Here is a 223204-nt window from a genome sequence, read left to right as displayed (position 1 = left end):
GTCTCGACCTTAGCATGCGCGTTCATCGTCTGCCTCCAATGCCATCAAAGTAGCATTTCAAGCGAATTTTACCACCACTTCTCCGGCTTGGCCGCGAACTGCGCCCGCTGTTCGAGCGCGAGACCGGCGTTCAGCACGCCCTGTTCGTCGAAGGCCTTGCCGATGACCTGGAGGCCCAGCGGCAGCCCCTCGCGGTTGAGGCCGGCCGGGACCGACATCGCGGGAAGTCCCGCGAGCGAGGCCGGCACCGCGAAGACGTCGTTGAGGTACATCTTCAGCGGATCGTCGACGTTCTCGCCCAGGCCGAAGGCGGCCGAGGGCGCGGTGGGCGCGAGGATCACGTCGCACTGCTCGAAGGCATGCGCGAAGTCCTGCGCGATCAGCGCGCGCACCTTCTGGGCCTGCGTGTAGTAGGCGTCGTAGAAGCCGGCCGAGAGCACGTAGGTGCCGATCAGGATGCGGCGCTTGACCTCGGGCCCGAAACCGGCGGCGCGGGTCGCGGCGTACATCTCCTGGAGGTTGGCGCCATCGGGCAGGTCGCGCAGGCCGTAGCGCACGCCGTCATAGCGTGCGAGGTTGGACGAGGCTTCGGCCGGAGCGATGATGTAGTAGGTCGGCAGCGCGTACTTGGTGTGCGGCAGCGAGATCTCGACGATCTCGGCGCCTGCATCCTTCAGCCAGGCGATGCCCTGGTCCCACGAATTCGACACGTCTTCATCCAGGCCGTCGACGCGGTATTCCCTGGGGATGCCGACCTTCTTGCCCTTCATGTCGCCGGACAGCGAGGCTTCCCAGTTCGGCACCGGGAGGTCGAGGCTGGTCGAATCCTTGGGGTCGAAGCCGGCCATCGCCTCGAGCATGATGGCGCAGTCCTGCACCGAGCGCGCCATCGGCCCCGCCTGGTCGAGCGAGCTGGCGAAGGCGACGATGCCCCAGCGCGAGCAACGCCCGTAGGTCGGCTTGATGCCGGTGGTGCCGGTGAAGGCGGCGGGCTGGCGGATCGAGCCGCCGGTGTCGGTCCCGGTCGCCGCCGGGCACAGCCGCGCGGCCAGCGCGGCCGACGAGCCGCCCGAGGAGCCGCCCGGCGCCAGCGGGGCGTTGCCGCCGTCCTTGCGCTTCCAGGGCGAGATCACGTTGCCGAAGTGGCTGGTCTCGTTCGACGAGCCCATGGCGAACTGGTCGAGGTTGAGCTTGCCCAGCATGCCCGCGCCGGCATCCCACAGCTTCTGCGAGACGGTCGATTCGTACTGCGGCTTGAAGCCTTCGAGCATGTGGCTGGCAGCGGTGGTCTGCACGTCGAAGGTGGCGAACAGGTCCTTCATGCCGATCGGCACGCCGCCCATCTTGCCCAGCGCCTCGCCCCGCGCGCGCTTGGCGTCGATCGCCTGCGCGGCCTCCACCGCCTTCTCGGGCGTGGCGATGATGAAGGCGTTCAGCGCGTCCTGCGCGGCGGCGACATTGGCGTTGAACGCCTCTGCCACTTCGACGGCGGAGAACTGCCCGCCGGCAACGCCGTCGCGGATGGCGGCTACGCCGAGTTCGGTAATGTCAGTCATGCTGCGTTCCAGCTCTTGTGCGCGGTCCGTGCGTCGATACGCTCAGCACGGGCGGGGAATGGTTGCGTCGCGACGGGGTTCGGGACGGAGCGGCTGCGCCCTGTCCCGAGCCCGTCGCAGGATCACTCGATCACCTTGGGTACGCCGAAGAACCCGTGCTCCGCCGCGGGCGCATTGGCCAGCACGGCCTCGCGCCGGTTGCCGCCGGTGAGCGGGTCGGCGTCGATCACGTCGTCGCGCAGGCGCAGCGTGTTCGGGATGACGGCAGTCATCGGCTCGACGCCGGTCACATCGACTTCGCCGAGTTGCTCGACCCAGGCGAGGATGCCGTTCAGCTCGGGCACCATTGCCTCGAGCTCCTGCTCACTCACCTTGATGCGCGCGAGGCTGGCGATCTTCGCCACGGTTGCGGTATCGACCGACATGGCTTTCCTTCACGGTTTGCGCCGCCGCATCCAGGCGCGGCCGGCGGGAATTCGAAGCGCCCCCGCTAGCAGCGGCGCCGCCCGGCTTCAAGCCGAGGCGCGCCTACTGCGCCGGTTGGGCCGCGGCCCCCTGCGCTTCCATCTGCGCCATCATCGCCCGGATCTCCTCCGCCGTCTTGAACTCGAGCAGGTCGATCTCGAAGACGAGCGTTGAGTTCGCCGGGATGGGGCCGGAGGCTTCGGCCCCATAGCCCAGCTCGGGCGGGATGGTCAGGCGGTAGCGGCCGCCGCGCTCCATCTGCACCAGCCCCTGGGCGAAGCCGGGCACCACCTCGTCCAGCGCCATGGGCATGCGCTCGGCCTGATCGAAGACGGTGCCGTCCTGCAGCATGCCCTTGTAGTTGATGAGGACGTAGGCGTGCTCGGGCGGCTTGCCGCCGGTGCCGGGCGTGATCGGCTCGACGCGCACCTGCGCGGCGCTGGCGGCCGGTGCGGGCGCCTCCTGCCCGAAGGCCGCCGCCGGCGCCAGGCCGAGCGCCAGCAAGGCGGCGAGCCGAAGCGTCATCGCGGCGATCAGGGCTGGCCCGGGATCGCGCCCGGTGCCTCGGGCGCGCCCGGGACACCGCCCTGCTGCATCTGCATCTGCTGGAGCTGCTGCAGGATGCGCTGCTGCTGCTGGATCTCGGCCAGGCTCCTGAAGTCCACCAGCTCCACCTCGAACTTGAGATCGGCGTTGGCCGGGATCGGCGAGCCGGCCGGCGGGGTGGCGCCATAGGCCAGCTCGGACGGGATCTCGACCTCGTACTTGCCGCCGCGCTGCATCTTCATCAGCGCCTTCGAGAAGCCGGGCACGAACTGCGCCACCGGGTTCGGGTAGTTCTTGTTCTGGTCGAAGACGGTGCCGTTCTCCAGCATGCCCTTGTAGTTGATCAGCACCACGTCTTCCATCGTCGGCGATTCGCCCGACCCCGCGGTCAGCGTCTTGACGGTGGGGCTCGGCGGCAGCGCCGCGTAGGCCACGCCGCCGGCGGCAAGAGCGATCGCGGCCACGCCGAGCCAGATCTTCGTGACAGCGCCCTTGGCGATCGGCTGGAGCGGGACGCGGGTGATCTCTGTCATCGTCTGTTGGCCTCTACTCGGAAAATGGGACGCCCGGACGGCGGATGCACAAAGGGCGCGGAATGCAGATTCCGCGCCCTCATGGCTCAACCCGGCGCGGCGTTCAAGCCGCTAGCCGCGATTTCGAGGTGCCCTGCGCAAATGCGCAGGAATCAGCGCTTACTTGACGCCGTCGCGCTCCGCGCGCTTGCGCTCCAGCTTGCGGGCGCGGCGAACGGCCGCCGCCTTTTCGCGGGCGCGCTTCTCGGACGGCTTCTCGTAGTGACGGCGCAGCTTCATCTCGCGGTAGACGCCTTCGCGCTGCAGCTTCTTCTTGAGCGCACGAAGAGCCTGATCGACGTTGTTGTCGCGGACGAGAATCTGCATAAACCGACACACCTCACAAAAAGCGAATGAGGCCCACCCCGCACCGGTCCGGCGGGGTGAACCACGAATCTTAAGAGCCAAAACAGGCCACCGTCAGAATCGACTAGTGGCTCGAATGGCCGGCCCGTTAGCAAAGTGGTGGATTGAAGACAAGCGCAAACGGGGAAATCGCATGGCGCAAGGCGGGCCGCGCCGCCGAGAACGCCCGGCCGGCAGGCGCCGCTCCCACCGCGATTGGATTCGCGCCGATTCGCCGCTAAGGCGGCTCGATGCCTCAACCTTCATTCCTTGCCGCCTCGCTCTACGTGAGCCTGGGCGGCGCGTTCGGCTCCTGGCTGCGCTTTCTCGTCGGCCGCGGCTGGACCGCCGCGCTCGGGCCGGTGCGCTCCGGCCTGTTCCCTTACGGCACCCTCACCGTCAACGTGGCGGGAAGCCTCGCCATGGGCCTGCTGACCGGCTGGCTCGCCCGCTCGGGAACCCACGAGGCGACCCGCCTGCTCATCGCCGTGGGCGTGCTGGGCGGCTTCACCACGTTCTCCTCGTTCAGCCTCGACTTCGCCATGCTGGTGGAACGCGGCGAGATCGGCACGGCAGCGCTCTACACCGGGCTGTCGCTGCTGGCGGGCTTCGCCAGCCTGTTCCTGGGCCTCTTCGTCATGCGGAGCGCGGCATGAGCGCGGACCATATCAAGGGCAACGCGGACGCCGTCCGCCAGTTCACCGTCGGCCACGACGACGACGGCGTCCGGCTCGACCGCTGGTTCAAGCGCCACCTTCCGCAGGTCGGCTTCGCCATGGTCTCGCGCTGGGCGCGCACCGGGCAGGTCCGGGTGGACGGCAAGCGCGCCGACGTCGACACCCGGCTCGCGGCCGGACAGATCCTGCGCGTCCCGCCCGGGGGCGAGCAGAAGCCGGGCACGCCCGGGGCGCGGCCGCGCCGCGAGCTGACCGAGGAGGAGATCGCGCTCGCCGATTCGATGGTGCTGACGCAGGATCGTGCCGCCATCGTGCTCAACAAGCCGCCGGGCCTCGCCACGCAAGGCGGCTCGGGCATGACGCAGCACGTCGACGGCCTGCTCGACGCCTTCGCCGAGAAGGGCCCCCGCCCAGGGCTGGTCCACCGGCTGGACAAGGACACCTCCGGCGTCCTGCTGATCGCTCGAACGCCGGGAAGCGCGGCCTTCTTCTCCAAGCGCTTCTCGGGTCGCTCGGCGCGCAAGATCTACTGGGCGTTGGTGGTCGGCGTGCCCAGCATCAACGACGGCATGATCGAGCTGCCGATCGGCAAGCAGCCGGGCACCGGCGGCGAGAAGATGCACGTGGACGAGGAAGGCGGCCAGGTGGCACGCACGCGCTATCGCGTCCTCGATCGCGCCGGCAACCGCGCCGCCTGGGTCGAGCTGCACCCGCTGACCGGCCGCACCCACCAGTTGCGCGTCCACATGGCCGCCATCGGGCACCCGATCGTCGGCGACGGCAAGTACGGCGGGCAGGAGGCGTTCCTGTCCGGGACGATCAGCCGCAAGATGCACCTCCACGCACGCCGCCTCATCATCGAGCATCCCGACGGCGCGCCGCTGGACGTGACCGCCCCGCTGCCCGAGCACTTCGCCAATTCGATGGCCAACCTGGGCTTCGACGAAGCCGACGGCGCGCAGCTTCCCGAGCCGGCGCCCGAGACCAAGGAAGACAAGAAGCGCGCGGCCAAGGCTCACGCCAAGGAGTACCGCAAGGAGCGTCGGGGCGAGCGCCGCAAGCGCAGCGACAGCCCCTCGGGCCAGACGCGCCCGGGCAAGCCCGCGGGCAAGCCGGGTACCAAGGCGGGCACCAAGGCGAAGCCCGGCGGCAAGCCGTTCGGCAAGCCTGCACGTCCCGGTGGCGGCGCCCCCCGCGCGGGCTCCGGCAGCAACAGCGCCCGCAAGCCCGGCGGTGCCCCGCGGGGTCGCGGCCGGTGAAACTGGCGGTCTTCGACTGCGACGGCACCCTGGTCGATGGCCAGGCGCCGATCTGCGAGGCGATGGAGGCGGCCTTCGCCGCCTTCGCCCTGCCGGCGCCCTCGCGCGGGTCGATCCGGCGCGCGGTCGGGCTCTCGCTGCCGCAGGCGATGGCGACGCTGCTGCCCGGCTCGGATACCGAGCGCCAGAACGCCATGGCAGAGGCCTACAAGGTCTCGTTCCGCAGCGCGCGCGAGCAGGGGCGCGTGGCGCAGCCGCTGTTCCCCGGCATCGCCGAGACGCTGCGCGCGCTTGCCGGGGCGGGCTGGACGCTGGGCGTGGCGACCGGCATGTCGGACCGGGGGCTGGGCCACTGCCTCGCCGCGAACGGCATCGCAGACCTCTTCGTGACGCTGCAGACGGCGGACCGCCACCCGTCCAAGCCGCACCCCGCCATGCTGGACCAGGCACTGGCAGACGCAGGAGCGACGCCGGGCGAGGCGGTCATGATCGGTGACACCGCCTACGACATGCAGATGGCGGTGAGCGCGCAAGTCCGCGCGATCGGCGTCGACTGGGGCTATCACCACCCGCGCGAGCTCACCGAAGCCGGGGCCGAGGTTGTGGTGGAAACCCCCGCGCAACTCCTGGAGCATCTTCTCAAGTGACCGACCGTGACCCTGCCGTGGCCCGTTTCGCCACGATCAACGCCGTGCGCATCGCCGGCGTCGCCTTCGTCATCGTCGGCATGCTGATGGCATCCGACCGCCTGCTGGCCGGCGCTCCTGCCTGGGTCGCCTATCTGCTCATCGCGAACGGGCTGGTGGACGTGTTCGTGATCCCCCCCATGCTCGTGCGCAAGTGGCGGACGCCGCGATGAAGCGGTTTTACAAGGAGGCGGCAGTCGAGCCGGTTGAAGGCGGCTGGCGCGTGGTCCTGGACGGGCGGCCGATCCGGACTGCCGGCGGCCGGGCGCAGGTGGTTCCGACCCGCGCGCTGGCGGATGCGCTCGCTGCCGAGTGGGCGGCCCAGGGCGAGACGATCGACCTCACCGGCTTCCACTTTCGCGACATCGTCGACTTCGCCGTCGACGCGGTGGCGCCGGACCGCGAGGCCGTGATCGCCGAGCTCCTGCCTTACGCGGACACGGATACGCTCTGCTACCGCGCCGATCCCGACGAGGCGCTGCACAAGCGCCAGGCGGCGGTGTGGGACCCGCTGCTGGAACGGGTCGAGGCGCGGCTGGGCGTCCGCTTCGCGCGAACCTCGGGCGTGATGCACAAGCCGCAGCCGGAGACCACGCTGGCGCGGCTGCAGGCGGAACTCGACGCCTGCAGCGTGTTCGATCTCGCCGCGCTCAAGATGCTGACGAGCCTCGCCGCCTCGCTGGTGGTGGCCCTGGAGGCGATCCGTCCCGGGGCCGATGCCGAGGCCTTGTGGCAGGCCGCCGAGCTGGAGGCCGACTGGCAGGTCGAGCTCTGGGGCGAGGACTGGGAGGCCGCGGAACGCCGCGCCGCTCGCTTCGAAGCATTCAAGCTCGCGATGAGGCTGGCCGAACTGGCCCGCTGAGCACGCCGAGCAGGACGCGGCGCAGCAAGGACGGTTCCCGCCCCCTCGCGGCCGGCTTGCCCGAAAACAGGAAGACCCGCCCCGGCCTTTGCCGGAGCGGGTCTTCTCGCGTCAGGCGCCGAAAGCGCCCGTCACGTGCGGTGCGATCAGAACTTCGCGCCCAGCGCGACGATCGCGTTGTGGCGGCTGAAGTCGCTCTCGTAGTTGGAGTAGCGGTACTCGGCCTTCACGAAGAGGTTCTGGCCCAGGTCCTGCTGGTAGCCGGCGCCGACGCGGAAGCCGTCGCCGTTAGCGCCTTCGCTGTAGCTGTCGGTACCGTCGGTGTAGGTGAGGCGCAGGCGGGCGTTGGTGTAGCCGCCCAGGACGTAGAGCTTGCTGGTCTCGCTCAGCGCGGTGCCGAGGCGAACGACGGCCGAGAGGTCACGACCGGTCTTGACGCAGGCGCGCTCGGTGCCGGCGCTCGCGCACTCCTTCGTGGTGCTGTCGGCGACGGTGCCCTGGATGCCGACGAACATGCCGTTCGACAGCGGCATGTCGTAGCCGGCGGTCACGCCGTAGCTCAGCCCCTCGTCCGATTCACCGCCGACCGAGATCGAGTCGAGGCCGGTCTCCGCCTGCACGAAAGCCTGGGCTCGGGCGGAGGCCGGAAGGGCCAGCAGACCGGCGGCGGCAGCGGCGACGAGCACCGGGGCGAACTTCTTCATGGGTATTGCTCCTGCAATTCTTCTTCTCCCGCAGCCGGAGGCCAGCGGGGACGGGCCCCATAGCCGTGAAGAAACAGGGGTCAAACCAAGGGCTTGGCCGTAGCTGTAATATAACCGTCATTGTTGCACGCCGGCCACATCGCCCGGAACGGGAGACGGTCGTTCCCCCGCGGTTTCCGGAGCTTGGCGGCGCCCGGGGCGATCACACCGGAGAGCGGCGACAGAACTTTCGTGCGCGCCCCCTTTTCATCGGGCGCGCAATCCCCAACGGGACGGCGCGTCAGGGCTTCAGCCAGTCCGCGACCTGGCGGGCCACATCGTTGGCGGCCTGGTTGAGCGCCGGGCCGACCGCCTCGGGCTTGGGTTCGATGCCGTTCACCACCGCCTCGAACCGCCGGGTCTCCAACGGCTGGGTGCCGCGCTCGCTGCGGATCGCGTCGAAGCGCACGACCACGGCCCCGCGCTGCGCGTCGAAGCCCATCTGCAGCAGCCTGCCGCCGATCAGCGTCCTGCCGGTGACCTCGAAGTCGCCGCCCTCGACCACCAGCTTCCCGCTGCGGGCGCGCAGCGTCTCCGCCAGCAGCGAGCGGAACTGGCGCGAGGGCTTCTCGATCCACTGCGCGTCCTTGAGGTAGGCCACGCGCGAGGGGTCGACGGTGACCGGCACGCGCAGCACGTCGAGCCCGCGGTCGGACTCGAGGTCGAGCACGACGATCGCCTCGGTCAGTTGCCCGGAGGCGGTCGCACCGGCGGGCGCAGTCTCGTCGGGAGTGAGGCGGAGGAGCTGCTCGGGCGGCTTGCCGCCGATGCTGACGCAGCCCGGCAGCGCCAGTGCGGCGACGGCGGCCAGGAGGGCCGGCGCGAGGCGGATCGTGCGCAAGCGGTTCATCGCGGTTCCCTTCATCGTCTCGGTCACGGCCCGGCTGCGCGTCATGGCCCGGCTGCGCTTCATGGCTTGTAGTCCGGCAGCTTCTGGCCCTTGAGCAGCGCGCCCGCGCCTTGCTCGTCGATCTTCTCGGTCACGCTGCGCAGCGCGCGGCTGGTGGCCCGCAGGTCGCGGATCGCCGCCTCGGCCGCGGGCAGGGTCTGCTGCGAGACCTGGTCGAGCGCCGGCTGCGCGTGCTGCAGCGTGCGGTCGAGCTGGTCCATCGACCTCTGCGCCGCGCCCAGCGTGCGGCGAAGCTGCTCGGCCAGCGAGTTGCCCTCGCTGCCCAGCAGGTCGTCCGCCTTGTTGGCCACGCCCTCGAAGGCGGCGAGCGTCTGCGTCGCCTGCGCGAGGCTGCCGCGCAGCTCGACCATGGCGCCGCGCAGCTCGGGCGTGGCGGCCGAGATGTCGCGCGTCATCTTGTTGGTGTTCGCGAGGATGCCGGTGATCGAGCGGCGGTTCTCGTCGCTGAGCAGCTGGTTGAGGTTTTCCGTCAGCGTCGCCAGCCGTTCGAGCAGGAGCGGCGCGTTGGACAGGATCTCTCCGAAGCCGCCGCGCTTGGTCGGGATCACCGGCACGCCTTCCGGCCCCGGCTCGGTCAGCGGCGGCGCGCCCTTGACCGCGCCCTCGAGCTGGATGTCGGACACACCGGTGAAGCTGGCCTGGATCGTCGCGCTGGTGCCCACGGTGATCGGCACCTTCTCGTCCACCTTGACGCGCACGCGCACGAAGCTGGGGTCCTGCGGCCAGAGCTCGATCTGCGTGACCTGCCCCGAGGGAACGCCCGCGTAACCGACCTCCGACCCCTTCGCGAGGCCATCGACCGACTGCTTGAAGAAGATGTCGTACTCCTTCTGCGCGCCCTCGCCCAGCCGCGCGATCCAGAGGACGAAGGCGGCCAGCGCCGCCAGCAGGATCAGCGTGACGGCCCCGACCCAGACGTGATTGGCCCGTGTTTCCATCGCGTCGCCCTATGCCCCTGTTCTGCTGCTGTCCATGCCGGGACCATCCCCGGCATGCGGCGTCGAAGTCTGCTCAACCTGCGGCCCACGGTCCTGTTCCGCGGAGACCGCGGGATCGTCCTTGGCCGCCAGCGCCGCCCGACCGCGCGGGCCGTTGAAGTATTCCTGGATCCACGGGTGATCGAGCGCGAGCAGCTCCGGAATGGTGCCCACCGCGATGACCTGCTTGTCCGCCAACACCGCCACCCGGTCGCAGATGGCGTAGAGCGTGTCGAGGTCGTGGGTGATGAGGAAGACGGTCAGCCCCAGCGTCTCCTTGAGCTCGCGCGTCAGGGCATCGAAGGCGGCGGCGCCGATCGGGTCGAGGCCGGCGGTCGGCTCGTCTAGGAACAGCAGCTCGGGATCGAGCGCCAAGGCCCGCGCCAGGCCGGCGCGCTTGCGCATGCCGCCGGAGAGCTCGCTCGGGAACTTGAACGCGGCATCCTCGGGCAGGCCCGAGAGGCGCACCTTGAAGCGAGCGATCTCGCTGCGCAGGCTGTCGCTGAGCTCAGGGTAGAACTGCTTGAGCGGCACTTCGACGTTCTCACCCACGGTCAGCGTCGAGAACAGGGCGCCGCCCTGGAACAGCACGCCCCAGCGCGAGCGCAGGTCGATCGAGTCCTCCTCGGTGGAATCGCCCATCTTGTGGCCGAGCACGGTGATGCTGCCGGCCTCGGGCTGCTGCAGCCCGATGATCGAGCGCATCAGCACCGACTTGCCCGTGCCCGAGCCGCCGACCACGCCCAGCACTTCGCCCTTGCGGACCTTGAGCGCCAGGTCCTCGTGAATGACGTGCTCGCCGAAGCTGTTGCGCAGCCCTTCGACGAGGATCGGGTACTCGCCCTGGTAGTCGTCGCGAAGATCGGTCATTTCCAGCCGATCTCCGTGAAGAAGATCGCGAAGAAGGCGTCGAGGACGATGACGGTGAAGATCGCCGTGACCACCGCCTGGGTCGTGCGGGTGCCGACCTCCTCGGCGTTGCCGCTGACCTGCATGCCCTGATAGCAGCCTGCCAGCGCCACGATCAGCGCGAAGACCGGCGCCTTGATGAGGCCGATCCACACGTCGGTGATCGGCACCACCTCCTGCGTGCGCTGGAGGAAGGTCCAGAACGGGATTTCCAGCGCGAAGTTGGAGATCGCGGCGCCGCCGATGATCGCCAGCACCGACGAGTAGAAGCCGAGCAGCGGCATCATCAGCATCGAGGCGAGCACGCGGGGCACCACCAGCGCTTCCATCGGCGAGACGCCGATGGTGCGCATGGCGTCCACTTCCTCGGTCAGCTTCATGGTCCCGATCTGCGCCGCGAAGGCGGAGCCCGAGCGGCCGGCGACCATGATCGAGGTCATCAGGATTCCCAGCTCGCGCATCGACAGGCGGCCGGTGAGATTGATGGTGTAGATCTCCGCGCCGAATTGCTGAAGCTGCACGGCGCCCTGCTGCGCGATGACGATGCCGATGAGGAAGCTCATCAGCCCGATGATCCACAGCGAGTTGATGCCCACGTATTGCATGTGGAACACCAGCGCCGTCCCGCGCAGGCGCGAGGGATGCCGCGCGACGCCCCAGAAGGCGACGATCATCTCGCCCAGGAAGGCGACGGTGCGCAGGACGCCCTCGCCCCAGCTGGCGACGAGGTCGCCCAGTTCGCCCACCGTGCGGGTCAGCAGCGGCCGCTGCGGCTCGGGTTCGGCCTCGTGCTCCTGTACGTCGGAGACGGCGGCGAACAGGCGTCGGGCCTGCTCGCTCTCCCCAGTGATCTCGAGGCCCCTCTCGTGCGCGTAGTGGCTGACCAGCCAGGCGCCCGTGGTGTCGATGTCGGTGACGCCGGACATGTCGACCTTGGTGAAGCGTCCTTGCAGCTTCGCCAGCTTGGCGTCGAGATCGCCCAGCGAATGGACGCGCAGCGGCCCCTTGAGCGCCAGGACATGGTCGCCGCCTTGGTCGCTCTCCGACAGGGTGAATTCAGCCCATTCCCGCATGATCTCTCGCTTTGCGGGAAAAACCACGTACCGGCAAGATGTTCCCTCCTAGCGACGAAGTGTGCGGCGGGGTGGATCGGACGGCCCTGCGGCCAAAGCGTGGCAGCCCCGCGGAATCGTACGCCTTGCGCGCAAACCCTGGCGCTGGCAAAGCGCCGCGCCATGACCGACACGACTTCCGAAGCCGCTCTGGACAAGACTTTCGACCCGGCCGCGATCGAGGCCCGGTGGTACGCGCACTGGGAGCAGAACGGCCTGTTCCGCCCCGAGCGCCCGGACGCAGCGCCCTTCACCATCGTCAACCCGCCGCCGAACGTCACCGGTTCGCTGCACATCGGCCACGCGCTCGACAACACGCTGCAGGACGTGGTGATCCGCTACGAGCGCCTGCGCGGCAAGGATGCGCTGTGGGTGGTGGGCACGGACCACGCCGGCATCGCGACGCAGATGGTGGTCGAACGCCAGCTCGAAGCGAAGCAGGACAAGCGCACCAACTACACGCGCGAGCAGTTCGTGGAGAAGGTCTGGGAGTGGAAGGCCGAAAGCGGCGGCACCATCACCGGCCAGCTGCGGCGCCTGGGCTGCTCGATGGACTGGTCCAGAGAGCAGTTCACCATGGACCCGCACTTCACCCGCGCGGTGGTCAAGGTCTTCGTCGACCTCTACAACCAGGGCCTGATCTACCGCGACAAGCGACTGGTGAACTGGGATCCCAAGCTCAAGACCGCGATCAGCGACCTCGAGGTGGAAACCCGCGAGATCAACGGCAGCTTCTGGCATTTCAAGTACCCGCTGTCGGACGGGTCGGGCCACATCATGGTCGCCACCACCCGCCCCGAGACGATGCTGGCCGACATGGCCGTGGCGGTGAACCCGGCGGACGAACGCTACCGTCCGCTGCTGGAGCGCGGGGCTACGGTCACGCTGCCGATCACCGGGCGCGAGATCCCCATCGTCGCCGACGAGCATGCCGATCCCGAACTGGGCTCTGGCGCGGTGAAGATCACCCCGGGCCACGACTTCAACGACTTCGAGGTGGGCAAGCGCGCCGGGTTCAAGGCGGCGGACATGCTCAACATGCTCGATGCCGAGGCGAAGGTCTGCCAGACCGCCGACGGCCTGATCCCGCACGAGTTCATCGGCATGGACCGCTTCGAGGCGCGGCGCCGCGTGGTCGAGCTTCTGGATGCCGATGGCCTGCTCGAGAAGGTCGAGGATCGCGTGATCCAGACCCCCTACGGCGACCGCGGCGGCGTGGTGATCGAACCCTGGCTGACCGACCAGTGGTACGTCGATGCGGCAACCCTCGCGCAGCCCGCGATCCAGGCCGTGCGCAGCGGCGAGATCGAGATCGTTCCCAAGACCTGGGAGAAGACCTTCTTCAACTGGATGGAGAACATCCAGCCCTGGTGCGTCTCCCGCCAGCTCTGGTGGGGCCACCGGATCCCGGCCTGGTTCGCCGAGGACGGCCAGATCTTCGTCGCCGAGACCGAGGACGCGGCCCAGGCGCTCGCCGGCAACAAGAAGCTGACGCGCGACGAGGACGTGCTCGATACCTGGTTCTCCTCTGCACTGTGGCCCTTCGCCACGCTGGGCTGGCCGGATCAGGACGCGCCGCTCCTCGCCAAGCACTATCCCAACGACCTGCTCGTCTCCGGCTTCGACATCCTGTTCTTCTGGGATGCGCGCATGGCGATGCAGGGCATCCACTTCATGAAGGACGTGCCGTGGAAGCGGCTCTACCTCCATGGCCTGGTGCGCGCGGCGGATGGGCAGAAGATGTCGAAGTCCAAGGGCAACGTCGTCGATCCGCTCGGCCTCATCGACCAGTACGGCGCCGACGCGCTGCGCTTCTTCATGACCGCCATGGAAAGCCAGGGCCGCGACGTGAAGATGGACGAGAAGCGCGTCGAGGGCTATCGCAACTTCGCCACCAAGCTGTGGAACGCCGCGCGCTTCTGCCAGGCGAACGGCATCGGCGCGAGCACCTCGCTGGCCGCCCCCGCGGCGACCTCGGCGGTCAACCGCTGGATCGTCGGCGAGGTGGTGGAAACCGTCGCCGCGCTCGACAAGGCGATGGCCGACCTGCGCTTCGATGCGGCCGCGAACGCCATCTACCACTTCGTCTGGAACCAGTTCTGCGACTGGTACATCGAGCTCATCAAGGGCGCCTTCGATGACGAGACCAAGGCCGTCGCCGGCTGGGTGCTCGACCAGATCCTCGTCATGCTGCACCCCTTCATGCCCTTCGTCACCGAAGAGCTGTGGAGCAAGATGGGCGCGCGCGAGCACGCGCTGATCGTGGCGCAGTGGCCCGCGCCCGAGGCTGCGGTGGACGCCGAAGCGAAGGCCGAGGTCGAATGGCTGATCGCGCTGATCGGCAACCTGCGCGCCGCCAAGGCCGAGCTCGGCATCGCGCCCGGCGCCCGGCTCACCGCCTACCTCGCCGCGCCTTCCGAGGCCACGCGCGCGATCATCGGGCGCAACGCCGTCGCGGTCGACCGCCTCGCCCGGCTGGACGCGATCCGCTTCGAGGCGGCGCCGGCGGGACCGGCGATGCAGGTCGGCGCAGGCGATGCGATGCTGGCGATCCCGCTCGAAGGCGTGATCGACATCGCGGCCGAGAAGGCGCGCCTGGAGAAGGCCCACACCACCGCCCTCAAGGAGCGGGATTCGCTCGCCAAGCGGCTGGAGAACCCGGCCTTCGCGCAGAAGGCCAAGCCCGAGGCGGTCGAGAAGGCCCGCGCCGACCATGCGGCGCATGCGGCCGAGGCGGAGCGGCTGGCCGCGGCGCTGGCGCGGCTCGGCTGACGGCGCTCCGCAGGCGCCCTCGCCCCCGCACAGGTCTGCCCTGCGCGGGGGCTTGGGGGATTCTTAGCGTTTTCCTACATGCCCCGGACCTGTCAGGGTAGCGCGATGCTCGACCACCCCCTCGCCGCCGGACAGGCTCGCGCCCGGTCCAGCCCGACAGTATAGCCCCCTGAACCCCGACACCGAACCATGACACTGACGCTCGCCACTACGAACCCGGGTGAACCGGAAATCTTCGCCTCGCTGCAGGGCGAAGGCCCTTCGCTGGGCCGGCCGAGCACGTTCGTGCGCCTGTCGCGCTGCAACCTCGCGTGCGAGTGGTGCGACACCGCCTACACCTGGCGCTTTACCGGGGACAACCGTCCCCACCGCGACGACCTCGCCTTCGAGCGGCGCCAGAACCAGGTTCCGATGGAGGAAGCGGAACTGGCCGCCCGCATCGCGGCGCTGGTGCCGGACCGCCTCGTCGTGACCGGCGGCGAGCCGCTGCTGCAGGGCGCGGCGGTGGCGCGCATGCTGGCCGCGCTCGACGCGATCCGCCCGGGCATGCACGTGGAGGTGGAGACCAACTCCACCGTCGCTCCGCATCCTGCCCTCGACGCGCGGGTGGACCAGTACAACGTCAGCCCCAAGCTCGCGCACAGCGGCAATCCCGCCGCGCTGGCCCTGCTGCCCGAGCGGCTTGCCGCCTGGGCGGCCGAGCCGCGCGCCTTCTTCAAGTTCGTGGTGGCGGAGCCGGCGGACCTGGCCGAAGTCATGGCGCTTCAGGAAACCTACGCCATTCCCGGCGGGCGGCTGTTCCTGATGCCCGAGGGCCGCTCCAGCGATGCCTTGCGGGAACGCTCGCGCTGGCTGGCGGATTTCTGCTCGCAACACGGACTGCGGTTCACGGACCGTTTGCACATCCACCTTTGGGGGGACACGAGGGGCACATGAACGAAGCATCGCCCATCCCGATCGGTGAGGACCTGTCCACCGCCGACAAGCCGCAGGCGGAAACTCCGGCGCGGCCTGCCATGCGCGGCGACCTGACCAAGGGTCCGATCCTCAAGACGCTGCTGCTGTTCTCGATCCCGATGCTGCTCTCCAACGTGCTGCAGACGCTGAACGGCTCGGTCAATGCGATCTGGGTGGGGCGCCTGCTGGGCGAAAGCGCGCTGGCCGCCACCGCCAATGCCAACATCGTGATGTTCCTCGTCTTCGCCGCCGTGTTCGGCTTCGGCATGGCGACGACGGTGCGCGTCGGCCAGCATTTCGGCGCCCGCGACATCGACGCGGCGCGGCGCACCTTCGGCACGGGCGTGGGCTTCTGCATCGCGATCTCGATCGCCACCGGCCTCGTCGGCTGGTTCGGCGCCGGGGCGCTGCTCGACACGCTCGGCACGCCGGCCGCCAGCCGCGCGGACGCGCTCGCCTACCTGCGGGTGATCTTCATCACCATCCCCTTGGCCACCGTGAACATGATGCTGGCGATGGGCATGCGCGGCGTCGGCGATTCGAAGACGCCGCTCTATGCCATGATCCTGGCGGTGGTGCTGGACATCGTCTTCAACCCGCTGCTGATCATCGGCGTCGGACCCCTGCCCCGGCTGGGCGTGGCCGGCTCGGCGATCGCCACGGCCTGCGCCAACACCGCCGGCATGCTCTTCCAGATCTGGACCATCTACCGCAAGGACCTGGCGCTGCGCCTGCGCGGACCCGAGCTCGGCTACCTGCGCCCCCGCGGCGAGGACTTGCGCTACGTCGTCGCCAAGGGGCTGCCGATGGGCGCGCAGATGCTCATCGTCTCCTCGGCGGGGCTCATCATGGTCGGCCTCGTCAACCGCGAAGGCCTGGACGCCGCGGCCGCCTACGGCGCCTCGCTGCAGCTGTGGAACTACCTGCAGATGCCCGCCTTCGCGATCGGCTCGGCGGTGAGCGCGATGGTCGCGCAGTCGCTGGGCGCGGGGGACCATGGCCGCGTCGACAAGGTGACGTGGATCGGCCTGGGCGCCAACCTCGTCATGTCGAGCGCGCTGGCGGCGCTGATCGTCGGCTTCGACCGGCCGCTGCTGGCTCTGTTCCTGGGCGGTGAGAGCCCGGCCATGCCCATCGCCGAGCACATCCAGGTCATCTGCACCGCATCCTTCGTGATCGTCTCCATCACCATGATCATGACCGGCACCATGCGCGCCTACGGCGCCGTGGTCGCGCCGCTGGTGATCCTGTTCCTCGGCCTCTACCCGGGCCGGCTGGGCTTCTACGCCGTGGCCCAGCCCTGGATCGGCAGCGATGCGGTGTGGTGGGCCTACCCCGTCGGCTCGGCAGTCACCGTGCTGCTGACGCTCGCCTACTATCGCCTCGGCAACTGGCGCGCGGCCTTTCGCAAGTAGCGGGTCAGCGCCCCTGCGCGCGCCAGCGCTGCACGGTGCGCAGGACCATCTCCTCCTCGCCCCCGGTCTCGTTCCACAGGCGGGTGAACGAGGGATCCGCCGAGGCCGGGCGCTTCGCCTCCTCCAGGTCGTCGAAGGCGACGCGCATCGGGATCGCGACACCCTCGCCGCAGACGATGCACTCGCGGTTGCGCAGCGCCGGAATCGCGTCGAGGAACCCGCGCGCGCCCTCGGGCATCGCCGCCCGCACGAAGGCCTGGTCGCGCTCGTTGTTGAGGCGCATCGCGATGATCGTGCCGCACTGCGAGAGCACGCCCTCCGCCAGGTCCGAAGGCCGCTGCGTGACGAGGCCCAGCGCGACGCCGTACTTGCGGCCTTCCTTGGCGATGCGCGAGAGGATGCGGCCCACGGAGGATCCATCCGCGTTGCGCTCGTTGGGCACGTAGCGGTGCGCTTCCTCGCAGACCAGCAGGATCGGCCTTGTCCGCTCCTCGCGGGCCCAGACCGCGAAGTCGAAGACCAGTCGGCTGAGCACGGCGACGACGGTGGAGGTGATCTCGGTCGGCACGCCGGAGACGTCGATGATCGAGATCGGCCGCCCGCGCGAGGGCAGGCGGAACAGGCGGGCGATGAAGTCCGCCATCGTATCCCCCACCAGCATGCCCGAGAACAGGAAGTGGTAGCGCGGATCGCCCTTGAGCTCGTCCAGCCGGTTGCGGATCCGCAGGTACGGCGCGCTGGTGTGCCCCTTGTCGAGCTTGCCCATCGCGTTGCTGAGGATGTTGCCGAGATCCGACAGCAGGTAGGGGATCGGCGAATCGACGGTGATCTTGCCCACCTGCTCGGCCAGCCGGTTCTTCGAACGCGCGTCCAGCAGCGCCTTGCCCAGGATTTCGGCATCGACCTGACGATCGTCCCCGCGCGAGGTCAGCAGGATCTCGCAGTGCTCCTCGAAATTCATCAGCCAGTACGGCATCTGCAGGTTGGAGACGTCGAGGATCATCCCCGTGTCCTGGAACGCCGCCGCGTACTCGCCGTGCGGGTCGACCATGATGACATGGCCTTCGGGCGCATGCTGGCAGATGCGGTGCAGGATCAGCGCCGCGCTGGTCGACTTGCCGGTGCCGGTGGAGCCCAGCAGGGCGAAGTGCTTGCCGAGCAGCGCATCGACATAGAGACCGGCGCGGATGTCCTGCGTGGGATAGACATGGCCCACCTCGATCGTGGAGCGGCCGTCGCCGGCGTAGATCTGCCGCAGGTCGTCCCCGGTCGCGGGATAGACCAGCGCGCCCGGGATGGGATAGCGGGTGACGCCGCGCCGGAACCCGTGGATGCTGCCGGTCAGCCGCTCCTCCAGCCCTTCCCCCAGGAAGTCGACGTCGGACACGACGGCGCCTGGCGTCCTCGCGTCCTGCTTCTGGTTGCGGACGCTGGCGAGCAGCCAGCCGCGGCCCACGCGGACCTTGACCTGGCTGCTGACCTGCCCGGAGAGCGCGACCGCGAGGTCCGCATGGGGCGCAATGGCGTGCAGGCGATCGAGGTCGAACGCGATGCGGCTGCCCGATCCGGCAATCTCCACCACCACGCCGATGGGCTCCAGCGCGTCCGATCCGGCAGGCGCGTGCGCTGCACCCTCCCGGTCCTCACGGCGCGGAACATCCTGAAATTGCATCTGCTTCGTTCACCCTTCGGCATTGTCGCGACCGGGGGTGCGCGTAGCGGGGCGTCGTTAATTTCGCGCTAAAGGCGCCACCGGAGCCCGCAGCAGCGCGGCTCAGATGAGCGCGAACAGGCGTCCCGCCAGCCAGCCCATCGCCACCGAGACGAGGACGGCGAGCAGGCCATAGGCAAAGCCATAGTTTTCGGAGAAGTTGGCGATCGCGCGCTCGATCCCCAGCTTGCGGACTTCGACCTGGCTGCTGGCGGAGGCGACGACCTTTCCTTTGCTGATCGCGAAGGTCTCGGCCGTGTAGATGCCCGTCGGCACCCGCGAGGGCAGGCCGATGCGTGCCTGGTAGAGCACCTGCTCGCTGACCTTCACGCTGCCTTCCTCCTCGCGGTAGAGGCCATTGCGCTGGTTCAGGTCGACGAGCCCGGCCGCGAAGCGCGCCTGCTCCTCGGGGTCGATCGCGCCGATCGGGGAGAGCTGCAGCCATTTGAGGCCCAGCTCGTAGATCGCGGCGGTCTTGTCGTCGACGATCTGCGCGATCGGGCGGGTGGAGGCGACGGCATAGTATCCGGGCGCGGACCGCAGCTCGGTGCTGGCGGCATTCACCCACACCCCCGCGACCTTCTGCTTCTCACGCAGGACGATCGACTGCGTGGGGCCTTTGAGCACCACCACGATGTCATAGTCCTGCGCGGCGCGCGAACCCTCGGGCGTGAGGATGGCGCCGAACAGGAGCAGCTCGGTGCCGGTGAAGCCCTGCTGCAGGTCCACCTCGTGCTGCGAGATCTCCGGCACCAGGATCGGATCGCGCGCGGCGGTCAGCAGCGGCAGCGCCAGGAGCGCGAGCGTGGCGACCAGCCACCGCCTCACAGCGGCGCCACCGTATAGATCTCGTCCGGCCGGTAGCCGAGCCCCAGCGCCATCCGCGCGGCGACGAGGAGCACGATCACCGCCAGGATGAGGCGCAGCTTCACCGGGCTCGCCTTCTGCGCGAACTGCGCGCCGACCTGCGCCCCGGTCACCGAGCCAAACAGCAGCAGCGATGCCAGCACGATGTCCACCGCGTGCGTCGTCAGCGCGTGCATCATGGTGGTCGCCATGGTCACGAAGAGGATCTGGAACAGCGAGGTGCCGACCACGACATTGGCGCTCATGCCCAGGATGTAGAGCATCGCGGGCACCAGGATGAAGCCGCCGCCGATGCCCATCAGCATCGTCAGGATGCCCGTCGAGATGCCGAGCAGCAGCGGGGCGAGCGGGGAGATGTAGAGGCCCGAGCGATAGAAGCGCCAGCGCATCGGCAGGCTGGCTACCATCGGATGGTGCCGCCGCTTGCGCGGTGCGATCGGCACGCCGGTGCGCTCGGCCCGGATCGCCTGGATGCTCTCGCGCGCCATGAGCCCGCCGATCGAGCCCAGCAGCACGACGTAGAGGATGTTGATGACGGTATCGATCTGTCCGAGCTGCTCCAGCAGGTTGAACAGCAGCGCGCCCAGCCCCGTGCCGAAGATGCCGCCGGCCACCATGACCGAGCCCATCTGGTAGTCCACCCCGCCACGCCGCGTGTGCGCGAACACGCCGGAGACGCTGGCGCCGGTCACCTGGCTTGCCGCCGACGCGGCGGCGACCGTGGGCGGTATGCCGTAGAAGATCATCAGCGGAGTCGTCAGGAACCCTCCGCCCACGCCGAACATGCCGGACAGCACCCCCGTCAGCGCTCCCAGGCAGACGATGATCAGTCCGTTGACCGAGAGATTGGCTATGGGAAGGTACACGTCCATCGCTGCGTTCTCGCTACCGCAGCGAATGCCTTGAGAAAAGCGCGAATCAGAACCCTGCCGAGAGAGTGACCGCCGGGCCCGAGCCGGGCATCGCGTCGCCCGCCACGCGGAAGCGCCAGTCGACGGCGACACGCCCGTTCATGCCGCGGCCCAGCGGCATCGCCACCGTGGCGGAGGGGCCCGCGTCGATCCGCGCGGCGCCCTTCTGCACGCCGCCCCAGGCCCCGGCGCCGAGCCGCGCCTCGATGCTGCCTAGCTGCAGGAGCCGCCGGTCGGCCCGGACCTGGCCGTCGGCAAAGGGGGTGGCGAAGCGCCCGCCGACGTACCCGGCCTGCGCGTAGGCTTCGCCGCGAAAGCCTGCCGGCAGCGCGAACGGCGGCAGCTCGGTGATCGCCATGGCGGCGGGCTGGACGCGCCGCGTCCCGGACTGGTCGGTGACCCGCCCCTCCAACGCCGCCACGATCGGGACCGATGGCAGCGGCCGCGCCGAAAGGCCCAGCGCGAGCGCGGTCTCACGCACCTGCCCGGTGGCGGACGTGGACCGCAGGTACAGGGAAGGCACGTGCCGGTCGGTCGGCATCAGGCGGTAGCGCAGGACCGCGCCCGCCTGGCTGGCACCATAGGTCGCGGGCAGCGCGCCGGGCGATAGTCGCCCTGCTCCGCTCTCCCGCCGCAGCAAGGCCCAGGCATCCATCGACCAGCGGCGCGCACGCGCGGGCGGAAGCGCCAGGAACGGCCGGGTCGGAGCGGCAGCACCGCCCAGCAGGGCCGCCGTGATCGCGCCGGGCCCCTCTGGCGCGTAGAACCGCGGTGCCGGCGCAAGGCCGGCGAACTCGGCCGCCAGATGCCCCGCGGCGAACGGCGCCGGGCCGGGTTCGGGTCCGGTCGCGCCCGTCCCGGCCAGCGACCAGCCCGCCGCTCCGCCCGCGCCCGTAGCCGGGCGCCACCCCGCCAGGATCGGCGGCCCGCCGGCTGCGAAATAGATCGGCACCGGCTGCCCTCCTGGCGCGATCCTCGGCCCGTAGGCGTCCACAAAGCCCGGCTGCGACTGCGGCCCTGCTGCTTGCGATGGCTTCATGGAGGCGGATTCCTGTGCCTGCGGAGGCTCCCAGGAGGCGGCACGCCCCGCCACCCAGCCGCCGAGGAGCGCAAGCAGCGCGAAGACCGGGTGCCCGCGCGAGAGCCGCGGCGCGCTCATCGCAGCGCGGCTCCCGCCGAGGCGAACACCGGGTGCTCGTGGTGCTCGGTCTTCTCCCAGATCACCCCCGCCCCCCGCAGCGAGCGGACGTAGCTGACGAGCGCGCGCCGCCCGGCGAAGATCGCGATGAAGTTGGCGACGGGGATGCGCATCACCGCGCTCACCCCTTCAACGAACCCGTACTCGCGCGCCGTGAACAGGAAGCGGAAGACGCAGCGCCAGACGAATGCGACAGCGCAGGCGCGCAGCATCCACTGCAGGATAGGCGAGACCGGAACGCCGCCGTGGACCCCGCTCAGCGCCGCCAGGCCGAGCACGCCTTCCACCACCACGAGCACATAGCCGCAGGCGAGCACGATGGCGGTGAGCGGTCCGCGGCGGTCGCGCAGTGCCATCCACGAATCCACCAGGCGCCGGTCCCAGCCCAGCCGGTCCCAGCCCTGAAAGGCAATGCCGTGGATCCACCGCGACTTCTGGCGAATCGAATCCTCCAGCCGCGCGGGGAAGTAGGCCCTGGTGGCAACCAGCCCACCCTCGTCGTCCCGGACCCGCAGGAAGCGCGAACGGCCTCCTTCGCGCTGCACCAGCAGCCCCAGCTCGTAATCCTCGGTCAGGCAGTCAGCTGCGAAAGGACCGGCTGCGGGGAATGGCCCGGCCGCCTGGCCGCGGCGCACCGCGATGCGGGCGATGATCTCGCGCGAGAAGCCGCAGCCCACCCCGGCGGCCGGAAGTCCGGCCCCCAGTGCGTCACGCACCACCAGGCTCTTGGCGTGGGACTCGGTGAATTCGTCGGCATAGTGCGCCGCCACCCAGGGCGACGCGGGCTGGAGTTCGGGCCGGACGGGAAGCTGCACGAATTCGGCCTGCCCCAATGCGCCGTCGATCACCGCCAGCTCGGCCGCATGGACCATGTCCTCCGAATCGTGGAGGACGATCGAGCGATAGCGCCAGCCATAGTGCTGCTCGTCCCGGCAGAGTGCGGCATAGACCTGGTTGAGGCAGTCGGCCTTGGTGGTGGGGCCCGGTCGCTCGTTCACCACCACCCGGACCCGCGGGTCGTCTCCGGCCGCTTCCATGGCGGCGGCGATGGTCTCGGGATCGTTGCAGTAGCAACCGAGGTAGAGGACCAGCCCCTGCTGCCTCCAGGCGCCGAGCGCATGCGCGATGGTGTGGCCGATCACCGCGGATTCGCGCCAGGCCGCGATCAGCACCGCGGCGCGGCCTTCAAGCGGAGCCTCGGCGATGCCGCGACTGATGCGCGTGTCGCGTCCCCGGCCAGTGGCCCGCAGCCACAGCCAGCACACGTCGACCCCGATGTCGTCGAGCGCGCCGATCACGAACCAGAACGCCACGAACAACAGAAGCTCGCGCTCTGCCGTCTGAAGGCAGGCTACCGCATATTCCAGACCCTGTGCTGCCTGCACATGCCCCCCTCCGGCTGCCATCGCAGACAGCCGCTTGCCTCCAAACCCCGCTGTTCGGGACTATGAGGCGCAAGGGCGGCTCCGCCAATTCGCGGAATGGGCCATTTCACATAATTAACGGACGCATGCTCCAGCCAACCGAAGGACGGCTCCCGCACGGGGAAAAGCGCCCGCCCTGCCCGGCTTTACGGGACGGCGCAGGCGACTTGGCATGGTTACCAGCTGCCCACGTTGGGCATGCTGGCCCAGGGCTCGGCGGGTTCGAGATGCCCGTCTTGCAGCAGTTCCACCGAGATGCCGTCGGGCGTGCGGACGAAAGCCATGTGCCCGTCGCGCGGCGGCCGGTTGATGGTCACGCCGGCGTCCTGCAGCCGCTGGCAGGTGGCGTAGATGTCATCGACGCGAAAGGCGAGATGGCCGAAGTTCCGGCCGCCGGTATAGGCCTCGGGCGCGCTGCCGGGCTCCGGCCAGTTGTAGGTCAGTTCCACTTCCGCGTCCTCCTGACCGGGAGGTGCGACGAAGATGAGCGTGAAGCGGCCCTTCTCGTTCGAGAACCGCCGCGTTTCCTTGAGGCCGATCAGTTCGAAGAAGCGTATCGTCGCTTCGGGATCGGTCACGCGGATCATCGTGTGCAGGTAGCGGGTCATGGAGCCTTCTCAGTTCGTCTGCGCGGTGTGCGCTTCGCCGGTGGAACCTTCCTGCGTCGCGACGGGCGTACGGCCGCGGAAAGGTACGAGGAGCGAAGATAGTCCCGCGCCGAGCGCAGACAAGGCCATGACGCGCGCCGACCGCCGATCACGCCGGATCGCGCGCGGGAAGCCCGCCCGGGCCGGGCCGGGCGAGCCTCTTCCGGGGATCAGAACGAGGCGGTCAGCGTCGCCACGACGGTGTCGTCGGTATAGCTGTCGAGGCTCTGCCCGGTGACGCCGACGTAGGACACGCTGAGCGAGAGCGGACCCAGGATCGTCGCCGAAGCGCCCAGCGACCAGTCCAGGCCGCTCTTGTCGCCATCGCAGTAGTAGCACGGCGCCAGCACGCCGTCGGCATAGCCCAGGTGGCCGGAGACGGTCAGCGGCGTGTCGGGGATGCCGATATCGACATTGCCGTAGAGGTAGAGGTTGTCGTCCTTGGAACCGTCGTTGGCGTTGGGCAGAGCCTTCTGGCTCCAGGCGTAGTTGAGCCCCACCTTGATCTTGGCCGGGCCAGCCTGGCCGGTGAGCGAGGCGTAGGGTTCGAAGAACTCGGCATCGCCCACGTGGCCGTTAGGGTAGGCGTAATAGAGCAGCCCGACGTCGGCGGTGAGGCCGGACGAGACCTCTCCGGTCCAGCCGCCGAAAAGGTCCACCTCGCTGTGGCCGTAGGTGTCGCCCAGGTCGATCGAGGAGGCCCAGGTCGCGATGTAGAAGCCGCTGGCGTGCGAGACGGTGATGCCGCCCTGGATCGCCGGATCGCCCTCGGACTGCGAGACGCCGCGGAAGCGGTAGTCGGTGGTCAGCGCCGCGCTGCCGGTGACGGTGAATTCGGCGGGCGGCTCGGCGTCCTGCGCGAAGGCCGGAGCGGCGGCGAGCGTGGTCCCGACAAGGAGAGCGGCGGCGAAAGCGCCGCGGACGGACAGAAGCATGATCGTTCCCTCACAAAGTGATTGTCTTGCTTTGTCCCGCCTGCGTCCCCTGCAGGGCGCCTCGACAGGGCGCCGCTTGCGAGGGCCCTGACTTGCTGCATCGCACCCCCTCCCTGCACAAGAAAAATTTCAATATGGCAATTTTTGAGAAATAAAGTGTGGGCTTTTTGCAACGCAACATGGGTGAGCATGCCGCGGCTTGTCCGCCCCCCCGCGCAGGCCTATAGGGCTCTCAACCGTGCAGAGTTTCCTTCGCAAGCTTCGGGGCCGAGTCGAGACGCGGCGAGCCCCTTCGATCCCTTCCGGTGAACGCGTGTATGCCGTGGGCGACATCCACGGCCGGCTCGACCTGTTCGAGCAACTGCTTCAGACCATCGATGCGGACGACGCGCGCCGCCCCCGTGCCCAGACCACGATCATCCTTCTCGGCGACCTCGTCGACCGGGGGCTCGAGAGCGCCGCCGTGGTGGCCCGGGCCCGGCGGCTCGAGCGCGAGCGCAATGTGGAGCTGATCCAGGGCAATCACGAGGAGATGATGCTCGTCGGCCGCGAGGATCCCGAGGCGCTGCGCGGCTTCCTGCGGTTCGGCGGGATGGAGACCCTGCTTTCCTACGGGATCGACAAGGCCGTGCTGCTGTCCGGCGACATCGAGGACGTGCAGCGCCGCATGAACGCGGCCATCCCCGAGGAGGACTTCGCCTTCCTCGGCCGCTTCAAGAAGATGGTCCGCATCGGCGACTACGCCTTCGTCCACGCCGGCGTCCGGCCCGACATGCCGCTCGAGCACCAGATGGGACGGGACTGCCGCTGGATTCGCGAGCCGTTCCTGAGCCACCGCGGCGACTTCGGCGCCTTCGTGATCCACGGCCACACCATCACGCCCGAGCCCGACGTGTGCGAGAACCGCATCGGCATCGACACCGGCGCCTTCATCCACGGCACCCTGACAGCCATCGGGCTGGAGGGAACGGACCGCTGGTTTCTCCAGGCACACGAGGACCAACTCAGTCGCAAGGTCGGGTGATCGCGCGGCGTCCGGCCAAGCCGGTGCACGCTTGCGAAGACGGGAATGCGACCGCTCCACGATGCGCCGGGGAGCCTGTAAGCCGGGTTCTGTGCCGGACGCGGTTTCCTTCAGGCCCGAAGCCCAAGAGACCTGCGCCGCAGCGGCAGCCATTCCTCTAGGCGACGCATCGCTGCGCCGCTCAAGCGACCAACCCGGGCTGCCTGGGTCCGAAACAGACCCGCCGTTCGAGACGGCGCGCAGCCCCTATTCGGTCTTGCTCCGGGTGGGGTTTGCCATGCCGCTTGCCGTTGCCGGCAGCGCGGTGCGCTCTTACCGCACCCTTTCACCCTTACCGTCCCGCACCCGTCGACAAGCTCGGGATGGACGGGATTGGCGGTTTGCTCTCTGTGGCACTTTCCCTGAACTTCGGGCGGCGTGAGCCCCCCTCGCCCGGCGGGCGTTACCCGCCACCCTTGTTTCGTGGAGCCCGGACTTTCCTCGGCCTCGGCCTGGCTCATGCGAGCCCGGCGAAGGACGCGGCTGCCCGGCTCCCCGGCGCAAGCGGGTCACCTAGCACGGCCGATGTCGCGTTCCAACAGGAGTTCGAACAGAATCCCGCCGATCTCGCCGTCCAGCTCGCCATCGACGATCTCGGGCCGCCAGCGGCGCTGGAACGCCGCCACCGCGGCGCGGCCGTCGGTGATGTCGTAGCCGAAGCGCTCCAGCGCCAGGTAGAAGGCGCCGGGATTGTCGTAGAACAGGTTCATCTTGGCGCGGGGGATCTCCAGCGCCAGGCCGAGCTGGCCGAGGCGCGGCCAGTCGAAGTACTCGCCCGGGTCCTGCTTGCGCGCGGGGGCGACGTCCGAGTGGCCGACGACGTTGGCCCGCGGGACGTCATGACGATCGACGATGTCGGCCAGCAGCGGCAGCAGCGCATCCATCTGCGGCTCGGGGAATGGGCGATAGCCCCACTCGTGTCCGGGATTGACCAGCTCGATGCCCACGCTGGCCGAGTTCACGTCGGTGATCCCGCGCCAGTACGCGCGGCCCGCATGCCACGCCCGCTTGTCCTCGGGTACCAGCGAGACGACGGTGCCGTCCTCGTCGATCATGTAGTGGGCGGAGACCTCGGCAGCCGGATCGCACATGCGCGCCAGCGCCTCGTCCGCGGACTTCATGCCCGTGTAGTGCAGCACGACCATGCTGACCGGCAGCTTGCGTTCGTTCCAGTTGGGGGAGTCGACCTTCCGATTGACCAGCCAGCGGTTCATCGCTCGCCCCCCTTTCCGGCTCAGGCTCGTGGCAGTACGGCGCCAAGGACCAGCGCGTCCTCGGCCAGCACATGCTGGAGCTGCCCGCCGAGTTCGCGCGCCAGCTGGTCGAGCATCGCGGCAGGGGCGGTCCGGCTGGACAGCTCGCTTTCGGGCAGCGACCCCTCCAGCGCGCGGCCCACGTCGCGGTCGAAGGCGATGCGGGGCCCGGAGGCGCGCACGACCAGTTCGCTGGCTCCCTCACGGAACTCGCCGGCGATGTCGAGCGTGCCGCCGCGCGGCAGCGCCTCAAGGCCGATCAGGGCGAAGTTCAGCAGCGTCTTGATCGCCGCCTTGGGCAGCGAACTGCTCGGCAGCGCCCAGTTGATCTGGATGCGGGCGTTGTTCGCCACCAGCGCATCGACCAGCACCCGCGCCTCGCCGACCGGCACCATCTCGCCGAAGCCGCCGGCCGCACCGAAGGCGAGGCGGAAGAACTTGAGCTTGTCCGCCGAAATCCGCGCGCTCTGGTCCAGCAGCTCGAAGCAGCGCTGGCGCATCGCCGGGTCCTTCTCCTCCGCCAGCAGTTCGAGCCCGTTGGTCAGGGCGCCCACGGGGCTGAGCATGTCATGGCAGAGGCGCGAACACAGGAGGCTGGCAAGTTCGAGCGAACTCGTGGTCATGGCTGGGACAACTTTCCGTACGTCTTAGCTGCGCGCGGCATCACGCCACCACGCGCAGGTGCAAAGGTGCGAATCCATTGGCGTTATCGTGCCAGAAAGCAACCTCGCCAGCGGCGATGATCGCCCAGATGCGCGAATCCCCGGTGGAATGTTCCCGGTCGGTGGCCGAGGGCACGGGGCACCCCTTGGGGTGCGAGTGATAGTAGCCCAGCACCTGCGGCCCGCCCGCCCGCGCCGCCTTGTGCGCGGCCAGCAGGGCCAGCGGGTCGATCTCGAACCGGACGCGGCGATCCTGCGCCACGTTGGCCGCCGGTCTGGCGATGGCGATCCGCCCCTCGCGGCCCAGGAGGAGGCCGCAGCACTCCTCCACCCCGGCGGCGCGCGCTTCCTCCAGCAATGTGGCCAGAACGCCACTTGTCACTTCGACAACCATCCCCAAATCGTACCTGCAATGGGGGTCTGCGCAAACATCATCGAAGGCGTCGTCGGTGCGCCCGGCCGCATCGACAAGGCGCTCGCCGAGGCCAGCGGGCTGTCGCGCGAACGCGTCAAGGCGCTGCTCGGCGAAGGCCGCGTGCGCCTGTCCGGAGCCGCGGTGACGCAGGCCTCGCTCAAGGTGGAGCCGGGCACGCCCTTTGCCATCGAGGTGCCGGAGGCCGCCCCCGCCGAAGCGGTGCCGCAGGACATCCCGCTGGCGATCGTGTTCGAGGACGACGACCTGATCGTCGTCGACAAGCCCGCCGGCCTCGTCGTCCATCCCGCCGCCGGCAACCTCGACGGCACGCTGGTGAACGCCCTGCTCCACCACTGCCGCGGCCGCCTGTCGGGGATCGGCGGCGTGGCCCGGCCCGGCATCGTCCATCGCATCGACAAGGACACCTCGGGCCTGCTGGTGGTCGCCAAGTCCGACCGCGCGCACGAAGGCCTCGCCGCCCAGTTCGCCGATCACTCGATCGTGCGCGCCTACCGCGCGGTGGTCGGCGGGCGCCCGGTTCCGGCGGCGGGCACCGTCCGCGGCGCCATTGCCCGCTCGGTCCACGATCGCAAGAAGATGGCGCTGGTCGAGGACGGACGCGGCAAGCACGCGGTGACCCATTTCCGCAGCTTGGAAGCGCTGCGCGGGGCCACCGTGGTCGAATGCCGGCTGGAGACCGGACGGACGCACCAGGTGCGCGTTCACATGGCGTCAATCGGCCATGGGCTATTGGGGGACCCGGTATATGGGCGAACACCTAGTACATTGCGGCAGAGCCTCCAGCGGCTCGGATTTTCCCGCCAGGCGTTACACGCTGCGGAACTCGGTTTCGTTCACCCCGTTTCAGGACAAAGCGTCCAGTTCGCCAGCCCTCTGCCCGACGACATGCAGACACTGATCGACGAACTGCGACACTGAAATCGCTATAATGTGCTATCGTGAACAGGTGGCCGCAAGCTAAGACGCCTTCAAGGGTCTTCGACCGTGTGCCGACCTAGAAAGGACGGATGACCATGAGCAACAACCAACGCAGCCTGCCGAGCGTGCCGGCTCTGGGCGGTGAGCAGAGCCTCAACCGCTACCTGTCCGAAATCCGGAAGTTTCCCGTCTTGGCTCCGGAGCAGGAATATATGCTCGCCAAGCGCTACAAGGAACATGAGGATCCGGAAGCCGCCGCGCAACTGGTGACCAGCCACCTTCGACTCGTGGCGAAGATCGCGATGGGCTATCGCGGCTACGGCCTCCCCGTGTCCGAGCTGATTTCCGAAGGGAACATCGGCCTGATGCAGGGCGTCAAGAAGTTCGAGCCCGACCGCGGCTTCCGCCTCGCCACTTACGCCATGTGGTGGATCAAGGCCTCGATCCAGGAGTTCATCCTGCGCTCGTGGTCGCTGGTGAAGATGGGCACCACCGCCGCGCAGAAGAAGCTGTTCTTCAACCTGCGCCGGATGAAGAAGAACCTCGACGCCTACGAGGACACCGACCTGCATCCGGAAGACGTCGCCAAGATAGCGACCACCCTCGGCGTGTCCGAGCAGGAAGTGGTCAACATGAACCGGCGCATGATGATGGGCGGCGATGCCTCGCTCAACGTCTCGCTCCGGGAAGAAGGCGAAGGCCAGTGGATGGACATCCTCGCCGATGACCGCCCGCTGCAGGACGAGACCGTCGCGGACGCCGAGGAAGCCTCGGTGCGCCACGACATGCTGGTTGAGGCCATGGGCGCCCTCAACGACCGCGAGCGGGACATTCTGATGGAGCGGCGCCTGACCGACGATCCCAAGACGCTGGAGGAACTCAGCCAGGTCTACTCCGTCAGCCGCGAGCGCGTGCGCCAGATCGAGGTGCGGGCGTTCGAGAAGCTGCAGAAGGCGATGAACCGCATCGCCGGCGAGAAGAAGCTGCTGCCGGCGACCTGACAGGGATCGCGCGCGAATTACCGGCGGCCGGGCGGAGACGCCCGGCCGCTTTTCTTTCGTCAGGGCGTCTCCTCCCGCGGGTGCAGCCGCAGGAACGGCACCCAGAACAGCGCGGCCACCGCCACTGCGGCGAAGGTCCAGAGCATGCCGGTGTAGCTCCCCGTCACGTCGTAGATGAAGCCGAAGAGCGGCGGCGTCGCCAGCAGCGCCAGCAGGATCGTGCCCGACAGCAGGCCCATCGCCCGGCCCACCCCGCGCTGGCCGAAGATGCGCGGGGCGAGGTAGCTCTCGGCCGGGACCATCAGCCCGCCGAACAGCCCCGTCAGCGCCACGCCCAGGGCGATCATGCCGTAGCCCGCTTCCGCCCGGGTCAGGCAGGCCATGCCCGCCGCGAAGCCACCGAGCGCGCCGAACATGAGCTTGCGCGGCCCCAGCCGGTCCGCCAGCGCCGCGAAGTTGAGCTTGGCGACGAAGCTGCACCCCGAATAGACCGAGACCAGCGGCGCGGCCTGCGCCGCGCTCACCCCGGTGTCGATCGCCAGCGGCGCGAGATTGGTGATCATGCCCTTCATCCCCGCGGTGACGATCGCCACCGTGAGCGCGATCATCCAGAACGCCGGGTCCGACAGGATGCGCGATGCCGAAAGCGGCGCCCGGCCCAGTTCCGCCTGTGCCAGCTGCGCCGGCGCCTCCGCGCCGTCGGGATGAAGCCCGCGGTCGGAGGGGCGGTCGATGACCAGCAGGGCGGCGGGCACCGTCCAGAGGAGCAGCACCAGGGCCAGCGCCTGCAACGCCGAACGCCAGGCGAAGGCGGCGAGCAGGCCCGAGATGACCAGCGGGAACAGGAAGCCGCCCGCCGATATGCCGGCGATGGCGATGCCGATCGCGCGGCCCCGCTTCGCCGCGAACCAGCGCGAGAGCAGCACCGTGATGGCGACCGGCCCGATCAGCACGTTGGCAGGCGCAATCAGGACGCCGAACACCACCAGCACCTGCGCGAAGGACGTCGCCAGCGAGATCGCGGCGTAGCCGAGCGCCAGGCACAGTCCCCCTGCCACCATCATGCGGCGCAGCGGCATCCGGTCCAGCAGGGTTCCGAGCAAGGGCGCGAGCACGGCGCTGGTTCCGGACAGCACGGTCATCGCCAGCATCAGCACGGTGCGGCTGGGCCGGAACTCGGCCGCCAGGGGCACTGCCACGATCGAATAGGTGGCGGCGATCATGCCCGAGGCCGCCAGCAGCAGGAATCCTGCCGCCACTTGCCTCCATCCCACGCCGAAGGATGCCGCCATCCGCTGTCTCCCGTTCACTTGTCTGAGCTGCCTTATCGGCACGGCAAGTCGAAACTGCAAACGCAACGTCGCTTATGCGAACGTCATCGGCCAGGCAGGTTCTGCCAGACAGCCTGCCCGTCACGCCGCGGGTGCAAATTCGCCATGCCTGCTGGTGCAACCCCTGCTCTTTCGACTAGACGAAGGGTCCGGTCCTTTTCCGCTTCTCCAAGGTCAGCCTCGTCCATGCGCCTGCTTGCCAAGATCGTCATCTGGTTCATCGCCATCAGCGTGGGCCTGACGGTGCTCTACCGCTTCGTCCCGCCGCCGGTGACGGTGACGATGCTGGTGGACGGCAACGGGATCACCAAGGACTGGGAGCCGTTGAGCCGGATTGACCGCAACATGGTGGCCGCCGCCATTGCGGCGGAGGACGGCAAGTTCTGCTCGCACAACGGCTTCGACACCGACGCGATCGAGAAGGCGATGGAGCGCAACGCCAGCGGCGGCCGCCTGCGCGGCGGATCGACGATCAGCCAGCAGACCGCCAAGAACGTCTTCCTGTGGCAGGGCGAGGGCTGGACCCGCTACCTGCGCAAGGGGCTGGAGGTCTGGTTCACCTTCCTGGTCGAGACCCTCTGGGACAAGCGCCGGATTATGGAGGTGTACCTCAACGTCGCGGAGACCGGCATCGGCACTTATGGGGTGGAGGCCGGGGCGCAGCGCTATTGGGGCCAGTCCGCAGCCCACCTGACGCCGACCCAGGCCGGCCGCATGGCCGCGGCGCTGCCGAGCCCGAAGACCCGCTCGGTGAAGAACCCCTCGGGCTTCACCCGCCGCTACGGCAACACCATCGCCGCGCGGATCGGCACCGTGAAGCGCGAGGGCTTCGACGCCTGCGTCTACGAATGAACGCGCAGGGTCGAGAGCGGCGGGCCCAGAGCGCCGGGCCCAGAGCGGCGGGCCTACCGCGCGGAGAGGCCCTGCCCGTGCTCGGTCAGCCGTGTGCGCAGGCTGTTCTGGACATAAGCGGTCATCACGTAGTGACCCACCAGGATCGGCAGTTCGACCAGTTGCCGCTCGTCGAGGTGATCGGCCAGCACCGCCCACGTCGCGTCGCCGATCATCGCGTCGGCGTGCAGTTCCTCGGCCGCGCACAGCACCGCCCGGTCGAGATCGTCCCACCCGCCGGCGGCCGCCCCTTGCGTGATCCGCGCGATCTCGTCTGGCGAAAACAGCCGTTCCCGGGTGGCATGGACATGCTCGCCCCAGGCGTAGGGGGCGCCGCATAGCCAGCTGGTCCGCAGGATCGCCAGCTCGCGCACGCGCGCCGGCAGCGCCGAGCGGGTCGAAGCGGTGACGCCCAGCGCCATGTACCCGGCGAAGAACTCGGGACTGTGCGCCAGGTTGGCGAAGAACGGCGCCAGCGGCATCCCCTCGGGATAGCCGTAGAGCAGCCGCAGCTGCTCCATCGCCTCGAGGTGGCGCGCATCCAGGCTGTCCTCGCCCAGGAAGCTCAGCCGCTCGCGCCCGCCCAGGACCTGCCGGTCGCGCGCGGCTGCATCCCCCGTCTCGTCCCAAGCCATCGTCCTCTCCCTCGGCGCCGAGGCTATCCGAGCGCATCCGCGAGGCAACCCCTAGCCGCGTTTACCGCCTGGAGGATGGACAAGGCGCAAAGAGAAAGGGAGGGACCTTGCGGCCCCTCCCTTCCCTGTTCCGTGACCGGATCGGTCGCGATCAGAAGCCGAAGCTGATCGAACCGATGAAGGTGCGCGGCGAACCGATCTGCGCGAACGGCACCGAGGTGTCCGACGTACCCGCGCCGTCGAAGCCGCCGACATAAAGCTTGTCGAAGACGTTCAGGACGTTGAGCTGCAGGAAGGTCTTGTCGCCCAGACCTGCGAACTCGAGGCTGACCTTGGCGTCGAGGTCCACCAGCGTGTAGGCCGGGGTCTTCTTGCCATAGACCTGCGTGCCGGAGACGGTGATCGGCAGGTTCACGTCGTTGACGTAACGCGGGCCGGTGCGCTTGACCTGCGCGCCGAGCGAGACCGGGCCGATGTTGCCGTCGGCGCGGGCGCCGAAGGTGTAGACCGGAGCGCCGGCTTCGCGCTTGCCCTTGGTCGGGGCGAACGCACCCGCGCCGGTCTCGACGTCCTGCTTGATCTCCGACTTCAGGTACGAACCGAAGAGGTAGATGCTGGCTTCGGGGATCGGGCGGACAGCCAGGCTGCCGTCGATGCCGTACTTGTCCACGCGGCCGAGGTTACGGTAGATCGTGACGTTGAGGTCACGGTCATATGCCGAAGCCAGGCGGTTGTGGTAGATCGTGTACCAGCCGGTCACCATCGCCTGGATGATGCCCGAGGTGTAGCGGACGCCCAGGTCGAAGTTGTCGGTCGTTTCCACGCCCGGCGTCGCCTGCTCCGAGTCCTCGGGGAACCAGAACGACTGGTAGAGGTTGTCGGTGCCCGGGGGCTGCAGGCCCTTCGAGTAGTTGAAGTTGACGCTCGCCTCGTCGGTGAAGTCATAGACGAAGCCGGCGTTCGGCAGCACCTTGTTGTACTTGAAGATACGCTGCTGCGGCAGGGCGTAGAGCGGGTTCGCCGCGGCATAGGTCGCCTGGTCCGCCGCGTTGGTGGTGAAGCAGTCCACGAAGCCCGTAGCGCTCGAGGCCAGGCAGTTGTTGGTCAGGTTGCGCTTGAAGAACGGTGCGCGCACGCCGATGTTCACGTGCAGCGTGTCGTTCATGTAGTCGCCCGAGTATTCACCCGAAACCTGATGCAGGATCGCGTAGGACAGGCGGTCGCGCTTCTGGAGGACGTTGCCCTCGGCGTCGGTCAGCGCGTCGTCCGAGAAGACGTCGGTGGCGAAACCGTTGGGCTTGATCAGGCTGGTCTCGCCGGTCTGGCGGTGACGGCCGCGATCGTACGAGTAGGCGATACGAACGCGGTTGTAGTCGTCGAAGTCGTAGCGCAGCGACGCGATGACGCCCAGGCGCCAGGTCTCGGTGTTGCTCGGCGCCAGGACGCGGACCTGATCGAGCGTGTCGCCGTCGCCGTTAAGGTCGACGCCGCCGAAGTAAGGCGAACCGCCCAGGTAGCCGGACACCTGCTGTGCCAACGTGATGGCGCTGCGGGTGGCGTTGGCGCTCTGCGTGTAGAACCCTTCGCGCGCGACGACGGTGCCGCCGCCGTTGGCCTTGGTGTACTGGATGCTGGGGTCGACGGTCAGCGTCAGCTTGTCGCTGAGCGTGAACTTCGAGTTGATGCGGATGTTGCCGGTGTTCGACGGGTTGAAGCGGTACTCGTAGAGCGAACCGCAGCTGTCGGAAGGAAGGATCTCGGCCACACCGCTGATGCCCGGCGAGATCGGGCAGCGTGCGGCGTCGTAGGCGCCAACGTCGTAGTCATCGCGCTCGGCGCGGCTGTTCGGGAAGCGACCCACGTTGGAGGCGCTGTTGACCGGACGGCTCGGATCGTTGCGCAGCGGCACCGAACCGAAGAAGTTGTTGCGGTTGCGGTTCCAGTGGCCTGCGATCGAGATGAAGTCGCCGTTGTCGCCCAGCGGCTGGTAGATCTTGGCGTTCAGCTGCATCTTGTCGATCTTGCCGATCTTGCCGAAGACCGCGTCGTTGGTCGCCTTGGAAGCCGCGAAGAACGCCTTGGTGCCGCTCGAGTTCAGGACGCCGGTATCGATCTCACCGAACATGCGGAAGAAGTTGAAGTCACCGACCGAACCCAGCATGCGCGCGCCGAATTCGTCGGTGGGGTTGCGGGTGCGGTAGTTGACGGTCGAGCCCGTGGCCGCCGCAGTCGGCGAGTCGACGTCGGTGGTGCCGAGGTTGACGTTGACCTGCTCGATCAGCTCGGGGTCGAGCTGCTGGTTCGAATAGAGCGCGTAGCCGCCGGTGTCGTTCAGCGGGATACCGTCGAAGGTCTGCGAGATGCGACCATCGTCGAAGCCGCGGATCGTCAGCGTGCCGCCGGCCGAACCGAACGGGTCGTTGTTCTGGAAGCTGACGCCCGGAACCAGGTTGATGATGTCGTTGATCGACTGACCGGGCGCCTGCGTGGAGATGATCTCCTGCGTCAGGACCTGCTTGGCCTTGGTGGTGTTCGGGACCTGAACGCCGGCAACGCCGCGCTCGACCTGGCCGGTGACGACGATCTCGCCTTCTTCGAAGTCGACCGAACCGGTCGACTGCGCGAAAGCGGGCACCGCAAGGAACGCGGCGCCGACGGCCAGGGTGCTGGTCGCCGTGGAGAGGAGGGAGTGAATCTTCATCGTATGCCCCTGAGCTTGTCAGACGGAAATGATCACAATGTGCGACGAACTGCTCGCGCCGCATGATTGCTGCGGCTGCTAAGAGCAGTGCCATATGACAGCTTTCTGACACATGGGACTCATTTGACGGACACGGCACCATTTTTTGTGACACTATGGTAACAGGAATGAGATTTTCGCCGCTTAGTCTTTTACAATCATGCACTTGCGTGAAAGTTAATCCATCATGGTGCGGCATAAATGCCACGCCGGATTGGAACCGCCGACGCGTCCGCCGCCACCGGGGACGCGGATCCGCCGCGCTGCAGGGTGATGTTACGTCATAGCTTGATACCGCGAGCGTCCTCATGCCACGTGCCGGGCCATGGGCACTGGACACGATCATCACCACGGACACGGGCACCATCACCACGGGCACCACCACTACCACCACGGACCCTCTGCGGCGGCGAACGCCGGGCGGCCGTTCGCGATTGCGGTGGCGCTGAACCTCGCATTCGTCGTCGCGGAAGTCGCGGCGGGGCTCGTGAGCGGCTCGATGGCGCTCCTGGCCGACGCCGGGCACAACCTGTCGGACGTGCTGTCGCTGCTGCTCGGGTGGGCCGCGGCGGTGCTGTCGGCGCGGCCGCCCTCGGAGCGGTTCACCTATGGCCTCAAGAGCTCCTCCATCCTTGCCGCGATCGCCAATGCGGCGCTGCTGTGGGTGGCGGTGGGGGCGATCCTGGTCGAGACCATCCGCCGCCTGAGCGATGCGGCGCCGGTGGCGGGGACGACGATGATGGTGGTCGCCGGCATCGGGATCGCGGTCAACGCGCTGTCGGCCCTGCTCTTCGCTCGCGGCTCGAAGTCGGACTTCAACTTGCGCGCCGCCTTCGTCCACCTGATGGCCGACGCGCTGGTCTCGGTCGGGGTGGTGTTCGCGGGGCTTGTCGTGACCTGGACCGGCTGGACGCTGATCGACCCGCTGGCATCCCTGGCCATCACTTTCGTCATCGGCTGGTCCAGCTGGGGCCTGCTGCGCGACGCCCTGCGCATGGGCATGCTGGGCGTGCCCGAGGGGATCGACGGCGCCAGGGTCCGCGCCTTCCTGGAGGCGCAGCCGGGCGTCGTGCGGGTCCATGACCTGCACATATGGCCGATGAGCACGACCGAGACGGCGCTGACCGCCCATCTCGTCATCCCCGGCGGCCAGCCCGGCGACGCCTTCCTGCGCAGCCTGGCGCACGATCTCGACCACGCCTTCGGGATCGGGCATCCCACCATCCAGGTGGAGACCGACGAGGAGGCGCCCTGCGCGCTGGAGAGCGAGGCGGTGGTCTGACCCGTCAGGCCACGAATTCGTGCCGGGCGCCCAAGAAGTCGTCCGGCTCGATGGCGAAGCCGGCGGTGACGCAGCCCTCGCGCGTGAGGCGCAGCTTGAGCTTGCCTTCGAAGTGCGCGCGCGCCTGCGCCGCGTCGGCGATCCTCCAGGCGAGCGCGTAGATGCCGTTCTGCGGCTTGCTGAGGAACGCGCCGAGCGGGCCGCCGGAGGGATCGTCGGGCTGGAGGAAGGCGACGCGCGTGTCACCCACCTGGAGCAGCACGCGCCGGGCCGGCTGGGGCAGTTCCGTCCGCTCGTCCTCGATCACTGCACCGTCCACCCGTTCGGTGAAGAAGCGCAGCGCCGCCGTGATGTCGGCGGTGACGCAGGCGATGTGATCGAGCCCGGTCACGCCGCAAGCGTGCCCGGCGCCGACCCTCGGGTCCCAGTGACCACGCTCCCAGGGGTCGTTGGGCATCGGCAGCTCGCAGACTTCCAGCAGCACGCCGCCGGTCGATTCGGGCTTCACGAAGAAGAACACGCCGTAGTCGCTCGCGATCGTGCAGCCGGCCTCGCGGAACGCCGCGCTGGCGGCCTTGCCGTCGGCCACCTTGAGCTCGAAGGAGTGGAAGGCCTGGCCCAGCCGCGCCGCCTGCCGCGCGAACGGCTTGGTAAGATCGTCCGGATTGCGCGCTGCCATCGGTTCCACCATGTGGTCCGTCACGTAAAGCAGGGCCGCGTCGCGATCCTCGGCGGGGAAATAGTTCTCGGCGAACACCAGCCCGCCCAGCGCATCCTGGTACAGCAGGCGGCACCGGTCGATGTCGGAGGTGGCATGGATCGTGTGGATCACGCGCGAGACGCGCACCGGTGCGGACATGGCTCTCCCCCTTCTCGTTTGTCGGGAGACTGCGGCCGGGCGCGCCACTTGCCAAGCCGCGCCGCCGCGTCCCGGCGATATCGGCCAGGCGGCCGGGCAGCGGGGCGGGGTTGCGGTGGGTACGCCATGAGGAGCACGTGGCGCTTCCATGCTCTGAGGCTCAGCATGAGCGAGCGTAGTGGGTCTGGGCCTTCGGACCTATCTGGGGAGCGCAGCCGCCCTGCAAGCCCGTCCCTTCCGGCCCCGCTCAGCCTGAGCTTGTCGAAGGCTCCGCGGCGCGACGCAAACGAAAAGACCGCCCGCCTTGCGGCGAGCGGCCCTTTGGGGTTCGGAGCGGTCGCCCGGTCAGGCGGCGGCTTCGGCTTTGTCGCCCTTGAGGACGCGGACCGGTTCCTTGCGGCCGTCCACCACGTCCTTGTCGACCACCACTTCGGCGATGTCACGCTCGGTCGGCAGGTCGAACATGGTGTCGAGCAGCAGGCCCTCGACGATCGAGCGCAGGCCGCGCGCGCCGGTCTTGCGATCGATCGCCTTCTGCGCGATCGCCTCCAGCGCCTCCTCGGTGAACGTGAGTTCCACGTCCTCCAGCTCGAACAGGCGCGCGTACTGCTTGATCAGCGCGTTCTTCGGCTCCTTGAGGATCTTGACCAGCGCCTCGATGTCGAGGTCGTTGAGGGTCGCGATCACCGGCAGGCGGCCGACGAACTCGGGGATCAGGCCGAACTTGAGCAGGTCCTCCGGCTCGGCCTTCTGGAGCAGCTCGCCCACGCGGCGCTTGTCCGGATCGGCGACGTGCGCGCCGAAGCCGATCGAGCGCTTCTGCAGGCGGTCGGCGATGATCTTTTCCAGGCCGGCGAAGGCGCCGCCGCAGATGAACAGGATGTTGGTCGTGTCCACCTGCAGGAATTCCTGCTGCGGGTGCTTGCGGCCCCCCTGCGGCGGCACCGAAGCCGTGGTGCCTTCCATGAGCTTGAGCAGCGCCTGCTGCACACCCTCACCGCTGACGTCGCGCGTGATCGACGGGTTCTCGGCCTTGCGGCTGATCTTGTCGATCTCGTCGATGTAGACGATGCCCTGCTGCGCCTTCTCGACGTTGTAGTCCGAGGCCTGGAGCAGCTTGAGGATGATGTTCTCCACGTCCTCGCCCACGTAGCCCGCTTCGGTCAGCGTGGTGGCGTCGGCCATGGTGAAGGGCACGTCGAACGTCTTGGCGAGCGTCTGCGCGAGCAGCGTCTTGCCCGAGCCGGTCGGCCCGACCAGCAGGATGTTCGACTTCGACAGCTCGACGTCGCCCTGCTTGCCGCTGTGCTTGAGGCGCTTGTAGTGGTTGTGCACCGCCACGGAGAGCACGCGCTTGGCGCGCTCCTGCCCGATCACGTAGTCGTTCAGCGTCTCGCAGATTTCGCGGGGAGAGACGACTTCGCCGTCCTTGCGCCCCGCGATCCCGGCCTTCGTCTCTTCGCGAATGATGTCGTTGCAAAGCTCGACGCATTCGTCGCAGATGAAGACCGTGGGTCCCGCGATCAGCTTGCGCACTTCGTGCTGCGACTTGCCGCAGAAGCTGCAGTAGAGGGTGCTTTTCGCGTCAGATCCGCTCAATTTCGTCATTTTCCGTCTTTGGCCTCCAAACGAGGCGACTCGTCCAGTCTACTCCGCGGGGGACCGGTTTTGCAATCCTAGCGCCAAATGCTTGCGATAGGCTGAAAGTCCGGTTCCGCCGCGTTTACAGGATCAGCCTTCGGCCTTTTCGGCGTCCGGCCGGGTTTCGAACACCTTGTCCACGAGGCCGAACGCCAGCGCTTCCTCGGCCTCAAGGAAGGTGTCGCGGTCCATCGCCTTCTCGATCTCGTCGAGCGACTTGCCGGTGTACTTCACGTAGAGATCGTTCAGGCGGCGGCGCATGCGCAGGATCTCGCGCGCCTGGATCTCGATGTCGGCGGCCATGCCCTGCGCACCGCCCGAGGGCTGGTGGACCATGATGCGGGCGTTGGGCAGCGCGATGCGCATGCCGGGTTCGCCCGCGGCCAGCAGGAAGCTGCCCATCGAGGCGGCTTGGCCGATGCACACGGTCGACACGCGCGGCTTGATGTACTGCATGGTGTCATGGATCGCCATGCCCGCCGTCACCACGCCGCCCGGCGAGTTGATGTACATCGAGATGTCCTTGGACGGGTTCTCCGACTCCAGGAACAGCAGCTGCGCCACGATCAGCGAGGCCATGTGATCCTCGACCTGCCCGGTCACGAAGACGATGCGCTCGCGCAGCAGGCGCGAGTAGATGTCGAACGAACGTTCGCCGCGGCTGGTCTGCTCGACGACCATCGGCACGAGCGCGCCGGTCACGGGGTGGGTGGTGAACTTTCCTTGGGCGTTGGAGGCGCCGAACAGGTCGAGCATGGGAGTCCTCATATGGTTTGCGCCGCCTATGTCGCGTGGCCCGGTCCGATGTTCAAGGGGATTAACGGATCAATCCGGCATCATCGGCCTTGCGGTCCGCACAAGGGAGTTGCGCGCAGGCGCGGGTCCGCGCAGATTCCGGCGCTCGCCACGGGACCCGGGGGACCTGCCAAGATGCACCGAACTGCTTCCATCGGCCTCGCCGCCGCCTGCCTTGCCGCCGCCGGCGTCGCCCAGACGGCGAGCGCGACGGCGCCCGAGACGCCCGCCACCTACCTGGAGCGGATCGCCGCGATCGACGATGCCGGCCCTGCGATCCACGCAGTCGTCGCCATCGCTCCCGACCCGGCGGGCGGGGCGCAGGGCGGGGCGCAGGGCGGGGCGCAGGGCGGGGGCCCGCTCGCCGGACGGGCCGTGCTGGTCAAGGACAACATCGAGACGCGCGACATGCCGACCACCGCCGGCAGCCTGGCGCTGAAGGACAATGCCACCGGCCGCGACGCGCCGCTGGTCGCCCGCCTGCGCGCCGCGGGCGCCGTGATCCTGGGCAAGACCAACCTCTCCGAATGGGCGAACTTCCGCGGCGACCGCTCGTCCAGCGGGTGGAGCGCGGTGGGCGGGCAGACGCGCAATCCCCACGCGCTCGACCGCAGCCCCTGCGGCTCGTCCTCCGGCAGCGGCGCGGCCGTGGCCGCCGGCATGGCCTGGGCCGCGATCGGGACCGAGACCGACGGATCGATCACCTGCCCCGCTTCGGTCGCCGGCGTGGTCGGCTTCAAGCCGACGGTCGGGCTGGTGAGCCGCACCTACATCGTGCCGATCAGCGCCAGCCAGGACACCGCGGGACCGATGACGACGAGCGTGGCGGACGCCGCGATGCTGCTGACCGCGATGGCCGGCACCGATCCGGCCGACCCTGCCACCGCCGAGGCCGGCCGGCACGCCGTGGACTTCGCCGCGGCGCTCTCGGGCGCGAGCCTGCGCGGGGTGCGAGTGGGCGTGCTGCGCGGCCAGGCGGGCACGACGCCCGCGCTGACCGCGGTGTTCGACAAGGCCCTCGCCGACATGAAGGCGGCCGGCGCCGAGATCGTGGACGTCGCGTTCAAGCCGGAGGCGCGGATGGGCGAGGCGGAATACGCGGTCCTCCTCCACGAGTTTCGCAAGGGCATCGACGCCTACCTCGCCGGCCTGCCCGGCCAGCCGCCCGCGCGCGACCTCGCCGGGCTGATCGCCTTCAACAAGGCGCACGCCGATGCCGAGCTGCGCTGGTACGGGCAGGAGATCTTCGAGCAGGCGCTCGCCGCCACCGACGAGGCCGTCTACCGCAAGGCGCGGCAGGACGCGCGACGCCTGGCCGGCACCGAGGGGATCGACGCGCTCCTGGCGAGGCACGAGGTGGACGTGCTGGTGGCGCCGACCACCAGCCCGGCCTGGCCCATCGACCCGCTGCTGGGCGATCACTTCCTGGATATCGGGGCCGGCTCGCTGGCCGCCATCGCCGGCTATCCGCACCTGACGGTGCCGATGGGCGCGGCCGAGGGCCTGCCGGTGGGGCTCTCGTTCATCGCCGGCCGCTGGGACGACGCCAAGGTGCTGCGGGTGGGCGCCGCCTACGAGACGGTGCGCAGCGCCCGGCTGGCTCCGCCTTCGCTGCGGCGCTGGGGCGAGTAGGAGCGCCACCCCGGGTCGGCGGGCCCGAATCGAAACGGCCCGGCGCATCGCTGCACCGGGCCGTTCCTGATGATCCTGCCTGGAAGGGCGATCAGCCCTCCTGTTCGGCGTCCTTGTCAGCGTCCTTGTCGGCGGCCTTCTTCTTGGCCGGAGCCTTCTTGGCGGGCTTCGCCTCGGGCTCGCCCTCGACGGCGTCTTCCGAGCTCTTCGCCGCGGGCTTCTTGGCCGGAGCCTTCTTCGGCTCGGGCTCGCCCTCGACGGCGTCTTCCGAGCTCTTGGCCGCCTTCTTGGCCGAAGCCTTCTTCGGCGCGGCGTCCTCGGCCGAAGCTTCGGCGTCGTCGGCCTTCTTGGCCTTCTTCGCGGAAGCCTTCTTGGCCTCGGCCGGCTTCTCGCCGTCGGTGTCGGCCTCGATCGCGGCCTGCAGTTCCTCGCGGGTCACTTCGCGCTCGGTGACTTCGGCCTTCTCGATGAGGAAGTCGACGACCTTGTCCTCATAGAGCGGCGCGCGCAGCTGGGCGGCCATCATCGGGTCCTGGCGGACGTATTCCATGAAGCGCTGGCGGTCTTCCGGGCGGTACTGCTGGGCGGCCTGCTGCATCAGCATGCCCATTTCCTGCTGGGTCACCTCGACGCCGTTGGCCTGGCCGATCTCGGACAGCAGCAGGCCCAGGCGCACGCGGCGCTCGGCGATCTTGCGGTAGTCGTCCTTCTCGGCCTCGATCTCCGCGAGAGCGGCGGCCGGGTCTTCCTCGTTCTGCGCTTCCTGGGTCAGCTGCTGCCAGATCTGCGAGAACTCGGCCTCGACCATCGTCGGCGGCACGTCGAAGTCGTGGCCGGCGGCGAGCTGGTCGAGCAGCGAGCGCTTCATCGCCGTGCGGGTGAGGCCGGCGGTCTCCTGCTCGAGCTGGCCGCGCAGCAGGCCCTGGAGCTGCTCCAGGCTCTCGAGGCCGAGCTCCTTGGCGAAGTCGTCGTCGATCTTCGATTCGGCGGGAGCCTTCACCTCGTGGACGACGATGTCGAAGGTGGTTTCCTTGCCGGCGAGGTTCTCGGCCGGGTAGTCCTCGGGGAAAGTGACGGTGATGGTGCGCTCGTCACCGGCCTTGGCGCCGGTCAGCTGCTCCTCGAAGCCGGGGATGAAGCGACCCGCGCCGATCACCAGCGGCGCCTTCTCGGCCTTGCCGCCCTCGAACTCGACGCCGTCGAGCTTGCCGGTGAAGTCGATGATGACCTGGTCGCCGTCGGCGGCCTCGCCGTCCTTCGTCTCGAAGCGCTGCTGCTGGCCGGCGATGCGCTCCACCGCTTCGGTCACGGCTTCGTCGGAGACGGGGACGGTCAGCTTCTCGAGCTTCAGGCCCTCGAGCGAAGGCGCCTCGATCTGCGGCAGGATCTCGAGGCTGACGGTCAGCTCGGCGTCCTTGCCCTCCTCGTAGCCCTCGGCCAGCGCGACGTCGGGGTTCATCGCCGGACGCAGCGCCTTGTCAGCCACCAGCTTGTCCATCGCCTCACGGATCGAGGTGTTCAGCGCTTCCTGGTGGATCGCCGGGCCGTGCATCTTCTTGACCAGGTTCGCGGGCACCTTGCCGGGGCGGAAGCCGGGCATGCGCACCTGCGGGGCGATCTTCTCGACCTCGCCTTCGATCTTGGAGGTGATGGTGGTGGCGGGGATGGTCACCGTGTAAGCGCGCTTGAGGCCCTCGTTGGTGGTCTCGACGATCTGCATTTCGAATGCCTTCCTGTGCAATCCAAAGGGCCTCACCGGCCGATTTCGACGCGACTTCCCTCCCCTGGGCGGCGGACTGGTGCGGGCGAAGGGACTCGAACCCCCACATCTTTCGATACTGGTACCTAAAACCAGCGCGTCTACCAGTTCCGCCACGCCCGCATGAGTGAAGCCTGAAACTCAAGGGACGGGCCCTTAATGGTCCGCGCGAAAAAGGGCAAGGGCGGTGAGTCGCGGGGCCTTGCAACGGCTGCGCCGGGTGCCCAAGTGGGACGGTGGAGCGGGGCGAGAGGAGCAAGACGAACATGGCCACCCAGCCCCCCGCCGACAACCCGGGCGACACGCCGGCAGAGTTCCCCATCCCCGGCGACGATCCCGCGGCGCCGGGCGGCCCGGACGAGACGCCGCCCTCGGGTCCGGACTACGACCAGCCCGACAGCACCCCGACTGAACTTCCCCCGCCCGATTAGGTCGTGAACCCATAAATGGGGCGCCAGCGGCAGGGGATCGAACCCGCACCTAAGCCGTAAGCTCAGGATCACTGTGGTGATACGTCTACCAATTCCGTCACGCCGGCCTCGGCGGTTTAGCGCAAAGTAGGGCCTCCCGCCATCAAGGTCCTTTCCTTAGCGCTGGGGAGGTGATTCACGCTCGGCATGAGCCGATACGATTTGACCGACTTCGAATGGCGCGTGATCGAACCGTTGCTGCCCAATAAGCCGCGAGGCGTGCCCCGCGTGGACGATCGCCGTGTTCTGAACGGCATCTTCTGGGTGCTACGCTCCGGTGCGCCTTGGCGCGATCTGCCCGAACGATACGGCCCACGTACGACCTGCTACAACCGCTTTGTCCGATGGCGGAAAGCCGGGGGTGTGGGATCGGATGATGGACGCTATCACCGCCGCGCACGACGGTGACATCCAGATGATCGACAGCACTTCCGTTCGCGCCCACCAACAGGCCGCGACGGCAAAAAGGGGGATCGAGATCATTGTCTCGGTCGTTCCCGAGGCGGCCTCACGACCAAAATCCACGCGGTCGTCGACGGACAAGGCCTCCCGATCCGGCTGAGCCTGGCCGCTGGGCAAAGCCATGATGGGCAAGCAACTGACGATCTGCTTGCTCACGTTGCCGCTGGAACAATCGTTCTGGCGGACAAGGCCTATCATGCCGATCGCATCCGTTCGGCTCTTCGTGAGAAGGGGGCGTTCGCCAACATCCCGCCTAAGGCCAATCGCCGCTGGAAACCTTACTTCAGCAGGTGGCTCTACCGCGAGCGGAACCTGATCGAGCGTAAGCGGAGCCTGAGCCCCACCTTGCGAGTATGATCTGCAAAGCCGAGTCTCACCGCCTTTAATTGGGGCGGAGATGGCTGGTGCTATGACGATGTCATATGATGATGCTGGTACTAGCGGGGCTCAGCGGCTTGAGATCTTCACGGGCGCGGGCAAGCGCCGGGATTGGCCGCCTGAGGTAAAGGTCTCGATCGTCGCTGAGAGCTACTCGGGCCAGGAGTCTATCAGCGCTGTGGCGCGCAGGCATGCGATGTATCACCCGGCCATAAGCCGCAGAACTCCGCCTTTTTAGCGAGCGACACGACGCCCTGAAGGCCATGAGTAACAACCACCGCACGAGCCCGCGAGTGCGCCCGTCAACGACAGCGAAGGCGGGCCAACTGACCGCCCGTTTTCCTGCCCTCAACCTGATTTAGGGATAGCCTGGTGCACTGAGACATTCAGCCTAAATGCTTCCTCATCCTTTCGAGGTGAGTCTTCGCTTAGGATATCATCCGGCCCGCTGTATCGAATGATGAAGGTGACATCCGCATTCTCAACAACGCACACGTCGCTGGCGCGCGCGCCGATGAACTTCATGTGATCCGTGACAGAGAGTTTAGGATAGTCGATCACTCGCGCCGGATCGATGCTGGACTTCGCCCGCAATCCCTTTACCGCGACCGCACATAAACGGATTGCGAGATCGCGCGCAGCCCCACGGGTCAAGCGCTCTGAGCCGGTGTCGCTATCTAATGTGCCAATACGATTGTAGTCACGATTGCTCCCGTCTCCCAGACCATCTGGCGAGTAGCCGGAGTTTAAATATGTCGTTGAGTTATATCCGCCTGGATGGAGCTCAATTTCCTCGCTTCCCAAATCCAGCTTCAGGACATGAGGCGTCCCGATGGTCACTACAAAGGGACTCCCGTCAGTCCTGATCTGCGGCGATAATTGCTTGTAGAGGCGCTCGGACACCATCTCCCGCAGATTCATTCCCGGTGCAAAGCGAACTGTTTCCATGGATTCACCCGATTGCCCATTGGTCGCACCACAGGCGGTTAGCGCGAGCAGCGCCGCACCAACATGATATCTTGCCGCAACCATCGATCAGGTTCCGCCGCCCGGCGTTGGCTTCCAGCGAGGCTGATTCTGCTGCCACACATCGCCAAAGAAGTGCTGCATCGCGTTCTGTCCATATGTTGAGAGCGGCGAAGGTTTGAACACATTCTGATACATGAAGTCGAACCCATTGCGCGCAATGCCGACACGATAATCAAGGTCCCAAGCCCCGCCGGTCAGGCCGTCTGGAGTTCTTATGTCACCGAGCGGCGAATGAATGTCCGTATCGAGCATGCCGATACCCTGCATAGCCTGCGCTGCAAATCTCAGGACAGGGTCATCCCACATCGGTTGCAGTTGCTGCTTCTCGAATACACCTATGCGGAAAGCAGCCTCCCTACCCAACATGGCGCCTTCACTGCCTCCAAGCCTGTCGGCCCGCGCTTGCGATCGAGCGCTTCTTCTCCAAGCTGAAGCACTTCCGCAGGATCGCAACCCGCTACGACAAGTTGGCCGAGAACTTTCTCGCAATGGTCCAACTCGCCTCAATGCGCCTGTGGCTCCGCGCTCATGAGTCTACGGCCTAACCCTGGCTGGGGCCGGGGCCCATTGGGGTCCCGGCTCCACCGCACGGCTGGGGCCTACTTCCAGCCCACCAGCCGCGCGAGCATGGCCAGGGACGAGCCTTCGGGGGCCGGCCTGGCGAGGCTGCGATAGTCGGGGCTGGCCGCGCATTCCAGGCAGTACGCCTGCACGCCCCGGGCGCCGAGCAGCCCCTCCACCCGAGCCAGCGCCTGGCGCTGGTGCAGTTGCTGGCGCAGCGCCACCAGCGCGGCGAAGTCGGTGGCCTCGGCCGCGGCCTGCTCCTGCGTACCCGAGGCGAAGCTCTCCAGCATCGCCGTGAACGGGTCCTCCTCGTCCTCCAGGTATTCGGCATGCCACTTGCCGTTGCCGACGCCGCCGAGCCGGGCCGCATGGGCGAGCGCGGCGTCGAGCCCGCCCATCTGGTCCACCAGCCCGATCCGCTGCGCCTCCGCGCCCGGCCAGACGCGGCCCTGCGCGATCGCGTCCACTTGCTGCGGGGTCTTGCCCCGCGCCTTGCCGACGATGCCGAGGAACTTGCCGTAGATGTCCTCGACCGAGCCCTGCATCAGGCCATCGACTTCGGGCGAGAAGCCGCCCAGCACGTCGGGCTGCGCGGACAACGGGGTGGTGCCCACCCGGTCGCTGGTCAGGCCGAAGTCCGCCAGCGTCTTCTCGAAGCTGGTGATGACCGCGAAAACGCCGATCGAGCCGGTGATCGTGGCCGGCTCGGCGAACACGCGCTGGCCTGGGGTGGCCACCCAGTAGCCGCCGCTCGCCGCCATCGAGCCCATCGAGACCACCACCGGGATCTTCGCCTCGCGCCAGCGCGCCAGGGCGCGCCGGATGCGTTCGGAGGCCATGACCGAGCCGCCGGGGGAATCGATGCGCACGACGAGCGCCTTCATCCCGTCCTCGCGGTTCTCGTCGAGGAGGCGGGCGATGCGGTCGCCGCCCGCCGTGCCGGGCCCGGCATCGCCGTCGACGATCTCCCCGGCGATGGTGATGACGCCGATCGCCGCGCCGTCCTTCGCAACCGGGTTCGCCGCCAGCCAGGTGTCGAGCCCGGTATGGGCGTACTTGGGGGCGTCGTCGTCCGGGCGGGACACCGACGACGCGCCGGCGATCTCCTCGACCCGGGCATCGAACTCGGTCTTGTCGCCGATGCGGTCGATCAGCCCCGCCGCCTTCGCCGCCTGCGCCATGTCTCCGCCTGCCGCGCGCATCCAGGCGACCGGGTCGCCCGTCATGCGGTCGAGCCGCGCCTTGGGCCGGGCGCGGGCGATCTCGGCGCGGTAGGCGTCCCACTGCGCATCAAGCACGAACTGCAGGTCTTCCCGCGCCTCGGGCGACAGGTCGGCTCGCATGTAGGGCTCGACCGCGCTCTTGTAGGTGCCGACGCGGTAGACGTGGGCGTTCACCTTGAAGCGATCGAACAGGCCCTTGTAGAACAGCAGGCTGCCGCCGGGGCCGCCGACGAAAGCGCCGCCCATCGGATCCACCCACGCCTCGCTGGCATGGGCGGCGAGCTGGACGCCGTCGTCGGCATAGACGTTCGCGTAGGCGAGCACCGGCTTGCCCGCCTTGCGGACGGCGTCCATGGCCTCGCCGATCTCGTGCAGGTGGACGTAGCGGCCCCCCAGGAAGCGCGAGAGATCGAGCACGACGACCTTGATCCGCTTGTCCCCCGCGGCCAGTCGCAGGGCCCGCGCGACGTCGCGGACCTGGAACTCGCGCACTTCGCCGCCCGAGGCGAGCAGCAGCGCGAAGGGATCGGCTTTCGCCTTCTCTTCCACGACGGTGCCGTCCAGCCGGAGCAGCAGCGCTCCGTCCTCGACCTGCCCGGGCGCCGGGCGCGCAGCCAGCGCGACGTAGATCAGACCAAAGAAACCGACCAGGAACAGCAGCGCCAGCGCATCCTTGACGGCCACCAGCAGCTTCCAGACCTTGCGCGCGAATCTCATGAACCGACCTGCCTTTCCCATCCGCCTTACCTGCTGTGCCGCCTTGTAGGAAAGGGCCGGGGCATAAAGCCGCGCAATGCGCTTGAGCGTCGGGCCGCGCAGCCCTAGAGCGTGGTCTTCGATGAACGCTCCAGAATACACCTATCCGGACGGCGCCCTCGCCTTCCCGCACCGCGGCCTGGTGGGCATCGCCGGCCTCGCCCCGCACGAGATCTGGTTCCTCCTCGACGAGGCGGAGCAATGGGTCGCGATGAACCGGGAGGCGCAGAAGCGGCGCGAGCTGCTCTCGGGCCTGACGATCATCAACGCCTTCTTCGAGAACTCCACGCGCACGCTGCTGAGCTTCGAGATCGCCGGCAAGCGCCTGGGCGCCGACGTCGTCAACATGGCGGTGGCGACGTCGAGCGTGAAGAAGGGGGAGACCCTGATCGACACCGCGATGACGCTCAACGCCATGCGCGCCGACGCCATCGTCATCCGCCACGCCAGCTCGGGCGCGGTGCAGCTGATCGCCGACAAGGTGGACTGCCCGGTGCTCAACGCCGGCGACGGACAGCACGAGCACCCCACCCAGGCGCTGCTCGACGCGCTCACCATCCGTCACGCCAAGCGCGCCTTCAACGGCCTGCGCGTGACGATCTGCGGCGACATCCTGCACAGCCGCGTGGCGCGCTCCAACATCCTGTGCCTCAACTCGCTGGGCGCCGAAGTGCGCGTCTGCGCCCCGCCGGCGCTGATGCCGGCCGACATCGAGCGGATGAACGTCCAGGTGTTCCACGATTTCGACGCGGCGCTGAAGGGCGCGGACGTGGTGATGATGCTGCGCCTGCAGATGGAGCGGATGGAGGGCCAGTTCATCCCCTCGCCGCGGGAATACCGCCACCTCTACGGCCTCACTCTCGAGCGGCTGGAGAAGGCGGAACCCGATGCCCTGGTCATGCACCCGGGCCCGATGAACCGCGGGATCGAGATCGACAGCAACGTCGCCGACCACGTCGAGCGCTCGCTCATCACCGCGCAGGTGGAGATGGGCGTGGCGATCCGCATGGCCTGCCTGGACGTGCTGACCCGCCGGGGCCGCAAGGTGGAGGGCTGGGCATGAGCACGCAGCCCCCCCTCACCATCACCGGCGGCCGCCTGCTGCTGCCCGACGGCCGTATCGAGGCGGGCGCGATCCGCTGCGAGGGTGGGTTCATCGCCGCGCTCGGGCCCCAGGTGCAGGCGCAGGCGGGCGACACCGTCCACGACGCGCGCGGCCTGCTGGTGGCACCGGGGCTGGTCGACGTCGGCGTCTTCGCGATCGACAAGCCCGCGTTCCACTTCGGCGGCGTCACCCGCGCCGCGCTGATGCCGGACCAGAATCCGCCGCTCGACGTGTCGGCGCGCGTGCGCTTCGCCGCGCAGTCGGGCAAGCCGGACTTCTGGGTCCACCCCCTTGCCGCCGCCACGCAGGGGCTGCGCGGCGAAGCGCTGGCCGAGATCGCGATGATGCGCGATGCCGGTGCGAGGGCGGTCGCCACCGGCCGCCGCTGGATCGGCGATTCGGGCACGATGCTGCGGCTGCTGCAGTACACCGGCATGCTGGGCATGGTCGTCATCGCCCATGCCGAGGACGCGGGAATCGTCGGCAACGCGGTCGCCACCGCCGGCGAGATGGCGACGCGTCTCGGACTGCCGAGCGCCCCCGCCCGGGCCGAGGCGCTGGCCATTGCCCGCGACATCGCGCTGGCCGAGATGGCGGGCGCGGCGATCCACTTCCGCAACGTCACCACCGCTGCCGGGCTCGACCTGGTGCGCACCGCCAAGGCTCGTGGGGTACGCGTGACGGCGGGCGTGAGCCCGGCCTACTTCATGCTCTCCGACCTCGCGATCGGGGCGTTCCGCACCTTCACCCACCTCTCGCCCGCGCTGCGCTGCGAGGAGGATCGCCAGGCCGTGGTCGCCGCCATCGCCGACGGCACCATCGACATCGTCGCTTCCAGCCACGACCCGCGCGGGCCGGAGGACAAGCGCCTGCCGTTCGCCGATTCGGCGCCCGGGATGTCGGGCGCGGAGACGCTGCTGCCGCTGACGCTGAGCCTGGTGCGCGACGGCGTGATCGACATGGGCCGCGCCTTCGACCTGCTCGCCGTCAACCCTGCGCGGCTGCTGGGGGTCGACGCCGGGCGGCTCGCGGTCGGCGCGGAAGCGGACATCGCGGTGATCGACCCCGAGCGGCCGTGGATCGTCAATTCGGACAAGATGGCGGCCAGCGCCGGCAACACCCCGTTCGACCGCCAGCCCGTGCAGGGACGGGTGCTGGCGCTGTTCAAGGGCGGCGCGGTCGTGCGCAGCAAGAGGTCCGGCCGCTAAGCGGCCCCGCCAGGACACCCCCGGGCCGCTTCTCCGAATACCGTCCGGGACGCGGAGCTCAGCGCCCCGCGAGCCGCCCGCGACGACCCGCGCCGACGGTGCCGGGTGCCGGGCGACCCGACTGATACGCGAAGCAGTCGCCTCCGCTCTGCCGGACGCGGGAGCACATCGACTCCGCCGCCCCGCGCGCGAAGCCCTCGGCGGCGACGCGGAAGTAGCGGCGGCCGTGGACTTCGGCCTCGGTGATGCGCAAGGCGTGGCCGCGCAGCGCGGGATTGCGGCGCTGGTAGATGCCCCAGGCGCGCTGCGCCCCCTCCCGGGTGGTGAACGATTCGAGCTGCACCAGATGCGCGCCGCGCTCCCCGGTCTGCTGCCCGGCCTGCCGCTCCTTCTGCTGCCCCGTCTGCTCCCCGGCCTGCTCTCCCGCCTGCTCCCTGCGCGGCGCCGCATGCGCGGCGATGCCCTCGGCAAAGGCGCGCTCGATGGCGCTGCGGACCGGAGGCACAGCGGCGGGTTGCGGTGCAGGCTCGGGCTCCTCGCCAGGCGCGGGAGCCCCCGCCCCCGCGGCAGGCAGCTCCGCCACGGGCGCGGCGAGCGCGGTGCGCGGTGCATGGTCGAACCCGGCCAACGCCAGCGCCACCGGCTGGCCCGGGTCCGCGCGCAGCGGCGCCCCGATCAGGCTCGCCACGCGTGCCTGCCCCAGGCCGGGCCGGGCGCGGGCGGCCCACTCGCCCATGCGGGCGTCGAGCTGGTCGGGCGGAACGTCCTGCGAGGCGATCACTCGCGCTTCGGCCCAGCGGCCGTCCAGCGCGTAGGCATAAGCAAGGTTCTGGCGCAGCTTGGGCGTGTTCTCCCCCGCGCGCACCGCGTCCGACAGCACCGCCACCGCCTCGGCCGGGCGGCCCGCCAGCGCGACGGCCAGGCCGTAGTCGCTCGCCGGAAGCGCCCGGCGCCAGCGCCCCAGCACGTCGAGCGCCTCCGCATTGCGCTCCGCGCCGACATAGGACAGGGCGAGGCCCAGTCCGGTGCGCGGGCTCCTGTCGCCCAGCGCGACCGCGTCCTCGAACGTGGTGGCGGCCGCGCCGAAGCGGCCCGCGGCGAGGTAGGCCTGCGCCAGCGCGCTGCGGGCGGCCGCGGCGCGAGGCGTCTTGGCCACCCGCCCCTCGGCCCGGACGACAGCCTCATCGGCTGCGGCGCCGACATCGTCGCCGGGCTGCGCACCGGCGGTCGGAGCGTTGCCGGCGCCGGCCAGCGGCGTCTGCCCGGTACACCCGGCCAGCAGCGCGGCGACCATCGCCGAGCACAGCGTGAAGCGCGGGGTGCGTGCGTTGTGTGCGTTGTGTGCGTTGCGGTCCATCATCCAACTCCGTTCACGCTGCGGGGGCACGGCGGCCGAACCCGCCCGCGGGCCGCAGCGCGCCGGGCGGCAAGGGCTGCCCCGTCGGCGCGGCGGCGAACACCGTGCGCCGGAAGTTCCTGTCGAGCCGGTCGGCCACGGCGTCCCACAAGATCGCGATCTCCTGCGCCGAGCGCCCGTCGGGATCGACGTCCATCACCGTGCGGCCGTCGATCATCGAGGCCGCAAAGTCGGTGCGCTGGTGAATCGTCACCGGAGCGACGGTGCCGTGCCGCGACAGCGCCGACGCGGCCGCGGCCGTGATCCGCGCCTTGGCGGTGGCCGCGTTGACGACGAAGACCACCGGCTTGCCCGCGCGCTCGCACAAGTCCACCGTGGCGCCGACCGCGCGCAAGTCGTGCGGGCTGGGCCGCGTCGGCACGACGACCAGGTCGGCCAGCGAGATCACCGTCTGGATCGCCAGCGTGATCGCCGGGGGAGTGTCGATCACCGCCAGCTTGAAGCCCTGCTGCCGCAGCGTCTGCAGATCGGCGGCGAGCCGCGCCACGCTGGTCTGGGCGAAGGCCGGATGCTCCGCCTTGCGCTCGTTCCACCAGTCCGCCAGCGAGCCCTGCGGGTCGGTGTCGATCAGCACCACCGGTCCCGCGCCGATGCGCTGAGCCTGCACGGCTAGGTGGCCCGCCAGCGTGGTCTTTCCGGAGCCGCCCTTCTGCGATGCCAGTGCCAGTACGCGCAAGATCGACCCCTGTTACCGGGAAGCCGCGGAGGCGTTTCCCAAGAGCCGACATCCCAGATCGTTCCTAATTTCCGGTTAAGCGGGTATTGTGCGGCGGGCGCGCGGTTCCGCGGGATCGCGCCGGCGGCATCCAGGAGGCGCGCGCATGGTCCACGGCCTGTTAACTGTTTTCGCTTACCCGGGGGGCTACCCCGCGACGGGGCCGAACCGGATGGGAACGACGTGAACAGGCCAGGATCGATGTTGCGCGCGGGCGTCCTGGCGCTCGCCCTGGTGGTCTCGACACCCGTCCCGGTGCTGGCGGACGTGAAGGCCGGCGTGGACGCCTGGTCGGCGGGGGACTACGCCGGGGCGGTGCGCGAGTGGCAGCCGCTTGCCGAGCAAGACGATGCCGATGCCCTGTTCAACCTGGCGCAGGCCTACAAGCTGGGGCGGGGCGTGCCGATGGACATTGCCCGGGCCGAGGATCTCTACGGCAGGGCGGCGGCGAAAGGCCACCTCCAGGCTGCGGACACTTACGGCGTCCTGCTGTTCCAGCGCGGCGAGCGTACGCGCGCCCTGCCCTACCTCGAAGCCTCCGCAGCACGGGGAGACCCGCGCGCGCAGTACATCCTGGGAGTGGCGCACTTCAACGGCGACATCGTGCCCAAGGACTGGGTGCGCGGCTATGCGCTCGCCAGCCTGGCCGGGCAGGCCGGGCTGCCGCAGGCCGCCGGGGCGCTGGCCCAGATGGACGCGCACATTCCGCTCGCCGACCGGCAGAAGAGCGTGATCCTGGCCCAGCAGATCGCCGCGCAGGCGCAGGCCAACCGGCAGCGCCTGAACACCTCCGCCGAACTCGGCACGCGGCTCGCGGTCGCGGAGCCCGCGCCGCGCGGCGGTGCGCAGGCGCAGGGCACCGCCGTCCAGCCGCTCCCCGCCCCGAGCGCCGCGCCCAAGCCGGCACCGTCCGCGCGCAAGCCCGCCGCGCCGCCCGCGCCCCGGCCCACGGTGCGGCCCGCCATCGCTCCGGCAGGGCCCTGGGGGGTGCAGCTCGGCGCCTTCGGGGTGGCCGGCAACGCCGAGGCGCTTTGGGCGCGGGTCAGGGCTCGGCCCGAGCTCGCCGGCCATCCCCGGGCGCTCGTGCCGGCGGGCAAGCTGACCAAGCTGCAGGCCACCGGCTTCGCCTCGCGCGCCGCGGCCGAGGCGGCCTGCGCGCGCCTCACCGCCGGCGGCCTCGGGTGCCTGCCGGTCCGGGATTGACCCTGCCCGCTCCGGAGGAGGCGGCGCCTCGCCCCGCACCGCGGCTGCCCACGCTCGACCTGATCCGCGGCGTCGCGGTGCTCGGCATCCTGGCGATCAACATCGCCGGGTTCGCCGGCCCGATGGTGGGGACGACCACGCCCAACCTGCCCGTCGCCGCCAGCCCCGCCGACGAGGCTGCCTGGGCCTTCGGGTTCCTGCTGTTCGAGGGCAAGATGCGGGCGCTGTTCTCGCTGCTGTTCGGCGCCGGGCTGGTGCTGTTCTGGGAACGCGCCGAGGCGTCCGGCCGCAATGGCGACGTGCTGCAGCTGCGGCGGCTCACCTGGCTGCTGGTGTTCGGCGTGCTGCACTACCTGCTGCTGTGGTGGGGCGACATCCTGTTCGTCTATGCCCTTTGCGGCATCGCCGCGCTGCTGCTGCGGCCGCTGCGCAGCCGCGCGCTGCTGGCGCTGGCGCTGGGCCTCTACTACGGCTGGCACGTCTGGGGCATGCTCGACGCGGCGGCGGCGATCGAAGCCGAGACCGCCGCGCGGCAAGGCACCGCCTCGCCCGGGCAGCTCGCGCTGGTGGCCCAGCGAATGGGGCCCATCCGCGCGTGGGCGGCGCAGGAGCTGCGCGAGGCGACCATGGGGTACTTTCAGCTCCTGCAGGTCAAGCTCTCCGAACGCCCGCTCTGGCAGGTGCAGATGGCGAGCGGGGCGTTCTCCGAGACCCTGCCGCTGATGCTGATCGGGATGGTGTGCTATCGCCGCGGCTTCTTCGACGGACGCCTCCCGCGCAAGCGGCTGGCGGAGATCGCCATCGCCTGCACCCTCGCCGCTCTGGTGCTGACGGCGATGTTCCTGGGCTGGGCCTGGCCGCGGCACTTTCCGCCGATCGCGATGGGGGCGGCACTCGCCTGGGGCCTGGCGATGCCGCACCTGCTCGGCGGCGTGGGCTACGCCGGCCTGCTCGCGCTTGCCGCGCCGCGGCTGGCGCGGACCGCGCTGGGCGCGCGCCTGATCGCGGCCGGGCGCATGGCCTTCAGCAACTACCTGCTCACCAGCCTCGTCATGACCTTCGCGTTCTACGGCTGGGGCTTGGGCCTCTACGGGCGCGTTCCGGAGCGGGAACAGTGGCTCTTCGTGCTCGGCGGCTGGGCCCTCATGCTGGGCTGGAGCGGGCCGTGGCTGCGCCGCTTCCGGCGCGGTCCGCTGGAGTGGCTGTGGCGCTGCCTGGTGGAGCGTACGGTGCTTCCCAACCGCATGCGATAAACCGAAACAAACGCTATTGCGATCCATTCGCACTCGCATATATTGGCGAGGGAGAGAAGGATTCGCACATGTACGTCTGCATCTGCAATGCCATCCGCGAAACCGAGCTTCGCTGCGCGGCCCGCCGCTGCCGCGGCGATGCCGAAGCCATCTACGGCGCGCTCGGCCGCACGCCGCAATGCCGCCAGTGCCTCGACGAGGCCGAAGACATCATCGCCGACGAACTCATGTCGGCCGGAACGGGAATCGCTGTCGCCGCCTGACCATGACCTGACTTGCTCCCCCCGTCATTGCTGACTATACGCCGCGGCTCACACACAGGAGATTCCGCGCGATGAAGGGCGACCCGCAGGTTATCGATTTTCTGAACAAGGCGCTGTTCAACGAGCTGACCGCGATCAACCAGTACTGGCTGCACTATCGCATGCTCCACCACTGGGGCATCCGGAAGCTGGCCGAGTACGAGCGGCACGAATCGATCGACGAGATGAAGCATGCGGACGTCCTCGCCGACCGCATCCTGTTCCTCGGCGGCCTCCCCAACTTCCAGGCGCTCGGCAAACTGCGCGTGGGCGAGAGCGTCGAGGAGATCCTGCGCGCCGACCTCGCGCTGGAGCACGACGCCATCCCGCTCCTCAAGGAAGCCATCGCCCATTGCGAGGCGGTCCGCGACTTCGTGAGCCGCGAGATCTTCGAGCGCATCCTGGAGAGCGAGGAGGAGCACGTGGACTTCCTCGACACCCAGTTCGACATGATCGAGCGCATGGGCATCCAGAACTACTGCCAGCTCCAGAGCAAGCCCGCCGAGGACTGAGTCCGCACCTTTCGGTCGTGCAAGGGCCCGCCGCTGCGCCTCTCGCGAGGATGCAGCGGCGGGCCTTGCGCGTTCTGCCGCCGTCCCCTCGCCCGCCGACGAGGGAACCCTCGATCGCGCCGCCGTTTATGCTAAGCGACGCCGGGGCGCAGTGCCGCGTCGTGAAGTGCGAGGGGGAAGCATGAAGTCATCGTCCACGGAACCTGTCGCGCGGAGCGGCCTGGAACTGGAGGACATCGGCTTCGCCGTCCTCGTCGTCCTCATCTCCCTTGCCGGCGCGTACCTGCTCACCCCGTACTTCGGCGCGGTGCTGTGGGGCGTGGTGGCGGCGATCATGTTCCAGCCGCTCACCGCCCGGCTTGCCGAGCGCATGGGCGGGCGCAAGAACCTCGCCACCGCGATCGTCCTGTTCGGCCTCATCGCGCTGCTGGTGGTGCCCACGATCCTGCTGGGCATCAGCCTCGTCAACGAGGCGACCGCGCTCTACGGCAAGATCGCCAGCGGGCAGATCGACTTCGGGCGCATCTTCCAGCAGCTCCTCGGCGCCCTGCCCTCGCGCCTCCGCGGCTTCCTGGCGGAATACGACCTCACCAACTTCGATTCGATCCGCCGCCAGTTCGGGTCGAGCATCACCAGCGGCCTGCAGACCGTCGCCGGCCGCGTGCTGACGGTGGGCCAGGGCGCGCTGAGCTTCGTGGCGGCGCTGGGCGTCATGCTCTACCTCAGCTACTTCCTCCTGCGCGACGGCGAACGCTATGGCGAGATGGTGCGCACCAGCCTGCCGCTGCGGCCCGAGACGCGGGACTCGCTGATCGAGAACTTCCTGCTGGTGGTGCGCGCGACGATGCGCGGCACGGTGGTCGTGGCCGTGGTGCAGGGCTTCCTGGGCGGCGTGCTGTTCTCGGCCCTGGGGATCGAGGGCGCGCTGATCTGGGGCGTGATGATGGGCTTCTTCTCGCTGCTGCCCGCCGTGGGCACCGGCATCATCTGGGTGCCCGTGGCGATCTACCTGTTCGCCACCGGCGACACCGGCAAGGCCGCGATCGTGGTGTTCTGCGGCGTCTTCATCATCGGCATGGTGGACAACGTGCTGCGCCCGATCCTGGTCGGCCGCGACACCCGCATGCCCGACTTCGTGGTGCTGATCGCGACGCTGTCCGGGCTGGAGCTGTTCGGGCTCAACGGCTTCATCATCGGGCCGGTGATCGCCGCGCTGTTCATCGCCGTGTGGAACCAGCACCGCGACCAGCGCCAGGCCAAGGTCGAGACGGCCCAGGGCGCGCCGGTGCCGGTCCAGACCGAGGCGCTGGCGGCGCGCGCGGCGGAGGAGGCGGTCGCGCATCCCTCCTGATGTCGGGTACGGGGCGCGCGGGCTTCTTCCGCGCCGCCCGCAGCGTCAGTCCTTCTTGAACGGGTTCTTCGGGCTGCGCAGGTTGAGGCGGATCGGCACCGATTCGAAGCCGAGTTCGCGGCGCATGCCGTTGATGAGGTACCGCTTGTAGCTTTCGGGCAGCAGGTCGAGCCGGGTGCCGAACACCACGAAGCCCGGCGGGCGCGTCTTGGCCTGGGTGATGTAGCGCAGCTTGATGCGCTTGCCGCCGGGCGCCGGAGGCGGGTTGGCGGCGAGGGCGTCGTCGAACCAGCGGTTGAGCGCGGCAGTCGGAACGCGCCGGCTCCACGCCTCGCGGATCGAGAAGGCAGCGGCCAGCAGGTCGTCCAGGCCCTTGGCGGTGCGCGCCGACACCGCCAGCAGCGGCACGCCGCGCACTTGCGCCAGGCCCTCGTCCAGCGCGCCCCGGATGCCGTTGAACAGGCCCGAGGGGTTCTCCGCCACGTCCCACTTGTTGATCGCGATCATCAGCGCGCGGCCTTCCTCCAGCACCTTGGAGGCGATCGTCAGGTCCTGGTGCTCCAGCCCGCGCGTGGCGTCGAGCAGCAGCACCACCACTTCGGCGAAGTCGATCGCGTGGCGCGCGTCGGCCACCGCCATGCGCTCCAGCTTCTCGGTCACGTTGGCGCGCTTGCGCATGCCGGCGGTGTCGATCAGGCGCACCTGCCGCACCTCGCCCGACTTGGGATCGGTCCAGTCCCAGTCGATGGCGATCGAATCGCGGGTGATGCCCGCCTCCGGCCCGGTGAGCAGGCGATCCTCGCCCAGCAGCTTGTTGATCAGAGTCGACTTGCCGGCGTTCGGCCGCCCGACGATGGCGAGCTTGAGCGGCGCGCGAAGCTGCGCTTCCTCGTCCTCTTCCTCCGCGAAGGCGTCCTCATCGGGCTGGAGCGGGTCGAGGTGCGGCAGCAGCGCCTCGAACAGGTCGCCCATGCCCTCGCCGTGCTCGGCCGAGATCGCGACGGGATCGCCCAGGCCCAGCGCATAGGATTCGAGCAGCCCGCCCTCGCCCGCGCGGCCCTCGGCCTTGTTGGCGACGAGGATCACCGGCACCGGCGAGGAGCGCAGCCAGTTGCCGATCTCCGCATCCAGCGGGGTGAGCCCGGCCCTTGCGTCGATCACGAAGAGAGCGACGTCGGCGGTCTCCAGCGAGGCCTCGGTCTGCTTGCGCATGCGGCCGGGCAGCGTCTCGGCCTCGTCGTCCTCCCAGCCGGCGGTGTCGACGATCTGGAACTTGAGGCCGAGCAGCTCGGCATCGCCGAAGCGGCGGTCGCGCGTGACGCCGGGCTGGTCGTCGACCAGTGCGAGCTTCTTGCCCACCAGCCGGTTGAACAGCGTGGACTTGCCGACGTTGGGCCGACCGATGATGATGACTTGAGGGAGCATGATCGACATCGCTTGGGGATTTCCGGCGGTTTTGGCAAGCTTTCGCGCAAGGACGCCGCTGCGGAGCAACTGGGGCAGAACGCCCGGACGCACGAGATAGGCATTTCGCCGCAGTCGCTGGAACCGTTTCCTACCCCGGCGTTAACCAGCCACGGAAGCACCACGCTAACCTTCCGGGGGCAAGAACAGCGGCCATGAGGGTTTACGCAAAAGTCACTATGCTGGCGCTCGTGGCGGCGTGCATGACGCCGGCCGTCGCGCGTACCGCGCTGGACGATGCCCTGGGCAACGACGCCGCCGCCGGCTCCGCGCTCACCGTGCCGAAGGCCCCAGGCCACCTGGAATGCGTGCCTTACGCGCGCACCACCTCGGGCATCCAGATCTACGGCGACGCGCATACCTGGTGGGGCCAGGCCAAGGGCCGCTATGCCACCGGCCGGATGCCCAAGGTCGGCGCCGTCATGGCGATCCGCCCCTACAACAACTCGCGCCTCGGTCACGTGGCGACGGTCAGCAAGGTGCTCGATTCGCGCACGATCCTGCTCAGCCACGCCAACTGGTCGGTCCCCGGCAAGGTCGAGCGCAACGTGACCGCGCTCGACGTCTCGCCCGACAACGACTGGAGCCAGGTGCGGATCTGGTACGCGCCGATCCACGGCCTGGGCACCACGCACTGGCCGGTCTCGGGTTTCATCTACAACGCCAAGCCCGGCACGATGCGGGGACTGGGCGAGACGCGGCTGGCGCAGGCGGCGCAACCTGCCGGAAAGCTGGCCGCGAAGCCTGCCGCCAGGAAGGGCCGCCACAGCGACCCCATCGGCGCCATCATCGCCGGGACTTACTGAGCCCTCAGTCCTTCCGCGCGACCGGGGCACCCTCGCCCAGGTCCTCGTACCATGCCTCGACCGGGCCCGAGAGCTTGATCGTCAGCGGGTTGCCGTGGCGGTCCATGGACTTGCCCGCCTGCACGCGCACCCAGCCCTCGGAAATGCAGTATTCCTCGATATTGGTGCGCACCACGCCCTTGAAGCGGATGCCGATCCCGCGCTGCAGCTTGTCCGCGTCGAAGAACGGGCTCTTCGGATTGATCGCGAGGTGATCGGGCGGCACGTCGGCGCCGGCCGTTTCGGGCGGGGTGGTCTCTTCGCTCATGGCTTGCGCGTTTAAATGCAGATCGGCGCTTGTCAATTCGATCCGACTTGTCTAGAGGCGCGCTTCCGCAACGGACAGCGGGCGCGTAGCTCAGCGGTAGAGCACACCCTTCACACGGGTGGGGTCACAGGTTCAATCCCTGTCGCGCCCACCATCCTTCCTCCTTGGCGAGGGGATGGCAGCGGTTTTCCCTCAGGTTCGGCACCGGTTTCGCCCGGCGCGTCTTGCGAGCGCCACGCCCAGGCGGCATAGGCGCGGGCACTATGCACGACATCCGCCAGATCCGCGAAAATCCCGCAGCCTTCGACACCGGCCTCGCCCGCCGCGGCGTCGCGCCCGTCTCGGCCGAACTGGTCGCCCTCGACGAGCAGCGCCGCGCCGTCGCCACGCGCATGCAGGAGGGCCAGAACCGCCGCAACGAGGCGTCCAAGGCGATCGGCAAGGCCATGGGCCAGGGCGACACCGCCACGGCCGAGGCGCTGAAGGCGGAAGTGGCCCAGCTCAAGGACAGCCTTCCCGCGCTGGAGGCGCAGGAGAAGGAATTGGCCGCCCGGTTGCAGGACGCCCTCGCCGGGCTGCCCAACATCCCCGTCGCCGAAGTGCCGGACGGCGAGGACGAGGCGCAGAACGTCGAGGTCGCGCGCTGGGGCACCCCGCGCGACTTCGCCTTCGCGCCGCGCGAGCACGCCGACCTCGGCCCCGCGCTGGGCCTCGACTTCGAGACGGGCGCGGCGCTGTCGGGCGCGCGCTTCACCTTCCTCAAGGGACCGATGGCCCGGCTGCACCGCGCGCTGGCGCAGTTCATGCTGGACACGCAGACCACCGCGCACGGCTACATGGAATGCAACGTCCCGCTGCTGGTGCGCGACGACGCGGTCTATGGCACCGGCCAGCTTCCCAAGTTCTCGGAAGACCTGTTCCGCACCACCGACGGCCGCTGGCTGATCCCCACCGCCGAAGTCTCGCTGACCAACGCCGTGCGCGAGCAGATCCTGGAGCCCGCCGCGCTGCCGCTGCGGATGACCGCGCTCACCCCCTGCTTCCGCTCCGAAGCGGGCGCCGCGGGGCGCGACACGCGCGGCTTCATCCGCCAGCACCAGTTCGAGAAGGTGGAGCTGGTCACCGTCTGCAAGCCGGAGGAGAGCGAGGCCGAGCACGAACGCATGGTGGCGGCCGCCGAGGCCATCCTCCAGGCGCTGGAACTGCCCTACCGCAAGGTGCTGCTCTGCGCCGGCGACATGGGCGCGACCGCGCGCAAGACCTTCGATCTGGAGGTGTGGCTGCCCGGCCAGCAGGCCTACCGCGAGATCAGCTCGATCTCCAACTGCGGCGACTACCAGGCGCGCCGGATGAACGCGCGCTTCAAGCCGGAGGGCTCCAAGAAGAACGAGTTCGTCCACACGCTCAACGGCTCGGGCCTCGCGGTGGGCCGCACGCTGGTGGCGGTGCTGGAGAACTATCAGCAGGAGGACGGCTCGGTCCTCGTGCCACCGGCGCTCAGCGGCTGGATGGGCGGCATCGCGCGGCTGACGCCGCTGGCGTGACGCGCGGGGCGGCGGGTGCGCGGCGGGGTGCGCCGACAGGTTCGCAGACCGGCACGCAGATCGATGCGCGACTCGCCCGTCGCCTGCGCGCCGCCTTGTTGGTTTTCGGCGCGACGGCCGCGCCGGCATATGGTTAAAGGCAGATCATGCGCATCCTCCTCACCAACGACGACGGCATCAACGCTCCCGGCCTCTACGTGCTGGAGAAGATCGCCGCCCAGCTTTCGGACGACATCTGGATCTGCGCGCCGAGCGAGGAGCAATCGGGCGCCGGCCACTCGCTGACGCTCACCCGGCCCGTGCGGCTGCGCCAGCATGCGGAGCGGCGCTTCTCGGTCACCGGGACGCCCACCGATTCGGTGACGATGGGGCTGCGCAAGGTGCTGCCCGGCCCGCCCGACCTGATCCTCTCGGGCGTCAACCGGGGCGCCAACCTGGGCGACGACGTGACCTATTCGGGCACCGTCTCGGCCGCGCTGGAGGGCGCGCTGGCGGGCATCCGCTCGATCGCGCTGAGCCAGGTCTATTCGCGCGAGGGGCTGGGTGACGGGGTCGACTTCTCCGCTGCCGAGGAATGGGGTGCCCGGGTGCTGCGTCCGCTGCTGGACCAGCCCTTCGCCCCGCGCACGCTGGTGAACGTCAACTTCCCCCCGCTTCCCGCCGACGCGGTGAAGGGCATCCGCGTGGTCCGGCAGGGCTTCCACGACTATGCCCGCGGCTCGGTGGTCGAGGGCGTCGATCCCCGGGGCTTCCCCTACTTCTGGTTCGGGCTGCACGGGATCGAGCACACCCCCGGCCACCAGACCGACCTGGAGGCGATCGCCGAGGGCTGCGTCTCGGTCACGCCGCTGCACCTCGACCTGACGCACGAAGCCTCGCTCAAGGCAATCGCCGGGCGCTTCGGGCAGTGAGGCGCACGCTCCGCCTCCTCGCGCTGGGCGCCCTGCTCGCCCCGCTGCCGGGCGTGGCCGCCGGGCCGGCCACAGGCCCGGGCGCGGGTGTCAATCCGGGCACCGACCCAGCCAGGGAGACGGAGCACGTCGTCAGCGAAGGCGAAACGCTGAACGGCATCGCCAACCGCGCGGGCGTTTCCGCGCGGGCGGTGGCGCAGGCCAACGGGCTCGCCGCGCCCTACGTGGTGCGAATCGGGCAGAGGCTGCGCATCCCGCGCTCCGGCCCGCCGGCCTCGGCCCAGGCGTCGGTGTCCGCAGCGGCCAAGGCTGTGCCCAGGACGGCGGCCAAGGCTCCAGTCCAGACGGCGGCCGGCACCCCGTCCCGGGCTCCGGCCGGAGTCCCGGCGGTGAGCGCCGCTTCGCGCGCGACCGTCGCCAGCGTCGCCGGAACCGCGGCACCGGCTGCCGGCAAGGTCGCGCGCACCGCCTCGCGGCTGATCGAGGCCCGCACCCCGCCCGCCGCCAGCGCCACTGCCACTGGCACCGCCACTGCCAGCACCACCGCCACGCCGGAGACCGAGACCGAGCACCGCGTCGCTCCGGGGGAGACGCTCGGCGGCATCGCGCTGCGCGCCCGGGTGCCGCGGGTGGTGATCGCCGAGGCCAACGGGCTGCAGCCGCCCTACGGCGTGCGCGCCGGTCAGACGCTGCGCATCCCGCGCACCGGGCGCTACGTGGTGCGCAGCGGCGACACCGGCTTCTCCATCGCGATGGCGCAGGCGGTCCCCTGGGAGGACATCGCGCTCGCCAACAGCCTCGACCCCGCGGCCCCGGTGAAGGTCGGGCAGGCGCTGCTGATCCCGACGCTGCTCGCTGCGCCCAAACCGCGTCCTAATGCGGCGCTAACGACACCCCGGCCCGTCGCTGCACCGGCCGCTGCACCGGCCGCGGCGCGCTTCGCCTGGCCGATGGAAGGCGACGTCCGGCGCGGCTTCGCCGCCACCGGCACCTACCACGACGGCCTCGACATCGTCGCTCCCAAGGGCACCATGGTCCGCGCCGCCGCCGCCGGAACCGTCGTTTTCGCGGGCGAGGAGAAGGACCAGTTCGGCAAGCTGGTGGTGGTCGACCACGGCGAGGGTTGGCATACCGCCTACGGCTTCCTCAGCCGCGTGACCGTGAAGGAGGGCGCCCGCGTCGCCGCCGGAGAACGCGTCGGCCTCGTCGGCAGCACCGGCCTCGCCAAGGGAACCGAGCTGCATTTCGAGGTCCGCCACAACGGATCCCCCGTCGATCCGCGCAGCGAGCTGCCGAAGGCGCCCTGAGCCATGACCCGGCGCCGCCCGCCCCCGGACCTGACCCAGCCCCTCAAGCGCGCGCTGCGCGTCCCGGTCTGGGCGGACCTGTCCCTGCGACTCGGCGGGGCGCTGTTCCTGGTGTTCGTCGTCGTCCTCGTCCACTGGACCGACCGCAGCGGGCTCAAGGATACGCACGACGGCGCGATCAGCTTCCTCGACGTCGTCTATTTCACGATGATCTCGATCACCACGACCGGGTTCGGGGACATCGCCCCGGTCAGTGACCGCTCGCGACTGATCGAGGCCGTGATCGTCACGCCGATCCGCTTCGCGGTGATCTTCATCTTCGTGGGCACCGCCTACAACTTCATCATCAAGCGCAGCTGGGAGACGTGGCGCATGAAGCGCATCCAGGAACGCCTGTCCGACCACGTGGTCGTGCTGGGCTACGGCGTCAGCGGGTCCGAGGCGGTGCAGGAGCTGATCGCTCGGGGAACCGACCCCTCGTGCATCGTCGTCGTCGATCCCTCCTCGGCGCGTCTCCGCGCCGCCGAGCAGGCCGGCTGCAACGTGCTGGAGGGCGACGCCACGCGCGACGAGACGCTCTCGGCGGTCCGCATCGAACGCGCCCGCTCGATCCTGATCTCGGCCGGGCGCGACGACACGACGATCCTGATCGTGCTGACCGCGCGCCACCTGGCGCCCGGAGTGCCGATCACCGCGGTCGTGCGCGCCGACGACAACGAGCTGCTGGCGCGCCAGGCCGGCGCCGACAACGTCATCAACCCGGTGCGCTTCACCGGGCTGCTGCTGGCCGGTTCGGCAGCGGGGCAGCACATCGCCGAGTACATGTCCGACCTCGCCTCGGTCGGCGGCCGCGTCCAGCTCGTCGAGCGGCCGGTGCAGCCCGGCGAAATCGGCAAGCCGCTCGACCAGATCACCACCGGCAAGGGCGTGCGGATCTATCGCAAGGACCGGGCGATCGGCTTCTGGGAGCCCGAGGCCCATGTGCTCGAGCCAGGCGACGTGCTGGTGGAGATCGTCGGCAGCGTCGGCTCGGAAAGCGGCGGCCGGGCCTAGCCCAGCGCCCAGAACACCAGCCCCATCGCAAGGTACGCGATCAGCCAGAACAGGCAGTCGACCACCCGGCGCAGCGGCTCGGTCCGCTCGCGCAAGTGGGTGAGCCACACCGCCGGGATGACGAAGGCCACAGCCACGCCGCCGGTCTGCATGAAGTAGAGCCAGGGCCTGGCCGCAAGCGTCTCCGCGCCGATGCGGGCGAAGTTGTGGCCGAGCATGACCGAGCCGATCAGGAACACCACGCCCACCACGGCATAGTTGCCCGCCCGCCGCGAATTGCCCGGGAGCAGTTGCCGGCCGGTCCGGAACAGCGGGCCATGCCAGACGATGCCGATGGCCAGCGCCAATGCCGCCGCCAGCACCACTGCGATCCAGTTCACAGGCCCCATTACCATGCCCTTCCACATCGTTCGACGACTGTCTTGCAGGCCAGACGTGCTTGTGCAAGACTTGCCCGGCCTGCGGTGCCGATGGCCTCAGTCTCGTTTTGCGTGACTCGCGGGCCGAACAGGCGTATCGGGCGCGCCAATCCCATGGCTATCGAACTCCCCTCCCCGCCGAAAGTCGGCATGGTCAGCCTCGGCTGCCCCAAGGCGCTCGTCGATTCCGAGCGCATCCTCACTCGGCTGCGTGCCGACGGCTACGACATGAGCCCGGACTATTCCGGCGCCGACGTCGTGCTCGTCAACACCTGCGGCTTCCTCGATTCCGCCAAGGAGGAGAGCCTCGCCGCCATCGGCGAGGCGATCGCCGAGAACGGGCGCGTGATCGTGACGGGCTGCATGGGCAACGAGGCCGAGGTGATCCGCGCCAGATTCCCGCAGGTCCTGGCCGTCACCGGCGCGCACCAGTACGAAGCGGTCGTCGAAGCCGTCCACGACGCGGCTCCGCCCGAGCTGTCGCCGTACCTCGACCTCATCCCGCAGGCCTACGACGAGGCGGGCGTCAAGCTGACGCCGCGCCACTACGGCTATCTCAAGATCTCGGAGGGCTGCAATCACGCTTGCAGCTTCTGCATCATCCCCAGCCTGCGCGGGAAGCTGGCGAGCCGCCGCATCGACGCGGTCCTGCGCGAGGCGGAGAAGCTGGTGCAGGCGGGCACGCGCGAGCTGCTGGTCATCAGCCAGGACACCTCGGCCTATGGCGTCGACGTGCGCCACGAGGAGCGCATGTGGAAGGGCCATCCGGTCCGCACCCATATGACCGACCTCGCGCGTGAGCTCGGCCAGCTGACGGATGCGCAGGGGCGTCGCCCGTGGGTGCGCCTGCACTACGTCTATCCCTACCCCCATGTCGACGCGGTGATCCCGCTGATGGCCGAGGGTCTGCTGACGCCGTACCTGGACATTCCCTTCCAGCACGCCGCGCCTTCGGTGCTCAAGGCGATGAAGCGCCCGGCGAACGACGCCAAGGTGCTGCAACGCCTGCGCCAGTGGCGGGCGATCTGCCCCGACATCGCGATCCGCTCCAGCTTCGTCGTCGGCTTCCCTGGCGAGACCGAGGCGGACTTCCAGTACCTGCTGGACTGGCTCGACGAGGCCCAGCTGGACCGCGTCGGCGCCTTCCGCTTCGAGCCGGTGGAGGGCGCCACCGCCAACCACCTGCCCGACCCGGTGCCCGAGGCCGTCAAGGAAGAGCGCTACGCGCGCATCATGGAGAAGACCGCCGCGATCAGCGCGGCCAAGCTCCAGGCCAAGGTCGGGCGCACGTTGCAGGTCATCATCGATGAGATCGGTGCGCCGGACGAGGATGGTGACGTCGGTGCAACCGGCCGCTCCCAGGCCGATGCGCCGGAGATCGACGGCAACGTGTACCTCCGCGATGTCGGCCCCGAGGTGCAAGTCGGTGATATCATTGACGTTATCGTCGAGGATGCAGACGAGCACGACCTCTATGGGGTAGCCGCGCAAACTTGATGCAGAGCGCACGGTCATGGCACCGTTGCGTGCGACGCAATTGACGTAAAGGTTTTCGCGTTTGCCGGAATCGGCCGCGGACAGCATATGAGACGGGCCTTTCAGGCATCCTCTCCCAAAACTTTCATAAGGGCTGGTCTTCGGACCGGCCCTTCTTTTTTGCGTCTCCGGCCAACATGCGAACGCCGCCTGGCTGAATTGCGCCTGGCGCCGCTCAGTTGCAAGGCATGCAACCTTGCTCAATCTTTTCGCATTTGCAGCATAGCCGAGTCTGAGACATAAGGATCGGGCCTTTCAGGCATCCTCTCCCAAAACTTTCACAGGGCTGGTCCTCGGACCGGCCCTTTCTTTTTGCACCTGCGAGCGCCGACGGGTGACGGCTCCGCAGCCCTCCCCTAGCGGTTCGCGCGCAATTGCCCTAGCCATGGGGCCATGGCCACTCCGCAGCGAATCTTCACCGCCGCCCTCGTCGTCATCGGCGACGAAATCCTGTCCGGGCGCACGCACGACAAGAACATCGCGCAAGTGGCCGCCTGGCTCCAGGTTCAGGGCATCCGCCTCAGGGAAGTGCGCGTGGTGGCCGACGACACGCCGGCGATCGTGGAGGCGGTGAACGCGCTGCGCGCCCGCAACGACTACCTCTTCACCACCGGCGGCATCGGCCCGACGCACGACGACATCACCGTGGACGCCATCGCGGAGGCGCTGGGGGTGGCGGTGATCGTCCATCCCGAGGCGCGGGCCATCCTGGAAGGCTACTACGAGACCCGCGGCGGGCTGACCGAAGCCCGCCTGCGCATGGCGCGCACGCCGGAGGGGGCGAGCCTCATCCCCAACCGCTACACGGGCGCGCCGGGCATCCGCTGCGGCAACGTGTTCATCATGGCGGGAGTGCCGAGCATCACCGCCGGCATGCTCGACGCGCTTTCGGGCGAGCTGGAAGGCGGGGCCCCGCTGCTTTCCGAGACCATCGGCTGCTGGGTGGGCGAGAGCGAGGTAGCGGAACTCCTGCGCCAGACCGAAAAGGCGTTCGAGACCTGCCAGATCGGCTCCTACCCGTTCTGGGCCGAGGGGCGCACGGGCGCGAATTTCGTGATCCGCTCGGTCAACGCGCAGGACCTCGCCGCCTGCAGCCGCATGCTGGTGGCCGGTCTCGCGGCGGCCGGCCGGCCGGCGGTGCCCGGTGGCATTTGACCTGGCAATCGCGATCGCGCTGATGGCGTCCCCTGCACTTCCCGCTGCCGTGCCCCCGCTCCCCAGTCCGACGCTGGAAGCCTTCGAGAGCGTGCTGCGCCGGCACGACAGCGCCACGCTTGCGCTGGAGGAATGGTGTGCGCTGCGCGGCCTTGCCGATCCGGCGCGGATCACCGCCCGCACCCTGCCCGGCGGCGTAGTCGCGCCGCCGCCCGCCCTGCCGGGCCGGCTGGCGCTTGCGGAGGGCGAGGCCATCGCCATGCGCAACGTCTCGCTGAGCTGCGGCGGCACGGTGCTGTCGGTGGCGTGGAACTGGTACGTCCCCGCACGGCTGACGCCGGCGATGAACGAGGCGCTGCGGGTGAGCGACGTTCCCTTCGGCAAGGTCGTGGCGGCACTCGACTTCCGTCGGCGCCCGCTCTCGACGGTGGAAGGCCCGGCGGAGAATTGCCCCGCCGACACGATCTCCACGCACCGCGCGATGCTCGTTCTGCCCGACGGGCGGCCGCTGGCCTACCTCGTCGAGTGCTACACCGCGGCGAACCTGGCGCCGCGGCGCTGACGAGACGGCCCGCGGCGTCGCCGCGGGCCCACCCGGGTCAGGCGGCCACCGCCTCCGTGCCGGCGATCGAGGTGCGGTGCATCATGCGCCCGGTCGACTTGTCGTAGGGGATCGCGCGGTGCATCGCGCCGGTGTTGTCCCAGATCACGAAGTCGCCCTTGCTCCACTTGTGGCGCAGCGAGAACGCGGGCTGCGCGGCCCATTCCTGCAGGCGGATGAGCATCGCCCGCCCCGCGGGAACCTCCATGCCGACGATGTGGTCGGCCGTCGTGCCGATCACCATCGACTTGCGGCCGGACTCGTGGGTCCAGACCAGCGGGTGCTCCTTGATGAGCCCGATGCCGAGCACCTTCTCCCGGTGCTTCTCGGGGATGGCATCGGCGATCGGCGAGAGGCTGGCGCGCACCGAGTGCACCGCCTTCAGCCCTTCGAGCGCCTGCTTCTCCTCCTCCGGCAGCCCCTCGTAGGCGGCGTAGGTGCTGGCGAACTCGGTCTCGCCGCCCTTGTCCGGCGCGATGCGGCAGGACAGCAGCGTGGCGAAGGGAGGCGGCATGTCGACCGTGATGCCGTCCATGTGCCAGAAGAAGGTGCCGAGGACATATTCCGGCTGCGGATTGATCTTCTCGTCCAGCGTGACCTGGTAGACGTCCTGGTCGTTGCTCTGGACGTTGTTGCGCGCGGTAAGGCGCACCTTCTCGCCCATCGCCTCGGTGAGCGCAAGCTGCTCCTGGTCGGTGAGGTTGAGCTCGGGGAAGACCAGCACGGTGCGCGCTTCCACCTGGGCGCGAATCGCCTGGGCCGCTTCAGGCGTGAACAGGTCCGCGCGGTCGTCCCAGACCACGCGCGAGCCGATGAACTCCTTGATGTCTTCGAAACGGATAGCCATTTGGCCGCCTCTCCCGGAGGATGTTGCTGAACATGTGTACAGCATCCGTTACACCGGATTCGCGCGCCGGTAAATGGTGCCGGGCATCGCCCGGGCGCGCTCCCGCTTCGCACCGCCCGCGCATGCGAAAAGGGCCGGGAGGTTTCCCTCCCGGCCCTTCGCGAAACACGTGTCCCGAAGGATCAGGCGCCGGCGATCTCGGCCGTGTCGATCTTCAGGCCGGGGCCCATCGACGACGAGAGCGAAATCTTGCGGACATACTTGCCCTTCGCGCCCGAGGGCTTGGCCTTGACGATGGCGTCCACGAAGGCCGAGAAGTTGGTCTTCAGGTCGGCATCCGAGAACGACATCTTGCCGATGCCGGCGTGGATGATGCCCTGCTTCTCGACGCGGAACTCGATCTGGCCGCCCTTGGCGTCCTTCACGGCCTGCGTCACGTTGGGGGTGACGGTGCCCAGCTTGGGGTTCGGCATGAGGCCCTTGGGGCCCAGCAGCTTGCCGAGACGGCCCACGACGCCCATCATGTCCGGAGTGGCGATGACGCGGTCGTAGTCGAGGTTGCCGGCCTGCATGTCTTCCATGAGGTCCTCGGCACCCACCTTGTCGGCACCGGCGGCAAGCGCCTCGGCGGCCTTGTCGCCCTTGGCGAACACGGCGACGCGCACGGTCTTGCCGGTGCCCGCGGGGAGCGAGACCATGCCGCGGACCATCTGGTCGGCGTGGCGCGGGTCGACGCCCAGGTTCATCGCGACCTCGATGGTCTCGTCGAACTTGGCGGTCTTGAGGTCACGCAGCGTCTGCAGCGCCTCGTCGACGCCATAGAGCTTCATGTTGTCGCCCAGCTTGGTGGCAAGGGCCTGCTGCTTCTTGGTCTGCTTGGCCATGTGCTCAGCCCTCCACCACTTCGAGGCCCATCGCGCGCGCGGAGCCTTCGATGATCTTCGTCGCGGCCTCGATGTCGTTGGCGTTCAGGTCGGGCATCTTGACCTGAGCGATCTCGGACAGCTGCGAGCGCTTGATGGTGCCGGCCTTCACCTTGCCCGGCTCCTTCGAGCCCGACTTGAGGCCTGCGGCCTTCTTGATGAGGAAGGTGGCGGGGGGCGTCTTGGTGACGAACGTGAAGCTGCGATCCGCATAGACCGTGATGATGGTCGGGATCGGCATGCCGTTCTCGAGCTCCTGCGTGGCGGCGTTGAACGCCTTGCAGAACTCCATGATGTTGACGCCGCGCTGACCCAGCGCCGGACCGATCGGCGGCGACGGGTTGGCCTTGCCTGCAGGCACCTGCAGCTTGATGTAACCGGTAATCTTCTTGGCCATGAGGCCGCTCCTTTTCACACTGTCGCGCCCGCGATTCGCAGTCGCTCATGCCTAGCGGTGCAACGGGCCCGAAGGCCCTCCCGCATAGGAATCGCACCGGCAAGGCCGGTCCGAAGGGCGCGCGCCTAGCGGAAATGCGCGAGAAAGGAAAGGCCTTTCCGCCCTTCCGGGGGCCGGCACGAAGGCAGACCCCGCGCGCGATCCGCCGGAAGCGGGTCGCGGCCGCGGCGAAAGTCGCCCTGCACCGGAACCCTCCGGCACCCTTCAAGCCGAACGCCCCGCCCGCGGAAAGCGGACGGGGCGCTGCGAATGCCTTTGCGCAACCCCGCAGACGGGGTGTCGGATCTTACTTGCTGAGCTCGACGTGCTCGAACTCGAGCTCGACCGGCGTCGCGCGGCCGAAGATCGACACGGCGACCTTGACGCGGTTCTTGTCGAAGTCGAGCTCCTCCACGATGCCGTTGAAGCTGGCGAAGGGACCGTCGAGGACCTTCACCGAATCGCCGATCTCGTAGTCGATGTTGACGGTCTTGCGCGGCGCCGCGGCGGCGGCTTCGGCAGCGCCGAAGTAGCGCGCGGCCTCGCTCTCGCTGATCGCCTGCGGCTTGCCGCTGGAGCCCAGGAAGCCGGTGACCTTCGGCGTGTTCTTGACGAGGTGGTAGACGTCGTCGTTCAGCGTCAGCTTGGCGAGGACGTAGCCGGGCATCGTCTTGCGCTCGACCTGCACCTTCTTGCCGCGCTTGACCTCGGTGATGGTCTCTGCGGGAACCTGCACGTCCTCGACGAGCTGCGAAAGTCCCATCCGCTCGGCTTCGGAGAGGATGGATTCCTTCACCTTGTTCTCGAAACCGGAATAGGCGTGGATGATGTACCAGCGGGCCATGATTGTCTCTTGTATCCTAGAAGCGGGCGATCACAGCAGCGACAGCAGCGAGCTGACGATCCAGCCGAACAGCGCGTCGATGCCGAGGAAGAACACCGCGAGAAGCACCGTCATGATGCCGACGAAGATCGCCGTGGTGACCGTCTCCTGGCGCGAGGGCCAATGGATCTTGCGCGTCTCCACCTGAACCTGGCGCATGAATTCGCCGGGAGTGATCTTGGCCATCGTACGTCGCTCTCTCGTCTCTCGCGTGCCGCGCCCGGCGCGGGAAGAATCTCGTGTGTTCCGCCTAGGGGCCATCGCCGCCCCGGCCGGGGCCGGGAGGGGCATTCGATGTCCGCCTATGGGGAGGAGACGGGGATTTAGCTTCCGTCGGCCGGATTTGCAAGGTCCACCGCGTCCGGCAGCCGCGCAAGCAGCGAGTGCGGCGTCGCATAGACGATCCGCGCCCCGTCCGGGATCGCCACCGGCTGCTTGGTGCCGATGTACCAGAGGTAGTCGGCGTGGCGCGCCGGTTTGAACTTGCGCAGGTCGATCCGCTGCCACGGGGCGTAGAGGATGCGCTGGGTGGGATCGTTGAAGCGGTAGCGCGTCTCGCGCATCGACAGCATGTGGACGTCGGGCAGCGCGAAGTTGGAGTTCTCCATCGAGCTGCGGCGGACCACCGCGTAGCTGCCGAAGTGCTCGAAGGGGCCGAACAGCCATTGCGTGCGCGGGATGGCCACCGCGGTCGCCACGCGGGCGCCCTCCGGCACATGGTCCAGCGCGGCGATCAGCTGGCGCGCGGTCTGCGCGTCCTGGTACCACACCACCGTCGTCAGCGCGGTGCGCGCCGTGAACAGCAGCCCCGCCAGCGCCAGGCCCCAGCGCGGCACCGGCCAGTCGATCGCGAGACAGCCGACCAGCAGCGCGGCCGTGCTCAGGCGATAGTCGGCATAGTCGCCGCCGAAGATCTGCCGCGGCACGACCAGCGTCAGCACCAGGAGGATCAGCGCCGCCCAGCCGACGCGCCCGTCGAAGCGGCGCAGCGCCAGCGCCGCCAGGATCACCGCCAGCACCAGGCACAGGCTGGTGATGTCGAACACCTGGTCGTAGCTGCGCATCGCCTTGTAGAGGATGCCCCACTTGTACTCGAGCACCCCCCAACGACCGTAGGACACCTTGGAATTGGCCCCCATGCCCAGCAGCATGGGCAGCAGCGGGAAGATCAGCGGCCAGGGCTTGAGGAACGGCCGCCAGTCGCGCCAGCTGGCGCGGCGCGACCACTCGTAGCCGAACACCAGCACGCCCATCACGCCCCATCCCGAGACGTGGCAGAGCCAGACCACGAAGCCGACCGGGATCATCGCCGCCCACCGCCAGCGCCAGCCCTCCAGCCGCACCCAACCGGCGAAGGCGAAGAGCGCGAAGGCGAGCGAGAGCGAATAGTTGAGGAAGCCCATCAGCAGCGAGGGCGACCAGATCATCGCCAGCGCCAGGATCGCCCCCACGCCGACCCGCTTGCGCAGGCTCCACTCGACCGCCATGATCGCCATGCCGGTGAGGAACGGGATCAGCGCGACGATCAGGCGGCCCGCCTCCTCCAGTCCGAAGATCGGGGTGAGCGGCACCATCAGCAGCTCGGCGCCGAGGTTCCCGGTCCACTCCCAGTTGAACAGGAAGTAGCGCGTCAGGTACGGATCGTGCCCGTGGTCGAGCATGATCTTGTACCCGGCCAGGTGCGAGGGATAGTCCGTCATCTGCGGGGTCCAGGCGACGATCGCCGGGAGCATGGCGAGGCAGGACAGGACGAAGCCCATCCACAAGGCCTCGTGCCGGATCCTCAGGTAGGTTTCGCTACCCCGGTCCGTCCGGACCGGTTCCGCTTCAGGATGCGCGCTGGCGTGCATTGCGACTGGATCTTTCCCGCTGTGCCCGATGGCCGTCCGCCGCGCCCGGACAGCTGCGGCCGTGTCCGAATCGGCGGACGCGTCCTCCTAGTCCCGGTGCTGCGATTGACAAGCCGCGGCACGCTAATGCCGCGCTAACCGCCCCGCAATGCCTCCCTGATGCCGCGCTATCGCGCCCGCCACCAGGATCGTCCCGGAGGCGCGGCGTGTGACGGTCTTGGGGAAGATGCTGGCAGGAGTGGCAGGATTCGAACCCGCGGCCCTCGGTTTTGGAGACCGATGCTCTACCAACTGAGCTACACTCCTGCGGGCTCGGGGGCCTCTAGAGGGAGACGCAGGGGATTACAAGAGGCGATTGCCAGCCGATTGTGCAACCGCCACCGATTGCCCACTTATCGCCGGCAGCCGCCATCTGCTAGGGTCACGCCGTGCACGCTCCCCGCTCCCTTCCGATCATCGAGCCCGAACTGCTCATGCTCGCCTACCGCAGCGGGATATTCCCGATGGCGGACAGCCGCGATGATCCGGAGATCTTCTGGATCGAGCCGCGGCAGCGCGCGATCCTGCCGCTGGACGGGCTGCACGTGTCGCAGTCGCTGGCCCGCGTCCTGAAGCGCGGTCGCTTCACGGTGACGTGCAACCGGGCCTTCTCGCAAGTCATGGATGCCTGCGCCGCCCCGCGCCGGGCCCGCGCGGATGCGCAGGACGACGGCGGCAGCTGGATCAGCCACCGCATCCAGGCCAGCTACGAGAACCTGCACTTCCTGGGGCACGCGCATTCGCTCGAGGTCTGGCGCGACGGCGCGCTGGTGGGCGGGCTCTACGGCGTCGGCTTCGACCGGGTGTTCTGCGGCGAATCGATGTTCTCGCGGGAAAGCGATTCGTCGAAGGTCGCGCTCGCCTGGCTGGTCGCCGCGCTGCGGCGGGGCGGGGCCAGCCTGCTCGACTGCCAGTTCATCACGCCGCACCTGGCCTCGCTCGGCGCGATCGAGATTCCGCAGAAGCGCTACCTGGCGCTGCTGCAGGCCGCACAGTCAGGCGCCGCGGATCACTCTGCGAGGGGTTCCTCGACCGGCTCCGGCTCGGCCGGCTCAGGCGTCGGAGTGGACGATGGCGCCGCCGTGGGTGGCGCGGGCGTGCTGGCACTGCCGGAGGCCTTCGGCGCGCTGCTGGCGGACGCGGCGTCCTGCGGGCTCGCCTCCTCGCCGGGGAAACTCATCGCGCAGGCCTTCACCCAGACGTCGTAGACCGGGTGCTCGACCACGTTGAGCGCCGGCGCGTTCTTGAACAGCCATCCGGAGAAGACCTTGCGCCAGGCCAGGCGTTCGGCGGTGGTACGGCGCTCCTCCACGAAGACCTGGACGAAAGCCCCCTCCTCCTGCGGCCTTTCCCAGGGCAGCGTCTTCTCGCACGTGGCGACCTTCACGACGAGGTTGCCGACGCGGCGCGACTCGCCCGGCTTCATCACCAGGTCCTGCGTCAGGTTGTTGCGCTTGTTGAGCACGCCCAGCGTGACCACGCGATCCTTGTTCGGCGTGCCGATCTGCTGGCCGCGCGCGGCCTGCGCCGGCCCCGCCTGCATGCCTGCGATCGCGTCGGGAACGCCGGTTTCCTGCACTTCCGGCGCGGGCTCTCCGCCGCAGGCGGCCAGGACCGCAAGCAGGGAGAGCGCGGCGCCTGCCCTCGCCCGGATCATCGGCTCCGCCTCAGGCGTCCGGCGACCAGGCTTCGTAGTCGCCGGTGGCCGCGGCGCGGCGGCCGCCCCGCTCGAGCGCACCCTGCGGGCGATAGGCGGTGGCAGTTCCGGTCGCGTTGGGCGTGTAGTCCACTTCCCAGATGCGAGGCGCCGGCAGGTGGCTTTCGGGCACGCCGTCGTAGGAGTGGTGGAGCCAGCCGTGCCATTCGGCGGGGACGTTGCTGGCGTCGTTGGCGCCGGCATAGATCACCCAGCGGCGCTCCCACCCCTCGGTGGTGCGAGTCTTGTCGTTCTTCGACCGATAGTACTTGTTGCCCTGCGCGTCGGTGCCGACGTGCTCGCCGTGGCGCGAGCTCCAGAGCGAGGTGCCGATGGTGGCGCCGTCCCACCAGGTGAAGATCTTGGACAGGATTCCCATGAGCCGCGCGTTAGCCCTTCTGCATGCCCTAAGGCAAGCACGTAACTGCGAGGATTCGGCTTACCAGCTCACCTTGTCGCCGGCCTTGATCCCGAGCTCCGCGGCCCGGCCGCCATTGAGCTCCAGGACCCCTGCGGCAAGGCCGGCCGAGGGAAGCGGCGTCTCGTCGTAGGGAACCGCGTTGGCAGCGATGTTGAGGATGCGGCGGTCGGGCCCGATGAAGATGATGTCCAGCGGGATCACCGTGTTGCGCATCCAGAAGGCCGCGCGACGCGGCGGGTCGTTGGGGAAGATCATGCCCTCGTCCGCGCCCATCTGCGTGCGGAACATCAGCCCCTTGGCCTGCTGCTCGGTCGTCGCCGCGACTTCGACGCGGAACCTGTGGGCCCCCTTGGCCGACTGCACCGTGAGCGGCACGACCGGGAGGCCCGACTCGGGGTGGACCGCGCGCTGCGACGCGGCCGATGGCTTGGCCGTCGCATCGGCGCCGCCCTGCGAGCAGGCGGCGAAGGCCAGCAGGAAGGCGGCCGCGAGGGTGGCGCGGGAGCTCGACCGGGTGAAGCGCATGCAATCAGTCTCCGAATTCCGACTCGACCCACTCCTCGAGCGCGTCGGCGTCGTCGCTCTCGACGATCCGGCGCGCGATGTCGAGCGGGTGCCCGGCGCGCAGCATCGTCGCCACCTGCTTGTCGCGCAGCGCCCGGTCCAGCGGCTGCGCCGAGAACGGGCCGAGCCGGCGGCGGCGCGCCAGCACGAGCGCGGCGCGGCGCTGCTCGGCAGCGGCGGGTCGCGCCTCCGCCCGCAGTCCGTCGGCGACACCCGCCTGGCCGAGCGCCTCCCCCACGCGGCGGGCGCCGTAGCCCCGGCGTAGGAGGCTGCCCGCCTTCATCCGCGCCCATGCCGCATCGTCGACGTAGCCCAGCCCCGCATAGCGCTCGACGAGCGCCGCCACGGGCGGAGCGCCCTCTCCCTCCCAACCCCGTTCCTTCACCTTGCGCTGCAGATAACCCGCGAGCTTCGCTTGCGTCGTCGCGAAGCACGCGACATAGGCCAGCGCCAGTTCCTCCAGCCGGGACGGGTTCAGGGGTTGTGGAATGCGACGCTTGCCGGACATGTTGCCCTATTCGTGCCACACTCGGCTCGGATTGGGGAGGGTGCGCGGGACCGTCGAGGGACGCAATCGCAGCTATCTCCGGTTCATCTGGAACCAGCTAGCAGCGCCGGCCTCGCGAGAGCAACGGTACAGCAACAACGGGTTAGATCATATGGCCGACACCATCGACTTGGTGCCGAATACGGGCCCGGCGCTTTCGCCGACCCCCAACGAAGACGGGCTGGATCGCCGCTTCGCCGACTTCGCCACCTTCGGGGACGCGCTCGACTACGCCGCAAAGGGCCGGCGCGGGTTCAACTTCCATGACCCACGCGGCACGCTGATCCGTGTCTACCCCTATGCCGAACTCCGCGCCGACGCGCTGGCCGTGGCCTATGCGCTCGTGGCCCGCGGCGTGAAGAAGGACGATCGCATCGCGCTGATCGCCGAGACGGGGCCCGACTTCGCAGCGCTGTTCTGCGGCGCCGTCTACGCCGGTGCCTGGCCGGTGCCGCTGCCGCTGCCCACCAGCTTCGGCGGCAAGGACAACTACATCGAGCAGCTCGCGGTCCAGCTCGCCAGTTCCGATCCGGTCCTGCTCATCGGCCCGGACGAGATCGCCGCGATGACCGCCGTCGCGGCCGAACGCCAGGGCTGCGCACACGCCACCTGGGCCGATTTCGCCAACGCCAACGCCGCTCCCGTGGAGCTGCCCGCCGCAGAGCCGGACGACATCTGCTACCTGCAGTACTCGTCGGGTTCGACGCGCTTCCCGCACGGTGTCGCGGTGACGCACCGCTCGCTGCTCTCCAATCTCGCCAGCCACAGCCACGGCATGGAGCTGCAGCCCAATGACCGCTGCATCTCCTGGCTGCCCTGGTATCACGACATGGGCCTGGTGGGCTGCTTCCTGTCGCTGATCGCCAACCAGGTCTCCGGCGACTACCTCAAGACCGAGGACTTCGCCCGCCGGCCGCTGGCATGGCTGGACCTCATCACCCGCAACCAGGGAACCTCGATCTCGTATTCGCCGACGTTCGGCTACGACATCTGCGCCCGCCGCATCTCCAGCCAGAGCCCGGTGTCCGATCGCTTCGACCTGTCGCGCTGGCGGCTGGCCGGCAACGGCGCCGACATGATCCGGCCGGACGTGATGCAGAACTTCGTCAATGCCTTCGCCGATGCCGGCTTCAAGGCGAGCGCCTTCCTGCCCAGCTACGGCCTTGCGGAGGCGACGCTGGCGGTCACCATCATGCCGCCGGGCGAAGGCATCCGCGTCGAACTGGTGGAAGAGGAACGCCTTTCGGGCGCCCCGCGCGATCTCTCGCGGCCGGCGCGCTACCGCGCCATCGTCAACTGCGGCAAGCCCGTGCGCGACATGGAAGTGGTGATCCGCGGCGAGGACGGACAACCGGTGGGCGACCACAAGATCGGCAAGGTCTGGTGCCGCGGGACCTCGGTCATGCATTCCTACTTCCGGGACCCGGAAGCGACCGCCGCCTGCCTCGTCGACGGCTGGCTGGATACCGGCGACATGGGCTACATGGCGCAAGGCTACCTGTTCATCGTCGGCCGCGCCAAGGACATGATCATCATCAATGGCAAGAACCACTGGCCCCAGGACATCGAATGGGCGGTGGAGCAGCTGCCGGGCTTCAACCACGGCGACATCGCCGCCTTCTCGGTGGAGACGGACAATGGCGAGGAAGCACCGGCCGTGCTCGTCCACTGCCGGGTCTCCGATCCGGTCAAGCGCCTGGAACTGCGCGATCTGATCCGCGACAAGGTGCGCTCCATCACCGGCATGAACTGCGTGGTCGAACTGATCCCGCCCAAGAGCCTGCCGCGCACCAGTTCGGGCAAGCTCAGCCGGGCCAAGGCCAAGAAGCTCTACCTTTCGGGCGAGATCGAGCCGTTCAAGCTGGCGGCGTGATCCGGCACTGACACCATGGGAGGCGGGGGATCGGCAGATCCTCCGCCTCTTTACGTATGCGCCCAGCGAGCACCCGGGCTGCCGCACGGGAACATAGGGCCGGCGGGGGGTTTTCTCAGAAGCCATGTCAGGCCAGAGTCTCTCCAACGCCCCTTACGGCATCGATCCCGGCCATTGCGAGGTCGAGCGCTGGGCGCGCATGCGCACGCCGCTCGCCATCATCGTCTTCGCCCTTGTCCTAGGCAGCGCGCTGCTCGGCTTCCTGGGCGGAGGTGCGCCCGGGGTGAAGGCCTACGCGTCGCCGGCCGCGCACGCGACGCTGGAGTACCAGTCGATCCTTCGCAGCGGCAACTGGTTCGAGACGGTGCTGACGGTCTCCCCCAAGGCCGACGTCAAGGATCTCGTGGTCGCCATCGACCAGCCCCTCTGGCGTGGCATGAGCATCGACACCATCGCTCCGGACGCCGAGAGCGCCGAAGCGCTCGACGGCACGTACAGCTACCACTTCGGCGAAGTGAAGGCTGGAGAGATCTTCAACCTCAAGTTCGACGGGCAGATCCAGCCGCGCAGCCTGCGCGGGCTCTCTGGAAACATCGCCATCGACGATGGGGAACGCGAACTCATGTCCATCCCCGTCGCCATCACGATCTTGCCCTGATGGAGATCGTCCTTCGCGCCTCAGTGATGTTCGTCGTGGTCTACGTGCTGCTGCGCCTGATGGGAAAGCGCGAGCTCGGTCAGATGGCGCCCTTCGAACTCGTTTCGCTGATCGTCATGGGCGACCTCATCCAGCAGGGCGTCACGCACCAGGACTTCTCGCTGACCGGCGCGACGCTGGCGATCTTCACTTTCGCGGCCTGGAGCTTCACGCTCGGCTTCCTCGCCCACCGCCTTCCCCGCGCGCGCCGGCTGCTCAAGAGCCGCCCGGTCGTACTGGTCCGCGACGGTCGCCTGCTCGGCTCCAACCTGGACGAGGAGCGCATCGACAGCGACGAGCTTGCCATCGAGATGCGCCTGGCCGGAATCTCGGGATTGCACGAGATCGCCTGGGCCATCCTCGAGCCCGAGGGGAAGATCAGCTTCATCCGCAAGGATGACGAGGACATCGATCCGCGCGCCAACGAAGACAGCCAGATCGCCTGAGCTACCCGCCGCCTTCGGCGCTCAGGTGTCGCTCTCGCGCCACTGCGGGATCGGCGGCAGGAACACCAGCATCGTGCCGCCCAACGCGCAGCCGATCGCACCCGCCCAGAGGAACGGCGCGTAACCCCCGGTCACGTCGTAGACCCGGCCCGCGATCCAGGGCCCCAGCCCGGACGCGAGCGCGACGAGCGCGGACATTACGCCATAGATCATGCCGAAGTTGCGCATGCCCGCATAGCCGGCAGTCAGGAACGCGGTGATCTGGGTCTTCGAGCCGGCCGCGTAGCCGTTGATGATGAGCGCCAGCAGCAGTGCGGGCATCGAATCGAGGAACCAGATCAGCACCGCGAACGTCACCGCGGTGACGCCCATCGTCAGCGCTCCCGTCCAGTTCGGGGCGAAGCGGTCGAGCAGCGCCCCGGTCACCAGCTTGCCGACGATTCCCGCGATGCCGCCCAGCGACAGCAGCCATGCGGCTTGCGCGCGGGGGAGGCCGGCCTCGGTCAGGATGGGGAACAGGTGCATGGCAAGGCCGATCGTCATCATCATCACCACGAAGGACGAAATCGCCACCTGCCACAGCGCACGGTTGCGCAGTGCCTCCCGCCTATGCAGGCCGGGCAGCGCCACCTGCCCCCCCGCCGGCGCCTCTGCAGGCGCGCCCGCAGCGGCGGCCTTGGCCTTGCGATCGTGCGCGTCCGTCAGGAACAGCCAGCAGAGCACCAGCGTCACCCCGCCCCAGCCCAGACCGAACCAGACGTAGGCAGCGCGCCATCCGAAGCTCTCGATCAGGAAGTTGCCGAGCGGCGGCACGAGCGTCTGCGCGATCGCCGGGCCGGTGACTGCCAGGCCCAGGGCGAGGCCTCTGCCCCGGCTGAATGCGCCGGCGACGGCGGTGGTCCAGATGGTGGACTTGATGGTGGTCAGGACCAGGCCGAAGACGATCCACATCACCACCCATTGGGTGCGCGACCCGGTGGCGAAGGCGAACATCGTGGTCGCGGCCATCGTCACGATCACGCCCGGAATCCCCAGCCGGCGCGAGCCGAACCGGTCGATAAGGGCGCCATAGAATGGCGATAGCAGCGCGGTAACGGCCGTCGCGATCGCCGGGCCCATCGACAGCGTGGCGCGGTCCCAGCCGAAGGCACGCTCCAGCGGCTCGAAGAACAGGCCGGTGGCGGACAGCAGGACGGAGAAGAACGAGAACCCCGCCATCGCCGCGACGACGATCGCCCAGCCGCGCCTCCATTCCTGCCACGCACTCTCCTCGCCAGCCGCCATCGCGCTCTCCCTTGCAAGAGACACTAGGCGAAACGCGAAGAAGTCCAATCGCCGCTGCGATGGCGATCAGATCTCGCGATGCAGCTCCAGGTAATCCTTGGGGATCTGCAGCGCCTGCGCCGCGACCTGCGTCTCGCGCAGGAACAGCACCAGCGCGATCAGTAGGAGGACGATCGCCGCCAGGAAGGTCAAGGCCGCGGCGGTGTGCCAGTCGAACCCGCCCAGACCCGACAGGAAAAGGATCGCCACCGTGACGCCGATCGAGAGCGCGGACAGCACCATGTAGCGCACCGCGTGGGTGATCAGCGCCATGCGCCGGTCGACCAGCCGGATCTCCAGCACGATCATGTCGTGCTGCGCGCCTTCGGTGGAGCCGTGGCGCTCCTGCAGGGTGCGCGCGCGATCGACCACCCGCCCCAGCCGGTTCGACAGGATGTTCAGGATGTTGCCGATCGCCACCAGCACGAAGACCGGAGTCAGGGCGAGCTGGATGGTCTGGACGATCATGTCGCCCTTCATGCTACGCTATCGCCTTCAGGTACAGGCCCGCGCCAGCAGGCAGATGGAATCGTCTCCGAAGCGCACGTGTGCAAGGCTGGATGCAAGAGCGCAGCTGCCCGCCGCGACCTTCTCACCGGCGACCTCAACCTCGCCCTGCCGCGGGATCACCAGCAGGGCATCGGGATAGCGCTCCGAAACCTCCGCGAGCGGCGCGCCGGCGACCTGGTCCAGCAGGAACAGCGGACCGTCGACCAGCACCTGCGACGCGTCAGAGGGCACGTGCTTGTGCCAGCGGTCCAGCGCGTAGGGCTCGCCCTTGGCAACGGCCATGCCCTCTTCCAGGTGCAGCTCGCGCGGGCGGCCGTAGTCGTAGAGGCGGTAGGTGATGTCGCTGTTCTGCTGCACCTCGATCAGGCTCACGCCCGCCCCGATGGCATGGACGGTGTTGGCCGGGATGTAGAAGAAGTCCCCCGGCGCGACATCGTGCCAGGTCATCAGTTCCTCGATGGAGCCATCCAGGGCGGCGGAGCGCATGTCCTGCGCCGAGATCGCGGCGTCGAAGCCGATGCCGAGCTTGGCGCCGGGCTCGACACCGACGATGAGCCAGCACTCCTCCTTGCCCTGGTTGCCCAGCCCCTTGTCGCGGGTCTGGGCGTCGGTGGGATGGACCTGGACCGAAAGCGCCTCGCTGGTGAAGATGTATTTCACCAGAAGCCCGGGGAGCGCCTCTGGCGGTTCGAACCAGATCTCGCCGATCCGCTTGCCCTCGGGCGCCGCGAAAGGCGCGGGCAGGACGTCCATGCCCCAGGGCTTCTCGACTTCGCGGGTCGGCAGTGCAACGCTCATGGACAGATGCTCACTGATTGACGGCTCCGGACAGCTTGCCCACCTTCTGCACGCCGGAAACGGTGGTGATCATGATGTCGTTCCCGTCCACCACGACGATGACGTCCTCGAGCCCGATCACCGAGACGCGCGGCCCATCGGTGTCGACCAGCACGTTGCGGCAGTCCACCAGTTCCACTGCGGCGGTCCCGCGGACGGAGTTGCCATTCTCGTCGCGCTCGAGTGCGGCATGGAGCGCCTGCCAGTTGCCGATGTCCGACCAGTTCATGTCCGCCGGCACCATCGCGGCGCGGCTGGTGTTCTCCATGACCGCATAGTCCACCGAATCGCTGGGCACCGCCGCGAAGGTCTCGGCGTCGGGGTGAAACCGCCGCCCGTCGACCTGCCCCTTGGCCACGGCTTCGGCGACACCGGCGGCGATCTGCGGGCGATGCGCCGCCAGTTCGGCCAGGAAGTCCTTGACGCGGAATGCGAAGATGCCGCCGTTCCAGGCGTAGGTGCCCTCGGCCAGGAAGGCCTTGGCCCGTTCCAGATCGGGCTTCTCGACGAACTGCGCCGTGCGAAAGCCGGTCTCCGAGATCGGCTCGCCACGCTTGAGATAGCCGAACCCGGTCTCCGGCGCCGTGGCCTCGATCCCGAAGGAGACCAGCCAGCCCTCTTCAGCCAGGTCGGCCGCCGCGCACGCCGCGACGGCGAATGCCTCGGGGTTGCCGATGTAGTGGTCGCTCGGGCAGACCATCATGATAGCGTCCTCCGGCAGGCGGCTGGCCGCCAGCGCGATGGCCGCTGCCGTGTTGCGCGCCGCGGGCTCGACGATCACCTGTGCCTGCGGATCGTCGCCGAGTTGGGCTTCGACATGGTCCAGATGCATGCGCCCGGTGACAATGACAGGTGACGAGAAGCCGCCCGTGGCGGGGCAGCGCTGCAGGGCGGCCTGGAACAGTGTGGTATCGCCAACCAGCGGCAGGAACGGCTTGGGCATGGCGGCTCGGCTGCGCGGCCAGAGGCGCGTGCCGCTGCCTCCACAGAGGATCACAGGAACGATGGTGGGCATGAGGTCTTTCGCTCGTCGAATGCGGGCTGCGGCGTAGAAATGATGCTCACGGGATATTGTTGCAAGGCAACAGTGCGGGCCATACACATCTTTAATAGAACCATCGTTGCCGCCACCGAAAAACGGATTCGGTGGCGGCGCCCTCGGCGTTCGTCGCCGGCCGGAAGCGGAACCGCTGCGTCGCAAGTTGGCAGGTGATCCGGTCCGCTTGGGCGTCCGGGCTCGGCTGCACGATAATGCAGCCACGTACGCGCCCGTCGACGCCGACCTGCAGGTCGATGACTACCGACGCGCCGATCCGCAGCTCGCGGGTCGCCCGGGGGTAGTCCCTGGCCGAACTGATGTCGCCGGAAAGCTTGACCGTAGGCGCCCCACCGCCCCCGCCGCCGCGCCCGGCACCCGCGCCCGCCGCACCGGGGCCCAGGCCGGTTCCGCTGGTACCGGAACCCGCGCCACGATCCGCTGTCCCCGCCGCCTCCGCACCGGTGCCGGGATCCTGCGGCGTCTGCGCGGGAACGAGAATGGCAGGGGGCGGAGCCGAGTCCGGTCGGACCGCGAGCTTGCGCCCTGGTGCACCGGCAGCGCCCGCGGGTCGCGACGCGCGGTCCGCGCTCGCTTGTCGAGGCGCGGGACTGGGCGAAGGGCGTTCAGGCTCCACCTCGAAGGTGAGTGCCCGCGTCACGGAGCCGACGGCGTGGCCGGGCAGATCGGGCGTGAACGCGCGAATCAGGCCGATTACCGCAAGCAGGTGCAGCGCAAGCACCAGCGCAGCGATGCTCCAGCGCGGGCGCCTGGGATCGCCCGTGCGTCCGTGCCCCAGGGCGCTTTGACAGCCGAGATCGGCTGAGTCATTCCTCATTGCGACAAGCAGTTCATCATGGCGACGGCAAAGGGCCGCGCGCCACTATCGGGAGCAAGCGATGGCCGGCATCTTCGAACCTCTTCGCTGCATCCATGACGGTGTGATCCTCGAAGGCTCCATGACCGGGCGCGTGGACGATCGAACGCAGCCGGCCGTGCTGATGTTCCCCGGCGCCACCGGCCCGGGGCCGAGCTTCCTCGCCGCCGTGGAGGCGCTTGCCGACGCCGGGTACGTGGCCGTCGCCATCGACATGTACGGCCAGGACGCGGACATCTCCACCCCCGAGGCGGCGGGCGGGTACTTCGCCGCGCTCATGGCGCGCCCCGAGGACTTGCGGCGACGCGTGGTCGCCTGGCTAGAAACGGTGAGGACCACGCCCGGCGTGGATCCCGATCGCATCGCGGCCCTGGGCTACTGCTTCGGCGGACGCTGCGTGCTCGAACTGGCGCGAAGCGGAGCCCCGGTACGGTGCGTGTCGAGCTTCCACGGCCTCCTGACCACGCATGCACCCGCTCGCCCGGGCGAGGTCACCGCGCGCGTCGCCGTCTGGACCGGCGGGCGCGATCCCTATGCACCGGTGGCGGATCTCGACGCCCTGCGATCCGAGTTCGACGCCGCCGGCGTCGATTACCAGGCCACGCTGTTTGCCACCGCCCGCCACTCGTTCACGGACCCCGATCACGACGGGTTTGCGGAGGGAATTGCCTATGATCCGGTCGCACATCGAGTTGCCTGGAGCGGCACTCTGGCGCTGCTCGAAGCGACGCTGGCGCCCTGAGGAGCCGATCGCCTGTTACAATTCCACCACAACGGCGGGAAATTCGAATTTCCGACACCGATTTCGCGATTGTGAACTGAATCGCGTCCAGTTATCCTTGCAAAGAAGCGGGGGATTCGTACTGTTTCCTTAAAGCAAAGACGGATGCCGGACACCGGCACGGAGGGAGAGAGAAAGGGCGCACGGGGGGCGCCGTAGACGGGTCCGGCTCGGCCGGCACCGGTCATTCCCCATCTTTGTCGAACGTTCCTGATCGATCCCGAACGCGGACCGGAACACCGGCCGTGCCGCCGCATCCATCGCCATCAATGAGAACAAGGTTTCCGGAGGAGAGGAAAGACCATGACTGGCAGGAACTTGAGAAATGCCCTGATGCTCGGTGCCGCGTTCGGCGGCACGGCAGCGGTTCCCGCGCTCGCCCAGGAGCGCGATGTGCCGCGTCCCACCGACATCATCGTCACTGCGCAGCGTATCGAACAGCGGCTGCAGGACGTGCCGATCTCCATCACGGTCTACAACCAGGAGCAGCTGCAGCAGCGCAACGTCGCCATCGCCTCCGACCTCGCCACCTACACGCCTTCGCTCTCGGTCGACCAGCGCTTCGGCCCTGAAAAGTCCGCCTTCGCGATCCGCGGCTTCGTCCAGGAAGGTCCGACGGCGCCGACAGTGGGCGTCTACTTCGCAGACGTGGTGGGCGTGCGTTCCGCCGGCGGTACCACGTCCGGCAACACGGTCGGCGCCGGCTCGTTCACCGACCTGCAGAACGTGCAGGTGCTCAAGGGCCCGACCGGCACCCTGTTCGGCCGCAACACCACCGGCGGCGCGGTGCTGCTGGTGCCGCAGAAGCCGACCTACGACCTCGAGGGCTACCTCGAGGCGACTTACGGCAACTACGACCAGAAGCGCCTGCAGGGCGCATTCAACGCGCCGCTCTCGGAAAAATTCCGCGTCCGCCTCGCCACCGACCTCAATCGGCGCGACGGCTACATGAAGAACCGCTCGGGCCTCGGCCCCAAGGACTACAACGACGTCCACTACGACTACTTCCGCCTCAGCGTGGTGGCCGATCTGACCGAGGATCTCGAGAACTACACGATCGCCACGTACAGCGACTCCTCGACCAACGGCTATGCGTCGCGGTACCTGACGTGCGACCGCAACGCCGCCTCGCCGCTGGCCGGCGGCAGCCTTACCTACTACGCCGCCGCCACGGCCGCCTGCGACCAGGTGGACCGGCAGGCCGCCCGCGGCGATGGTCCCTATGACGTCGAGGTCAGCACGCTCGACCCGAACATCCACCTGCGCACCTGGCAGGTGATCAATACCACCACCTGGCGCGCGTCCGACACGCTCACCGTGAAGAACATCATGAGCTACGGCGAATTCCGCGAGGATTCGGCCTTCCAGCTCTACAGCGACAACTTCTTCGTCTCGGATGAGCTCGCCGCGTTGCGGCCCTTCGGCGTCAACGTCGCGCCGGCGGGCACCCGCTTCGGCTACATCGAGCTGGGCGCGCAGCCGGGCTACGACGCCTCGGCGCAGTCCGCCTTCACCGAGGAGCTCCAGCTCCAGGGCAACAGCGAGGATGGCAAGCTGACTTACGTGGTCGGCGGCTATCTCGAGTTCGCCCGGCCGCTCGGCTGGAACCAGCAGCGCACGGGCATCTACGCGGACTGCGACGATCCGGGCACCATCGATTGCACCACGCCGCTTGGCTTCGGCCTGATCTCGCAGTCGCGCACCCGGTTCAACTTCGACAACCACGGCATCTTCGCGCAGGGCACCTACAACTTCACCGACCAGTTCGCCCTCACGCTGGGCGGCCGCTGGACCTTCGACAAGATCGAGGGCACCGGTGAGAGCGTGCGCTACACCCTGGCGACGATCCCAGGGCTCGGCGTCGTGCCCGCAGCCATCACCTGCAACGACTCGCTCAATCACCCGGGCGTCAACATCGCGCCGCTGCCTTTCGGCGACGGCAGCCTCGACGTCACCAAGTGCCGCACGCGGATCAACAACAAGTCGAACGAGCCGACCTGGCTCGTCAACCTCGACTTCAAGCCGACGCCGGACACGCTGCTCTACGCCAAGTATTCGCGCGGCTACCGCCAGGGCGGCGTCAACTTCACGGTGCCCAGCCTGGAGACGTGGGATCCGGAAAAGGTCGATGCGTACGAGATCGGCGCCAAGGCTTCGTTCAACGCCGGCTCGTTCTCCGGCTACCTGAACCTCGCGGGGTTCTACAACGACTTCAGCAACCAGCAGGTCTTCGCGCAGGTCCAGCCCAAGCCGGCATTCGAGCAGCTCCTGGCGGGCGGCAACGCGATCATCAACGCCGGCCGCACCAAGCTGAAGGGCGTCGAGGTCGACGCCTCCGCATCGTTCCTCGACATCTTCCGCCTCTCGGCCGGCTACACCTACCTCGACACCAAGATCAAGGAGATCGCCATTCCGGAGCTCCCGGCGAACTCTCCGTTCCTCCCGCCGATCCCGCGCGGCGAGGCCGGCGATCCGCTGGCGCTGTCGCCCAAGCACCGGCTGACGCTGACCGGCACCGTCAGCATCCCGATGTCGGAAACCATGGGCGATCTCTCGTTCGGCGCCACCTACACCTACACCTCGGAACAGTTCACCGACGTGACGGTGATCCGCCTCACCGGGATGGACACGCTGGGCCGCATCGCCCCGAGCGAGCTGCTCAACCTCAACCTGGACTGGAAGCGGGCCTTCGGTGGACCGATCGACCTGGCTCTCTTCGCCACCAACGTGACCAAGGAGGTCTACGAGGTCAGCAACGGCGGCGGCTATCTCTCCTCGGGCATCGGCGACAAGCTCTACGGCGCGCCGCGGATGTACGGCGTGCGCCTGAGGTTCAACTTCGGCCAGTAACCCTTGCAAAGCCCCGCGCGCCTGCCCGCGCGCGGGGACACGAGGCCTTCGGGCCAGACTTGAGCCACGCTCCCCGGAGCGTGGCTCTTATTCGTGCTCGCATGGTGGCGTTCGCCGGCGCGCAGGCCCAGCGCTTCCCGCCCGGCACCCTGCAACGCGCCGAGCGCGTGACGCGCCTTACGGTACGCCGAGCAAGCCGAAGCTGTCGTGCCGCATCACTGCCCGGCCGAGGCGATCGGTGAACTGGACGATGATCGGCGGATCGACCCGGCGCGTGATCGCCCAGAGGTAGTAGCCATAGGTCACCGCCTCGCGGTACTGCGCCCAGGCCGCTTCCTCCTCGGGCATGGCCATGCCGTGCCCGCGCATGAGGGCGAGGTATTCGCCCAGGAGCCGCCGCTCCTCCGCTTCCGCCACTTCGCAGGGCAGCACCGCGTTGAGGTGATAGGCTACGTCCAGCGCCCAGCCGCCGCGCTGGAGAAGCTGCCAGTCGATCACGCCGATGCCACCGCCCTCGCCCGGGGCGACGCGGAACACGTTTCCGGCGTGGGCGTCGCCGTGGATCATGAACTGGGGCCGCGCGCCGTCTCGCGCGGCCAGCTCCTTGATCGCCGCAGCCAGGTTCTGGGCGCTCCGCACGCGGGGCGAGAGGTTGTCCCCGCGCGGCCCGTCCAGCAGCGCCTGCAGCGCGTCGGGCGTCACGTAGCTCATCTGCGCAAGCTCCGCGGCGCGAGGCCGGATCCAGTCCGCACCTTCGAGGAAGGCGCTGCGCGCGTGGAGCAAGGCCAGCTGCTCCAGGCTGAGCAGCGCGTCCTCGGCTGTGAACGGATCGAGCGCCGAGCAGAAGCGCGCTCCGTCGACGATGAGATCGCGCATGATCGTCACCGCCTGCTGGGCACCCCGGTCGATCACCGTGGCCATGCATTCGGGCACGCGCGTGGCGATTGCCGGGGCCACCTTGCCGTAGAAGTCGGCTTCCAGCACGCAGGTGGGCCCGCCCCGCGCCGTCATCTCGTCGACGTCCAGCAGCCCCTTGAGGCAGAACGCCCGCGTCTCGCCATCGTCGAACGTCACCGCGAAGCGCACCTTGGTGGCCACAGTGCGAATCACTTCCACCTCCTCGACCTGCGTGATCGCGCGCTTCTCCGCGACCTGCGCGAGTGCGCCGGCGAGCCATGCAGGATCAAGCGCCTCCGCCAGGCTGCGGGGAACCGCAATTTGCGGCTGCGCCGGAACCTGTCGTGCGGGGATCTGTGACATGCCTGCTTCCTTCTCTTAACCGTTCGTCCTCCTTGACCCTATTCGCCATTTCGGTCCATCCTTCGCAATAGAGAATTTCAAGCGGTCAGGCGATCGGTGCGTAGCACTCGCGCCAAGGCCGACGAGAGAGGAGAATGGCGTGGGCAAGCCGCTGGAAGGCATCAAGGTCGTGGAAGTGGCGATGTGGGCCTTCGTGCCTGCCTGCGGGGGCATGCTCGCCGACCTCGGTGCCGACGTCATCAAGATCGAGCCGCCCTCGGGCGATCCCCTGCGCGGCCTGCAGATCGGCGGCATGGGCGGCAAGATCGACTTCTCGTGGGAGAGTTACAACCGCGGCAAGCGCTCGGTCACGCTCGATCTCAAGCAGGAGGCGGGACGCGCCGTGCTCTACCGCCTGCTCGCCGACGCCGACGTCTTCCTCACCAACCTGCTCCCCCCTGCCCGCCGTGCGATGCAGATCGACGAGGAGACGATCCGCGCGCGCTTTCCCAGGCTCATCTATGCCAGCGGCAGCGCGCTCGGCCCCTCCGGCCCGGAGCAGGAGAAAGGCGGCTACGACGCGATCACCTTCTGGGCCCGCGGAGGCATCTCCTCCTCCCTCACCGACCCCGACGCGCCCCACCCGGTCGGGCCGCCGGGGCCGGCCTTCGGGGACACCCTGTCGGGCGCGATGCTCTCCGGCGCGATCTGCGCCGCGATCGCCAAGCGCGCGATGACGGGCGAACCCTCCACCGTCGACGTCTCGCTGCTGGGGACCGCCTTGTGGTCGATGCAGCGCTACGTCTGCCAGGCGACCGCGGACGGCGTGCAGAAGTTCCCGAAGCCGCGGGCCGACCAGCCGCACAATGTCCTGGTGAGCAACTACCGCACCGCGGACGGCCGCTTCGTGGCCTTGTGCATGCTGCAGGCGGACAAGTACTGGGCGCCGCTGTGCGAGGTCGCCGGCCGGCCCGACCTCGCGGCGGACCCGCGCTTCGCCGATGCGGCGGCGCGGCGCGACAACCGCGACGCCTGTTACGCCGAGGTGAAGGCGCTGTTCGCCAGCAAGCCGCTGGCCGAATGGCGGCAGATCCTCGCGCGCCAGCAGGGCCAGTGGGACGTGGTGCAGGACGTCGGCGAGATGAAGGACGATGCGCAGGCGCAGGCCAACGGCTACCTCAAGCGGATCGACTACGGCAATGGCACCGAGATCCCGATGGTCGGGCTGCCCATGGTGTTCGACGGAGAGCCGCTCGCCTCGAGCCGCTCGCCCGAACTGGGCGCGCACAGCGACGCGGTGCTGGAAAGCCTCGGCTACAGCGAGGACGAGATCATCGACCTCAAAGTGCAGGGCGTGGTGTTCTGATGACGAGCGAGGCCCCTGCGCACAAGCTCCCGAGGCTGGAGCCCGAAACGGCGTTCTTCTGGACGGCCGGGTCCGAGGGCGTCCTGCGCATCCAGCGCTGCAGTCATTGCGGCACCTACCAGCACCCCCCCTTCCCGCTCTGCGCGCAGTGCCAAAGCGACGCCGTCGCGCCCGAGGCGATGTCCGGCAAGGGCAGGCTGGCCAGCTACACGGTGAATTGCGAGGCCTGGGTTCCCGGGCTGGCCGTGCCCTTCGTCTTCGGGGTGGTCGAGCTGGTGGAGCAGCCGCAGCTCTATGTCTTCACCAATGTCCTGGCGGAAGCCGCCGACGTGCGCATCGGCATGCCGCTGCGCGTCACGTTCGAGCGGCACGAGGACGTCTGGCTCCCGATGTTCCGGGAGGACGAGGCCGCATGACCCTGCTTCCGGAGAAGCTCGCCTGCATCACCGGGGCCGCCCAGTCGGAGGTGGGACGTCCCTCCTCTCGCAGCGCGCTCCAGCTCACCGCCAACGCCTGCCTCGCCGCCATCGCCGATGCGGGCCTGACGCCGGCCGACATCGACGGCATCGCCACTTACCCCGGGAAGAGCAGCGAAGGCGGCGGGATCGCGCCGGTCAGCCCTTCCGAAGCGGCCGCGGTGCTGGGGATCGCGCCGCGCTGGATCCTCGCCTCGGCGGAGGGGTTCAGCCACATGGCCCCGATCTTCAACGCGATCACGGCGATCGCCTGCGGCCTGGCCCGCCACGTGGTGGTGTTCCGCAGCGTGGCGCAGGCGCAGGCGCGGCTGGCTTCGCGCGCTTCGACCCTGATGTCGGGCTCGCGCCAGCGGGTGGACGGCAACAACGCCTGGACGGTGCCGTACAACGCGCTGTCGCCGATCAACACCTTCGCCCTCTACGCGCAGGCCTATTTCGACAAGTACCGGGCGAGCGAGGCGCAGCTCGGAGCCATCGCGGTCAACAACCGGGCCAACGCCGCGCACAATCCCAATGCGATCTACCGCAAGCCGCTCAGCCTCGACGACTATCTCGCCAGTCGCGTCATCTCCTCCCCGCTGCGGCTGTTCGACTGCGATTCGCACATCGACGGCTCGACCGCGATCGTCCTCTCGCATCGCGATGCGGCGAAGGACTTGCGCAATCCCCCGCTGCACGTGGAAGCGATGGGCATGGCCGTGGGCGGGCTCTGGGTCGGTCGCTACGAGGGCGACTTCACCGAACTGCCGGCCGCCGCCCGCGCCGGGGCGATGCTGTGGGAACGCACGGAGTTGCGGCCCGCGGACATGGACTGCGCGCAGATTTACGACGGCTTCTCGATCCACGTGTGGATGTGGCTGGAAGCGCTGGGACTGGTGCCACGCGGCGAGGCATGCCGGTTCGTCGAGGGCGGCTCGCGCATCGCCCTGGACGGCGAGCTGCCGCTGAACACCGGCGGGGGCCAGCTCTCCGCCGGTCGCTTCCACGGCTACGGCCATATCCACGAGGCGACCGTCCAGCTCTGGGACCGGGGCGGGGGGCGTCAGGTGCAGGATGCGAAGACCTGCATCGTCTCCAACGGGGGCTACGGATACGGCGCGATGATCCTGCGCAGAGACTGATCGGCGCAGCGGAGACGCGGCTGTCCTTGACCGACTCATTCAAAACTGCGATAATCAATTCGCTATTTGGAACTACGCCGCAAAGACGGCGGGAGAGGAGCCTGCAAGATGAGCGAAGCAGATCCGGCGATCCGGGACGGTCAGGTTGACGACTGGCAGTACGGCCCCATCTTCGACGCCGACGCCCACATCGATCCGCCGCACGACATGTGGAAGGACTACCTCCCCTCGCACCTCAAGGACCGCGCGCCGTACATCGAGCATGCCGAGGATGGTGACTACATCTGCTTCGAGGGCGGCCGCCGGCCGTTCATGATGATCAACAACCAGGCGGGCCGCGAAGGCAAGAACTTCAAGATGAAAGGCCGCCTGGCCGAGCAGCGCAAGGTCTGGGAGCCGGCCACCCGCCTGGCCGACATGGACGCCGACGGCATGGACGCCGCGCTCCTCTTCGGCGGCGGGCCGCTCGGCTCGTTCGACAACGAGCTCTACGTCGCCAGCTATGAGGCCTACCAGAACTGGGTGCTGGACTTCTGCTCCGCCGCGCCGGACCGGCTGTACCCGGTCGGCTACGTGCCGATGCGCGACATCGACGAGACCTGCAGCCATGTCGAGCGGCTGGCGAGGAAGGGCTTTCGCGCGATCAACCTGCCCGCCTTCCCGCAGAACCCGGACGCCTGGAAGACCTCCTCGGGCATCGCCAACATGAAGGACGGCCAGGTCTCCGCGCTCACCGGCGACCAGAAGGGCGCGCTGCAGTACTCCGACCCCGCCTTCGACAAGCTGTGGAAGACGGTGTGCGACCACAACGTGGTCATCACCTTCCACCTCGGCGCGCGGGTGCCGCGGTTCGGGCAGAAGGAGTTCTTCCTGCCGGACATGCCGATGAGCAAGCTGGCGATGGCGGAGCCGATCGGGATCTTCATCTACAACGGCATCTTCGACCGTTTCCCGAGCCTGCGGATCGGTTCGATGGAGAGCGGCGTGGGCTGGTTCGCCTGGTACGCCGAGTACAACGACCGCACCTGGGAGAAGCAGCGCTTCTGGACCGAGTGCCCGATCAAGAACCCGCCGAGCTACTACATGGACACCAACGTCTTCGGCTCGTTCATCCAGGATCGCACCGGCATCCTGTGCCGCAACCTGCCGGGCGGCAGGAACATCATGTGGTCCTCGGACTACCCCCACTCGGAGACCACCTTCCCCAAGTCCCGCCAGATCATCCTGCGCGACTTCGAGGGCGTGCCCGAGGCGGACGTGCGCGCGATCATCCACGACAATGCCGTCAAGCTGCTGGGCATCGGCTGACCATGCTCGACACCGCTGACGTCCTCACGGCCGACGACCCGCTCTACGAGGAGCTCTACGACGTCCGCCGCGAGGCCGAAGCGGTGGGCAACCTGATCGACGTCGCCGCGGTGATGCCGCAGGTCCATGCCCTGCGCGCGCAGGCGCCCGTCCACAAGGGCCGCCTGCGCGAACTGCTGGGCCTGCCGCCGCACGAGCGCCACAGCCGCGCCGCCGGCCGTCCGCATTGGACGGTGCTGTCCTACGACGCCTGCGAAGCCGCCTTCCGCGATCCGGCGATCTTCTCCAATTCGGTGCAGGGGCACGACAATCCCGCCGGGGAGAAGACGATGGGCATCCTCGAGATGGACCCGCCCGTCCACCGCGCCTACCGCCGCACCATCCAGCCCAAGTTCAACATGCCCGAGGCGATGGGCTGGTGGCGCGAGCACACGATCGACACCATCATAGCGCGGCTGATCGCGCGCATGGCCGCCGGCGAGCGCGCCGACCTGAACCTCGACTACTGCGCGCGCATCCCGGTCTATACCATCACCACCGCGATCGGGCTGGATGGCGACGAGGCGCTGCGCTTCCGCCACGCCTACCTCAACTCGACCAGCTCCAGCCGCACCGTGACGATGCAGCAGCGGCTCGAGAACGCCAAGATCGTCGAGAGCACCGTGCTGGGCCTCATCGCCCGCCGGCGCGAGGAGCCGCGCGACGATCTCGTCAGCTTCCTCCTCGGCATGAAGCTGCAGGTGCCGGGCGAGCCCGTCCGGCCGCTCACCGACCGCGAGATCCTGGCCCATGCCAAGCTGGTGATGGTCGCCGGCGGCGGCACCTCGTGGCGGCAGATGGGCATCGCACTCTTCGCCCTGCTGACGCATCGCGAGCAGCTCGACGCGGTGCGCGACGACCGGGCGCTGATCGACGACGCCATCGAGGAAAGCCTGCGCTGGAATCCCACCGCGCCCTACTTCTACCGCATGGTCATGCAGGACGTGGCGTTCCGGGGCCACGACATCCCCGAAGGCGCGGTGCTCGAACTGGGCCTTGGTCCCGCCAATCACGATCCGTCGCGCTGGGAGCGGCCCGACGCCTACGACCTGTTCCGGCCCAAGCTCACCAACATGGCTTTCGGGCTCGGTACCCATCGCTGCCTGGGCATGAACGTCGCGCGGGTGGAGATCAACCGCGGCATCAACGCCCTGCTCGATCACTTCCCGAAGCTGCGCCTGGCCCCCGACGCGCCGGCGCCGTTCATGACCGGCGGGCTGGAGCAGCAGGGCGTCTCGGGTCTGCCGGTGCTGCTGCGCTAGGGCCCCGCCGGCGGCATATGCGAAACCGGGGCGACACCGCCGCCCCGATCGCACCTCGACCGGCTTACGGCGTGCCGGTGCCCCCCGTTCCGCCAGTGCCCGAGCTGCCGCTGCTGCCGCTGCCGCTCGTGCCGCCGCCGGGTGTGCCGCTGCCGCTGCTCGACGTGCCCGAGCCGGGGCTCGTGCCCATGTCCGATCCGGTACCCATGTCCGATCCGGTGCCCATGTCCGATCCGGTGCTGCTGCCCCTTCCGCTGGTCCCGGGCATGCTGCTGCTGTCCGAGGATCCGGTGCCCGAGCGCCCGCTGCGGTCCGGACCGGTCGTGTCGGTGGAGCCGTCAGGAGCCCGGCTGCCGCGCTGCGTGCGCCGGCTGTCGCGCTCGCGCGGCGGGGTGGTCGTTCCGGTCGAGCCGGTGGTCGTGTCGTCCATGGTGGTGCCAGTGCCCGTGCCCGTGCCCGTGCCCGTGCCCGTGCTCGTTCCGGTGCCGGTGCCCGTGCCCGTCCCGGGCAGCGTCGACCCGACTTGCGCCTGCGCGCCGAGCGGCAGGGCCAGGGCCAGGGCCGTCATCGCGGCCCATATCAATGCCTTCTTCATGATCCATCCTTCCAGCTTTTCCCGTTCGTGCGACGAGAACACAGCTAGAGGCGTCGGCGCCGCCAAAGAGTTCCGGCGCCTTATCACGCGCGAGCACGGCTTGCGGCGAACGCTGGCGCGCCCGTGACGAAGGCGCGTCAGGATACACCCGTCAGGCCACCCGCAGCCGCTTCCGCATCGTCGGCTCGTCCATCATCGGCTGACCGCGCAAGTGACCGAGGCGGATGCCCGTGCAGGTCATCTTGAAATGGGTGAAGAGCTCGTACCACTCCAGCCCCGCCGCGGACTTGCCGCAGAGCGCCTCCCACAGGGCGATCGTCTCCTCACGCGAACCCATGCCTTCGAGGTGCGCGCCATAGGTCGAGTTGGGCCCGTGCATCGTCTCCGCCAGGGTGCAGAACCAGGCGAGATCGTGCAGCGCGCCGCCCAGCGAGGGCTGCTCCCAGTCCATCACGGCGACGACGTTGAAGTCATGGTCGAACATCATGTTGCCGATCCGCGCGTCGCCCCAGACGAGGCCCTCGGGATCGTGCGCCGGCCACTGCGCGCGCAGCAGCTCCAGCGCATCGCGGAGCACCGGCTGCGGCGCGACCTCCTCCAGCCACTCGGTGAAGCGCACGTACTTGTCCCATTCCTGCGCAAGCCCCTGCTCGGCGCCCGCAGGACCCTTGAGGAAGCCCAGCTCGGCCACCGGCACCCGCTGGATGGCGGCAAGCTGCTCCACCGCACTGCGCCAGAGCGTCCGCCGCTGCTCGGGCGAGGCATCGCGTAGCCAGCCTTCGCGCGCATAGGGCGGGATCGACACCGGAACGCGCCCCTGCTTCTTCTCCATCACGAAGAACGGATTGCCCAGGATCGCGGCATCCTCCTCGAACCACAGCGGCCGGGCGACGCGCACCTCGCCACCTTCGGCCAGGCGCTTCATGACGCGGTACTGCTCCTCGAACAGCGTGTCCGGAAAAACGGTGAACGACCGGGGCTTGATGCGCACCACGCATCCTTGCGTGTGGGCGCGCCGACCGTGGTTCCAGCTGGCGTCGAACAGCACCGTCTCGTGGCTCTGCCCGGCCCCGCGGGGATAAGCGAGGTCGGTGACCCGGATGTTGGTGGCTCCCGGCAGGCGGGAGGAAAGCCACTGCTCCAGCCGCCTCGCCAGTTCCACAAGATCCCGTGTCTCGGGGGCAACGATCACGTCCGACAAGGCCACTCTCCCGGTGTCGTCGATGCACCTTCGTTCGGCATCGCGAATTTGTTTTCGACATGAGTGATATGGTAGCGAACGGGAGAGGTCAAGCAATGCCAGAGCGGCCATCCGGGGTACTGGAGTTGGCACACTGCTCAATGCCCCACCCACACCGCTCATGCGGAGCCTGTCGAAGAATGGAAGCGGCGCGCCACGGCGCAGAGGCCTTCGACAAGCTCAGGCTGAGCGGTTGAGAGGGCATGTCGGGGGACAGGCTGCGAAGCGCCCTACTCACACCGCTCACGCTGAGCGGGTCCGGAGCGTTACGGGACAGTTCACAAACCCCGCCCACCCCCACCTGGCTGAGCGAGTCCGGCGCGTTGCAGGACAGGCTGCAAGCCTCGCCCCACCCACACCGCTCATGCTGAGCCTGTCGAAGCATGGGAGCCTCACACCATGGCCCAAGCACCTTCGACAAGCGCAGGCTGACCGGACACAGGGGCGTGTCGAGAGACAGGCTGCAAGCCTCGCCTCACCCGCACCGCGCATGCAGGACTTGGCCGCGTCAGTCGGGTTCGCTTCGCCCCTGGAGGAAGCCGGAGATACGCTCGCATGCCGCTGCCAGACGACGCCCCGCCTCGATCACGCTCTCGCCGGTCATGGCGCCGTGGAAGCCGGCCAGGACCAGCGCCATCGTCACGCGGTCGCGGCTGTCGTAGATCGGGGCCATCACCGCCATCAGCGGGTAGGCGCGCTCGGGCTCCAGCTCCACGGTCGGGACCACCGGCGGGTCTTCGGTCCCCATCCGCATGCCGACGCTGTCGTCCGCGCCGGGGCGTCGGACCAGCGCCACGAAGCCGTTGGCGCGCACGAACTCCAGTCCGGCCCGGAACTGCGTGAGTTGATCCTCGCTGAGCGGCGGGTCGGCGCGTCCGGTCCAGGCGTCCGCCTCGCGCGCGGAGCGGGCGAAAAAGGTGATCGCCTGGATCCACCTCAACGGCATGCGCGTGCCGAGCGGCACCGGGTAGCCGATGTGGCTCAGCGATGCGGCCCTCTCGCGCAAGTGGATGACGTCGCCTTCCAGGAAATAGGCGCCGCAGACCACGTCGAACTCGTCGGCCAGGTTGCGCATTTCCGGCTGGGCGACCTGCAGCGGCGAGAAGTGCGCCGCAGCGGTCCGCCCGATCGCCGCCAGCGCGGGGCCGAGAACGTAGGTCTTGTCGGTGGTGCGATAGAGGTAGCCCACGTCGACCAGGCCGGTCAGCAGCGCGTGGCAGGTGGCCCGGCTCAGCTTCAGCGCGCGGACCAGGTCGGTGAGCGCGAAGGCCTGCCCGGGGTGGTCGGCGATGAAGTTGAGGATGGCCGCTACGCGGGCGACACCGGGAGAGGAACGCGACATGGGTGCTTTCGCTATTTCGAATAGCCCGGCCTAGAAGCAAGCTGCGTCGTTCGTCAATAGAAGCGTCCGTTCCGCACCGCGAATTCACCTGGCCTTTCCCGCCCGGTCGCCGCGGCCGGCGCGGTTCACCCCCGGCCCAGCCGCTCCGCCAGCATCTGCGCGAGGTCGCGCCGCGAGACCTTGTTCGAGTGGAGCAGCGGCACCTCCTCGCGCGACAGCGCGACATAGGCGCGCGGCACCTTGTAGCTCGACAGCCGCTGCCGCAGCTCGGCTTCCAGGCCGGCGGGATCGAACGGCGCGCCCTCGCGCGGCACCACCGCGGCGACCAGCAACGCCCCCCGCTCCCGGTCCGGCAGGCCGACGACGTAGGCGCTGTGCACTCCGTCGAGCGCCTGCAGTTCCATCTCCACCTCCGCAGGGGAGACGTTCGAGCCGGAGACCTTGATCATGTCGCCCCCGCGCCCGACGAAGTGGATACGCCGCCCCTGCGGACGGTCCTCCAGCAGGCACATGTCGCCCGTCCGGTAATACCCGTCGGGCGTGTAGTGCTCCGCCCGGTCGATCTTGTGGAGCCCGGTGGCGACCGGGTAGCCGCGCACCTGCATTTCCCCCACCTCGCCGGCCGCGACGGGGCGGTTCTCGGCATCGGCTATGCGGATCTCGTACCCCGGCCCGAAATGGTCCATCGGGGCGCAGACCGGCCGTCCCGGCGCGCGGAAGTCGTCACCCCAGGAATAGGGGCCCAGCGTCTCGCTCATCCCCAGCCCCCACCAGGGCTTGGGTCCGCGCATGGCCGCCAGATCCTCCTCCGCCAGGACCGAGCCCATGGCGAAGCGGCTGTTCGCAAGCGTCCGCTCGGTGCAGACGACGACCGAACCGGCCTCGAGCCCGGGCACCAGGTACATCATCAGGCCGCCCACCCAGAACATCGGCAGGATGCAGGTGACGCGCTTGCCCGGCGTGTGCTCCATCATCGCACGCATGGTGTGGCTGCGGAAGCAGACCGGACCGTGCGCATGGCGGACGCCCTTGGGAAGCGCCATCGAGCCCGAGGTGTATATCTCGACCATCTGGTCGGTCGGATGCACCTCCGATTCGACCTCGCGCAGCAGGTCCTCGGTCACGCTCGCGGCAGCTTCGGTGAGGAAGTCCGGCGCGGCGATGCTGCCGGGCAGTCCGTCTCCGTCGGAGAGGATCCAGCGCAAGTACGGCACGCGCGCGAGCCGCAGCGATCCGCTCTGCTGCCCCGCCAGCTCCGGAAGCGCATCGACCACGCGCTCGACCAGGTCCTTGCCGAGGACCGTGCGCTGCAGGACGAGCCCCTGGATGTCGGACTGGCGAAGGACGCGAACCAGTTCGTTGGCGCGGATCATCGTGCTGATCGGCACCGCGACCGCCCCGATGCGGCTTATCGCCGCCAGCATGACGGCGAACTCGGGCCCGTTGCCGTGGATGAACCCCACGCGGGCTCCCTTGCCGATCCCGCGCGCCAGCAACCCCCTGGCGATCAGGGCGGAACGGTCGTCGAGCGCGCGATAGCTGATCTGCGCCAGGACGTCCTCGCCGTCTTCTAGCACCACCGCGGTCGCTTCGCCGTAAGCCGCGGCTGCGGCGCGGATCAGCCGGGCGAACGTCGTCGCCTCCGCCGGTGTCTCGGTCGTCGGAGCATCGGAGGTAGTATGGCCCGCAAGGACTGTCTCGCTGCTCACGCTCTCGTTCCCCTCTCTCGCGCGCCCCGGTGCTGGTGGTGCCGGTGGCTGTCGATGCGTGTGCCGTTGATGGAAAGCCGCGCCGTGCTTGTCCATCCCTTCCGAAGCGAGGACAGATCAATTCACAACTGCAAACGCAGCGTCGGTATTCAGGAAAGATGGTAAAAGTGCAACGGCAGCGATGCCGTGTCGGTGAATACCGCAATGGCGGTCCTAATGCGGCGCTAATGGGCTCTTAATTCTCCGCGAAGGTATAGGGCTGCGCCGCCCGGCGGGTATCGTCGGCGAGCACGTCGCGGCCGATCGGCGGGACGGAACGGGCAGTACACTCGGCGCGCTGGCACAGGCGGCAGGTCACGCCGATCGGGGTGGGCAGCGCGCTCGCCGGGTCGACCCCAGCCGCATAGGCTAGCCGCCCGGCGCTTTCCGCCGCACAAGCCAGCGCCACCGCCCGCAGCACCCGCGGCGCGCCGTGTCCCGCTGCGCCGCCCCTGACTGTCCGCGCGATCGAGAAGAACCGCTCGCCGCCCGGGAGTTCGAGCCATTGCGTCACGATCTCGCCGGGCCGGCGGAACACCTGGTGGACGCTCCACAAGGGGCATCCGCCCCCGTGCGCCGCGAAGGGAAAACCCGCGCCGTCGAGCCGCTTGGAGACGTTCCCCGCCTCGTCCACGCGGATGAAGAAGAAGCCGACGCGCTCCTCGCCCGGGCGCTGCAGCGTGGTGAGGCGATGCGCCACCTGCTCGAAGCTGCCGCCGAACAGCGCGCAGAGCGCGTCGATGTCGTAGCCGCGCTGCTCCACCGCCTTGGCGAAGCGACCGTAAGGCATGACCAAGGCCGCCGCGGCATAGCCCGCCAGGGCGCGCAGGAGCAGCGTGGCGGTGGTGCGGCTGGAGAAGGCCTCGGCCCGGATCGCCTGCTTGATCTCGCTCCGCAACGCGGTGTGGGCGATGTGGGTGGCGATCTGGAACGCGCGGCTGGCCTGGTCCAGCGTGTCGGCGATCAGCAACTGCTGGTTGTGCCGGTCGAACCGGCGCAGCGAATCGACGAGCACCTGCGGGGGCAGAAAGCGCACCCGCACCCCTTGCCGGGCGAGCCACTCGACCGCGCCGCCCGCCCCCTCGATTTCGGCCGCCAGATCCTCCGCGCGGGTGTCGAGAGCGTGGAAGTAGTTGCGATGCGCTGCAAGGAAGCGCTGCGCCTCGCGCACGGGCTCGTTCTCGTCGGCCATCGGTCCCGCCGCGCGCTGCTCGGCCAGCGCCTGCGCTTCGCGCACATAGGCCTGGTGCAGGCGCAGCAACGCCTCCGACACGCCGGGGAAGCTCATCGCCAGGTCGGCCACCTCCAGCCGCGGCAGGTCGATGTCCGCGAAGATCGGGTCGCGCAGCACATCGGCCAGGCGGCGGGCGTAGTCCTCCCCTTCGTCTCCCGCGATGTCGGCGATGTCGAGCCGGTAGGTGCGCGCCAGCCGCAGCAGCATGTCGGCGGTGACCGGCCGCTGGTTGCGCTCCAGCAGGGCGACGTAGCTGGGCGAGATCGCCAGGTCGTCGGCCATGCCCTGCTGCGTCAGGCCGAGTTCGCGTCGCAGCCGCCGCAGGCGGGGACCCAGGTACAAGGGGCGGTTTTCTGCCATAGCCGCGCACTCTGTCACACGCCGACAACTTTACAAGGAACATCTGTAAAGTTTGACAGCCGCACTTCGTCGACGGTTCCGGTCCGATGCCGCGGCGACTACCTCGAGGCCATCGAACGCATCGCTTCCGCCAGGGGAACCCGCATCGTGACGTACCAGAGCAAGATCATCGAAGCCGACACCATGATCGGCACGCAGCCCCACTGGGGCGGCATCGAAGCAGAATCCGTCGCGCGCATGCGCCTTCAGAACCGCTTCCGCACGGGTCTCGACATCGCGCGCTATACCGCCCGCATCATGCGCGAGGACATGGCCGCCTACGATCGCGATCCGGCGAACTACACGCAGTCGCTGGGATGCTGGCACGGCTTCATCGGCCAGCAGAAGATGATCAGCATCAAGAAGCACTTCGGGACCACCAAGGGCCGCTACCTCTATCTGTCCGGATGGATGGTCGCGGCGCTGCGCAGCGAATTCGGGCCGCTGCCCGACCAGTCGATGCACGAGAAGACGAGCGTCCCGGCGCTGATCGAGGAACTCTACACGTTCCTGCGCCAGGCGGACGCGCGCGAGCTGGGCATGATGTTCCGCGAGCTCGACAAGGCGCGCGAGGCTGGTGACGAGATGGAGGCGAAGCGCCTGGAACATGCCATCGACACCTACGAGACGCACGTCGTCCCGATCGTGGCGGACATCGACGCCGGCTTCGGCAACGCCGAGGCGACCTATCTCTTGGCCAAGAAGTTCATCGAGGCGGGCGCCTGCTGCATCCAGATCGAGAACCAGGTCTCGGACGAGAAGCAGTGCGGCCACCAGGACGGCAAGGTCACCGTCCCGCACGAGGACTTCATCGCCAAGATCCGCGCGGTTCGCTACGCCTTCATGGAGCTCGGCGTCGACGAGGGCCTGATCGTCGCGCGCACCGACTCGCTGGGCGCCGGCCTGACCAAGCAGATCGCCTTCACCCGTGAAGCGGGGGACATCGGCGACCAGTACAACGCCTTCCTCGATTGCGAAGAAGTCGATGCAGCCGCCATCGGACACGGCGATGTCCTCATCAGTCGGGATGGCAAGCTGATGAAGCCCAAGCGCCTGCCCAGCAACCTCTATCAGTTCCGCCCCGGAACCGGCGAGGACCGCTGCGTGCTCGACTGCATCCACGCGCTGGAAAACGGCGCCGACTTGCTCTGGATCGAGACCGAGAAGCCGCACATCGGCCAGATCGGCGGCATGGTCAGTCGCATCCGCGAGGTGATCCCCCATGCCAAGCTGGTCTACAACAACTCGCCCAGCTTCAACTGGACGCTGAATTTCCGCCAGCAGGTGTTCGACGCCTGGGACGCCGAGGGCAAGGACGTGTCCGCCTACGAGCGCGCCAGGCTGATGAGCATCGACTACGACGGCACCGCGCTGGCGGACGAAGCCGACGAGCGGATCCGCACCTTCCAGAAGGACGCGGCGCGCGAGGCGGGCATCTTCCACCACCTCATCACCCTTCCGACCTATCACACCGCAGCGCTATCGACCGACAACCTGGCGAAGGAGTACTTCGGCGAGGCGGGGATGCTCGGCTACGTCAAGGGCGTGCAGCGGCAGGAGATCCGCCAGGGCATCGCCTGCGTGAAGCACCAGAACATGGCCGGGTCCGACATCGGCGACGATCACAAGGAATACTTTGCCGGCGAGGCCGCGCTCAAGGCCGGCGGCGCCCACAACACGATGAACCAGTTCGCCGCCTGACGGCACACAAGCTGGAGGAAGCCCCGGGGACGGTCCTTGGGGCGGGGAAGCCATCCGCAAGCAAGGAAAGGAATGAGCATGACGACCATGACCGCAGAACCGGCCCGCGCCCGCGCGGTGCTCTCGAACGAGGACTTCAAGCTGCTGCAGGAAGCCGTCCTGTACTACTTGAAGGCTCACGAGGACGATCCGATCTCGTCCAAGTACTCCAACCTCTATCACCGCCTCGGCAGCGCCACGCGCCGCTGACGCCGCAGTTTTCCTGGGGAGGAAAGCTTGGCCCGTCGTGCTCCGGCACGGCGGGCCATTTGCGTTCACGCCGGCTCGTCTCGGCCCCACGGCGCTTCGCAAGTCCTGGTGATGGGGAGGAAAGTTAACCACTTGCTTCCTAGCCTGGCTGTGAAGGACAGGGGAGCTGCGTGTACTGGGGGCTGAACCATAATCCGACCGGAGCCTCGGCAGACGACGAGGAACGGCCCTCGCTCGACACCGCCCTGCTTGCCGCGTCGCAGGCGGAAGCGCGGCTGCGCGAAGCCATAGAGGCCATGCCGCAGGGCATCGTCTTCCTCGACGATGAAGACCGGTACATCTTGTGGAACGAGAAGTACGCGCAGATCTACCAGGGATCGGCCGACCTCCTCCAACCTGGCGTGCGGATCGAGGATGTCCTGCGCATCGGCATCCAGCGCGGCGATTATCCCGAGGCCCTAGGACAGGAGGAGGCGTGGCTTTCCGAACGCCTGGCTCGCCTTCGCAGGCCCGGTGTGCGCCACGAGCAATGGCTTTCGAATGGCCGCTGCATCCTGATCGAGGAGCGCAAGATCGAGAGTGGTGGAACGATCGGTATCCGGGTGGACATCACCGATCTTAAGCAGAAGGAAGAAACCTCCCGCCTGCTGTTCGAGCGCAACCCACTGGCCATGTTCGTCTACGACCTGGACACCAGCCGCATACGCGTGGCGAACGCGGCCGCCTGCGCCCTGTTCGACTATGCTCCCGGCACGATGGACGGGATCGCCGCCAGCGACCTGTTCCCCGAGACGATGTGGCCGCGAGCGGCGGTGCTGCTGGGCGCCGACAACGACGACACGGGTGACTGCTGGAAAATGCTGCGGCGCGACGGCGCCTGCCTGGAGGCGGTGATTTCGACGCGCCTGTCCGAACTGGAAGGCTACTCCGGCACGATCGTCTCGATCTTCGATGTCACCGAGCGCCGCCGGATCGAACAGCGCATGGCGCACATGGCCCGGCACGATGAACTCACCGGCCTCGCCAACCGCGCGCACTGTCGCGAACGCCTGCGCGAATTGCTAGAGCAAACGGAGACCAGGGAAACGATCACCCTGGCTCTGGTGGATCTCGATCATTTCAAGCCGGTGAATGACACCTACGGCCACCACTTCGGCGATGCCGTGCTCACCGAGGCCGCGCACCGCATGCGCGAGCTGATGCCGCCCGGTGCGCTTCTGTGCCGTATCGGCGGAGACGAGTTCGCCGTCATCTTCCGACGCTCCAGCCTAACCCAGGCCGAGGTCGTGTCGAAGGCGATCGTCACCACCCTGTCCGAGCCCTTCTTCGTCATGGGCCACGCGATCCACATCGGCGCCACGGTCGGATTCGCCTCCTCACCCTACGACAGCCGCGACCACGAGACCCTGATGCGCTACGCCGACCTCGCGCTCTATGCCGCCAAGGCCGAGAGGCGCGGCACGTGCCGCAGCTTCGAGGCCCGCATGGATGCGGCGGCGCAGGAAAAGAGCCGGCTAGAGCAGGACTTGCGGGCAGCGGTGCGCGAAGGCCTGCTTGAAGTCCATTACCAGCCGATCGTCGATCTCCAGAGCGGCGCCGTCGTGTGCTACGAGGCGTTGCTGCGCTGGTACCATCCAGACCGCGGGAGAGTGCCGCCCGACGTCTTCATCCCCCTTGCCGAGGAGATCGGCCTGATCGATCAGATCGGCCGCTTCGTCCTCCACAGCGCCTGCAACGCGGCGATCCGCTGGCCCGAGCGCATCAGCGTCTCGGTCAACGTCTCGCCGCTGCAGTTCCGCAACGGCAACCTGCTCAGCACCGTCATCAACGCACTTTCCACCTCCGGGCTCGCGCCGGAGCGCCTGGAACTGGAAATTACGGAGGCGGTCCTCATGGAGAAAGGGCCGAGGCCGGCCGCGATCATCCGCAACTTGCGCGCCTTCAACATCGGCATCTCGCTGGACGACTTCGGGACAGGCTATTCCTCGCTCAGCTATCTGCTCAACTACCCCTTCACCAAGATCAAGATCGACAAGTCGTTCATCCTGAACCTGCACCGCGAGGCCAGTTCGCGCGCCGTGATCCGCGCCGTCATCGGGCTGGGCCGCAGCCTTGGCCTGGTCGTCGCCGCCGAAGGGATCGAACGTGAAAGCGAGCGCGACTACCTGCGGGACCAAGGCTGCAAGCAAGGACAAGGCTACCTTTTCGGCAAGGCCGAGCCGTCGGCGGTGATCCCGGGCGAAGACGTGGCTCCCTGAGCCTTTCGTCGGTATCGCGCTATCGTCGCTGCCGATCGCAACCTCGGCCCCGTGCGTCGGTTGTCTTGCAGGCTTTGGCAAGGAGCTACCGGTGAAGACCGTCGCAACGCTCACCATGAACCCCACGATCGACGTTTCGTACGACGTCGGCACGGTACGCCACACGCACAAGATGCGAACGGACAACGAGTGGTACGCACCCGGCGGCGGCGGCATCAACGTGGCGCGCGTGCTTGCGCGACTGGGAACGCCGACGCGCTGCCTCTATCTGTCCGGTGGAGCGACAGGCCCTGCGTTGGACGGCCTGATCGACGCGCACCAGCTGCCGCGCACCCGTATCCCCATCGGGGGTCCCACGCGGATCGCCTCCGCGGTGCTGGAACGTGACAGCGGCAAGGAGTTCCGGTTCACCCCCTCAGGCCCGCGCCTGAGCGAGCCGGAATGGCGCGCCTGCCTGGATGCGCTGGCGGAGGCGGACTGCGGACTCGTCGTGCTCAGCGGGTCGCTGCCCCCGGGCGCACCCGACAATTTCTACGCCATGGCCATTCAGCTCCTGCGGCAACGCGGGGTGGAGGTCGTGCTCGACAGCTCGGGGCCCGCGCTGCAGCGGGGCATCGAGGCGGGCGGATTGCTGCTGGTCAAGCCCAGCCAGGGCGAACTCGCGGAACTAGCCGGCCGCACGCTCGAGGGGATCGAGGCGATCGGAGAGGCGGCCATGCGCATCGTAGAGACCGGCCAGGCCGGGCTTGTCGCAGTGACCATGGGCCATCAGGGCGCCGTCCTGGCCCGCAGAGAAGGCCCGGTGTTCCTGCCAGCCCCGCGGATCCACGCCGCCAGCGCGGTGGGTGCCGGCGATAGCTTCGTCGCAGGCATGGTCCACGCCCTCGGCTCCGGGAAGGAGGAGTTGGAGGCGTTCCGCTGGGGCGTTGCCTCCGGGTCCGCCGCAGTGCTGCGCGCGGGCACCGATCTTGCGCGCCCTGCGGACATCCGGCGCCTGCTCCTGCATATCGGCGCCCCCTGAAGCGCTGTGCGTTCAGGCGGCGATGGCGCGGCGACAGAATTCCCACAGCGAGTCGGCAAGCCCTTCTCGCTCGCTGCGGTCGGCGATCGCGCTGCCGCCCCCTTCCTCCGCCAGCAGCACGGTATGCACCGTGGTGGAGACGAGGTTGTAGATCAACTGCGCCTGCAGGTGTGCGTCGGCCTGGCGGAACAGGCCCTGGTCCATGCCAGTCGCGACATGGCTAGCCATGAGGTCGAGCAGCGGCTCGAGCGCCGAGGCGAGTTCTGCAGGGCGCGTCTGTGCAAGGCGCAAGTGCTCGCGGCTGAGCGCCGCGCCGCGCCGGTTGGCAGCCCGGTGCTCCTGCCCGAGCTGACCCACGACGATCCCCGTGACGATGGTGCGCAAGGCTTCCAACGGTCCCGCGCACCGCGCCGTCTCTTGGCGGAAGTGCAGCGCGGCTGATCGCAAGGACGCGTCGAACACCGCCAGGACCAGGTCGTCCTTGCCCTGGAAGCGCTCGTAGAAGGCTCGGCGTGCCAAGCCCGCGCGCGCCAGGACGGCACGAATAGTCAGCCCTTCCAGCCCGGCCTCGTCCAGCAGGTCGTAAGCCACCCTGATGAGCAACCGCGTACGGTCGCATTCTCCATGCGGGTGCTCCGGATCATCGAGGAGGGTAGGTGAAACGCTCGCCATGGCGTTCATCGCTAAGGCCGGACGCGACTGCGGTCCAGTCTCGCGGCTTTGCTGGCCATCCGTTCTTGGCGCGTCGCTTGATCGGGGATGAGGTTCGCCTTGTCCGCCGCGTTCCGCTGCAGTCATGCGGACGCAATTGACAGAGCCGGGCGCTCGCGCGTAAAAAGATGAGAACAATGTTCTCAGGATGGAGAGAGGAACCATGCCCCAGATCACTTACGTCGATCACGACGGGCACGAGACGCGCGCCGACGTGCCCGTCGGCGAGAACGTCATGCGCGGAGCCCTGTACAACGGCGTCGAAGGTATCGTCGGAGAGTGCGGCGGCGGGCTCTCCTGTGCGACCTGCCACTGCTATGTGGATCAGGACTGGATGGAAAAGGTCGGGGGTCCTTCGTCGGACGCCGAGGCCGAACTGCTCGAATCGGCGGCGGCGGAAGTGCGGCCCACCAGCCGTCTTTCGTGCCAGATCGAGATGACCGACGCGCTCGACGGGCTCGTCGTCCATCTGCCTGAACACCAGTTCTGAAGGGACCAGCCATGCCCATCGACGCCGCCAATCCCGTGCCGCCCGTCTTCCCGCGCCACGTCGGGATGGACCAGGTCCCGCCTCATGTCCCGCAGGACCTGATCCGCCAGTCGGGTCTGACCGTGGGACCGGACTTCCTTGCCAGCCCGCATGACTTCATGGCCGCTCTCCACGAGAAGCAGCCGCCGATCTATTACGACGTCAGCCCGATGGGCAACATGTGGCACCTGATCAAGCACGAGGACGCGCTGTTCGGCCTGCGTCATCCAGAGATTTTTTCGAACGAGGGCGCCACGCCCTTCCCCCGCGACCCCAGCGACTACTTCTACTTCATCCCGATCGAGATCGATCCGCCGGAACACCGCAAGTACCGAAACATCGTCGACCCGGTGTTCAGCCCCCAGGGCGTCCTCAAGCTGGAAGGGCAGATCCGCCAGCGCGCGAACGACCTGATCGACGCGATCGAGGCGAAGGTCGCTGCAGGCGGGACTTGCGAGTTCACCGAGGACTACGGCCGTCCGCTGCCGGTCTCCGTGTTCCTCGACATCATGGGACTGCCGCAGGAGATGCGCGACGAGTTCGTGGACTGGGCCGTGCAGTTGCTGCACTCGAACAGCCGAGAAGCCATGGGCGAGGCGATGGCCAAGATCACCGCCTACCTCAAGCAGGCGATCGCGGAGAAGAAGGCGAATCCGGACGACGGCGTGGTCAGCCGCATCGCTCACGCAGCGCCGGGCGGCGTGCCGCTGTCGGACAAGGAGATCTTCGGCTTCGTCTGCTTCCTGTTCATCGGCGGGCTCGACACCGTCTTCGCCACGCTGAACAACATCTGGCTCTATCTGGCCGAGAACCCCGACAAGCTGGCGGAGATCCACAGCCGGCCGCAGGACATCGACAAGATCGTCGAGGAACTGCTGCGCCGCTGGTCGGTCACCTTCTCGGGCCGCGTGCTGGAGAAGGACTACGAGATGCGCGGCGTGCAGATGAGGAAGGGCGACCGCGTGACCTTCGTCCTGCCCGCCTGCAATTTCGACCCCGAGGTCTTCCCGAACCCCAAGGAGGTCGACTTCGATCGGCCGCGCAAGACGATCCTAGCCTTTACGGTCGGCGTCCACAGCTGCATGGGCGCGCACCTCGCCCGGCTGGAAGTGAAGATCGCTCTCCAGGAATGGCTCAAGCGGATTCCCGCCTTCTCGGTCAAGCCGGGCACGCGGATCGAGTACCGCCCGGGCGGCGTCATCGGTCCCGAGCACCTGCCGCTGGTCTGGTGAGCCTGGCGGGGGGCGTTCGCGCGCGGACGCCCTCCCGCAAGCGCAAGACGATACCTTTTTCGACCGCGCGCTTGCCCTTCGTCAGGCGGGCCGGGGCGGCTGCGCGAGGATGTCGAGCAGCGCGGCCTCGAACGCCTGGGGCCGCTCGTACATCGCCCAGTGGCCGGCGCCTTCGATGACCCGGAACTCCGCTGCCGGCTGCACCGTCCGCAAGGCCGCTTCCTGAACAGCCGGATCGGGATGCGGCAGGTCGAACGCGCCCCAGATCGCATCGACCGGGGCGCGCACCTTCGGCAGGATCCGCAGCAGCCGGTCGGGCACCACCAGCGCGGAGACCTGCAACCGCGCCGCCTTGGCCGTGGGCAGCAGCATGTGGATCGCAAGCGCGTCGACGCTGTCCGGGTGGTGCAGCATGAGGCCGAGCAGGTTGGCCTTGAGCGCCGCGCGCCGCGCCTCGCCCACCAGGCCGCTGATGCGCCCGAGACGCGGATGGCCCATCGGCGTGTCCAGCCCGCCGCAGCCGACGATCACCAGCCTGCGGGCAACCTCGGGATAGAGCGCCGCCAGGTGCGCCAGAGCCACGCCGCCGAAGGAGAACCCGCAGAGATCCACCGGGAGCCCGTCGGTCCCCAGGATCGCCTGCAGCCCCGCGGCGAGCACTGCCGAGATGCCCTCGTGATCGGGCGTGGCCGGCATCGCCGAATCGCCGTGCCCGGGCAGGTCCGCGACGATCAGGCGGCGGTGCCGGGAGAGCGTCTCGATGTTGCGCACCCAGTGCGTCCAGGAGCCCTGCGCGCCATGCGCCAAGACCAACGGTTCGCCGCGTCCCCAGATGCGCCATACCATGGTGCCATCGCCGCAAGGCGTCTGCACTTTGGCTGCGCGCGATTCGATCTTAGCCAGCCAGCCGGCCGGATCGCCATTTGCCGGCAGGGTTGGCCCCTCGCCCTCTGCGACCATCGCATCTCTCCTCAGCCCGCACACGATCATCGCCCAGCCGGCTGCGCAAGCCGCCACGGCAACTCATCGCCGGGATGGCGCCGCAGCAACGGGCGGCATTCGCGTGCGATCACGCCGCGCGTGCGATTCCGGCTTTTCTAAAGCGATTTTCTGGTGCAAGGTCGGCCGTGAAAGGTTCGTGTAACCTTACCAGGGTTGGGAGAGAGCGCGCCGGGGCAGATCTGATCACCCCGGCGCGCCGATTTTCTCGCACCTGCAGCATCCTGAAGACACTGGCTATGCGACGCAGCTTCACCGATTGGTGCGGCTTGCGCAAGCCCGTTCTCGCACATCTGCCCGTAATTTTTTTGCAGCGCAGCAAATGGCGCGCGTCTGCAAAGCATCTTCGGCGGCAGGCAAGCGATTCGCAGTCGGGTTCACGGGACGGGTCGGTCGGACCCGTCCGGCGCGGAGGAAAGGTCGGCCGTTCTCCCCGCCGCCCTGGCGTCATGGAACAGGGCGACGGGTGAGGAGGTCTCAGTGGCCGCCCGCGCCGGGCTTGGCGTTCTTGGGAGGGCGTGGTGCCAGCCAGATGGTGCAGGCGGCGATGAACAGTGCCACGGCCGAGATCTGGAAGATATGCACGGTCGCCAGCGCCAGCCCCTGCTGGCTCACCAGCTGCTCGAGCACGCCGCGGGCCTGGTCCGCGCCCATGCCGCGGTCCTGCAACTGGTTCCATACGGCGCCGGCACCGTTCATCGAACCGACCATCTCGGCGCGATCGGTGGTGCCAAGATCGCTCCAGATCGTGGTGATGATGGCGGTCGCCACCGCCCCCGCAAGCGTGCGCCCGAAGTTGGCGATGCCGGCGGCGGAGGCGGTCTCCTCAGGACGCACCGCGCTGAGACTGATAGTCGTCAGAGGCACCATGAACAGCGAGACGCCGGCCCCCTGGATCAGCTGCGGAAAGGCGATTGTCCAGAACGTCGCCTCGGTCGACCAGCCGGTGCGGACCCAGGCGCAGACGCCGAGCCACGCCACGCCCAGGAACACGAGCAACCGCGGATCGAACTTCTGCATCAGCTTGGGAACGAACGGCGAGGCCACCACCGCCAGAACCCCGGCGAAGGCCATCGCATAGCCCGCCTGCGTCGCGGTATATCCCATCGAGGTCTGCAGCCACTGCGGGATGACGACCACCGCCGAGAAGTAGGTCCCGAACGCGATCATCAGCGAGATGGTGGAGGCGGTGAACCCGCGATGGCGGAACACCTTGAGATCGACGATCGGATGCTCCTCGGTCAGCTCCCAGATGACGAAGCCGCAGAAGAAGACGGCGGCCACGCAGGCCAGGGCGACGATCTTGGTGGAGGCGAACCAGTCTTCCTCCCGGCCAAGGTCCAGCATCATCTGGAACGCGCCGACCCAGATCACCAGCAGCACCAGCCCGATCACGTCGATCGGCAGCTTCAGCAACGGTGTGCGGATGTCCTTCAGCATCACCGAAAGCACGCCGAAGAGGATCACCACGATCGGCACGTTGATGAAGAAGATCCATTCCCACGACCAGTTGTCCGAAATCGAGCCGCCCAGGATGGGGCCGATGATCGGCGCGGTCACGACGGTCATCGCCCACATCGCCATGGCCTTGGGATGCATGTGCTTGGGAAAGATGCGCAGCATCAGCGTCTGCGTCAGCGGCATCAGCGGGCCGCCGCAGAAGCCCTGCCCCAGCCGGAACACGACCAGCATGCCCAGCGTGCCGGACATGCCGCAGAGCGCGGAGAACACGCCGAACCCGCCCAGCGAGACGAGGAACGTGCGCACCGCACCGAAGCGTCCGGTGAGCCAGCCGGTCAGCGGCACGCAGATCGCCTCGGCCACCGCGTAGGAGGTGATGACCCAGGTACCGCTCGAGTTCGAGACCGCGAGCCCGCCGGCAATATGGGGCACGGAGACGTTGGCGATCGTCATGTCGAGCACGACGATGAAGTTGGCCATGGCGAGCACGAAGCCCGCCACGAAGAGGCGCACGCCGGAGAACTCGAGCGATGTGCCCGATCCCGGCTGCGCGCCCGCTGCAGCGCCCGCCATCAGTCCTTACTCGTCAGGTCGATCTCGGCTTCCATCGAAAGGCCGATCCGCAGCGGGTGCTCCTTCAGTTCCATCGGGTCGAGCTCGATGCGGACGGGAAGACGCTGGACGACCTTGATCCAGTTGCCGGTCGCGTTCTGCGCCGGGATCAGCGCGAAGGCCGCGCCGGTACCGCCTGCGAAGCCGACGACCTTGCCGTGGAACTCCACGTCGTCACCGTAGAAGTCCGATGTGAGCACGGCACGCTGGCCCGAACGGACCTTGCCGAGCTGGTCCTCCTTGAAGTTCGCATCGACGTAGAGCGCGCCGACCGGCACGATCCGCATCGCCACGGTGCCCATCTCCACCTTCTGACCGACCTGGATGGCGCGCTGCGCCACCACGCCATCGACGGGGGCGCGGACCACGGTGCGTTCGAGCGCGAGCTTGGCCGTGGCGAGCTGCGCCTTGGCGAGCAGCACCTCGGGCGCGGTCTGGCTGCTGGTGCCGCGGGTCAGGGCGCGGGCAGCCTCTTCCTGCCGACGCGAGCTGTTCGCGTTGGCGCGCGCCTGCTCTACGGCTGCCTTGGCTTCCAGGGCGGCGGCCTGCGCTGCGGCCAGGGCCTGGCGCGCCGCGGTCAGTTCCTCGGCCGAGACGGCACCACTGTTCGCCAGCGCGGCACGGCGACGAAAGTCTTCCTGAGCGCGGGCGAGCCCGGCCTGGGCCGACGTCTGCTTGGCGATGGCCGAGTTGATCTGGGTCGCGCTGGCGTCCGCAGCGGCGCCGAGCGCATTCTCGTTCGCCAGGGACTGGCCGTAGCGACGGGTCGCGTATTCCAGCTGGGCCTCGGCCTGCGCGAGCGAGATGCGCTGGTCCTTGTCATCGAGGCGGAACAGGATCTGCCCCTTGCGCACCGGCTGGGTGTCGGTGACGAGGACCTCGGCGACCTGCCCGGCCGTCAGCGGCGTCACTTGCGCCGTCTCGCCTCCGACATAGGCGTTGTCCGTGGACACCGTACGGCTACCGATGAAAGTCTCGTAGAGGAAGTAGATCACCGCGATCGCGACGACCGCGAGTGCGAGCCCGATCAGCAGCGGCTTGCGGTTCTTCTTCTGGATGACGCTCCCGCCTTCGGCGGGTTGCGCGCCGGCGCCTTCGCCCTGTGCCGCTGCGGGCTGGTCCTGGACGTCGTCACTCATGGTCGGAAGCCTTTTCACTGGAATTGTGTGCGAACCCGCCACCCAACGCGCGCTGCAGCGCGACCTCCAGGGCGAGGGTACGGAAATGGGCGTCGACCGCCGCCCGGCGCGCGGCCAGCGCATCGGTCTGGGCAGTCAGCGCCTCGAGATAGCTCGACAGCCCGCCGCGGAAGCGCTGCATCGACAGGTCATAGCCGATCTGCGACTTGCGCGCTGCCTCGGCCGCGTCACGCTCCTGCGCGGCGGCAGCCTCGCGGCTGGCGACCGCATCGGCGATTTCCTGCAGGGCGCCGAGCACGGTCTCGTTGTAATTGGCCACGGCGGCGTCGTAGCCGCCGCGGGCCTGCGTGTACTGGCCCCGGAGCCGCCCGCCCTGGAAGATCGGCAGGCTGAACGCCCCGCCGGCATTGCCATAGGTGGAACCCGTGTCGATCAGGTTGGACAGCCCCAGAGAGGTGAGCCCCACCAGCCCGCGCAGGGAGATGTTGGGCATGTACGCCGCCTTGGCCTGGTCGATGCGGGCACCGGCGGCCTCGGCGCGAAGGCGCGCAGCAACGATGTCGGGTCGGCGCCCTGCCAGGGCGATGGCGGCATCGGCTGGAACTCCCGTCTCGGACAGCGTGGCGATGGACGGCGGCGTGATCGTCAAGCCACGATCCGGGCCCTTGCCGAGCAGCGCGGCCAAGGCATGGCGGCGCAGCAGAACCTGCTCCTGGTTCGCCGAGAACTCCGCCCGCGCCGTGGCGGCGGCAGCCTCGGCCCGGCGCCAGGGCGCCTGATTGTCGATGCCCTCGCGCGAGCGCCGGCCGGTCAGGTCGACGAAGGCATTCCGCGCCTCGATCGCGTCTGCCAGCGCATTGCCCCGCTCGATGAGGCGGGCGAGGTCGAAGTAGGACGAAACGACGTTGCTGGAGATCAGCAGCTCGGCCTGCCGTGCATCGGCTTCGGCCGCGGCTTCTTCGGAGGTCGCGGCGGCGAGCGCCTTGCGGTTCGCGCCCCAGAGGTCAAGGTCGAAGTCGCCCGTGAGCGCGAGGGTGCCGGTACTATTCCAGCCTTTCGGCACGAAGTCGGCCGGCACGCCGTTGTTGTAGCTTTGCTTGGTGAAGCCGGCGCTGCCCTGCCCGCCCAGCGTCGGCAGCGTTGCGGCGCCAGCGACTTCCGAAGCTCCACGCGCCTGCCGGATACGGGCCTGCGCAGCCGCCACGCTGGGCGAGCCGGCCAAAGCCTCGTCGACCAGCGCGTCCAGCTGCGGGTCGCCATAGGCCGTCCACCAGCGCTCCCGCGGCCAGTTGCGGGAGGCGGCCGTGGCGGCGGCCAGCGACTGGCTGGATTCCAGCGCTTCGGGCGCGGTCATCTGCGGACGCGGACCGAGGTTCGGCGCCGTGCAGGCGCCGAGGGCAAGGGAGATCGTCAGCAGCGAAGCCGCTGCGACTCGCGTTGTTCTATTTGTACTCATCAGTACACTTTTCTGCCGCTCTGGGTTGAACCTGTCAAATATAAAGTGTACTACCTGGTACGGTTATGGCCGAGAGAATCGGAAAGCGCGAACTCAACAAGGCCCGCAAGCGGGCGCAGATCGTTCGCCTCGCCTCGCGCATGTTCCTCGACGAAAGCTACGCCACGACGACGATGTCGGCGATCGCCGACGCCCTGGGTGGGTCGAAAGCAACGCTCTGGGCGCACTTCTCTGCCAAGGAGGAGCTGTTTGCCGCCGTGGTCGACCTCCACGTCGAGACCTTCTCCAGCGATATCGACGAAGTGCTGACGGGGCAGGCCTTTTCGGTCCCGGCCCTGCGGAGGGCCTGCCTGCGCTTCATCGACTGCCTGCTGCGCGAGAACTCGGTGCTGCTCTATCGCCTCGTGATGAGCGAGGGAGACCGCTTCCCCGAGGTCAAGGAGACCTTCTACACCCGCGGGCCGGCCAAGCTGCGCGCCTGCATCACCGACTTCTTCGCCACCCGCTTTCACCGGACCGAGGCTCTGCGGCTGACCCAAATCGTCGTTTCGGCGGTCACCGGCTATCGCTCCGACGTGCTGCTGCGGCCAAGCCGCTCCACGCGCGCGCAGCACGAAGCCTTCGTGGACAGCCTGCTGGAACTCATTGCCTGGCCTTGCGGCGACGATGGAGCGAAGACGAGCTAGCGCACCGCGGGGGCGATCACTCTCCGCGAGTTCCCATTCGGGATTGGACGCCCGAGGGCGCCCCGGCAATCTCCGCCGGCTTCGGCAGGAGGAGAATGCCCGATGAGCGATGAATCGTCCGCGGCCATCCGCGATACGCGCAAGGACTGGGTCGTGGAGCATCGCGAGATGTACCTGGAGTCCGGCGGTGCGCAGGGCCACATCATGGACATCGCCCCGGTGGGCGGCCGCTCCTTCGCCACGCACTGCCTGGTCAAGTACGTGGGGCGCAAGAGCGGCAAGGTCTTCATCACCCCGCTCTGCTACGCCGACATCGGCGGCGAGGTGGTGATCTGCGCCTCAAAGGGCGGGGCCGATCACCATCCGGCCTGGTACCTCAACATCCGCGAGGCGGAGATGGTCGATTTCCAGATCGCCACCCAGGCGTTCCGCGCCACCTGGCGCGAGCCCGAGGGCGCCGAGCGCGAGAAGGTCTGGTCGTTCCTGGTCGACTGCCATCCTTTCTACGCCAGCTATCAGCAGGCCACCGACCGCATCATCCCGCTGGTGATGATGAAGGCGGTCGAGCCCCTCCCCGTTTTCAAGGCCGAGGATGCCACCGGCACCCGCCAGTTCTGACGAGAGACGCACCCCTGAGATGACCGACTTCGACTGCTCCGACATCGACCGCTACCTGGGCAAGCCCATGGACTTCTCGCCGCTGCGCGAGGCGATCGCCCCCAACGACATTCGTCGCTGGGTCCACGCGATGCACTACGCCAACCTCGCGCACTTCGACCCCGACACGGCGGCGGCCAGCGTCTGGGGCAAGCTGGTGGCACCCCAGAGCTTTGCCATCGCGACCGACGACGGCCACGGTGCCGCCCCGGCGTGCGTCGGCAGGATCGAGAACTCGCACCTGCTGTTCGGCGGCGACGAATGGTGGTTCTACGGTCCGCGCATCGCGCCGGGGGACGTCATCACCAACACGCGTGTTCCTTTCGACTTCACGGTGAAGCAGACCGGCTTCGGTCCGACCTGCTTCCAGCGCGGCGACAACAACTACGCCAACCAGAAGGGGGAGGCGATCGCCCGGCAGCGCTCCACCTCGATCCGGTATCGCGCCGCGGCCGGTGGCGACAACGTCAAGACCGAGGATTTCGACGAGCCCGAGTGGACCGACGAGGAGCTCCACGCGATGGAGGAGCGCCGCTTCGCCTGGGTGCAGATGCTGCACGACCTCGGCAACAAGGAGCGCTGGTGGGACGACGTCGCCGTCGGGGACCAGCTTCCCGAGCGCGTCTTCGGCCCGCATTCGATCGCCAGCTTCGCCACCGAGTGGCGCGCCTACATCGTGAACACCTGGGGCACGATGAACTTGCGCAAGCAGGACCTGGAGGGCCTGGGCTTCACGCGCGAGATGGCCGGGTACGAGAACGACCCGGACATGATGAAGGTGAACCCCTTCCTCACCGACGGCGCCTACTACGGCCCTTCGCGCGGGCATCTCTTCGCCAAGTACGCCCGTCGCATCGGCATGCCCCGCGGCTATGGCTACGGGGCTTCGATGGGGTCCTGGGTAACCGATTTCCTGTCGGGCTGGGCCGGCCAGCACGGCATGGTCGTCCACTCGGTCGCGAACTACCGTGGCCCCGCCCTCACGGGTGACGTGACCATCCAGACTGCGGAAGTGATCGACAAGTCGGTGGACGACCAGGGCCGCCAACTCGTTCACGTCAAGCACCTGATGAAGAACCAGAAGGGCACCACCATGTGCACGGGCACCGCCGAGATCGCACTGCCCAGGAAAACTGCCTAGCGAATGGAAGTCAGCGCGCCGCCGGTGGAGACCGTCTCCACCCGGCCGCCGATCCACACCGCGCCCTCCACGTCGAGCGCGCAGTGTACCCGGCCGTCGGCGCCGACTTTGCGCCCCTGCGCGGCGACATAGCCGCCTTGGACCTGGCCGCTCGCAAACAGGTACTGCGCCACGGCAGCGTTGAGACTGCCGGTAACAGGATCTTCGACCATCTTGCCCGAAGCATCCGCGAAGAAGGCGCGCACTTCGTACTGCGCCGCATCACCGGGCGCACAGGCCCCCAGCAGCGCGACGTCGGTGCCCAGCGGCGCGCGAGGCACCGGTTCGGCGGCCAGCACAGCCTCTGCAGAGGACAGGTGCAGCAACTTCCAGCCGGGGCCATTGGAGGCGTGAACCGCGGCGATCACCGCGTCGGCCGGAGCGCCGGTCAGTCGCAGCACCTCCGCACGGTCCTGCGGGTCGAGCGGTCCGGAGCGGATCAGCGGCGGTGCGCGAAACGCCAGCCGTTCGTCCTCCTCTCGAACCTCCACCAGCCCGACGCCGCACTCCTGCACCACGCACCTCGACCGGCGCGGAGTACCGCCGGCGGCGAGCCATGCGTGCGCGCTCCCCAGCGTCGGATGGCCAGCGAACGGCAATTCGCCGGCCGGATAGAAGATTCGCACGCGGTAGTCGGCGTTCGGATCGGTCGGCGGCAGCAGGAAGGTCGTCTCGGAAAAGCCGAGCCAGCGGGTCAAGCGCAGCATCTGGTCGGCATCGAGCTCCTCCCCACCGCGGACGACGGCCAGCGGGTTGCCGCTCAACGGGCCGGAACCGAAAACGTCGACCAAGTCCAACAGCATACCGAACCTCTCGCAGCCAATCGGCGTGATCCGCATTCTACCGCAGGAACCCGCCCGTCTTTCCGGCGGACGTAGCCGCGCGAAACTCTCGATCGCGGCTAGGTCGCCCGAGTGACGGACAGGGTCAAGCATCGTTGGAGAATGCAGATGAAGAAGTCCCTCCTGGCCCTGGCTGCGATGGCAGCTGCGGCTACCGCCATTCCCGTCGCGCCGGCACTCGCGGACCAGTCCAGCTGGTCCGACCGTGACCGCGATCGCTACGGAGACCGTGACCGCGATCGCGCGCGCCGCGGCTACGACGACCGGCGAGACTACCGGCGGGATGACCGGCGGGACTACCGCCGCTCCGATCTCTACGATTCACGAGGCCGGTATCGTCAGCCCCGCCGAATCGCCCGAGATTCGTACGTCTGGCGCGGCAACGATGGCCGTTACTACTGCAAGCGCGACAACGGCACGACCGGGCTGATCGTGGGCGCGGGCGTCGGTGCCTTGGCGGGCCATCAGATTGCCGGCAGCGGCGATCGTACATTGGGTGCGGTGCTCGGCGGCGTGCTGGGCGGAGCGCTCGGCCGCGAGATCGACAAGGGCGACATCCAGTGCCGCTGAGCTGAGGGGGGTCGCTCCTCCTCAAGAGGCGCGTCGCTCCTCAGCGGCGCGCCTCCTCGAGCGCACCAGCAGTTCGAAAGCCAGCGAGCAGCTGATCGCTTCCCTGGGGATGTCGGCGCGATAGCCCTACCCTCATATCCCGCACCCAAGGCGGGTCAGGGCGTCTCCGCCGCTCTAATGCGCGGCAGCAACAATCGGGGTCAGCTCGTCGCCGCTGCAGCGCGCTTCGTCACGCATTCTTCTGGAAGCCGCCCTGTTCATCTGACGTTGTGGATCAATGAATGAAGAGCGGTGTTACCCGATCAACTCACGCACACAATGAGGGCACACACCATGCGTAAAGCCATTCTCGCCGCCACCATGATGGCGCTCACCCTGCCCGCCACCGTCGCCGTCTCGGCGCCTGCCGAAGCGCGCGATCGCGGACACCGCTACTACAAGACCGACAACGGCATCCGCTACTGGCGCGGGAACGACGGCCGCTATCGCTGCAAGAAGTCGAACGGCACCACCGGCCTGCTCATCGGCGGCGTTGCCGGCGCCCTCGCTGGCCGCGCGATCGACACCCGCGGCGATCGCACCGTTGGAACCCTGTTGGGCGCGGCTGGCGGTGCCGTCCTCGGCCGCGAGATCGACCGGGGCGGATCGAGCGCGCGCTGCCGCTGAGCGCGGACACCAAGTCCTTCAGGGAAGGCGCGTCGTGGCTGCGGCGCGCCTTTTCCTTTGCCGGGCGCCCAGGCGATTGCCCCTCTCGGGGCTTTCCTAGACCCAGTGCCTATGCTCCAATGCCGTTGATGCTTCAGAGCTTTACCCCCTGCCTCGGCCCGCTTCACCACCAACGTATCTACGATAGCGAGGGAGCGCGAGTCGTAGCGGTCAACGCGGCAGGCGGGCTGATCGCGTGAGCGGAGATGCAATCGCCCGGCCAGCCATGCTAGTGACCGGTGGCGCAAAGCGCATCGGCGCCGCTATCGCGCGCGCGTTCGGCGAGGCGGGCTGGCACGTCGTGATTCACTACGGACGCTCGCGCGACCAGGCCGAAGCGCTTGCTGCATGCCTTCCCTCGGCGGAAGTAGTCTCCTGCGAGCTCGACGACTGGGCCGCGGGACCGGCGATGATCGAGAATCTGGCTGAACGCCTCGGGGACTGGAGAGTGCTGATCAACTGCGCGGGGGTGTTCGATCTCGACACCGCACAGGACCTCGATCCCGCAACCTTCCAGGCTGCGATGCGAGTCAATGCGGGCACGCCCGCGCGGCTGGGGCAAGCCTTCCTGTCGCATGCGAGAGCGTCAGGCGGGCGCCGGCTGATCCATGTCACCGACCAGAAGCTCCTCAACCCCAACCCGGACTTCTTCTCCTACACCATGAGCAAGCACGCTCTTGCCGCCACCATCCCGATGCTCTCCATGGCCCGAGGCGATGCGCGCGACCGCGTCTACGGGATCGCGCCCGGAGCCATTCTCGCCAGCCACGACCAGAGCGAGGCGGAGGCTGACGTCTCGCACCGAATGAATCTGCTCGGTCGCCGGGCGACCCCGGAGGATGTTGCCGGGGCCGCGCTGTTCCTCGCCGGCGGCTGGCTGGCAAGCGGCGAGACGGTCTACGTCGATTCGGGCCAGCACCTGCTGGCTCAGCCCCGCGACGTGCTGTTTCTCGCCCGGCAGTAAGGAACGCGATTCACGCGCCGGCTCTTGTGTATTTTGTCACACATCGCTCTTGCGCACCGCGGCCGCGCCCCGCAATACCCGCGCATGGCATTCGGCATTCTCGATCGCTTCCTTGAACGCGGCGTACGGCAAGGGGTCCTCGAACTGGTCAGGCCCGACGGCAGCATCCGCCGCTTCGGAACGCCTCACGAAGGTTTCCCCCAGGTTCGCATCCGCCTGACCGACATCGCGGCCGAACGCCGCATCCTGCGCGACCCGCGGCTGGGTGCGGCTGAAGCCTTCATGGACGGGCAGCTCGTCGTCGAGCAGGGCGACATCATGGAGTTGGTGCAGCTGCTGCGCGCGAACGCTCGCTGGGATCGCGGCGGAGAGTTGAAGGAAAGCACGCCGCTGAAGAAAGCGGCGGGCAAGCTGGTCACCCTGCTCGACGGCGTGAACCGGGCTGCCAGCGCCAAGCGCAACATCGCCCACCACTACGACGTCGGCAACGACCTCTACCGCCTGTTCCTCGATTCCGAGCACATGCAGTACTCCTGCGCCTACTGGCCGCGCGAGGACATGACGCTGGAGCAGGCACAGAGCGCCAAGCTGGCGCACATCGCCGCCAAGCTCGCCATCGAGCCTGGCCAGCGCGTGCTGGACATCGGGTGCGGCTGGGGCGGCATGGCGATCTACCTGGCGCAGAACTTCGACGTTTCGGTGAAGGGCATCACGCTCAGCGAAGAGCAGCTCGCCCTTGCGCGCGACCGGGCGGCTGAGGCCGGTGTCGCCGACCGGATCGACTTCGAGCTGGTCGACTACCGCGACCTTGCCGCGCGCGGAGACAAGTTCGATCGCATCGTTTCGGTGGGCATGTTCGAACACGTCGGTCAGGCGCAGTTCGCGCGCTTCTTCCGCGACTGTGCGACGCTGCTCGTGGACGAGGGCGTGATGCTCCTCCACACCATCGGCCGCATGGGAGGCCCCGGATCTACGGATGCCTTCACGCGCAAGTACATCTTTCCGGGCGGTTACATCCCGGCGCTGAGCGAGACGCTCGCAGCAAGCGAAAAGGTACGCCTGATCGCGACCGACATCGAGACGCTGCGCCTGCACTATGCGCTCACCTTGCGCGAGTGGTACAAGCGCTGCGTCGCAAACCAGACCGCCATCGTGCGGCTCCACGATGAGCGCTTCTATCGCATGTGGACTTTCTATCTCGCCGGCGCCACCGCCGCGTTCGAGAGCGGCGGCATGTGCAACTACCAGATCCAGTACACCCGCAGCCGCCATGCCCTGCCCCTCACCCGGGACTATCTGGCGCAGGCGGAACGCCGGCTGCCGGGCGGCTGACGCGGAACCGTTGCGAAGCGGGGACGCACCTGCTAGCCGCGCGCCCGAACATTCACCGCCGTTTCGCGAAAGCCCCGCCCATGTCCGAGATCAAGAAGGTCGTCCTTGCCTATTCCGGCGGCCTCGACACCAGCGTCATCCTCAAGTGGCTGCAGGTCACCTACAACTGCGAAGTGGTGACCTTCACCGCCGATCTCGGACAAGGCGAGGAACTGGAGCCGGCACGCGCCAAGGCCAAGCTGATGGGCCTGCCCGACCAGAACATCTACATCGACGACCTGCGCGAGGAGTTCGTCCGCGACTTCGTCTTCCCGATGATGCGCGCCAATGCCCGCTACGAGGGCGACTATCTTCTGGGCACCTCGATTGCCCGCCCGCTCATCTCGAAGCGCCTGATCGAGATCGCACACGAGACCGGCGCCGATGCCGTGGCGCACGGCGCCACCGGCAAGGGCAACGACCAGGTTCGCTTCGAACTGAGCGCCTATGCCCTCGATCCCAGCATCAAGGTCATCGCCCCCTGGCGCGAGTGGGACCTCACCAGCCGCACCGCGCTGATCGCCTGGGCCGAGCAGCACCAGATCCCCGTCCCCAAGGACAAGCGCGGCGAAAGCCCCTTCTCCACCGACGCCAACCTCCTGCACACCTCGTCCGAGGGCAAAGTGCTGGAAAACCCGTGGGATGAGACGCCGGACTACGTCTACTCGCGCACGGTCAACCCGGAAGACGCGCCGGACGCGCCGGAATACATCACCATCGACTTCGAAAAGGGTGACGGCGTCGCGCTCAACGGCGTGGCAATGAGCCCGGCCACGCTCCTCACCCAGCTCAACGAGCTGGGTCGCAAGCACGGCATCGGCCGTCTCGATCTGGTCGAGAACCGCTTCGTCGGCATGAAGAGCCGCGGCATGTACGAGACCCCGGGCGGCGAGATCTACGCCCGGGCCCATCGCGGCATCGAGCAGATCACGCTCGACCGTGGCGCCGCGCACCTCAAGGACGAGCTCATGCCCAAGTATGCAGAGCTCATCTACAACGGCTTCTGGTTCGCACCCGAGCGCGAGATGCTCCAGGCGGCCATCGACCACAGCCAGGCACGTGTGAACGGCACCGTGCGGCTCAAGCTCTACAAGGGCATGGCCTCGGTGGTCGGCCGCAAGAGCCCGGACTCGCTCTACTCCGAACGGCATGTCACGTTCGAGGACGATGCCGGGGCCTACGACCAGAAGGATGCAGCGGGCTTCATCAAGCTCAACGCCCTGCGCCTCCGCCTGTTGGCCCAGCGCGACGCGCGGTGACGCCACCCAGAAGCTTGCTTGCGAGTTGACGCATCGAGGCGGCCCGTTGCCAAAGCGCGACGGGCCGCTTTTGCATGGATGGCCTTAGAGCGGCCTCGCATATAGGACTCCGGCATCGTCCACGACGAAGCGGGGTCCGTTTTGCAAATCCGACCGAACAGCCTGATGGCCGCGCTTTGTGCGGTCGCGATCCTGCCGTTCGCAGGGCCTGCCCAGGCTGACGCTCCGGTCATCCCCGTCGCTGGTGTCAACGTCATCGCGGCTGCAGAAGTTCCCGCCATCACTCAGATGGTTGCCGTGCCGCCACCGGCTCTCGAACCGATCGCGGGCGGCGTCGCCAGCTACTACGGCCGTCACCTCAAAGGCGCCCGCACCGCCAGCGGCGCACGCTATGCCCCCGATGCGCTGACCGCGGCCCATCGTACGCTACCCTTCGGCACTCAGGTGCAGGTGACGAACCCTGCCAACGGCGAGTCCGTCGTGGTCACCATCAACGATCGCGGGCCGTTTCATGGCAATCGCGTCATCGACCTGTCCGATGCCGCGGCCGACCAGATCGGCATCAGCCGCAAGGGCAGCGGCCGCGTGGAACTGGCCGTCTTCGCGGACTGAGCGCACGTACCAGGCGATGTGCAGCACCTGGTTGCACCGCAGGACACCGGCGAAAGCAGCTACTGAACCGCTTGATCTCTGGGGAGAAAAAGTCGGCCGGCGCGGCTGGGAGGGGGTGGGGGAAGCGCCGCGCCGGCCTTCACAAGCGATAACCGCGAACCCTGCAATGCGTTCCCGGCTCCAGTCGTGTTCTGCCAATCCGTGCAGTGCTGGCGATGAGTTGCGCAGGACGAGACAGCATTCTCCGCGTGGCAGCAGCCACAGGCGGAGATAGCGCAAGCCGACGCGATGATGGCGTTCAGGTCGACGCCAGCCTCCCTCCCTTGCGATGAGCGCTTCGCTCCCCATCTACGGCGAAGTCCTGCGCCGGCGCTCTTGAAGCGCGCGAACAAATCTGGAACACAGCCTTTCCATGAGTCTCACCCACATCACTGTGCGCGGCGCGCGCGAGCATAACCTCAAGGGCTTCGACATCGCGCTCCCGCGCGAGAAGCTGATCGTCATCACCGGCCTCTCGGGCTCGGGCAAGTCGAGCCTGGCGTTCGACACGATCTACGCCGAAGGGCAGCGCCGCTATGTGGAATCGCTGAGCGCTTACGCTCGCCAGTTCCTCGAGATGATGCAGAAGCCGGACGTCGAACATATCGACGGCCTTTCGCCGGCCATCTCGATCGAACAGAAGACGACCAGCCGCAACCCGCGCTCGACGGTCGCGACGGTGACCGAGATCTGGGACTACATGCGACTCCTGTGGGCGCGGGTGGGCATTCCCTACTCGCCCTCCACCGGCCTGCCGATCGAGGCGCAGACCGTCTCGAACATGGTTGATCGGGTCATGGCCTTGCCCGAAGGCACCCGTCTGTACCTGCTGGCGCCGGTCGTGCGCGGCCGCAAGGGCGAATACCGCAAGGAACTCGCCGAGTGGCAGAAGGCCGGCTACACCCGCGTGCGCATCGACGGCGAGTTCTACGCCATCGAGGACGCACCCGCGCTCGACAAGAAGTTCAAGCACGACATCGAGGTCGTGGTGGACCGCATCGCGGTGAAGGACGGCATCCAGACCCGCCTCGCCGACAGCTTCGAGCAGGCGCTCAAGCTGGCTGACGGCCTGGCCTATGTCGACCTCGCCGATACCACTGTGGCGGAGCTTGGTGGAGCAGGTGCTTCGACAAGCTCAGCACGAGCGGAGGTTGGGGGAGCCGATGACCCCGCTCATCCTGAGCCTGTCGAAGGATCAGGCGCACCAGTCGAAGCCCCCGCAGCTCAGACTGCTCTCACCAGGGGCATGAAAAACGCCGGCCTCCCCGCCAACCGCATCGTCTTTTCCGAAAAGTTCGCCTGCCCGGTCAGCGGCTTCACGATCGAGGAGGTCGAGCCGCGCCTGTTTTCGTTCAACGCCCCCCAGGGTGCCTGCCCGGCCTGCGACGGCCTGGGCGAGAAGCTGCTGTTCGATCCGCAATTGGTGGTGCCCAACGAGCACCTGACGCTCAAGCAGGGTGCGATCGTCCCCTGGGCCAAGTCCAATCCGCCCAGCCCATACTACATGCAGGTGCTCTCCAGCCTTGCGGCGCACTTCGGGTTCAGCCTGACGACGCCCTGGGACGAGCTGCCGGGCGAGGTCAAGCTGGTGATCCTCTATGGCACCGGCGGCAAGGCGGTTCCGCTCACCTTCAAGGATGGCCGCAAGGAATACACCGTCAACAAGGCGTTCGAGGGGGTTATCGGCAACCTCAACCGCCGGATGGTGCAGACCGACAGCGCCTGGATGCGAGAGGAACTTGCGAAGTTCCAGACCGCGCAGCCTTGCGAGACCTGCCATGGCAAGCGCCTCAAGCCCGAGGCGCTATCGGTCAAGGTGGGCGGCAGCGACATCGCGGACGCCGCGCACTTGTCCGTCGCAGACGCTTTCGCCTGGTTCGGCGGGCTCGAAGAACGGCTGACCAACCAGCAGAGGCAGATCGCGCACGCCATCCTCAAGGAGATCAACGAACGCCTTGGCTTCCTCAACAACGTCGGGCTCGATTATCTCAACCTCAACCGCACCAGCGGCACGCTGTCGGGCGGCGAGAGCCAGCGCATCCGCCTGGCCAGCCAGATCGGCTCGGGCCTGTCGGGCGTGCTCTACGTGCTCGACGAGCCGAGCATCGGCTTGCACCAGCGCGACAACGACATGCTGCTGGAAACCCTCAAGCGCCTGCGCGACCTCGGCAACACCGTGATCGTCGTGGAGCATGACGAGGACGCGATCCGCACTGCCGACCACATCGTCGATCTTGGGCCAGGTGCCGGCGTCCATGGTGGCCAGGTGGTGGCGGAAGGCACGCTCAAGCAGGTGCTCAAGTCCAAGGACAGCCTGACCGCGGCCTACCTCAACGGCACCCGCCGTATCGAGGTGCCCGAGACCCGCCGCAAGGGCAACGGCCACTTCGTGACGGTGGAGAACGCGCGCGCCAACAACCTTACCGGCGTCACCGCGAAGTTCCCGCTCGGCACCTTCTGCTGCGTGACCGGCGTCTCCGGCTCGGGCAAGTCCTCGCTCACCATCGACACGCTGCAGGCGGGCGCCAGCCGCCAGCTCAACGGCGCGCGGGTGATCGCGGGCGCGCATGACCGGATCACCGGCCTCGAAATGTGCGACAAGGTGATCGAGATCGACCAGTCGCCGATCGGCCGCACCCCGCGCTCCAACCCCGCCACCTACACCGGCGCCTTCACGCAGATCCGCGACTGGTTCGCCGGCCTGCCCGAAAGCCAGGCACGCGGCTACAAGCCGGGCCGCTTCAGCTTCAATGTCAAGGGCGGCCGTTGCGAGGCGTGCCAGGGCGACGGCCTCATCAAGATCGAGATGCACTTCCTCCCCGACGTCTACGTCACCTGCGAGGAGTGCCACGGCAAGCGCTACAACCGCGAGACCCTGGAGGTGAAGTTCAAGGGGCTCTCGATCGCCGACGTGCTCGACATGACGATCGAGGATGCCGAGGAGTTCTTCAAGGCCGTGCCCCCGATCCGCGACAAGATGCACATGCTGAACGAGGTGGGCCTTGGCTACGTGAAGGTCGGCCAGCAGGCGACGACGCTCTCGGGCGGCGAGGCGCAGCGGGTGAAATTGGCCAAGGAACTCGCCCGCCGCTCCACCGGGCAGACGCTCTACATCCTCGACGAGCCCACCACCGGCCTTCACTTCGAGGACGTACGCAAGCTGCTGGAAGTGCTGCACCGACTGGTGGACCAGGGCAACTCGGTGGTGGTGATCGAACACAACCTCGACGTCATCAAGACCGCCGACTGGATCATCGACATGGGTCCCGAAGGCGGCGTGCGCGGGGGGCAGATCGTGGCGGATGGCACGCCCGAGGACGTTGTGCAGGAACCGCGCAGCTTCACGGGTCAGTATCTCAAGCCGCTGCTGGGGAGCTGGGCGAAGTAGCCTTGTGGAAAGCGGAAGGCCTCGCGTTGGAGCGTGAGGGCTTCCGCGCTAGAGCCGGCTCTCTTGGGGTCGGCTGCGTGCGCGGGCCGGGAGCAAGGAGGTCGGCTTGCCCTTATTCTCCGCCAGAGGACCTGCCGCCGGCGCCGGGCTCGCCCTGCTGCTCGCCGGGGCTCTTGCGGGATGCGGCGGCGGGATACGGTATCGGCCGGTGAGCGACACGCCTGTCCGGATCGGCCCTGCCTACCAGGTCCGCGGCACCACCTACACACCGGCGGCGCAGCCTGCTTACGACATGCTGGGTTATGCGACGTGGTATGGCGCGGAGAGCGGCAGCCAGGTGGCCAACGGAGAGCGCTTCCGACCGGACTGGATCACCGCGGCACACGCCACGCTGCCGCTGCCGACCTACGTGGAGGTGACGGCGCTCGACACCGGGCGCCGCATCCTCGTGCGGATCAACGATCGCGGGCCTTTCGGCGAAAGAGCCCGCATCATCGACCTGTCGAAGGGCGCCGCCGAATTGCTCGGCCTGCGCGCCAGAGGCAAGGCGGCCGTCCGGGTCCGCGTGGTGGAGCCGGATGAGCAGGACCGTGCCGCGCTGCGCCAGGGCCGGCCGGCGCGCGTTCTGCCGCCCGTCGCGCCGCGCCCGCTCGCCAGCCTCCAGGACCAGTTCGAGCGGGGCGTCGGCGCTCGCTGAACGTCCGCTCAGGCGCGTTCGGCGTAGATCTCTCGCTCCTTGCCGATCAGGATCTCGGCCAGGAACCAGTAGGCCTCACCCCAGGCAGCAAGCACTTCGTCGGTCGCTGCCTCGCCCACGACGTCGCGGATGGCGGGCAAGAGGGCGTCGGCGACGAGCGGGTAGTGCTCGGGCTTGACGCCGGTCTCGACGTGACGCGCCACCATCCGCGCGACGGCACCGGAGAGGTTCTGCAGCTTGTCCACGTTCTGGGCATAGCCCAGGATCGCGGCCGCAAGCCGGCGGGGCTGCTCGCCGGAGTCCTGCGCCGCCTGGTCGAACAGCGCGCGCACCTCCTCGTTCTCGAACAGACGCTGGTACATCCGGGTAGTGATGGCGACGCCGTGCTGCTGCAGCACGGGTGCGGTGGCCTTTACAGTGGCGATGGTGCTTTCGGACAGCGCGGTGGTCATGGACGGCTCCTCTTCATCTTCAAAGATGCGATTCGGATGCATCTATACGCTTCGCGCGAAAAGATGTAAACGAGCCGCATGATTGACTTACCTGCGCCGCGATGCGCCTGACGGCCCACACCGACTATGCCCTGCGTATTCTCCTCCATGCCGCGCTCGCGGAGGGGGAGGGCGACGGGCTGCTGTCCATCGCGCAGGTGGCGCGGGACCATGCGATTTCGCGCAATCATGCGATGAAGGTGGTCAACGTCCTGGCCAATGCCGGGCTCCTGGCGACGGTGCGGGGGCGCAGCGGCGGCTTCCGGCTGGGGCGGCCGGCGGAGGACATCACGCTGGGCGAAGTGGTGCGCCTGACCGAGCCGGGCATGAAGGCCGCCGACTGCGAAGGCTGCGTTCTCCAGGAATTCTGCGGACTTACGGGCATGTTGGCGGGGGCGATGCGGGCTTTCCTGGGGGAGTTGGATCGGCGGACCCTGGCGGCGGCGGCGGCGGGATCGCGGCTTCCGGCGCGGCTCGCGGCCGGAACCATGGTCACGAGCCCGGCGTTGGACCAGGAAAGAGGAGAAGGATGATGACCACCGGAGCCGAAATTCCCTTTCGCCGCAATCGCTTCGCCCAGGGCACCGGATCGCTGATCCTGGACCGGCAGCGCGAGGAGCGGCAGCGCAAGGGCGAAGGCGCCGGCGAGCCGATGCGCGTCTGGTCGCACGGCCGCTTTGTCGCACAGTAAGATAGGCACTGGGAAATAGCGCGCGGTTAGCGCCGCATTAGCGCGCAGACAGCGCGCACGGCGCCCTTGCGCCCGCGCCCCTGCCCTTCCCCTGCCCCCGCCGCAAACCCGCACGCGGCCGCGGCTGCCGAGGTCACGAGCCCGCCAGCCGCTGTACCGCAACGGGACGCCGCCAAAGGCACGGATGCGCGCGAACCCCGGGCAGGTTAGGGGGGATCTGCGGGTCTTTCCGCGCCGCGAAAGGAACCGAGTGCCCCCCTTCCCTCCCGTCGCCTCCGCCGCGCCGCAGGACTGGAGGACGGCGGCCCACCCGCGCCCGCGTGACTTCGCCGCGCGCTACCCCCGGCGCGCACGCCCGGTCGGACGGCGGGCACCGGTGCTGCGCCGGCGCTGGAACCTGGCGGTGACGGCGCTGGCCGCGGTCGCGCTTCCCGCCTTCGCCGCGCCCGACGGCTGGGGCCGCTTCGCCATCGCCGACGCCGCGCTGCCCGGCGACGGACGGCTGCCGATGCCGTTCGAGCAGGCCGGGGCAAGCTTCCCGGGCTCCGCCTTCTACTACCTCGCCGCCGAGCCCGCCCCGCTGCGGGTCGGCGCGGGCATCGGCGCGGGCATCGGCTCCGATGCCGCAAGCCCCGCCCCCGGCTTCTCCCCCGCCGCACGCCCGCTGCGCATTGTCGGCCCCGGGGTGGACCGCAGCCGCGCGCTCCAGTGCCTGACCGCCGCGATCTACTACGAGGCGGCGAGCGAGCCCGACGCCGGGCAGCGCGCGGTGGCGCAAGTGGTGCTCAACCGCGTGGCCCACCCCGCCTACCCCAAGACGGTGTGCGGCGTGGTCTACCAGGGCTCGGAACGATCGACCGGCTGCCAGTTCTCGTTCACCTGCGACGGCGCGCTGGCGCGGCGGCCCGAGCGGCTGTTCTCGCAGCGCGCGGAGACCGTCGCCCGCCAGGCGCTCGCCGGCGCGGTCTATGCCCCGGCGGGGCTGGCGACGCACTACCATACGGTCCAGGTCCACCCCGCCTGGGCACCCAGCCTGCACGAGCTCGGCACCATCGGCGCACATCGCTTCTACGCGTTTCGCGGCGCGGCGGGCGCCCCGGCGACGTTCCGCTTCGCCTACCTCGGCGGCGAGCCGGTCGCGGCCCCGCACCGGCGCGCGCCGGGTGCGAACCTCGCCGCGGCCGAGGCCGTGCTCGACCCGCTGGCGGTGCAGCGCGCCTTCGCCGCCGCCGCGCCGGCCGCCGCCACGCCGCCGGCCGCACCCGAGCCGGCGCCCACCGGCGCCGCCGCCCCCGCCTATTCCGAGGATGTCCGCCAGCGCGGCGGCGACTCGCTCTACCGCGCGCAGAACCTGCCCGCGAGCCAGGGCGTCCGCCCCGAGTACGCCAACAGCGGGCGCTGGATCGGCGAGCCGGGCCAGCCGCAGTAGGCGAGCCCAAGCCGCCCTGCGCGCCACCCCGCAGGCGCCCGGCAAGGTTTGAGCAACCACGTCCTTGCAGGATGGCTTAGCGCCTTGCTGGCAGAGTGCGCGCCTCGCTCGCCCAGGAGGGACCGGCCCCCATGACCATCCGCTTCGCCGCTGCCTGGAAGGGAGCACCCCCTGCCCTCGCGCCCTCGCTCTGCACCGGCGCCCCGCTCGACAGCGTCAACGACAACCCGCCGCTGCCCGTCCCGCCGCGAGCCGCCCGCCGAGCCCCGCGCGACGACGCAGAGCACGAAGCATCCCCTGCCGGCGCCCTCACGCCCTTCCAGGCGCCTGTGCGGGCGGTGACTGCGGCCGCGGGGGGAGAGCCGCCCGACCCGTCCTGCTGCGCCCATGCCGAGCCCGTCGAAGCACAGCGGTGCCCCGCGCCCGATCTCCCGGCCTTCGACAAGCTCAGGCTGAGCGGGGTGGTGAGGCCTGGCTTGGGGGAGCTGCTCTGACGGCTTTTGCTGCGAGGGTGGCGATGGTTGCCGTCTGGAGCAGCAGCGTCTGCTTCCGACCAACTCAGGACGTACCCCTCCGGGCCGCCAGCGTCAGCTTCCGGCCCGAAAGCCGACGATCATGTCGATGCTGCCGGACCCAAGGCTTCGATAATGCGGCATTCAGCGACAGTCCCGCCATCGCACGAGTCGATCACCGCCTTCAGTTCCCGTCTCAGCGCTTGGAGGTCAGCAATCTTGCGATCCACCTCCACCAGATGCTGGTGGGCGATCCGGTCGATCCCAGCGCAGTCGCAGCTCTTGTCGTCGGAAAGGCCCAGGAGCGCGCGCACCTGATCCAGCGAGAAGCCTAGATCACGGGACCGCCTGATGAAAGACAGACGGCCAAGCTCAGCCTGCCCATAATCCCGATAATTGCTCGACGTTCGGGCGGGCTTGGGCAGCAGGCCTATCTTCTCATAATAGCGGATCGTCTCGATCTTCGTGTTTGTGGCCTTGCCCATTTCCCCGATCGTCAACGCCATGCTCTTGACCCTGTAGTTGCTACAGGCCCTATATAGCCTGTCATCGATGCGAAGAGGAGATGGCACATGGCTGGCGGTTGCTGCGGCGGATCACCCGACACTGGCGGAAAGACAGACGACCGCGTCTGGCGCCGTGCGCTGTGGATCGCGCTCATCATCAACGCCGGCATGTTCGGCGTCGAGATCGTCGCTGGCGTCACGGCCGGGTCAGCATCGCTCAAGGCTGACGCGCTCGATTTTCTGGGCGATGCGGCCAACTATGCCATCAGCCTGGGTGTTGCCGGACTTGCGCTGCGCTGGCGCGCCCGCGCGGCCCTCGCCAAAGGCATATCTCTGCTGCTGTTGGGCGTCTGGGTCATCGCCAGTACGGCATGGATGGCGGCACGCGGATCACTGCCCGGGGCCGAGACCATGGGCATCATTGGCGTGCTCGCGCTCGTCGCCAACCTGATCTGCGCCGTGATGCTGTGGCGGCACCGGGAAGGCGACGCCAACCGCAGGTCCGTCTGGATCTGCTCGCGCAACGATGCCATCGGGAACATCGCCGTGGTCGCGGCTGCACTGGGCGTCTTCGGCACCGGGACCGCATGGCCGGACATCGCCGTTGCGGCGGTGCTGGCTGGTCTTGGCGTCTCAGGCGGTTGGCAGATCATTCGTCAGTCATGGCTGGAGTTGAAAGGCCTCGACCACGGCCATGCTATTCTCCGCCAAACCGGAACCGCACACCCCCGTTAAGGACGAAGCCATCGGTCGGCGCCCACGCGTCGACCGTCCACGCACCCGTCGGCGCGCGACTGCGGAGGAGCAACGGGTCATAATGGGTTTGCCGGACATTGAGCAGGTTCTCGGCGTTCACGAACAGACTGACCTTGCCGAGGATGAGTTCACCCATGGCGCCAAGCTGGACATAGGGTCGGCTGCGGGTGCGATAGGGATTGTCATCCAGCGACTGGCGGCCGGTGTAATAGGCTTCGATTCCGAAGCGCCCGCGCCCATGCTTTTCCCACATCGCGACCAGTCCGGCGCTGTCGCGGGGCGTCAGGGGGACCATGCGGCGCCCAGCGGCATCAGGGTCGGGCTCTCTCGCATCGACGTGAACATAGCTGCCGGTCAGCGTCACTGCATTCCAGCGGTAACGGATCAGCACTTCCGCACCGCGCGTTTTCGTCAGACCGCTGGCGTTGATAAGCGTCACATGGTTGGCATCGACCGTCTGGAGTTGCACGGCGTTGTCGATGTTGGATGCGAACAGGCTGACATTGGCTTCCAATGGTCCATGGCCATAGCCGAAGTCGATGGAGGCGCTGTCCGCGACCTCGGCCTTCAACTTCGCATAGGGCACGAGGCGCGAAAGGCCGTTGGCCTCGATCTCCTCGACAAAAGGCGTCGGTGCATAGAAGCCGCGCCCGAGCGACGCACGGATTGTCCAAGGTCCGGGCTTGTAGAGCGCCGAGAGGCGCGGACTGACGCGCGAACCATAGGCGCTGTGACCGTCCCACCGCGCGCTTCCCGCGAGGGTCAGCCTGTCTCCCAGCTTCTGCTCCCCCTGAACGAAGAGCGAGGGCACGGTGTAGCTATAGTCAAAGGCGGAATAGGCCCTGGAGCGATAATCATCCGCCTGAATGGCCGCGCCCGCCAGCCATGTGGTCGCGCCGGTCTCTCCGCCGATCGACGCCTCGGCCAGACCGGTCCTGTGCCGGTCATTCTCGATGACGTCACCAAAGCGATGGCGATGGGATTGGGTCACGCCTGACGCGCGCAGGTGCAGTGTGCCGATGCCTTCAAGCGGCGTCTCCGCTGTCAGGCCGACATCATATCGACGGCTGCGCTGTGCCTGCACGAAGGGTTGCCCATCCGGCGCGGTGGCGCCCGGCATGGTGCCCCCGTCACGCTGTTCGGCCATCGCGCCGAAGGTCAGCAGCGCCTTCGATCCGTCAGCGCCATCCCAGAAAAGCCGGGGTCGAACGGTGAAGCGCTCATAGCCGGGCAAATCCGCCCAACCATCATTGTTGAGGTCCTGACGGCTGTGCCGATCATAGCCTGCCGTGATCGACGCGCTCAGCGTCTGGCTGATCGGCGAGGCGGTATAGCCCGTGACATCCTGACCGTTTCGGCTTGTCGCATTCAGCAGCAACTCACCCTGTGGTTCGCTTGCCGGTCGGCGCGACACCAGATTGATGACGCCGCCAAGGGCCGAAGGTCCGTAGAGGGCCGATGCAGCGCCCTTGATGATCTCCACCTGCCCCAGATCGGTTGGCGGTATCTGAAGCAGGCCGATGGATGGTGTCTGTCCTCCATAGAGCGGCAGGCCGTCAGCCAGGATCTGAGTGTATCGCCCCTTCAGGCCCTGGATGCGTACATTGGCCGCGCCCAGGGCGGGCGATGTGGTCTGCACCCAGACACCGGGTGTTTCGCTGACCAGCATGGCGATATTGCCCGGCCGCATCAGGAGTTTCTCTTCGATCTCCTCCCGGTTCACAACATCCACACGGATCGGTTCGTCCTGTACGCGGCGGCCCGTCCGCGTCGCCTGCACGACGATCTCGGACTCTTCTTCCCCGTCGGCGTCGGAATCAGCCTGCGCATAGGCCGTCGCGGGCCAGGCAGCCCCCAAGAGCAGCGAGAGGAGGAGGTAGTTCGCCGGTCGGTGCGTTCGAGAAACAGACTTCAATGCCAACCCCTGTTCGATCAGACTTACGATCACGGGGTGCCTCATAGGGCCTGTAGCAACTACAGGGTCAAGGCAAAGGTGAACCTTTGCGTGATATGGCTAGCTAGCGCACATGGCCTGGTTACACCGCGAGCGGCAGATTGCATCAGAACCTGCCGCTCAGCGGCTCATTCGGGAACGGCAGAAAAGTCCCAAGCCGCGTCGAACGGCCGTTCAACAACGAACCTAACGTACGTCCGACTTCAAGCGCCGCAATGTCGCTGCCCCTCCCATCCCACTCCGCTCATGCTGAGTTTGTCGAAGCATGGGACCCTCGCGCCTCGCCCCAGGGGCCTTCGACAGGCTCAGGCTGAGCGGGGTCGGGAGGTTGGACTCCGGGAACAGCCGGCCGATGGTCCTCTTCATCACAGTATGCTCCGCAGGATCGGGCGACGTCCGGAAGGCGTGAGCGCCGGTTCCAGGCCACGATTCCCTCCATCCACCGGCCCGCAATCGGCCTGCGCGGCCGGTGCTTCGACGCCGCTGCGCGACCGCGCGCATTGTCGCCGGGACGAGTCGCGGGGGCGTCGCTTGCCAGCCGCGGCGGATTCGGCGACACGGGGTCGGGGGCCCTTGCGGTCCGATCCCCGGGCTCCGGAAGGCGCGCCGTTCCGCCGTTTGCCTGCACTATTGCAATTGCGAACTATTATCAGATAAAAGTGCCGTCATAGTTCCCCGCCTGTCCCTTTGGCGGTTGCAATGTCCTTCCCACGGGCGTAGGGCCCGGCCTGCAAACCCGGCGCCTGCCTCTCGCGGGATGGAAGCAGGCCGCCTTGAAGTCCGGCAATCCCGCCATTGGGAAGGACACGCAGGGATCATGGCTCGTAAGAAGATTGCGCTTATCGGCGCCGGCAACATCGGCGGCACGCTGGCGCACCTCGCCGCGCAGAAGGAACTGGGCGACATCGTCCTCTTCGACATCGCCGAGGGCATCCCGCAGGGCAAGGCGCTCGACCTCTCGCAGTGCGGCCCGGTCGAGGGCTTCGACGCCCAGATCACCGGCACCAACGACTATGCGGACATCGCCGGCGCCGACGTCGTCATCGTCACGGCCGGCGTGCCGCGCAAGCCCGGCATGAGCCGCGACGACCTGCTCGGCATCAACCTCAAGGTGATGAAGTCCGTGGGCGAGGGCATCAAGGCCCACGCGCCCGACGCGTTCGTGATCTGCATCACCAACCCGCTCGACGCGATGGTCTGGGCGCTGCGCGAATTCTCCGGCCTGCCGCACAACAAGGTCGTCGGCATGGCCGGCGTGCTCGACTCGGCGCGCTTCTCGACCTTCCTCGCCTGGGAGTTCGGCGTCTCGGTGCGCGACGTGACCTCGTTCGTGCTCGGCGGCCACGGCGACACCATGGTCCCGGTGGTCGAGTACTCGACCGTCAAGGGCATCCCCGTCCCCGACCTCATCAAGATGGGCAAGTCCACGCAGGAGCGCATCGACGCGATCGTCAAGCGCACCGCGAACGGCGGCGGCGAGATCGTCGGCCTGCTGAAGACCGGCTCGGCCTTCTACGCCCCCGCCGCCTCGGCGATCGCCATGGCTGAAAGCTACCTCGGCGACCAGAAGCGCATCCTGCCCTGCGCCGCCTACCTCGAGGGCCAGTACGGCGTCGACGGCCTCTACGTCGGCGTGCCGGTCAAGATCGGCAGCGACGGCGTCGAGGAAGTGATCGAGATCGCGCTGGACGACAAGGCGAAGGCCGGCCTGCAGGTCTCGATCGACGCGGTCAAGGAACTGCTGGTCGCCTGCAAGGGCATCGACGGCTCGCTGGCCTGATCCGGTGATCCTGCGCCCGATCCCGGTCGGGCGCGGATCGTCGGTGGCGAGGCCGCCGGGTACACATTTCAGCACACACAAGACCCCAACGGAGTGACGCGATGTCGATCCTCGTAAACAAGAACACCAAGGTCATCACCCAGGGCATGACCGGCGCGACCGGCAGCTTCCACACCCAGGCCGCGCTCGACTACGGCACGCAGATGGTCGCCGGCGTCACCCCCGGCAAGGGCGGCACCGAGCACCTCGGCCTGCCCCAGTTCAACTCGGTCCACGAAGCCAAGGCCGCGACCGGCGCCACCGCATCGTGCGTCTACGTGCCGCCGTTCGGCGCCGCGGACGCCATCCTGGAGGCGATCGACGCCGAGATCGAGCTGATCATCTGCATCACCGAGGGCATCCCCGTCCTCGACATGATCCCCGTCAAGCGCGCGCTCGTCGGCTCCAAGTCGCGCCTGATCGGCCCGAACTGCCCCGGCGTGCTGACGCCCAACGAGTGCAAGATCGGCATCATGCCGGGCAACATCTTCTCCAAGGGGTCGGTGGGTGTTGTTTCGCGCTCGGGCACGCTTACCTATGAAGCCGTGTTCCAGACCACCAACGCCGGGCTCGGCCAGACCACGGCCGTCGGCATCGGCGGCGACCCGGTCAACGGCACCAACTTCATCGACGTCCTCGAGCTGTTCCTGGCCGACGACGAGACCCAGTCGATCATCATGATCGGCGAGATCGGCGGCTCGGCCGAGGAAGAAGCGGCGCAGTTCCTCAAGGACGAGGCCAAGCGCGGTCGCAAGAAGCCGATGGCGGGCTTCATCGCCGGCCGCACGGCGCCTCCGGGCCGTCGCATGGGCCACGCGGGCGCGATCGTCTCGGGCGGCCAGGGCGGCGCCGAGGACAAGATCGCGGCGATGGAAGAGGCCGGCATTCGCGTCTCGTCCTCGCCCTCGCTGCTCGGCGAGACCCTGGTGGAAGCTCTCAAGGCCTACGCCTGACGACATAGTGCAAGGCGCGGTGCGTTTCTTCGGAACCGCACCGCTCCGGGGCGCTTACCATGACGCGTGCGGGGCATCCGGCCCCGGCGTGAGTATCGAGCGGACTTTCGGCCCTCCTCCCCGGGAACCGTCAGCCCGCCCTTCCTGAAGACGCCGGACGCCCTGTCCGGGCGTGGCGATAGGTGATTCCTATGGGCGACGAGAGTTTCGATTTCACCCCCGACATGGGACTCGACGAGCCCCAGGCCGGCCCCAGCTGGCAGCCCCGCAACTGGCCCCTCGTCGGCGGCGACGCCGAGGACGACTGGACGCAGGGGCTTGATCCCACCGCGCTCAAGGTCAAGATCGAGAAGGCCGCGGCCAAGGGCGGCGGCAAGGTCGACCAGGCCCGCATAGACGAAGCGGCGGCCGATGCAATCCGCGCGATGATGCTGATCCGCACGTATCGCGTGCGCGGTCACCTCGCGGCGGACCTCGACCCGCTCGGCCTCAACCAGCGCAAGCTGCCGGCCGACCTCACCCCCGAGTACCACGGCTTCGTCGGCGCCGCGCAGGATCGCAAGGTCTACATCGGCGGCACCCTCGGCCTCGAGTGGGCGACCGTGCGCGAGATCGTGCAGACGCTGCGCGCCAACTACTGCGGCAAGGTCGGCCTCGAGTACATGCACATCGCCGACACGGAGGAGCGCCGCTTCCTCCAGGAGCGCATGGAAGGCGTGAACAAGGAGATCGAGTTCACCCCCGAGGGCAAGAAGGCGATCCTCCAGGCCGTCGTGCGCGGCGAGCAGTACGAGAAGTTCCTCGGCAAGAAGTACGTCGGCACCAAGCGCTTCGGCCTGGACGGCGGCGAGTCGATGATCCCCGCGCTGGAAGCCGTCATCAAGTACGGCGGCCAGCTCGGCGTGAAGGAGATCGTCTACGGCATGGCCCACCGCGGCCGCCTGAACGTCCTCGCGAACGTGCTGGCCAAGCCCTACAAGGTGATCTTCCACGAATTCTCGGGCGGCACCGCCAACCCCGAGGACGTGGGTGGCTCGGGCGACGTCAAGTACCACCTGGGCACTTCGGCCGACCGCGAGTTCGACGGCATCAAGGTCCACATGAGCCTGATGCCCAACCCCTCGCACCTCGAGACGGTCGATCCGGTGGTGCTCGGCAAGGTGCGCGCCTACCAGGTCATCGCGGACGACATCGGCGACGACATCGGCCCCGGCTCCAAGCACAAGCAGGTGCTGCCGGTGCTGATCCACGGCGACGCGGCCTTCGCCGGCCAGGGCATCGTGTGGGAGTGCTTCGGCCTCTCGGGCGTGAAGGGCTACAACACCGGCGGCTGCATCCACTTCGTCATCAACAACCAGATCGGCTTCACGACGAGCCCGCAGTTCGCGCGCAACTCGCCCTACCCCTCGGACGTCGCCAAGGGCGTCCAGGCGCCGATCCTGCACGTCAACGGCGATGACCCGGCGGCGGTGACCTTCGCCTGCAAGCTGGCGATCGACTACCGCCAGACCTTCGGGCGCGACGTGGTGATCGACATGTGGTGCTATCGCCGCTTCGGCCACAACGAAGGCGACGAGCCCGGCTTCACCCAGCCGCTGATGTACCAGAAGATCCGCCAGCACCCGCCGGTCAGCCAGATCTACAGCGAGCGTCTCCAGCGCGAGGGCGTGATCGACGATGCCTTCCTCGGCCAGACCGAGGCGGCCTTCACCGCCCACCTCGAGGAGCAGTTCGAGGCGGCCAAGACCTACAAGGCCAACCAGGCGGACTGGTTCGCCGGCCAGTGGAGCGGCTTCCACAAGCCCGCCGACCCGGAGACCGCGCGCCGCAACGTCGAGACCAAGATCGAGCCCAAGCTGTTCGAGAGCCTCGGCCGCGCGCTGACCACGGTGCCCGAGGGCCTGACCGTCCACAAGACGCTCGCCCGCGTGCTCGCCGCCAAGGAGGAGATGTTCAAGTCGGGCGACGGCTTCGACTGGGCCACCGCCGAGGCGCTCGCCTTCGGCAGCCTCGTCTCCGAGGGCTACGGCGTGCGCCTGTCCGGCCAGGACTGCGGCCGCGGCACCTTCTCGCAGCGCCATGCGGTGTGGACCGACCAGACCGACGAGCGCAAGTACGTCCCCCTCTCGACGCTGCCGCACGGCCGCTTCGAGGTGCTCGATTCGACCCTGTCGGAATACGGCGTGCTCGGCTTCGAGTACGGCTACGCCAGCGCCGACCCGAAGACGATGGTGCTGTGGGAAGCGCAGTTCGGCGACTTCGCCAACGGCGCGCAGATCATCATCGACCAGTACGTCGCCTCGGCCGAATCCAAGTGGCTGCGCGCCAACGGCCTGGTGATGCTGCTGCCGCACGGCTACGAGGGCCAGGGTCCGGAGCACTCCTCGGCGCGCCTGGAGCGCTACCTGCAGCTCTGCGCGCAGGACAACATCCAGGTCTGCAACATCACCAGCCCGGCGAACTACTTCCACGTCCTGCGCCGGCAGATGCATCGCCCCTTCCGCAAGCCGCTGATCATCATGACCCCCAAGTCGCTGCTGCGCCACCCGCTGGCGAAGTCGAGCGCCGCGGAGTTCCTGGAAGGCGACTTCAAGCGCATCCTGTCCGACCCCAAGGCCTCGGCAGACGCCGAGACGAAGCGGGTCATCCTGTGCTCGGGCAAGGTCTTTTACGACCTTCTCGAAGCGCGCGATGCGGCCGAGATCACCGACACCCAGATCCTGCGCCTCGAGCAACTCTATCCCTTCCCGGGCGAGCCGCTGACCGAGCGCCTGGCGCGCATGCCGAACCTCGAGGAGGTCGTCTGGTGCCAGGAGGAGCCGAAGAACAACGGTTCCTGGTTCTTCGTCGATCCCCTGGTCGAGGAGGCCGCCAAGAAGGCGGGCGTCAAGGCACCGCGTCCGCGCTACGCCGGCCGCTCCGCCTCGGCCTCGCCGGCCACCGGCCTCGCCAAGCGCCACACCGCCGAGCAGGCGGCGCTGGTCGCCGATGCGCTGCATCTTTCCGTTCGCTCCGAACTCCGTCGCAAGCAGAAGGCTTGAGATAAATCATGTCCACCGAAGTCAAGGTCCCCACGCTCGGCGAGTCCGTCTCCGAGGCCACCATCGGCCAGTGGCTCAAGCAGCCCGGCGAAGCCGTCGCCGCTGACGAGCCCATCGCCAGCCTCGAAACCGACAAGGTCGCCATCGACGTCATGGCGCCCCACGCCGGCGTCATGGGCCAGCATCTCGCCAAGGAAGGCGACACCGTCACCGTCGACGCGCTGATCGCCACCATCGAGGAAGGCTCGGGCGCCCCTGCGGCGGCCAAGCCCGCCGCCGCGCCCGCAGCCGCAGCCGCTTCGGCCGCCGCTCCCGCTGCCGCACCGGTGCCCTCCCCGGCTCCTGCCGCCGCGGACGAGGCTTCGGCCGGCGCCGCGGTGCTCTCGCCCGCGGTGCGCCGCGCGATCCTGGAGCACGGCATCGACCCGGCGACCATCAAGGGCACCGGCAAGGACGGCCGCATCACCAAGGACGACGTCCTCGAAGCGGCGAAGAACAAGCCCGCCTCGGCCCCTGCCGCCCCCTCGGCGCCGGCGGCCGCCGCACCGGCCGGTCGCAACGAGGAGCGCGTCAAGATGACGCGCCTGCGCCAGACGATCGCCAAGCGCCTCAAGTCCGCGCAGGACAACGCCGCGCTTCTCACCACCTTCAACGACGTCGACATGTCGGCCGTCATCGAGGCGCGCGAGAAGTACAAGGACGTGTTCCAGAAGAAGCACGGCATCAAGCTCGGCTTCATGTCGTTCTTCGCCAAGGCCTCGGTCCTGGCGCTCAAGGACATCCCGGCAGTCAACGCGCAGATCGACGGCGACGAGATCGTCTACCACGATTACGTCGACATCTCGATCGCGGTCTCGGCGCCCAACGGCCTGGTCGTCCCGGTCGTGCGCGACTGCGACAAGCTGGGCTTCGCCGGCATCGAGAGCGCCATCGCCAACTTCGGCAAGAAGGCCAAGGAAGGCACGCTCACCATGGAAGACATGAAGGGCGGCACCTTCACGATTTCCAACGGCGGCGTGTTCGGCGGCCTGATGTCGACCCCGATCATCAACCCGCCGCAGTCGGCGGTGCTGGGCCTCCACCGCATCGAGGACCGCGCGGTCGTGCGGGGCGGCGAGATCGTCATCCGCCCGATGATGTACATCGCCCTGTCTTACGACCACCGCATCATCGACGGTCGCGAGGCGGTCACCGCGCTCAAGACCATCAAGGAAGCGATCGAGGATCCCACCCGGCTCCTGATCGACCTCTGAGGTAAACGAAGATGGGCATCACCTTCAGCCTGATCCGCGTGCCGGCCGACACAGTCGCCGCGCTTGCGGGCAGGCCGAGGGCGGTGGCCGAATTCGTTTATCAAGACGGCAGCTTCTACAAGGCGCCCAAGCCCGGGTTCTTCGGCAGGTTTTTCGGAGCCAAGGCCGAAGCTACCGACCCCATTCCAGCCCGGCATGACAACGATGAGATGGACCTCGATAAGTCCTGGCACATCGTTCATTACCTGTTGACCGGAAGTACGGGACGATCTGAATCGCCCCTCGGCATAATAGGTGATGACCTCCATCCCCTTGCAAATCTTGACCTCGGCCTAGGAAAGCCCAACGTCCTTTCCCCCGACGTCGTGGCCGCTTTTGACCAGGCGGCGCAATCGCTCACCGACGACGCGGTCATGGCGCGTTTCATCGCGACTGAAATGCCGACCGACGAGCTCTATTTGGGCAACGTCATTGCGCGAGGGGATGAAGAAGACATGCGGGAATATGCGCTGGAAAACTTCCATGTTTTACGCGATTTCGCTCGGCAGGCTGCGGCCGCCAATGAAGCGATCATCACGTTCTATTCTTGATTGGAATCAGAAATGGCTGATTACGACTACGACGTCCTTGTCATCGGTGCCGGCCCCGGCGGTTACGTCGCGGCGATCCGCGCGGCGCAGCTGGGCCTGAAGACCGCCTGCGCCGAAGGGCGCGAGACGCTGGGCGGCACCTGCCTCAACGTCGGCTGCATCCCCTCGAAGGCCCTGCTCCACGCCTCGGAATACTTCGAGGCGGCGAAGGAAGGCGGCGCGATGGCCAAGATGGGCATCAAGGTCACCCCGGAGCTCGACCTGCCGACCATGCAGGGCCAGCGCATCGACGCGGTGAAGGGCCTGACCGGCGGCATCGAGTTCCTGTTCAAGAAGAACAAGGTCGACTGGCTCAAGGGCTACGCCCAGTTCAAGGACGCGCACAGCGTCGAGGTTGCCGGCAGGACGGTGACCGCCAAGAACATCGTCATCGCCACCGGCTCCTCGGTCACCCCGCTTCCCGGCGTCGAGATCGACAATGCCGGCGGCGTCGTGGTCGATTCGACCGGTGCGCTGGAGCTGGCGTCCGTGCCCAAGAAGATGGTCGTCATCGGCGGCGGCGTGATCGGGCTCGAGCTGGGTTCGGTGTGGCGCCGGCTGGGCGCCGAAGTGACCGTGGTCGAATTCCTCGACCAGTTGCTGCCCGGCATGGACGGCGACGTGCGCAAGGAAGCCGCCAAGATCTTCAAGAAGCAGGGCATGGCGCTCAAGCTCGGCACCAAGGTCACCGGCGTGACCGTCGAAGGCCAGGGCGCCAAGGTCACCGTCGAGCCCGCCAAGGGCGGTGACGCCGAAGTGATCGAGGCCGACGTCGTGCTCGTCTCGATCGGCCGCCGTCCGAACACCGAGGGCCTCGGCCTCGCCAGCATCGGCCTCGAACTCAACGCGCGCGGCCAGATCGAGACCGACCATGACTTCGCCACCAAGGTGGACGGCGTCTGGGCCATCGGCGACGTGATCCCTGGCCCGATGCTCGCGCACAAGGCCGAGGACGAGGGCATCGCCGTCGCCGAGAACATCGCCGGCCTCACCGGCATCGTGAACCACGACGTCATCCCCGGCGTCGTCTACACGCAGCCCGAGTTCGCCGGCGTCGGCCTGACGGAAGAGGCCGCCAAGGAGCGCGGCGCGATCAAGGTCGGCAAGTTCCCGATGCTCGCCAACTCGCGCGCCAAGACCAACCACGAGCCCGACGGCTTCGTGAAGGTCATCGCCGATGCCGAGACCGACCGCGTGCTCGGCGTCTGGTGCATCGCCTCTGTGGCAGGCACGATGATCGCCCAGGCCGCGCAGGCGATGGAATTCGGCGCGACCAGTGAAGACATCGCCTACACCTGCCACGCGCACCCGACGCACTCGGAAGCGATCAAGGAAGCGGCGATGGCGGTCACCGGCAAGCCGATCCACATCTGATTTTTTGGGTTACCCCTCCACCACCCGCTTCGCGGGCGGTCCCCCTCCCCATCGCTTCGCGACGGGGAGGATTGGATGGGTTAATTTTCTCGATCCTCCTCATCGCGCGGCGGTGGGGAGGATTTTTTCTTACCGAGGCTTAACTTCCGATCCTCCCCCTTGCGCAGAAATGGGGAGGAGGACCGCCGACGCAGTCGGTGGTGGAGGGGTAATGCCGTGCCACCCGCCAAAGCTATCGCCCACGCCCGCCGGCTCCGCCGCGCGATGACGCTGCCCGAAGTGCTGCTCTGGCGGCACTTGCGCATGGCCCCGGTGAAGTTCCGCCGCCAGCATCCGGTCGGACCCTATGTCCTGGACTTCTACTGCGCTTCGGCGAAGACCGGGATCGAGGTGGATGGGGCAGCGCACGACATGGGCGCACATCCGGCGCGCGATGCGGAGCGGGAGGTCTGGTTGCGGCAGCGCGGGATCAAGGTGATGCGCGTGCCGGCGCGGGCGGTGCTCGGCGCCTTGGAGGTGACCGTCGAGGGGATCGTGCGCGTTTGCGGCGGGTGAACAGTGCCCCCCCTCCACCGCCGCCTTCGCGAGTCGAGGGTGCAAGAGGAACCCCCTGCCCCCTCCCGCATTTCTCGCCGGATGGCACCTCGCTCGCTCCTCCTGGCCGCCGCGCTGGCGCTGTCCCTCGCCGCCTGCAACCGCGACCGCGGCGGCGGTGCCCCGCCCCGCGCGCACGACGCGATCCATGTCGAGCCGCAGGCCTCGCTCATCACCGTGCCCATCCACGCCGACCTCGGCAACCTGGCCGCCGCGCTCGAACGCCAGGTGCCGCGCACCTTGTGGACGATCGACAAGCCCGGCCAGACCTGCGTCCCCTCGCGCAACGTCGATCTCGGTATCGCGCGGCTCAAGACGCCCTCGATCAAGTGCCGGATCGTGGGCGAGGTCACGCGCGGGCCGATGCGCTTCGCCGGGCGCGGGCGCGAGGTGCTGCTGACGATGCCGCTCCACGCCGTGGTGCGCGCCGAGGACATCGGCGGCGTGCTCAAGCGCGAGACCGCCACCGCCGACGCCATGGCCCATGCCGTCGTCAACCTCACGCTCGCCTCCGACTGGACGCCGCGCGGCACGGTGCGGATTCGCTACGAGTGGACCAACAAGCCGCACCTGGACTTCCTGGGCCAGCGGATCGACTTCACCGACCAGGCCGAGGCCAAGCTGGCACCGGTGATCGCCCGGCTGGAGCGCGAGCTGCCGGGCGAGCTGGGCAAGCTCGAGGTGCGCGAGCAGGTGGAGCGTGCCTGGGCCTCGGCCTTCACGACGCTGTCGCTCAACCGCAGGAACCCCCCGGTGTGGATGCGCGTGAGCCCCACCGAGCTGCAGTACGGCGGCTACGAGCTGCAGGGCACGCGCCTGGTGCTGCGCCTGGGCGTCAAGGCGGTGACCGAGACCTTCGTGGGCAAGCGCCCCAAGGACCCGGCACCGCGGCCGCTGCCACCGGTGCGCCCGCTGGAGGCCGAGGCGGGGCAACTCGCCTTCTTCATCCCCGTGATCGCCGACTACCGCGAACTGGAGCCGGTGCTCATGCGCGCGCTGACGAAGCGATCGGCGCGGCCCTTCCCCGTCGCGGGGGTCGGGGCGGTGCGCGCCGTGTTCCACGACGTGACGATCTACGGCACCACCGGCGGGCGCATCGCGGTGGGCGTGACCTTCACCGCGCGGGACGAAGCCGGGCGCGTCGGCCCGACGCGCGGCACCGTCTGGATGACCGGCGTTCCGGTCAACGCCGAGAACTCGCGCCGGGTCGGCTTCGAGAACTTCGCGGTCAGCGGCACCACCGACATGACGGGCGGCGACCTCATCCTCCAGCTCGCCAACGCGCCGGGCCTTGGCACCACGATCGCCGCCGCGCTGGCGCAGAACTTCGAGAAGGACTACGCCGAGCTGCTCGGCAAGATCGACCGCGCGATCAAGGCGAAGCGCGAGGGCGACCTGCTCATCCGCGCTGAGGTGACGCGCACCCGCACGGGCCGCATCAAGGCCGCGGGTCAGGGGCTCTATTTGCCGGTATGGGCGGACGGCACCGCCTCAATCACGCTGGCGCCGTGAGCGCCGCGGGCGCGCCCTGACCCCAGCGGCAATCGGGGCTGACCGGCGGCTCCTGTCCGATTGACCAGCTGCGCCATGGCCGGTTCAACTGGCACCAGAGGCCGACCGGCACGGGAGAGAGCGATGAAGGCAGTCTGGTACACGCAGAACGGCGGCCCCGAAGTCATGCAGTTCGGCGCGCTGCCCGATCCCGAGGTCGGCCCGCGAACGGTGCTGATCCGGGTCGAAGTGATCTCGATCGAGGGCGGCGACCTGCTCAACCGCGTCCACACGCCGCCCGCGCGCACGCCCTTCGTGCCGGGCTACCAGGCCGCCGGCACCGTCGTCGCGGTGGGCGCCGAGGTCACCCGCTTCCGCGAGGGGGACCGCGTGCTCGGCTTCGCCTGGAACGGCAGCCACGCCGAGCTCTTCGCGGTGGACGAGAGCCACGCCTACCCGATCCCCGAGGGCATGGACCTCGCCCTGGCCGCCGTTGTGCCGATCGCCTTCGGGACGGCCTGGGATGCGCTGTTCACCTATGGCGGGCTGCAGGCGGGCGAGACCGTGCTGGTGCAGGGCGCGGCGGGCGGGGTCGGCCTGGCCGCCGTGCAGCTCGCGGCACGCGCGGGCGCGACCGTTATCGGCACCGCCTCCAGCCCCGAGCGGCTCGCCCGCGTGGAGCCCCTCGGGCTCGCCCACGGCATCGACTACAAGCGCGAGGACATCGCCGCGCGCTGCAAGGACATCACCGGGCGCAAGGGCGTGGACCTCGTGCTCGACCTGGCGGGGGGACAGGGCAAGGACCTGCTGGTGGAGGCGCTGCGCCCGCACGGGCGCTATGCCGTGATCGGCGCCGCCGAGGGCACGCTGCCCAGCTTCGGGTTCTTCGAGCTGATCCGCAAGGCGATGCAGGTCACCGGCATCTCGTTTGGCCGCGACATGAACACCCCGCGCGTCCACCAGCTGCTCGCCGAACTGCTGGCGCAGGTCCATGCCGGGACGCTGGTCATGCCGATCGAGCGCGAGTTCGCGCTGTCGGAGGCGGTGGAGGCGCACCGCTTCGTGGCGGAAGGGCATCCCTTCGGCCGCGTGCTGATGCGCCCCTGAGCGGCTTCAGATCGCGTCCGGATAGACCGGCCGGATGTCCACCGGCAGCGAACCCATGGCGGCGATCGCCGCCTCCGCCTCGGCGTCGAGCCGCGCCCAGCGCGCCATGAAGGCCTTGGTCCCGGCATAGTCGCCGGTGGCCTGCAGCATCAGCATGTCGTGGAGCAGCGCCTTGAGGCCTGCTTCCATCTTCGCGTCATCCACCACGTAGCGCCGCGCCGCCGCGTCGTACGTGAAGGCACCCTTGTCGCGCAGGTAGGCGTACTGCAGCGCCGCGCCCTTGCCGTGCGCCTCCACCGCGCCGAAGCGCACCGCGCGGAAGATGCCGGTGAAGTACGTGGCGAAGAGCTGCGGCCGTTCGCTGGCGGGAAGCTCGCCCTTGTCCATCATCAGCAGGATGTTCCACACGCCCGCGACGTCGGCCTTGGCCTCCTCCAGCGCCGAGTTCTGCTCCTTGAGCGCCTTGTCGACGGTGGTCTTCTCGCCGTTCACGACGATCGAGCCCGGCCCCAGGCTGTGCGACAGCTCGTGGAACAGCGTCTCGTACTGCATGTACTTGCGCGCGACGAGGGCGGCCTGATCGGGCTTGAGCACCAGCGCCGCCATCGGCTGCAGGATGCGGTCGAACTTGGCCCCCAGCACGTTGGAGAGGATGACCTTCTTGGCGCCCTTGGCCTCGCGCACCCGCTCGTCGTTGGGAAGATTGAAGGCGATGGTCTGCGAACCCGGCACGTTGTCGCCGCCGCCGCGTACCTGCTCGGCCACCGCGATCGGGCTCTCGAACCCGCGCTGGAAGTTCTTGTAGCGCTCCTCGATGGGAAGGTTCGCCTCCATGTCCCGGAGGTGGTTCTTGTATTTCGCGAGCGCTGCGGATTCCTCCGGATCCTTGAGCGTGACGAAGCTCTCGAACGCGGTCTTGGCGCCCATCAGCCGGTCGGTATAGACCTCGTAGGGCCCGATCGCGACTTCGATCGGCGTGCCGGACAGGTCCATCCAGGCCAGCTCGCTCTCATAGTAGTCGTCGGTCCGGAAGGCCTTGGCGCGCAGCGTCAGGAAGCGCGCGAGGCTGGCGTTGCTGGTGCGCGCCGCCGCCTGCTCCAGCAGCCGCGCGGCGGGCTCCAGCCATTCGCGGTAGGCGACCGAATAAGGCACCGCCACCAGCTTGCCGCCTTCGCGCCGCACCACCGTGTAGGGGCTGAGCAGCGCGGCCTTCTGGTCCGGATGCGCGGTAATGTACGCCTCCAGTTCCTCGCGCGTCATGTCCTCGGGATAGAAGCCGGCCCCTTCGGGCATCGCCGTGGTCCCCCAGAACGGGTGGAGATCGGCCATCTCGTCCCAAGGGCCGAAGTTGCGGGCGAACATCTCCACCAGCAGGTCGCGGTCCGCCCGCCGGTTCATGGCGACGGCACGCTGCACCTCGGGGTTCCGCGCGTAGCGTTGGCGCAGGTAGATCTCGCTCATCAGGTCCGAGGCCTTGATGAGCAGGTTCACGACCTCGCGCTCCTCGGCGCTGAGGAAGGCGGTGTCCACGTCCATGCGGATGGTGGCGAGCTTCGCCTGCTGCGCGGCGAGGTCGTAGGGCGCCTCGGCAGCGACGGCGGGTGCGGCGCTCGCCAGCAGCAGGGCGGCAAGAGCAAGGGGCTTGAAGGCGGTCATGGGTGGTCCGTCGAAGAAGTGGCAATGCCGCCCAGCCTAGTGCCCCGGGCGCGCGGCGCAACCCCGCCTGCCCGGCTCAGAGCGGGTCGAACTCCAGGTGCAGCGCCTTCAGCGCGCGCAGCACGTAGGTGGGTTCGTACTCGAAGTGGCGGGCGCCCTCGGGCCCGTGATGCGCTTCGGAGAGGCGGATGTTGCCCATGCGCGCGAGCAGCCGCTCGATGCTCACCGCCACCTCGCGGCGGGCGAGCGGCGCGCCGATGCAGGTGTGGGCGCCGCGGCCGAAGGCGAGATGCTCCTTGATCCGCGGCCGGTCCATGTCGAAGGTCGCCGGATCGGGGAAGCGCGCCGGGTCGCGGTTGGCGGCCATGTGGCTCATCAGGATCGGCGTGCCCGCCTTGATCTCCACCCCGCCCAGCGTGGTCGTCTTGCGGCACAGGCGCCCGCCGCTCTTCACCGAGCCGTCGTAGCGCAGCAGCTCCTCGATGAAGTCGGGAATGCGGGCGGGGTTCGCGCGCAGCTCGGCCTGGATGTCGGGCCGAGTCGCGATGACCTTGAAACCGTTGGCGAGCAGGCGGTTGGTGGTGTCCTGCCCGGCGCCGAACAGGAACGCCGCCAGTCCGGTCACGTCCACCAGGGACGGCTTGCTGCCATCCGGGTAGGTGGCCTTGGCGAGGTCGTTCAGGATGTCCTCCTGCGCCAGCAGCGCACGCAGCGGCCGCATCAACGCATGGTTGGCCAGCCTGCGCCGGGCGATCAGCTTGAACAGGTCCTTGCCCACCGGAACCAGCGGGTTCTTCATCATGTCCTCGTGCGTGGCGTCCATCGGCACGGGCAGCGCACCTTCGAGCAGGGCGCGGAACTTCGCGCGCGTCCCTTCCGAAAGGCCCAGAAGGTCCGAGATCACGAGCGCGCCGTAAGGCCCGCCGTACTGGCGCACGATGTCCACCCGTCCGGAGGCATGGAACTCGTCGATCAGCCCCTCCGCGGTGGCGGCGAGCTGGGGCTGGAGCTGCTTGAGCCGGCTGGGCGTGAACAGGCGCGAGAGGATGGAGCGCAAGTCGGCATGGCGGGGCCCCTGCTCCGCCACGATCTGGTCGGCGAACGCGATCTGCTTGCGGTTCGCTTCGAGCTGATCGCCGATGTCGTCACCCTCCACCGGGAACGGCAGCTCCACCATGCCGCCCGTCACCGCGTTGATCTCGGAGAAGTGCTCGGTATCCAGCAGGAGCTGCACCGTCTCCTCGTAGCCGACCACGGCCACGGCATTGCGGTGGGGCAGGCGCACCACCGGCCCCTGCGCACGCAGGTAGTCGAAGTACGCGTGGGGATCGTCGACCAGCGATACGTCGGTGTACCAGTCGGCCTTCTCGTACGACACGGGTGCTCTCCTGCGGCATTTATGATCCTTTGTGTATCGCTATTTCTGGAAGGGTCAAGGTCGACACGGATGCGCCGGGAGGATTTCGGCATGCCATCGCCGCTGCCATTCGCGCGCCGCAAGTTGTAGAAGCGGCGCATGACCCCTGCCGCTCCTGCCCTCCCCCCTGCGCTCGACATCCTCGGCATCGCCGTATTCGCCCTCACCGGTGCGCTCACGGCGGTGCGGATGCGCCAGACTTTCGTCACCGCCGCATTCTTCGCGCTGATTACCGGCGTGGGCGGCGGCTCGCTGCGCGACCTGCTGATCGGCGCCCCGGTGTTCTGGGTGCGCGATGCGCTGGTGGCGCCGGTCTGCCTGGCAACGGCGCTGCTCGCCTGGTTCACCCCGGTGCGCTGGTGGCAGGGACAGTTGCTCGAATGGGCCGACGCGCTGGGGCTTGCGGTCTATTCGGTGTTCGGCACCATGAAGGCGCTGTCCTGGGGCGTGCCACCGGCCGCGGCGGTGCTGATGGGCGTGGTCACCGCCTGCATCGGGGGCGTGATTCGCGACGTGCTGGCGGGTCAGCCCTCGATCCTGATGCGTCCGGAGCTCTACGTCACCGCCGCGGCGCTTGCGGCGGGGCTGGCCGGGGCGGGCGTGGTGCTGGCGCTGCCGCCGGCGCTCACCTGGGCGATCGCGGTGGCGGCCGGGTTCGGCCTGCGCGGTGCGGCGATCCACTGGTCGTTGCACCTGCCGGCGCACGGCGGAGAGGAATAGGCTCGGCGGGTCCGCGCTGCGCCGGACAGGCCGGCGTCAGATCACGCCCTGCCCGTCGACCGCAACCGAACGGATGTGGCCGCCGTCGTCGACGCTGCACGCGAAGGGCCGCCCGTCGGCAAGCCGCCCTTCGACGCTGTAGCGCTCACCCATGCGGCGCACGCTCTCGACGCTCTCGACATGCTTGTCCCCGCGCGAGAGCTCGGCCGAACAGGCGTCCACGGCGCTGCCGAGGCTGCCCTGGCCGGCCTCGAGCCCGCCCGGATAAGTCGCTCCCCCCGAAGGCGGCACATCGACCGGCCCATCGTCCGGCGCATCGACTGGCCCATCGTCCGGCGCATCGACTGGCCCATCGTCCGGCCCATCGCCGTACCCGACTTCGGGCGCTTCGGGATAGCGATAGGGCTCGGGCTCGCCGTCGGTGCGCTCCGCCTTCTTGTTGCTGACGGCGGTGGCGACCGCGGCGACGCCGCCGATCACGAGCAGCCCGGCCAGCAGGTCCCCGCCGTCGATGCCGCCGCCGCCGCGATGATGCCGGTGGCGGCGCCAGTCGTCATGCCCCCGCGCCAGCGCCGGCGCGGCCGTCATCGAGAAAGCGGCGAGCGCGGCCAGCGACGCAGCGATGCGCGAACGAAAGATGGACATCGGCGAGAATCCCGCGGTCGGCGCGCACGATGCGGGCCGTCCAGCGATCACCGGTAAGCCCGCCTTGCTGTCCTGTCGATGAACCATGCTCAGGGCTGGGCCTCCGCCTCCGACCCGCCGGCGTGCGCGATCGTGGTGTCTTCCGGCACGCGCAGGCCCGTCCACCGGGCCAGGAACGCCAGGATGTCGGCGCCCTCCTCGATGGCCTTGTCGGTCGGCTTGCCCGAACCATGCCCGGCGCGCGTCTCGATGCGGATCAGGCGCGGCTTGTCGCCGAGGCGCGCGTGCTGCAGCGCCGCCGCGTACTTGAACGAGTGGCCGGGGACCACGCGGTCGTCGGTGTCGGCGGTGGTGACCAGGATCGCCGGATAGGCCGCGCCCTCGCGGATGTTGTGGTAGGGCGAATAGGCGCGCAGCACGCGAAAGTCGTCCTCGCGGTCCGGATGGCCGTAGTCGTCGACCCAGTAGCGGCCGGCGGTGAAGCGGTCGAAGCGCAGCATGTCCATGACGCCGACCTGCGCGATCGCCGCGGCGAACAGATCGGGCCGCTGGTTCACCACCGCGCCCACGAGGAGGCCGCCGTTGGAGCCGCCCTGGATGGCGAGGCCGTCCTTGCTGGCGATGCCTTCGTTCACCAGGAACTCGCCGGCGGCGATGAAGTCGTCGAACACGTTCTGCTTGTTGGCGCCCCGCCCGGCGTCGTGCCAGGCCCGGCCATACTCGCCGCCCCCGCGCAGGTTGGCGAGCGCGAAGGCCCCGCCCGCCTCCAGCCACGCCATGCGCGTCGCCGAGAAACCGGGCGTCAGCGCCACGTCGAAGCCGCCGTAGCCGTAGAGCAGTGTCGGCACCGGCTGGCGCGCCTTGGCCACGGCGCGGCTGCGCACGATGAACATCGGCACCCGGGTGCCGTCCTTCGAGGTGTAGAAGCGCTGCTCGACCACGTAGGCGCCCGGGTCGTAGCACAGCTTTGGCGTCGCGAAGGGCGCGGTCACGCCCGTCGACAGGTCCATCCGGTAGATCGAGGCCGGGCAGTTGAAGCTGGTGAAGGCGTAGAACGTCTCGGGATCGCCGGGCCTCCCGCGGAAGCCCGAGGCGGTGCCGATGCCGTTGAGGCTCAGGGTGCGGCCCTTGCCGCCGTCGAGCGCCAGGATCTCGGCATGGCTCGCCGCGTCGCGCATGTAGTTGAGCACCAGCTGGTCGCCCACCACCCCGGCGCGCTCGAGGATCTCCTCGCGTTCGGCGACGAGTTCCCTCCACTCCGGATCCGGCGCGTCGAGGTCGATGGCGACGAGGCGATAGCGGGGCGCGTTCCAGTTGGTCACGTACCACAGCCGCTGTCCGGCACCCTCGACGAGCTTCCAGTCGTCAGTGAAGCCGCTCACCAGCGGCCTGGCCTTCCACTCGCCGCGGCGGCGGTGCCTGAGGTCGATCACCCGCACCTCGTAGCGGGCGTCGGTGCCAACGTGGCTGGTGATGAGCGCTAGGCGCCCGTCCTGCGTCACTTCGGCGACATGACCCTGATCGGGGTGGTCGGGCGTTGCATAGACCAGCTCGTCGCTGTCCTGCGGGGTGCCGAGGCGGTGGAAGTAGACCGTCTGGTCGTAGTTCAGCCCCTGGAAGGCCGCGCCCTCCTGCGGCGCCGGGAAGCGCGAGTAGAGGAACCCCTCCTCGCCTACCCAGGCGAGCGCGGTGAACTTGGCCCAGCGGATCTCGTCATCGAGCGGCGCGCCGGTCCTGACGTCGAGGACGCGCAGGATCCGCCAGTCGCTGCCCCCGTCCTGCACGCTGTACAGCAGGTAGCGGCCCTTCTCCGAAGGCTCCCATGCGTCGAGCGCAGTGGCGCCGTCGGCGGCCCAGGCATTGGGGTCGAGCAGCAGCCGCGGCTCGCCCTCCAGCCCCTTGCGCACGAAGAGCTGCGCCTGGTTCTGCAGGCCGGTGTTGCGCGTGTAGAAGTAGTACCCGCCCGCCTTGGTCGGGATGCCGAACCGCTCGTAGTCCATGAAGGTCCGGATGCGCCGCTCGAAGTGCGCGCGCTGCGGCAGCCCGGCGAGGTAGCTCTCCGTGACCGCATTCTCGCGCCCGACCCAGTCGGCCACTTCGGGCGCATGGCGCACGTCCGCCTCGAGCCAGCGGTAGGGATCGGCGACCTCTTCGCCGAAGTGGGTCTCGACCAGGTCGTCGCGGCGGGTCTGGGGATAGGTGATCTCTGGCATGGACGCCGCCCAGATGGGCGTCGCGAGATTGAGCGACAAGAGCGCGAGCCCCGAAAGTCGCGCAAGTGCCCGCCGGCATTTCATTTTTGTGCTCTCCCGAGGTGGTTCGACCGATATAGGCCGATCCCCCGCGACCGGGAAGAGCGCGCCCCATACGAAAGCGGCCGCGAACCGGGTGGTTCGCGACCGCTTTCGTGTGTTCCTGCGGGAACGCCCTGGCTCAGGCCTCGGCGTACTCGTCCACTTCGGCGTTCACCGGGCCCGAGTCCTGGCCCTTGGCGGCCACGTCGCGGTCCACCAGCTCGATGATCGCGATCGGTGCGGCGTCGGAGGCGCGGATGCCGGCCTTGATGATGCGGGTGTAGCCACCGCTACGACCGGCGTAGCGCTCGGCCAGCACCTCGAACAGCTTCTTCTCCTGCGCTTCGTCCATCAGGCGCGAGTGCGCCAGACGGCGGTTCGACAGGCCGCCGTGCTTGGCGAGCGTGATGAGCTTCTCGACGTAGGGGCGCAGTTCCTTGGCCTTGGCCGTGGTGGTCTGGATCTGCTCGTGCTTGACGAGGGCGGCCGCCAGGTTGCGCAGCAGGGCGGCGCGATGGCCCGAGGTGCGCTGCAGCTTGCGCTGGCCATACTTGTGACGCATGTTCTTGTCCTTGTTCGCCAGGCAGCCGTTTCAGGTACTGCCTGCCGGGCGATGTGGTACGGCCACCGCCCAAAGCCGGTTCACTGGAATGTGAAGGGCGCCCTCAAGACGATTTACGGCCGGGAGTCAAGTCCCGGCGTGCCGAGTGCAGCGTCAAGACGAAGCGGCGACGCCGCATCCCCAACGAGAAAAAGGCCCCGCGGCTTCCCGCGAGGCCCTTTTCATCCCGCATCGGGGAGGCCGGATCAGCCGAGCAGTTCCTGCTCGAGCTTCTTGGCCATCTCTTCGATGTTCTCGGGCGGCCAGCCCGGGATGTCCATGCCAAGGCGCAGCCCCATCGAGGACAGGACTTCCTTGATCTCGTTGAGCGACTTGCGGCCGAAGTTCGGCGTGCGCAGCATCTCGGCTTCGGTCTTCTGGACCAGATCGCCGATGTAGATGATGTTGTCGTTCTTGAGGCAGTTGGCCGAACGCACCGACAGCTCAAGCTCGTCCACCTTCTTGAGCAGGTAGCGGTTAAGCTGGTTGGTGTCGCTCTCCTCCGAAGCGGCGGCGCCGCCAGCGGCCATGCCGATCATCGGCGACTGGCCGACGGGGGCGATGTCCTCGAAGTGGACGAACAGCGCCAGCTGGTCCTGCAGGATGCGCGCGGCATAGGCCACCGCGTCCTCGGGGCTGACGGTACCGTCGGTCTCGACGGTCAGGCTCAGCTTGTCGAAGTCGAGCTCCTGCCCGATGCGGGCGTTCTCGACCTTGTAGCTGACCTGGCGAACCGGCGAGTAGAGCGAGTCGACCGGGATCAGCCCGATCGGCGCGTCCACCGGACGGTTCGACACGGCCGGAACGTAGCCCTTCCCGCTGTCCGCGGTCAGTTCCATGTTCAGCGTCGCGCCCTCGTCGAGGTGGCAGATCACGAGGCCCTTGTTCATGACCTCGATGTCACCGGTGACGGCGATGTCGCCGGCGGTCACGGCCGCGGGGCCGGTGGCCGAAAGCTGGAGACGCTTCGGACCGTCGCCCTGCATCTTGAGCGCGATCTGCTTGACGTTCAGGACGATGTCCGTCACGTCCTCGCGCACGCCGGCGAGCGACGAGAATTCGTGCAGCACGTTCTCGATCTTGATCGAGGTGATCGCGGCGCCCTGCAGCGAAGACAGCAGCACGCGCCGGAGCGCGTTGCCGAGCGTCAGGCCGAAGCCACGCTCCAGGGGTTCGGCGACGAAGGTCGCCTTCAGCTTGGGGTCTGGTCCCGGCTTGACCTCAAGGCTGTTCGGCTTCTTGAGTTCCTGCCAGTTCTTGATGTTGACAGTCATGGACTTCCCCTGGGAGTGATGGCGGTTGCGCCCCGAAGCCTGGTGGAAAGGCCCGGGACGTTCCGAGGACGGGCGACGACCGGTTCGTCGCCCGCATGTGCTCGATCAGACGCGGCGGCGCTTCGAGGGACGCACGCCGTTATGCGGAATCGGCGTGACGTCGCGGATCGAGGTGATGGTGAAGCCGACCGCCTGGAGTGCGCGCAGGGCGCTCTCGCGGCCCGAGCCGGGGCCCTTGACCTCGACCTCGAGGGTGCGCACGCCGTGCTCGGCGGCCTTCTTGCCGGCGTCGTCCGCGGCCACCTGGGCGGCGTACGGGGTCGACTTGCGGCTGCCCTTGAAGCCCATCATGCCGGCCGAGGACCAGCTGATCGCATTGCCCTGGGCGTCGGTGATGGTCACCATGGTGTTGTTGAAGCTGGCGTTCACATGCGCGATGCCGCTCGTGATGTTCTTGCGCTCGCGGCGCTTAATGCGCTGGGGTTCGCGTGCCATGATCGTGTATCCTGTCGAAAAATCGCTAAGGGAAAAAACCGAGGGGCGAAGATCGCCCCGTCAGGCTTACTTCTTCTTGCCGGCGATGGGCTTGGCCTTGCCCTTGCGGGTGCGCGCATTGGTGTGCGTGCGCTGGCCGCGGACCGGAAGGCCCTTGCGATGACGCAGGCCGCGGTAGCAGGCGAGGTCCATCAGACGCTTGATGTTCATCGCGGTCTCGCGACGAAGGTCGCCTTCCACGGTGTGCTCGGCGTCGATCGTCTCGCGGATCTGAAGGACTTCCGCGTCCGACAGGTCCTGCACGCGGCGGGCATGGTCGATGCCGAGCTTGTCGGCGATCTCGACGGCCTTGGTGCGGCCGATACCATGGATATACGTGAGCGCGATAATCACGCGCTTGTTGGTGGGGAGGTTGACCCCGGCAATACGAGCCACTTGTTAAATCTCCAGCTCCACAGGGGTGCGAATGCAAGCCCCTATCTCAACGCGAACACCCGAACAGACCCAATGCAAAAGGCCCGGTTGGCACGTACTCGCGGGTGTTGTGGACACGCGATCTTGGCCTTCCGGACTTGCGTTGCTGTCGAGTGAAGGGCGCGCTTAGAACGATTCGCGCACGAAGTCAACGCCCCCGGGGCGCCGACGCCGCCGCGCCTGCCCGCAAAGGGGGCAATGCCGCGTCGGTGAAACCATCCTATCGCGAATCGCAGCAACAGTCAAAGCGCCTCCTCGCACCGGGCCGCGCCCGGTTGGCGCCCGGTTGGCGCCCGGTTGGCCACTTGGCCGCTCAACGCCCGACGATGGGTCCCTTCGGTGCGGGCGGTTCCTCCGCCAGCGGCACCAGGCCCGGATCTTCGGCCGCACCCTCGGCAGGCGCCGGCTCGGCCATCCTCGGATCCTGCGCCTCGGGTTCGGGACCGAGCGCCGGCTCCGCGCCCGCGGGCGCAGGCGCGGGCGCAGGCGCGGTCCCCGGGAAAGCGGCGGCGAAGGCACCGCCCAGCGTCTCGGCCAGGCGCCGCATCTGCGCGCCCAGCATGGCGTCCACGGCGGGGGCCAGCTTGTCGAACGGGGTGCGGGTGAAGCCGCCCACCACGTATTCCATCAGCACTTGCGTGGTACCCGCCTGCTCCCCCGGCTTGAGCTGGATCGTCAGCGTGGCGTTCGCCGCCTCGGACTGCAGCGGCCCCAGCGCTCCCACCATCCGCAGCGCGCGAGGCCGCTCGATATAGACGACGCGCATGTGCTCGACGGTGCCGCGCGGGCTCGCCTTGGGCGAGGCGGCGTTGGGCAGGATCTCGCAGAAGCAGCCACCCGCCCGCGCGTCGATCGAGAGGTTCGCCGCATCGCTTGACCAGGTATGCGCGGCATCCCACCAGGCGGCGGGCTTGATGAGCACCGCCCAGGTCTCGTCCGCACCTTCGGGCACTTGCACGATGTGCCGCACCACGAAGCCGCTCTGCGACACCTGCGCCACTTTGGCCGCCGCCGGTGCAGCCGGCAGCGCCGATGCCGCCGCCGCCGCGAAAACCCATGCCCAGTGCTTCATCGTGAACCCGATCCCTGCCGTCGATGCCCCGAAGCCAGCCTATCGCGGCCCGGCAGAGTTCGCCAGTCCCCGCGCGCGGCGTCGCAGTCCTACAGCCAGCCCGCGCCTCAGCCGGCGAGCACGCCTTCGATCGCCGCGGTCACCTCGTCCATGTCGGCCATGCCGTCCACCTTGCTGACGATGCCGCGCGCTTCGTAGATCGGCAGGATCGGCGCGGTCTTGGCGCGGTACTCGGCCATGCGGGTGCGCACGGTCTCGGCATTGTCGTCCGGGCGCCGCTTGAATTCGTGCCCGCCGCACTTGTCGCAGGTGTTGGGCACGTGCGGCTGCTCGAAGGTATCGTGATAGCCCTTGCCGCAGGTAGCGCAGGTGAAGCGGCCGGTGATGCGCTCGACCAGCGCATCCTCGTTCACCTCGAGCTCGATCACGTGGTCGAGCTTGCGCCCGCGCGCGTCGAGGATCGCGTCGAGCGATTCGGCCTGCGCCGCAGTGCGCGGATAGCCGTCGAAGATGGCGCCGACGCCCGGCCCCATGGCATCGAGTTCGTCGCCGATGAGCGCGGAGACGATCGCGTCCGACACGAGTTCGCCGCGCTCCATCACCGCCTTGGCTTCCAGCCCGGTGGGCGTTCCCGCCTTCACCGCCGCGCGGAGCATGTCGCCGGTGGAGAGCTGGCGCATGCCGTGCTTCTCGACCAGGCGCTGGGCCTGCGTGCCCTTGCCCGCTCCCGGCGGTCCCAGAAGGATGATATTCACGCCCTAAACCCCCTCAGTCTCTTTGCTTCTGGCCTGCCCCGGCTTGCGCCGTCAGCGCAGGCGGCCCTTCAGCTTGGCCTTCTTGATGAGATCGCCGTACTGGTGCGCCAGCAGGTGCGACTGGATCTGCGTGATCGTGTCGACAGTGACGTTGACGACGATCAGAAGACTCGTGCCACCCATGAACAGCAGCGGCAAGCCCGTCATCGACAGGAAGTACTCAGGCACCGTGCACACGATGGTGAGGTACAGCGCGCCGATCACGGTGATGCGCGTCAGGACGTAGTCCAGGTACACAGCGGTGTTCTTGCCCGGACGGATGCCGGGAATGAAGCCGCCGTTCTTCTTCAGGTTCTCCGAAGTCTCCTCCGGATTGAAGACGACCGCGGTGTAGAAGAACGAGAAGAAGATGATGCCGGCTGCGTAGAGCAGCATGTAGAGCGGCTTGCCGTGGCCCAGGTACTGGTTGAGCGTGACCACCACCTTGCCCCAGGTGGAATCCGGGCTCAACGAATTGCCGGCGAACTGCGTGATCGTCAGCGGCAGCAGCAGCAGCGAGCTGGCGAAGATCGGCGGGATCACGCCCGCGGTGTTGATCTTGAGCGGCAGGTGGCTGCGGTCCGCCTGCATCATGCCGCGCTGGGTCGCCCGCTTGGGATACTGGATCAGCAGGCGGCGCGTGGCGCGCTCGCAGAAGCAGATCAGCAGGATCATGGCGACGAGCAGCGCGATCAGGCCGATGATGAGGATCGTCCCGGTGTCGCCGGCCGAATAGGCCTGGCCGAGGTTGCTCGCGAACGTGGGCATCTGCGCCACGATGCCCGCCATGATGATGAGCGACACGCCGTTGCCGATCCCGCGCGAGGTGATCTGCTCGCCCAGCCAGAGCAGGAACATCGTCCCGCCCACCAGGCTGATGACGGCGCCGATGCGGAAGATGATGCCGGGATCGACCACCGCCTGCAGGCCGCTGGACGCGCCATAGGCCTCGAGGCTCACGGCCAGGAAGTAGCCCTGCAGCGCGCAGAGACCCACCGTGCCATAGCGCGTGTACTGGTTCAGCTTCTTGCGCCCGGCCTCGCCTTCCTTCTTGAGCGCGATCAGCGCCGGGTGGAGCGAGGCGGAGAGCTGCACCACGATCGAGGCGGTGATGTAGGGCATCACGCCGAGCGCGATGAGGCTCATGCGCGAAAGCGAACCGCCCGAGAACGTGTTGAACAGGTCGAGGATGCCGCCCTGGGTCTGACTGTAGAGCGATTCGAGGATCAGCGGGTTCACGCCCGGCAGCGGCACGAAGCTCAGGAAGCGGAACACGATCAACGCGCCGATGGTGAACCAGATGCGGTTCTTCAGCTCGGTCGCCTTGGAGAAGTTGGCCAGGCTGAGCGTGCTGGCGATGTTGTCGGCGCGGGAAGCCATGACGTTCGGGAAGCCTCGAATGAACTGAACGGATTCGCCCTTAGCGGCTGTGGCCTGCCTTGTCGAACCCGGGAAGGGAACTGGCCATATAGACATTCGTGCGATGTCTGGAAGGGCTTGCCTGCGCGAATCCGCGAGGGCCGTGGCCTGGCCGCATCACCGATGCGGGGCGCGGGCCCGGATACGAAGAGAGGGCGAAGCGCCCGGCGCCCGCCCTCTCCGTGTGACGTGGATGTCGCCCGGCCTCAGGCCGCGGCGTCTTCCTTGGCCGGCAGGATCACCGAGCCGCCCGCCTTCTCGACCGCGGCGACGGCACCGGCCGATGCGCCCGCGACGTTGAAGGTGACCTTGGCGGTCAGCTCGCCCTTGCCCAGCAGGCGCACGCCGTCCTTGCCGCCACGGGCAAGACCGGCCGCCTTGAGCAGCGCGTGATCGACGGTGCCCGAGATGTCGAGCTTGCCGGCGTCGATCGCCTTCTGCACGAGGCCCAGGTTCACTTCGGCGTAGTCCTTGGCGAACTTCTTGTTCGAGAAGCCGCGCTTCGGCAGGCGCATGTGGAGCGGCATCTGGCCGCCCTCGAAGCCGGCGATCGAAACGCCCGAGCGCGCCTTGGCGCCCTTCTGGCCGCGGCCGGCGGTCTTGCCCTTGCCCGAGCCGATGCCACGGCCGACGCGGATGCGGCGGTGACGGGCGCCGGCGTTGTCACGGATGTCGTTCAGTTTCATATGTTGCACTCGCTTTCGCTTTGAGTCGCGCTGATGGAAGCGGCGCCCTTAGAGGATGAGGCCGCGCTTGTCACGCGGGTTCTGCCCCTCCCCCCGGGGCTCAGTTCCCGCCGCCGAAGCCGACGAGCAGCTTGGCGCTCTCCGGGACGCGGGTGCCGAAGGCGTCGCGGGCCGGGGTCCAGCGCACGATCTCGACCGCTAGGCCGCACAGCTCCTTGTCGAACGCCGGGGAGACCGATGCCGGCTCCATCGTGCATTCGGTGGTGTTGCCCTGCTCGTCGACCTGGAAGTCGAGATCGTGGCGGCGGAACGCCTGGCGGCGCAGGACACGCTCGTACCGTTCCTTGAGCTCGGTCAGCGCATGGTTGAACTCGATCAGGCTGGCGTCGTCCCAGCGCGGCTTCTGGCGCAGGCTCGCGAACTCCTCCTCACTGACCAGCGGGCGCATCCGGCGGATCATCGCATACCAGCGCATGATGCGCGCGATCTGGAGCGGCGACTGGCGGTCGATGGTGGTCTGGCAGGTCGCCCCGGTGGGGTTCGCCTTGGCGCGCAGCAGCGCCTCGGCGGCAGGCCAGCGGTGATAGGCGACGGCCCAGGCCAGCGGGGTCAGCCCGAACATGTCGGTGCGATCCACCGCCGCGGCGTCGCGGCCCAGCAGCACCCTGATGTCCGACACCGAGCCGCGCCGGGCCGCGGCGCCCAGGCCATGGCTCATGCGCGCGGGCCCAAGCTCGGCGAAGCCGAAGGGCTGCACGACGCCCGCGTCGGGATTGTCCGGGAGCGGCGGCACCGGGCCGGCCTTGTCGGTCGCCCGGCACACGTCGGCGTAAGGGTAGCGCGGATCCGCCAGCATCGCCGCGTTGTAGCGCCGGCCGAAGCCCATCACTTTGTCGTCGGGAAGTTCGTCGTCGGCCGCGGCCTTGTCCGCCGCCACGAAGGCGAGCGCGCGCACCGTCCAGGGCGAGAGCCCCCCGAGGACGCGGCATTGCACGCCGTAGGGCTCGGTGGTGATGCCCGTCTCTGTAGTGGCCGCGGCCAGGCGGAAGTCGCCGGCATCGAGCGCCTTGTGCGCCTCCGCCACCGCGTTCGACCGCCCGCCCGCCAGCGCCTTGCGCAGCGATTCGTCGCTCTCGCGCAGCCGCTGCAGCACGCCGGTGTCGGCCCGCAGGTCCCCGCATCGGGTGAGTTCCGCACCCTCGACCTGGATCGCCGCGTCATGCTCACGCTCGGAACAACCCACGGTCCCCAAGGCCCCCAGGCCCAGGAGGGTGACTGCCAGAAGCCGCTTGCCGATCAAGACCGATCCCCGCTGGATGACGCGCCCCGCACCCCGGAGCCGATGTGCCCGCGCGAATAGCATAGCCGCAGGCGTTGGAAAGAGCGTACCGCGCCCTCCCCTCAATGCGAGAAGGGCCCCGGCGTCTCCGCCGGGGCCCCTCCTGATGTCTCGGCTCAGCCTGGACAGGCTCAGTCGACGATCGCCACCATGTGCGGCAGCTTGGCGATGGCACCGCGCACTTCGGCGGTGTCTTCCAGCTCCACGACGCGGTGCATCTTGCCGAGCCCGAGGCCGATGAGGACCTTCTTCTGGCTGGCGGGGCGGCGGATCGGCGAACCGATCTGCTTGATCTTGATCTTCGCCATGAGACTTACTCCACGATGGCTTCGGCGGCGGCCTCGGCCTCCACCTCGGTAGCGCCACCGCGACCGAGCAGGTCGGCGACCTTCTTGCCACGACGCTGGGCCACCGACTTCGGCGAAGTCTGATTGGTCAGCGCGTCGAAGGTGGCGCGGATCATGTTGTACGGGTTCGAGGTGCCCACCGACTTGGTGACGACGTCGTGGACGCCCAGGCTCTCGAACACGGCGCGCATCGGGCCGCCTGCGATGATGCCCGTACCGGCCGGGGCCGTGCGGACGTTCACCTTGCCGGCGCCGAAGTGACCCTTGCCGTCGTGATGGAGGGTGCGGCCCTCCTTCAGCGCGACGCGGATCATCTTCTTCTTGGCCGAAGCGGTCGCCTTGGTGATCGCCTCGGGCACTTCGCGGGCCTTCGAGTGACCGAAGCCCACGCGGCCCTTGCCGTCACCGACGACGACCAGAGCTGCGAAGCCGAAGCGCTTGCCGCCCTTCACGGTCTTCGAAACGCGGTTGATGTGGACGAGCTTCTCGATGAGCTCCTCGCCCTGCTCTTCCTCGTTGCGCGGACCGCCGCGGCGGTCGTCGCGACGGCCGCCACGGCCGCCACGCTCGCCACCGCGATCGTTGCCGCCACGGCCCCGGCCGCCACGGCCACGGCCGCCTTCGCGACCGCCGTCGTGCGGCACGCCGCCCTGCGGGTGCTCAGCAGCGATAGGCTGCTCGTTGTTGATTTCGTCTGCCATGATCAGAACTCCAGCCCCCCTTCACGAGCGGCATCGGCGAGCGCCTTGACGCGGCCGTGGTAGAGGAAGCCGCCGCGGTCGAACACGACCGAGGTGATGCCCGCCTTCTTGGCGGCCTCGGCGAGTTCCTTGCCCACGCGGGTCGCGGCGTCGATGTCGGTGCCCTTCGCGCCCAGCGTGTTGGCTGCGGCGACGGTGTGGCCCTGCGCATCGTCGATGATCTGCGCATAGATGTGACGGCCGGTGCGGTGCACCGACAGACGGGGACGGCCACCCGAACGGGCCTTGAGGGCGGTGCGGACGCGCCGAGCACGGCGGTCGAAGAGAGACAGCTTGGCCATTACTTCTTCTTCCCTTCCTTGCGGAAGATGTACTCGCCACGATAGGCGATACCCTTGCCCTTGTAGGGCTCGGGCTTGCGCCAGCGGCGAATCTCGGCCGCGATCTGGCCGACCTTCTGCTTGTCGATGCCGGAGATCTCGACCGTGGTGTTGTCCGGGGTCTTGATCTCGATGCCCTCGGGCACGGCGATGTCGACATCGTGCGAGTAGCCGAGCTGCAGCTTCAGGGTCTTGCCCTGCGAGTTGGCGCGGTAGCCGACGCCCTTGATCTCGAGGACCTTGGTGAAGCCGTTGGTGACGCCTTCGATCAGGTTCGAGACCAGAGTGCGCTGCATGCCCCAGTGGCTGCGAGCCTGCTTGCTCTGGTTGATCGGCTGCACGGCCACCGAACCATCTTCGATGGCGTAGGTGACCTGGTCCGACAGACCCATGGTGAGCGTGCCCTTGGGGCCCTTCACCGAGAGGGTGCCGTTGTCGATGGTGGCGGTGACGCCGCTAGGGACGCTCACCGGCTTCTTGCCGATGCGGCTCATCAGAACACCTCCGCCAGCACTTCGCCGCCGACGTTCTGCGAGCGGGCCTCGGCATCCGAGAGCACGCCGCGGGGCGTCGAGACGATGGTGATGCCCAGGCCGTTGCGCACGATCGGGAGTTCCTTGGAACCCGAGTAGACGCGGCGGCCCGGCTTGGAGACACGGGCGATGTGCTTGATCGCGGGCTCGCCCTCGAAGTACTTCAGCTCGATGCGCAGCTGCGGGTGGGCGCCGGTCACATCGTCGGAGAAGCCACGGATGTAGCCCTCGCGCTGGAGCACTTCGAGCACGCGCGCACGAAGCTTGGAGGCCGGCGAGAGGACGGAGTCCTTCTTCGCCTGCTGGCCGTTGCGGATGCGGGTGAGCATATCACCCAGGGGATCGGTCAATGCCATTTTCTAACCCTTACCAGCTCGACTTGGTCACGCCGGGGATCATCCCCTTGTTGGCGAGATCGCGCAGCTCGATGCGGCACAGGCCGAACTTGCGGTAGTAACCGCGCGGACGACCGGTCGTGGCGCAACGGTTGCGGACCCGGGTCGGGTTGCCGTTGCGCGGGATTTCGGCCAGCTTCAGGCGAGCGATGAGACGCTCGGTCTCTTCGAGCGACTGGTCGTCGGCGACGGCCTTCAGGCGCTCGTACTTGCCTGCATACTTCTTGACGAGCTTCTTGCGACGCTCATTCTTGTTCACGGAACTCAGTTTCGCCATGGACTTAAGCTCTCTTCCTCAGCGGCTCACGCCGCTTCCTTCTGTTCCGACTCTTCAGCCGGGAACGGGAAACCGAACAGACGCAGCAGCTCGCGCGCCTCGTCGTCGGTCTTCGCGGTGGTGGTCACGATGATGTCCATGCCACGCACCTTGTCGATCTTGTCGTAGCTGATCTCCGGGAAGATGATCTGCTCCTTCAGGCCCATGGCGTAGTTGCCACGGCCGTCGAACGACTTCGGGTTCAGGCCACGGAAGTCGCGGATGCGGGGCATCGCGATCGTGACGAGGCGATCGAGGAACTCGTACATGCGCTCGCGGCGGAGCGTCACCTTGCAGCCGATCGGCATGCCTTCACGCAGCTTGAACTGCGCGATCGACTTGCGGGCCTTGGTGATGACGGGCTTCTGGCCGGCGATGGCTTCCATCTCGGCCGCGGCGGTCTGGACCTTCTTCTTGTCCTGGCTCGCCTCGCCCACGCCCATGTTGAGCGTGATCTTCTCGATCTTGGGCACTTCCATCGCGTTCTTGTAACCGAACTTCTCGGTCATCGCCTTCGCAATGTCGGCTTCGTACTTGGCGCGCAGGCGCGGAGTGTACTTGTCAGCCATCGATCGTCTCCCCGGACTTCACGGCCACACGGACCTTCTTGCCGTCCTTGGTTTCAAAGCGGACGCGCGTCGGCTTGCCGTCCTTGTCAGCCACGGCAACCTTCGAGATCGCCATCGGCGCGGCGACGCGGTCGATGCCGCCCTGCGGGTTCTGCTGGGTCGGCTTGCGGTGCTTGGTGGCGACGTTCACGCCCTCGACCACGATCTTGCCGTCCTTGGGCAGGACCTGGAGGACGGTCCCGGTGCGGCCCTTGTCCTTGCCGGACAGGACGACGACCGAGTCACCCTTCTTGATCTTCGCGGCAGCCATCACAGCACCTCCGGAGCGAGCGAGATGATCTTCATGAAGCCGCGGCCGCGCAGCTCGCGCACCACGGGGCCGAAGATACGGGTGCCGATCGGCTCCTCGTTCTTGTTGATCAGCACCGCAGCGTTGCTGTCGAAGCGGATCACGCTGCCGTCGGTACGGCGCACGTCCTTGCGGGTGCGCACGATCACGGCGCGGTGCACGTCGCCCTTCTTGACGCGCGCGCGGGGCTGCGCCTCCTTGACCGACACCACGATGATGTCGCCGACGCCCGCGAAACGACGCTTCGAGCCACCCAGCACCTTGATGCACTGGACGCGCTTGGCGCCGCTGTTGTCCGCGACGTCGAGATTGGATTGCATCTGGATCATCGATCCGGGTCCTTCTCAACTGGCTTGCCGGAACCAGTCCGGCAGTTCCTAAAAATAGAGGCCCCCGAAGAGGCCCGAGTCGCCCCGGCGGGCGAAGTGCGGCCCTTTGCCGCATTTCCCCGCCAAGGTCAACTCACGTCCGCAGGGCTCGAGGCGAGGTCTCAGACCTCGGCTTCGAGCGCCGTCCCCTTGCTCGCCTGAAGACGGTCAAGAACCTTCCAGGTCTTGGTCTTCGAGTAGGGCGCCGTCTCCTCGATCCGGACGCGCTCGCCGGTCTTGAAGGCGTTGTCCTCGTCGTGGGCGTGGTACTTCTTCGAGCGGCGGATGATCTTCCCGTAGAGGGGGTGCTTCACCTTGCGCTCGACGAGCACGGTCACGGTCTTGTCCGTCTTGTCGGAGACGACGGTCCCGGTCAGAATACGCTTGGGCATCGTTGTTTCTCCTTACGCCTTCGCCGACGCCGAACGCTCAGCCTGGAGCGTCTTGATGCGGGCGATGTCGCGACGGACTTCCTTGATGCGCGCCGGGCGCTCGAGCTGGCTCGTGGCGGCCTGGAAACGCAGGTTGAACTGCTCGCGCTTGAGGTCGACGAGCTCAGCGGTCAGCTGGTCGTCGGTCTTGGCGCGCAGGTCTTCGGTCTTGGCCATCATTCGCCTCCCAGGTGAGAGGTGTCGCCGAGGCGGGCGACGACCTTGGTCTTGATCGGCAGCTTCATCGCGGCGCGGCTGAACGCTTCCGCGGCGAGCGGGCCGGCGACGCCGTCCACCTCGAACAGGATGCGGCCCGGCTTGACGCGGGCGGCCCAGTATTCGACCGAACCCTTGCCCTTGCCCTGACGGACTTCGGCAGGCTTCTTCGAGACCGGCACGTCCGGGAAGACGCGGATCCAGAGACGGCCCTGGCGCTTGAGGTGACGCGTGATCGCGCGGCGGGCCGCTTCGATCTGGCGGGCGGTGATCCGCTCGGGCTCCATGGCCTTGAGGCCGTAGGAACCGAAGTTCAGGTCGGTGCCACCCTTGGCGTCGCCCTTGATCCGGCCCTTGAAGGCCTTGCGGAACTTGGTCTTTTTCGGTTGCAGCATGGTGCTTCTCTATCCTGGGCTCAGCGGGCCGGACGGACGCCGGAGGTCTGAGCCTCCATCATCAGTCGGTCCTGCGCCGTCGGGTCGTGGCCCAGGATCTCACCCTTGAAGACCCAGACCTTGATGCCGATGATGCCGTAGGCGGTCAGCGCCTCGGCTTCGGCATAGTCGATGTTGGCGCGCAGCGTGTGGAGCGGCACGCGACCTTCGCGATACTGCTCGACGCGGGCGATCTCGGCACCGCCGAGACGGCCGCCGCACATGATCTTGACGCCTTCGGCGCCCAGACGCATCGCGGACTGCATCGCGCGCTTCATCGCCCGGCGGAACGCCACGCGGCGGATCAGCTGGTCGGCGATGCCCTGGGCGACGAGCTTGGCGTCGATCTCCGGCTTGCGGATCTCGACGATGTTCAGCTTCACCTCGCTCGAGGTCATCGTGGCCAGCTGCTTGCGCAGCTTCTCGATGTCCGCGCCCTTCTTGCCGATGATGACACCGGGGCGGGCCGCGAAGATCGAGATGCGGCACAGCTTGGCCGGACGCTCGATCACCACCTTCGAGATCGCGGCCTGCGGCAGCGTCTCGATGATGAACTTGCGGATCTTGAGGTCTTCCTCAAGCAGCTTGCCGTAGTCCCGGCCTTCCGCGAACCAGCGGCTGTCCCAGGTACGGTTGATCTGCAGGCGCAGACCGATCGGATTGCTCTTGTGACCCATGGATCAGGCCTCCTCGACTTCGCGAACGACGATCCGCAGGCGCGAAAACGGCTTGAGGATGCGGGTGGACTTGCCGCGACCACGAGCGTGGAAACGCTTCATGGTGATCGACTTGCCGACCGACGCCTCGGCGACGACGAGAGCATCGACGTCGAGGTTGTGGTTGTTCTCCGCGTTGGCGATCGCCGAGGCGAGCACCTTGCGGGCGTCCACGGCCATCGCCTTGGTCGAGAAGGCGAGGATGTTCATCGCCTCTTCGACCGGGCGGCCGCGGATCAGGGCAGCGACCAGGTTGAGCTTCTGGGCCGAACCACGAATGTTCGTGTTGACCGCAAGAGCTTCCTTGTCGCCGACGCGGCGGGGTGCTGCTTGCTTGCTCACTTGCGCTTGCCCTTCTTGTCGGCGGCATGCCCGGGGAACGAGCGGGTGGGAGCGAACTCACCCAGCTTGTGGCCGACCATGTCCTCGTTGACCGCAACGGGGATGAACTTGTGCCCGTTGTAGACCTGGAAGGTCAGACCAACGAACTGCGGGAGAATGGTGGAGCGACGCGACCAGGTCTTGATCGGACCAGCGCGGCTGCCGGCATCCTGCGCGACTTCGGCCTTCTTGAGAAGGTAGAGGTCGACGAAGGGGCCTTTCCAGACGGAACGTGCCATCGTGACTTACCTCTTCTTCTTGGCGTGACGCGAACGGATGATGAGCTTGTCCGTCTGCTTGTTGTTGCGGGTGCGCGCACCCTTGGTCGGCTTGCCCCACGGGGTGACCGGGTGACGGCCGCCCGAGGTCCGGCCTTCACCACCACCGTGCGGGTGGTCGACCGGGTTCTTGGCGACGCCGCGGGTCAGCGGGCGACGGCCTAGCCAGCGGCCGCGACCGGCCTTGGCGAGGGTCTGGTTCGAGTTGTCGGGGTTCGACACCGCACCGACCGTGCCCATGCAGTCACCACGCAGGTAGCGCTGCTCGCCCGAGTTGAGGCGGACGATGACCATGCCGCGGTCACGACCGACGACCTGGACGTAGGTGCCGGCCGAGCGGGCGATCTGGCCGCCCTTGCCCGGCTTCATCTCGACGTTGTGGCAGATCGTGCCGACCGGCATCTGCGCCAGCAGCATCGCGTTGCCCGGCTTCACGTCGGTCTTCTCGCCGGCGACGATGACGTCACCCACGGCCAGACGCTGCGGCGCCAGGACGTAGGCCAGCTCGCCGTCGGTGTACTTCACCAGCGCGATGAAGGCGGTGCGGTTCGGGTCGTACTCGATCCGCTCGACGGTGGCTTCCATGTCCCACTTGCGACGCTTGAAGTCGATGTAGCGGTACTTCTGCTTGTGGCCGCCGGCGATGCCACGCGAGGTCACGTGACCCTTGTTGTTGCGGCCGCCCGTCTTGCTCTTGCCTTCGGTCAGCGCCTTGACGGGCTTGCCCTTCCAGAGCGACGACTTGTCGACGAGGACCAGGCCACGGCGCGCCGGGCTGGTCGGGTTGTAGTTCTTGAGTGCCATCGGAATTAACCCCGCACGCCTTCGGTGACGTCAATCGACTGGCCTTCGGCCAGCGTGACGATCGCCTTCTTCACGTCGCTGCGACGGTATTCCTTACCACGCCAGCGCTTGGTCTTGCCCTTGGTCACGAGCGTGTTCACGCCGGTCACCTTGACATCGAAGAGCGCCTCGACGGCCGCCTTGATCTCGGGCTTGGTCGCCTTGTCAGCCACCTTGAAGACGACCGCGTTGTGCTCGGAGAGCAGGGTCGACTTCTCGGTGATGTGGGGCGAGAGGATCACGTCGAAGTGACGGATGTCCACGTTGCTCTTAGCCATTGAAACGCGCCTCCAGCTTCTCGACAGCGGCGCGCGTCAGCACCAGCGTATCATGCTTCAGGATGTCGTAGACGTTGGCGCCGACAGCCGGGAGCACGTTCACGCCGACGATGTTGCGGGCCGCGCGGGCAAAGCCCTCGTTGACCTGCTCACCGTCCACGACGAGCACCTTCTTGCCGAAGCCGGCCTTCGCCAGCTGACCGGCCAACGCCTTGGTCTTGGCGTCGGCGACGTCGAGCGTGTCGACGACGACGAGACCGTTCTGGGCCTTGGACGACAGCGCCATCTTCAGGCCGAGCGCGCGGATCTTCTTGTTCAGCGAGATGTTGAACTCGCGGCGACGGGCACCGTGAGCCTTACCACCGCCGATGAAGACCGGAGCCGCACGGTCGCCGTGACGCGCCGTGCCGCCGCCCTTCTGGCGACCGAACTTCTTGCCCGTGCGGGCAACGTCCGAACGCTCGCGGGTGGCGCGGGCGATACCGCGACGGTTCTCGAGCTGCCACGTGACGACGCGGTGCAGGATGTCCGCGCGCGGCTCGAGGCCGAACACGTCGTCCGAAAGCTCGATGTCGCCGTTGCCGGCCGAACCATCGATGTTGAGGACCTGAACCTTCACGACTTAGCCCTCCTGGCCTTCGGTCGCTTCGGGCGCCGCGACATCAGCGGGCGTCTCGGCAGCGGCCGGTTCATTGGTGTTGGCGGCAACCTTGATGCCGGCCGGGTACGGAGCCTCGGCGTGACGGTCGACCTTGACGGCGTCCGAAACCGTGAGCCACGCGTTCTTCGCGCCCGGGACCGAGCCCTTGACGAAGATCAGGCCACGCTCGTCGTCCACGCGGACGATCTCGAGGTTCTGCTGGGTGCGCTGACGGTCGCCCATGTGGCCGGCCATCTTCTTGTTCTTGAAGACCTTGCCCGGATCCTGGCGGTTGCCGGTCGAACCATGGGCACGGTGCGAGATCGAGACGCCGTGCGTCGCGCGCATGCCGCCGAAGCCCCAGCGCTTCATGGCGCCCTGGAAGCCCTTGCCCTGGGTGTGGCCGGCAACGTCGACGAGCTGGCCCGGCACGAAGTGCGAGGCGGCGATCGTCGAGCCGACTTCGAGAACGGCATCGTCGGCAACGCGGAATTCCGCGACGCGCATCTTGAGCGGCACCTGGGCCTGCGCGAAGTGCTCGCGCTGCGGCTTGGCGACGTTCTTCTGCTTGGCTTCGCCGGCACCGAGCTGGACCGCGACGTAGCCGTCACGCTCTTCGGTACGGACAGAGACGACCTGGCAGTCCTCCAGCGCCAGGACGGTGACGGGCACGTGGCGGCCGTCCTCCTGGAACAGGCGGGTCATCCCGACTTTCTTTGCGATCACGCCGGTACGCATGACCTTACTCCTTACAGAGGCGTACGCAGGACCATCCCCCGCACGCATGTCCAACCCTCAGTGTGATACGAACCCCGTCCGGGTCAGGTGTTCCCTGCCGATCCCGAGGGACCTGCGGAAACGAGACGGGGGACGCATTCCCGAACGCAGCCCGGAGGCGGCGCCGGAGGTATCCCTTGTGTCCCTCCGGGCTCTTCCCTCGGGGCGCTGTCTCTGCGGGTTTCTCCCCGCAAAGCCGGCTGCTTGAGCCGACAAGATAATCCTCGATCTAGTTAGGGTCCGATCGGAAAGGACCATCGGGGCGACCCTTGCGGGGCGCCCCGTTTCACCGGCCTCAGGCCAGCTTGATCTCGACGTTCACGCCGGCCGCGAGGTCCAGCTTCATCAGCGCATCGACGGTGGCGGCGTTCGGCTGCACGATGTCAAGCAGGCGCTTGTAGGTGCGGACTTCGAACTGCTCACGCGACTTCTTGTCGATGTGCGGGCCACGGTTGACCGTGAACTTCTCGATCTTGGTCGGCAGCGGAATGGGGCCCCGGATCAGAGCGCCGGTGCGGCGGGCCGTGTCGGCGATCTCGCCAGTGGCCTGGTCGAGCACGCGATGGTCGAACGCCTTCAGGCGGATACGGATGTTCTGAGCTTCCATTACCTACTACCGATGAGAAAGAGCCAAAGGACTTCAAGTCCCGTCAAATTCGAGCCGCGCCCCTACACCGGAGTTCCGAGTCGGGCAAGGCCTAGTTTCGGGAAATCTGCGAGTTCCCTCATTAAACGCGAAAGGCCCGGCCCTCCTTGCGGAAGCCCGGGCCCATCACTTCAGCCGCAGTGGCCGATCAGCGAATTACTTCGTGATCGAGGACACGACGCCCGAGCCGACGGTGCGGCCGCCTTCGCGGATGGCGAAGCGCAGACCTTCGTCCATGGCGATCGGGGCGATCAGCTTGACCGACAGCGCGACGTTGTCGCCCGGCATGACCATCTCGGTGCCCTCGGGGAGGATCACTTCGCCGGTCACGTCGGTGGTGCGGAAGTAGAACTGCGGACGGTAGTTCGCGAAGAACGGGGTGTGACGGCCGCCTTCTTCCTTCGACAGCACGTAGACCTCGGCCGAGAACTCGGTGTGCGGGGTCACGGTGCCGGGCTTCGCCAGAACCTGGCCACGCTCGACGTCTTCACGCTTCAGGCCACGGACCAGCGCGCCGATGTTGTCGCCGGCTTCACCCTGGTCGAGCAGCTTGCGGAACATTTCGACGCCGGTAACGGTGGTCTTCTGGGTGTTGCGGATGCCGACGACTTCGACTTCCTCGCCAACCTTGACGATGCCGGTCTCGACGCGGCCGGTGACGACCGTACCACGACCCGAGATCGAGAACACGTCCTCGACGGGCATCAGGAAGGGCTTGTCGGTCGGGCGCGGCGGCTGCGGAATGAAATCGTCCACGGCCTTCATGAGCTCGAGGATCTTTTCCTTGCCGATGGCGTCGTCGCGGCCTTCGAGAGCGGCCAGAGCCGAACCCTTGACGATCGGAATGTCGTCGCCGGGGAAGTCGTACGAGGACAGCAGCTCGCGCACTTCGAGTTCGACGAGCTCGAGGAGCTCCTCGTCGTCGACCTGGTCGACCTTGTTCATGAACACGACGAGCGCGGGCACGCCGACCTGGCGGGCGAGCAGGATGTGCTCGCGGGTCTGCGGCATCGGGCCGTCAGCAGCGTTCACGACCAGGATCGCGCCGTCCATCTGGGCGGCACCGGTGATCATGTTCTTCACGTAGTCAGCGTGGCCGGGGCAGTCGACGTGCGCGTAGTGGCGGGCGTCGGTCTCGTACTCGACGTGCGCGGTCGAGATCGTGATGCCGCGCTCGCGCTCTTCGGGAGCCTTGTCGATGTTGGCGAAGTCGACGGCTTCACCGCCGAACGCCTCGGCCATCACCTTGGTGATCGCGGCGGTCAGGGTGGTCTTGCCGTGGTCGACGTGACCGATGGTGCCGATGTTGCAGTGCGGCTTGTTCCGCTCGAATTTTGCCTTGGCCATTTTCAAACCTTCTTTCGTCTTGAATTTGAATCCGCGGGTATCGGAGCGGCTCCCATGGAATCAGGCGCCGCCCCTAGAACCATTCTCGCCCTCAGGCAAGCTTCTCCTTGACTTCGGCCGCGACGTTCGCCGGGACCTCGTCGTAGTGGGAGAAGATCATCGTGTACTGCGCGCGACCCTGCGTGAACGAGCGCAGCTGGTTGACGTAACCGAACATGTTGGCGAGCGGCACGTTGGCCTCCACCACCTGCGCGTTGCCGCGGCTGTCGGTGCCCTGGATCTGGCCACGGCGCGAGTTGAGGTCGCCGATGACGTCGCCCATGAACTCTTCCGGGGTGACGACTTCGACCTTCATGATCGGCTCGAGCAGCTTGATGCCCGCCTTCTGGGCCACTTCGCGCATCGCGCCGCGGCCGGCGATCTCGAACGCCAGGGCGGACGAGTCGACGTCGTGGTACGAACCGTCGTACAGCAGGATCTCGAAGTCGATGATCGGGAAGCCGACCAGCGAGCCCGAGGCGGCCGTCTCGCGCATGCCCTTCTCGATCGCGGGGATATATTCCTTCGGAATGTTACCGCCCTTGATCTCGTCCTTGAAGACGATGCCCGAGCCGCGCTCGCCCGGCGTGACCTTGACCTTCACGCGGCCGAACTGACCGGTACCACCCGACTGCTTCTTGTGGGTGTAGTCGATGTCCACCGGCTTGCCGAGGTATTCGCGATAGGCCACCTGCGGCGCACCGACGTTGGCCTCGACCTTGAACTCGCGACGCATGCGGTCGACGATGATATCCAGGTGAAGCTCGCCCATGCCCTTGATGATGGTCTGGCCGGACTCGTGGTCGGTGGTGACGCGGAACGAGGGGTCCTCGGCCGAGAGACGGTTGAGCGCGACGCCCATCTTCTCCTGGTCGGCCTTGGTCTTCGGCTCCACCGACAGTTCGATCACCGGCTCGGGGAACTCCATGCGCTCGAGCACGATCGGCGCCTTTTCCGCGCAGAGCGTGTCGCCCGTGGTGGTCTCCTTCATGCCGGCCAGCGCGACGATGTCGCCCGCGAAGGCCTCGTCGATGTCCTTGCGATCGTTGGCGTGCATCTCGAGGATGCGGCCGACCTTCTCCTTCTTGCCCTTCACCGAGTTCAGGTACGTGCCCTTCGACAGCGTACCCGAATAGATGCGGGCGAAGGTGAGCGAGCCCACGAACGGGTCGTTCATGACCTTGAAGGCCAGCGCCGAGAACGGCGCGTCGTCCGACGCCGGACGGCTGTCGGGCTCGTCGCTGTCGACCTTGACGCCCTGGACGTCCTCGATGTCGAGCGGCGAAGGCAGGTAGGCGACGACCGCGTCAAGCAGGGGCTGCACGCCCTTGTTCTTGAACGCCGAGCCGCACACGACCGGCACGAAGGCGTGGTTCAGCGTACCCTTGCGGATCAGCGCCTTGAGCGTGTCGGCGTCGGGCTCGGTGCCCTCGAGGTAGGCTTCCATCGCCTCGTCGTCCTGCTCGACGGCGAGCTCGATGAGCTTGGTGCGGTACTCGGCAGCTTCGTCCGCGAGGTCGGCCGGGATCTCCTCGTAGAAGAACTCGGCGCCCAGCGATTCGTCCTTCCAGACGATCGCGCGGTTGTGGACGAGGTCGACGAGGCCCTTCAGGTCGGCCTCGAGGCCGATCGGGATGTAGAGCACGGCCGGCGTCGCACCCAGGCGGTCGATGATCGACTGCACGCAGTACTTGAAGTTGGCGCCGGTGCGGTCGAGCTTGTTGATGAAGCACATGCGCGGCACGCCGTACTTGTCGGCCTGGCGCCACACGGTTTCCGACTGCGGCTCAACGCCGGCAACGCCGTCGAAGCACGCAACGGCACCGTCGAGCACGCGCAGCGAGCGTTCGACTTCGATGGTGAAGTCGACGTGGCCCGGGGTGTCGATGATGTTGATGCGGTATTCCTGGCCCTCGGCGGTCCAGAAGCAGGTCGTGGCAGCCGAGGTGATGGTGATGCCGCGCTCCTGCTCCTGCTCCATCCAGTCCATGGTCGCGGCGCCGTCGTGCACTTCGCCGATCTTGTAGGACTTGCCGGTGTAGTAGAGGATACGCTCGGTCGTGGTGGTCTTGCCGGCGTCGATGTGCGCCATGATACCGATGTTACGGTACATATTGAGCGGATGGCTGCGGGCCATGGGAGAATCCTTAGCGAGGGTTTCGGGAGCGGAAAGCGGCCTTCAGATAAGACCTCGCCCCCTGAAATAAAAGTGTGACGCCCGGATGACCAGTCATCCGGGCGACTACACCGGCATTACCAGCGGTAGTGCGAGAAGGCGCGGTTCGCATCCGCCATGCGGTGCGTGTCTTCGCGCTTCTTGACCGCGTTGCCGCGGTTGTTGGCAGCGTCGAGCAGCTCGCCCGACAGACGCGCGGCCATCGTGGTCTCCGGGCGGTTGCGCGCCGCGGTGATGAGCCAGCGGATGGCGAGAGCCTGGGCACGCTCGGGGCGGACCTCGACGGGGACCTGGTAGGTCGCACCGCCGACGCGGCGCGAACGGACCTCGATCTGCGGCTTCACGTTGTTCAGCGCATCGTGGAACAGCTGGACCGGATCGGCCTTGGCGCGGGTTTCCATGGTCTCCATGGCGCCATAGACGATCGATTCGGCGACCGACTTCTTGCCGTCGAGCATGAGGTTGTTCATGAACTTCGACAGGACCTGATCTCCGAACTTCGGATCAGGCAGGATTTCCCGCTTCTCGGGACGACGACGACGTGACATCGTGGATATTCCTTGTTCTTTCGGGCGGGAGCGTGAGCGTCACCGGCCGGTAAATCGTGTACCGTGCGAGGCTGCATGCCCCGCGGGCCGGCTTACTTCGGACGCTTGGCGCCGTACTTCGAACGGCTCTGCTTGCGATCCTTGACGCCCTGCGTGTCGAGCACGCCGCGCAGGATGTGGTAGCGAACACCGGGAAGGTCGCGGACGCGGCCGCCGCGGATGAGCACGACCGAGTGCTCCTGCAGGTTGTGGCCTTCACCCGGGATGTACGAGATGACTTCGCGGCTGTTGGTCAGGCGCACCTTGGCGACCTTGCGGAGAGCCGAGTTCGGCTTCTTCGGGGTCGTGGTGTAGACGCGGGTGCAGACGCCACGCTTCTGCGGGTTCTGCTCCATCGCAGGGACCTTGGACTTGGCCTTCTGCGGCTCGCGGCCCTTGCGGACCAGCTGGTTGATCGTGGGCATCTATACTCTTCTTTCAAATGGGAGTGCGATGGATTCGCACCGACACGTCGGCGCGGACCCGTCGCACCCCGGCAGGTTACCGGGCCGGCATGGCTCAGCGCGAAGGAAGAGGAGATGCGGTCGTCACGTGGCGCCGGACGGTGAAGACCCGATGCCCCTGCCGGGCTGGCGGTCTTGCACCGGCCCCGGAAGGCCGCACACGTGAGCCGAAAAACACTCCACCCGGCGCCTTGCTGAGCGCTGCCGGATTACTTTGCCATCCCCTCGCTCAGATCCGCCCCCCGCGCCGACGATTCGCCGGATGGGGAACGGTTCTCTTTCCCTCGAACCGAGGAAAAGCACCGGAATGACAATGTTCAGCTCTATGTCGCCTAGCGGGAGGACCCGCAAGCGATGCGCGCCCTTACGGGATAGGGCGCCGCAGGTCAAGCGATCGGCGGGCGCGGCCCGTCCGAGGGGGCTGGAAGAGGCCGACCGGCCCGGTAGGAACCGGTCGACCTCCCTGCATGGACCTTAGCGGTCCTCCTCCCAGGTGCAGTCCTTGATCTCTATGCCCAGACCCTCGACCAGGTCACGCATGCCGAGGATGTCGAAAAGCACCTCGCCCTCGCCGATGCGGCGGCGGAACTCGACCTCCTTGGCAGCGCGGGCCTCGGCATGGGTCACCGCCAGCTCCAGCAGCGTGCGCGGGATCACCAGCACCCCGTCCGAATCGCCGACGATGACATCGCCCGGTTCGACCAGCACGCCATCGACCACGAGCGGGACGTTGACGGCGGCGGGCCCGCGCTTCTTGGGGTGCTCGACGGAGACGGCGGTCGACCAGACCGGATAACCCAGTTCGCGAATAGCATCGACGTCGCGCGTGGCGCCGTGGACGACGGTGCCGGCCAGACCCTTCTTCTTCGCGAAGGTACAGGCGACGTCGCCCCACAGCGCGCCCTGGTGGCCGCCGCCATTGGTGAGCACCAGCACGTCGCCCGCTTCGGCGGTGTAGAGCGCAGCGTGGATGGCCAGGTTGTCGCCGGGGAAGTTCCAGGCCGTCACCGCCGGGCCGCAGACCTTCTGGCCGGGCGCGATCGGGACCATGGCGGGGCTCATCAGGCACATGCGCCCCGCGATCTCGCCCAGCCCTTCGTGCAGGTCGGCGATGCCGAACTTGGCGGCACGGGCGAGGAGCGCCGGGTCGGGGCGGGAAATCTTGCTGTAGATCACGGACTTGACGGGCGCGGTCACGGGAGAGCCTCCGGGTTGAGCAGGGTGGCGGGAATCTCGCCGCGGCTGACGGTGTCGATGACGGCGGCGACGTTGAGCGCCATGTCCTTCATTCCCGCTTCGGTGACGCCCGCAACGTGCGGAGAGAGCAGGCAGTTGGGCAGCCCGAACAAGGGATGGCCGGCGGCGGGCGGCTCATCGGCGAAGACGTCGATGCCCGCTCCGGCGATCTGCCCGCTGCGCAAAGCCTCGGCCAGCGCGGCCTCGTTGACGATGCCGCCGCGCGAACAGTTCACCAGGATGGCATGCGGCTTCATCATGCCGAGTTCGACCGTGTCGATCAGGTTGCGCGTGCCCTCGACCAGCGGCGTGTGGATGGAGACGACGTCGCACGAGAGCACGCCCGCCAGGTCGGTAGGCTCGACACCGGCGGCGCGGATCTCTTCTGCGGGCACCATCGGATCGTGGGCCGCGACCCTGGCCCCGAAGCCCGCGCCGCAGATCCGGGCGACCTGGCGAGCGATGCGACCGAAGCCGATCAGCCCCACGCGCGCGCCGGTCAGGTCTCCCAGGCGGATACCCCAGCGCTCGTTCCAGCGGTTCTCCCGCACCAACGCGTCCATGTCGCGCGTTCGGCGCAGCAGGCCGAGCATGAGCGAGACCGCCCCTTCCGCGACGGCCGTGGCATTGTTGCCTCCCGGGGTGTTGGCGACCAGCACGCCCTGCCCCGTCGCCGCCGGGATCGCGATGTTGTCCACGCCGGCACCGTGCTTCACGATGGCCTTGAGGCGGCTCATCTTTCCGAAAATCTCGGGGCCGAGCGGGCTGGTGCGGATGACGAGGACAGTCGTCTGCGCAAGGCGCGGATCATCGGGACCGATCACGTCGTGCGCCGCGGCGATGCGTTCGACGCCGACCGGATGGATCGGATCCACTATGCAGACGAGTTCGCGCGAACCCACCGAAAATCCTCCTCTCAAGGCCGCCGATGTATACCATCCGGGCGAAACCGTGTCCCGGTCGTGGTGAAAGCTCTTTGACCAGGGGTCAAGCCGTAATAGGGCGGAACGGAGTAGACATGTATCCGATCCGGGCCTTTGCCGTCCGGGCGATCACTTCGAGGAGAGGACGATGTTCGCCGCCCCACCCGCCGTCACGGCCGAGGTCTTCTGCCGCATTCCCGACAGGTTCCGCCGCTTCGGCGAAACCAGCGAATGGGCGCAGGTGCAGCTGCACGGCGCCGCGGCGCCCGTCTTCCTCGAAGGGCCCGTCTTCGATGCCGAGGGCAACCTGTGGGTGACCGACATCCCGTGGGGGCGCCTCTTCAAGATCACCCCGCAGGGCGAGTGCGATGTGGGATTCGAATACGATGGCCAGCCCAACGGCATGAAGTTCCTCGCCGACGGTCGCCTGCTGGTCGCAGACCATCACAAGGGCATGGTCATCTGCGATCCCGCCACCGGCGTTTCCGAGCCCTGGTTCGAACGTTACCTGCTGGAGCCGTTCCTCGGCTGCAACGACCTGACCATCGCAAGGAACGGCGACATCTGGTTCACCGACCAGGGCCAGTCCGGCTGGCACAAGCCCAATGGACGCCTCTTCCGCGTCCGCGCCGGGACCCGCCGGCTGGAACTGATGCTGGACGGGATTCCCAGCCCCAACGGCCTCGTGCTCAACAAGGCCGAGACCGCGCTCTACCTCGCCGTCACGCGCGCCAATGCCGTGTGGCGCTGCCCTCTGGTGAACGGGGGCGAGGTGATCTCCAAGGTCGGCACCTACATCCAGATGTCGGGCGGATCGGGTCCGGACGGGCTGGCGATCGACGCCCACGACAACCTGGTGGTCTGCCACGTCGGCTTCGGCGCGGTGTGGCTGTTCTCCGACCGGGGCGAGCCGCTGCTGCGGATCGACGTGCCGGAGGGCCGCTACACCACCAACGCGGCGTATGGCGGACCGGGCAACACGTGGCTGTTCTTCACCGAATCGAGCACCGGCACCGTCTACAAGGTGGAAATGCCGGTGCCCGGGCGGGAGATCTCCCCGGCGACGATCTGAACCGGCTTCGTCCAACCCTGTTCAGTCGGCCCGGGGCTGCGAGCGCGAGATCTCACTTGCGCTCGTAAGGTTCCTTGCCGTTGGAGCACGCATAGAGCGCCGGGTACTCCGCCTTTAGGAAGGTTCCGCAGAACCACTCAGGCATGGTGGCATTGTTGACCCGTCGTTCCTCGTTATCGAGGAGGAAGTCCCAGAAGCTTTGCCCCAGGAACATGGGAAGCTTGTAGACGGAAACCGATCCTTCCTGCTGCTGCTCCATCGCCTTGTAGAGAGTCGACATGGGCCAGGTGAAGGTTTTGGGGTTCTTGTCGGCATAGGCGGCCATCATCGCCCACTGGATGCGGTGCGTCGAGCGCCCGTGGATGTGGTTGACAAAGGTGAGATCGTCGATCGTCCGGCCGGAGGACGTGAAGCTGAAGAAGGCTTGCGGCGTGAGGCCTTTGCGCACCGTGGCGACGTAATAGTCAAAGCCCTTGGTGAGCTCGTAGTTCTGAAGGCTTATGAGGAAGGCCGAGGTCGACGCGAGGGTCAGCTGGTAGCACAAGGCGTCCAGCGCCTGGCGGGTGTGGGCCTCGCTGCACAGGACCTGGTACATCATCCTGTAGTCGGCCCGGTACTGCGGCGTGAGATCGAAGGTGTCGAAAGAATTGAGATCGGGACCCGTCCACATGATCGTCACCCCCACTTCGGCCTTTTTCACTGACCTACGTAGTACCCCCTAGCGCGGATCAAGTATTCTGCAAATAGAGATCGCGTGAGAACTTGCAGGGACCCGTCATCCGGCCGCAAGCCCGGCCGCCGCGATCCCGGCCAAGGCGGCTTCCTCGTCCTTGTCCGAGAGATCCCCGCTGACCCCGACCGCACCCAGCAGCCGCCCTTCCCCGTCGCGCACCAGCACGCCGCCCGCCGCCGGGATCAGCCGTCCGTGCCAGGCGGCGGAGAGCGCGGCCATGAACTGCGGGCGGTCGGCGGCCATGTCGCCCAGCTTGCAGCTGGACATGCCCATGGCGAGCGCCCCTGCCGCCTTGCCGCCCGCGATGTCGGGACGTCCGTAAGCCGATCCATCCTCGCGCTCCATGGCGACGAGGTGTCCGCCGGCGTCGAGCACGACCACCGTCAGCGGATTGAGGTCCATCGCCCGGCCCTTGGCACGAGTGGCGGCAATGACGGTACGGGCCTGGTCGAGGCTGATCATGGAGCGGAACCTTCAAGGTAAAGGGAAGCGGCCCTCTGCCTAGCCCGCACTCGCAAGGCTGTTCAAGTGTTCAATGTATCCGATCAGACCAGCGGATCGCCCAGGGAGGGATAGGCGGCGGCATCGTTGCCGGCTCCGCCCAGCAGGGTGCCGTAGCGCACCAGTCCCATCCGGGTGCGCCGGATATGCATGACCAGCGCGGCTTGGGCCGTCTCCACCTCGCGCTTGGCGACGGCGTCGTACATCAGCTGGTGCTCGAGGTCGTGCGTGCGCACGCCGCCCTGAGCGGCGCTGCCCATCGCCAGCTTCATGTAGGCGCGGCGGTAGCTCTGCGTGGTATCCCAGACCCGCTCGACGATCTGGGCCAGCAGCGGCGTCGAATGGCGGCGATAGGTGATCCAGTGGAACTCGCGGCCGAGCGCGATCGCCTCGTCGATGTCGGTGACGCCTTCATTGCGTTCCATAACCGCGCGCAAGTCGGCGAGGTCCTGGTCGGTGAGGTGGGGGACGCTGTCGGCCAGTAGCAGCGGTTCGATGCGCTCCCGGATCTCGTACGACACTTCCAGGTCGCGGCGGGTCAGGCTGGTGACGCGCGCGCCCGCGTTGGCCCTCATCGTCACCAGGCCGCGCGCCTCCAGCATCCGCAGCGCGTCCCGCACGGGGATGCGGCTGGTCGCCAGCTCCTCCGCCAGCTCGTCCTGCTTGATCCGCGCGCCGGGCGCGAGGTCGCCCGAGAGGATGCGCTCGGCGAGGATGTCGGCAACGCGCTGGCTGGCGACGATGGACTGGTCTTTGATCATGGCGGGCCCGTCTATGGTATACGATCGCGCATAGACGCTTGCGCGCCCTGCGCCAACCGCTGTGCGATGCCGTCTTCAGCCCGGCAGCGGCGCTCCGGCGATGAACGGCGCTTCTGCCTGCCTCAGTGTTGGGCCCACTCCACCCGGTAGAGATCGAAGCGCCGATCCTTGAGGTTCTGCACCGCACCGGACTGGCGGGCGGTCAGCAGGGCATCGAGGCTGAGGTCGGAGATCGCGATGGTCTCGGTGTTGGGCGCGGTGTCGGCGGCGACACCGTCGCGGGCGAAGGGGAAGTCGGAGGGCGTGAGGATCGCGCTTTCGGCGTAGTGGACGTCCATGTTCTCCACATTGGGCAGGTTGCCCACGACGCCCGAGGTGACCACGTAGCACTGGTTCTCCACCGCACGCGCCTGGCAGCAGTAGCGCACCCGCAGGTAGCCGCGGCGCTCGTCGGTGCAGAACGGCACGAAGAGCATCAGCGCCCCCTGGTTGACGAGGTGTCGCGCCAGCTCGGGGAACTCGCTGTCGTAGCAGATCATCACTCCGATGGGGCCGCAATCGGTCTGGATCACGTTGGCGCCATAGCCGCCGCGGATGTTCCACCAGCGCCGCTCCGAGGGGGTGGGATGCAGCTTCTCGGTCTGGTGCACGGCGCCGTCGCGCAGGAAGGTGTAGGCGATGTTGCGGATCTCGCTCTTCCCGCCGCGCAGCTTCACGCGGGTGGGATGCGAGCCCCCGATGATGTTGATGTTGTAGCTGACCGCCATGCCCTGCATGAACTCGACGAAGCGCTCGGTGTAAGTGGCGACCTTCTCGATCGCCTGGGCAGGCTCGAGCTTGGTGCCTTCGATCGAGAGCAGTTCCAGCGTGAACAGCTCCGGGAAGACGACGAAGTCGCTCTGGTAGTCGGAGGCGACATCGATCCAGTACTCCACCTGCGCCTCGAACTCGTCGATGGTCTCGATCTTGCGCATCATGAACTGCACCGTGGCGACGCGCACGCTGGAGGGGACCCGCTCGCGCAGGCCCGGGACGGCCTTGCCGGTGTCCGGCGGGGCCAGGGGGTTGGTCCAGAACATCAGGACCGCGTTGCCACCGCTCTCCCGGTCGGTCGGGATGTAGTCGGGCAGGATTTCGCGCGGTTCGTAGCCCTCGTTCATCTGGAAGTTGATGACCTGGTCGCGGACCTTCTTGTCCTTCACGGCCTGCAGGTAGTCGGCCGGGTCGGGGTACTGGCGCTTGCGACGGGAATAGCCCGGCATGCGGCCCGCGAAGGCGATTCCCTTGAGCTCGAAGTACTCGCAAACCTCCTTGCGCTTGCGGTAGAGCCGCTGGCCGATGCGCAGGCGGCGATAATCGGGATCGACGCAGACCTCGAAACCGTAGAGCACGTCGCCGTCGGGCGCGGGAGGCCGGCCGTAGCCGCCGTTGCTGATCTCCTCCCACGTATGCGGGCGGAACGCGAGTTCGGAGGTGACGATCATCGTGGCGCAGTGGCCGACGATCTTGCCTTCGTACTCGGCCACGAACTGGCCTTCGGGGAAGTTGATGACCTGCCCCCGGATCTCGGCGCGGGTGAAGGCGTCGGCCTTGCCATAGACCTTCACGGAGAGGCGGGCGATCGCCGGGGCATCGGCGACGCCGGCCTGGCGGATGATGAGCTTGGCTTTGGTCTGATCCATGTCCGCCCTCTACCCGCGAGCAGGCGCTATGTTCCAGCAGGTCGCAGCCATCCCCCTGACGGGACTCGGCTTTTTCTCGCCTCGCCGGGATACAAGCGGCGGTGACTCCCGTTGTCTTGGCAAGGAAGGAGACAATTGATGAGCGCCACCCTTTTCGCACTCGCGCTGTTCGCCTGTTCGGACGACGGGACCGAGTGCCAGCGTCTCGCGACTCCGATCCAGACCTACGAATCGCGCGCCCAGTGCGACGCCGGCCTTGATGCGGCGCTCGACACCGAGGCCGCGCGCAAGGCCGAGGCCCCGACCGTCTACGCGCAGTGCCTGACGAGCCGCCAGATGGCGTCCATCGGCAGCGGCACGATCGACCTGACCCGCGTCAACGGCGCCCGCTTCGCCAGCGCCGGGTACTGAGTTCAGCCCCGGCCGCGGTAGCCAGGTACGCCCTGGTCCGGCACCCATAGCCCGGCGGGCGGTGCGTCGGACTGCCAGAACACGTCGATCGGAATGCCGCCGCGCGGATACCAGTAGCCGCCGATCCGCAGCCAGCGCGGCTTCATCTCGTCCAACAGGCGCTGGCCGATGCCAACCGTCACGTCCTCGTGGAACCCGCAATGATTGCGGAACGAGCCGAGGAACAGCTTCAGGCTCTTCGATTCGACGATGCTGGCTTCGGGCGCATAGTCGATGACGAGGTGCGCGAAATCGGGTTGGCCGGTCACCGGGCATAGCGAAGTGAACTCCGGCGCGGCGAAGCGCACGAGGTAGAGGCTGCCCACGCGTGGGTTGGGCACGTAGTCGAGCACCGCCTGCTCGGGCGAGGCCGGGAGCGCGCTCTGCTGGCCGAGGTGAAGCGGCATGGAAGAAGACGTGTCGTTCATGGCTGCGCCATGCCGCCAAGCGGCCTCGAAGACAAGGCGGCGCGACAATCGTCCGCCCGACAGGCGAAACGACTTGCCGCCCGCCGACTTCGCATTAACACGCCGTTCACAGCCTGTTGGGCGAAGACCAGAGGACCATGAGGGGCAAGCATTCCATCTTCACGGGCATGGCTGCGACAGCCATGCTCTTCACGTCGGCCGTGATCCCGGTGGCCAAGCCGGCGCGCGCGCAGTCCGCCGAGACATGGAGCCTGCCGCCGCCCTCCTCCGCAGCCACCGGGACCGGCGCGCAAGGGCCGGTGGACGCACAGAATCCCGTGCTTCAGCCCCGGAACCCCCAGCCCTCACGCGTTCCGCCCTCGCCCGTGCCGACGATCGTGCCGCCGGCGCCGCGGGTGTCGCCCTCGCCCGTTCCGGCCCCGAGCCGGACGCCTGCCGCGCCCTTGCCCCGCCCACGCGCAGAGCCGCCGCCGGCCACGCCCACGGCAGCCACGCCCCCGGCGGCCCCGCCCGTCGCGGGAACGCCGTCGCCCGAGCCCGAAGCCGCGCCTCAGCCCTCCCCAGCACCGTCTCCGGCACCGGGTGCGACCGCTTCGCCTCCGGTCGAGGATCTGCCGGCGCCGGCCGCGCAGGACGAGGGCTCGCCGTGGTGGTGGTGGGCGCTGCCGGCGCTCCTCCTCGCGCTCGGCCTCACGGCAGTGGTCCTGCATCGCCGCCGGCCGGGCAGGCAGGTCGATACGACCGAGCCCATCTCCGCCGCGGACGAAACCCTGCCCGCAACGGAGGCGCCACCGCCCACTTCAGCGCCAGCGCCCACGCTACCGGCCGCGTCACGGGCCTCCTCGGCGCCCGCTGCACTCGACCTGGCGTTCGAACCGGTGTCGCTGCGCCTGTCGCTCGTCTACGCCACGCTGCGCTATCGGGTGACGCTGACGGCGGGCGTGGACCTTGCCGGCGGGCACTTGCTGGGCGACCTGATCGGCGCGCACGGATCGCTTACGCCGGACGAGCAGCTTGCGCCCGCGGAGGAGACGCTGACGCGCCTGGGCGCCCTTCCCACGCTGCTGGCAGGCCAGACCACGATCCTGTCGGGCGAGGTGCAGGTCCCGCTCGGCGCCATCCGGGCCGTCAGCCGCGGGGCGGGGTCCTACTTCATCCCGCTGGTGCGCCTGGTGGTGGCCGGCGCGCAAGGCCCGGTGTTGCGGCGCGTGTTCACCGTGGGAGCCCCCGGCGCGGGCGCCGGGCTGGCGCCCATCCGGCTCGACACCGGCCCGCGCGAGCTGCGCGAGCTGGCCGCGCGCGAGGTGGAGGCGGCGCGCGATCATCCCTTGCCGTCGGCTCCCGCCCGCCGCGCGGCCGGCTGATCCCTTCCCATCGCACGATTTCCTTGGACCGCGGATTGCCCTAGGGTTCGGCGGTCAGACGCGGAGACCACATTGGACGACAGCAAGCGGCATCCCGAGCTTGGGGAGGCAACCCGCATCGTCGGCGCGGGACGGCGCAGCGAATGGACGGGCGCCGTCGTGAACCCTCCGGTCTGGCGCGCCAGCACGCACCTCTACGAGGACACCGCCGCGCTTTTCGCGGGCACGCGCAGCAACGCGGACGGGCGCTTCTTCTACGGCCGCCGCGGCAGTCCCACGCAGTGGGCCCTGGCCGAGGCGCTGACCGCGCTGGAACCCGGCGCCGCCGGCACGGTGCTCTATCCTTCCGGAGTGGCGGCCATCGCCGGCGTCATGCTCACGCTGCTGCGGCCGGGCGACGTCGTGCTGATCAGCGACAACGCCTACGATCCCACCCGCGCGATGGGCAAAGGGCTTCTGACCGACCTCGGCGTCGAGCCGCGCTTCTTCGATCCGCTCGACCTGACCGCGTACGAGGCGCTGTTTTGCGAGCGGACCCGCGCAGTCCTGCTGGAAGCCCCCGGCAGTCTCTCGATGGAAGTTGCGGACCTGCCGGCGCTCGCCGCCATCGCCCGGGCGCGGGGCGCGATCTCAGTGCTCGACAACACCTGGGCCAGCCCGCTCGGCTTTCCGGCGCTCGCGCGCGGGATCGACATCGCGCTGATGGCGCTGACCAAGCATGTGGGCGGCCATTCAGACCTCATGATGGGCAGCGCCAGCGCCGGCCCGGACCTCTACACCCGCCTGCGCCAGCGGGCACAGCAGCTCGGCACCGTCGTCTCGCCGGACGACGCGGCGCTCGCTCTGCGCGGCCTGCGCACGCTTCACCTGCGGCTGAAGCACGAGACGCAGAGCACGCTCGCCATCGCCCAGTGGCTGCAAGGACGGGAGGAAGTGGCGCAAGTGCTCTGCCCCATGCTGCCGGGCGCGCCGGGCCACGAGACCTGGAAACGCGACTTCACCGGCGGCGCGGGCCTGTTCAGCTTCGTGTTCCGTGGCGGGGATGCGGCGGCGCGCAACCGCTTCGTCGATGCCCTCACCCTGTTCGGCATCGGCTATTCGTGGGGCGGGTACGAGAGCCTGGCCCTGCCGATCGAGCCGTCCGCCTATCGCAGCCGCATGCCCTGGCCGCCCGGGCTGGCCGCGAACGAGGACCGCCACGGCGTGCGCCTGTCCATCGGCCTCGAGGATCCGGCCGACCTGATCGCCGACATCGAGCAGGCGCTGGCGGCATGGCGGGCGTGACGGCCCCGCTTGCGACGGCGAGCGCCGCGCCGGCTCCCGGCCCCACGGCCACGGCCACGGCGGTCGTGGTCGAGCAGCCGGTGGCGGGTGCCGACGGCATCAAGACCATCGTCGCCGCGCGCAGCGACACCTTCGGCGACATCGCCAATACCCTGGACAGCCTGGCGGTGCATATCGGCAGCACTCGGTTCTCCTTGTGGGACCTCGGCGTCGTGATAGCGGTGCTGGCCATCGTGCTCAGTGCCGCCTGGGGCGCCAGCCGCCTGGCGAGCCGGTTGCTCGCCCGCACGCGGCTGGACCTGACTCAGCGGCTGCTGACCGAGAAGATGGTGAGCCTGGTCATCTGGGCCATCGCCATCCTCGTCGGCATCGACGTCCTCGGCATCGACCTGACCGCGCTCACGGTGTTCTCCGGCGCCTTCGGCCTCGCGATCGGGTTCGGCCTGCAGAAGACCTTCGGCAACCTGATCGCGGGCATCATCCTGCTGATGGACAAGTCCATCAAGCCGGGCGACGTTATCGCCATCGCCGACCAGAGCGGGCAGTACACCTTCGGCCAGATCCGCCGGATCGGCATCCGCGCGGTGTCGCTCACCACGCGCGACCAGAAGGAATACCTGATCCCCAACGAAAACCTGATGATCAACCAGGTCGAGAACTGGTCCTATTCCAGCCGCAACGTCCGCATCCAGGTCCACGTGGTGATCCCGTATGCCTGCGACATCGAACTGGCGGAGCAGCTCATGCTGCAATCGGCCCGCTCGGTGAAGCGCGTGCTGGTGGCGCCGCCGCCCACGGTGTGGCTGGACAGCTTCGCCGACAACGGCGTCGCCTTCGTCATCCACTGCTGGATCACCGATCCGGAGGAGGGCGTCGGCAACGTACGTTCGGATGTGCTCAAGACGCTATGGCGGCTGATGCGCGAAAACGGCATCAAGGTGCCCTACCCGCAGCGGGACCTGAACTTGCGCGAGAGCGAGGGGCTGCGCGATCTGATCGAAGCCGTGCGCGCCCGGCCCGCCGGAGACGAGCGGACCTGAGCGGCCCGGGCGCTTTCCCGCGGCGGCGCATCAGCCGGTCGCCAGGCGCGCGCCCTTCTCCATCTCCAGGCGGTTGCGCCCCTTGGCCTTGGCCACGAACAGCGCCATCTCCGCCCGCTCCATGGTGGAATCGAGACTGGTTTCGATCCGCGCGACGCTGGCGCTCGCGGTCATGGTGAAATGGCTGTCGCCCACGGGCTGCTTGAGGTCGGCCAGCGTGGTCACCACGCGGCGGCAGATGGCCTCGGCCTCCTCCGGCGAGACCCGGGGCAGCAGCACCGCGAATCGCTCGGAGCCGATGCGCGAGATGATATCCTCGGTCCGCAGCATCTCGCGCAGCAGATCCGCGAAGACCGTCAGCACCCCGTCGCCGACGCTCTGGCCGTACTGCATGTTGATCGTCCGGAAGAAATCGATGCTGAACAGCGCCAGGCACCCGTCCATCCGCGCTGCCAGCATATGCTCGAGCATGGAGACGAAGGCCGTGCGATTGGTGAGGCCGGTCAACGGATCGCTATAGGTGGCGGTGAAGAGCTGTTCGCTAAGCGACCGCAGCTCGTCCACGCTGCGCATCACCCCGAGCGCACCATAAGGCGTGCCATCGTGCCGCAGCAGGGCACGCAGTCGGATCTCGAACCAGCGCCTGCGGTTGTCACGCCCGATCGCCGGAAATTCCACCCAGCCGACGTCCTCCCCCGCCATGGCCCGCGCATGGGCCCGCGCCACCAGCGGCCTGGCCTCCGCTACCACGAGATCGAGCAGGTGCGGGCCCACCGGCGAACCGGGTTCACGCTCGCCCAAGTCGGCCAGCGCTGCGGTGGCATGAACGATGAAGCCGTTCGGATCGGTCTTCAGGATCACGTCGGTCGTGCTCTCGGCCAGCATTCCGTAGAGCACCGAGCTTTCCTGGAATGTAAAATTCATGCCCATGATTGCGCCCCGATGCCTGCCTTGGCTGGATCCGAGTGTCTTGCCGTATAGGCGGCCGCATTCGAATCTGCCCGAATGCCTCTTCCGTAGAACACTGCGCGGATGAAATTAATAACGTTAACCACGATAGGCTGCGGTTACCCAAGATATTCGAAGTAAGTTGATTAAACTAACCGCTTTAACAATGAAGGCGTAACACTCTATTTACCATTGCCAGTCTTGGTGCTTACGCGCGCAGCCCGCCATCGTTCCGGAAGATGATCGCAGGTCGTCCGAATGGTTGTTCCGCCGCACTGGCGGGACATGCGTGCAGCCGAAGTCCGCCCCGGACCTAGAGCTCGATCATGATCCGGACCTTGTCCGGCGTGGTCTCCACGGCGGCGGCGATCTGATCGCGGCAACGGCCGATCAGTTCGGACAGGCCCGGCGGCGTCCGGTTCGGGCGTAGCTCAGACGCGTCCACCCCAAGCGCCTCGGCAATCGCCTCGAGGCGCTCCTCGATCGGACGGGCGCGCCCCTGCTCCCATGCCCATACCGTCGGCTTGCTGACGCCAAGCCGCGTGGCGAGTTCGCCCTGCGTCAATCCGCGAAGCTTGCGCAAGCGGTGCAGGCGCTCGCCCAGGCTCTCCCCACCGATGGCGCTCGGCCGGGCGATAGCCGGAGCGGCCCCAAGGCCCAGCTCTGTCTGCACCGCGCTGCGCAGCTCGGCGGCCCGTAGCGTCGCTGCGGGAATCGCCATTTCGAAGGCGCAGCCGTAAAGTGACCCGCTCGCCCACACCACGCGCGAGCGCACCTGCGGCGCGTCGGGAAGGTCGAGCTCGATGGCTTCACCGATCTCCAGGGCGACCCGGCTCTCCAGCAGCACGCCGGTTTCGGAGAAGTTGTGAACGATGACCTGCGTAGATTCGCCCGATTCTAGCGCGCCCTGCGTTTCGAGCAGCAGCCGTCTGCGCTCCGAACGCGCGTGCCCCCCGCTCTCGCCGGTTGCTTCAAAATGGGCCGCAATCGGCATCGTATCGTCTCCTTGGTGAAGCGAACGTCCACTGGTGCGGTTAAGATTTGGTTATCCTGTGGCGAGACGCGTCGACAGCACGACCCTCCGGCGCGGGCCATAAAGCTCGCCTTAGCCCCCGCGAAGCCATTCTGGCTGGCCTTGCGGCGCCCGGATCGCCATCTGCGCCAGCATGGCAGCGAATCCCCCTTCCACCACTTCCGCGGCACGGGTGGGCACCGTCCATCTGGTCGGCGCCGGGCCCGGCGATCCGGACATGCTGACGCTGCGCGCCGCACGCCTGATCCTGGGCGCATCGCTGATCGTCCACGACGGCCTCGTCGATCCCGCGATCCTGGCGATGGCGCGGCCCGGGGCGCGGCTGGTCTCGGTCGCGAAGAGCCGATCGCGCCATACCATGAAGCAGGACGAGATCAACGCGCTGCTGGTACGCGAGGCGCTTGCCGGCAAGGACGTGGTGCGGCTGAAGGGCGGCGATCCGTTCATCTTCGGTCGCGGCGGCGAGGAGGCGCAGGCCTGCCGCGCCGCGGGGGTGCCGGTGCAGGTGGTGCCCGGCATCTCCGCCGCGCTGGGCGCTGCGGCCGCGGCGCAGATCCCCCTGACCCACCGCGACCATGCCTCGATCGTCAGCTTCGTCGCGGGTCAGTGCAAGGGCCTGTCGGACCAGGACTGGTCGGGGCTCGCGGGCAAGGGGCGAACGTTGGTGATCTTCATGGGCCTCGCCACGGCGGCGCAGATCACCGAGAAGCTGATGGCTGACGGCCTCTCGCCCACGGTGCCGGTGGCCGTGATCGAGAAGGCGACGCGCGCCGACATGCGCGTCCTGCGCAGCCGCCTGGCCGGGCTTGCCCACCTGGTCGAAAGCGAAAGGGTGCAAAGCCCGGCGCTTATCGTTATCGGCGACGTCGCCGCCGACACGAGCGAGGCGGCGGACAACACCATTCGCGCCCTGGCGCTGGAGGCAGTACAGTGAAGATCCTGACAGGCAACGACCTGAAGACGGGGGCCGTCGTCTGGTGGACCGGCGTGGGCTGGTCGCTCGACGTGAACGACAGCGCCGACGTGGGCGACCATGGCGCCGCGATCATCGCGCGCGAGGAAGGCGTGCAGAACGTCTTCGCCGCCTATGTCGTGGACGGCGCGCGCACCGACGAAGGGGTGCGGCCCTCGCATATCAAGGAGCGCATCCGCGCGCTCGGGCCCACCGTGCGTCCGGACCTCACGCTCAAGCCCTCCGACCCCGACGCGATCAACTGGGTGATCTGATGTACAAGTATGACTCCTACGATCAGCAGATGGTCGACACCCGCGTCGCGGAGTTCCGCGACCAGGTCCGCCGCCGCATCGCGGGCGAGCTGACCGAGGACCAGTTCAAGCCGCTGCGCCTGCAGAACGGCCTCTACCTCCAGCTCCACGCCTACATGCTGCGCGTGGCGGTGCCCTACGGCACGCTGAATTCGAAGCAGATGACGCTGCTGGGCGACATCGCGGACAAGTACGACCGCGGCTACGGCCACTTCACCACGCGCCAGAACATCCAGTACAACTGGATCAAACTGGAGGACACGCCCGACATCCTTGCCGAGCTGGCGAAGGTGGAGATGCATGCCATCCAGACCAGCGGCAACTGCATCCGCAACATCAGCTCGGACCAGTTCGCCGGCGCCGCGGCCGACGAGATCCTCGACCCGCGCCCCTATGCCGAGCTGCTGCGCCAGTGGTCGAGCTTCCACCCGGAATTCCTCGTCCTGCCGCGCAAGTTCAAGATCGCCGTCATCGCCTCCGAGAAGGATCGCGCGGCGATGCGGCTGCACGACATCGGCATCAAGATGGTGAAGAATGACGCCGGCGAGATCGGCGCCCAGTTCTACGCCGGCGGCGGCATGGGCCGCACTCCGATGATCGCCCCGCTGATCCGCGACTTCGTGCCGCTTACGCAGCTCATCACCTATGCGGAAGCGTGCCTGCGGGTCTACAACCGCTACGGCCGGCGCGACAACAAGTTCAAGGCGCGCATCAAGATCCTGGTCCACGAGCTGGGCCGCGACGAATACGTGCGCCAGGTCGAGGAGGAGTTCGCCCACCTGCTCACGCAGCCGATCGAGCCGCCGCTGGCAGAGCTGGAGCGGATCAAGGCGCACTTCACCGGCCCCGCCTTCGAAGCGGGCCTGTCGGATGCGCTGGACCTGTCGGATCCCGACTTCCGCCTCTGGGTGGAGCGCAACACCACGCCGCACAAGCAGCCGGGCTACATCGTCGCGACGGTCAGCCTCAAGCCGGTGGGCGGCATCCCGGGCGATGCCTCGGCCGACCAGATCCGCCTCATGGCGCAGCTCGGCCGCGACTATTCGTTCGACGAGCTGCGTGTGACCCATGCGCAGAACATCGTGTTCCCGCACGTGCGCAAGGCCGACCTCTACACCGTCTGGAAGGCGCTCGACGAGGCGGGCCTCGGCACCGCCAACCTCGACACCGTGGGCGACATCATCGCCTGCCCCGGCCTCGACTACTGCAGCCTGGCGAACGCCCGTTCGATCCCGGTGGCGCAGAAGATCTCCGAACGCTTCGGCACGGTCGAGAAGCAGGCGCAGCTCGGCGAGCTCAAGCTCAAGATCTCGGGCTGCATCAATGCCTGCGGGCATCACCACGCGGGCCACATCGGCATCCTCGGCGTCGACAAGAAGGGCCTGGAAAACTACCAGCTCCTGCTCGGCGGCAGCGAGGGCGCGGACACCTCGCTGGGCCAGATCACCGGCCCCGGTTTTACCGAGGACGGCGTCGTCGACGCGATCGAGAAGGCGACGCAGGTCTACCTCGCCAACAAGCAGGGCGAGGAGCGCTTCCTCGATACCTACCGCCGCATCGGCATGGCCCCGTTCAAGGAGGCGCTCTATGGTTGACGTCCAGTTCCGCTTCCGTGACGACGAGGCCGTCAACGATCCCGCCGTCACCGTGGACTCGTTCTCAGAGCAGTCCAACGCCACCGCCGTCCGCATCGAGCCGGGCGACAACGCCCGCGCGCTGCTGCCGTACCTCGACCGCATCTCGCTGGTGGAGGTGAGCTTCCCCGTCTGGACCGACGGGCGCGGCTATTCCTCCGCGCGCATCCTGCGCGAGGCCGGCTACCGGGGCGAGCTGCGCGCAGTGGGCGACCTGGTGATCGACATGCTCGGCCACCTCCAGCGCTGTGGCTTCGACGCCTTCGCGCCCGACAAGACGCTCAACGAGGCCGATGCCAAGGCCGCATTCGGTCGCTGGGAGAACGTCTACCAGGCGACCGCCGTCGACGGTCGCCAAGCCATCTGGGCCAAGCGGCACCCCGCCTGAGGCCGAAAGGGAACCCGTCCCATGTTCCGTACCGAAGCTGACCAGACCGATCGCATCCGCACCGTCGACCGCATCGACACCGGTCCCCGGTTCACCGAGGCCGACGCGGTGCGTCTCAACCGCCTGTTCCGTGGTGCTGATACGAGCGAGATGCTCGAGACGCTGCTCAAGGAGCGCATGGCGGGCGAGGTGGCTATCGTCTCCAGCTTCGGTGCGGAAAGCGCCGTCCTGCTCCACCTCGTCGCCAGCGTGGACCCTGGCGTGCCGGTGCTGTTCCTGGATACCGGCAAGCACTTTCCCGAGACGCTGGCCTATCGCGACCAACTCGTCGCCCGACTGGGCCTGACGGCGCTGCGCAACCTGACGCCCGATGCGGCAGAGATCGCCAAAAAGGACGAGAACGGCCTGCGCTGGTCCTGGGACCCGGACGGCTGCTGCGAGATCCGCAAGGTCAAGCCGCTCGCCCAGGCTCTGGCGGGCTTCGATGCCTCGTTCACCGGACGCAAGGCGTTCCAGGCGGCGACCCGCTCCAGTCTCCCGCGCTTCGAGATCGACACCAAGGACAGCCAGGGCCGGCTCAAGATCAACCCGCTGATCGACTGGTCGCCCGAGCGCCTGGCGGCGTACATCGCCGAGCACGACCTTCCCGCGCACCCGCTGGTCGCGGAAGGCTACCCCTCGATCGGCTGCATGCCCTGCACCAGCAAGGTCGCGCCCGGCGAGGATCCGCGCTCGGGCCGCTGGAAGGGCTGGGACAAGACCGAATGCGGCATCCACGTCCCCGGCAAGGACGAAGGCGGATCAAGCGAGCTGCCCCCGGGCTTCGACCCGGTGTTCTGATCGCCGGCGCTCTCGCTGCGCGGCAGCGGGAGCCGGCGATCAGGCCGGGTGCGGCATGTTCTTGGGCACGTAGCCCATGCGCGACAGCTCGTGCGGCAGGAAGCCGTGGTCGGTCACCCACAGCGAATCGCGCCGCAGGTCAGGGTCGGAGAGGCCCGGGATGAAGAGCTGCTTGAGCCCGAGTTGCCCCGCCAGCCTGCCGTCGAGGTAGTCGGCGCCCTTCTGCCCCGTCGCCGGCGCGCCCGGCCCTTCGTAGGCGAGCAGCGGGCGAATCACCCGCGCCTGCACCACCGTCGTCATCGCGCCCCAGTCCAGCGGCACGCAGCACAGGCGGCGCATCGCCATCGGCACCGAAATCCCGGCCGAATCGGCGTGGCGCTCGACGATCTTGTACTGCTCGAACTCCAGCCACCACTCGCCTGCCGCAACCTGCGGGATGAACACCGAGGAGCCGAAGCGCACCAGCACGGTGCCGAGCGCCAGCTGCCGCAACTGCGGGTCGACGATCCCGCCATTGGTAATCATCGCCATCTCGATGCCGCGGTCGGAGGTGACCACGTCGGTATATCGACGCTCGGGATTGATGTCGGACTTGTAGCCGGTCGCCCGGATGCGGGTCTCGGGGCGGTTGAACCAGTGCTCGTTGGCAAACGACATGAACGTCTTCTCCCTGGTGACGCGAAGTCATGCCGATCATGCGGAGGTTTTTGCGAAGGGAAAATGACGAAGAGCGTCAGGTGCGAATTTCCGCGACGATGCGCAAAGCTCACTTCGGCGTTGCGGCCTTTGCACCTTCCCATGGCTGGCATTGCAGCGTCCCAATTTCTATTGTGCAATGCAATATGACTCAGCCGCCCCTTCCCTCCGCCGTCGCGCCGTCCCGCACCACGCATCCCGCGCTCGTCACCCTTGCCCTCGCCATGGGCGCCTTTGCCATCGGCACCACCGAATTCGCGGCCATGAGCCTGGTGCCGTTCTTCGCGCGCGACCTCGGCCTCAGCGAGCCCGAGGCCGGTCACGCGATCAGCGCGTATGCGCTGGGCGTGGTGGTCGGCGCGCCGGTGATCGCGGTGCTCGCGGCGAAGCTGGAGCGGCGCACGCTGCTCATCGGGCTGATGGCGCTGTTCGCGATCGGCAATGGCCTCTCCTCGCTCGCCTCCAGCTATCCGCTGCTGCTGCTCTGCCGGTTCGTGAGCGGATTGCCGCACGGCGCCTACTTCGGCATCGCGGCGCTCGTGGCCGCCTCGATGGTGCCGGCCAACAAGCGGGCGCAATCGGTCGCAATGGTCATGTCGGGCCTCACCGTGGCCACCATCATCGGGGTTCCGGTCGCCAACTGGCTGGGCCAGACGCTGGGCTGGCGGGCGGGCTTCGCGGTGGTCGCCGGCCTGGCGGTGACCACCATGGCGCTCGTCGCGCTCTATGCTCCCCGCCAGCCTGCCGATGCAGAGGCCAGTCCCTTGCGCGAACTCGGCGCGCTGCGCCGCCCGCAAGTGCTGCTCACGCTGCTGACGGGCGCAGTCGGCTTCGGCGGCCTCTTTTGCGTCTACACGTACGTCGCCTCGACAATGATCGAGGTCACCGGCGTGTCGGAGCGGTGGGTGCCCGCCGTCCTCGCCGTGTTCGGCGTCGGCATGACGGTCGGCAACCTGTTCTGGGCCTGGTCCGCCGACCGCGCGCAGAACCGCGCCGCGATCGGGGCCCTGCTGGTCAGCGCGGCCTCGCTGGCGGCCTTCTCGCTGCTGGCGGGCAACGTCTGGACCCTGGCCGCGGTGGTGCTGGTGATCGGCTTCGGCGGCGGCCTCGGCACGATCCTGCAGACCCGCTTGATGGACGTCGCGGGCGATGCCCAGGCGCTGGCGGCTGCGGCCCATCACAGCGCCTTCAACCTTGCCAATGCGCTGGGGCCGTGGCTGGGCGGCCTGGCGATCAGCGCCGGCTACGGGCTGACCTCCACCGGATGGATCGGCGCCGGGCTGGCGCTGGCCGGGCTGGCGATCTTCCTCGTCACGATTTCGCTTCACCGCGCCGAGACGCCGGAGCTCGTCGCCGCCTGAACGGTCAGCCGTCGAGCCGGCGCTCCAGGTGCATGTGGACGGCGACGGTCGTCGTCTCCATCCGGGCGACGTAGTAGTTCTCCACGGGGATGTCGGCGGTAAAGAGCGGCGCACCGGCACCCACCGTGCGCGAGACCACGCGCAGCAAGATCTCGTCCGCCTCGCCCGTGCCCAACGCCGCCTCCAAGGAGCGCGCCTCTCCCAGCACCAGCACGGCCTTGTCCCCGGCCGCGGCGCGCGCGGCGCGGAAGGCGGCGGGATAGCTCTCGACGAAGTGCACGGGCGCCGGCGCGGCTTCGCTGCGGGTGCGTGGAGGACGCCGTTCGTCGACCACGAACACCGGGACGCGCGAGTCGTGCGCCCGCTCGATCCCGCCGGCATGCGCGCCGGCGTCCAGGCACGCGCCGCTCATCACCAGGGCGCCGCAGGCCTGCTCAAAGCTCTCCGGCAGCCCCGACGCGCCGCGTTCCTCGGCGGGAAGCACGCTGCGTCCCCGGGCGTCGGCCCAGAAGCCATCGAGGCTGGTGGTGGCATCGACGATCATTCTGCCCATCTTCGCGCTCCCGTTGTCGCCGGCGCAGCCGGGCCCTCGGTGGTAACGGCGCCAACAGCCCACCCGCGCCCCGAGTTGCCGCACCGTTGCCGCGACTAGGCGGGGTGTTGCCCGGCCGCGACGGATCGACGACTCACCCAATCATCATCAGGCTGGCGTTGCCGCCCGCCGCGGTGGTGTTGATCGAGGTGGAGACCTCCTCCAGCAGCCACGCGCCGTTCGGTCCGGCGCCCTGCCCGTCCCAGCGATAGACCGGCGTCACCGGGCCTTCGCGCTGCGCCATCTCCCGGCAGGCCGCGAGCACCGCGGCATCCTCACCCTCGACGACGCAGGCGGCGAAGGGCTCCGCGGGATCGGCACGGAAGCGCGCGGCCACTGGGGCGGGAAGGCCTGGGGGAAGGTCCATGCCCCCCAGGGTGGCGCGGTTGCCGGTGGCCAGCACGGCCGCCATCTGCCCCAGCAGCCCCTCGCGCGTGGCGGGGCGCAGCAGCACGCGCCCGCGCGGGTGGAGTGCATAGAGGTTGCGTTCGCCCACCGGCCCGGGCAGCTCGCGCTCGGTCGCCAGCGCAGAGGCGGCGCCGGTCGCGCGCGCGGCCTGCGCCATCGCCCCTTCGCCCTGCCCCTCGAGCCATTCCGCGAAGGCCTCCAGCAGCGCGGGCGGCGTGCCCCTGGCGCCGAGCACCGCCGGCGCCTGCCGGACCAGCCTGCCGAGATAGAGCGGCCCGCCCGCCTTGGGTCCGGTCCCCGACAGCCCGCGCCCGCCGAACGGCTGGACGCCGACGATCGCGCCTATGGTGTTGCGATTGACGTAAAGGTTGCCCGCCCGCACGGCTCCGGTCACGCGCGCGACGGTCTCGTCGAGGCGGGTGTGCAGGCCGAACGTCAGGCCGTACCCCGTCGCGTTGATGCTCTCCACCAGCGTGCCGAAATCTTCCCGGCGGAACCGCACGACGTGGAGCACCGGGCCGAAAACCTCGCGCTCGAGCTGCGCGATCGAGTCGATCTCGATGATCGTGGGCGCCACGAAAGTGCCCTGCGCCGCGTCCTCGTCCAGCGCAACCTGCGCCACGCGGCAGCCCTTCGCCTGCATAGCGGCGATGTGGCGCGCGATGCCGTCCCGCGCGTCGGCGCTGATGACCGGGCCGATGTCGATCGAGAGTCGGTCCGGATTGCCGACCCGCAACTCGGCCAGCGCCCCCTTGAGCATCGCCAGCGTGCGGTCCGCCACGTCCTCCTGCAGGCACAGCACGCGCAGCGCCGAGCAGCGCTGCCCCGCGCTGTCGAAGGCCGAGGCGATGACATCGGCGACGACCTGCTCCGCCAGCGCCGAGCTGTCGACAATCATCGCGTTCTGGCCGCCGGTCTCGGCGATGAAGGGGATCGGCCGTCCCTCGGTCGAAAGCCTGCCGGCGAGCTGGCGCTGGATCAGCCGCGCGACTTCGGTTGAGCCGGTGAACATGACCGCCGCCGTCTGCGGGGCGGCCACCAGCGCGGCGCCGAGCTCCCCCGCCCCCGGCATGAACTGCAACGCGTCGGCGGGCACCCCCGCCTCGTGCAGGATGCGCACCGCCTCGGCCGCGATCAGCGGGGTTTCCTCGGCCGGCTTGGCGAGGACCGGGTTGCCCGCGACGAGCGCCGCGGCGACCTGGCCGGTGAAGATCGCGAGGGGGAAGTTCCAGGGGCTGATGCAGACCACCGGCCCCAGCGGCACTTGCGCCGGGCCGAACGTCTCCCGCGCCCGCAGCGCGTAGTAGCGCAGGAAGTCGATCGCCTCGCGCACTTCGGCGACGGCGTTGGCGGCGGACTTGCCCGCCTCGCGGATGGCGAGCCCCATCAGGTCGGCCATGCGCGCCTGCATGACCTCGGCGGCGCGTTCCAGCATCGCCGCGCGGGTGGCGACCGGGACCGCGCCCCAGCCGCTCGCCGCGGCGCGGGCGACCGCCGCGGCGGCGTTCCCGGGCCCGGCTTCGGCGACGGAGCCGACGACGTCGCGGTGGTCCGCCGGGTTGCGTACCGGGCGCCCCGCCCCCTCGGCACCGGCCGGCGCCGCCCGCCAGTCGACCGCAGCGGAGGCCTGCAGCGCTTCGCCCAGCGCGGCGAGGGCGATCTCGTCCGAAAGGTCGATGCCGTCCGAGTTGCGCCGGTCCGGGTAGAGGTCGCGGGGCAGCGCGATCAGGTCGTGGCGCGCGCCCGGGCGCGCCATCGCGAACACCACGTCCACCGGGTCGGCGACCAGCGCGGAGACCGGCACGCCCGGGTCGGCAATGCGGTTGACGAACGAAGAGTTGGCCCCGTTCTCCAGCAGCCGCCGCACGAGATAGGCGAGCAGCGTCTCGTGGGTGCCGACGGGCGCGTAGATACGGCAGGGGCGGTCCAGCTTGTCCTTGCCCACGACCTGCGAATAAAGCGCCTCGCCCATGCCGTGGAGGCACTGGAACTCGTACTGCCCCACTGCGAAGTCCGGCCCCGCGAGGTGGTAGATCGTCGCCAGCGTCTGCGCGTTGTGCGTGGCGAACTGCGGGAACACCGCGTCGGGCGCGGCCAGCAGCTTGCGGGCGCAAGCGACGTAGGCGACGTCGGTGTGGACCTTGCGCGTGTAGACCGGGAAGTCGGCAAGGCCGTCCACCTGCGTGCGCTTGATCTCGGCATCCCAGTACGCGCCCTTGACCAGCCGCACCATGATCCGCCGCTCCGCGCGCCGTGCGAGATCGACGATCCAGTCGATCACCGCGGGGCAGCGCTTGCCGTAAGCCTGGATCACGAAGCCCAAACCGTCCCAGCCCGCCAGCTCGGGGTCGAGGGCGAGGCTTTCCAGCAGGTCGAGCGAGAGCTCCAGCCGGTCGGCCTCCTCGGCGTCGATGTTGAAGCCGATGTCGTAGCCGCGCGCCAGGGCGGCGAGCGTCTTCACCCGCGGCAGCAGTTCGCCCATTACCCGCCCCGCCTGCGCGCGGGCATAGCGGGGGTGGAGGGCGGAGAGCTTGATCGAGATGCCGGGCCCCTCGTAGACGCCCTTGCCGCCCGCCGCCCGGCCGATAGCGTGGATCGCGTTCTCGTAGTCGGCGTAGTAGCGATCCCCGTCGGCCGCGGTCGTCGCCGCCTCGCCCAGCATGTCGTAGCTATAGCGAAAGCCCTTCGCCTCCAGCTCGCGGGCGTTCTTCACTGCCTCGCCAATGGTTTCGCCGGTGACGAACTGCTCGCCCATCATACGCATCGCCAGGTCGACGCCGCGGCGGATCACCGGCTCGCCCGCACGCGCGACCAGACGGGTGAGCGCGGCGCCGAGGCCCCGGCTGTCCACCGTGCCGTCCACCGAGCCGACCAGCTTGCCGGTGACCACCAGGCCCCAGGTGGCGGCGTTGACGAAGAGCGACTTGCCGCCGCCCAGGTGCCCGCTCCAGTCGCCATCGGCGATCTTGTCGCGGATCAGCGCGTCGCGGGTGGCATCGTCCGGGATGCGCAGCAGCGCTTCGGCCAGGCACATCAGCGCCACGCCCTCCTGGCTCGACAGCGCGTATTCCTGCACCAGCCCCTCGACCCCGGTGCCCTTGTGGTTGGCGCGCAGCGCGGTGACCAGCGCGGTGGCGGTAGCGCGCACGGCCTCGCGCATGGCGTGGGGGAGCGTTGCCGCTTCGAGCAGCGGGGCCAGGCATTCCTCCTCGTCGCGGCGCCGCGCCTCGGCGATCGCCAGGCGCAGTGGCGAGAGGTCACGCACGGCAGGGGCAAAAGCGGCAAAGGGAGTCATCATTTTGGCAAAGTCCTGAGCGCGGAACCGGGATCCCGACGAACGTACTCCAATTCCATTTGCCGATACGCCTTATTGTCGCCACGTTGCTGACCGCTTTGACCTTTCTTTTGCCACTCTTCGGACGATATGCATGCCGAACGCCACCATACCAGTCGATCTGGACGAACTCGACCGCAAGATCATCGCCGTCCTGCGCAGCGACGGCCGGATCACCGTCACCGACCTGGCGAAGACCGTCGGCATGTCGAAGACGCCATGCCAGGTACGGCTGCGGCGGCTGATCGACAGCGGCGTGATCCGCGGCTTCCGGGCCGTGGTGGACCCGGCCAGCATGGGGCTGGACCACGTCGCCTTCGCCGAAGTGAAGCTCTCCGACACGCGCGAGGCCGCACTCACCGAATTCAACCGCGCCGTGCGCTGCATTCCCGAGGTGGAGGAATGCCACATGATCGCCAGCAGCTTCGACTATCTGCTGAAGGTGCGCACCGCCGACATCCGCCGCTACCGCGTGGTGCTCGGGGAGAAGATCTCCAGCCTGCCGCACGTTGCCAGCACCTCCACTTTCGTGGCGATGGAGACGGTGAAGGACGCCAGCAGCTGATCGCCGTGGCGGTGAACGCCGCGCGCGCGTTGACCGCCCCCGCGCCCGCCATAGTCTGGGCGCCACATCCGCCCCCGTCCCCCGCGACGAAGGCACGGGCGGGAGGGGAGAGAGATATGGCACAGCCACCCGTCGCGCCGGTCGCGATCGTCACCGGCGCCAGCCGCGGCGCGGGTCGCGGCATCGCCGTTGCGCTCGGCTCGCACGGTTGCACCGTCTACGTCACCGGTCGCTCGCAGAAGGAAGGCGACGCCTCCATGCCCGGGACCATCCACGCGACCGCCCGCGAGGTGGACGAGGCGGGCGGCCGCGGCATCGCGGTCGCCTGCGACAGCGGCGACGATGCCCAGGTCGCCGCGCTTGTCGACCGGGTGATCGCCGAGCAGGGCCGCATCGACATCCTCGTCAACAATGCCTGCGCCGTCCACGACGCGCTCGGCGCGCCCGGGCAGTTCTGGGAGAAGCCGCTGGCGATCGGCCGGATGATCGACGTCGGCGTGCGCAGCGGCTTCGTCACCACCTGGCACGCCGCGCCGCACATGGTGAAGCAGGACAAGGCGCTGGTCCTGTTCACCTCCTCGCCCGGCTCGATGCATTACTGCTTCGGCCCGGCCTACGGCGCCCACAAGGCCGGGCTGGACAAGATGGCGTTCGACATGGGCGTGGATTTTGCCGACGCCGGTGCCAACGTTGCCGCGGTCTCGGTGTGGATGGGCTCGCTCACCACCGAGCGACTGCTGCAGATGATGGAACAGATGCCCGAGCGTTTCGCCCACTTGGAAGGCACGCTGGAGTCGGCCGGCTACACCGGCCATCTCGCCTGGGCGATCTGGAGCGATCCGGAGATGATGCGCCACAATGGCCGAACGGTGATCGGGGCCGAACTCGGCCGCGACTACGGGATCACCGATGGGCCTGGCCGATACCCGCCGTCTTCGCGCGACGGCACTGGCGCCGCCCCGCCGGTCTATGCAGCGTACAAGGTGAAGTGAACACGCCGCGGTGTCGGCTCCGATCTTGACACGCGTAACCATTTAGGTTATACGCCCGGGCATCCGTCGATCCTGCGGCCGCTGGAGAGACGGTGTTTCGGGTCGGCGTCGTGGGCGGTGCGCGAGTGTAGCAGCCGTGGACCACGCCACAGCGTCTCCCGGAGCGGTTCATCGGACGGGGCGGCTTGCGGCCCCCTCCACCCCAGCTCCCGCGCAATGGGCCGTCTTCCACGCGAAGCGGCTTGCCGCGGGAGAGGATACGGCGCCAGTCTGCGAGCCCGCACCGCCGGTCCGAACCGCTCCGATCAGGGCCGAGCCGGGGTGTCATGGTCCCTACCCGGCCGTTCGCAAGAAGGAGACCAGAACTCCTCGCGCCCCCGCTGGGACGCCCCGACGCCGGCCCGAAGTTGCCTCGCGCTTTCCCTTGGCGTTACCCCGCGCTCGCCGGCGGGCAATTGGTCGTGCAGGGGCGCAACGCGATGGATGGGTGCTCAGGCCCCTCTGTCACCGACTGCGTCGGCGCCACCTCCCCATCGCTGCGCGACAGGGAGGATCGGAGCGCCCCTTCGGAGAGGGCGGTGCGATTGCGCTGCTTCGACAAGCTCGGCCTGAGCGGGCAACCCGCAGACGTGAAGGCCCCGAATCCGCCCGCCCGGCACAGGCCCGACTGCCGATCACCCCTCGACCCGCATGCCGCGCCGCCTAAGCCCGCTCGCCGCTCACCTTGGCCGAGCCGAACATGCCCATCTTGCACTTGCCCGAAACGGTGTCGCCGGCGAACTGCAGGTCGTACTTCAACGTGATCTTCATCGGCTTCTCGACCTTCATCTCGAACTTGACCTGGTTGCCGTCCAGGGTCCCGCCCGCGAAGTCCTGCCGTCCTTCGGGCGCCTGCAGGTAGCCCGAGACCGCCGTACCCGAGACGTCGAAGTGGGCCACCATCTCCTGCGGGCCCATCGGCGTCTTGAGCACCATGTTCCAGTCGCCGTCGATCCCGGCCGGCGCGGTGGGCGGGGGCGCGGCTTCGGCCGGCGCGGGCGCTTCCACCGCGGGCGCGGCGTGGGCGCCGTCCAGATGCGCGCGGGTGCCCGAGACGTCGCGACCTTCGATGACGTCGAGCACGCGCGCCGGGGTCAGCGGCAGGACCAGTTCCTCGATCTCCCCGAACGGAGAGAGCGCATCGGCGATGGCGTTCACCAGCGTCGGCGGGCCGATGATCGCCCCGCCCTCGCCCACGCCGCGCATGCCGCCGATGGTCTGCGACGGGGTGCTGGCGTGGAGATACTCGAAGTCCGGCACGTCGGAGATCGAGGGCATGAGGTAGTCCTTGAACGTCGCCGCCAGCGGGTTGCCGCGCGCGTCGTAGGGCATGTCCTCCAGCAGCACCTGCCCGATGGCCTGGGCCAGTCCACCGGCGATCTGCCCCTCCACAACCCCGGGGTTGATGACGGTGCCGCAGTCCTCGGCGCTGATCCAGCGCCGGATGCTGACGAAGCCGGTCTCGGCGTCGACCTCGACCATGCAGCAGTGCGCGGCGCTGGTCATCGTCATCGGCGGCGGCTGGTAGCGGTACTGCGCCTCCAGCCCGGAGGAGGCCCCCTCGGGCAGGCGCGCAGGCTCGCCATAGGCGATCTCGGCGATCTCGCGCAGCGAGCGCGACATCTCGGGCGCGCCGGCGATGTGGACCATGCCGCGGTCGATGGTCACCGTGTCCGGGCTGGCGTTGGACAGGTGCGCGGCAACCACCTTGACCTTCTCGGCCAGCAGCTGCGCGGCCTGCCAGGCGGCGCCGCCGGCGATGACCCCCTGCCGGCTGCCGGCGGCGCCCGGGGAGAACGCGCCGATGGCGCTGTCCCCCTCGTAGACGGTGATGTCCTCGTAGGCGACGCCCAGCTGCTCGGCGATGACCTGCGCCATCGTCGTCGCGGTGCCGTGCCCCTGCGAATGGGTGGAGAGCATGGCGACGACCTTGCCGGTCGGCTCGATCCGCAGCTGCACCGTCTCGCCGGTCATGGGCGCCATCGAGCCGGCCGAGCCGGTCGGCTCGATGTAGGCGGCGAAGCCGATGCCGAGGTAGCGGCCCTCCTTGCGCGCCTCCGCCTGCTCGCGCCGGAAGCCGGCATAGTCGATGTTCGCCATCAGCTTGTCCAGGCATTCGCCCGGCGTGATGTCCTCCACCGGGATGCCCATGCTGGAGGTGTGCGGCTGGTCGGAGAGGTAGACCAGGTTGCGGCGGCGCAGCTCCACCGGGTCGATGCCGATGCGGCGGGCGGCCTTGTCCAGCAGCGTCTCGCGCACCAGCGATTCCATCGCCCAGGGGCCGCGATAGCCGCCCAGCCCCATCGTGTTGGTGTACCAGCCCTGGGTGATAAAGCCGTAGGCGGGCAGCTTGTAGGCGGGCCACATGAACATGTGGACGGCGATGTTCGCGTCCTCGCCCATCGGCCAGGCGCCGTTGTTGCAGGCATAGTCGCACCACGCGGCCTGGAAGCGGCCCTCGTTATCGAGGCCCAGCGTCAGCGAGACGTCCTGCTCGCGCGCATGGCTGGAGGCGGTGAGCGATTCGAAGCGGTCCTCGATCCACTTGAGCGGGCGGCGCAGGATCTTCGCCGCCACCACTACCGCCACTTCCTCGCGCCAGGGAATGTTCTTGAGCCCGAAGCCGCCGCCGACATCGCGCGCCACCACGCGGATGCCTTCGTGCGGCATGCCGAGCGCCTGCGCCAGGTAGCGCGCGGCGAGGTGCGGGCTCTGGCAGCCCATCCACACCGTCATCTCCTCCGAACCGTCCGGCGAGGCGACGCAGGCGCGCCCCTCCATCGGCGACTGCGCGATGCGCTGGTGGCGGATGCGGGTGGACACGACATGCGCCGCCCCGTCGAGCAGCGGCTGGATCGCCTCCAGCGCATCCTCGTCGCCCATCTCGGCGGCGATGTTGTCGTCGCGGTCCGGATGGACGAGCGCGCCTGCCTTGGCGTCGGCGATGGTGACCACCGGGGTCTCCTCGTCCACCACCACTTCCACCAGCGAGGCGGCGTCCTCCGCCTGCGCGCGGCTTTCGGCGATCACCATGGCGATCGGATCGCCGACGCAGGCCACCCGCCCGTCGGCCAGCAGCGTCACCGGCGATTCGATGTTGGTGAAGAAGAAACTGAGCATCTGCACCGGTACGGCGCGCAGATCGTCCTGCGTCAGGATCGCCTGCACCCCCGGCATCTCGCGCGCGGCGTCGGTGTCGATGGAGACGATCCGCCCGCGCGCCACCGCCGAGCGGACGAAGGCGATGTGCAGCATTCCCGGCAGGCGGACGTCGTCGGTGAACTGGCCGCGCCCGGTCAGGAGCCGGCCGTCTTCCTTGCGGGGCTGGCGCGAGCCGACGTAGCGGACGGCGCCGACGCTCTTGGCATGGACGTTCATGCCGCCGCCTCCGTCCCGGCGCCGGCGAGCTGCCGGATGGCCCGGCGAATGCCCTGGTAGCCGGTGCAGCGGCAGATATGGCCGGACATCGCGGCGGTCAGCGCCGCCTCCACGTCCGGGCCCTGGGCGCCCGCGCAGTCCCGCGTGACGCAGGCCATGGTGATGGCGACACCGGGGGTGCAGAAGCCGCATTGCAGCCCGAAGTTGTCCTTGAGCGCCTGCTGCACCGGGTGGAGCGTCCCGTCCGCCGCGGCGAGGCCTTCGATGGTGGTCACCTCGGCTCCATCGGCCTGGACGGCCAGCATCAGGCACGAACGCATGGCCTGCCCGTCGATCATCACGGTGCAGGCGCCGCAGACCCCGTGCTCGCAGGCCAGATGGGTGCCGGTGTAGCCCAAGGCGTCGCGCAGGAATTCGCCGAGGCCGGTCCGTGCCTCCACCCGGGCGGCGTGGCGGTTGCCGTTGACGGTCACTTCGATGGCATGCTCGCTCATGCGGCGCTCCTGAGGTCCAGCGTTTCGCGCAGCGACCGCGCGAAGATCCGCGCGCCGACCGTGCGGCGGTATTCCGCGCTGGCATGGTGGTCGTCGAAAGGCGCGGTGTCGGCGACGGCGGCACGCGCCACCGCCTGGGCATCGACCTGCGCCAGCGCCGTGCCCAGCAGCGCCGCCTCCGCCTGCCGGGCGCGGATCGGCGTCGGCCCCATGCCGAACCACGCGATGCCGGCGCGGCTGACCGCCCCGCCCTCCAGCACCAGCGCGCCGACCAGCCCGACCAGCGCGAAGTCCCCCGGCCGCTGCGCCACTTCGCGGAACAGCACCAGGTGCCCCTCCGGCCAGTCCGGATAGACGATGCCGGTCACCAGCTCGTCGGGTTCGAGCACGGTCATGTAGGGGCCGAGGTAGAACTCCTCGGCCGGGACGGTGCGCGTGCCGCGCGCGGAGGCGATCTCTATTACGGCGCCGAGCGCCACAGCGGTGGCCGGCATCTCCGCGGCCGGCTCGCCCAGCGCCACCGAACCGCCCACGGTGCCCCGGTTGCGGGTCTGGTAGTGGCCGACGTGGCCGAGCGCGGTGACGAAGGCGGGCAGGTGCCGCGCCAGGGTCTCGTCCGCCAGGGCCTCCGCCTGCCGGATGGCCGGACCCACTCGCGTGCCGCCCTCCACCCGCGAGATACCGCGCAAGTCGGCGATGCCGTTGATGTCGACGAGTACGAAAGGCTGGCTCATGCGCAAGTTGAGCAGAGGCATCAGCGTCTGCCCGCCGGCGATCACGGTGGCGCCGCCGCCGGCTTCGGCCAGGATACGGCAGGCCTCCTCGATGCTGGTGGGGCGGGCGTAGTCGAAAGGGGCCGGCTTCACGTCCCGCACCCCCGGCGCCCGGCCTCGTAGGCGGCAGCCGCCGTGACGACCAGCAGCACCAGGACCAGCAGCGTCGTCGCCGTCCCGACTTGCGCGAGCATGTGCCCGGCAACGAGCGCCAGCACGACCGCGGCCACCCAGCCCCATAGCGGCGCAGGCGCCGCCACGCGCGCAGTGAGCGGGGACGCGGCCACCGGGGCCGCCCCCACGGCCGCCGGTGGCGCCGCAGCGACCGCAGTCGCCGCAGGAGCGGGCGCGGGCGTGCCGCCACCCACGACCTCTCCGAATTTCGCGAAGAACTTGCCGGCGAGGTTCTTTGCCGTGGCGTCGATGATCGGGCCGCCGAGCTGCGCCATGCGGCCGCCCACTTCGGCATCGACATTGTAGGACACCAGCGTGCCCCCGCCCTCGGCATCGGCCAGGCGCACCCGCGCCCCGCCCTTGGCCGAGCCGGCAATGCCGCCGTTGCCGGTGCCGGTAATCGTGTAGCCGTTCGGCGCATCCAGGTCCGAGAGCTGGACGTTGCCCTTGAAGCGCGCACCAATCGGGCCGATCTTCACCTCGGCCACGGCGAGGAAGCGATCGTCCCCGTCCTTTTCCAGGCTTTGGCAACCGGGAATGCACTGGGCCAGCACAGCGGGATCGTTCAGCGCCTCCCACACCTTGCGGCGCGGTGCGGCGATCCGCTGCTCGCCGGTCATCTGCATGCACGTGTCTCCCGTTTACCCGCGGCTCTGCGCCGTCCTCCTCGATTGAACGACGAGAACGAACGCGATGCAAGGGGTTGTGAGCGATGATGGATCTTAATTCCCCCGCAGGCACGTCGGGTCGCCGAACGCCGCGCGCGCGATACCGCCCCGGCGTTGCCGCCGGTGGTCTGCGAAGCGTGCCCGACCTGATACGCCTTCGGCAGAATCGAGCCCGCCGTGGAGCGAGCCAGAAGGAGAGGCAGTGATGTCCCAGCCCGCACCCGACGATTATGCGGTACTCGCCAGCGGCGTCTACCTGGAAGGCCTCGCGGTCGATCACGCGCGCGACGTGATCTGGTACAGCGACGTCGTGGCCGGCGGCGTCCACGGCGTCAGACCGGACGGCACGCCCTTTGCGACCCTCGATCCCGGGCGGATGTGGACGGGCGGGATCATGCTCGACGAAGGCGGCGCGGTGCTCTCCAGCGGCGAGGGCGGCATCCGCTGGAACCACCCGGAGACCGGCGGCTCGGGATGGCTGGTCGACACGCTCGACGGCGAGCCTGTCAACGGCATCAACGAGATGTGGCCCGACGGCGCGGGCGGCCTGTTCTTCGGCACGCTCGACATCGAGCACGTGATCGCCGCAAGGCCCACGCGCCCAACCGCTCTCTGGCGCCTCACGCAACAGGGCCGCACCATCCGCCTGGCAGACGGGCTGCGCTTCACCAACGGGATCGGCTACAATCCCGGGCTCGGCCAGTTCTACTGCTCCGAGACGTTCGGTCAGGCGCTCGCCTGGGACGTGACGCCGGACCTCGAGCTTACCGCAAAGCGCGTGCTGCTCGATCGCGACGACTGCGATGGGCTCGCCATCGACAGCGAGGACGCCATCTGGATCCCGGGCGTCTACTCGCCCGGCATCATCCGCCGCGTGACCCCGGCCGGGGACGAGCTGGTGCCGGTTCCCACCCCGCCCGGTGCCACCACGCAGGTCCGGTTCGGCGGCGCCGACGCGCGCGACGTCTACATCACGCTCGTCCCCGCCGACGCCGGCGAGTGCCTGAGGACGGGGCGTCCGCTCTCGGGCACCTCGACGCTGCAGCGCGGCCGCTCGGCGGTGCCGGGGGTGAAGATCGCCCCCACCCGGTTCGGCCTGCGCTGAGCCGTCGCCCCAAGTTCCCCCGGCCCTCTCCATCGGCCACAGCAAGGAAGCCAAGCATGAGTCCCGTTCCCGGAACCGTCGTCATCACCGGAGCCGCAGGCGGCATGGGCCGTCCCGCCGCCCAGCGCTTCGCGGCCCAGGGCCGCCCCCTCCTGCTCTGTGACCTCGACGCGGGCCGGCTCCAAGCGCTGGCCGATGAGCTGCGGCCGCTGGCCGGGATGGTGGACGTCCTGGCTGCCGACCTCGCCGGACCCGAGTTCCCGCAGCAGGTCATCGCCGCGCTCGGCAGCACTCCGCTGGCCGCGCTGATCCACACCGCCGGCCTCTCGCCGACGATGAGCGAGGGCCCGCGCATCTTCGCGGTCAACTTCGAGGCCACCGAAAGGCTGGTCGCCGCGCTGCTCCCCCACTTTGCCGAAGGCGGCTGCGCCGTGCTGATCTCCTCCGTCTCCGCCTACATGCTCGGGGACCCGGCGCTGCTGGCCGCGATCCAGCGGTTCGTCACCACGGGGGACCGCGCCGGCATCGCCTCCTACATGGATCACCCGGGCATGGCCTACGCGATCTCCAAGCGGGCCGTGATCGGCATCGTCGAGCGGGAGGCTGCGGCATTCGGCGCGCGGGGGCTTCGCATCGCGTCGATCGCGCCGGGCTTCATCGACACGCCGATGGGCCGCGCCGAGGCCGAGGCCAACGCGCAGCTTCGCGCCATGATCGGCATGGTGCCCCAGCAGCGCATGGGCCACGGCGACGAGATCGCCGCTGTCGCCGAGTTCCTGTGCTCGCCCGCAGCGTCCTACGTCAGCGGCTGCGACATCCGGGTCGATGGGGGGATCATCGGCCTGCTGGGGACGAATGCACCGCAGGCATGAGCGAGCTGGAAGACCTGCGCGCCGCCGTCGCCCGGCTTCAGGACCGGCAGGACATCCTCGACTGCATCGTGCGCGAGTGCCGCGCACGCGACCGGCAGGATACGGAGCAGATCGCCTCGTGCTGGTGGGAGGACGGGGTGGACGAGCACGGGGCGGTGGTGACCTTCGCCCCCGATTATCCCGAGCGCGCCAACGCCGGCCACCGCGGCGCCTTCCAGGCGACCAGCCACAACATCACCAACCATCTGTGCGAGATCGACGGGAACGTCGCCTATTGCGAGAGCTACGTCATCGGCGGGCTGTTCTGGAAGGACTCCTCGAAGACCTCCATCGCTTTCGGCCGCTACATCGACCAGCTCGAGAAGCGCGGCGGCGAATGGCGCATCGCGGTGCGCCGCTGTACCATCGAGATGACCGCCGATGCGGACCCGCGCTGGGTGTTCTCCGACGCGGTGAAAGGCTTCCTCAAGCACCAATGGAGCCGGCAGGACCCCTCCTACGAACGCCCCGTCCGGTGGACGGCGAAGGACGAAGGGGTGCGGTGGTGAGCCGGCCTCAGCCCCGGCCGGATTCGTGCTCGACCACGGTGGCGATGCGGAACGAGGCGCGGTCGAACAGGTTTGCCTCGTCCGCGACGATCTCGTCCGGCATCAGGCTGGTGGTGATGTAGGCCAGGGTCGCGCGGTAGATCTTCTCGTCCTCGAACCACAGTTCGGTGATGACGTCCGGCCCGTCGGTGAAGGCGCCGGTCTCGGGATGCGGCTGCGGGTCGATGTAGCGGCGGATGTAGCGGCTCACGCCTTGCGAGTAGGTTTCCGCGAGCGGCGCATGGCGGGTCTCGTAATAGTCGCGGAACGCCTCGATCGATATGTCGGGGCGCTTCTTCATGAATAGCAGGATCTTGTAGGCGTGGCCGGCCATGGTGCTCTCTCCCGTGAGTTCGGGAGGCCCGATAGCACGGGCCGCGTCGCCGGCAGCGCCGCCCTGGCGATGGCTCGCTCCCGGTGGCCGAGGGACACCGGGAGCGGCCCGCCTGCGCTCGGCTACTTCGCCTTGGGCCGGTAGGCCACGGCCTCCGTGGCAGCCGGCTCCACCGCGCCGCCGACCATCGTGGCAAGCGAGGCGCCATCGAGCCCCAGTTCCTTCATCAGGCCGTCGATCACCGGCGCCTGAGCCCGATACGCCAGCGCGGCGCTGACCGCATCGTTGGCGAGGTTGCCGGATCCTGCGGCCGCAGGCGCTCCGGACACGCCGCCCTTCTGGGTGAGGCCATCGACCTGGACGATCTTGATCGAATCGATCGCTTCCAGGGGCCGCACGCTCTCGCGCACCACCTCGGGAAGAACCTTGAGCAAGGCCATCTTCATCTGCAGCGAGATCTGGTCCGAGCTGAGCAGGTTGGCGGCCTCGTTGATGGCACGCTGGCCCGCCGCCTCGACCTCGAAGCGCACCCGCGCCGCCTCGGCCCGCAGCTTCTCGGCCTCGGCCTCGCCTTCCGCCTCCAGGCGCACCGCCGCCGCGCGGTTGGTGGCGGCTTCCTTCTCGGCCTCGGCCTGGACCTTGACCGAGATGGCCTGCCGCTCGGCCTCCTTAGCCGCCTCGATCAGTTCGATGCGCTTGGCGCGCTCGGCGACTTCGGTTTCCCGGCTCGTGGCGACCTGCTCCTCGGCGGCGACTGCCTTGGCGCGCGCGGCGTCGGCTTCCGCCTTGGCCTGGCTTTCCTCGCGGCTCTTGTTCTGCACCGCGATCTGCTGCTCTTGGCGCGCCAGCTCGACGGCCTGCGCCTGTGCGATACGGGCCTCCTGGATGGCACGGTCGGCCTCGATCTGCTTGGAGTCGACCTGCTGCTTGGCGAGGATCCGGGCTTCCTCCGCCTCGCGGCCGCGCGCGGCCTGCTCGCGGGCGACCTCGGCCGCCTGCTCGGCCCGGCGCATCTCGACCTCGCGCTCCTGCTCCAGGCGGGCGAACTCGTTGTCGCGCTGGATCGAGAAGGTCTGGCGGGCGGCCTCCAGGTTCTTCGTCTCGATCTGGACGCGCGTTTCCTGCTCGATGTCGTTGCGCGCCTTCTTGCGCAGCTCGATCTGCTCGGTGAGCTTGGTCAGACCTTCGGCGTCAAACGCGTTGTTGGCGTTGAAGTGCTCGATCGAGGTCTGGTCGAGGCCGGTCAGGGAGACCGATTCGAGCTCGAGCCCGTTCATCGCCAGGTCCGAGGAGGAGACCTGCTGCACCTTCTGGACGAAATCGGCGCGCTGCTCGTGCAGCTGGTTCATCGTCATGCCCGCCGCGACCGAGCGCAGCGCATCGACGAACTTGCCCTCGACTAGTTCCTTCAGCGCCTCCGGGTTCATGGTGCGCGCACCCAGCGTCTGCGCCGCCATCGCAATGGCCCCGGCATCGGGACGAACGCGCACGTAGAACTCGGCCTTCACGTCGATGCGCAGGCGATCGAGCGTGATGAGCGCGTCCTGGTTCTTGCGCTCGACTGCGAGGCGGACGGTGTTCATGTTCACGGGCATGGTTTCGTGGAAGATCGGCAGCACGATCGCGCCGCCGTTCATCACGACCTTCTCCCCTCCGATGCCCGTGCGGACAAAGCCGATTTCCTTGCTCGCGCGGCGATAAAGCCGCGCCAGCATGATGCCGAAGGCCAGCAAGAGGACCACGACAACGCCGACGATGATGCCGATGTCGAGAAGGCCGCCCATTTTCCAAGTCTCCCGAGGAGGATGCTGCGGCCGGCACGTTGCCCCGCTCTGGATTTCATCCCCCTGCCGGCCGAGCATAGGCGAGCCCGCGCGGCACTCCTAGCGAAACCGGACGGACGCCGGACGAATTTCCCAAGTTAAGCAGCTGAAAAGCAGCAGCTATTCTGCTGCTGATGGTGCCGCAGGTCGCGAACTCCCCGCCAGATTAACTTCTGCTGTTCAGTCCAGCCGCGGCAGGTAGTGCTCGCCGCGCGAAATGCCCTTGAACAGCTCGCCCTCGCGCCGCACAAGCAGCAGCGTCTCGCCGACGACGAAGCGCTGACCCTGGTTGTCCGGCTCGACCATGACATGGTGGACCTGCCCGTGGTGGTCTCGAACCCGCGCCCGTGCCGGCGAGCCCGGCGTCGCGGTGCCGATGACGATCTCGGCCTCCCGCCCGACGAGCTGGGCCACGTCGATCGCCGTCGTCTCGTCGTGCGGCAGGATTCGTCCCAGCGGCCGCGCGACAGCGCCGGTCGCGGGCAGTGCGACGAGCGCGGCGACCGGGGCCATGATCCAGGCCGTGAGCGGGTGTCCGGTCAGCGCCATCAGCAGTTCCTGCCCGGCCAATCCGAGCGCGCCGAACGCTCCCAGCAGCAGCATGAGCCACATCAGGAACGGCAGTCGCCCGAAGCCGATGATCGAGAGCAGCCCGGAATCGAGCGAGAGGTCTGCATCGACCTGCGCGTCGACGTCGAGGTCGGTGTCCGCGCCCAGCAGGTCGCCGAGGCCGACCACCTGCATCACGGCCAGGACCAGCATGATGCCCAGCGCCGCCGTGAACGGCAGGCTCCCGTCGCGCGTCAGGAGCTCAATCACCCTCGACGTACTTCGTCTCGAGGAAGCGCCCCCGGGTCGCCAGCGCATCGATGTCGTTGCGCGAGAGGTCCTCGCTCACCGCCTCGATCTGGTCGGCGATCACGCAAAGGCCGTCCACCAGTTGCTCGGAGGGCGTGGTGCCGCCCGGACCCGGACGGCTGCGCATCGCCGGCGGAATGCGGGTATAGCTGTCGACCATGCCCGGAAGGTGCTCGGCCAGGAGCTTGCGCACCTCGCGCGCGGCAGGCCCGCGCTCGTCCAGCACGGCGAGTTGCGGAGCCAGCTGCTCCAGCCGCACGCCGATCATGTCGATCGCGTCCACCGCGGCGTTCGGCAGCGCGCGTCGCCTGCCCTCCAGCCACAGCTCGGTCGAGCCCGCGAGCTCGGGCAGGCTGGCGGTGTCGAGGTCGCCCACGCGCGTGCGCGGGGTGGCGGGGTAGATCGACAGGACGACAAAGACCGCGATGCCCAGCAGCACCGACAGCAGCGTCGCGGCGAAGGAGATGCCCCCCAGCGCCAGCGCCGTCACCAGCGCGGCGATGTAGATCCCCGCCATCGCCAGGAAGGCGCGGCGCAGGCGGCGCAGCCGGAACCGCCACTGCTCCTTGCGGGCGTTGTAGAGCCGCGCCGCGCGCTGCCGCCGCGCGGCGCGCACGATCTCCTGAGAAACCCGGGCCGGTACTTGCGCCATCGTCGCTTAGTCCAGCGCCTCCAGCAGCGTCCGCGCCGCCGCATCGTCACCCGCGGCGAGCCCCTCGGACTGCCCCTGCGCGCGCGCGATGTAGGCCTTGGACTTGCCGATCTCGCCTTCCAGAGCGGTCACCGTCTGCTTCATCGAATCGAGCGCCTTGAGCTTGAAGGTGTCGATCGAATCCATCGTGTCGTAGATGTTCTGGAAAGCGCGGCTCAGCGTCTCCAGCGGGATGGTCGCGTTCGCAGCCTGCTCGTGGATGCGGGCGGTGTTGTCCTTCAGCATCTGGCCGGTGCCGTCGATGATCCGGGCGGTGGTGGTGTTGAGCGCGGTGACCTGGTCGAGCACCAGCTTCTGGTTCGCCATCGCCTGGGCCACGGTCACGGCGGTGCGCAGCGCGCCGACCGTGGTGGTCGAGGCGCGATCCACGCCCTTCACCAGTTCGACGTTGTTCTTCTTGACCAGATCGAGCGCGAGGTAGCCCTGGACCGAGACCGCCATCTGGGTGAGCAGGTCCTGCGTGCGCTGGCGAACGTAGAACAGCGCGGATTCGCGCAGGGCCTTGGCCTTGGCCGGATCGGTGTGGTCGAGGTCGTTGGCCTTCTGCTCCAGCGCCTCGTCCAGCGTGCGGGCCATGTAGATCATCTGCTCCAGCTTGCCCATGGCCGCCCACAGGTTCTGGCGCTCGACGTCGATGGCGGCATTGTCCATCAGGAGTTCGTCCTTGCCGCCCTGCAGACGGGCGAGGATGGCGCTGATGTGCCCTTGCGCGCTGGTGTAGCTGTCGAAGTAGTTGCGCAGCTTGGAGCCGAACGGGATCACACCGAAGAGCTTGCGCGGCGCCAGCAGATTGCCCTTCGTGCTCGGGTCGAGCTCCTCCACCGTGCGGCGCAGCTCGGCAAGGTCCGCGCCCACGCCCGCGTCTTTGTCCATGGCCCGCACCGGCCGGTCGAGGAAGCGGTTGGAGTGGCTGGAGGCCTGCGAGATCTCCTTGCGACCCATGTTGGTGATCTGGTCCACCCGGCGGCCGAATTCCGGCGACGCCGCATCCTGCGAGACGAGGTCGTTCACGAACTCGTCGACCCGCACCTGCAGCTTGGACTTGGCCTCTTCGCCCACCGGGACGAGTCCGGCCGCGCGCTCGGGCTGAACGGTGGGCACCGGATCGGGCGGGGTCAGCTTGAGCTCGGTTGCAGTATCGGTGGCAGTGCTTGCCATGGGACGCCAAATCCTCGTGAGAAACCCGGTTAACCCGGAATCTATGTGCGCGCTGGGCCGACTACAAGGAAAACCGGAGCGGGTGGAGGCTCAGTCCTCGACGAACGGGCCACCGGGATCGACCATGAGCATCGAGTCGTCGCGCGCCACCACGGCCAGCGCCAGCCCGGCCGCCCGCGCCCGGCGCACCGCGAGGTCGGTGGGGGCGGAGATCGTCACCAGCAGCGGGCACCCTGCACGCACCGTCTTCTCCACCAGCTCATAGGAGCAGCGCGAGGTCATCACCACGAAGCCCTGCGCCGGGTCGATCCCACTCCGGGCCAGTGCACCCACCAGCTTGTCGAGCGCGTTGTGTCGGCCGACGTCCTCGCGCAGCGCCAGCAGCCGCCCCGTCTCGTCGCAGAAGGCGGCGGCATGGGTGGCGCGGGTACGCGCGCCGAGCGCCTGCCCCGCCCGCATGGCATCGAGCCCGCGGCGGATCGCCTGCGGCGTCGCCGCCGAAGCACGCGCCAGCGGCGGCAACGGCCGCAGCGCGGCTTCCACGCCCTCGATCCCGCAGATGCCGCAGGAGCTGTCGCCAATCCGGCGCCGAGCGCGCTCGAGGATCGGCCCGAGGCGATCGGGCGGCAGGTTGACGCGGGCGACATAGCCTGTGCCCCAGGGACCGGCCTCGGACGCGTGGAGCACAACTTCACCCACCTCCTCGGTCCGCGCGAGACCCTCGGCCAGGAGGAAGCCGGTGACGAAATCCTCGAGCTCGAGCGGCGTCGCCATCATCACGGCATAGGCGATCCCGTTGGTCTCGATCGCGATCGGCGCCTCCACCGGAACGTCTGCCGCGACTCCGGCACCGGGCGCGCCGGTGTAGTCCGTCAGCCATGCGCGGAGCGTGACCGCGCCGGGGGTGTGTTCAGGATCGCTCAGGTCGGACTCCTCACGCATTCCGGCCCCGTGAGCGGAGCCCCGCGCTGCCATCTAGAGCCCTCGCGCGGGGCAGGATCAAGCTCTCATCCACGAAACCGCGCATCGCACCAGGATGTATCCTGTTGGATGCTTTTCACGCGTTATTGTCCTGTTGTGTTCCCGCACATTGTATCCCATAAGCCCTTCCGCATCGCAGCAGCGCTACGCCCGGGCGATGCGCGCGGCCGCCACTTGCCCACAGGCGGGGTTGAATTGGCTTGCGAGCCTCGGGCCCATTCCTCTAATGGGCCGCCTCGTATCGGCACCGGCGCCTCGGAAAAATGGGCAACCGGGTCGCCTGCCGGACGTCGCCGAGACACCGCCGCGCAAGGAGAACATGGCCGGGTCTCGACGCCCCACTAGCTGCAGGATTGGTACGAAACCGAAATGAGTTGGCTCAGCAAGGTCCGCAATTCCATATCGAGCCTCGCCAAGCGCGACACGCCCGATAACCTCTGGATGAAGTGCCCGAGCTGCGGCGAGATGCTGTTCGCCAAGGACTTCGAGGCCAACCTCTCCGTCTGCCCCCAGTGCGAGCACCATGGCCGCATCGGCGCGCAGGCCCGCTTCGACCAGCTGCTCGACGCCGGCTACACCGTCCTCGCGTCGCCCAAGGTGCCCGAGAACCCACTGAACTTCCGCGACACCAAGAAGTACCCCGAGCGCCTGAAGGCCGCGCGGGCCGCCAACCCCTTCCCCGATGCTCTGACCAACGCGCTCGGCACGATCGAGGGGGCCAAGGCCGTGCTCGGCGTGCAGGACTTCAAGTTCATGGGCGGCTCGATGGGCATGGCGGTGGGCGAGGCCTTCGTCGCCGGGGTCGAGAAGGCCATCGCCGAGAACTGTGCCTACGTCATCTGCACCGCGGCCGGCGGCGCCCGCATGCAGGAGGGCATCCTGTCGCTCATGCAGATGCCCAAAACGACGGTCGCCACGCGCCGGCTGGCCGCGGCCGGCTTGCCCTACATCGTCGTCCTGACCGATCCCACCACCGGCGGCGTCACCGCCAGCTATGCGATGCTGGGCGACGTCCAGATCGCCGAGCCCGGCGCGCTCATCGGCTTCGCCGGCCAGCGCGTGATCCAGGACACGATCCGAGAGAAACTCCCCGACGGCTTCCAGCGCGCCGAGTACCTCCATGCCCACGGCATGGTCGACATGGTGGTCCATCGCAAGGACCTCAAAGGCACGCTGGCCATGCTCCTCGGATACCTTGCACGAAAGGAAGTCGCGTGAATATCGATAGCGCCCTGGTTCGCGAATTGGCCGAGCTGTTGGCCGAGACCGGCCTGTCCGAGATCGAGGTCGAGGATGGCGAGCGCAAGATCCGCGTCTCGCGCCAGATGGTCCAGCAGATGGCCGCAGCCCTGCCCGCCTTCGCCGCGCCGGCAGCCGCGCCCGCAACCGGCCCGGTCGCCGCGGAAGCCGCACCCATCGCGACTGCCGCTCCGGTCGATGCCGTGAAATCGCCGATGGTCGGCACCGTGTACCTCGCCCCCGAGCCGGGCGCGCCGGACTTCATCGCGGTCGGCAAGGCGGTGAAGCAGGGCGACGTCCTGCTCATCGTGGAGGCCATGAAGGTCATGAACCAGATCACCGCGCCCAAGTCCGGCACCGTCACCGCCATCCTCGTCGACAACCAGCAGCCGGTCGAGTTCGACCAGCCGCTCGTCGTGATCGGCTGAGAGCGGGACTGACATGGCCATCAAGCGCCTCCTGATTGCCAATCGCGGCGAAATCGCGCTGCGCATCCACCGCGCCGCGCGCGAGATGGGCATCGAGACCGTCGCGGTGCACTCGACCGCCGACGCCGACGCGATGCACGTGCGCCTGGCCGACCACGCGGTCTGCATCGGCCCGCCGGCGGCGAAGGACAGCTATCTCAACGTCGCTGCGATCATCTCGGCCGCCGAGATCACGCAGGCCGACGCGATCCACCCCGGCTACGGCTTCCTTTCGGAGAACGCCCGCTTCGCCGAGATCGTCGAGGCGCATGGCCTCAAGTGGGTCGGCCCCAAGCCCGAGCACATCCGCACCATGGGCGACAAGGTGGAAGCCAAGCGCACCGCCGGCGCGCTCGGCCTGCCGCTGGTCCCGGGCTCGGACGGCGCAATCGAGGATTTCGACGCGGCGCGCGCGCTGGCCGCGACGATCGGCTATCCGGTCATCATCAAGGCGGCATCGGGCGGCGGCGGCCGCGGCATGAAGGTCGTGAACACGCCCGAAGAGCTCGAGAGCCAGATGGGCCAGGCCCGTTCGGAGGCCAAGGCGGCCTTCGGCGACGCCACGGTCTACATGGAAAAGTACCTCGGCAACCCGCGCCACATCGAGTTCCAGGTCTTCGGTGACGGCGAGGGCAATGCCGTCCACCTCGGCGAGCGCGACTGCTCGCTCCAACGCCGCCATCAGAAGGTGCTCGAGGAGGCCCCTTCGCCCGTCATCACCCCCGAGGAGCGCGACCGCATGGGCGGCATCGTCTCCAAGGCGATGGCCGACATGGGCTACCGCGGCGCCGGCACGATCGAGTTCCTCTGGGAGAACGGCGAGTTCTACTTCATCGAGATGAACACCCGCCTGCAGGTGGAGCATCCGGTGACCGAGGCCATCACCGGCGTCGACCTCGTGCGCGAGCAGATCCGCATCGCCGATGGTCAGCCGCTTTCGTTCAAGCAGGACGAGATCGAATTCAAGGGGCACGCCATCGAGTGCCGCATCAACGCCGAGGATCCCTGGACCTTCGCGCCCTCTCCCGGACAGGTGACGGGCTACCACGCGGCGGGGGGCCTCAACGTGCGCGTCGATAGCGGGCTCTACACCGGCTATCGCATTCCGCCGTACTACGACTCCATGATCGGCAAGCTGATCGTGTCGGGCCGCAGCCGCAACGGCGCCATCATGCGCCTCAAGCGCGCGCTGGAGGAGATGGTGATCGACGGCGTGAAGACGTCGATCCCGCTCCACCAGGCCCTCCTGGAAGACCCCGAGTTCAAGGCGGGGGACTACACGATCAAGTGGCTCGAGGATTGGCTGGCCAAGCGGCCGGCCGACTGAGCTGGAACAGGACTGACGGAAAGAGCATGATTTCGTTCCTCGACTTTGAAAAGCCGATCGCCGAGCTGGAAGCGCGCATCGCGGAGTTGCGCGCCACCGCCGACGGCAGCCAGCTCGACATCGAGAGCGAGATCGGCAAGCTCGAGAAGAAGAGCGCGGCCATGCTGGCGGCGACTTACGCCAAGCTGACGCCATGGCAGAAGACGCAGGTCGCCCGCCACCCGCAGCGCCCGCACTTCCTCGACTACATCCGCCTGATCTTCAGCGACTTCATCCCGCTGGCAGGCGACCGCGTCTATGGCGAGGACGAGGCGATCGTCGGCGGCCTCGCCACGCTGGACGGCCGCAAGGTCATGGTGATCGGCCACGAGAAGGGCCACGACACTCCCAGCCGCATCAAGCACAATTTCGGCTCGGCCAAGCCCGAGGGCTACCGCAAGGCCATCCGCCTGATGGAGATGGCGAGCAAGTTCGGCCTGCCGGTGGTCACGCTGGTCGACACTGCCGGCGCCTTCCCCGGCGTCGAGGCGGAGGAGCGCGGCCAGGCCGAAGCCATCGCGCGTTCGACCGAGGCCTGCCTCGCGCTTGGGGTGCCGATGGTCGCCACGATTCTGGGCGAAGGCGGCTCGGGCGGCGCCATCGCCATCGCCGCCGCCAACAAGGTGCTGATGCTGGAGCACGCGATCTATTCGGTGATCTCGCCCGAGGGCGCGTCCTCGATCCTCTGGCGCACGCCCGACAAGGCTGCCGATGCGGCAACGGCGATGAAGGTGACCGCGCAGGACCTCCTCTCGCTGGGCGTGATCGACGGCGTGGTGGCGGAACCGATCGGCGGCGCGCACCGCGATCCGGCTGCGACCGGCCGCGCGCTCGCCGAGGCCATCGGCCGCGAGCTGGATGGCCTGGCGCACCTGAACGGTGCCGACCTCATCCGCCAGCGCGAGGATCGCTTCCTGGCGATCGGCTCGCTCTGAGCGCTGGCGGCGCAGTCGCGTAGCGGGCGCGCGCGCACCGGCCGCCCGCTCCAATTTCCCGAACGCATCGTCCGGTTAATGGCAATGGACGGCAACACACCCGGCCGATAGTCCGGTCTCCCGACAGGAACCCGCCGTGCGCGGGCCAGGGGCACGCCGGACGCGCAAGGCAACGCGGTCCGGCCAAGGGGTCGGGACATCGCGATGAGCCTTATCGGGCGACCTAGTTTCGGCACGGCCGCGCTGGCCATGAGTGCGCTGGTCACCGCGGCAACCGTCTACGCCGCGGCGCACGATGACACGCCGGCCTCGCCCACGACCCTGACTCCAGCGCAGCAAGCCGCCTTCGTCGAGCCGATGCTGGGCGAGTACTGCGCGCGGTGCCACAACGACATCGACAGGGTGGCCGACCTGTCGGTGGAAGACCTCAGGGCCGACGACCTGGGCACCGGCCGCCATGCCGAGCAATGGGAGAAGATCCTGCGCCGGGTCGCCGCGGGCGAGATGCCCCCGCATGGCAAGGACCAGCCGAGCCCCGCCATGCGCACGGCGTTCGTGGGCTGGCTGGAGCGATCGCGCGCGGGCTATCTCGCGGGCAGCCCGGACCCGGGCCGCGCCACGATCCGCCGCCTCAACCGGGTGGAATACGCCAATGCGGTGCGGGACCTCCTGGCGCTGGAGGTGGACTTCGCCCGCGAGCTCCCGGCCGACAATTCCGGCTTCGGCTTCGACAACATCGCCGACGTGCTGTCCGTCTCGCCCACGCTGATGGAGCGCTACGTGGCGGTTGCTGGCAAGGTCGGCCGCCTTGCGACCGGCCTCACCAGCCGGCACGAGATCGTCACCACCTGGCAGGTGCCCAAGGACGGGTCGGTCATGAACTCGGGTGTTCCCGCCTGGAACGAGCGCGCGGGCGACGACCTGCCGCTCGCCTCGCGCGGGGGCTATGCCCAGACCTACTACGCCCGGCACGACGGCACTTACGAGATCGCCGCATGGCTGAACTCGAACAGCAACAACGAGACGGACCGTATGGTCGAGGACAAGGTTGCCTTGCGCGTGCCGCTGGGGGCGGGCTCGCACCGGATCGCGCTCTCGTTCCGGCGCACCCTCGCGCCTGCGGAGGCGGTGCAGGTACTCCGCAACGACACCGACAAGGTGCCGCTGCCGCTCGACAAGCCGGTCATGCTGCCGCTCGACGTGTGGGTCGACGGCACGCTGGCGCGGACGCTGAGCGTACCCAGTTACCGCATGCACCAGCGCTATTCGCAGCGTAACTTCCCGCGCGACATTCACCAGGTCGACGTCACCGGTCCGTTCGACGCCAGGGGCGTGCCCGACACGCCGAGCCGACGCGCCGTCTTCCTGTGCCGGCCCCGCAAGGCGAGCGAGGAAGCCGCCTGCGCCACCCGCATCGTCTCCGCGCTCGCCCGCCGGGCCTGGCGCCGCCCCGTCGGCGCGTTCGACGTCGCGCCGCTCTTGCGCATCTACGCGACCGAAAGGAACGCATCCGACTTCGAACACGGCATCGAGGCGGCACTGGAGGCGGTGCTCGTCTCGCCCGAGTTCCTGTTCGTGGTGGAGCGCGATCCGGAGGGTGCGATGCCGGGCAGCGTCAACGCCGTCTCGGACATCGAACTCGCCACCCGCCTCTCGCTGTTCCTGTGGAGCTCGATCCCCGACGAACGGCTTCTCGCGCTTGCCGAGCAGGGGCGCCTGCGCCAGCCGGACGTGCTCGACGCCGAGATCGCGCGCATGCTCGCCGACCCGCGGGCCAGGGCGCTGACGACCAACTTCGCGGGCCAGTGGCTCTACCTGCGCAACCTCGACCAGCAGCGTCCCGACATCGAGGTGTTCCCCCGGTTCGACACGCGGCTGCGCCAGGCCATGGCGACCGAGACCGAGATGTTCTTCGAGCAGGTGCTGCGCTCCGACCGCCCGGTTCTGGACTTCATCGCGGCCGACTACACCTTCCTCAACCAGCGCCTGGCCGAGCACTACGGCATCCCCGGCGTGTCCGGCACCGCGTTCCGGAGGGTGGCGCTGCGCCCGGAATGGCATCGCGGCGGGCTGCTGGGGCAGGCGAGCGTGCTGACGGTCACCTCCTACGGCAACCACACCAGCGTGGTGAAGCGCGGCAAGTGGATCCTCGACAACATGCTCGCCGCCGCGCCCCCGCCCCCTCCGCCTGACGTTCCCGCGCTCAAGGCCGAGCATGACGGCCGCCTGCTCACCGCCCGCCAGCAGCTCGAACTGCACCGCGCCAATCCCACCTGTGCGGCCTGCCACGTGAAGATGGACCCGCTGGGCTTCAGCCTCGAGAACTTCGATGCGGTGGGTGCATGGCGCACCGTGGACGCGGGCCAGCCGATCGACGCCATGGCAACGATGCCGGACGGAGCCAGGTTCGAAGGCATCTCCGGCCTCCAGCGCATCCTCTTGGACCGCAAGGACGAGTTCACCCGCGCCTTCACCGAGCGGCTGATGACCTACGCCCTCGCGCGCGGCCTCACCGCCAGCGACATGCCGGCCGTGCGCGCCATCGCCGCCGATGCGGCTGCGGACCAGTACCGCATCCGCACGGTGGTGCGCGGCATCGTGAAGAGCCCCGGCTTCACGCTGCGCCGGGTCCCCGAGCGCTTCAAGGCGGCCTTTTCGCGGCGGGACTTCGGCAGGGTCGGCCCGGCCCTTGGGCAAGCTTGGGGCGAGCGGAAAGGAAATGCGCTCCTCAAGTCCGCTCAGGCCAAGCCTGTCGAAGCCCCCTCGGCGCGCACCGCGCTGGTATCCTACCGGAGCCCGATCCGATGAGAACCCTTCGCCCTGCCCTTTCCCGCCGCACGCTGCTGCGCGGAGCCGGGGCCGCCATGGCGCTGCCGTTCCTGGAGGCGATGATGCCGGCCTCGCACGCCGCGGACCTGGCCTCGCGCCCCAAGCGGCTGCAGGTGTTCTATTCGCCCAACGGAATGACGATGCCCGGCTTCCAGCCGGTCGAGACCGGCACCGGCTTCGCCTTGCCGCCGACGCTGGAGCCGCTCGCGCCGCACCGGGACAGCATCTCCGTCATCAGTGGCCTGGGCCATCCGCAGGCCGCCGCCATGGGGGATCGGCCTGCCGGGCACGGGCGGTCCTGCCCCGCATTCCTCACGGGCGCGCACGCGAAGCAGACCGAAGGACCGGACATCCGGGCCGGCATCTCGATGGACCAGGTCTTCGCCGCGCACCTGGGGGATGCCACCCCGCTCTCCTCGCTGGAGCTGGGCATCGACCAGGCGAGCCTCCTGGGCTCGTGCGACATTAATTACTCCTGCGCCTACACCAACGGCATCTCGTGGCTCACCCCCACCGTGCCGCTGCCGGTCGAAGCCAATCCGCGCGCGGTGTTCGAGCGGCTGTTCGGAGACGGCGACACCGATGAGGCCGGCCGTCTCGCACAATTGCGCCGCCAGTCCTCGATCCTCGACTTCGTCATCGAGGACACCCGGCGCCTTTCCGCCCAGCTCGGCATGGAAGACCGCCGCAAGCTCGACGAGTACCTGGATGCCACGCGTGCCATCGAGAAGCGCATCCAGCGCAGCGCCACCTCGCCCGCGACGTCACAGGCGGCGCAGCTCACGCAGCCGGCCGGCATCCCCGCCGACTTCGCCGAGCACGCCAGGCTGATGATCGACCTGCAGGTCCTCGCCATGCAGGCCGACATCACCCGGGTGGGCACCTTCATGATCGGGCGCGAGCTGTCGAACCGCACCTATCCCGAGATCGGCGTACCCGATTCGCACCACATGCTCAGCCACCACGGCAACAACCCGGAGAAGATGGCGCAGCTGGCCAGGATCAACCGCTACCACATGGAGTTCTTCGCCTACTATCTCCAGCGGATGAAGGAGACGCGCGACGGCGAGGGCTCGCTGCTCGACCGCACGCTGGTGATCCGCGGCTCCGCATTCGGGGATTCCAACGAGCACGACTTCATGGACCTGCCGGTGGTGGTGGCAGGCGGGCTGGCGAAAGGCGGCCGCCACGTGCGCGTGGAGAAAGGCACGAGCATGTCGAACCTGATGCTCGCCGGCCTGCAGGCGCTGGACGTCCCGGTCGAAAGCTTCGGCGACAGCACCGGGCCGCTGCGGGAGCTGACCGATGCCTAGCGCCGCCTTTCGCGGCCGACGACGTCTCGGGAGCCTCCTGGCCGCGCTGCCCCTCCTCGCTGCGGTGGCGCCCGCTTGTGCCCGGACCGGGGACCTGGCGCAGGCCATCGCTGCCAGCGACGTGGCGCAGGCCAGGGCGGCTCTGGCCGCAGGCTCCGATCCGAACGAACCGCTGGCCTATGCGGAGAGCCCGCTCGCCCATGCCGTGGAGACGCAGGAGCCGGAGATGGTCGCACTTCTGCTCGCGCACGGGGCGAAGCCGAACAGCGTCGATGCACAGGGCCTCACGCCGCTGGCCCTCGCCTGCGAACGGGGCGGCGCAG

General features: G+C 68.4%; 221 protein-coding genes, 4 tRNA genes, 1 other RNA gene and 3 pseudogenes (2 of these 229 only partly in view). 100 read left to right on the top strand and 129 right to left on the bottom strand.

Going from position 1 to position 223204, the window contains the following annotated elements:
• The 6 genes from ACFFJC_RS08435 to rpsU all read right to left on the bottom strand — a co-directional run.
• Positions 1–26: the start of an AbrB/MazE/SpoVT family DNA-binding domain-containing protein gene (locus tag ACFFJC_RS08435; protein WP_379487045.1), read on the bottom strand. 262 nt of this gene lie to the left of the window's left edge; only the first 26 of its 288 coding nucleotides appear in the window; its start codon is at positions 24–26; the stop codon falls past the left edge of the window.
• 42 nt (positions 27–68) lie between these two features.
• A complete protein-coding gene (gene gatA, locus ACFFJC_RS08430; protein WP_379487044.1) occupies positions 69–1556 on the bottom strand; it encodes an Asp-tRNA(Asn)/Glu-tRNA(Gln) amidotransferase subunit GatA in 1488 nt (495 codons plus the stop codon).
• Between the two features lie 122 nt (positions 1557–1678).
• Positions 1679–1981: an Asp-tRNA(Asn)/Glu-tRNA(Gln) amidotransferase subunit GatC gene (gene gatC, locus ACFFJC_RS08425; RefSeq protein WP_379487043.1), complete on the bottom strand. Its 303-nt coding sequence runs from the start codon at positions 1979–1981 to the stop codon at positions 1679–1681.
• Between the two features lie 103 nt (positions 1982–2084).
• On the bottom strand, positions 2085–2546 hold the full coding sequence (locus ACFFJC_RS08420; RefSeq protein ID WP_379487042.1) for an FKBP-type peptidyl-prolyl cis-trans isomerase: 462 nt from the start codon (positions 2544–2546) through the stop codon (positions 2085–2087).
• 8 nt (positions 2547–2554) lie between these two features.
• Positions 2555–3100, bottom strand: coding sequence for an FKBP-type peptidyl-prolyl cis-trans isomerase (locus ACFFJC_RS08415; RefSeq protein WP_379487041.1), 546 nt, complete (start codon positions 3098–3100; stop codon positions 2555–2557).
• 159 nt (positions 3101–3259) lie between these two features.
• On the bottom strand, positions 3260–3466 hold the full coding sequence (rpsU, locus tag ACFFJC_RS08410) for a 30S ribosomal protein S21 (protein ID WP_379487040.1): 207 nt from the start codon (positions 3464–3466) through the stop codon (positions 3260–3262).
• Positions 3467–3735: 269 nt separating this feature from the next.
• Between rpsU and crcB the strand changes: the two genes are divergently transcribed.
• Genes crcB through ACFFJC_RS08385 form a run of 5 tightly spaced genes read left to right on the top strand, consistent with a single transcriptional unit; the run spans position 3736 to position 6968 of the window.
• Positions 3736–4140, top strand: a complete 405-nt coding sequence (gene crcB / locus ACFFJC_RS08405; RefSeq protein ID WP_379487039.1) for a fluoride efflux transporter CrcB — start codon at positions 3736–3738, stop codon at positions 4138–4140.
• Positions 4137–5420 carry an RluA family pseudouridine synthase gene (locus ACFFJC_RS08400; RefSeq protein ID WP_379487038.1) on the top strand — a complete coding sequence of 428 codons (1284 nt, stop codon included), beginning with the start codon at positions 4137–4139 and terminating at the stop codon, positions 5418–5420. Before crcB ends, ACFFJC_RS08400 begins: the two co-directional genes overlap by 4 nt.
• On the top strand, positions 5417–6067 hold the full coding sequence (locus ACFFJC_RS08395) for an HAD-IA family hydrolase (protein ID WP_379487037.1): 651 nt from the start codon (positions 5417–5419) through the stop codon (positions 6065–6067). The genes ACFFJC_RS08400 and ACFFJC_RS08395 overlap by 4 nt, the downstream gene beginning before the upstream one ends.
• Positions 6064–6279, top strand: a complete 216-nt coding sequence (locus ACFFJC_RS08390) for a hypothetical protein (RefSeq protein ID WP_379487036.1) — start codon at positions 6064–6066, stop codon at positions 6277–6279. Before ACFFJC_RS08395 ends, ACFFJC_RS08390 begins: the two co-directional genes overlap by 4 nt.
• Positions 6276–6968, top strand: a complete 693-nt coding sequence (locus tag ACFFJC_RS08385) for an ATP12 family chaperone protein (protein WP_379487035.1) — start codon at positions 6276–6278, stop codon at positions 6966–6968. The genes ACFFJC_RS08390 and ACFFJC_RS08385 overlap by 4 nt, the downstream gene beginning before the upstream one ends.
• Positions 6969–7114: 146 nt before the next feature.
• On the opposite strand, the gene ACFFJC_RS08380 is transcribed toward ACFFJC_RS08385, so the two are convergent.
• From ACFFJC_RS08380 to ACFFJC_RS08360, 5 genes are all read right to left on the bottom strand, one after another.
• Positions 7115–7672 carry an outer membrane protein gene (locus ACFFJC_RS08380; protein ID WP_379487034.1) on the bottom strand — a complete coding sequence of 186 codons (558 nt, stop codon included), beginning with the start codon at positions 7670–7672 and terminating at the stop codon, positions 7115–7117.
• Positions 7673–7952: 280 nt separating this feature from the next.
• Positions 7953–8561, bottom strand: a complete 609-nt coding sequence (locus ACFFJC_RS08375; protein ID WP_379487214.1) for an ABC-type transport auxiliary lipoprotein family protein — start codon at positions 8559–8561, stop codon at positions 7953–7955.
• Positions 8562–8620: 59 nt separating this feature from the next.
• Positions 8621–9559 carry an MlaD family protein gene (locus ACFFJC_RS08370; protein ID WP_379487033.1) on the bottom strand — a complete coding sequence of 313 codons (939 nt, stop codon included), beginning with the start codon at positions 9557–9559 and terminating at the stop codon, positions 8621–8623.
• A gap of 9 nt (positions 9560–9568) precedes the next feature.
• The gene (locus tag ACFFJC_RS08365) at positions 9569–10468 is read right to left on the bottom strand and encodes an ABC transporter ATP-binding protein (protein ID WP_379487032.1); all 900 of its coding nucleotides are present in this window, start codon (positions 10466–10468) and stop codon (positions 9569–9571) included.
• Complete coding sequence (locus ACFFJC_RS08360; RefSeq protein ID WP_379487031.1) at positions 10465–11580, bottom strand: ABC transporter permease; 1116 nt, start codon at positions 11578–11580, stop codon at positions 10465–10467. Before ACFFJC_RS08360 ends, ACFFJC_RS08365 begins: the two co-directional genes overlap by 4 nt.
• A gap of 162 nt (positions 11581–11742) precedes the next feature.
• Between ACFFJC_RS08360 and ACFFJC_RS08355 the strand changes: the two genes are divergently transcribed.
• From ACFFJC_RS08355 to ACFFJC_RS08345, 3 genes are all read left to right on the top strand, one after another.
• A complete protein-coding gene (locus tag ACFFJC_RS08355) occupies positions 11743–14391 on the top strand; it encodes a valine--tRNA ligase (RefSeq protein WP_379487030.1) in 2649 nt (882 codons plus the stop codon).
• A gap of 189 nt (positions 14392–14580) precedes the next feature.
• On the top strand, positions 14581–15327 hold the full coding sequence (locus ACFFJC_RS08350) for a 7-carboxy-7-deazaguanine synthase QueE (RefSeq protein ID WP_379487029.1): 747 nt from the start codon (positions 14581–14583) through the stop codon (positions 15325–15327).
• Positions 15324–16763: an MATE family efflux transporter gene (locus tag ACFFJC_RS08345; RefSeq protein WP_379487028.1), complete on the top strand. Its 1440-nt coding sequence runs from the start codon at positions 15324–15326 to the stop codon at positions 16761–16763. Before ACFFJC_RS08350 ends, ACFFJC_RS08345 begins: the two co-directional genes overlap by 4 nt.
• A gap of 4 nt (positions 16764–16767) precedes the next feature.
• Here ACFFJC_RS08345 and ACFFJC_RS08340 read toward each other — a convergent pair whose 3' ends face one another.
• The 7 genes from ACFFJC_RS08340 to ACFFJC_RS08310 form a co-directional block, all read right to left on the bottom strand.
• Positions 16768–18435, bottom strand: a complete 1668-nt coding sequence (locus ACFFJC_RS08340) for an ATP-binding protein (protein ID WP_379487027.1) — start codon at positions 18433–18435, stop codon at positions 16768–16770.
• Between the two features lie 102 nt (positions 18436–18537).
• Positions 18538–19302 (bottom strand): TIGR02186 family protein, encoded by a 765-nt coding sequence (locus tag ACFFJC_RS08335; RefSeq protein WP_379487026.1) that lies wholly within the window; start codon positions 19300–19302, stop codon positions 18538–18540.
• Positions 19299–20213 carry a sulfite exporter TauE/SafE family protein gene (locus tag ACFFJC_RS08330; RefSeq protein WP_379487025.1) on the bottom strand — a complete coding sequence of 305 codons (915 nt, stop codon included), beginning with the start codon at positions 20211–20213 and terminating at the stop codon, positions 19299–19301. The genes ACFFJC_RS08335 and ACFFJC_RS08330 overlap by 4 nt, the downstream gene beginning before the upstream one ends.
• A 46-nt stretch (positions 20214–20259) precedes the next feature.
• On the bottom strand, positions 20260–21411 hold the full coding sequence (locus tag ACFFJC_RS08325) for a hypothetical protein (protein ID WP_379487024.1): 1152 nt from the start codon (positions 21409–21411) through the stop codon (positions 20260–20262).
• On the bottom strand, positions 21408–22835 hold the full coding sequence (locus ACFFJC_RS08320) for a glycosyl transferase family protein (RefSeq protein WP_379487023.1): 1428 nt from the start codon (positions 22833–22835) through the stop codon (positions 21408–21410). Before ACFFJC_RS08320 ends, ACFFJC_RS08325 begins: the two co-directional genes overlap by 4 nt.
• Before the next feature lie 215 nt (positions 22836–23050).
• On the bottom strand, positions 23051–23482 hold the full coding sequence (locus ACFFJC_RS08315) for a VOC family protein (protein ID WP_379487022.1): 432 nt from the start codon (positions 23480–23482) through the stop codon (positions 23051–23053).
• Positions 23483–23691: 209 nt separating this feature from the next.
• Complete coding sequence (locus ACFFJC_RS08310) at positions 23692–24456, bottom strand: TorF family putative porin (protein ID WP_379487021.1); 765 nt, start codon at positions 24454–24456, stop codon at positions 23692–23694.
• A gap of 322 nt (positions 24457–24778) precedes the next feature.
• On the opposite strand from ACFFJC_RS08310, the gene ACFFJC_RS08305 reads away from it, so the two are divergent.
• Positions 24779–25480, top strand: a complete 702-nt coding sequence (locus ACFFJC_RS08305; protein ID WP_379487020.1) for a metallophosphoesterase — start codon at positions 24779–24781, stop codon at positions 25478–25480.
• A gap of 62 nt (positions 25481–25542) precedes the next feature.
• Here ACFFJC_RS08305 and rnpB read toward each other — a convergent pair.
• The 4 genes from rnpB to ACFFJC_RS08285 form a co-directional block, all read right to left on the bottom strand.
• Positions 25543–26018, bottom strand: an RNA gene (rnpB, locus tag ACFFJC_RS08300) — RNase P RNA component class A.
• A gap of 10 nt (positions 26019–26028) precedes the next feature.
• Entirely contained in the window at positions 26029–26733 is a 705-nt protein-coding gene (locus tag ACFFJC_RS08295) for an N-acetylmuramoyl-L-alanine amidase (protein ID WP_379487019.1), read from the bottom strand.
• 20 nt (positions 26734–26753) lie between these two features.
• A complete protein-coding gene (locus tag ACFFJC_RS08290) occupies positions 26754–27395 on the bottom strand; it encodes a histidine phosphotransferase family protein (protein WP_379487018.1) in 642 nt (213 codons plus the stop codon).
• A gap of 40 nt (positions 27396–27435) precedes the next feature.
• Entirely contained in the window at positions 27436–27816 is a 381-nt protein-coding gene (locus tag ACFFJC_RS08285) for a M67 family metallopeptidase (protein WP_379487017.1), read from the bottom strand.
• A gap of 30 nt (positions 27817–27846) precedes the next feature.
• Between ACFFJC_RS08285 and ACFFJC_RS08280 the strand changes: the two genes are divergently transcribed.
• Positions 27847–28788, top strand: a complete 942-nt coding sequence (locus tag ACFFJC_RS08280) for an RluA family pseudouridine synthase (protein WP_379487016.1) — start codon at positions 27847–27849, stop codon at positions 28786–28788.
• 95 nt (positions 28789–28883) lie between these two features.
• Positions 28884–29789 carry an RNA polymerase sigma factor RpoH gene (rpoH, locus tag ACFFJC_RS08275; protein ID WP_379487015.1) on the top strand — a complete coding sequence of 302 codons (906 nt, stop codon included), beginning with the start codon at positions 28884–28886 and terminating at the stop codon, positions 29787–29789.
• Positions 29790–29848: 59 nt separating this feature from the next.
• On the opposite strand, the gene ACFFJC_RS08270 is transcribed toward rpoH, so the two are convergent.
• Positions 29849–31081, bottom strand: a complete 1233-nt coding sequence (locus tag ACFFJC_RS08270; protein ID WP_379487014.1) for an MFS transporter — start codon at positions 31079–31081, stop codon at positions 29849–29851.
• Positions 31082–31306: 225 nt separating this feature from the next.
• Between ACFFJC_RS08270 and mtgA the strand changes: the two genes are divergently transcribed.
• Complete coding sequence (gene mtgA / locus ACFFJC_RS08265) at positions 31307–31972, top strand: monofunctional biosynthetic peptidoglycan transglycosylase (RefSeq protein WP_379487013.1); 666 nt, start codon at positions 31307–31309, stop codon at positions 31970–31972.
• A gap of 53 nt (positions 31973–32025) precedes the next feature.
• Here mtgA and ACFFJC_RS08260 read toward each other — a convergent pair whose 3' ends face one another.
• On the bottom strand, positions 32026–32646 hold the full coding sequence (locus ACFFJC_RS08260) for a carboxymuconolactone decarboxylase family protein (RefSeq protein WP_379487012.1): 621 nt from the start codon (positions 32644–32646) through the stop codon (positions 32026–32028).
• A 151-nt stretch (positions 32647–32797) separates the two neighbouring features.
• On the bottom strand, positions 32798–35347 hold the full coding sequence (locus tag ACFFJC_RS08255) for a TonB-dependent receptor (RefSeq protein WP_379487011.1): 2550 nt from the start codon (positions 35345–35347) through the stop codon (positions 32798–32800).
• A gap of 364 nt (positions 35348–35711) precedes the next feature.
• On the opposite strand from ACFFJC_RS08255, the gene ACFFJC_RS08250 reads away from it, so the two are divergent.
• On the top strand, positions 35712–36668 hold the full coding sequence (locus ACFFJC_RS08250; RefSeq protein WP_379487010.1) for a cation diffusion facilitator family transporter: 957 nt from the start codon (positions 35712–35714) through the stop codon (positions 36666–36668).
• A gap of 4 nt (positions 36669–36672) precedes the next feature.
• Here the strand turns inward: ACFFJC_RS08250 and ACFFJC_RS08245 are convergent, their stop codons facing one another.
• From ACFFJC_RS08245 to clpP, 3 genes are all read right to left on the bottom strand, one after another.
• Entirely contained in the window at positions 36673–37527 is an 855-nt protein-coding gene (locus tag ACFFJC_RS08245; protein ID WP_379487009.1) for a VOC family protein, read from the bottom strand.
• Positions 37528–37872: 345 nt separating this feature from the next.
• Positions 37873–39135: an ATP-dependent Clp protease ATP-binding subunit ClpX gene (gene clpX / locus ACFFJC_RS08240; RefSeq protein WP_379487008.1), complete on the bottom strand. Its 1263-nt coding sequence runs from the start codon at positions 39133–39135 to the stop codon at positions 37873–37875.
• 123 nt (positions 39136–39258) lie between these two features.
• Positions 39259–39924 (bottom strand): ATP-dependent Clp endopeptidase proteolytic subunit ClpP, encoded by a 666-nt coding sequence (gene clpP / locus ACFFJC_RS08235; protein ID WP_379487213.1) that lies wholly within the window; start codon positions 39922–39924, stop codon positions 39259–39261.
• A 174-nt stretch (positions 39925–40098) separates the two neighbouring features.
• On the opposite strand from clpP, the gene ACFFJC_RS08230 reads away from it, so the two are divergent.
• On the top strand, positions 40099–41595 hold the full coding sequence (locus ACFFJC_RS08230) for an amidase (protein ID WP_379487007.1): 1497 nt from the start codon (positions 40099–40101) through the stop codon (positions 41593–41595).
• 91 nt (positions 41596–41686) lie between these two features.
• On the opposite strand, the gene tig is transcribed toward ACFFJC_RS08230, so the two are convergent.
• Positions 41687–43315, bottom strand: coding sequence for a trigger factor (gene tig / locus ACFFJC_RS08225; RefSeq protein ID WP_379487006.1), 1629 nt, complete (start codon positions 43313–43315; stop codon positions 41687–41689).
• A 77-nt stretch (positions 43316–43392) separates the two neighbouring features.
• Positions 43393–43477 (bottom strand) — tRNA-Leu (locus tag ACFFJC_RS08220).
• A 143-nt stretch (positions 43478–43620) separates the two neighbouring features.
• Between ACFFJC_RS08220 and ACFFJC_RS08215 the strand changes: the two genes are divergently transcribed.
• On the top strand, positions 43621–43785 hold the full coding sequence (locus tag ACFFJC_RS08215) for a hypothetical protein (RefSeq protein ID WP_379487005.1): 165 nt from the start codon (positions 43621–43623) through the stop codon (positions 43783–43785).
• 21 nt (positions 43786–43806) lie between these two features.
• Here ACFFJC_RS08215 and ACFFJC_RS08210 read toward each other — a convergent pair.
• Positions 43807–43892 (bottom strand) — tRNA-OTHER (locus ACFFJC_RS08210).
• A 79-nt stretch (positions 43893–43971) separates the two neighbouring features.
• Here ACFFJC_RS08210 and ACFFJC_RS08205 point away from each other — a divergent pair.
• Together ACFFJC_RS08205 and ACFFJC_RS08200 are read left to right on the top strand one after the other, a co-directional pair.
• A pseudogene (locus ACFFJC_RS08205) lies at positions 43972–44610 on the top strand (IS5 family transposase); the annotation flags it as partial.
• A 73-nt stretch (positions 44611–44683) separates the two neighbouring features.
• Positions 44684–44902, top strand: coding sequence for a transposase (locus ACFFJC_RS08200; RefSeq protein ID WP_379487004.1), 219 nt, complete (start codon positions 44684–44686; stop codon positions 44900–44902).
• A gap of 110 nt (positions 44903–45012) precedes the next feature.
• On the opposite strand, the gene ACFFJC_RS08195 is transcribed toward ACFFJC_RS08200, so the two are convergent.
• Positions 45013–45612 carry a hypothetical protein gene (locus ACFFJC_RS08195; RefSeq protein WP_379487003.1) on the bottom strand — a complete coding sequence of 200 codons (600 nt, stop codon included), beginning with the start codon at positions 45610–45612 and terminating at the stop codon, positions 45013–45015.
• Between the two features lie 87 nt (positions 45613–45699).
• The gene (locus ACFFJC_RS08190; RefSeq protein ID WP_379487002.1) at positions 45700–45945 is read right to left on the bottom strand and encodes a hypothetical protein; all 246 of its coding nucleotides are present in this window, start codon (positions 45943–45945) and stop codon (positions 45700–45702) included.
• 155 nt (positions 45946–46100) lie between these two features.
• On the opposite strand from ACFFJC_RS08190, the pseudogene ACFFJC_RS08185 reads away from it, so the two are divergent.
• A pseudogene (locus ACFFJC_RS08185) lies at positions 46101–46238 on the top strand (IS5/IS1182 family transposase); the annotation flags it as partial.
• Between the two features lie 54 nt (positions 46239–46292).
• Here the strand turns inward: ACFFJC_RS08185 and sppA are convergent.
• Complete coding sequence (sppA, locus tag ACFFJC_RS08180; protein WP_379487001.1) at positions 46293–48197, bottom strand: signal peptide peptidase SppA; 1905 nt, start codon at positions 48195–48197, stop codon at positions 46293–46295.
• Positions 48198–48318: 121 nt separating this feature from the next.
• On the opposite strand from sppA, the gene ACFFJC_RS08175 reads away from it, so the two are divergent.
• Together ACFFJC_RS08175 and ACFFJC_RS08170 are read left to right on the top strand one after the other, a co-directional pair.
• A complete protein-coding gene (locus ACFFJC_RS08175) occupies positions 48319–49299 on the top strand; it encodes an aspartate carbamoyltransferase catalytic subunit (RefSeq protein WP_379487000.1) in 981 nt (326 codons plus the stop codon).
• Entirely contained in the window at positions 49296–50549 is a 1254-nt protein-coding gene (locus ACFFJC_RS08170; protein WP_379486999.1) for a dihydroorotase, read from the top strand. The genes ACFFJC_RS08175 and ACFFJC_RS08170 overlap by 4 nt, the downstream gene beginning before the upstream one ends.
• Before the next feature lie 58 nt (positions 50550–50607).
• Here ACFFJC_RS08170 and ACFFJC_RS08165 read toward each other — a convergent pair whose 3' ends face one another.
• On the bottom strand, positions 50608–51906 hold the full coding sequence (locus tag ACFFJC_RS08165) for a tetratricopeptide repeat protein (RefSeq protein WP_379486998.1): 1299 nt from the start codon (positions 51904–51906) through the stop codon (positions 50608–50610).
• A gap of 13 nt (positions 51907–51919) precedes the next feature.
• The gene (locus ACFFJC_RS08160) at positions 51920–52642 is read right to left on the bottom strand and encodes an AAA family ATPase (RefSeq protein ID WP_379486997.1); all 723 of its coding nucleotides are present in this window, start codon (positions 52640–52642) and stop codon (positions 51920–51922) included.
• A 240-nt stretch (positions 52643–52882) separates the two neighbouring features.
• Here ACFFJC_RS08160 and ACFFJC_RS08155 point away from each other — a divergent pair, with 240 nt between their 5' ends.
• From ACFFJC_RS08155 to ACFFJC_RS08135, 5 genes are all read left to right on the top strand, one after another.
• A complete protein-coding gene (locus tag ACFFJC_RS08155; protein ID WP_379486996.1) occupies positions 52883–53884 on the top strand; it encodes an SPOR domain-containing protein in 1002 nt (333 codons plus the stop codon).
• Complete coding sequence (locus ACFFJC_RS08150) at positions 53881–55137, top strand: DUF418 domain-containing protein (protein WP_379486995.1); 1257 nt, start codon at positions 53881–53883, stop codon at positions 55135–55137. The genes ACFFJC_RS08155 and ACFFJC_RS08150 overlap by 4 nt, the downstream gene beginning before the upstream one ends.
• A 68-nt stretch (positions 55138–55205) precedes the next feature.
• The gene (locus ACFFJC_RS08145) at positions 55206–55400 is read left to right on the top strand and encodes a (2Fe-2S)-binding protein (RefSeq protein WP_379486994.1); all 195 of its coding nucleotides are present in this window, start codon (positions 55206–55208) and stop codon (positions 55398–55400) included.
• 71 nt (positions 55401–55471) lie between these two features.
• Positions 55472–55951, top strand: a complete 480-nt coding sequence (gene bfr, locus ACFFJC_RS08140) for a bacterioferritin (protein WP_379486993.1) — start codon at positions 55472–55474, stop codon at positions 55949–55951.
• A gap of 181 nt (positions 55952–56132) precedes the next feature.
• On the top strand, positions 56133–57302 hold the full coding sequence (locus ACFFJC_RS08135) for an AI-2E family transporter (RefSeq protein ID WP_379486992.1): 1170 nt from the start codon (positions 56133–56135) through the stop codon (positions 57300–57302).
• A 45-nt stretch (positions 57303–57347) separates the two neighbouring features.
• Here ACFFJC_RS08135 and der read toward each other — a convergent pair whose 3' ends face one another.
• Positions 57348–58727, bottom strand: a complete 1380-nt coding sequence (gene der / locus ACFFJC_RS08130; protein ID WP_379486991.1) for a ribosome biogenesis GTPase Der — start codon at positions 58725–58727, stop codon at positions 57348–57350.
• Between the two features lie 242 nt (positions 58728–58969).
• On the opposite strand from der, the gene ACFFJC_RS08125 reads away from it, so the two are divergent.
• On the top strand, positions 58970–59572 hold the full coding sequence (locus ACFFJC_RS08125; protein WP_379486990.1) for a CHAP domain-containing protein: 603 nt from the start codon (positions 58970–58972) through the stop codon (positions 59570–59572).
• A gap of 4 nt (positions 59573–59576) precedes the next feature.
• Here the strand turns inward: ACFFJC_RS08125 and ACFFJC_RS08120 are convergent, their stop codons facing one another.
• On the bottom strand, positions 59577–59879 hold the full coding sequence (locus ACFFJC_RS08120; RefSeq protein ID WP_379486989.1) for a DUF3297 family protein: 303 nt from the start codon (positions 59877–59879) through the stop codon (positions 59577–59579).
• A gap of 79 nt (positions 59880–59958) precedes the next feature.
• Between ACFFJC_RS08120 and ACFFJC_RS08115 the strand changes: the two genes are divergently transcribed.
• From ACFFJC_RS08115 to ACFFJC_RS08095, 5 genes are all read left to right on the top strand, one after another.
• Positions 59959–60033, top strand: a tRNA-Val gene (locus tag ACFFJC_RS08115).
• A 109-nt stretch (positions 60034–60142) separates the two neighbouring features.
• Positions 60143–61423 carry a serine--tRNA ligase gene (serS, locus tag ACFFJC_RS08110; protein ID WP_379486988.1) on the top strand — a complete coding sequence of 427 codons (1281 nt, stop codon included), beginning with the start codon at positions 60143–60145 and terminating at the stop codon, positions 61421–61423.
• 146 nt (positions 61424–61569) lie between these two features.
• Positions 61570–62334, top strand: coding sequence for a 5'/3'-nucleotidase SurE (gene surE, locus ACFFJC_RS08105; RefSeq protein WP_379486987.1), 765 nt, complete (start codon positions 61570–61572; stop codon positions 62332–62334).
• Positions 62331–63641: a LysM peptidoglycan-binding domain-containing protein gene (locus ACFFJC_RS08100; protein ID WP_379486986.1), complete on the top strand. Its 1311-nt coding sequence runs from the start codon at positions 62331–62333 to the stop codon at positions 63639–63641. Before surE ends, ACFFJC_RS08100 begins: the two co-directional genes overlap by 4 nt.
• A 3-nt stretch (positions 63642–63644) precedes the next feature.
• The gene (locus ACFFJC_RS08095) at positions 63645–64694 is read left to right on the top strand and encodes a potassium channel family protein (RefSeq protein WP_379486985.1); all 1050 of its coding nucleotides are present in this window, start codon (positions 63645–63647) and stop codon (positions 64692–64694) included.
• Here the strand turns inward: ACFFJC_RS08095 and ACFFJC_RS08090 are convergent.
• Positions 64691–65083 carry a DUF1761 domain-containing protein gene (locus tag ACFFJC_RS08090; protein WP_379486984.1) on the bottom strand — a complete coding sequence of 131 codons (393 nt, stop codon included), beginning with the start codon at positions 65081–65083 and terminating at the stop codon, positions 64691–64693. The genes ACFFJC_RS08095 and ACFFJC_RS08090 overlap by 4 nt on opposite strands.
• Positions 65084–65227: 144 nt before the next feature.
• Here ACFFJC_RS08090 and rimO point away from each other — a divergent pair, with 144 nt between their 5' ends.
• From rimO to ACFFJC_RS08075, 3 genes are all read left to right on the top strand, one after another.
• Positions 65228–66610, top strand: coding sequence for a 30S ribosomal protein S12 methylthiotransferase RimO (gene rimO / locus ACFFJC_RS08085; RefSeq protein WP_379486983.1), 1383 nt, complete (start codon positions 65228–65230; stop codon positions 66608–66610).
• A gap of 432 nt (positions 66611–67042) precedes the next feature.
• The gene (locus ACFFJC_RS08080; protein ID WP_379486982.1) at positions 67043–67804 is read left to right on the top strand and encodes a competence/damage-inducible protein A; all 762 of its coding nucleotides are present in this window, start codon (positions 67043–67045) and stop codon (positions 67802–67804) included.
• 22 nt (positions 67805–67826) lie between these two features.
• Positions 67827–68366 (top strand): hypothetical protein, encoded by a 540-nt coding sequence (locus ACFFJC_RS08075; RefSeq protein ID WP_379486981.1) that lies wholly within the window; start codon positions 67827–67829, stop codon positions 68364–68366.
• 37 nt (positions 68367–68403) lie between these two features.
• On the opposite strand, the gene ACFFJC_RS08070 is transcribed toward ACFFJC_RS08075, so the two are convergent.
• The 7 genes from ACFFJC_RS08070 to ACFFJC_RS08040 form a co-directional block, all read right to left on the bottom strand.
• Positions 68404–69252, bottom strand: coding sequence for a TauD/TfdA dioxygenase family protein (locus ACFFJC_RS08070; protein ID WP_379486980.1), 849 nt, complete (start codon positions 69250–69252; stop codon positions 68404–68406).
• A 182-nt stretch (positions 69253–69434) separates the two neighbouring features.
• Positions 69435–70136, bottom strand: a complete 702-nt coding sequence (gene rplA, locus ACFFJC_RS08065; protein ID WP_379486979.1) for a 50S ribosomal protein L1 — start codon at positions 70134–70136, stop codon at positions 69435–69437.
• Between the two features lie 4 nt (positions 70137–70140).
• Complete coding sequence (rplK, locus tag ACFFJC_RS08060; protein ID WP_379486978.1) at positions 70141–70572, bottom strand: 50S ribosomal protein L11; 432 nt, start codon at positions 70570–70572, stop codon at positions 70141–70143.
• A gap of 346 nt (positions 70573–70918) precedes the next feature.
• Positions 70919–71455 carry a transcription termination/antitermination protein NusG gene (gene nusG / locus ACFFJC_RS08055; RefSeq protein WP_379486977.1) on the bottom strand — a complete coding sequence of 179 codons (537 nt, stop codon included), beginning with the start codon at positions 71453–71455 and terminating at the stop codon, positions 70919–70921.
• A gap of 30 nt (positions 71456–71485) precedes the next feature.
• Positions 71486–71680: a preprotein translocase subunit SecE gene (secE, locus tag ACFFJC_RS08050; RefSeq protein ID WP_379486976.1), complete on the bottom strand. Its 195-nt coding sequence runs from the start codon at positions 71678–71680 to the stop codon at positions 71486–71488.
• A 137-nt stretch (positions 71681–71817) separates the two neighbouring features.
• Positions 71818–73344 carry a hypothetical protein gene (locus ACFFJC_RS08045; protein ID WP_379486975.1) on the bottom strand — a complete coding sequence of 509 codons (1527 nt, stop codon included), beginning with the start codon at positions 73342–73344 and terminating at the stop codon, positions 71818–71820.
• A gap of 230 nt (positions 73345–73574) precedes the next feature.
• Positions 73575–73650 (bottom strand) — tRNA-Trp (locus tag ACFFJC_RS08040).
• Between the two features lie 122 nt (positions 73651–73772).
• Here ACFFJC_RS08040 and aat point away from each other — a divergent pair.
• Positions 73773–74591: a leucyl/phenylalanyl-tRNA--protein transferase gene (aat, locus tag ACFFJC_RS08035; RefSeq protein ID WP_379486974.1), complete on the top strand. Its 819-nt coding sequence runs from the start codon at positions 73773–73775 to the stop codon at positions 74589–74591.
• A gap of 35 nt (positions 74592–74626) precedes the next feature.
• Here aat and ACFFJC_RS08030 read toward each other — a convergent pair.
• The 4 genes and pseudogenes from ACFFJC_RS08030 to ACFFJC_RS08015 form a co-directional block, all read right to left on the bottom strand.
• Positions 74627–74809: pseudogene (locus tag ACFFJC_RS08030) on the bottom strand (DUF2155 domain-containing protein); the annotation flags it as partial.
• Positions 74810–75050: 241 nt separating this feature from the next.
• Positions 75051–75458, bottom strand: a complete 408-nt coding sequence (locus ACFFJC_RS08025) for an NADH:ubiquinone oxidoreductase subunit NDUFA12 (RefSeq protein WP_379486973.1) — start codon at positions 75456–75458, stop codon at positions 75051–75053.
• 60 nt (positions 75459–75518) lie between these two features.
• Positions 75519–76025, bottom strand: coding sequence for a DUF192 domain-containing protein (locus ACFFJC_RS08020; protein ID WP_379486972.1), 507 nt, complete (start codon positions 76023–76025; stop codon positions 75519–75521).
• 4 nt (positions 76026–76029) lie between these two features.
• A complete protein-coding gene (locus ACFFJC_RS08015) occupies positions 76030–76572 on the bottom strand; it encodes a regulatory protein RecX (protein ID WP_379486971.1) in 543 nt (180 codons plus the stop codon).
• Between the two features lie 151 nt (positions 76573–76723).
• On the opposite strand from ACFFJC_RS08015, the gene ACFFJC_RS08010 reads away from it, so the two are divergent.
• The 3 genes from ACFFJC_RS08010 to ACFFJC_RS08000 all read left to right on the top strand — a co-directional run bounded on the left by ACFFJC_RS08010 (position 76724) and on the right by ACFFJC_RS08000 (position 79627).
• Positions 76724–78484 (top strand): fatty acyl-AMP ligase, encoded by a 1761-nt coding sequence (locus tag ACFFJC_RS08010; protein ID WP_379486970.1) that lies wholly within the window; start codon positions 76724–76726, stop codon positions 78482–78484.
• A gap of 124 nt (positions 78485–78608) precedes the next feature.
• Entirely contained in the window at positions 78609–79142 is a 534-nt protein-coding gene (locus ACFFJC_RS08005) for a hypothetical protein (protein WP_379486969.1), read from the top strand.
• Positions 79142–79627: a DUF421 domain-containing protein gene (locus ACFFJC_RS08000; RefSeq protein ID WP_379486968.1), complete on the top strand. Its 486-nt coding sequence runs from the start codon at positions 79142–79144 to the stop codon at positions 79625–79627. Before ACFFJC_RS08005 ends, ACFFJC_RS08000 begins: the two co-directional genes overlap by 1 nt.
• A 21-nt stretch (positions 79628–79648) precedes the next feature.
• On the opposite strand, the gene ACFFJC_RS07995 is transcribed toward ACFFJC_RS08000, so the two are convergent.
• The 5 genes from ACFFJC_RS07995 to ACFFJC_RS07975 form a co-directional block, all read right to left on the bottom strand.
• Positions 79649–80911: an MFS transporter gene (locus tag ACFFJC_RS07995; protein ID WP_379486967.1), complete on the bottom strand. Its 1263-nt coding sequence runs from the start codon at positions 80909–80911 to the stop codon at positions 79649–79651.
• A gap of 66 nt (positions 80912–80977) precedes the next feature.
• Complete coding sequence (locus ACFFJC_RS07990; protein WP_379486966.1) at positions 80978–81430, bottom strand: DUF2721 domain-containing protein; 453 nt, start codon at positions 81428–81430, stop codon at positions 80978–80980.
• Positions 81431–81445: 15 nt separating this feature from the next.
• A complete protein-coding gene (locus ACFFJC_RS07985) occupies positions 81446–82258 on the bottom strand; it encodes a class I mannose-6-phosphate isomerase (RefSeq protein ID WP_379486965.1) in 813 nt (270 codons plus the stop codon).
• A gap of 10 nt (positions 82259–82268) precedes the next feature.
• On the bottom strand, positions 82269–83312 hold the full coding sequence (locus ACFFJC_RS07980; protein WP_379486964.1) for a mannose-1-phosphate guanylyltransferase: 1044 nt from the start codon (positions 83310–83312) through the stop codon (positions 82269–82271).
• A 91-nt stretch (positions 83313–83403) separates the two neighbouring features.
• Positions 83404–84171 (bottom strand): TonB family protein, encoded by a 768-nt coding sequence (locus ACFFJC_RS07975; protein ID WP_379486963.1) that lies wholly within the window; start codon positions 84169–84171, stop codon positions 83404–83406.
• Between the two features lie 61 nt (positions 84172–84232).
• Between ACFFJC_RS07975 and ACFFJC_RS07970 the strand changes: the two genes are divergently transcribed.
• Together ACFFJC_RS07970 and ACFFJC_RS07965 are read left to right on the top strand one after the other, a co-directional pair.
• Positions 84233–84952, top strand: coding sequence for a dienelactone hydrolase family protein (locus ACFFJC_RS07970; protein ID WP_379486962.1), 720 nt, complete (start codon positions 84233–84235; stop codon positions 84950–84952).
• 342 nt (positions 84953–85294) lie between these two features.
• Positions 85295–87841 carry a TonB-dependent receptor gene (locus ACFFJC_RS07965; RefSeq protein ID WP_379486961.1) on the top strand — a complete coding sequence of 849 codons (2547 nt, stop codon included), beginning with the start codon at positions 85295–85297 and terminating at the stop codon, positions 87839–87841.
• Positions 87842–88018: 177 nt separating this feature from the next.
• Here the strand turns inward: ACFFJC_RS07965 and ACFFJC_RS07960 are convergent, their stop codons facing one another.
• On the bottom strand, positions 88019–89101 hold the full coding sequence (locus tag ACFFJC_RS07960) for a phosphotransferase family protein (protein ID WP_379486960.1): 1083 nt from the start codon (positions 89099–89101) through the stop codon (positions 88019–88021).
• A 139-nt stretch (positions 89102–89240) separates the two neighbouring features.
• Here ACFFJC_RS07960 and ACFFJC_RS07955 point away from each other — a divergent pair, with 139 nt between their 5' ends.
• The 5 genes from ACFFJC_RS07955 to ACFFJC_RS07935 all read left to right on the top strand — a co-directional run bounded on the left by ACFFJC_RS07955 (position 89241) and on the right by ACFFJC_RS07935 (position 94652).
• Positions 89241–90446, top strand: coding sequence for a CaiB/BaiF CoA transferase family protein (locus tag ACFFJC_RS07955; RefSeq protein ID WP_379486959.1), 1206 nt, complete (start codon positions 89241–89243; stop codon positions 90444–90446).
• A complete protein-coding gene (locus ACFFJC_RS07950; protein WP_379486958.1) occupies positions 90446–90862 on the top strand; it encodes a Zn-ribbon domain-containing OB-fold protein in 417 nt (138 codons plus the stop codon). The genes ACFFJC_RS07955 and ACFFJC_RS07950 overlap by 1 nt, the downstream gene beginning before the upstream one ends.
• On the top strand, positions 90859–92043 hold the full coding sequence (locus tag ACFFJC_RS07945; RefSeq protein WP_379486957.1) for a thiolase family protein: 1185 nt from the start codon (positions 90859–90861) through the stop codon (positions 92041–92043). The genes ACFFJC_RS07950 and ACFFJC_RS07945 overlap by 4 nt, the downstream gene beginning before the upstream one ends.
• Positions 92044–92151: 108 nt before the next feature.
• The gene (locus tag ACFFJC_RS07940) at positions 92152–93351 is read left to right on the top strand and encodes an amidohydrolase family protein (RefSeq protein WP_379486956.1); all 1200 of its coding nucleotides are present in this window, start codon (positions 92152–92154) and stop codon (positions 93349–93351) included.
• Positions 93352–93353: 2 nt separating this feature from the next.
• On the top strand, positions 93354–94652 hold the full coding sequence (locus tag ACFFJC_RS07935; RefSeq protein ID WP_379486955.1) for a cytochrome P450: 1299 nt from the start codon (positions 93354–93356) through the stop codon (positions 94650–94652).
• 64 nt (positions 94653–94716) lie between these two features.
• On the opposite strand, the gene ACFFJC_RS07930 is transcribed toward ACFFJC_RS07935, so the two are convergent.
• The 5 genes from ACFFJC_RS07930 to ACFFJC_RS07910 form a co-directional block, all read right to left on the bottom strand.
• Positions 94717–95247, bottom strand: a complete 531-nt coding sequence (locus ACFFJC_RS07930) for a hypothetical protein (protein WP_379486954.1) — start codon at positions 95245–95247, stop codon at positions 94717–94719.
• Positions 95248–95398: 151 nt separating this feature from the next.
• On the bottom strand, positions 95399–96454 hold the full coding sequence (locus ACFFJC_RS07925; RefSeq protein WP_379486953.1) for a phosphotransferase family protein: 1056 nt from the start codon (positions 96452–96454) through the stop codon (positions 95399–95401).
• A gap of 541 nt (positions 96455–96995) precedes the next feature.
• Positions 96996–97829 carry an IclR family transcriptional regulator gene (locus tag ACFFJC_RS07920; RefSeq protein WP_379486952.1) on the bottom strand — a complete coding sequence of 278 codons (834 nt, stop codon included), beginning with the start codon at positions 97827–97829 and terminating at the stop codon, positions 96996–96998.
• 125 nt (positions 97830–97954) lie between these two features.
• Positions 97955–99538, bottom strand: coding sequence for a class I adenylate-forming enzyme family protein (locus tag ACFFJC_RS07915; protein ID WP_379486951.1), 1584 nt, complete (start codon positions 99536–99538; stop codon positions 97955–97957).
• Positions 99539–99773: 235 nt separating this feature from the next.
• Positions 99774–101171: a helix-turn-helix domain-containing protein gene (locus ACFFJC_RS07910; RefSeq protein WP_379486950.1), complete on the bottom strand. Its 1398-nt coding sequence runs from the start codon at positions 101169–101171 to the stop codon at positions 99774–99776.
• Positions 101172–101318: 147 nt separating this feature from the next.
• Here ACFFJC_RS07910 and ACFFJC_RS07905 point away from each other — a divergent pair, with 147 nt between their 5' ends.
• From ACFFJC_RS07905 to ACFFJC_RS07890, 4 genes are all read left to right on the top strand, one after another.
• Positions 101319–102911: an isocitrate lyase gene (locus tag ACFFJC_RS07905; RefSeq protein WP_379486949.1), complete on the top strand. Its 1593-nt coding sequence runs from the start codon at positions 101319–101321 to the stop codon at positions 102909–102911.
• A gap of 78 nt (positions 102912–102989) precedes the next feature.
• Entirely contained in the window at positions 102990–103160 is a 171-nt protein-coding gene (locus ACFFJC_RS07900) for a hypothetical protein (RefSeq protein WP_162130158.1), read from the top strand.
• 170 nt (positions 103161–103330) lie between these two features.
• Positions 103331–105418, top strand: coding sequence for a putative bifunctional diguanylate cyclase/phosphodiesterase (locus ACFFJC_RS07895; protein ID WP_379486948.1), 2088 nt, complete (start codon positions 103331–103333; stop codon positions 105416–105418).
• A 91-nt stretch (positions 105419–105509) separates the two neighbouring features.
• Complete coding sequence (locus ACFFJC_RS07890) at positions 105510–106439, top strand: 1-phosphofructokinase family hexose kinase (protein ID WP_379486947.1); 930 nt, start codon at positions 105510–105512, stop codon at positions 106437–106439.
• Positions 106440–106451: 12 nt separating this feature from the next.
• Here the strand turns inward: ACFFJC_RS07890 and ACFFJC_RS07885 are convergent, their stop codons facing one another.
• Positions 106452–107030, bottom strand: coding sequence for a TetR/AcrR family transcriptional regulator (locus tag ACFFJC_RS07885; RefSeq protein ID WP_379486946.1), 579 nt, complete (start codon positions 107028–107030; stop codon positions 106452–106454).
• A 283-nt stretch (positions 107031–107313) separates the two neighbouring features.
• Between ACFFJC_RS07885 and ACFFJC_RS07880 the strand changes: the two genes are divergently transcribed.
• Positions 107314–107640 carry a 2Fe-2S iron-sulfur cluster-binding protein gene (locus ACFFJC_RS07880; RefSeq protein ID WP_379486945.1) on the top strand — a complete coding sequence of 109 codons (327 nt, stop codon included), beginning with the start codon at positions 107314–107316 and terminating at the stop codon, positions 107638–107640.
• A gap of 11 nt (positions 107641–107651) precedes the next feature.
• Positions 107652–108911: a cytochrome P450 gene (locus tag ACFFJC_RS07875; RefSeq protein ID WP_379486944.1), complete on the top strand. Its 1260-nt coding sequence runs from the start codon at positions 107652–107654 to the stop codon at positions 108909–108911.
• 81 nt (positions 108912–108992) lie between these two features.
• Here ACFFJC_RS07875 and ACFFJC_RS07870 read toward each other — a convergent pair whose 3' ends face one another.
• From ACFFJC_RS07870 to ACFFJC_RS07855, 4 genes are all read right to left on the bottom strand, one after another.
• Complete coding sequence (locus ACFFJC_RS07870) at positions 108993–109871, bottom strand: alpha/beta fold hydrolase (RefSeq protein ID WP_379486943.1); 879 nt, start codon at positions 109869–109871, stop codon at positions 108993–108995.
• A 516-nt stretch (positions 109872–110387) separates the two neighbouring features.
• Positions 110388–111944 carry a DHA2 family efflux MFS transporter permease subunit gene (locus ACFFJC_RS07865; protein WP_379486942.1) on the bottom strand — a complete coding sequence of 519 codons (1557 nt, stop codon included), beginning with the start codon at positions 111942–111944 and terminating at the stop codon, positions 110388–110390.
• On the bottom strand, positions 111944–113122 hold the full coding sequence (locus ACFFJC_RS07860) for an HlyD family secretion protein (protein WP_379486941.1): 1179 nt from the start codon (positions 113120–113122) through the stop codon (positions 111944–111946). Before ACFFJC_RS07860 ends, ACFFJC_RS07865 begins: the two co-directional genes overlap by 1 nt.
• Positions 113115–114578 (bottom strand): efflux transporter outer membrane subunit, encoded by a 1464-nt coding sequence (locus ACFFJC_RS07855; RefSeq protein WP_379486940.1) that lies wholly within the window; start codon positions 114576–114578, stop codon positions 113115–113117. The genes ACFFJC_RS07860 and ACFFJC_RS07855 overlap by 8 nt, the downstream gene beginning before the upstream one ends.
• A 65-nt stretch (positions 114579–114643) precedes the next feature.
• Between ACFFJC_RS07855 and ACFFJC_RS07850 the strand changes: the two genes are divergently transcribed.
• From ACFFJC_RS07850 to ACFFJC_RS07840, 3 genes are all read left to right on the top strand, one after another.
• Entirely contained in the window at positions 114644–115264 is a 621-nt protein-coding gene (locus ACFFJC_RS07850) for a TetR/AcrR family transcriptional regulator (protein WP_379486939.1), read from the top strand.
• A gap of 102 nt (positions 115265–115366) precedes the next feature.
• The gene (locus ACFFJC_RS07845; protein ID WP_379486938.1) at positions 115367–115882 is read left to right on the top strand and encodes a nitroreductase/quinone reductase family protein; all 516 of its coding nucleotides are present in this window, start codon (positions 115367–115369) and stop codon (positions 115880–115882) included.
• Positions 115883–115901: 19 nt separating this feature from the next.
• On the top strand, positions 115902–117062 hold the full coding sequence (locus tag ACFFJC_RS07840; RefSeq protein ID WP_379486937.1) for an FAS1-like dehydratase domain-containing protein: 1161 nt from the start codon (positions 115902–115904) through the stop codon (positions 117060–117062).
• Here ACFFJC_RS07840 and ACFFJC_RS07835 read toward each other — a convergent pair.
• Positions 117059–117904, bottom strand: a complete 846-nt coding sequence (locus ACFFJC_RS07835; protein WP_379487212.1) for a PhzF family protein — start codon at positions 117902–117904, stop codon at positions 117059–117061. The two genes, ACFFJC_RS07840 and ACFFJC_RS07835, sit on opposite strands and share 4 nt — an antisense overlap.
• 147 nt (positions 117905–118051) lie before the next feature.
• Here ACFFJC_RS07835 and ACFFJC_RS07830 point away from each other — a divergent pair, with 147 nt between their 5' ends.
• The 8 genes from ACFFJC_RS07830 to ACFFJC_RS07795 all read left to right on the top strand — a co-directional run bounded on the left by ACFFJC_RS07830 (position 118052) and on the right by ACFFJC_RS07795 (position 127548).
• Positions 118052–118513 (top strand): glycine zipper 2TM domain-containing protein, encoded by a 462-nt coding sequence (locus ACFFJC_RS07830; RefSeq protein WP_379486936.1) that lies wholly within the window; start codon positions 118052–118054, stop codon positions 118511–118513.
• A gap of 333 nt (positions 118514–118846) precedes the next feature.
• A complete protein-coding gene (locus tag ACFFJC_RS07825; RefSeq protein ID WP_379486935.1) occupies positions 118847–119179 on the top strand; it encodes a glycine zipper 2TM domain-containing protein in 333 nt (110 codons plus the stop codon).
• Positions 119180–119444: 265 nt separating this feature from the next.
• Entirely contained in the window at positions 119445–120182 is a 738-nt protein-coding gene (locus ACFFJC_RS07820; RefSeq protein WP_379486934.1) for an SDR family oxidoreductase, read from the top strand.
• An 84-nt stretch (positions 120183–120266) separates the two neighbouring features.
• Positions 120267–121514 (top strand): class I SAM-dependent methyltransferase, encoded by a 1248-nt coding sequence (locus tag ACFFJC_RS07815; protein ID WP_379486933.1) that lies wholly within the window; start codon positions 120267–120269, stop codon positions 121512–121514.
• Positions 121515–121594: 80 nt separating this feature from the next.
• Positions 121595–122812: an argininosuccinate synthase gene (locus tag ACFFJC_RS07810; RefSeq protein ID WP_379486932.1), complete on the top strand. Its 1218-nt coding sequence runs from the start codon at positions 121595–121597 to the stop codon at positions 122810–122812.
• A gap of 165 nt (positions 122813–122977) precedes the next feature.
• Positions 122978–123424, top strand: coding sequence for a septal ring lytic transglycosylase RlpA family protein (locus ACFFJC_RS07805; RefSeq protein WP_379486931.1), 447 nt, complete (start codon positions 122978–122980; stop codon positions 123422–123424).
• 412 nt (positions 123425–123836) lie between these two features.
• Positions 123837–126851 carry an excinuclease ABC subunit UvrA gene (uvrA, locus tag ACFFJC_RS07800; RefSeq protein ID WP_379486930.1) on the top strand — a complete coding sequence of 1005 codons (3015 nt, stop codon included), beginning with the start codon at positions 123837–123839 and terminating at the stop codon, positions 126849–126851.
• Between the two features lie 154 nt (positions 126852–127005).
• Positions 127006–127548 carry a septal ring lytic transglycosylase RlpA family protein gene (locus ACFFJC_RS07795; protein WP_379487211.1) on the top strand — a complete coding sequence of 181 codons (543 nt, stop codon included), beginning with the start codon at positions 127006–127008 and terminating at the stop codon, positions 127546–127548.
• Between the two features lie 8 nt (positions 127549–127556).
• Here the strand turns inward: ACFFJC_RS07795 and ACFFJC_RS07790 are convergent, their stop codons facing one another.
• The gene (locus tag ACFFJC_RS07790; protein WP_379486929.1) at positions 127557–128000 is read right to left on the bottom strand and encodes a globin domain-containing protein; all 444 of its coding nucleotides are present in this window, start codon (positions 127998–128000) and stop codon (positions 127557–127559) included.
• Positions 128001–128101: 101 nt separating this feature from the next.
• On the opposite strand from ACFFJC_RS07790, the gene ACFFJC_RS07785 reads away from it, so the two are divergent.
• The 4 genes from ACFFJC_RS07785 (at position 128102) to ACFFJC_RS07770 (ending at position 130653) form a co-directional block, all read left to right on the top strand.
• A complete protein-coding gene (locus ACFFJC_RS07785; RefSeq protein WP_379486928.1) occupies positions 128102–128572 on the top strand; it encodes an RrF2 family transcriptional regulator in 471 nt (156 codons plus the stop codon).
• On the top strand, positions 128572–128730 hold the full coding sequence (locus ACFFJC_RS07780) for a hypothetical protein (RefSeq protein ID WP_379486927.1): 159 nt from the start codon (positions 128572–128574) through the stop codon (positions 128728–128730). The genes ACFFJC_RS07785 and ACFFJC_RS07780 overlap by 1 nt, the downstream gene beginning before the upstream one ends.
• 250 nt (positions 128731–128980) lie before the next feature.
• Positions 128981–130159 (top strand): cell wall hydrolase, encoded by a 1179-nt coding sequence (locus tag ACFFJC_RS07775; protein ID WP_379486926.1) that lies wholly within the window; start codon positions 128981–128983, stop codon positions 130157–130159.
• A gap of 131 nt (positions 130160–130290) precedes the next feature.
• Positions 130291–130653, top strand: a complete 363-nt coding sequence (locus ACFFJC_RS07770; RefSeq protein ID WP_379486925.1) for a hypothetical protein — start codon at positions 130291–130293, stop codon at positions 130651–130653.
• Between the two features lie 119 nt (positions 130654–130772).
• Here the strand turns inward: ACFFJC_RS07770 and ACFFJC_RS07765 are convergent, their stop codons facing one another.
• A complete protein-coding gene (locus ACFFJC_RS07765; protein WP_379486924.1) occupies positions 130773–131177 on the bottom strand; it encodes a MerR family transcriptional regulator in 405 nt (134 codons plus the stop codon).
• Positions 131178–131243: 66 nt separating this feature from the next.
• On the opposite strand from ACFFJC_RS07765, the gene ACFFJC_RS07760 reads away from it, so the two are divergent.
• Complete coding sequence (locus tag ACFFJC_RS07760) at positions 131244–131912, top strand: cation efflux transmembrane domain-containing protein (protein WP_379486923.1); 669 nt, start codon at positions 131244–131246, stop codon at positions 131910–131912.
• Here the strand turns inward: ACFFJC_RS07760 and ACFFJC_RS07755 are convergent.
• Positions 131875–133881: a TonB-dependent receptor plug domain-containing protein gene (locus ACFFJC_RS07755; RefSeq protein ID WP_379486922.1), complete on the bottom strand. Its 2007-nt coding sequence runs from the start codon at positions 133879–133881 to the stop codon at positions 131875–131877. The two genes, ACFFJC_RS07760 and ACFFJC_RS07755, sit on opposite strands and share 38 nt — an antisense overlap.
• Before the next feature lie 823 nt (positions 133882–134704).
• On the opposite strand from ACFFJC_RS07755, the gene mdh reads away from it, so the two are divergent.
• The 9 genes from mdh (at position 134705) to ACFFJC_RS07710 (ending at position 146148) form a co-directional block, all read left to right on the top strand.
• Positions 134705–135667: a malate dehydrogenase gene (gene mdh / locus ACFFJC_RS07750; protein WP_379486921.1), complete on the top strand. Its 963-nt coding sequence runs from the start codon at positions 134705–134707 to the stop codon at positions 135665–135667.
• 101 nt (positions 135668–135768) lie between these two features.
• Entirely contained in the window at positions 135769–136659 is an 891-nt protein-coding gene (gene sucD, locus ACFFJC_RS07745; protein ID WP_379486920.1) for a succinate--CoA ligase subunit alpha, read from the top strand.
• Between the two features lie 191 nt (positions 136660–136850).
• Entirely contained in the window at positions 136851–139700 is a 2850-nt protein-coding gene (locus tag ACFFJC_RS07740) for a 2-oxoglutarate dehydrogenase E1 component (RefSeq protein WP_379486919.1), read from the top strand.
• An 8-nt stretch (positions 139701–139708) separates the two neighbouring features.
• Complete coding sequence (odhB, locus tag ACFFJC_RS07735) at positions 139709–140953, top strand: 2-oxoglutarate dehydrogenase complex dihydrolipoyllysine-residue succinyltransferase (protein WP_379486918.1); 1245 nt, start codon at positions 139709–139711, stop codon at positions 140951–140953.
• Positions 140954–140964: 11 nt separating this feature from the next.
• Entirely contained in the window at positions 140965–141543 is a 579-nt protein-coding gene (locus tag ACFFJC_RS07730; RefSeq protein ID WP_379486917.1) for a DUF1877 family protein, read from the top strand.
• Between the two features lie 12 nt (positions 141544–141555).
• Positions 141556–142956, top strand: a complete 1401-nt coding sequence (lpdA, locus tag ACFFJC_RS07725) for a dihydrolipoyl dehydrogenase (protein WP_379486916.1) — start codon at positions 141556–141558, stop codon at positions 142954–142956.
• Between the two features lie 216 nt (positions 142957–143172).
• Positions 143173–143511 carry an endonuclease domain-containing protein gene (locus ACFFJC_RS07720; protein WP_379486915.1) on the top strand — a complete coding sequence of 113 codons (339 nt, stop codon included), beginning with the start codon at positions 143173–143175 and terminating at the stop codon, positions 143509–143511.
• 81 nt (positions 143512–143592) lie between these two features.
• Positions 143593–145062 (top strand): DUF4403 family protein, encoded by a 1470-nt coding sequence (locus ACFFJC_RS07715; RefSeq protein ID WP_379486914.1) that lies wholly within the window; start codon positions 143593–143595, stop codon positions 145060–145062.
• Positions 145063–145185: 123 nt separating this feature from the next.
• On the top strand, positions 145186–146148 hold the full coding sequence (locus ACFFJC_RS07710; RefSeq protein WP_379486913.1) for a quinone oxidoreductase family protein: 963 nt from the start codon (positions 145186–145188) through the stop codon (positions 146146–146148).
• 6 nt (positions 146149–146154) lie between these two features.
• On the opposite strand, the gene ACFFJC_RS07705 is transcribed toward ACFFJC_RS07710, so the two are convergent.
• Positions 146155–147804: a DUF8614 domain-containing protein gene (locus ACFFJC_RS07705; RefSeq protein WP_379486912.1), complete on the bottom strand. Its 1650-nt coding sequence runs from the start codon at positions 147802–147804 to the stop codon at positions 146155–146157.
• A 76-nt stretch (positions 147805–147880) separates the two neighbouring features.
• On the bottom strand, positions 147881–149182 hold the full coding sequence (locus ACFFJC_RS07700; RefSeq protein WP_379486911.1) for a cytochrome P450: 1302 nt from the start codon (positions 149180–149182) through the stop codon (positions 147881–147883).
• Positions 149183–149320: 138 nt separating this feature from the next.
• Between ACFFJC_RS07700 and ACFFJC_RS07695 the strand changes: the two genes are divergently transcribed.
• The gene (locus ACFFJC_RS07695; RefSeq protein WP_379486910.1) at positions 149321–149941 is read left to right on the top strand and encodes a trimeric intracellular cation channel family protein; all 621 of its coding nucleotides are present in this window, start codon (positions 149321–149323) and stop codon (positions 149939–149941) included.
• Between the two features lie 36 nt (positions 149942–149977).
• Here ACFFJC_RS07695 and ACFFJC_RS07690 read toward each other — a convergent pair whose 3' ends face one another.
• From ACFFJC_RS07690 to ACFFJC_RS07510, 37 genes are all read right to left on the bottom strand, one after another.
• Positions 149978–150586, bottom strand: a complete 609-nt coding sequence (locus ACFFJC_RS07690) for a hypothetical protein (protein WP_379486909.1) — start codon at positions 150584–150586, stop codon at positions 149978–149980.
• A gap of 89 nt (positions 150587–150675) precedes the next feature.
• Positions 150676–152799 (bottom strand): prolyl oligopeptidase family serine peptidase, encoded by a 2124-nt coding sequence (locus ACFFJC_RS07685; RefSeq protein WP_379486908.1) that lies wholly within the window; start codon positions 152797–152799, stop codon positions 150676–150678.
• 220 nt (positions 152800–153019) lie between these two features.
• Positions 153020–153442, bottom strand: a complete 423-nt coding sequence (rplQ, locus tag ACFFJC_RS07680; protein WP_379486907.1) for a 50S ribosomal protein L17 — start codon at positions 153440–153442, stop codon at positions 153020–153022.
• 245 nt (positions 153443–153687) lie between these two features.
• Positions 153688–154755: a DNA-directed RNA polymerase subunit alpha gene (locus tag ACFFJC_RS07675; RefSeq protein ID WP_379486906.1), complete on the bottom strand. Its 1068-nt coding sequence runs from the start codon at positions 154753–154755 to the stop codon at positions 153688–153690.
• A 105-nt stretch (positions 154756–154860) separates the two neighbouring features.
• Positions 154861–155250: a 30S ribosomal protein S11 gene (gene rpsK / locus ACFFJC_RS07670; protein WP_007011846.1), complete on the bottom strand. Its 390-nt coding sequence runs from the start codon at positions 155248–155250 to the stop codon at positions 154861–154863.
• 66 nt (positions 155251–155316) lie between these two features.
• A complete protein-coding gene (gene rpsM / locus ACFFJC_RS07665; RefSeq protein ID WP_379486905.1) occupies positions 155317–155685 on the bottom strand; it encodes a 30S ribosomal protein S13 in 369 nt (122 codons plus the stop codon).
• 352 nt (positions 155686–156037) lie between these two features.
• Positions 156038–156796 (bottom strand): SRPBCC family protein, encoded by a 759-nt coding sequence (locus ACFFJC_RS07660; RefSeq protein WP_379486904.1) that lies wholly within the window; start codon positions 156794–156796, stop codon positions 156038–156040.
• 107 nt (positions 156797–156903) lie between these two features.
• Positions 156904–157551 (bottom strand): adenylate kinase, encoded by a 648-nt coding sequence (locus tag ACFFJC_RS07655; protein WP_379486903.1) that lies wholly within the window; start codon positions 157549–157551, stop codon positions 156904–156906.
• 51 nt (positions 157552–157602) lie between these two features.
• A complete protein-coding gene (gene secY / locus ACFFJC_RS07650) occupies positions 157603–158970 on the bottom strand; it encodes a preprotein translocase subunit SecY (protein WP_379486902.1) in 1368 nt (455 codons plus the stop codon).
• A 245-nt stretch (positions 158971–159215) separates the two neighbouring features.
• Positions 159216–159695 (bottom strand): 50S ribosomal protein L15, encoded by a 480-nt coding sequence (gene rplO / locus ACFFJC_RS07645; RefSeq protein ID WP_379486901.1) that lies wholly within the window; start codon positions 159693–159695, stop codon positions 159216–159218.
• Positions 159696–159795: 100 nt separating this feature from the next.
• Positions 159796–160995, bottom strand: coding sequence for an ankyrin repeat domain-containing protein (locus tag ACFFJC_RS07640; RefSeq protein ID WP_379486900.1), 1200 nt, complete (start codon positions 160993–160995; stop codon positions 159796–159798).
• Positions 160996–161165: 170 nt separating this feature from the next.
• Entirely contained in the window at positions 161166–161342 is a 177-nt protein-coding gene (gene rpmD / locus ACFFJC_RS07635) for a 50S ribosomal protein L30 (RefSeq protein WP_379486899.1), read from the bottom strand.
• 5 nt (positions 161343–161347) lie between these two features.
• Entirely contained in the window at positions 161348–162082 is a 735-nt protein-coding gene (rpsE, locus tag ACFFJC_RS07630) for a 30S ribosomal protein S5 (RefSeq protein ID WP_379486898.1), read from the bottom strand.
• Between the two features lie 2 nt (positions 162083–162084).
• Positions 162085–162423, bottom strand: a complete 339-nt coding sequence (gene rplR / locus ACFFJC_RS07625) for a 50S ribosomal protein L18 (protein ID WP_379486897.1) — start codon at positions 162421–162423, stop codon at positions 162085–162087.
• Positions 162423–162956, bottom strand: coding sequence for a 50S ribosomal protein L6 (gene rplF, locus ACFFJC_RS07620; protein WP_379486896.1), 534 nt, complete (start codon positions 162954–162956; stop codon positions 162423–162425). The genes rplR and rplF overlap by 1 nt, the downstream gene beginning before the upstream one ends.
• Positions 162956–163351 carry a 30S ribosomal protein S8 gene (gene rpsH / locus ACFFJC_RS07615; RefSeq protein ID WP_379486895.1) on the bottom strand — a complete coding sequence of 132 codons (396 nt, stop codon included), beginning with the start codon at positions 163349–163351 and terminating at the stop codon, positions 162956–162958. Before rpsH ends, rplF begins: the two co-directional genes overlap by 1 nt.
• A gap of 10 nt (positions 163352–163361) precedes the next feature.
• A complete protein-coding gene (gene rpsN, locus ACFFJC_RS07610; RefSeq protein ID WP_379486894.1) occupies positions 163362–163667 on the bottom strand; it encodes a 30S ribosomal protein S14 in 306 nt (101 codons plus the stop codon).
• A gap of 26 nt (positions 163668–163693) precedes the next feature.
• On the bottom strand, positions 163694–164275 hold the full coding sequence (gene rplE, locus ACFFJC_RS07605; RefSeq protein ID WP_379486893.1) for a 50S ribosomal protein L5: 582 nt from the start codon (positions 164273–164275) through the stop codon (positions 163694–163696).
• Entirely contained in the window at positions 164268–164585 is a 318-nt protein-coding gene (gene rplX / locus ACFFJC_RS07600; protein WP_379486892.1) for a 50S ribosomal protein L24, read from the bottom strand. Before rplX ends, rplE begins: the two co-directional genes overlap by 8 nt.
• The gene (gene rplN / locus ACFFJC_RS07595; protein WP_021233436.1) at positions 164585–164953 is read right to left on the bottom strand and encodes a 50S ribosomal protein L14; all 369 of its coding nucleotides are present in this window, start codon (positions 164951–164953) and stop codon (positions 164585–164587) included. Before rplN ends, rplX begins: the two co-directional genes overlap by 1 nt.
• Positions 164954–165114: 161 nt before the next feature.
• Positions 165115–165384, bottom strand: a complete 270-nt coding sequence (gene rpsQ, locus ACFFJC_RS07590) for a 30S ribosomal protein S17 (RefSeq protein ID WP_103728310.1) — start codon at positions 165382–165384, stop codon at positions 165115–165117.
• Between the two features lie 12 nt (positions 165385–165396).
• Entirely contained in the window at positions 165397–165603 is a 207-nt protein-coding gene (gene rpmC / locus ACFFJC_RS07585) for a 50S ribosomal protein L29 (protein ID WP_379486891.1), read from the bottom strand.
• On the bottom strand, positions 165600–166034 hold the full coding sequence (rplP, locus tag ACFFJC_RS07580; RefSeq protein WP_379486890.1) for a 50S ribosomal protein L16: 435 nt from the start codon (positions 166032–166034) through the stop codon (positions 165600–165602). The genes rpmC and rplP overlap by 4 nt, the downstream gene beginning before the upstream one ends.
• Positions 166035–166054: 20 nt before the next feature.
• The gene (gene rpsC, locus ACFFJC_RS07575; protein WP_379486889.1) at positions 166055–166750 is read right to left on the bottom strand and encodes a 30S ribosomal protein S3; all 696 of its coding nucleotides are present in this window, start codon (positions 166748–166750) and stop codon (positions 166055–166057) included.
• Between the two features lie 3 nt (positions 166751–166753).
• On the bottom strand, positions 166754–167131 hold the full coding sequence (rplV, locus tag ACFFJC_RS07570; RefSeq protein WP_379486888.1) for a 50S ribosomal protein L22: 378 nt from the start codon (positions 167129–167131) through the stop codon (positions 166754–166756).
• Positions 167128–167409 (bottom strand): 30S ribosomal protein S19, encoded by a 282-nt coding sequence (gene rpsS / locus ACFFJC_RS07565; protein WP_008828234.1) that lies wholly within the window; start codon positions 167407–167409, stop codon positions 167128–167130. The genes rplV and rpsS overlap by 4 nt, the downstream gene beginning before the upstream one ends.
• Positions 167410–167415: 6 nt before the next feature.
• Positions 167416–168252, bottom strand: coding sequence for a 50S ribosomal protein L2 (gene rplB, locus ACFFJC_RS07560; protein ID WP_379486887.1), 837 nt, complete (start codon positions 168250–168252; stop codon positions 167416–167418).
• Between the two features lie 5 nt (positions 168253–168257).
• The gene (locus tag ACFFJC_RS07555) at positions 168258–168569 is read right to left on the bottom strand and encodes a 50S ribosomal protein L23 (RefSeq protein WP_379486886.1); all 312 of its coding nucleotides are present in this window, start codon (positions 168567–168569) and stop codon (positions 168258–168260) included.
• Positions 168562–169188 (bottom strand): 50S ribosomal protein L4, encoded by a 627-nt coding sequence (gene rplD / locus ACFFJC_RS07550; RefSeq protein ID WP_379486885.1) that lies wholly within the window; start codon positions 169186–169188, stop codon positions 168562–168564. The genes ACFFJC_RS07555 and rplD overlap by 8 nt, the downstream gene beginning before the upstream one ends.
• A gap of 3 nt (positions 169189–169191) precedes the next feature.
• Positions 169192–169947, bottom strand: coding sequence for a 50S ribosomal protein L3 (rplC, locus tag ACFFJC_RS07545; protein ID WP_379486884.1), 756 nt, complete (start codon positions 169945–169947; stop codon positions 169192–169194).
• A 334-nt stretch (positions 169948–170281) separates the two neighbouring features.
• Positions 170282–170593: a 30S ribosomal protein S10 gene (rpsJ, locus tag ACFFJC_RS07540; protein WP_007011873.1), complete on the bottom strand. Its 312-nt coding sequence runs from the start codon at positions 170591–170593 to the stop codon at positions 170282–170284.
• A 195-nt stretch (positions 170594–170788) separates the two neighbouring features.
• Complete coding sequence (gene tuf, locus ACFFJC_RS07535; RefSeq protein ID WP_379486883.1) at positions 170789–171979, bottom strand: elongation factor Tu; 1191 nt, start codon at positions 171977–171979, stop codon at positions 170789–170791.
• A 91-nt stretch (positions 171980–172070) separates the two neighbouring features.
• The gene (gene fusA, locus ACFFJC_RS07530; RefSeq protein WP_379486882.1) at positions 172071–174155 is read right to left on the bottom strand and encodes an elongation factor G; all 2085 of its coding nucleotides are present in this window, start codon (positions 174153–174155) and stop codon (positions 172071–172073) included.
• A 116-nt stretch (positions 174156–174271) separates the two neighbouring features.
• Complete coding sequence (gene rpsG / locus ACFFJC_RS07525; RefSeq protein ID WP_379486881.1) at positions 174272–174742, bottom strand: 30S ribosomal protein S7; 471 nt, start codon at positions 174740–174742, stop codon at positions 174272–174274.
• 92 nt (positions 174743–174834) lie between these two features.
• Complete coding sequence (gene rpsL / locus ACFFJC_RS07520; protein ID WP_007011879.1) at positions 174835–175206, bottom strand: 30S ribosomal protein S12; 372 nt, start codon at positions 175204–175206, stop codon at positions 174835–174837.
• Between the two features lie 513 nt (positions 175207–175719).
• Positions 175720–176442, bottom strand: a complete 723-nt coding sequence (locus tag ACFFJC_RS07515; protein WP_379486880.1) for a 4-carboxy-4-hydroxy-2-oxoadipate aldolase/oxaloacetate decarboxylase — start codon at positions 176440–176442, stop codon at positions 175720–175722.
• On the bottom strand, positions 176439–177383 hold the full coding sequence (locus ACFFJC_RS07510; RefSeq protein ID WP_379486879.1) for a hydroxyacid dehydrogenase: 945 nt from the start codon (positions 177381–177383) through the stop codon (positions 176439–176441). Before ACFFJC_RS07510 ends, ACFFJC_RS07515 begins: the two co-directional genes overlap by 4 nt.
• A gap of 169 nt (positions 177384–177552) precedes the next feature.
• Here ACFFJC_RS07510 and ACFFJC_RS07505 point away from each other — a divergent pair, with 169 nt between their 5' ends.
• Positions 177553–178476: an SMP-30/gluconolactonase/LRE family protein gene (locus ACFFJC_RS07505; RefSeq protein ID WP_379486878.1), complete on the top strand. Its 924-nt coding sequence runs from the start codon at positions 177553–177555 to the stop codon at positions 178474–178476.
• 52 nt (positions 178477–178528) lie between these two features.
• Here ACFFJC_RS07505 and ACFFJC_RS07500 read toward each other — a convergent pair whose 3' ends face one another.
• The 4 genes from ACFFJC_RS07500 to ACFFJC_RS07485 form a co-directional block, all read right to left on the bottom strand.
• Complete coding sequence (locus ACFFJC_RS07500; RefSeq protein ID WP_379486877.1) at positions 178529–179176, bottom strand: LirA/MavJ family T4SS effector; 648 nt, start codon at positions 179174–179176, stop codon at positions 178529–178531.
• A 75-nt stretch (positions 179177–179251) separates the two neighbouring features.
• Complete coding sequence (locus ACFFJC_RS07495; protein WP_379486876.1) at positions 179252–179671, bottom strand: GlcG/HbpS family heme-binding protein; 420 nt, start codon at positions 179669–179671, stop codon at positions 179252–179254.
• 83 nt (positions 179672–179754) lie between these two features.
• Positions 179755–180471: a GntR family transcriptional regulator gene (locus tag ACFFJC_RS07490; protein ID WP_379486875.1), complete on the bottom strand. Its 717-nt coding sequence runs from the start codon at positions 180469–180471 to the stop codon at positions 179755–179757.
• 122 nt (positions 180472–180593) lie between these two features.
• Complete coding sequence (locus ACFFJC_RS07485; RefSeq protein WP_379486874.1) at positions 180594–182153, bottom strand: GNAT family N-acetyltransferase; 1560 nt, start codon at positions 182151–182153, stop codon at positions 180594–180596.
• A gap of 138 nt (positions 182154–182291) precedes the next feature.
• Between ACFFJC_RS07485 and ACFFJC_RS07480 the strand changes: the two genes are divergently transcribed.
• A complete protein-coding gene (locus tag ACFFJC_RS07480; RefSeq protein WP_379486873.1) occupies positions 182292–182564 on the top strand; it encodes a hypothetical protein in 273 nt (90 codons plus the stop codon).
• A gap of 2 nt (positions 182565–182566) precedes the next feature.
• On the opposite strand, the gene queF is transcribed toward ACFFJC_RS07480, so the two are convergent.
• Positions 182567–183031, bottom strand: a complete 465-nt coding sequence (gene queF / locus ACFFJC_RS07475) for a preQ(1) synthase (protein WP_379486872.1) — start codon at positions 183029–183031, stop codon at positions 182567–182569.
• 167 nt (positions 183032–183198) lie between these two features.
• Here queF and ACFFJC_RS07470 point away from each other — a divergent pair, with 167 nt between their 5' ends.
• The 3 genes from ACFFJC_RS07470 to ACFFJC_RS07460 all read left to right on the top strand — a co-directional run bounded on the left by ACFFJC_RS07470 (position 183199) and on the right by ACFFJC_RS07460 (position 186719).
• The gene (locus ACFFJC_RS07470) at positions 183199–184395 is read left to right on the top strand and encodes a hypothetical protein (RefSeq protein WP_379486871.1); all 1197 of its coding nucleotides are present in this window, start codon (positions 183199–183201) and stop codon (positions 184393–184395) included.
• A 72-nt stretch (positions 184396–184467) separates the two neighbouring features.
• Positions 184468–185679, top strand: a complete 1212-nt coding sequence (gene metC, locus ACFFJC_RS07465) for a cystathionine beta-lyase (protein WP_379486870.1) — start codon at positions 184468–184470, stop codon at positions 185677–185679.
• On the top strand, positions 185667–186719 hold the full coding sequence (locus ACFFJC_RS07460; RefSeq protein WP_379486869.1) for a mechanosensitive ion channel family protein: 1053 nt from the start codon (positions 185667–185669) through the stop codon (positions 186717–186719). The genes metC and ACFFJC_RS07460 overlap by 13 nt, the downstream gene beginning before the upstream one ends.
• A 30-nt stretch (positions 186720–186749) precedes the next feature.
• Here the strand turns inward: ACFFJC_RS07460 and ACFFJC_RS07455 are convergent, their stop codons facing one another.
• Positions 186750–187643, bottom strand: coding sequence for a GGDEF domain-containing protein (locus ACFFJC_RS07455; RefSeq protein WP_379486868.1), 894 nt, complete (start codon positions 187641–187643; stop codon positions 186750–186752).
• A gap of 337 nt (positions 187644–187980) precedes the next feature.
• On the bottom strand, positions 187981–188661 hold the full coding sequence (locus tag ACFFJC_RS07450; RefSeq protein ID WP_379486867.1) for a helix-turn-helix domain-containing protein: 681 nt from the start codon (positions 188659–188661) through the stop codon (positions 187981–187983).
• A 172-nt stretch (positions 188662–188833) separates the two neighbouring features.
• Here ACFFJC_RS07450 and cobA point away from each other — a divergent pair, with 172 nt between their 5' ends.
• The 5 genes from cobA to ACFFJC_RS07425 are packed head-to-tail and all read left to right on the top strand — an operon-like array spanning position 188834 to position 192828.
• Positions 188834–189634 (top strand): uroporphyrinogen-III C-methyltransferase, encoded by an 801-nt coding sequence (gene cobA, locus ACFFJC_RS07445; protein WP_379486866.1) that lies wholly within the window; start codon positions 188834–188836, stop codon positions 189632–189634.
• The gene (locus ACFFJC_RS07440; protein WP_379486865.1) at positions 189631–189927 is read left to right on the top strand and encodes a DUF2849 domain-containing protein; all 297 of its coding nucleotides are present in this window, start codon (positions 189631–189633) and stop codon (positions 189925–189927) included. Before cobA ends, ACFFJC_RS07440 begins: the two co-directional genes overlap by 4 nt.
• Positions 189927–191561, top strand: a complete 1635-nt coding sequence (locus ACFFJC_RS07435; protein ID WP_379486864.1) for a nitrite/sulfite reductase — start codon at positions 189927–189929, stop codon at positions 191559–191561. The genes ACFFJC_RS07440 and ACFFJC_RS07435 overlap by 1 nt, the downstream gene beginning before the upstream one ends.
• The gene (locus ACFFJC_RS07430; protein WP_379486863.1) at positions 191554–191988 is read left to right on the top strand and encodes a DUF934 domain-containing protein; all 435 of its coding nucleotides are present in this window, start codon (positions 191554–191556) and stop codon (positions 191986–191988) included. The genes ACFFJC_RS07435 and ACFFJC_RS07430 overlap by 8 nt, the downstream gene beginning before the upstream one ends.
• A gap of 21 nt (positions 191989–192009) precedes the next feature.
• Positions 192010–192828 carry a phosphoadenylyl-sulfate reductase gene (locus ACFFJC_RS07425; RefSeq protein ID WP_379486862.1) on the top strand — a complete coding sequence of 273 codons (819 nt, stop codon included), beginning with the start codon at positions 192010–192012 and terminating at the stop codon, positions 192826–192828.
• A 39-nt stretch (positions 192829–192867) separates the two neighbouring features.
• Here ACFFJC_RS07425 and ACFFJC_RS07420 read toward each other — a convergent pair whose 3' ends face one another.
• Entirely contained in the window at positions 192868–193485 is a 618-nt protein-coding gene (locus tag ACFFJC_RS07420) for a hypothetical protein (RefSeq protein WP_379486861.1), read from the bottom strand.
• A 185-nt stretch (positions 193486–193670) separates the two neighbouring features.
• Between ACFFJC_RS07420 and ACFFJC_RS07415 the strand changes: the two genes are divergently transcribed.
• Positions 193671–194885: an MFS transporter gene (locus ACFFJC_RS07415; RefSeq protein WP_379486860.1), complete on the top strand. Its 1215-nt coding sequence runs from the start codon at positions 193671–193673 to the stop codon at positions 194883–194885.
• Positions 194886–194889: 4 nt separating this feature from the next.
• On the opposite strand, the gene ACFFJC_RS07410 is transcribed toward ACFFJC_RS07415, so the two are convergent.
• Complete coding sequence (locus ACFFJC_RS07410; RefSeq protein WP_379486859.1) at positions 194890–195438, bottom strand: dihydrofolate reductase family protein; 549 nt, start codon at positions 195436–195438, stop codon at positions 194890–194892.
• A 133-nt stretch (positions 195439–195571) separates the two neighbouring features.
• Positions 195572–199180: a trifunctional transcriptional regulator/proline dehydrogenase/L-glutamate gamma-semialdehyde dehydrogenase gene (putA, locus tag ACFFJC_RS07405; protein WP_379487210.1), complete on the bottom strand. Its 3609-nt coding sequence runs from the start codon at positions 199178–199180 to the stop codon at positions 195572–195574.
• Between the two features lie 133 nt (positions 199181–199313).
• On the opposite strand from putA, the gene ACFFJC_RS07400 reads away from it, so the two are divergent.
• The gene (locus ACFFJC_RS07400) at positions 199314–199784 is read left to right on the top strand and encodes an Lrp/AsnC family transcriptional regulator (RefSeq protein ID WP_379486858.1); all 471 of its coding nucleotides are present in this window, start codon (positions 199314–199316) and stop codon (positions 199782–199784) included.
• 116 nt (positions 199785–199900) lie between these two features.
• Positions 199901–200776, top strand: a complete 876-nt coding sequence (locus ACFFJC_RS07395; RefSeq protein ID WP_379486857.1) for an SDR family NAD(P)-dependent oxidoreductase — start codon at positions 199901–199903, stop codon at positions 200774–200776.
• Between the two features lie 702 nt (positions 200777–201478).
• On the opposite strand, the gene ACFFJC_RS07390 is transcribed toward ACFFJC_RS07395, so the two are convergent.
• The 4 genes from ACFFJC_RS07390 to ACFFJC_RS07375 are packed head-to-tail and all read right to left on the bottom strand — an operon-like array spanning position 201479 to position 206260.
• Positions 201479–204193, bottom strand: a complete 2715-nt coding sequence (locus ACFFJC_RS07390; RefSeq protein WP_379486856.1) for a xanthine dehydrogenase family protein molybdopterin-binding subunit — start codon at positions 204191–204193, stop codon at positions 201479–201481.
• Positions 204190–204687 (bottom strand): (2Fe-2S)-binding protein, encoded by a 498-nt coding sequence (locus ACFFJC_RS07385; protein WP_379486855.1) that lies wholly within the window; start codon positions 204685–204687, stop codon positions 204190–204192. The genes ACFFJC_RS07390 and ACFFJC_RS07385 overlap by 4 nt, the downstream gene beginning before the upstream one ends.
• Positions 204684–205553 (bottom strand): FAD binding domain-containing protein, encoded by an 870-nt coding sequence (locus ACFFJC_RS07380; RefSeq protein WP_379486854.1) that lies wholly within the window; start codon positions 205551–205553, stop codon positions 204684–204686. Before ACFFJC_RS07380 ends, ACFFJC_RS07385 begins: the two co-directional genes overlap by 4 nt.
• Complete coding sequence (locus ACFFJC_RS07375) at positions 205550–206260, bottom strand: SRPBCC family protein (protein ID WP_379486853.1); 711 nt, start codon at positions 206258–206260, stop codon at positions 205550–205552. The genes ACFFJC_RS07380 and ACFFJC_RS07375 overlap by 4 nt, the downstream gene beginning before the upstream one ends.
• Before the next feature lie 247 nt (positions 206261–206507).
• On the opposite strand from ACFFJC_RS07375, the gene ACFFJC_RS07370 reads away from it, so the two are divergent.
• The 3 genes from ACFFJC_RS07370 to ACFFJC_RS07360 are packed head-to-tail and all read left to right on the top strand — an operon-like array spanning position 206508 to position 208827.
• Positions 206508–207407, top strand: coding sequence for an SMP-30/gluconolactonase/LRE family protein (locus ACFFJC_RS07370; protein WP_379486852.1), 900 nt, complete (start codon positions 206508–206510; stop codon positions 207405–207407).
• A gap of 56 nt (positions 207408–207463) precedes the next feature.
• Positions 207464–208279: an SDR family NAD(P)-dependent oxidoreductase gene (locus ACFFJC_RS07365; protein WP_379486851.1), complete on the top strand. Its 816-nt coding sequence runs from the start codon at positions 207464–207466 to the stop codon at positions 208277–208279.
• Positions 208276–208827 carry a nuclear transport factor 2 family protein gene (locus ACFFJC_RS07360; protein WP_379486850.1) on the top strand — a complete coding sequence of 184 codons (552 nt, stop codon included), beginning with the start codon at positions 208276–208278 and terminating at the stop codon, positions 208825–208827. Before ACFFJC_RS07365 ends, ACFFJC_RS07360 begins: the two co-directional genes overlap by 4 nt.
• Before the next feature lie 7 nt (positions 208828–208834).
• Here the strand turns inward: ACFFJC_RS07360 and ACFFJC_RS07355 are convergent, their stop codons facing one another.
• The 6 genes from ACFFJC_RS07355 to fdhD all read right to left on the bottom strand — a co-directional run bounded on the left by ACFFJC_RS07355 (position 208835) and on the right by fdhD (position 214693).
• The gene (locus tag ACFFJC_RS07355) at positions 208835–209200 is read right to left on the bottom strand and encodes an EthD domain-containing protein (RefSeq protein ID WP_379486849.1); all 366 of its coding nucleotides are present in this window, start codon (positions 209198–209200) and stop codon (positions 208835–208837) included.
• Between the two features lie 122 nt (positions 209201–209322).
• Complete coding sequence (locus ACFFJC_RS07350) at positions 209323–210984, bottom strand: flotillin family protein (RefSeq protein WP_379486848.1); 1662 nt, start codon at positions 210982–210984, stop codon at positions 209323–209325.
• A 219-nt stretch (positions 210985–211203) separates the two neighbouring features.
• A complete protein-coding gene (locus ACFFJC_RS07345; protein ID WP_379486847.1) occupies positions 211204–211842 on the bottom strand; it encodes a YqiJ family protein in 639 nt (212 codons plus the stop codon).
• Complete coding sequence (locus ACFFJC_RS07340; protein WP_379486846.1) at positions 211835–212533, bottom strand: hypothetical protein; 699 nt, start codon at positions 212531–212533, stop codon at positions 211835–211837. Before ACFFJC_RS07340 ends, ACFFJC_RS07345 begins: the two co-directional genes overlap by 8 nt.
• A gap of 6 nt (positions 212534–212539) precedes the next feature.
• Positions 212540–213751, bottom strand: a complete 1212-nt coding sequence (locus ACFFJC_RS07335; protein ID WP_379486845.1) for a toxic anion resistance protein — start codon at positions 213749–213751, stop codon at positions 212540–212542.
• Between the two features lie 90 nt (positions 213752–213841).
• A complete protein-coding gene (fdhD, locus tag ACFFJC_RS07330) occupies positions 213842–214693 on the bottom strand; it encodes a formate dehydrogenase accessory sulfurtransferase FdhD (protein ID WP_379486844.1) in 852 nt (283 codons plus the stop codon).
• Between the two features lie 408 nt (positions 214694–215101).
• Between fdhD and accD the strand changes: the two genes are divergently transcribed.
• The 7 genes from accD to ACFFJC_RS07295 all read left to right on the top strand — a co-directional run.
• Positions 215102–215950 carry an acetyl-CoA carboxylase, carboxyltransferase subunit beta gene (gene accD, locus ACFFJC_RS07325; RefSeq protein ID WP_379486843.1) on the top strand — a complete coding sequence of 283 codons (849 nt, stop codon included), beginning with the start codon at positions 215102–215104 and terminating at the stop codon, positions 215948–215950.
• A complete protein-coding gene (gene accB / locus ACFFJC_RS07320; protein ID WP_379486842.1) occupies positions 215947–216399 on the top strand; it encodes an acetyl-CoA carboxylase biotin carboxyl carrier protein in 453 nt (150 codons plus the stop codon). Before accD ends, accB begins: the two co-directional genes overlap by 4 nt.
• Before the next feature lie 13 nt (positions 216400–216412).
• Positions 216413–217765 (top strand): acetyl-CoA carboxylase biotin carboxylase subunit, encoded by a 1353-nt coding sequence (accC, locus tag ACFFJC_RS07315; protein WP_379486841.1) that lies wholly within the window; start codon positions 216413–216415, stop codon positions 217763–217765.
• A 26-nt stretch (positions 217766–217791) separates the two neighbouring features.
• The gene (locus ACFFJC_RS07310) at positions 217792–218739 is read left to right on the top strand and encodes an acetyl-CoA carboxylase carboxyltransferase subunit alpha (RefSeq protein WP_379486840.1); all 948 of its coding nucleotides are present in this window, start codon (positions 217792–217794) and stop codon (positions 218737–218739) included.
• Between the two features lie 204 nt (positions 218740–218943).
• Positions 218944–221547 (top strand): DUF1592 domain-containing protein, encoded by a 2604-nt coding sequence (locus ACFFJC_RS07305; RefSeq protein ID WP_379486839.1) that lies wholly within the window; start codon positions 218944–218946, stop codon positions 221545–221547.
• Entirely contained in the window at positions 221544–222881 is a 1338-nt protein-coding gene (locus tag ACFFJC_RS07300; protein ID WP_379486838.1) for a DUF1552 domain-containing protein, read from the top strand. The genes ACFFJC_RS07305 and ACFFJC_RS07300 overlap by 4 nt, the downstream gene beginning before the upstream one ends.
• On the top strand, positions 222874–223204 hold the 5' end (the start) of the coding sequence (locus ACFFJC_RS07295; protein WP_379486837.1) for an ankyrin repeat domain-containing protein. 1031 nt of this gene lie beyond the right edge of the window; the window shows 331 of its 1362 coding nt (coding positions 1–331); the start codon lies at positions 222874–222876; the stop codon falls past the right edge of the window. Before ACFFJC_RS07300 ends, ACFFJC_RS07295 begins: the two co-directional genes overlap by 8 nt.

The organism is Novosphingobium soli, from assembly GCF_042432915.1.
Classification (GTDB): Bacteria; Pseudomonadota; Alphaproteobacteria; order Sphingomonadales; family Sphingomonadaceae; genus Novosphingobium; species Novosphingobium soli.
Note: the sequence above shows the minus strand (reverse complement) of the source record. Positions and strands in the feature narration are given on the sequence as shown.

Excerpts from the sequence above, each read along its gene's own strand:
- gatA (WP_379487044.1), bottom strand. The coding sequence starts at position 1,556 with ATGACTGACATTACCGAACTCGGCGTAGCCGCCATCCGCGACGGCGTT.
- gatC (WP_379487043.1), bottom strand. The coding sequence starts at position 1,981 with ATGTCGGTCGATACCGCAACCGTGGCGAAGATCGCCAGCCTCGCGCGC.
- ACFFJC_RS08420 (WP_379487042.1), bottom strand. The coding sequence starts at position 2,546 with ATGACGCTTCGGCTCGCCGCCTTGCTGGCGCTCGGCCTGGCGCCGGCG.
- ACFFJC_RS08415 (WP_379487041.1), bottom strand. The coding sequence starts at position 3,100 with ATGACAGAGATCACCCGCGTCCCGCTCCAGCCGATCGCCAAGGGCGCT.
- rpsU (WP_379487040.1), bottom strand. The coding sequence starts at position 3,466 with ATGCAGATTCTCGTCCGCGACAACAACGTCGATCAGGCTCTTCGTGCG.
- crcB (WP_379487039.1), top strand. The coding sequence starts at position 3,736 with ATGCCTCAACCTTCATTCCTTGCCGCCTCGCTCTACGTGAGCCTGGGC.
- ACFFJC_RS08400 (WP_379487038.1), top strand. The coding sequence starts at position 4,137 with ATGAGCGCGGACCATATCAAGGGCAACGCGGACGCCGTCCGCCAGTTC.
- ACFFJC_RS08385 (WP_379487035.1), top strand. The coding sequence starts at position 6,276 with ATGAAGCGGTTTTACAAGGAGGCGGCAGTCGAGCCGGTTGAAGGCGGC.
- ACFFJC_RS08380 (WP_379487034.1), bottom strand. The coding sequence starts at position 7,672 with ATGAAGAAGTTCGCCCCGGTGCTCGTCGCCGCTGCCGCCGCCGGTCTG.
- ACFFJC_RS08375 (WP_379487214.1), bottom strand. The coding sequence starts at position 8,561 with ATGAACCGCTTGCGCACGATCCGCCTCGCGCCGGCCCTCCTGGCCGCC.
- ACFFJC_RS08370 (WP_379487033.1), bottom strand. The coding sequence starts at position 9,559 with ATGGAAACACGGGCCAATCACGTCTGGGTCGGGGCCGTCACGCTGATC.
- ACFFJC_RS08365 (WP_379487032.1), bottom strand. The coding sequence starts at position 10,468 with ATGACCGATCTTCGCGACGACTACCAGGGCGAGTACCCGATCCTCGTC.
- ACFFJC_RS08360 (WP_379487031.1), bottom strand. The coding sequence starts at position 11,580 with ATGCGGGAATGGGCTGAATTCACCCTGTCGGAGAGCGACCAAGGCGGC.
- ACFFJC_RS08355 (WP_379487030.1), top strand. The coding sequence starts at position 11,743 with ATGACCGACACGACTTCCGAAGCCGCTCTGGACAAGACTTTCGACCCG.
- ACFFJC_RS08350 (WP_379487029.1), top strand. The coding sequence starts at position 14,581 with ATGACACTGACGCTCGCCACTACGAACCCGGGTGAACCGGAAATCTTC.
- ACFFJC_RS08345 (WP_379487028.1), top strand. The coding sequence starts at position 15,324 with ATGAACGAAGCATCGCCCATCCCGATCGGTGAGGACCTGTCCACCGCC.
- ACFFJC_RS08340 (WP_379487027.1), bottom strand. The coding sequence starts at position 18,435 with ATGCAATTTCAGGATGTTCCGCGCCGTGAGGACCGGGAGGGTGCAGCG.
- ACFFJC_RS08330 (WP_379487025.1), bottom strand. The coding sequence starts at position 20,213 with ATGGACGTGTACCTTCCCATAGCCAATCTCTCGGTCAACGGACTGATC.
- ACFFJC_RS08325 (WP_379487024.1), bottom strand. The coding sequence starts at position 21,411 with ATGAGCGCGCCGCGGCTCTCGCGCGGGCACCCGGTCTTCGCGCTGCTT.
- ACFFJC_RS08315 (WP_379487022.1), bottom strand. The coding sequence starts at position 23,482 with ATGACCCGCTACCTGCACACGATGATCCGCGTGACCGATCCCGAAGCG.
- ACFFJC_RS08310 (WP_379487021.1), bottom strand. The coding sequence starts at position 24,456 with ATGCTTCTGTCCGTCCGCGGCGCTTTCGCCGCCGCTCTCCTTGTCGGG.
- ACFFJC_RS08295 (WP_379487019.1), bottom strand. The coding sequence starts at position 26,733 with ATGAACCGCTGGCTGGTCAATCGGAAGGTCGACTCCCCCAACTGGAAC.
- ACFFJC_RS08290 (WP_379487018.1), bottom strand. The coding sequence starts at position 27,395 with ATGACCACGAGTTCGCTCGAACTTGCCAGCCTCCTGTGTTCGCGCCTC.
- ACFFJC_RS08280 (WP_379487016.1), top strand. The coding sequence starts at position 27,847 with ATGGGGGTCTGCGCAAACATCATCGAAGGCGTCGTCGGTGCGCCCGGC.
- rpoH (WP_379487015.1), top strand. The coding sequence starts at position 28,884 with ATGAGCAACAACCAACGCAGCCTGCCGAGCGTGCCGGCTCTGGGCGGT.
- ACFFJC_RS08270 (WP_379487014.1), bottom strand. The coding sequence starts at position 31,081 with ATGGCGGCATCCTTCGGCGTGGGATGGAGGCAAGTGGCGGCAGGATTC.
- mtgA (WP_379487013.1), top strand. The coding sequence starts at position 31,307 with ATGCGCCTGCTTGCCAAGATCGTCATCTGGTTCATCGCCATCAGCGTG.
- ACFFJC_RS08260 (WP_379487012.1), bottom strand. The coding sequence starts at position 32,646 with ATGGCTTGGGACGAGACGGGGGATGCAGCCGCGCGCGACCGGCAGGTC.
- ACFFJC_RS08255 (WP_379487011.1), bottom strand. The coding sequence starts at position 35,347 with ATGAAGATTCACTCCCTCCTCTCCACGGCGACCAGCACCCTGGCCGTC.
- ACFFJC_RS08250 (WP_379487010.1), top strand. The coding sequence starts at position 35,712 with ATGGGCACTGGACACGATCATCACCACGGACACGGGCACCATCACCAC.
- ACFFJC_RS08245 (WP_379487009.1), bottom strand. The coding sequence starts at position 37,527 with ATGTCCGCACCGGTGCGCGTCTCGCGCGTGATCCACACGATCCATGCC.
- clpX (WP_379487008.1), bottom strand. The coding sequence starts at position 39,135 with ATGACGAAATTGAGCGGATCTGACGCGAAAAGCACCCTCTACTGCAGC.
- clpP (WP_379487213.1), bottom strand. The coding sequence starts at position 39,924 with ATGCTCGACCTGTTCGGCGCCTCCAACGCCCAAGGAAAGTTCACCACC.
- ACFFJC_RS08230 (WP_379487007.1), top strand. The coding sequence starts at position 40,099 with ATGCACCGAACTGCTTCCATCGGCCTCGCCGCCGCCTGCCTTGCCGCC.
- tig (WP_379487006.1), bottom strand. The coding sequence starts at position 43,315 with ATGCAGATCGTCGAGACCACCAACGAGGGCCTCAAGCGCGCTTACACG.
- ACFFJC_RS08215 (WP_379487005.1), top strand. The coding sequence starts at position 43,621 with ATGGCCACCCAGCCCCCCGCCGACAACCCGGGCGACACGCCGGCAGAG.
- ACFFJC_RS08200 (WP_379487004.1), top strand. The coding sequence starts at position 44,684 with ATGGCTGGTGCTATGACGATGTCATATGATGATGCTGGTACTAGCGGG.
- ACFFJC_RS08195 (WP_379487003.1), bottom strand. The coding sequence starts at position 45,612 with ATGGAAACAGTTCGCTTTGCACCGGGAATGAATCTGCGGGAGATGGTG.
- ACFFJC_RS08190 (WP_379487002.1), bottom strand. The coding sequence starts at position 45,945 with ATGCTCGATACGGACATTCATTCGCCGCTCGGTGACATAAGAACTCCA.
- sppA (WP_379487001.1), bottom strand. The coding sequence starts at position 48,197 with ATGAGATTCGCGCGCAAGGTCTGGAAGCTGCTGGTGGCCGTCAAGGAT.
- ACFFJC_RS08175 (WP_379487000.1), top strand. The coding sequence starts at position 48,319 with ATGAACGCTCCAGAATACACCTATCCGGACGGCGCCCTCGCCTTCCCG.
- ACFFJC_RS08170 (WP_379486999.1), top strand. The coding sequence starts at position 49,296 with ATGAGCACGCAGCCCCCCCTCACCATCACCGGCGGCCGCCTGCTGCTG.
- ACFFJC_RS08165 (WP_379486998.1), bottom strand. The coding sequence starts at position 51,906 with ATGGACCGCAACGCACACAACGCACACAACGCACGCACCCCGCGCTTC.
- ACFFJC_RS08155 (WP_379486996.1), top strand. The coding sequence starts at position 52,883 with ATGTTGCGCGCGGGCGTCCTGGCGCTCGCCCTGGTGGTCTCGACACCC.
- ACFFJC_RS08145 (WP_379486994.1), top strand. The coding sequence starts at position 55,206 with ATGTACGTCTGCATCTGCAATGCCATCCGCGAAACCGAGCTTCGCTGC.
- bfr (WP_379486993.1), top strand. The coding sequence starts at position 55,472 with ATGAAGGGCGACCCGCAGGTTATCGATTTTCTGAACAAGGCGCTGTTC.
- ACFFJC_RS08135 (WP_379486992.1), top strand. The coding sequence starts at position 56,133 with ATGAAGTCATCGTCCACGGAACCTGTCGCGCGGAGCGGCCTGGAACTG.
- der (WP_379486991.1), bottom strand. The coding sequence starts at position 58,727 with ATGCTCCCTCAAGTCATCATCATCGGTCGGCCCAACGTCGGCAAGTCC.
- ACFFJC_RS08125 (WP_379486990.1), top strand. The coding sequence starts at position 58,970 with ATGACGCCGGCCGTCGCGCGTACCGCGCTGGACGATGCCCTGGGCAAC.
- ACFFJC_RS08120 (WP_379486989.1), bottom strand. The coding sequence starts at position 59,879 with ATGAGCGAAGAGACCACCCCGCCCGAAACGGCCGGCGCCGACGTGCCG.
- serS (WP_379486988.1), top strand. The coding sequence starts at position 60,143 with ATGCACGACATCCGCCAGATCCGCGAAAATCCCGCAGCCTTCGACACC.
- surE (WP_379486987.1), top strand. The coding sequence starts at position 61,570 with ATGCGCATCCTCCTCACCAACGACGACGGCATCAACGCTCCCGGCCTC.
- ACFFJC_RS08095 (WP_379486985.1), top strand. The coding sequence starts at position 63,645 with ATGACCCGGCGCCGCCCGCCCCCGGACCTGACCCAGCCCCTCAAGCGC.
- ACFFJC_RS08090 (WP_379486984.1), bottom strand. The coding sequence starts at position 65,083 with ATGGGGCCTGTGAACTGGATCGCAGTGGTGCTGGCGGCGGCATTGGCG.
- rimO (WP_379486983.1), top strand. The coding sequence starts at position 65,228 with ATGGCTATCGAACTCCCCTCCCCGCCGAAAGTCGGCATGGTCAGCCTC.
- ACFFJC_RS08080 (WP_379486982.1), top strand. The coding sequence starts at position 67,043 with ATGGCCACTCCGCAGCGAATCTTCACCGCCGCCCTCGTCGTCATCGGC.
- ACFFJC_RS08075 (WP_379486981.1), top strand. The coding sequence starts at position 67,827 with ATGGCGTCCCCTGCACTTCCCGCTGCCGTGCCCCCGCTCCCCAGTCCG.
- ACFFJC_RS08070 (WP_379486980.1), bottom strand. The coding sequence starts at position 69,252 with ATGGCTATCCGTTTCGAAGACATCAAGGAGTTCATCGGCTCGCGCGTG.
- rplA (WP_379486979.1), bottom strand. The coding sequence starts at position 70,136 with ATGGCCAAGCAGACCAAGAAGCAGCAGGCCCTTGCCACCAAGCTGGGC.
- rplK (WP_379486978.1), bottom strand. The coding sequence starts at position 70,572 with ATGGCCAAGAAGATTACCGGTTACATCAAGCTGCAGGTGCCTGCAGGC.
- nusG (WP_379486977.1), bottom strand. The coding sequence starts at position 71,455 with ATGGCCCGCTGGTACATCATCCACGCCTATTCCGGTTTCGAGAACAAG.
- secE (WP_379486976.1), bottom strand. The coding sequence starts at position 71,680 with ATGGCCAAGATCACTCCCGGCGAATTCATGCGCCAGGTTCAGGTGGAG.
- ACFFJC_RS08045 (WP_379486975.1), bottom strand. The coding sequence starts at position 73,344 with ATGCACGCCAGCGCGCATCCTGAAGCGGAACCGGTCCGGACGGACCGG.
- ACFFJC_RS08025 (WP_379486973.1), bottom strand. The coding sequence starts at position 75,458 with ATGGGAATCCTGTCCAAGATCTTCACCTGGTGGGACGGCGCCACCATC.
- ACFFJC_RS08020 (WP_379486972.1), bottom strand. The coding sequence starts at position 76,025 with ATGCGCTTCACCCGGTCGAGCTCCCGCGCCACCCTCGCGGCCGCCTTC.
- ACFFJC_RS08015 (WP_379486971.1), bottom strand. The coding sequence starts at position 76,572 with ATGTCCGGCAAGCGTCGCATTCCACAACCCCTGAACCCGTCCCGGCTG.
- ACFFJC_RS08010 (WP_379486970.1), top strand. The coding sequence starts at position 76,724 with ATGGCCGACACCATCGACTTGGTGCCGAATACGGGCCCGGCGCTTTCG.
- ACFFJC_RS08005 (WP_379486969.1), top strand. The coding sequence starts at position 78,609 with ATGTCAGGCCAGAGTCTCTCCAACGCCCCTTACGGCATCGATCCCGGC.
- ACFFJC_RS08000 (WP_379486968.1), top strand. The coding sequence starts at position 79,142 with ATGGAGATCGTCCTTCGCGCCTCAGTGATGTTCGTCGTGGTCTACGTG.
- ACFFJC_RS07995 (WP_379486967.1), bottom strand. The coding sequence starts at position 80,911 with ATGGCGGCTGGCGAGGAGAGTGCGTGGCAGGAATGGAGGCGCGGCTGG.
- ACFFJC_RS07990 (WP_379486966.1), bottom strand. The coding sequence starts at position 81,430 with ATGAAGGGCGACATGATCGTCCAGACCATCCAGCTCGCCCTGACTCCG.
- ACFFJC_RS07985 (WP_379486965.1), bottom strand. The coding sequence starts at position 82,258 with ATGAGCGTTGCACTGCCGACCCGCGAAGTCGAGAAGCCCTGGGGCATG.
- ACFFJC_RS07980 (WP_379486964.1), bottom strand. The coding sequence starts at position 83,312 with ATGCCCACCATCGTTCCTGTGATCCTCTGTGGAGGCAGCGGCACGCGC.
- ACFFJC_RS07975 (WP_379486963.1), bottom strand. The coding sequence starts at position 84,171 with ATGAGGAATGACTCAGCCGATCTCGGCTGTCAAAGCGCCCTGGGGCAC.
- ACFFJC_RS07970 (WP_379486962.1), top strand. The coding sequence starts at position 84,233 with ATGGCCGGCATCTTCGAACCTCTTCGCTGCATCCATGACGGTGTGATC.
- ACFFJC_RS07965 (WP_379486961.1), top strand. The coding sequence starts at position 85,295 with ATGACTGGCAGGAACTTGAGAAATGCCCTGATGCTCGGTGCCGCGTTC.
- ACFFJC_RS07960 (WP_379486960.1), bottom strand. The coding sequence starts at position 89,101 with ATGTCACAGATCCCCGCACGACAGGTTCCGGCGCAGCCGCAAATTGCG.
- ACFFJC_RS07950 (WP_379486958.1), top strand. The coding sequence starts at position 90,446 with ATGACGAGCGAGGCCCCTGCGCACAAGCTCCCGAGGCTGGAGCCCGAA.
- ACFFJC_RS07945 (WP_379486957.1), top strand. The coding sequence starts at position 90,859 with ATGACCCTGCTTCCGGAGAAGCTCGCCTGCATCACCGGGGCCGCCCAG.
- ACFFJC_RS07940 (WP_379486956.1), top strand. The coding sequence starts at position 92,152 with ATGAGCGAAGCAGATCCGGCGATCCGGGACGGTCAGGTTGACGACTGG.
- ACFFJC_RS07935 (WP_379486955.1), top strand. The coding sequence starts at position 93,354 with ATGCTCGACACCGCTGACGTCCTCACGGCCGACGACCCGCTCTACGAG.
- ACFFJC_RS07930 (WP_379486954.1), bottom strand. The coding sequence starts at position 95,247 with ATGAAGAAGGCATTGATATGGGCCGCGATGACGGCCCTGGCCCTGGCC.
- ACFFJC_RS07920 (WP_379486952.1), bottom strand. The coding sequence starts at position 97,829 with ATGTCGCGTTCCTCTCCCGGTGTCGCCCGCGTAGCGGCCATCCTCAAC.
- ACFFJC_RS07910 (WP_379486950.1), bottom strand. The coding sequence starts at position 101,171 with ATGGCAGAAAACCGCCCCTTGTACCTGGGTCCCCGCCTGCGGCGGCTG.
- ACFFJC_RS07900 (WP_162130158.1), top strand. The coding sequence starts at position 102,990 with ATGACGACCATGACCGCAGAACCGGCCCGCGCCCGCGCGGTGCTCTCG.
- ACFFJC_RS07880 (WP_379486945.1), top strand. The coding sequence starts at position 107,314 with ATGCCCCAGATCACTTACGTCGATCACGACGGGCACGAGACGCGCGCC.
- ACFFJC_RS07875 (WP_379486944.1), top strand. The coding sequence starts at position 107,652 with ATGCCCATCGACGCCGCCAATCCCGTGCCGCCCGTCTTCCCGCGCCAC.
- ACFFJC_RS07870 (WP_379486943.1), bottom strand. The coding sequence starts at position 109,871 with ATGGTCGCAGAGGGCGAGGGGCCAACCCTGCCGGCAAATGGCGATCCG.
- ACFFJC_RS07865 (WP_379486942.1), bottom strand. The coding sequence starts at position 111,944 with ATGGCGGGCGCTGCAGCGGGCGCGCAGCCGGGATCGGGCACATCGCTC.
- ACFFJC_RS07860 (WP_379486941.1), bottom strand. The coding sequence starts at position 113,122 with ATGAGTGACGACGTCCAGGACCAGCCCGCAGCGGCACAGGGCGAAGGC.
- ACFFJC_RS07855 (WP_379486940.1), bottom strand. The coding sequence starts at position 114,578 with ATGAGTACAAATAGAACAACGCGAGTCGCAGCGGCTTCGCTGCTGACG.
- ACFFJC_RS07850 (WP_379486939.1), top strand. The coding sequence starts at position 114,644 with ATGGCCGAGAGAATCGGAAAGCGCGAACTCAACAAGGCCCGCAAGCGG.
- ACFFJC_RS07845 (WP_379486938.1), top strand. The coding sequence starts at position 115,367 with ATGAGCGATGAATCGTCCGCGGCCATCCGCGATACGCGCAAGGACTGG.
- ACFFJC_RS07840 (WP_379486937.1), top strand. The coding sequence starts at position 115,902 with ATGACCGACTTCGACTGCTCCGACATCGACCGCTACCTGGGCAAGCCC.
- ACFFJC_RS07835 (WP_379487212.1), bottom strand. The coding sequence starts at position 117,904 with ATGCTGTTGGACTTGGTCGACGTTTTCGGTTCCGGCCCGTTGAGCGGC.
- ACFFJC_RS07830 (WP_379486936.1), top strand. The coding sequence starts at position 118,052 with ATGAAGAAGTCCCTCCTGGCCCTGGCTGCGATGGCAGCTGCGGCTACC.
- ACFFJC_RS07825 (WP_379486935.1), top strand. The coding sequence starts at position 118,847 with ATGCGTAAAGCCATTCTCGCCGCCACCATGATGGCGCTCACCCTGCCC.
- ACFFJC_RS07820 (WP_379486934.1), top strand. The coding sequence starts at position 119,445 with ATGCTAGTGACCGGTGGCGCAAAGCGCATCGGCGCCGCTATCGCGCGC.
- ACFFJC_RS07815 (WP_379486933.1), top strand. The coding sequence starts at position 120,267 with ATGGCATTCGGCATTCTCGATCGCTTCCTTGAACGCGGCGTACGGCAA.
- ACFFJC_RS07810 (WP_379486932.1), top strand. The coding sequence starts at position 121,595 with ATGTCCGAGATCAAGAAGGTCGTCCTTGCCTATTCCGGCGGCCTCGAC.
- ACFFJC_RS07805 (WP_379486931.1), top strand. The coding sequence starts at position 122,978 with ATGGCCGCGCTTTGTGCGGTCGCGATCCTGCCGTTCGCAGGGCCTGCC.
- uvrA (WP_379486930.1), top strand. The coding sequence starts at position 123,837 with ATGAGTCTCACCCACATCACTGTGCGCGGCGCGCGCGAGCATAACCTC.
- ACFFJC_RS07790 (WP_379486929.1), bottom strand. The coding sequence starts at position 128,000 with ATGACCACCGCGCTGTCCGAAAGCACCATCGCCACTGTAAAGGCCACC.
- ACFFJC_RS07785 (WP_379486928.1), top strand. The coding sequence starts at position 128,102 with ATGCGCCTGACGGCCCACACCGACTATGCCCTGCGTATTCTCCTCCAT.
- ACFFJC_RS07780 (WP_379486927.1), top strand. The coding sequence starts at position 128,572 with ATGACCACCGGAGCCGAAATTCCCTTTCGCCGCAATCGCTTCGCCCAG.
- ACFFJC_RS07770 (WP_379486925.1), top strand. The coding sequence starts at position 130,291 with ATGACCATCCGCTTCGCCGCTGCCTGGAAGGGAGCACCCCCTGCCCTC.
- ACFFJC_RS07765 (WP_379486924.1), bottom strand. The coding sequence starts at position 131,177 with ATGGCGTTGACGATCGGGGAAATGGGCAAGGCCACAAACACGAAGATC.
- ACFFJC_RS07760 (WP_379486923.1), top strand. The coding sequence starts at position 131,244 with ATGGCTGGCGGTTGCTGCGGCGGATCACCCGACACTGGCGGAAAGACA.
- mdh (WP_379486921.1), top strand. The coding sequence starts at position 134,705 with ATGGCTCGTAAGAAGATTGCGCTTATCGGCGCCGGCAACATCGGCGGC.
- sucD (WP_379486920.1), top strand. The coding sequence starts at position 135,769 with ATGTCGATCCTCGTAAACAAGAACACCAAGGTCATCACCCAGGGCATG.
- ACFFJC_RS07740 (WP_379486919.1), top strand. The coding sequence starts at position 136,851 with ATGGGCGACGAGAGTTTCGATTTCACCCCCGACATGGGACTCGACGAG.
- odhB (WP_379486918.1), top strand. The coding sequence starts at position 139,709 with ATGTCCACCGAAGTCAAGGTCCCCACGCTCGGCGAGTCCGTCTCCGAG.
- ACFFJC_RS07730 (WP_379486917.1), top strand. The coding sequence starts at position 140,965 with ATGGGCATCACCTTCAGCCTGATCCGCGTGCCGGCCGACACAGTCGCC.
- lpdA (WP_379486916.1), top strand. The coding sequence starts at position 141,556 with ATGGCTGATTACGACTACGACGTCCTTGTCATCGGTGCCGGCCCCGGC.
- ACFFJC_RS07715 (WP_379486914.1), top strand. The coding sequence starts at position 143,593 with ATGGCACCTCGCTCGCTCCTCCTGGCCGCCGCGCTGGCGCTGTCCCTC.
- ACFFJC_RS07710 (WP_379486913.1), top strand. The coding sequence starts at position 145,186 with ATGAAGGCAGTCTGGTACACGCAGAACGGCGGCCCCGAAGTCATGCAG.
- ACFFJC_RS07705 (WP_379486912.1), bottom strand. The coding sequence starts at position 147,804 with ATGACCGCCTTCAAGCCCCTTGCTCTTGCCGCCCTGCTGCTGGCGAGC.
- ACFFJC_RS07695 (WP_379486910.1), top strand. The coding sequence starts at position 149,321 with ATGACCCCTGCCGCTCCTGCCCTCCCCCCTGCGCTCGACATCCTCGGC.
- ACFFJC_RS07690 (WP_379486909.1), bottom strand. The coding sequence starts at position 150,586 with ATGTCCATCTTTCGTTCGCGCATCGCTGCGTCGCTGGCCGCGCTCGCC.
- ACFFJC_RS07685 (WP_379486908.1), bottom strand. The coding sequence starts at position 152,799 with ATGCCAGAGATCACCTATCCCCAGACCCGCCGCGACGACCTGGTCGAG.
- rplQ (WP_379486907.1), bottom strand. The coding sequence starts at position 153,442 with ATGCGTCACAAGTATGGCCAGCGCAAGCTGCAGCGCACCTCGGGCCAT.
- ACFFJC_RS07675 (WP_379486906.1), bottom strand. The coding sequence starts at position 154,755 with ATGACTGTCAACATCAAGAACTGGCAGGAACTCAAGAAGCCGAACAGC.
- rpsK (WP_007011846.1), bottom strand. The coding sequence starts at position 155,250 with ATGGCACGCGAACCCCAGCGCATTAAGCGCCGCGAGCGCAAGAACATC.
- ACFFJC_RS07660 (WP_379486904.1), bottom strand. The coding sequence starts at position 156,796 with ATGAAGCACTGGGCATGGGTTTTCGCGGCGGCGGCGGCATCGGCGCTG.
- secY (WP_379486902.1), bottom strand. The coding sequence starts at position 158,970 with ATGGCTTCCCGCGCCGACAACATCGCCAGCACGCTCAGCCTGGCCAAC.
- rplO (WP_379486901.1), bottom strand. The coding sequence starts at position 159,695 with ATGAAACTGAACGACATCCGTGACAACGCCGGCGCCCGTCACCGCCGC.
- rpmD (WP_379486899.1), bottom strand. The coding sequence starts at position 161,342 with ATGGCGAAGATCAAGATCAAGCAGATCGGTTCGCCGATCCGCCGCCCC.
- rpsE (WP_379486898.1), bottom strand. The coding sequence starts at position 162,082 with ATGGCAGACGAAATCAACAACGAGCAGCCTATCGCTGCTGAGCACCCG.
- rplR (WP_379486897.1), bottom strand. The coding sequence starts at position 162,423 with ATGGCCAAGCTGTCTCTCTTCGACCGCCGTGCTCGGCGCGTCCGCACC.
- rplF (WP_379486896.1), bottom strand. The coding sequence starts at position 162,956 with ATGAGCCGCATCGGCAAGAAGCCGGTGAGCGTCCCTAGCGGCGTCACC.
- rpsH (WP_379486895.1), bottom strand. The coding sequence starts at position 163,351 with ATGGCATTGACCGATCCCCTGGGTGATATGCTCACCCGCATCCGCAAC.
- rpsN (WP_379486894.1), bottom strand. The coding sequence starts at position 163,667 with ATGGCGAAACTGAGTTCCGTGAACAAGAATGAGCGTCGCAAGAAGCTC.
- rplE (WP_379486893.1), bottom strand. The coding sequence starts at position 164,275 with ATGGCTGACAAGTACACTCCGCGCCTGCGCGCCAAGTACGAAGCCGAC.
- rplX (WP_379486892.1), bottom strand. The coding sequence starts at position 164,585 with ATGGCTGCCGCGAAGATCAAGAAGGGTGACTCGGTCGTCGTCCTGTCC.
- rplN (WP_021233436.1), bottom strand. The coding sequence starts at position 164,953 with ATGATCCAGATGCAATCCAATCTCGACGTCGCGGACAACAGCGGCGCC.
- rpsQ (WP_103728310.1), bottom strand. The coding sequence starts at position 165,384 with ATGCCCAAGCGTATTCTGACCGGGACCGTCGTCTCCGACAAGACGGAC.
- rpmC (WP_379486891.1), bottom strand. The coding sequence starts at position 165,603 with ATGATGGCCAAGACCGAAGACCTGCGCGCCAAGACCGACGACCAGCTG.
- rplP (WP_379486890.1), bottom strand. The coding sequence starts at position 166,034 with ATGCTGCAACCGAAAAAGACCAAGTTCCGCAAGGCCTTCAAGGGCCGG.
- rpsC (WP_379486889.1), bottom strand. The coding sequence starts at position 166,750 with ATGGGTCACAAGAGCAATCCGATCGGTCTGCGCCTGCAGATCAACCGT.
- rpsS (WP_008828234.1), bottom strand. The coding sequence starts at position 167,409 with ATGGCACGTTCCGTCTGGAAAGGCCCCTTCGTCGACCTCTACCTTCTC.
- rplB (WP_379486887.1), bottom strand. The coding sequence starts at position 168,252 with ATGGCACTCAAGAACTACAACCCGACCAGCCCGGCGCGCCGTGGCCTG.
- ACFFJC_RS07555 (WP_379486886.1), bottom strand. The coding sequence starts at position 168,569 with ATGGCTAAGAGCAACGTGGACATCCGTCACTTCGACGTGATCCTCTCG.
- rplC (WP_379486884.1), bottom strand. The coding sequence starts at position 169,947 with ATGCGTACCGGCGTGATCGCAAAGAAAGTCGGGATGACCCGCCTGTTC.
- rpsJ (WP_007011873.1), bottom strand. The coding sequence starts at position 170,593 with ATGGAAGCTCAGAACATCCGTATCCGCCTGAAGGCGTTCGACCATCGC.
- tuf (WP_379486883.1), bottom strand. The coding sequence starts at position 171,979 with ATGGCCAAGGCAAAATTCGAGCGGAACAAGCCGCACTGCAACATCGGC.
- fusA (WP_379486882.1), bottom strand. The coding sequence starts at position 174,155 with ATGGCCCGCAGCCATCCGCTCAATATGTACCGTAACATCGGTATCATG.
- rpsG (WP_379486881.1), bottom strand. The coding sequence starts at position 174,742 with ATGTCACGTCGTCGTCGTCCCGAGAAGCGGGAAATCCTGCCTGATCCG.
- rpsL (WP_007011879.1), bottom strand. The coding sequence starts at position 175,206 with ATGCCCACGATCAACCAGCTGGTCCGCAAGGGCCGCGAGCCGCAGAAG.
- ACFFJC_RS07505 (WP_379486878.1), top strand. The coding sequence starts at position 177,553 with ATGTTCGCCGCCCCACCCGCCGTCACGGCCGAGGTCTTCTGCCGCATT.
- ACFFJC_RS07495 (WP_379486876.1), bottom strand. The coding sequence starts at position 179,671 with ATGATCAGCCTCGACCAGGCCCGTACCGTCATTGCCGCCACTCGTGCC.
- ACFFJC_RS07490 (WP_379486875.1), bottom strand. The coding sequence starts at position 180,471 with ATGATCAAAGACCAGTCCATCGTCGCCAGCCAGCGCGTTGCCGACATC.
- ACFFJC_RS07485 (WP_379486874.1), bottom strand. The coding sequence starts at position 182,153 with ATGGATCAGACCAAAGCCAAGCTCATCATCCGCCAGGCCGGCGTCGCC.
- ACFFJC_RS07480 (WP_379486873.1), top strand. The coding sequence starts at position 182,292 with ATGAGCGCCACCCTTTTCGCACTCGCGCTGTTCGCCTGTTCGGACGAC.
- queF (WP_379486872.1), bottom strand. The coding sequence starts at position 183,031 with ATGAACGACACGTCTTCTTCCATGCCGCTTCACCTCGGCCAGCAGAGC.
- ACFFJC_RS07470 (WP_379486871.1), top strand. The coding sequence starts at position 183,199 with ATGGCTGCGACAGCCATGCTCTTCACGTCGGCCGTGATCCCGGTGGCC.
- ACFFJC_RS07460 (WP_379486869.1), top strand. The coding sequence starts at position 185,667 with ATGGCGGGCGTGACGGCCCCGCTTGCGACGGCGAGCGCCGCGCCGGCT.
- ACFFJC_RS07455 (WP_379486868.1), bottom strand. The coding sequence starts at position 187,643 with ATGAATTTTACATTCCAGGAAAGCTCGGTGCTCTACGGAATGCTGGCC.
- ACFFJC_RS07450 (WP_379486867.1), bottom strand. The coding sequence starts at position 188,661 with ATGCCGATTGCGGCCCATTTTGAAGCAACCGGCGAGAGCGGGGGGCAC.
- cobA (WP_379486866.1), top strand. The coding sequence starts at position 188,834 with ATGGCAGCGAATCCCCCTTCCACCACTTCCGCGGCACGGGTGGGCACC.
- ACFFJC_RS07435 (WP_379486864.1), top strand. The coding sequence starts at position 189,927 with ATGTACAAGTATGACTCCTACGATCAGCAGATGGTCGACACCCGCGTC.
- ACFFJC_RS07430 (WP_379486863.1), top strand. The coding sequence starts at position 191,554 with ATGGTTGACGTCCAGTTCCGCTTCCGTGACGACGAGGCCGTCAACGAT.
- ACFFJC_RS07425 (WP_379486862.1), top strand. The coding sequence starts at position 192,010 with ATGTTCCGTACCGAAGCTGACCAGACCGATCGCATCCGCACCGTCGAC.
- ACFFJC_RS07420 (WP_379486861.1), bottom strand. The coding sequence starts at position 193,485 with ATGTCGTTTGCCAACGAGCACTGGTTCAACCGCCCCGAGACCCGCATC.
- ACFFJC_RS07415 (WP_379486860.1), top strand. The coding sequence starts at position 193,671 with ATGACTCAGCCGCCCCTTCCCTCCGCCGTCGCGCCGTCCCGCACCACG.
- ACFFJC_RS07410 (WP_379486859.1), bottom strand. The coding sequence starts at position 195,438 with ATGGGCAGAATGATCGTCGATGCCACCACCAGCCTCGATGGCTTCTGG.
- putA (WP_379487210.1), bottom strand. The coding sequence starts at position 199,180 with ATGACTCCCTTTGCCGCTTTTGCCCCTGCCGTGCGTGACCTCTCGCCA.
- ACFFJC_RS07400 (WP_379486858.1), top strand. The coding sequence starts at position 199,314 with ATGCCGAACGCCACCATACCAGTCGATCTGGACGAACTCGACCGCAAG.
- ACFFJC_RS07395 (WP_379486857.1), top strand. The coding sequence starts at position 199,901 with ATGGCACAGCCACCCGTCGCGCCGGTCGCGATCGTCACCGGCGCCAGC.
- ACFFJC_RS07390 (WP_379486856.1), bottom strand. The coding sequence starts at position 204,193 with ATGAACGTCCATGCCAAGAGCGTCGGCGCCGTCCGCTACGTCGGCTCG.
- ACFFJC_RS07385 (WP_379486855.1), bottom strand. The coding sequence starts at position 204,687 with ATGAGCGAGCATGCCATCGAAGTGACCGTCAACGGCAACCGCCACGCC.
- ACFFJC_RS07375 (WP_379486853.1), bottom strand. The coding sequence starts at position 206,260 with ATGCAGATGACCGGCGAGCAGCGGATCGCCGCACCGCGCCGCAAGGTG.
- ACFFJC_RS07370 (WP_379486852.1), top strand. The coding sequence starts at position 206,508 with ATGTCCCAGCCCGCACCCGACGATTATGCGGTACTCGCCAGCGGCGTC.
- ACFFJC_RS07365 (WP_379486851.1), top strand. The coding sequence starts at position 207,464 with ATGAGTCCCGTTCCCGGAACCGTCGTCATCACCGGAGCCGCAGGCGGC.
- ACFFJC_RS07360 (WP_379486850.1), top strand. The coding sequence starts at position 208,276 with ATGAGCGAGCTGGAAGACCTGCGCGCCGCCGTCGCCCGGCTTCAGGAC.
- ACFFJC_RS07355 (WP_379486849.1), bottom strand. The coding sequence starts at position 209,200 with ATGGCCGGCCACGCCTACAAGATCCTGCTATTCATGAAGAAGCGCCCC.
- ACFFJC_RS07350 (WP_379486848.1), bottom strand. The coding sequence starts at position 210,984 with ATGGGCGGCCTTCTCGACATCGGCATCATCGTCGGCGTTGTCGTGGTC.
- ACFFJC_RS07340 (WP_379486846.1), bottom strand. The coding sequence starts at position 212,533 with ATGGCGCAAGTACCGGCCCGGGTTTCTCAGGAGATCGTGCGCGCCGCG.
- ACFFJC_RS07335 (WP_379486845.1), bottom strand. The coding sequence starts at position 213,751 with ATGGCAAGCACTGCCACCGATACTGCAACCGAGCTCAAGCTGACCCCG.
- fdhD (WP_379486844.1), bottom strand. The coding sequence starts at position 214,693 with ATGCGTGAGGAGTCCGACCTGAGCGATCCTGAACACACCCCCGGCGCG.
- accD (WP_379486843.1), top strand. The coding sequence starts at position 215,102 with ATGAGTTGGCTCAGCAAGGTCCGCAATTCCATATCGAGCCTCGCCAAG.
- accC (WP_379486841.1), top strand. The coding sequence starts at position 216,413 with ATGGCCATCAAGCGCCTCCTGATTGCCAATCGCGGCGAAATCGCGCTG.
- ACFFJC_RS07310 (WP_379486840.1), top strand. The coding sequence starts at position 217,792 with ATGATTTCGTTCCTCGACTTTGAAAAGCCGATCGCCGAGCTGGAAGCG.
- ACFFJC_RS07305 (WP_379486839.1), top strand. The coding sequence starts at position 218,944 with ATGAGCCTTATCGGGCGACCTAGTTTCGGCACGGCCGCGCTGGCCATG.
- ACFFJC_RS07300 (WP_379486838.1), top strand. The coding sequence starts at position 221,544 with ATGAGAACCCTTCGCCCTGCCCTTTCCCGCCGCACGCTGCTGCGCGGA.